The organism is Pseudogemmobacter bohemicus, from assembly GCF_003290025.1.
In the GTDB taxonomy this organism is placed as follows: Bacteria; Pseudomonadota; Alphaproteobacteria; order Rhodobacterales; family Rhodobacteraceae; genus Pseudogemmobacter; species Pseudogemmobacter bohemicus.
The window spans coordinates 274,460-495,985 of the sequence record NZ_QNHG01000003.1 but is presented as its reverse complement, the minus strand read 5'-3'; the positions used below and the strand labels follow the sequence as shown (position 1 = coordinate 495,985).

At 64.4% G+C, this 221,526-nt stretch carries 227 protein-coding genes, 1 tRNA gene and 7 pseudogenes (1 of these 235 running past the window's edge); 126 read left to right on the top strand and 109 right to left on the bottom strand.

The features are described from left to right. A protein-coding gene (locus tag DRF71_RS17265; RefSeq protein WP_112311776.1) for a S1C family serine protease crosses the window boundary here: on the top strand, positions 1–30 show its final stretch. It extends 1,836 nt beyond the left edge of the window; 30 of the gene's 1,866 nt are visible here — the last part of the coding sequence; its start codon lies beyond the left edge, outside the window; its stop codon occupies positions 28–30. 113 nt (positions 31–143) lie between these two features. On the opposite strand, the gene DRF71_RS17260 is transcribed toward DRF71_RS17265, so the two are convergent. Further along, positions 144–701, bottom strand: a complete 558-nt coding sequence (locus DRF71_RS17260; protein ID WP_112311775.1) for a manganese efflux pump MntP — start codon at positions 699–701, stop codon at positions 144–146. Positions 702–977: 276 nt separating this feature from the next. On the opposite strand from DRF71_RS17260, the gene DRF71_RS17250 reads away from it, so the two are divergent. From DRF71_RS17250 to DRF71_RS29475, 3 genes are all read left to right on the top strand, one after another. Next, entirely contained in the window at positions 978–1,388 is a 411-nt protein-coding gene (locus tag DRF71_RS17250) for a diacylglycerol kinase (RefSeq protein WP_112311773.1), read from the top strand. A gap of 117 nt (positions 1,389–1,505) precedes the next feature. Continuing rightward, complete coding sequence (locus tag DRF71_RS27510) at positions 1,506–1,670, top strand: hypothetical protein (protein ID WP_157971134.1); 165 nt, start codon at positions 1,506–1,508, stop codon at positions 1,668–1,670. A gap of 267 nt (positions 1,671–1,937) precedes the next feature. After that, the gene (locus DRF71_RS29475) at positions 1,938–2,108 is read left to right on the top strand and encodes a hypothetical protein (protein WP_408634547.1); all 171 of its coding nucleotides are present in this window, start codon (positions 1,938–1,940) and stop codon (positions 2,106–2,108) included. Positions 2,109–2,278: 170 nt separating this feature from the next. Here DRF71_RS29475 and DRF71_RS29630 read toward each other — a convergent pair whose 3' ends face one another. Next, on the bottom strand, positions 2,279–2,449 hold the full coding sequence (locus DRF71_RS29630) for a hypothetical protein (protein ID WP_456300089.1): 171 nt from the start codon (positions 2,447–2,449) through the stop codon (positions 2,279–2,281). 134 nt (positions 2,450–2,583) lie between these two features. Here DRF71_RS29630 and DRF71_RS29465 point away from each other — a divergent pair. From DRF71_RS29465 to DRF71_RS17195, 11 genes and pseudogenes are all read left to right on the top strand, one after another. After that, a pseudogene (locus tag DRF71_RS29465) lies at positions 2,584–2,793 on the top strand (IS5/IS1182 family transposase); the annotation flags it as partial. 157 nt (positions 2,794–2,950) lie between these two features. Continuing rightward, positions 2,951–3,514, top strand: a complete 564-nt coding sequence (locus DRF71_RS17240) for a NifU family protein (RefSeq protein WP_112311772.1) — start codon at positions 2,951–2,953, stop codon at positions 3,512–3,514. Between the two features lie 23 nt (positions 3,515–3,537). Further along, positions 3,538–4,284 (top strand): tRNA (adenosine(37)-N6)-threonylcarbamoyltransferase complex dimerization subunit type 1 TsaB, encoded by a 747-nt coding sequence (gene tsaB / locus DRF71_RS17235; protein WP_112311771.1) that lies wholly within the window; start codon positions 3,538–3,540, stop codon positions 4,282–4,284. Continuing rightward, on the top strand, positions 4,277–4,690 hold the full coding sequence (gene rimI / locus DRF71_RS17230; RefSeq protein ID WP_112311770.1) for a ribosomal protein S18-alanine N-acetyltransferase: 414 nt from the start codon (positions 4,277–4,279) through the stop codon (positions 4,688–4,690). Before tsaB ends, rimI begins: the two co-directional genes overlap by 8 nt. A 197-nt stretch (positions 4,691–4,887) precedes the next feature. Continuing rightward, positions 4,888–5,904, top strand: a complete 1,017-nt coding sequence (locus DRF71_RS17225; protein WP_112311769.1) for a BMP family lipoprotein — start codon at positions 4,888–4,890, stop codon at positions 5,902–5,904. A gap of 14 nt (positions 5,905–5,918) precedes the next feature. Next, positions 5,919–7,574, top strand: a complete 1,656-nt coding sequence (locus DRF71_RS17220; protein ID WP_112311768.1) for an ABC transporter ATP-binding protein — start codon at positions 5,919–5,921, stop codon at positions 7,572–7,574. After that, positions 7,574–8,668, top strand: coding sequence for an ABC transporter permease (locus tag DRF71_RS17215; RefSeq protein ID WP_112311767.1), 1,095 nt, complete (start codon positions 7,574–7,576; stop codon positions 8,666–8,668). The genes DRF71_RS17220 and DRF71_RS17215 overlap by 1 nt, the downstream gene beginning before the upstream one ends. Then, entirely contained in the window at positions 8,668–9,696 is a 1,029-nt protein-coding gene (locus DRF71_RS17210) for an ABC transporter permease (protein WP_112311766.1), read from the top strand. The genes DRF71_RS17215 and DRF71_RS17210 overlap by 1 nt, the downstream gene beginning before the upstream one ends. A gap of 86 nt (positions 9,697–9,782) precedes the next feature. Beyond that, positions 9,783–10,577, top strand: a complete 795-nt coding sequence (locus DRF71_RS17205) for a purine-nucleoside phosphorylase (RefSeq protein ID WP_112311765.1) — start codon at positions 9,783–9,785, stop codon at positions 10,575–10,577. A gap of 87 nt (positions 10,578–10,664) precedes the next feature. Further along, the gene (locus DRF71_RS17200) at positions 10,665–11,585 is read left to right on the top strand and encodes a sulfite exporter TauE/SafE family protein (RefSeq protein WP_112311764.1); all 921 of its coding nucleotides are present in this window, start codon (positions 10,665–10,667) and stop codon (positions 11,583–11,585) included. Further along, the gene (locus tag DRF71_RS17195; RefSeq protein WP_112311763.1) at positions 11,582–12,451 is read left to right on the top strand and encodes a TIGR02186 family protein; all 870 of its coding nucleotides are present in this window, start codon (positions 11,582–11,584) and stop codon (positions 12,449–12,451) included. Before DRF71_RS17200 ends, DRF71_RS17195 begins: the two co-directional genes overlap by 4 nt. A 68-nt stretch (positions 12,452–12,519) precedes the next feature. Here DRF71_RS17195 and DRF71_RS17190 read toward each other — a convergent pair whose 3' ends face one another. Next, positions 12,520–13,005, bottom strand: coding sequence for a VOC family protein (locus tag DRF71_RS17190; RefSeq protein ID WP_112311762.1), 486 nt, complete (start codon positions 13,003–13,005; stop codon positions 12,520–12,522). Between the two features lie 208 nt (positions 13,006–13,213). Between DRF71_RS17190 and DRF71_RS17185 the strand changes: the two genes are divergently transcribed. Further along, complete coding sequence (locus DRF71_RS17185; protein WP_157971133.1) at positions 13,214–13,675, top strand: hypothetical protein; 462 nt, start codon at positions 13,214–13,216, stop codon at positions 13,673–13,675. A gap of 75 nt (positions 13,676–13,750) precedes the next feature. Here the strand turns inward: DRF71_RS17185 and DRF71_RS17180 are convergent, their stop codons facing one another. Further along, the gene (locus DRF71_RS17180; protein ID WP_112312133.1) at positions 13,751–14,011 is read right to left on the bottom strand and encodes an accessory factor UbiK family protein; all 261 of its coding nucleotides are present in this window, start codon (positions 14,009–14,011) and stop codon (positions 13,751–13,753) included. Positions 14,012–14,205: 194 nt separating this feature from the next. Here DRF71_RS17180 and lgt point away from each other — a divergent pair, with 194 nt between their 5' ends. The 4 genes from lgt (at position 14,206) to DRF71_RS17160 (ending at position 17,403) form a co-directional block, all read left to right on the top strand. Continuing rightward, a complete protein-coding gene (lgt, locus tag DRF71_RS17175) occupies positions 14,206–15,111 on the top strand; it encodes a prolipoprotein diacylglyceryl transferase (protein ID WP_112311760.1) in 906 nt (301 codons plus the stop codon). Further along, positions 15,108–16,196: a class I SAM-dependent methyltransferase gene (locus tag DRF71_RS17170; RefSeq protein ID WP_112311759.1), complete on the top strand. Its 1,089-nt coding sequence runs from the start codon at positions 15,108–15,110 to the stop codon at positions 16,194–16,196. The genes lgt and DRF71_RS17170 overlap by 4 nt, the downstream gene beginning before the upstream one ends. Then, entirely contained in the window at positions 16,189–16,938 is a 750-nt protein-coding gene (gene pgeF, locus DRF71_RS17165; protein WP_112311758.1) for a peptidoglycan editing factor PgeF, read from the top strand. Before DRF71_RS17170 ends, pgeF begins: the two co-directional genes overlap by 8 nt. A gap of 228 nt (positions 16,939–17,166) precedes the next feature. After that, positions 17,167–17,403 (top strand): hypothetical protein, encoded by a 237-nt coding sequence (locus DRF71_RS17160; RefSeq protein WP_112311757.1) that lies wholly within the window; start codon positions 17,167–17,169, stop codon positions 17,401–17,403. Positions 17,404–17,957: 554 nt separating this feature from the next. Here the strand turns inward: DRF71_RS17160 and DRF71_RS17155 are convergent. Continuing rightward, entirely contained in the window at positions 17,958–18,458 is a 501-nt protein-coding gene (locus DRF71_RS17155) for an Lrp/AsnC family transcriptional regulator (protein ID WP_112311756.1), read from the bottom strand. Between the two features lie 269 nt (positions 18,459–18,727). Between DRF71_RS17155 and trxB the strand changes: the two genes are divergently transcribed. The 4 genes and pseudogenes from trxB (at position 18,728) to DRF71_RS17135 (ending at position 24,733) form a co-directional block, all read left to right on the top strand. Further along, complete coding sequence (trxB, locus tag DRF71_RS17150; RefSeq protein ID WP_112311755.1) at positions 18,728–19,669, top strand: thioredoxin-disulfide reductase; 942 nt, start codon at positions 18,728–18,730, stop codon at positions 19,667–19,669. A gap of 155 nt (positions 19,670–19,824) precedes the next feature. Continuing rightward, complete coding sequence (locus DRF71_RS17145) at positions 19,825–20,943, top strand: 2OG-Fe(II) oxygenase (protein WP_112311754.1); 1,119 nt, start codon at positions 19,825–19,827, stop codon at positions 20,941–20,943. A gap of 223 nt (positions 20,944–21,166) precedes the next feature. Then, positions 21,167–22,873 carry a bifunctional sulfate adenylyltransferase/adenylylsulfate kinase gene (locus DRF71_RS17140; protein ID WP_112311753.1) on the top strand — a complete coding sequence of 569 codons (1,707 nt, stop codon included), beginning with the start codon at positions 21,167–21,169 and terminating at the stop codon, positions 22,871–22,873. 601 nt (positions 22,874–23,474) lie between these two features. After that, positions 23,475–24,733: pseudogene (locus tag DRF71_RS17135) on the top strand (IS3 family transposase). A 184-nt stretch (positions 24,734–24,917) separates the two neighbouring features. Here the strand turns inward: DRF71_RS17135 and DRF71_RS17130 are convergent. Together DRF71_RS17130 and DRF71_RS17125 are read right to left on the bottom strand one after the other, a co-directional pair. After that, the gene (locus tag DRF71_RS17130) at positions 24,918–25,145 is read right to left on the bottom strand and encodes a DUF1150 family protein (RefSeq protein ID WP_112311752.1); all 228 of its coding nucleotides are present in this window, start codon (positions 25,143–25,145) and stop codon (positions 24,918–24,920) included. A 4-nt stretch (positions 25,146–25,149) separates the two neighbouring features. Next, a complete protein-coding gene (locus tag DRF71_RS17125; RefSeq protein WP_112311751.1) occupies positions 25,150–25,572 on the bottom strand; it encodes an Hsp20 family protein in 423 nt (140 codons plus the stop codon). Positions 25,573–25,796: 224 nt separating this feature from the next. Here DRF71_RS17125 and DRF71_RS17120 point away from each other — a divergent pair, with 224 nt between their 5' ends. After that, complete coding sequence (locus tag DRF71_RS17120) at positions 25,797–26,015, top strand: YdcH family protein (RefSeq protein WP_112312132.1); 219 nt, start codon at positions 25,797–25,799, stop codon at positions 26,013–26,015. A gap of 72 nt (positions 26,016–26,087) precedes the next feature. After that, the gene (locus DRF71_RS17115; RefSeq protein WP_112311750.1) at positions 26,088–27,329 is read left to right on the top strand and encodes an Hsp70 family protein; all 1,242 of its coding nucleotides are present in this window, start codon (positions 26,088–26,090) and stop codon (positions 27,327–27,329) included. A gap of 75 nt (positions 27,330–27,404) precedes the next feature. Here DRF71_RS17115 and DRF71_RS17110 read toward each other — a convergent pair whose 3' ends face one another. The 4 genes from DRF71_RS17110 to DRF71_RS17095 all read right to left on the bottom strand — a co-directional run bounded on the left by DRF71_RS17110 (position 27,405) and on the right by DRF71_RS17095 (position 31,598). Beyond that, entirely contained in the window at positions 27,405–28,325 is a 921-nt protein-coding gene (locus tag DRF71_RS17110) for a manganese-dependent inorganic pyrophosphatase (RefSeq protein WP_112311749.1), read from the bottom strand. Between the two features lie 242 nt (positions 28,326–28,567). Continuing rightward, positions 28,568–28,816: a hypothetical protein gene (locus tag DRF71_RS17105; RefSeq protein WP_112311748.1), complete on the bottom strand. Its 249-nt coding sequence runs from the start codon at positions 28,814–28,816 to the stop codon at positions 28,568–28,570. A 124-nt stretch (positions 28,817–28,940) separates the two neighbouring features. Next, the gene (locus DRF71_RS17100; protein WP_112311747.1) at positions 28,941–30,377 is read right to left on the bottom strand and encodes an NAD-dependent succinate-semialdehyde dehydrogenase; all 1,437 of its coding nucleotides are present in this window, start codon (positions 30,375–30,377) and stop codon (positions 28,941–28,943) included. A 210-nt stretch (positions 30,378–30,587) separates the two neighbouring features. Then, positions 30,588–31,598, bottom strand: a complete 1,011-nt coding sequence (locus DRF71_RS17095; RefSeq protein ID WP_112311746.1) for a TraB/GumN family protein — start codon at positions 31,596–31,598, stop codon at positions 30,588–30,590. A gap of 296 nt (positions 31,599–31,894) precedes the next feature. Between DRF71_RS17095 and DRF71_RS17090 the strand changes: the two genes are divergently transcribed. Both DRF71_RS17090 and groL read left to right on the top strand, forming a co-directional pair. After that, entirely contained in the window at positions 31,895–32,182 is a 288-nt protein-coding gene (locus DRF71_RS17090; RefSeq protein WP_112311745.1) for a co-chaperone GroES, read from the top strand. A gap of 75 nt (positions 32,183–32,257) precedes the next feature. Beyond that, entirely contained in the window at positions 32,258–33,895 is a 1,638-nt protein-coding gene (gene groL, locus DRF71_RS17085; RefSeq protein WP_112311744.1) for a chaperonin GroEL, read from the top strand. Positions 33,896–34,012: 117 nt separating this feature from the next. On the opposite strand, the gene DRF71_RS17080 is transcribed toward groL, so the two are convergent. Next, positions 34,013–34,507 carry a GreA/GreB family elongation factor gene (locus DRF71_RS17080; RefSeq protein ID WP_112311743.1) on the bottom strand — a complete coding sequence of 165 codons (495 nt, stop codon included), beginning with the start codon at positions 34,505–34,507 and terminating at the stop codon, positions 34,013–34,015. Between the two features lie 108 nt (positions 34,508–34,615). Between DRF71_RS17080 and DRF71_RS17075 the strand changes: the two genes are divergently transcribed. Continuing rightward, positions 34,616–35,014: a low affinity iron permease family protein gene (locus DRF71_RS17075; RefSeq protein ID WP_112311742.1), complete on the top strand. Its 399-nt coding sequence runs from the start codon at positions 34,616–34,618 to the stop codon at positions 35,012–35,014. After that, complete coding sequence (locus tag DRF71_RS17070) at positions 35,008–35,721, top strand: esterase/lipase family protein (RefSeq protein ID WP_112311741.1); 714 nt, start codon at positions 35,008–35,010, stop codon at positions 35,719–35,721. Before DRF71_RS17075 ends, DRF71_RS17070 begins: the two co-directional genes overlap by 7 nt. 50 nt (positions 35,722–35,771) lie before the next feature. Here the strand turns inward: DRF71_RS17070 and DRF71_RS17065 are convergent, their stop codons facing one another. Then, on the bottom strand, positions 35,772–36,848 hold the full coding sequence (locus tag DRF71_RS17065; protein WP_112311740.1) for a 5-(carboxyamino)imidazole ribonucleotide synthase: 1,077 nt from the start codon (positions 36,846–36,848) through the stop codon (positions 35,772–35,774). Continuing rightward, entirely contained in the window at positions 36,841–37,335 is a 495-nt protein-coding gene (gene purE, locus DRF71_RS17060; protein WP_112311739.1) for a 5-(carboxyamino)imidazole ribonucleotide mutase, read from the bottom strand. The genes DRF71_RS17065 and purE overlap by 8 nt, the downstream gene beginning before the upstream one ends. A gap of 175 nt (positions 37,336–37,510) precedes the next feature. On the opposite strand from purE, the gene DRF71_RS17055 reads away from it, so the two are divergent. The 5 genes from DRF71_RS17055 to DRF71_RS17035 all read left to right on the top strand — a co-directional run bounded on the left by DRF71_RS17055 (position 37,511) and on the right by DRF71_RS17035 (position 41,576). Further along, a complete protein-coding gene (locus DRF71_RS17055) occupies positions 37,511–38,407 on the top strand; it encodes a TIGR01459 family HAD-type hydrolase (protein ID WP_112311738.1) in 897 nt (298 codons plus the stop codon). Positions 38,408–38,564: 157 nt separating this feature from the next. Next, entirely contained in the window at positions 38,565–39,017 is a 453-nt protein-coding gene (locus tag DRF71_RS17050; protein WP_408634546.1) for a MaoC family dehydratase, read from the top strand. Positions 39,018–39,085: 68 nt separating this feature from the next. After that, a complete protein-coding gene (locus tag DRF71_RS17045) occupies positions 39,086–40,009 on the top strand; it encodes a bifunctional riboflavin kinase/FAD synthetase (RefSeq protein ID WP_112311736.1) in 924 nt (307 codons plus the stop codon). Between the two features lie 92 nt (positions 40,010–40,101). Then, entirely contained in the window at positions 40,102–40,554 is a 453-nt protein-coding gene (locus DRF71_RS17040) for a YcgN family cysteine cluster protein (protein WP_112311735.1), read from the top strand. Further along, positions 40,554–41,576: a threonine aldolase family protein gene (locus tag DRF71_RS17035; protein ID WP_112311734.1), complete on the top strand. Its 1,023-nt coding sequence runs from the start codon at positions 40,554–40,556 to the stop codon at positions 41,574–41,576. The genes DRF71_RS17040 and DRF71_RS17035 overlap by 1 nt, the downstream gene beginning before the upstream one ends. A 9-nt stretch (positions 41,577–41,585) precedes the next feature. Here the strand turns inward: DRF71_RS17035 and DRF71_RS17030 are convergent, their stop codons facing one another. Continuing rightward, on the bottom strand, positions 41,586–42,419 hold the full coding sequence (locus DRF71_RS17030) for an alpha/beta fold hydrolase (protein ID WP_112311733.1): 834 nt from the start codon (positions 42,417–42,419) through the stop codon (positions 41,586–41,588). A 180-nt stretch (positions 42,420–42,599) separates the two neighbouring features. Between DRF71_RS17030 and DRF71_RS17025 the strand changes: the two genes are divergently transcribed. Continuing rightward, complete coding sequence (locus DRF71_RS17025; protein WP_112312131.1) at positions 42,600–43,619, top strand: ribose-phosphate pyrophosphokinase; 1,020 nt, start codon at positions 42,600–42,602, stop codon at positions 43,617–43,619. A 119-nt stretch (positions 43,620–43,738) separates the two neighbouring features. Further along, positions 43,739–44,815 carry a phosphatase PAP2 family protein gene (locus DRF71_RS17020; RefSeq protein WP_157971132.1) on the top strand — a complete coding sequence of 359 codons (1,077 nt, stop codon included), beginning with the start codon at positions 43,739–43,741 and terminating at the stop codon, positions 44,813–44,815. 4 nt (positions 44,816–44,819) lie between these two features. Here the strand turns inward: DRF71_RS17020 and DRF71_RS17015 are convergent, their stop codons facing one another. The 7 genes from DRF71_RS17015 to DRF71_RS16985 form a co-directional block, all read right to left on the bottom strand. Continuing rightward, on the bottom strand, positions 44,820–45,167 hold the full coding sequence (locus DRF71_RS17015) for an H-type lectin domain-containing protein (RefSeq protein ID WP_112311731.1): 348 nt from the start codon (positions 45,165–45,167) through the stop codon (positions 44,820–44,822). 136 nt (positions 45,168–45,303) lie between these two features. Continuing rightward, entirely contained in the window at positions 45,304–45,705 is a 402-nt protein-coding gene (locus tag DRF71_RS17010) for a F0F1 ATP synthase subunit epsilon (RefSeq protein ID WP_112311730.1), read from the bottom strand. A 10-nt stretch (positions 45,706–45,715) separates the two neighbouring features. Beyond that, entirely contained in the window at positions 45,716–47,155 is a 1,440-nt protein-coding gene (gene atpD, locus DRF71_RS17005; RefSeq protein ID WP_112311729.1) for a F0F1 ATP synthase subunit beta, read from the bottom strand. 21 nt (positions 47,156–47,176) lie between these two features. Next, the gene (locus DRF71_RS17000; RefSeq protein ID WP_112311728.1) at positions 47,177–48,049 is read right to left on the bottom strand and encodes a F0F1 ATP synthase subunit gamma; all 873 of its coding nucleotides are present in this window, start codon (positions 48,047–48,049) and stop codon (positions 47,177–47,179) included. A gap of 21 nt (positions 48,050–48,070) precedes the next feature. Beyond that, positions 48,071–49,609 carry a F0F1 ATP synthase subunit alpha gene (gene atpA, locus DRF71_RS16995; RefSeq protein ID WP_112311727.1) on the bottom strand — a complete coding sequence of 513 codons (1,539 nt, stop codon included), beginning with the start codon at positions 49,607–49,609 and terminating at the stop codon, positions 48,071–48,073. After that, a complete protein-coding gene (locus DRF71_RS16990) occupies positions 49,609–50,169 on the bottom strand; it encodes a F0F1 ATP synthase subunit delta (protein ID WP_112312130.1) in 561 nt (186 codons plus the stop codon). Before DRF71_RS16990 ends, atpA begins: the two co-directional genes overlap by 1 nt. Before the next feature lie 327 nt (positions 50,170–50,496). Further along, positions 50,497–51,306, bottom strand: a complete 810-nt coding sequence (locus DRF71_RS16985) for a methyltransferase domain-containing protein (protein WP_112311726.1) — start codon at positions 51,304–51,306, stop codon at positions 50,497–50,499. A 98-nt stretch (positions 51,307–51,404) separates the two neighbouring features. Here DRF71_RS16985 and gloB point away from each other — a divergent pair, with 98 nt between their 5' ends. The 3 genes and pseudogenes from gloB to DRF71_RS16970 all read left to right on the top strand — a co-directional run bounded on the left by gloB (position 51,405) and on the right by DRF71_RS16970 (position 54,828). Next, positions 51,405–52,208 carry a hydroxyacylglutathione hydrolase gene (gene gloB / locus DRF71_RS16980; protein WP_112311725.1) on the top strand — a complete coding sequence of 268 codons (804 nt, stop codon included), beginning with the start codon at positions 51,405–51,407 and terminating at the stop codon, positions 52,206–52,208. 168 nt (positions 52,209–52,376) lie between these two features. Then, positions 52,377–53,378: pseudogene (locus DRF71_RS16975) on the top strand (AAA family ATPase); the annotation flags it as partial. Between the two features lie 94 nt (positions 53,379–53,472). Further along, the gene (locus DRF71_RS16970) at positions 53,473–54,828 is read left to right on the top strand and encodes an IS1380-like element IS1247 family transposase (RefSeq protein ID WP_006473457.1); all 1,356 of its coding nucleotides are present in this window, start codon (positions 53,473–53,475) and stop codon (positions 54,826–54,828) included. A 221-nt stretch (positions 54,829–55,049) separates the two neighbouring features. Here the strand turns inward: DRF71_RS16970 and DRF71_RS16965 are convergent. Then, positions 55,050–55,672, bottom strand: a pseudogene (locus tag DRF71_RS16965) (IS5 family transposase); the annotation flags it as partial. Between the two features lie 283 nt (positions 55,673–55,955). Between DRF71_RS16965 and DRF71_RS27505 the strand changes: the two are divergent. Both DRF71_RS27505 and DRF71_RS16955 read left to right on the top strand, forming a co-directional pair. Next, complete coding sequence (locus DRF71_RS27505; RefSeq protein ID WP_157971131.1) at positions 55,956–56,120, top strand: hypothetical protein; 165 nt, start codon at positions 55,956–55,958, stop codon at positions 56,118–56,120. 61 nt (positions 56,121–56,181) lie between these two features. Further along, positions 56,182–57,438: an AAA family ATPase gene (locus tag DRF71_RS16955; RefSeq protein WP_332872067.1), complete on the top strand. Its 1,257-nt coding sequence runs from the start codon at positions 56,182–56,184 to the stop codon at positions 57,436–57,438. Between the two features lie 377 nt (positions 57,439–57,815). Here DRF71_RS16955 and DRF71_RS29460 read toward each other — a convergent pair. The 4 genes and pseudogenes from DRF71_RS29460 to DRF71_RS16940 all read right to left on the bottom strand — a co-directional run. Continuing rightward, positions 57,816–58,064 (bottom strand): annotated as a pseudogene (locus DRF71_RS29460) (hypothetical protein); the annotation flags it as partial. 74 nt (positions 58,065–58,138) lie between these two features. Next, positions 58,139–58,336, bottom strand: coding sequence for a hypothetical protein (locus DRF71_RS29455; RefSeq protein ID WP_408634545.1), 198 nt, complete (start codon positions 58,334–58,336; stop codon positions 58,139–58,141). A gap of 177 nt (positions 58,337–58,513) precedes the next feature. Beyond that, positions 58,514–60,130 (bottom strand): peptidoglycan -binding protein, encoded by a 1,617-nt coding sequence (locus DRF71_RS16945; RefSeq protein ID WP_112311723.1) that lies wholly within the window; start codon positions 60,128–60,130, stop codon positions 58,514–58,516. 3 nt (positions 60,131–60,133) lie between these two features. Next, positions 60,134–61,342 (bottom strand): biopolymer transporter ExbB, encoded by a 1,209-nt coding sequence (locus tag DRF71_RS16940; RefSeq protein ID WP_112311722.1) that lies wholly within the window; start codon positions 61,340–61,342, stop codon positions 60,134–60,136. A gap of 310 nt (positions 61,343–61,652) precedes the next feature. Between DRF71_RS16940 and DRF71_RS16935 the strand changes: the two genes are divergently transcribed. The 4 genes from DRF71_RS16935 to DRF71_RS16920 all read left to right on the top strand — a co-directional run bounded on the left by DRF71_RS16935 (position 61,653) and on the right by DRF71_RS16920 (position 65,577). Next, complete coding sequence (locus DRF71_RS16935; protein WP_112311721.1) at positions 61,653–62,183, top strand: TIGR00645 family protein; 531 nt, start codon at positions 61,653–61,655, stop codon at positions 62,181–62,183. Positions 62,184–62,247: 64 nt separating this feature from the next. Then, positions 62,248–63,333, top strand: coding sequence for a histidinol-phosphate transaminase (gene hisC, locus DRF71_RS16930; RefSeq protein WP_112311720.1), 1,086 nt, complete (start codon positions 62,248–62,250; stop codon positions 63,331–63,333). After that, positions 63,330–64,280 carry a prephenate/arogenate dehydrogenase family protein gene (locus DRF71_RS16925; RefSeq protein ID WP_112311719.1) on the top strand — a complete coding sequence of 317 codons (951 nt, stop codon included), beginning with the start codon at positions 63,330–63,332 and terminating at the stop codon, positions 64,278–64,280. Before hisC ends, DRF71_RS16925 begins: the two co-directional genes overlap by 4 nt. A 67-nt stretch (positions 64,281–64,347) precedes the next feature. Then, entirely contained in the window at positions 64,348–65,577 is a 1,230-nt protein-coding gene (locus DRF71_RS16920; RefSeq protein WP_112311718.1) for an extensin-like domain-containing protein, read from the top strand. A gap of 18 nt (positions 65,578–65,595) precedes the next feature. Here DRF71_RS16920 and DRF71_RS16915 read toward each other — a convergent pair whose 3' ends face one another. After that, positions 65,596–66,627 (bottom strand): DUF2125 domain-containing protein, encoded by a 1,032-nt coding sequence (locus DRF71_RS16915; protein WP_112311717.1) that lies wholly within the window; start codon positions 66,625–66,627, stop codon positions 65,596–65,598. A gap of 65 nt (positions 66,628–66,692) precedes the next feature. On the opposite strand from DRF71_RS16915, the gene DRF71_RS16910 reads away from it, so the two are divergent. Further along, a complete protein-coding gene (locus tag DRF71_RS16910) occupies positions 66,693–67,262 on the top strand; it encodes a gamma-glutamylcyclotransferase (RefSeq protein WP_232831561.1) in 570 nt (189 codons plus the stop codon). A gap of 221 nt (positions 67,263–67,483) precedes the next feature. Here DRF71_RS16910 and rpsD read toward each other — a convergent pair whose 3' ends face one another. From rpsD to DRF71_RS16895, 4 genes are all read right to left on the bottom strand, one after another. Further along, complete coding sequence (rpsD, locus tag DRF71_RS16905; protein WP_112311716.1) at positions 67,484–68,104, bottom strand: 30S ribosomal protein S4; 621 nt, start codon at positions 68,102–68,104, stop codon at positions 67,484–67,486. 228 nt (positions 68,105–68,332) lie between these two features. After that, positions 68,333–68,902, bottom strand: coding sequence for a Hint domain-containing protein (locus tag DRF71_RS28710; protein ID WP_232831560.1), 570 nt, complete (start codon positions 68,900–68,902; stop codon positions 68,333–68,335). Further along, entirely contained in the window at positions 68,871–69,434 is a 564-nt protein-coding gene (locus DRF71_RS28705) for a hypothetical protein (RefSeq protein ID WP_232831559.1), read from the bottom strand. Before DRF71_RS28705 ends, DRF71_RS28710 begins: the two co-directional genes overlap by 32 nt. Positions 69,435–69,571: 137 nt before the next feature. Further along, positions 69,572–70,129, bottom strand: a complete 558-nt coding sequence (locus tag DRF71_RS16895; protein WP_112311715.1) for a YqgE/AlgH family protein — start codon at positions 70,127–70,129, stop codon at positions 69,572–69,574. Positions 70,130–70,359: 230 nt separating this feature from the next. Between DRF71_RS16895 and DRF71_RS16890 the strand changes: the two genes are divergently transcribed. The 3 genes from DRF71_RS16890 (at position 70,360) to DRF71_RS16880 (ending at position 73,603) form a co-directional block, all read left to right on the top strand. Beyond that, a complete protein-coding gene (locus DRF71_RS16890) occupies positions 70,360–71,175 on the top strand; it encodes a protein-disulfide reductase DsbD domain-containing protein (RefSeq protein WP_112311714.1) in 816 nt (271 codons plus the stop codon). Between the two features lie 82 nt (positions 71,176–71,257). Further along, positions 71,258–71,809, top strand: a complete 552-nt coding sequence (locus DRF71_RS16885; RefSeq protein ID WP_157971130.1) for a DUF3859 domain-containing protein — start codon at positions 71,258–71,260, stop codon at positions 71,807–71,809. Positions 71,810–71,935: 126 nt separating this feature from the next. Next, positions 71,936–73,603 carry an acyl-CoA dehydrogenase family protein gene (locus DRF71_RS16880; protein WP_112311712.1) on the top strand — a complete coding sequence of 556 codons (1,668 nt, stop codon included), beginning with the start codon at positions 71,936–71,938 and terminating at the stop codon, positions 73,601–73,603. 68 nt (positions 73,604–73,671) lie between these two features. Here the strand turns inward: DRF71_RS16880 and DRF71_RS16875 are convergent, their stop codons facing one another. The 3 genes from DRF71_RS16875 to DRF71_RS16865 form a co-directional block, all read right to left on the bottom strand. Then, positions 73,672–74,931 (bottom strand): MFS transporter, encoded by a 1,260-nt coding sequence (locus tag DRF71_RS16875; protein ID WP_112311711.1) that lies wholly within the window; start codon positions 74,929–74,931, stop codon positions 73,672–73,674. A 24-nt stretch (positions 74,932–74,955) separates the two neighbouring features. Further along, on the bottom strand, positions 74,956–75,750 hold the full coding sequence (recO, locus tag DRF71_RS16870; protein ID WP_198672248.1) for a DNA repair protein RecO: 795 nt from the start codon (positions 75,748–75,750) through the stop codon (positions 74,956–74,958). A 155-nt stretch (positions 75,751–75,905) separates the two neighbouring features. After that, the gene (locus DRF71_RS16865; protein ID WP_112311710.1) at positions 75,906–76,241 is read right to left on the bottom strand and encodes a DUF1491 family protein; all 336 of its coding nucleotides are present in this window, start codon (positions 76,239–76,241) and stop codon (positions 75,906–75,908) included. Between the two features lie 87 nt (positions 76,242–76,328). On the opposite strand from DRF71_RS16865, the gene DRF71_RS16860 reads away from it, so the two are divergent. After that, the gene (locus tag DRF71_RS16860; RefSeq protein WP_112311709.1) at positions 76,329–76,523 is read left to right on the top strand and encodes a hypothetical protein; all 195 of its coding nucleotides are present in this window, start codon (positions 76,329–76,331) and stop codon (positions 76,521–76,523) included. 13 nt (positions 76,524–76,536) lie between these two features. Here DRF71_RS16860 and era read toward each other — a convergent pair whose 3' ends face one another. The 9 genes from era to folK all read right to left on the bottom strand — a co-directional run bounded on the left by era (position 76,537) and on the right by folK (position 84,336). After that, a complete protein-coding gene (era, locus tag DRF71_RS16855; protein ID WP_112311708.1) occupies positions 76,537–77,463 on the bottom strand; it encodes a GTPase Era in 927 nt (308 codons plus the stop codon). Then, on the bottom strand, positions 77,456–78,163 hold the full coding sequence (gene rnc / locus DRF71_RS16850; RefSeq protein WP_112311707.1) for a ribonuclease III: 708 nt from the start codon (positions 78,161–78,163) through the stop codon (positions 77,456–77,458). The genes era and rnc overlap by 8 nt, the downstream gene beginning before the upstream one ends. A 4-nt stretch (positions 78,164–78,167) precedes the next feature. Further along, complete coding sequence (lepB, locus tag DRF71_RS16845) at positions 78,168–78,977, bottom strand: signal peptidase I (RefSeq protein ID WP_112311706.1); 810 nt, start codon at positions 78,975–78,977, stop codon at positions 78,168–78,170. Positions 78,978–79,194: 217 nt separating this feature from the next. Beyond that, entirely contained in the window at positions 79,195–79,596 is a 402-nt protein-coding gene (acpS, locus tag DRF71_RS16840; protein ID WP_112311705.1) for a holo-ACP synthase, read from the bottom strand. A gap of 7 nt (positions 79,597–79,603) precedes the next feature. Then, a complete protein-coding gene (locus DRF71_RS16835) occupies positions 79,604–79,807 on the bottom strand; it encodes a hypothetical protein (RefSeq protein ID WP_112311704.1) in 204 nt (67 codons plus the stop codon). Positions 79,808–80,110: 303 nt separating this feature from the next. Continuing rightward, positions 80,111–80,842 carry a pyridoxine 5'-phosphate synthase gene (locus tag DRF71_RS16825; RefSeq protein WP_112311702.1) on the bottom strand — a complete coding sequence of 244 codons (732 nt, stop codon included), beginning with the start codon at positions 80,840–80,842 and terminating at the stop codon, positions 80,111–80,113. A gap of 99 nt (positions 80,843–80,941) precedes the next feature. Next, the gene (locus DRF71_RS16820; protein ID WP_112311701.1) at positions 80,942–83,059 is read right to left on the bottom strand and encodes a RelA/SpoT family protein; all 2,118 of its coding nucleotides are present in this window, start codon (positions 83,057–83,059) and stop codon (positions 80,942–80,944) included. Between the two features lie 93 nt (positions 83,060–83,152). Further along, positions 83,153–83,506: a DNA-directed RNA polymerase subunit omega gene (gene rpoZ / locus DRF71_RS16815; RefSeq protein ID WP_112311700.1), complete on the bottom strand. Its 354-nt coding sequence runs from the start codon at positions 83,504–83,506 to the stop codon at positions 83,153–83,155. Positions 83,507–83,745: 239 nt separating this feature from the next. After that, positions 83,746–84,336 (bottom strand): 2-amino-4-hydroxy-6-hydroxymethyldihydropteridine diphosphokinase, encoded by a 591-nt coding sequence (gene folK / locus DRF71_RS16810; RefSeq protein WP_112311699.1) that lies wholly within the window; start codon positions 84,334–84,336, stop codon positions 83,746–83,748. A 124-nt stretch (positions 84,337–84,460) separates the two neighbouring features. Between folK and DRF71_RS16805 the strand changes: the two genes are divergently transcribed. From DRF71_RS16805 to DRF71_RS16780, 6 genes are all read left to right on the top strand, one after another. Next, positions 84,461–85,036: a LabA-like NYN domain-containing protein gene (locus tag DRF71_RS16805; protein WP_112311698.1), complete on the top strand. Its 576-nt coding sequence runs from the start codon at positions 84,461–84,463 to the stop codon at positions 85,034–85,036. A 190-nt stretch (positions 85,037–85,226) separates the two neighbouring features. Next, complete coding sequence (locus DRF71_RS16800) at positions 85,227–85,682, top strand: YqaA family protein (protein WP_112311697.1); 456 nt, start codon at positions 85,227–85,229, stop codon at positions 85,680–85,682. 105 nt (positions 85,683–85,787) lie between these two features. After that, positions 85,788–86,744, top strand: coding sequence for a 4-hydroxy-3-methylbut-2-enyl diphosphate reductase (gene ispH / locus DRF71_RS16795; protein ID WP_112311696.1), 957 nt, complete (start codon positions 85,788–85,790; stop codon positions 86,742–86,744). An 18-nt stretch (positions 86,745–86,762) separates the two neighbouring features. Further along, entirely contained in the window at positions 86,763–87,368 is a 606-nt protein-coding gene (locus DRF71_RS16790; protein WP_112312127.1) for a LysE family translocator, read from the top strand. Positions 87,369–87,380: 12 nt separating this feature from the next. Beyond that, positions 87,381–87,860: a ribonuclease HI gene (gene rnhA, locus DRF71_RS16785; protein WP_112311695.1), complete on the top strand. Its 480-nt coding sequence runs from the start codon at positions 87,381–87,383 to the stop codon at positions 87,858–87,860. A gap of 32 nt (positions 87,861–87,892) precedes the next feature. After that, positions 87,893–88,393 (top strand): TetR/AcrR family transcriptional regulator, encoded by a 501-nt coding sequence (locus tag DRF71_RS16780; RefSeq protein ID WP_112311694.1) that lies wholly within the window; start codon positions 87,893–87,895, stop codon positions 88,391–88,393. A gap of 54 nt (positions 88,394–88,447) precedes the next feature. On the opposite strand, the gene DRF71_RS16775 is transcribed toward DRF71_RS16780, so the two are convergent. From DRF71_RS16775 to def (DRF71_RS16755), 4 genes are all read right to left on the bottom strand, one after another. Beyond that, positions 88,448–88,681, bottom strand: coding sequence for a GlsB/YeaQ/YmgE family stress response membrane protein (locus tag DRF71_RS16775; RefSeq protein ID WP_112311693.1), 234 nt, complete (start codon positions 88,679–88,681; stop codon positions 88,448–88,450). Positions 88,682–89,871: 1,190 nt separating this feature from the next. After that, complete coding sequence (fmt, locus tag DRF71_RS16765; protein ID WP_112311691.1) at positions 89,872–90,765, bottom strand: methionyl-tRNA formyltransferase; 894 nt, start codon at positions 90,763–90,765, stop codon at positions 89,872–89,874. A gap of 9 nt (positions 90,766–90,774) precedes the next feature. Next, positions 90,775–91,278 (bottom strand): peptide deformylase, encoded by a 504-nt coding sequence (gene def, locus DRF71_RS16760; RefSeq protein WP_112311690.1) that lies wholly within the window; start codon positions 91,276–91,278, stop codon positions 90,775–90,777. Then, entirely contained in the window at positions 91,278–91,799 is a 522-nt protein-coding gene (gene def / locus DRF71_RS16755; protein WP_112312126.1) for a peptide deformylase, read from the bottom strand. The genes def (DRF71_RS16760) and def (DRF71_RS16755) overlap by 1 nt, the downstream gene beginning before the upstream one ends. A gap of 175 nt (positions 91,800–91,974) precedes the next feature. Between def (DRF71_RS16755) and DRF71_RS16750 the strand changes: the two genes are divergently transcribed. Beyond that, entirely contained in the window at positions 91,975–93,156 is a 1,182-nt protein-coding gene (locus DRF71_RS16750) for a MalY/PatB family protein (protein WP_112311689.1), read from the top strand. Positions 93,157–93,166: 10 nt separating this feature from the next. Next, a complete protein-coding gene (locus tag DRF71_RS16745) occupies positions 93,167–93,709 on the top strand; it encodes a L,D-transpeptidase family protein (RefSeq protein WP_112311688.1) in 543 nt (180 codons plus the stop codon). Between the two features lie 112 nt (positions 93,710–93,821). Here DRF71_RS16745 and DRF71_RS16740 read toward each other — a convergent pair whose 3' ends face one another. Continuing rightward, positions 93,822–94,178: a hypothetical protein gene (locus DRF71_RS16740; protein ID WP_112311687.1), complete on the bottom strand. Its 357-nt coding sequence runs from the start codon at positions 94,176–94,178 to the stop codon at positions 93,822–93,824. Positions 94,179–94,382: 204 nt separating this feature from the next. On the opposite strand from DRF71_RS16740, the gene cbiB reads away from it, so the two are divergent. From cbiB to DRF71_RS16720, 4 genes are read left to right on the top strand one after another with little or no spacing between them, the layout of a single operon-like run. Then, a complete protein-coding gene (cbiB, locus tag DRF71_RS16735; RefSeq protein ID WP_232831558.1) occupies positions 94,383–95,282 on the top strand; it encodes an adenosylcobinamide-phosphate synthase CbiB in 900 nt (299 codons plus the stop codon). Positions 95,283–95,291: 9 nt separating this feature from the next. Further along, positions 95,292–96,518: a lytic murein transglycosylase gene (locus DRF71_RS16730; RefSeq protein WP_112311685.1), complete on the top strand. Its 1,227-nt coding sequence runs from the start codon at positions 95,292–95,294 to the stop codon at positions 96,516–96,518. Next, positions 96,515–97,444 (top strand): glycosyltransferase family 2 protein, encoded by a 930-nt coding sequence (locus DRF71_RS16725; protein WP_157971129.1) that lies wholly within the window; start codon positions 96,515–96,517, stop codon positions 97,442–97,444. The genes DRF71_RS16730 and DRF71_RS16725 overlap by 4 nt, the downstream gene beginning before the upstream one ends. Further along, on the top strand, positions 97,441–97,992 hold the full coding sequence (locus tag DRF71_RS16720; protein ID WP_112311683.1) for a hypothetical protein: 552 nt from the start codon (positions 97,441–97,443) through the stop codon (positions 97,990–97,992). The genes DRF71_RS16725 and DRF71_RS16720 overlap by 4 nt, the downstream gene beginning before the upstream one ends. 102 nt (positions 97,993–98,094) lie before the next feature. On the opposite strand, the gene DRF71_RS16715 is transcribed toward DRF71_RS16720, so the two are convergent. Both DRF71_RS16715 and smc read right to left on the bottom strand, forming a co-directional pair. Beyond that, entirely contained in the window at positions 98,095–98,463 is a 369-nt protein-coding gene (locus DRF71_RS16715; RefSeq protein ID WP_112311682.1) for a hypothetical protein, read from the bottom strand. Then, the gene (gene smc / locus DRF71_RS16710) at positions 98,453–101,908 is read right to left on the bottom strand and encodes a chromosome segregation protein SMC (RefSeq protein ID WP_112311681.1); all 3,456 of its coding nucleotides are present in this window, start codon (positions 101,906–101,908) and stop codon (positions 98,453–98,455) included. The genes DRF71_RS16715 and smc overlap by 11 nt, the downstream gene beginning before the upstream one ends. A gap of 246 nt (positions 101,909–102,154) precedes the next feature. Between smc and DRF71_RS16705 the strand changes: the two genes are divergently transcribed. From DRF71_RS16705 to DRF71_RS16695, 3 genes are read left to right on the top strand one after another with little or no spacing between them, the layout of a single operon-like run. Further along, a complete protein-coding gene (locus DRF71_RS16705) occupies positions 102,155–102,535 on the top strand; it encodes a CidA/LrgA family protein (protein WP_112312125.1) in 381 nt (126 codons plus the stop codon). After that, positions 102,532–103,239: an LrgB family protein gene (locus tag DRF71_RS16700; RefSeq protein ID WP_112311680.1), complete on the top strand. Its 708-nt coding sequence runs from the start codon at positions 102,532–102,534 to the stop codon at positions 103,237–103,239. The genes DRF71_RS16705 and DRF71_RS16700 overlap by 4 nt, the downstream gene beginning before the upstream one ends. Positions 103,240–103,261: 22 nt before the next feature. Then, on the top strand, positions 103,262–103,801 hold the full coding sequence (locus DRF71_RS16695; RefSeq protein WP_112311679.1) for an NADPH-dependent FMN reductase: 540 nt from the start codon (positions 103,262–103,264) through the stop codon (positions 103,799–103,801). A 91-nt stretch (positions 103,802–103,892) separates the two neighbouring features. On the opposite strand, the gene DRF71_RS16690 is transcribed toward DRF71_RS16695, so the two are convergent. From DRF71_RS16690 to hspQ, 9 genes are all read right to left on the bottom strand, one after another. After that, positions 103,893–105,521, bottom strand: a complete 1,629-nt coding sequence (locus tag DRF71_RS16690; protein ID WP_112312124.1) for an FMN-binding glutamate synthase family protein — start codon at positions 105,519–105,521, stop codon at positions 103,893–103,895. Between the two features lie 97 nt (positions 105,522–105,618). Continuing rightward, on the bottom strand, positions 105,619–106,284 hold the full coding sequence (locus DRF71_RS16685) for a pseudouridine synthase (protein WP_232831557.1): 666 nt from the start codon (positions 106,282–106,284) through the stop codon (positions 105,619–105,621). Continuing rightward, positions 106,281–107,177, bottom strand: coding sequence for a homocysteine S-methyltransferase family protein (locus tag DRF71_RS16680; RefSeq protein ID WP_112311678.1), 897 nt, complete (start codon positions 107,175–107,177; stop codon positions 106,281–106,283). The genes DRF71_RS16685 and DRF71_RS16680 overlap by 4 nt, the downstream gene beginning before the upstream one ends. Positions 107,178–107,180: 3 nt before the next feature. Beyond that, positions 107,181–107,972, bottom strand: a complete 792-nt coding sequence (locus tag DRF71_RS28700) for a GFA family protein (protein WP_232831556.1) — start codon at positions 107,970–107,972, stop codon at positions 107,181–107,183. Then, positions 107,972–108,424, bottom strand: coding sequence for a GAF domain-containing protein (locus DRF71_RS16665; protein ID WP_112311677.1), 453 nt, complete (start codon positions 108,422–108,424; stop codon positions 107,972–107,974). The genes DRF71_RS28700 and DRF71_RS16665 overlap by 1 nt, the downstream gene beginning before the upstream one ends. A 9-nt stretch (positions 108,425–108,433) precedes the next feature. Continuing rightward, entirely contained in the window at positions 108,434–110,017 is a 1,584-nt protein-coding gene (locus tag DRF71_RS16660; RefSeq protein WP_112312121.1) for a gamma-glutamyltransferase family protein, read from the bottom strand. Positions 110,018–110,457: 440 nt separating this feature from the next. Then, positions 110,458–110,922, bottom strand: a complete 465-nt coding sequence (locus tag DRF71_RS16655) for an ATP-binding protein (protein ID WP_157971128.1) — start codon at positions 110,920–110,922, stop codon at positions 110,458–110,460. Then, complete coding sequence (locus DRF71_RS16650; protein WP_112311675.1) at positions 110,912–111,247, bottom strand: STAS domain-containing protein; 336 nt, start codon at positions 111,245–111,247, stop codon at positions 110,912–110,914. Before DRF71_RS16650 ends, DRF71_RS16655 begins: the two co-directional genes overlap by 11 nt. A 181-nt stretch (positions 111,248–111,428) precedes the next feature. Further along, entirely contained in the window at positions 111,429–111,755 is a 327-nt protein-coding gene (gene hspQ / locus DRF71_RS16645; protein ID WP_112311674.1) for a heat shock protein HspQ, read from the bottom strand. 220 nt (positions 111,756–111,975) lie between these two features. Between hspQ and DRF71_RS16640 the strand changes: the two genes are divergently transcribed. Continuing rightward, positions 111,976–112,560: a transglycosylase SLT domain-containing protein gene (locus tag DRF71_RS16640; protein ID WP_112312120.1), complete on the top strand. Its 585-nt coding sequence runs from the start codon at positions 111,976–111,978 to the stop codon at positions 112,558–112,560. Between the two features lie 100 nt (positions 112,561–112,660). Here DRF71_RS16640 and DRF71_RS16635 read toward each other — a convergent pair whose 3' ends face one another. Next, on the bottom strand, positions 112,661–113,275 hold the full coding sequence (locus DRF71_RS16635) for a LolA family protein (RefSeq protein ID WP_112311673.1): 615 nt from the start codon (positions 113,273–113,275) through the stop codon (positions 112,661–112,663). 189 nt (positions 113,276–113,464) lie between these two features. Here DRF71_RS16635 and DRF71_RS16630 point away from each other — a divergent pair, with 189 nt between their 5' ends. The 3 genes from DRF71_RS16630 to DRF71_RS16620 all read left to right on the top strand — a co-directional run bounded on the left by DRF71_RS16630 (position 113,465) and on the right by DRF71_RS16620 (position 116,366). Then, positions 113,465–113,995, top strand: coding sequence for a lysozyme inhibitor LprI family protein (locus DRF71_RS16630; protein WP_157971127.1), 531 nt, complete (start codon positions 113,465–113,467; stop codon positions 113,993–113,995). Positions 113,996–114,211: 216 nt separating this feature from the next. Then, positions 114,212–114,826, top strand: a complete 615-nt coding sequence (locus DRF71_RS16625; RefSeq protein WP_112311671.1) for a class I SAM-dependent methyltransferase — start codon at positions 114,212–114,214, stop codon at positions 114,824–114,826. 1,012 nt (positions 114,827–115,838) lie between these two features. Next, a complete protein-coding gene (locus tag DRF71_RS16620) occupies positions 115,839–116,366 on the top strand; it encodes a hypothetical protein (RefSeq protein WP_112311670.1) in 528 nt (175 codons plus the stop codon). Positions 116,367–116,689: 323 nt separating this feature from the next. On the opposite strand, the gene DRF71_RS16615 is transcribed toward DRF71_RS16620, so the two are convergent. The 3 genes from DRF71_RS16615 to DRF71_RS16605 all read right to left on the bottom strand — a co-directional run bounded on the left by DRF71_RS16615 (position 116,690) and on the right by DRF71_RS16605 (position 122,644). Then, entirely contained in the window at positions 116,690–119,959 is a 3,270-nt protein-coding gene (locus DRF71_RS16615; RefSeq protein ID WP_112311669.1) for a DNA translocase FtsK, read from the bottom strand. Positions 119,960–119,974: 15 nt separating this feature from the next. After that, on the bottom strand, positions 119,975–121,165 hold the full coding sequence (locus DRF71_RS16610; protein ID WP_112311668.1) for an aminotransferase class I/II-fold pyridoxal phosphate-dependent enzyme: 1,191 nt from the start codon (positions 121,163–121,165) through the stop codon (positions 119,975–119,977). 147 nt (positions 121,166–121,312) lie between these two features. Beyond that, the gene (locus DRF71_RS16605; RefSeq protein WP_112311667.1) at positions 121,313–122,644 is read right to left on the bottom strand and encodes an amidase; all 1,332 of its coding nucleotides are present in this window, start codon (positions 122,642–122,644) and stop codon (positions 121,313–121,315) included. Between the two features lie 103 nt (positions 122,645–122,747). Here DRF71_RS16605 and DRF71_RS16600 point away from each other — a divergent pair, with 103 nt between their 5' ends. Continuing rightward, positions 122,748–123,986, top strand: a complete 1,239-nt coding sequence (locus DRF71_RS16600; protein ID WP_112311666.1) for a UbiH/UbiF/VisC/COQ6 family ubiquinone biosynthesis hydroxylase — start codon at positions 122,748–122,750, stop codon at positions 123,984–123,986. Between the two features lie 44 nt (positions 123,987–124,030). Here the strand turns inward: DRF71_RS16600 and DRF71_RS16595 are convergent, their stop codons facing one another. After that, positions 124,031–124,678 carry a carbonic anhydrase gene (locus tag DRF71_RS16595; RefSeq protein ID WP_112311665.1) on the bottom strand — a complete coding sequence of 216 codons (648 nt, stop codon included), beginning with the start codon at positions 124,676–124,678 and terminating at the stop codon, positions 124,031–124,033. A 268-nt stretch (positions 124,679–124,946) separates the two neighbouring features. On the opposite strand from DRF71_RS16595, the gene DRF71_RS16590 reads away from it, so the two are divergent. The 3 genes from DRF71_RS16590 to DRF71_RS16580 all read left to right on the top strand — a co-directional run bounded on the left by DRF71_RS16590 (position 124,947) and on the right by DRF71_RS16580 (position 127,723). Beyond that, entirely contained in the window at positions 124,947–125,327 is a 381-nt protein-coding gene (locus tag DRF71_RS16590; RefSeq protein WP_112311664.1) for a hypothetical protein, read from the top strand. Positions 125,328–125,498: 171 nt separating this feature from the next. Continuing rightward, the gene (locus DRF71_RS16585; RefSeq protein ID WP_112311663.1) at positions 125,499–126,905 is read left to right on the top strand and encodes a leucyl aminopeptidase family protein; all 1,407 of its coding nucleotides are present in this window, start codon (positions 125,499–125,501) and stop codon (positions 126,903–126,905) included. After that, positions 126,905–127,723: a C40 family peptidase gene (locus DRF71_RS16580; protein WP_112311662.1), complete on the top strand. Its 819-nt coding sequence runs from the start codon at positions 126,905–126,907 to the stop codon at positions 127,721–127,723. Before DRF71_RS16585 ends, DRF71_RS16580 begins: the two co-directional genes overlap by 1 nt. 65 nt (positions 127,724–127,788) lie before the next feature. Here DRF71_RS16580 and DRF71_RS16575 read toward each other — a convergent pair whose 3' ends face one another. Together DRF71_RS16575 and DRF71_RS16570 are read right to left on the bottom strand one after the other, a co-directional pair. Further along, positions 127,789–128,130, bottom strand: a complete 342-nt coding sequence (locus DRF71_RS16575) for a DUF2794 domain-containing protein (protein WP_408634543.1) — start codon at positions 128,128–128,130, stop codon at positions 127,789–127,791. A gap of 70 nt (positions 128,131–128,200) precedes the next feature. Then, positions 128,201–129,229, bottom strand: coding sequence for an asparaginase (locus DRF71_RS16570; protein ID WP_112311660.1), 1,029 nt, complete (start codon positions 129,227–129,229; stop codon positions 128,201–128,203). A 191-nt stretch (positions 129,230–129,420) separates the two neighbouring features. Here DRF71_RS16570 and DRF71_RS16565 point away from each other — a divergent pair, with 191 nt between their 5' ends. From DRF71_RS16565 to DRF71_RS16550, 4 genes are all read left to right on the top strand, one after another. After that, a complete protein-coding gene (locus DRF71_RS16565) occupies positions 129,421–129,942 on the top strand; it encodes an invasion associated locus B family protein (RefSeq protein WP_112311659.1) in 522 nt (173 codons plus the stop codon). A gap of 132 nt (positions 129,943–130,074) precedes the next feature. Beyond that, positions 130,075–131,274 carry a 23S rRNA (adenine(2503)-C(2))-methyltransferase RlmN gene (gene rlmN, locus DRF71_RS16560; RefSeq protein ID WP_112311658.1) on the top strand — a complete coding sequence of 400 codons (1,200 nt, stop codon included), beginning with the start codon at positions 130,075–130,077 and terminating at the stop codon, positions 131,272–131,274. 94 nt (positions 131,275–131,368) lie between these two features. Then, positions 131,369–132,727: an esterase-like activity of phytase family protein gene (locus DRF71_RS16555; protein ID WP_112311657.1), complete on the top strand. Its 1,359-nt coding sequence runs from the start codon at positions 131,369–131,371 to the stop codon at positions 132,725–132,727. 129 nt (positions 132,728–132,856) lie between these two features. Further along, positions 132,857–134,059 carry a winged helix-turn-helix domain-containing protein gene (locus DRF71_RS16550; RefSeq protein WP_112311656.1) on the top strand — a complete coding sequence of 401 codons (1,203 nt, stop codon included), beginning with the start codon at positions 132,857–132,859 and terminating at the stop codon, positions 134,057–134,059. A 123-nt stretch (positions 134,060–134,182) separates the two neighbouring features. Here DRF71_RS16550 and DRF71_RS16545 read toward each other — a convergent pair whose 3' ends face one another. Next, positions 134,183–136,087 (bottom strand): methyl-accepting chemotaxis protein, encoded by a 1,905-nt coding sequence (locus DRF71_RS16545; RefSeq protein ID WP_198672247.1) that lies wholly within the window; start codon positions 136,085–136,087, stop codon positions 134,183–134,185. A 180-nt stretch (positions 136,088–136,267) separates the two neighbouring features. Between DRF71_RS16545 and zapE the strand changes: the two genes are divergently transcribed. Then, complete coding sequence (zapE, locus tag DRF71_RS16540) at positions 136,268–137,374, top strand: cell division protein ZapE (RefSeq protein WP_112312119.1); 1,107 nt, start codon at positions 136,268–136,270, stop codon at positions 137,372–137,374. A gap of 463 nt (positions 137,375–137,837) precedes the next feature. Here the strand turns inward: zapE and DRF71_RS16535 are convergent, their stop codons facing one another. The 8 genes from DRF71_RS16535 to serB all read right to left on the bottom strand — a co-directional run bounded on the left by DRF71_RS16535 (position 137,838) and on the right by serB (position 142,378). Further along, entirely contained in the window at positions 137,838–138,512 is a 675-nt protein-coding gene (locus DRF71_RS16535; RefSeq protein ID WP_232831555.1) for a DUF3732 domain-containing protein, read from the bottom strand. A 249-nt stretch (positions 138,513–138,761) separates the two neighbouring features. Continuing rightward, positions 138,762–138,941: a hypothetical protein gene (locus DRF71_RS16530; protein WP_112311653.1), complete on the bottom strand. Its 180-nt coding sequence runs from the start codon at positions 138,939–138,941 to the stop codon at positions 138,762–138,764. Then, entirely contained in the window at positions 138,941–139,366 is a 426-nt protein-coding gene (locus DRF71_RS16525) for an SMP-30/gluconolactonase/LRE family protein (protein WP_112311652.1), read from the bottom strand. Before DRF71_RS16525 ends, DRF71_RS16530 begins: the two co-directional genes overlap by 1 nt. Next, positions 139,317–139,625 carry a site-specific integrase gene (locus DRF71_RS16520; protein WP_112311651.1) on the bottom strand — a complete coding sequence of 103 codons (309 nt, stop codon included), beginning with the start codon at positions 139,623–139,625 and terminating at the stop codon, positions 139,317–139,319. The genes DRF71_RS16525 and DRF71_RS16520 overlap by 50 nt, the downstream gene beginning before the upstream one ends. A gap of 264 nt (positions 139,626–139,889) precedes the next feature. Next, entirely contained in the window at positions 139,890–140,081 is a 192-nt protein-coding gene (locus tag DRF71_RS29450) for a DUF6538 domain-containing protein (RefSeq protein ID WP_112311650.1), read from the bottom strand. Positions 140,082–140,257: 176 nt separating this feature from the next. Then, positions 140,258–141,022, bottom strand: a complete 765-nt coding sequence (locus DRF71_RS16510) for a TSUP family transporter (RefSeq protein WP_112311649.1) — start codon at positions 141,020–141,022, stop codon at positions 140,258–140,260. A 1-nt stretch (position 141,023) separates the two neighbouring features. Then, positions 141,024–141,506: a GNAT family N-acetyltransferase gene (locus DRF71_RS16505; RefSeq protein ID WP_112311648.1), complete on the bottom strand. Its 483-nt coding sequence runs from the start codon at positions 141,504–141,506 to the stop codon at positions 141,024–141,026. Further along, the gene (serB, locus tag DRF71_RS16500; RefSeq protein WP_112311647.1) at positions 141,503–142,378 is read right to left on the bottom strand and encodes a phosphoserine phosphatase SerB; all 876 of its coding nucleotides are present in this window, start codon (positions 142,376–142,378) and stop codon (positions 141,503–141,505) included. Before serB ends, DRF71_RS16505 begins: the two co-directional genes overlap by 4 nt. Positions 142,379–142,569: 191 nt before the next feature. Between serB and DRF71_RS16495 the strand changes: the two genes are divergently transcribed. From DRF71_RS16495 to DRF71_RS16480, 4 genes are all read left to right on the top strand, one after another. After that, positions 142,570–144,576: a protein meaA gene (locus DRF71_RS16495; protein WP_112311646.1), complete on the top strand. Its 2,007-nt coding sequence runs from the start codon at positions 142,570–142,572 to the stop codon at positions 144,574–144,576. A gap of 79 nt (positions 144,577–144,655) precedes the next feature. Further along, entirely contained in the window at positions 144,656–145,147 is a 492-nt protein-coding gene (locus DRF71_RS16490) for a hypothetical protein (protein WP_112311645.1), read from the top strand. A gap of 180 nt (positions 145,148–145,327) precedes the next feature. After that, entirely contained in the window at positions 145,328–146,689 is a 1,362-nt protein-coding gene (gdhA, locus tag DRF71_RS16485; RefSeq protein WP_112311644.1) for an NADP-specific glutamate dehydrogenase, read from the top strand. 122 nt (positions 146,690–146,811) lie between these two features. After that, positions 146,812–147,780 carry an aldo/keto reductase gene (locus DRF71_RS16480; RefSeq protein ID WP_112311643.1) on the top strand — a complete coding sequence of 323 codons (969 nt, stop codon included), beginning with the start codon at positions 146,812–146,814 and terminating at the stop codon, positions 147,778–147,780. Here DRF71_RS16480 and DRF71_RS16475 read toward each other — a convergent pair. The 9 genes from DRF71_RS16475 to sdhC form a co-directional block, all read right to left on the bottom strand. Beyond that, positions 147,771–147,983, bottom strand: coding sequence for a hypothetical protein (locus tag DRF71_RS16475; protein WP_112311642.1), 213 nt, complete (start codon positions 147,981–147,983; stop codon positions 147,771–147,773). The two genes, DRF71_RS16480 and DRF71_RS16475, sit on opposite strands and share 10 nt — an antisense overlap. A 159-nt stretch (positions 147,984–148,142) precedes the next feature. After that, the gene (locus DRF71_RS16470; RefSeq protein WP_112311641.1) at positions 148,143–148,922 is read right to left on the bottom strand and encodes a succinate dehydrogenase iron-sulfur subunit; all 780 of its coding nucleotides are present in this window, start codon (positions 148,920–148,922) and stop codon (positions 148,143–148,145) included. 122 nt (positions 148,923–149,044) lie between these two features. Continuing rightward, positions 149,045–149,344, bottom strand: a complete 300-nt coding sequence (locus DRF71_RS16465; RefSeq protein ID WP_112311640.1) for a hypothetical protein — start codon at positions 149,342–149,344, stop codon at positions 149,045–149,047. Further along, complete coding sequence (locus DRF71_RS16460) at positions 149,344–149,661, bottom strand: hypothetical protein (protein ID WP_232831554.1); 318 nt, start codon at positions 149,659–149,661, stop codon at positions 149,344–149,346. The genes DRF71_RS16465 and DRF71_RS16460 overlap by 1 nt, the downstream gene beginning before the upstream one ends. After that, entirely contained in the window at positions 149,658–150,017 is a 360-nt protein-coding gene (locus DRF71_RS16455) for a succinate dehydrogenase (protein WP_157971126.1), read from the bottom strand. The genes DRF71_RS16460 and DRF71_RS16455 overlap by 4 nt, the downstream gene beginning before the upstream one ends. Further along, positions 149,998–150,459, bottom strand: a complete 462-nt coding sequence (locus tag DRF71_RS16450; RefSeq protein ID WP_112311638.1) for a hypothetical protein — start codon at positions 150,457–150,459, stop codon at positions 149,998–150,000. Before DRF71_RS16450 ends, DRF71_RS16455 begins: the two co-directional genes overlap by 20 nt. Beyond that, positions 150,459–152,264, bottom strand: a complete 1,806-nt coding sequence (sdhA, locus tag DRF71_RS16445) for a succinate dehydrogenase flavoprotein subunit (protein WP_112311637.1) — start codon at positions 152,262–152,264, stop codon at positions 150,459–150,461. Before sdhA ends, DRF71_RS16450 begins: the two co-directional genes overlap by 1 nt. A 48-nt stretch (positions 152,265–152,312) precedes the next feature. Next, the gene (gene sdhD / locus DRF71_RS16440) at positions 152,313–152,684 is read right to left on the bottom strand and encodes a succinate dehydrogenase, hydrophobic membrane anchor protein (protein ID WP_112311636.1); all 372 of its coding nucleotides are present in this window, start codon (positions 152,682–152,684) and stop codon (positions 152,313–152,315) included. A gap of 11 nt (positions 152,685–152,695) precedes the next feature. Then, positions 152,696–153,085: a succinate dehydrogenase, cytochrome b556 subunit gene (gene sdhC, locus DRF71_RS16435; protein ID WP_112311635.1), complete on the bottom strand. Its 390-nt coding sequence runs from the start codon at positions 153,083–153,085 to the stop codon at positions 152,696–152,698. A 464-nt stretch (positions 153,086–153,549) separates the two neighbouring features. On the opposite strand from sdhC, the gene DRF71_RS16430 reads away from it, so the two are divergent. Then, entirely contained in the window at positions 153,550–154,200 is a 651-nt protein-coding gene (locus tag DRF71_RS16430) for a hypothetical protein (protein ID WP_232831553.1), read from the top strand. Here the strand turns inward: DRF71_RS16430 and DRF71_RS16425 are convergent. The 4 genes from DRF71_RS16425 to DRF71_RS16410 all read right to left on the bottom strand — a co-directional run bounded on the left by DRF71_RS16425 (position 154,176) and on the right by DRF71_RS16410 (position 157,035). Then, positions 154,176–155,204, bottom strand: coding sequence for a MaoC family dehydratase (locus DRF71_RS16425; protein WP_112311633.1), 1,029 nt, complete (start codon positions 155,202–155,204; stop codon positions 154,176–154,178). The two genes, DRF71_RS16430 and DRF71_RS16425, sit on opposite strands and share 25 nt — an antisense overlap. Positions 155,205–155,327: 123 nt before the next feature. Further along, positions 155,328–155,531, bottom strand: a complete 204-nt coding sequence (locus tag DRF71_RS16420; RefSeq protein WP_112311632.1) for a DUF1737 domain-containing protein — start codon at positions 155,529–155,531, stop codon at positions 155,328–155,330. Positions 155,532–155,536: 5 nt separating this feature from the next. After that, positions 155,537–156,085, bottom strand: a complete 549-nt coding sequence (locus DRF71_RS16415; protein ID WP_112311631.1) for an NnrU family protein — start codon at positions 156,083–156,085, stop codon at positions 155,537–155,539. 53 nt (positions 156,086–156,138) lie between these two features. After that, the gene (locus DRF71_RS16410; RefSeq protein ID WP_112311630.1) at positions 156,139–157,035 is read right to left on the bottom strand and encodes an HpcH/HpaI aldolase/citrate lyase family protein; all 897 of its coding nucleotides are present in this window, start codon (positions 157,033–157,035) and stop codon (positions 156,139–156,141) included. Positions 157,036–157,353: 318 nt separating this feature from the next. Here DRF71_RS16410 and DRF71_RS16405 point away from each other — a divergent pair, with 318 nt between their 5' ends. Then, positions 157,354–157,545, top strand: a complete 192-nt coding sequence (locus DRF71_RS16405; protein WP_112311629.1) for a CsbD family protein — start codon at positions 157,354–157,356, stop codon at positions 157,543–157,545. Positions 157,546–157,630: 85 nt separating this feature from the next. Here DRF71_RS16405 and DRF71_RS16400 read toward each other — a convergent pair whose 3' ends face one another. Next, on the bottom strand, positions 157,631–158,380 hold the full coding sequence (locus DRF71_RS16400; RefSeq protein ID WP_112311628.1) for a sulfite exporter TauE/SafE family protein: 750 nt from the start codon (positions 158,378–158,380) through the stop codon (positions 157,631–157,633). A gap of 162 nt (positions 158,381–158,542) precedes the next feature. Between DRF71_RS16400 and mdh the strand changes: the two genes are divergently transcribed. The 17 genes and pseudogenes from mdh (at position 158,543) to lpdA (ending at position 175,150) form a co-directional block, all read left to right on the top strand. After that, the gene (mdh, locus tag DRF71_RS16395) at positions 158,543–159,505 is read left to right on the top strand and encodes a malate dehydrogenase (RefSeq protein ID WP_112311627.1); all 963 of its coding nucleotides are present in this window, start codon (positions 158,543–158,545) and stop codon (positions 159,503–159,505) included. A 107-nt stretch (positions 159,506–159,612) separates the two neighbouring features. Continuing rightward, on the top strand, positions 159,613–160,239 hold the full coding sequence (locus tag DRF71_RS16390; RefSeq protein ID WP_112311626.1) for a trimeric intracellular cation channel family protein: 627 nt from the start codon (positions 159,613–159,615) through the stop codon (positions 160,237–160,239). 71 nt (positions 160,240–160,310) lie between these two features. Then, positions 160,311–160,472, top strand: coding sequence for a hypothetical protein (locus tag DRF71_RS28110; protein WP_198672245.1), 162 nt, complete (start codon positions 160,311–160,313; stop codon positions 160,470–160,472). Between the two features lie 93 nt (positions 160,473–160,565). After that, the gene (pepT, locus tag DRF71_RS16385) at positions 160,566–161,822 is read left to right on the top strand and encodes a peptidase T (RefSeq protein WP_112311625.1); all 1,257 of its coding nucleotides are present in this window, start codon (positions 160,566–160,568) and stop codon (positions 161,820–161,822) included. Then, the gene (locus DRF71_RS16380) at positions 161,819–162,493 is read left to right on the top strand and encodes a class I SAM-dependent methyltransferase (protein WP_112311624.1); all 675 of its coding nucleotides are present in this window, start codon (positions 161,819–161,821) and stop codon (positions 162,491–162,493) included. The genes pepT and DRF71_RS16380 overlap by 4 nt, the downstream gene beginning before the upstream one ends. A gap of 222 nt (positions 162,494–162,715) precedes the next feature. After that, on the top strand, positions 162,716–163,921 hold the full coding sequence (locus DRF71_RS16375; protein WP_112311623.1) for a hypothetical protein: 1,206 nt from the start codon (positions 162,716–162,718) through the stop codon (positions 163,919–163,921). A 229-nt stretch (positions 163,922–164,150) separates the two neighbouring features. Beyond that, positions 164,151–165,344, top strand: a complete 1,194-nt coding sequence (sucC, locus tag DRF71_RS16370; protein ID WP_112311622.1) for an ADP-forming succinate--CoA ligase subunit beta — start codon at positions 164,151–164,153, stop codon at positions 165,342–165,344. Positions 165,345–165,349: 5 nt separating this feature from the next. Then, the gene (locus DRF71_RS16365; RefSeq protein ID WP_157971125.1) at positions 165,350–165,910 is read left to right on the top strand and encodes a hypothetical protein; all 561 of its coding nucleotides are present in this window, start codon (positions 165,350–165,352) and stop codon (positions 165,908–165,910) included. Further along, positions 165,907–166,410 carry a hypothetical protein gene (locus DRF71_RS16360; protein ID WP_157971124.1) on the top strand — a complete coding sequence of 168 codons (504 nt, stop codon included), beginning with the start codon at positions 165,907–165,909 and terminating at the stop codon, positions 166,408–166,410. The genes DRF71_RS16365 and DRF71_RS16360 overlap by 4 nt, the downstream gene beginning before the upstream one ends. Positions 166,411–166,447: 37 nt before the next feature. Continuing rightward, positions 166,448–166,624: a hypothetical protein gene (locus tag DRF71_RS27500; RefSeq protein WP_157971123.1), complete on the top strand. Its 177-nt coding sequence runs from the start codon at positions 166,448–166,450 to the stop codon at positions 166,622–166,624. An 83-nt stretch (positions 166,625–166,707) separates the two neighbouring features. Beyond that, positions 166,708–167,592, top strand: a complete 885-nt coding sequence (gene sucD, locus DRF71_RS16355; protein WP_112311619.1) for a succinate--CoA ligase subunit alpha — start codon at positions 166,708–166,710, stop codon at positions 167,590–167,592. Positions 167,593–167,684: 92 nt separating this feature from the next. Then, positions 167,685–168,353 carry a hypothetical protein gene (locus DRF71_RS16350; RefSeq protein WP_112311618.1) on the top strand — a complete coding sequence of 223 codons (669 nt, stop codon included), beginning with the start codon at positions 167,685–167,687 and terminating at the stop codon, positions 168,351–168,353. Positions 168,354–168,387: 34 nt separating this feature from the next. Further along, entirely contained in the window at positions 168,388–171,351 is a 2,964-nt protein-coding gene (locus tag DRF71_RS16345; RefSeq protein WP_112311617.1) for a 2-oxoglutarate dehydrogenase E1 component, read from the top strand. A 72-nt stretch (positions 171,352–171,423) separates the two neighbouring features. Next, positions 171,424–172,665, top strand: a pseudogene (gene odhB / locus DRF71_RS16340) (2-oxoglutarate dehydrogenase complex dihydrolipoyllysine-residue succinyltransferase); the annotation flags it as partial. 87 nt (positions 172,666–172,752) lie between these two features. Next, positions 172,753–173,181, top strand: coding sequence for a hypothetical protein (locus DRF71_RS16335; protein WP_112311616.1), 429 nt, complete (start codon positions 172,753–172,755; stop codon positions 173,179–173,181). After that, positions 173,178–173,588, top strand: a complete 411-nt coding sequence (locus DRF71_RS16330) for an MAPEG family protein (protein ID WP_112311615.1) — start codon at positions 173,178–173,180, stop codon at positions 173,586–173,588. The genes DRF71_RS16335 and DRF71_RS16330 overlap by 4 nt, the downstream gene beginning before the upstream one ends. A gap of 173 nt (positions 173,589–173,761) precedes the next feature. Further along, entirely contained in the window at positions 173,762–175,150 is a 1,389-nt protein-coding gene (lpdA, locus tag DRF71_RS16325) for a dihydrolipoyl dehydrogenase (RefSeq protein WP_112311614.1), read from the top strand. Between the two features lie 75 nt (positions 175,151–175,225). On the opposite strand, the gene DRF71_RS16320 is transcribed toward lpdA, so the two are convergent. The 4 genes from DRF71_RS16320 to DRF71_RS16305 all read right to left on the bottom strand — a co-directional run bounded on the left by DRF71_RS16320 (position 175,226) and on the right by DRF71_RS16305 (position 177,865). Next, positions 175,226–175,705: a copper chaperone PCu(A)C gene (locus tag DRF71_RS16320; protein ID WP_112311613.1), complete on the bottom strand. Its 480-nt coding sequence runs from the start codon at positions 175,703–175,705 to the stop codon at positions 175,226–175,228. Positions 175,706–175,767: 62 nt separating this feature from the next. Continuing rightward, positions 175,768–176,142, bottom strand: a complete 375-nt coding sequence (locus tag DRF71_RS16315) for a hypothetical protein (protein ID WP_157971122.1) — start codon at positions 176,140–176,142, stop codon at positions 175,768–175,770. Positions 176,143–176,226: 84 nt separating this feature from the next. Continuing rightward, positions 176,227–177,054 (bottom strand): sulfite exporter TauE/SafE family protein, encoded by an 828-nt coding sequence (locus DRF71_RS16310; protein WP_112311611.1) that lies wholly within the window; start codon positions 177,052–177,054, stop codon positions 176,227–176,229. A 106-nt stretch (positions 177,055–177,160) separates the two neighbouring features. Beyond that, a complete protein-coding gene (locus DRF71_RS16305) occupies positions 177,161–177,865 on the bottom strand; it encodes a fumarylacetoacetate hydrolase family protein (protein WP_112311610.1) in 705 nt (234 codons plus the stop codon). A gap of 385 nt (positions 177,866–178,250) precedes the next feature. Here DRF71_RS16305 and DRF71_RS16300 point away from each other — a divergent pair, with 385 nt between their 5' ends. From DRF71_RS16300 to DRF71_RS16265, 8 genes are all read left to right on the top strand, one after another. Continuing rightward, positions 178,251–180,476 (top strand): NADP-dependent isocitrate dehydrogenase, encoded by a 2,226-nt coding sequence (locus tag DRF71_RS16300; RefSeq protein WP_198672244.1) that lies wholly within the window; start codon positions 178,251–178,253, stop codon positions 180,474–180,476. Positions 180,477–180,695: 219 nt separating this feature from the next. Next, positions 180,696–181,979 carry a calcium-binding protein gene (locus tag DRF71_RS16295; protein WP_112311608.1) on the top strand — a complete coding sequence of 428 codons (1,284 nt, stop codon included), beginning with the start codon at positions 180,696–180,698 and terminating at the stop codon, positions 181,977–181,979. Between the two features lie 67 nt (positions 181,980–182,046). Beyond that, positions 182,047–183,453: an FAD-binding oxidoreductase gene (locus DRF71_RS16290; protein WP_112311607.1), complete on the top strand. Its 1,407-nt coding sequence runs from the start codon at positions 182,047–182,049 to the stop codon at positions 183,451–183,453. A 140-nt stretch (positions 183,454–183,593) separates the two neighbouring features. Continuing rightward, the gene (gene phnC, locus DRF71_RS16285) at positions 183,594–184,412 is read left to right on the top strand and encodes a phosphonate ABC transporter ATP-binding protein (protein WP_112311606.1); all 819 of its coding nucleotides are present in this window, start codon (positions 183,594–183,596) and stop codon (positions 184,410–184,412) included. Between the two features lie 60 nt (positions 184,413–184,472). Continuing rightward, the gene (phnD, locus tag DRF71_RS16280) at positions 184,473–185,369 is read left to right on the top strand and encodes a phosphonate ABC transporter substrate-binding protein (protein ID WP_112311605.1); all 897 of its coding nucleotides are present in this window, start codon (positions 184,473–184,475) and stop codon (positions 185,367–185,369) included. A 156-nt stretch (positions 185,370–185,525) separates the two neighbouring features. Next, positions 185,526–186,344, top strand: coding sequence for a phosphonate ABC transporter, permease protein PhnE (gene phnE, locus DRF71_RS16275; RefSeq protein ID WP_232831588.1), 819 nt, complete (start codon positions 185,526–185,528; stop codon positions 186,342–186,344). Between the two features lie 9 nt (positions 186,345–186,353). Next, a complete protein-coding gene (gene phnE / locus DRF71_RS16270; RefSeq protein WP_112311603.1) occupies positions 186,354–187,691 on the top strand; it encodes a phosphonate ABC transporter, permease protein PhnE in 1,338 nt (445 codons plus the stop codon). A 100-nt stretch (positions 187,692–187,791) separates the two neighbouring features. Continuing rightward, on the top strand, positions 187,792–188,409 hold the full coding sequence (locus tag DRF71_RS16265; protein ID WP_112311602.1) for an LbetaH domain-containing protein: 618 nt from the start codon (positions 187,792–187,794) through the stop codon (positions 188,407–188,409). On the opposite strand, the gene phnF is transcribed toward DRF71_RS16265, so the two are convergent. Then, positions 188,406–189,122, bottom strand: a complete 717-nt coding sequence (phnF, locus tag DRF71_RS16260; RefSeq protein ID WP_112311601.1) for a phosphonate metabolism transcriptional regulator PhnF — start codon at positions 189,120–189,122, stop codon at positions 188,406–188,408. The genes DRF71_RS16265 and phnF overlap by 4 nt on opposite strands. A 114-nt stretch (positions 189,123–189,236) precedes the next feature. Between phnF and phnG the strand changes: the two genes are divergently transcribed. The 7 genes from phnG (at position 189,237) to phnN (ending at position 194,420) form a co-directional block, all read left to right on the top strand. After that, on the top strand, positions 189,237–189,704 hold the full coding sequence (gene phnG / locus DRF71_RS16255; protein ID WP_112311600.1) for a phosphonate C-P lyase system protein PhnG: 468 nt from the start codon (positions 189,237–189,239) through the stop codon (positions 189,702–189,704). After that, positions 189,701–190,279 (top strand): phosphonate C-P lyase system protein PhnH, encoded by a 579-nt coding sequence (gene phnH, locus DRF71_RS16250; RefSeq protein ID WP_112311599.1) that lies wholly within the window; start codon positions 189,701–189,703, stop codon positions 190,277–190,279. The genes phnG and phnH overlap by 4 nt, the downstream gene beginning before the upstream one ends. Beyond that, positions 190,279–191,364: a carbon-phosphorus lyase complex subunit PhnI gene (locus DRF71_RS16245; RefSeq protein ID WP_112311598.1), complete on the top strand. Its 1,086-nt coding sequence runs from the start codon at positions 190,279–190,281 to the stop codon at positions 191,362–191,364. The genes phnH and DRF71_RS16245 overlap by 1 nt, the downstream gene beginning before the upstream one ends. 85 nt (positions 191,365–191,449) lie before the next feature. Then, positions 191,450–192,322, top strand: coding sequence for an alpha-D-ribose 1-methylphosphonate 5-phosphate C-P-lyase PhnJ (locus DRF71_RS16240; protein ID WP_112311597.1), 873 nt, complete (start codon positions 191,450–191,452; stop codon positions 192,320–192,322). Positions 192,323–192,336: 14 nt separating this feature from the next. Continuing rightward, on the top strand, positions 192,337–193,119 hold the full coding sequence (gene phnK, locus DRF71_RS16235) for a phosphonate C-P lyase system protein PhnK (RefSeq protein WP_232831552.1): 783 nt from the start codon (positions 192,337–192,339) through the stop codon (positions 193,117–193,119). Positions 193,120–193,123: 4 nt separating this feature from the next. After that, on the top strand, positions 193,124–193,819 hold the full coding sequence (gene phnL, locus DRF71_RS16230) for a phosphonate C-P lyase system protein PhnL (RefSeq protein WP_112311596.1): 696 nt from the start codon (positions 193,124–193,126) through the stop codon (positions 193,817–193,819). A gap of 46 nt (positions 193,820–193,865) precedes the next feature. Next, complete coding sequence (phnN, locus tag DRF71_RS16225) at positions 193,866–194,420, top strand: phosphonate metabolism protein/1,5-bisphosphokinase (PRPP-forming) PhnN (RefSeq protein WP_112311595.1); 555 nt, start codon at positions 193,866–193,868, stop codon at positions 194,418–194,420. On the opposite strand, the gene DRF71_RS16220 is transcribed toward phnN, so the two are convergent. Further along, complete coding sequence (locus DRF71_RS16220; RefSeq protein WP_112312116.1) at positions 194,402–195,091, bottom strand: DUF1045 domain-containing protein; 690 nt, start codon at positions 195,089–195,091, stop codon at positions 194,402–194,404. The genes phnN and DRF71_RS16220 overlap by 19 nt on opposite strands. Positions 195,092–195,256: 165 nt before the next feature. On the opposite strand from DRF71_RS16220, the gene DRF71_RS16215 reads away from it, so the two are divergent. Further along, entirely contained in the window at positions 195,257–196,396 is a 1,140-nt protein-coding gene (locus DRF71_RS16215; RefSeq protein ID WP_112311594.1) for an alpha-D-ribose 1-methylphosphonate 5-triphosphate diphosphatase, read from the top strand. Between the two features lie 56 nt (positions 196,397–196,452). Here the strand turns inward: DRF71_RS16215 and DRF71_RS16210 are convergent, their stop codons facing one another. Then, positions 196,453–197,172, bottom strand: coding sequence for an arylesterase (locus tag DRF71_RS16210; RefSeq protein ID WP_112311593.1), 720 nt, complete (start codon positions 197,170–197,172; stop codon positions 196,453–196,455). Between DRF71_RS16210 and DRF71_RS16205 the strand changes: the two genes are divergently transcribed. Both DRF71_RS16205 and DRF71_RS16200 read left to right on the top strand, forming a co-directional pair. Further along, complete coding sequence (locus tag DRF71_RS16205) at positions 197,171–197,857, top strand: ABC transporter ATP-binding protein (RefSeq protein WP_112311592.1); 687 nt, start codon at positions 197,171–197,173, stop codon at positions 197,855–197,857. The genes DRF71_RS16210 and DRF71_RS16205 overlap by 2 nt on opposite strands. Beyond that, on the top strand, positions 197,854–200,361 hold the full coding sequence (locus DRF71_RS16200) for an ABC transporter permease (protein ID WP_112311591.1): 2,508 nt from the start codon (positions 197,854–197,856) through the stop codon (positions 200,359–200,361). Before DRF71_RS16205 ends, DRF71_RS16200 begins: the two co-directional genes overlap by 4 nt. On the opposite strand, the gene DRF71_RS16195 is transcribed toward DRF71_RS16200, so the two are convergent. Together DRF71_RS16195 and DRF71_RS16190 are read right to left on the bottom strand one after the other, a co-directional pair. Then, on the bottom strand, positions 200,358–201,080 hold the full coding sequence (locus tag DRF71_RS16195; RefSeq protein WP_112311590.1) for a BUD32 family EKC/KEOPS complex subunit: 723 nt from the start codon (positions 201,078–201,080) through the stop codon (positions 200,358–200,360). The genes DRF71_RS16200 and DRF71_RS16195 overlap by 4 nt on opposite strands. Before the next feature lie 106 nt (positions 201,081–201,186). Next, complete coding sequence (locus DRF71_RS16190) at positions 201,187–201,693, bottom strand: ABZJ_00895 family protein (protein WP_112311589.1); 507 nt, start codon at positions 201,691–201,693, stop codon at positions 201,187–201,189. A 268-nt stretch (positions 201,694–201,961) separates the two neighbouring features. Between DRF71_RS16190 and hemE the strand changes: the two genes are divergently transcribed. Together hemE and DRF71_RS16180 are read left to right on the top strand one after the other, a co-directional pair. Then, positions 201,962–202,996: a uroporphyrinogen decarboxylase gene (gene hemE, locus DRF71_RS16185; RefSeq protein ID WP_112311588.1), complete on the top strand. Its 1,035-nt coding sequence runs from the start codon at positions 201,962–201,964 to the stop codon at positions 202,994–202,996. Then, entirely contained in the window at positions 202,993–203,967 is a 975-nt protein-coding gene (locus DRF71_RS16180; RefSeq protein ID WP_112311587.1) for an SdiA-regulated domain-containing protein, read from the top strand. The genes hemE and DRF71_RS16180 overlap by 4 nt, the downstream gene beginning before the upstream one ends. Positions 203,968–204,582: 615 nt before the next feature. On the opposite strand, the gene DRF71_RS16175 is transcribed toward DRF71_RS16180, so the two are convergent. The 3 genes from DRF71_RS16175 to DRF71_RS16165 all read right to left on the bottom strand — a co-directional run bounded on the left by DRF71_RS16175 (position 204,583) and on the right by DRF71_RS16165 (position 208,129). Then, positions 204,583–204,659 (bottom strand) — tRNA-Met (locus DRF71_RS16175). 61 nt (positions 204,660–204,720) lie between these two features. Further along, positions 204,721–206,754 (bottom strand): hydantoinase/oxoprolinase N-terminal domain-containing protein, encoded by a 2,034-nt coding sequence (locus tag DRF71_RS16170; protein ID WP_112311586.1) that lies wholly within the window; start codon positions 206,752–206,754, stop codon positions 204,721–204,723. A 37-nt stretch (positions 206,755–206,791) separates the two neighbouring features. Next, positions 206,792–208,129 (bottom strand): RNA polymerase factor sigma-54, encoded by a 1,338-nt coding sequence (locus DRF71_RS16165; RefSeq protein WP_112311585.1) that lies wholly within the window; start codon positions 208,127–208,129, stop codon positions 206,792–206,794. Between the two features lie 132 nt (positions 208,130–208,261). Between DRF71_RS16165 and DRF71_RS16160 the strand changes: the two genes are divergently transcribed. Continuing rightward, the gene (locus tag DRF71_RS16160) at positions 208,262–208,972 is read left to right on the top strand and encodes a hypothetical protein (protein ID WP_112311584.1); all 711 of its coding nucleotides are present in this window, start codon (positions 208,262–208,264) and stop codon (positions 208,970–208,972) included. Positions 208,973–209,150: 178 nt separating this feature from the next. Continuing rightward, positions 209,151–209,831: a hypothetical protein gene (locus DRF71_RS16155; protein ID WP_112311583.1), complete on the top strand. Its 681-nt coding sequence runs from the start codon at positions 209,151–209,153 to the stop codon at positions 209,829–209,831. 91 nt (positions 209,832–209,922) lie between these two features. On the opposite strand, the gene DRF71_RS16150 is transcribed toward DRF71_RS16155, so the two are convergent. The 5 genes from DRF71_RS16150 to DRF71_RS16130 all read right to left on the bottom strand — a co-directional run bounded on the left by DRF71_RS16150 (position 209,923) and on the right by DRF71_RS16130 (position 216,822). Then, a complete protein-coding gene (locus DRF71_RS16150; protein WP_112311582.1) occupies positions 209,923–211,050 on the bottom strand; it encodes a serine protease in 1,128 nt (375 codons plus the stop codon). A 26-nt stretch (positions 211,051–211,076) separates the two neighbouring features. After that, entirely contained in the window at positions 211,077–213,131 is a 2,055-nt protein-coding gene (locus DRF71_RS16145; protein ID WP_198672242.1) for a caspase family protein, read from the bottom strand. A 183-nt stretch (positions 213,132–213,314) separates the two neighbouring features. Next, the gene (locus DRF71_RS16140; protein WP_112311580.1) at positions 213,315–214,658 is read right to left on the bottom strand and encodes a sensor histidine kinase; all 1,344 of its coding nucleotides are present in this window, start codon (positions 214,656–214,658) and stop codon (positions 213,315–213,317) included. Between the two features lie 30 nt (positions 214,659–214,688). Next, positions 214,689–215,390 (bottom strand): response regulator transcription factor, encoded by a 702-nt coding sequence (locus DRF71_RS16135; RefSeq protein ID WP_112311579.1) that lies wholly within the window; start codon positions 215,388–215,390, stop codon positions 214,689–214,691. A 13-nt stretch (positions 215,391–215,403) separates the two neighbouring features. Next, the gene (locus tag DRF71_RS16130) at positions 215,404–216,822 is read right to left on the bottom strand and encodes a trypsin-like peptidase domain-containing protein (protein ID WP_112311578.1); all 1,419 of its coding nucleotides are present in this window, start codon (positions 216,820–216,822) and stop codon (positions 215,404–215,406) included. 168 nt (positions 216,823–216,990) lie between these two features. Between DRF71_RS16130 and DRF71_RS16125 the strand changes: the two genes are divergently transcribed. Both DRF71_RS16125 and DRF71_RS16120 read left to right on the top strand, forming a co-directional pair. Next, a complete protein-coding gene (locus DRF71_RS16125; protein ID WP_112311577.1) occupies positions 216,991–217,638 on the top strand; it encodes a hypothetical protein in 648 nt (215 codons plus the stop codon). Positions 217,639–217,665: 27 nt separating this feature from the next. Further along, on the top strand, positions 217,666–219,753 hold the full coding sequence (locus DRF71_RS16120; protein WP_112311576.1) for a caspase family protein: 2,088 nt from the start codon (positions 217,666–217,668) through the stop codon (positions 219,751–219,753). Positions 219,754–219,890: 137 nt separating this feature from the next. Here DRF71_RS16120 and DRF71_RS16115 read toward each other — a convergent pair whose 3' ends face one another. Together DRF71_RS16115 and DRF71_RS28695 are read right to left on the bottom strand one after the other, a co-directional pair. Next, the gene (locus DRF71_RS16115) at positions 219,891–221,048 is read right to left on the bottom strand and encodes an alkane 1-monooxygenase (RefSeq protein WP_112312115.1); all 1,158 of its coding nucleotides are present in this window, start codon (positions 221,046–221,048) and stop codon (positions 219,891–219,893) included. 162 nt (positions 221,049–221,210) lie between these two features. Continuing rightward, positions 221,211–221,526: pseudogene (locus DRF71_RS28695) on the bottom strand (hypothetical protein); the annotation flags it as partial.

Sequence of the window (221,526 nt, the reverse complement as noted above, 5' to 3'; positions counted from 1 at the left end):
GCAGTCGTCCCGGTGCACTGCTACCGCTGAGCCGCAAGGCTCAGCTTACCGGCGCAAAACGGGCCCCGGGGGGGCCGTTTTTCATTTTGATAAACATCGGTCAGCTTGAGGCGCCGGGATTGCCAGGGCGGGGCGGCCGGGCTTCAGACCGCCAGATGTTCAAAAAGGATCAGCCCGCCCATCCCGATCAGGGCGATACCGCCAAGGCTCTCCATCACCCGGCCAAAGCTGCGCCCCAGCCAGCGCCCGGCCAGGATGCCCGAGGCGCTCATTACCATGGTGGTAAAGCCAATAGCGGCGGCAATGATGAAGATATTCGCATCCAGCAAGGCCAGCGATACCCCCACCGCCATCGCGTCAATCGACGTCCCGATGGCCGTCAGCAGCGTCGCGCGCAGCCCGGGGGCATGCGGCGCCGCATCCGCATGGCCGAACAGCGCCTGGAACAGCATATGCGTCCCCACCGCGCCCAGCAAAGCAAAGGCGATCCAGTGATCCACTGCCTGGACCCAGGCGCTGGCCGCCATGCCAAGCCCCCAGCCGATCAGCGGTGTCACCATCTCGACCACACCGAAAACCGCACCGGTCTTCACTGCGCGCAGAAATCCCGGCCGCGTCTCGCCCGCACCGCGCCCCAGCGAGGCGATGAAGGCATCGACCGACATCGAAATGGCGAGAACGCCGATGGTAAGCGGGGACATGGCCCGGGTCTCCTGCCTTCGCCGCCCGGGGCTCGGGCGGTTGCAGCGGTTGCAGCGGTTGCAGCGGTTGCAGCGGTTGCAGCGGTTGCAGCGGTTGCAGCGGTTGCAGCGGCAGATAGGATCTCTGCTGAAAAAAGTAAAGCAAAATCATTATGTTACAATGATACTCATTTGCATCTCGCAGGCGTCCGGACCAGATTACCGACCCCGCTGGACAATCGAAGCCACAGCGGCCAGCATCCTGCCGGCACAGGCGGCATGGAAAGGCTATAGAGAATGAACGGCCCAAAGGCTCCGCAGGGCGGCGCGTCCAAACCGCCACGCAAGACCGGTTTCGCCCATCTTCTGGCGGCGGCGACCTATTCCGGCGCCGGATTGCGGCGTCTCTTGCGCGAAAGCGCCTTCCGTCAGGAACTGCTGCTCGGCCTCACCTTGCTGGCGGGCCTTGCCATCTGGGGGGTCGGCCTCGCCAAACTGCTCGGATTCGCGCTGTTCCTGCTGATCCTTACCGCGGTCGAGGCGCTGAACACCGCGATCGAGGTGCTGGTGGACCATCTCTCGCCCGACTGGTCGGAATTCGCGCGCGACGCCAAGGATCTCGGCTCGCTCGCGGTGGGGGCGACACTGATCGCGACGGCGCTTTATCTGGTATGGGTTGTGGTCAGCGAGGCCGGGATCCCCGGCTGACGCTGCGTCAGACATGCCCCGTGCGCAAGGCTGCCCTGCGACAGGGACAGGTTTTCTGCGTCGCAGCAATGCCTTATATTGGCGGCGGGAGGCGACCATCAGTGAAGGATGCACGACATGTCTGTGCAACGCCCCGTGAATATGCTGAAAGCAATCCTCGTGCCGCAGGATCCGGCCCAGGCCTATTACAATACGCCCAGCCAGAAACCCGCCCCGGTGCAGCTTTCGCCGCTGACCGCGCTGGAAGAGATGTATGCCTATTTCGGCTCTGACCGCGCCTGACATCGGGCATGTGCAGCGCCCTTCGGGCTATGTTGCGCAAATCCTGCGACTGTTTCACGGCGCCAATCCAGCCTGTTAGCCAGGCTGTATGAGCAGACCGAAGCCGCCTGGCTACCGCATCTCGGACTGGCAAGACTGTAACGCAGCGGTGGCGAGGCCCGGGTCGTTGTCGATCTGGTTCGATCCCGGGATGCGAGGGCTTACCGGGCCGACCGGGAACCGCAGGCCTCAGCCGGTATTCACCGATGCGGCGGTCGGGCCTGCCTGATGCTGAAGGCTCTCTTCGGGCCGCCGCTGCGGCAAACGAGAGGTATGGTGGCCAGCCTGCCTGAGCTTGCCGGATTGGATTGGCCGGGCCGGATTGGCCAGTGCCGGACTTCAGTACTCTTCCCCGCCGCCGGACCGAACCGGGATCGTGGCCCCGATGGGGCCGCCTAAGCCCGTTGAGGCCTGAAAGTCCACAGTTTCTGCCGCCCCAGACGGGTGCCCTGAACGTCCTGATCGGCGGCACAGGGCTGAAAGCCAAAGACCATGGCGCGGGGCCGGCCGGGAAACATGAGCCCTCGAAGCCACCTGACTGGTGCAAGGTCTCCTCGGGTGGAGGAGGGTCAGGAAGCAGTCAGGGGGATTGTTTTCCCGAAGACCAGGCGGAAACGTTGGAAATCCGGGCCATTGAGGTCGCCGATCGCCGCGTTGGTGATGCATTCGTATTGCCCGGCCTGCCGGAGCAGATCCCTGGCGCCCCCCGGCCCGGTCACGGCCGACGGCGCCTGCGACACCCGGGCTATCCATGCGGCCATCACGGCGCGTGGAGCGGCCGCCCTGTCGGGCACTCTCCCGGACCAGTGGCGTTCATGCCCTCCACCCGCCCCTAAGAACGGCCAACCTGGAAAGAACCGACAGCAGGAGAGCCCTGCGCAATTGTCGACGCCCTGGCCGGGCGATCTGGAAGCGAGGGACCGGCTATCACCGACGAAGTCTGGTCGAAACCCACATGCGCGGCTTCAGGCTCATCAGAGAGCGCGTCATGTCCCGCGACTTCGAAAGGCGGGTTGCCGGGCTTCAGATCAGGGCCGCAATCCTGAACCGCTTCACCGCTCTCGGAACGCCGCTCACGCAGCGTGCAGGACAGGTCTGTCCAGGGAAAGGGAAAGTCCGGCCTTCAGAGGATTTGCGCAACAAAGCCGCGCCAGCCGCGTAATCCTCGTTTGCCGCGCGACGTATAGTTGACTTGTGGCCCCGCCGGCCCCATATCCGGCTGATACAGTCGGAGAAGCAGCATGTTCATCCAGACCGAATCCACTCCGAATCCGGCCACGCTGAAATTCCTGCCCGGTATGACCGTGCTTGATCTCGGCACCGCCGATTTCCCCACTGCTGACGCTGCGGCCAAATCGCCGCTGGCGCGGCGGATCTTTGCGGCGGGCGGCGTGACCGGGGTTTTCCTCGGCTCGGATTTCGTGACCGTCACCAAATCAAACCAGGTCGAATGGCCCCATATCAAGCCGCAGATCCTTGGCGCGATCATGGAGCATTTCCAGTCCGGCCAGCCGGTGATCGACGGCGAAAGCGCGGGCGACGGCCATGGCGCCAATTTCGACAGCGCCGATGAGGGCATCGTGAGCCAGATCAAGGAACTCCTTGATACCCGCGTGCGCCCGGCAGTGGCCCAGGATGGCGGCGACATCACCTTTCACGGCTTTGACCGTGGCGTGGTCTATCTGCATATGCAGGGCGCCTGCGCCGGCTGCCCCTCCTCGACCCTCACGCTGAAAATGGGGATCGAGAACCTCCTGCGCCATTACATACCCGAAGTCACCGAGGTCCGTCCGGTCGCGGCCTGAGCCGCGTCCGGCACGCCCCCTTGATGGCCGAGGCGCGTTTTCCCCTGCTGGCTTTCGACACATCGGCCGCGCATTGCGCGGCCGCTCTGGTTACGCCCCAGGGCCTCATCACCCGATATGAGCCGATGCAGAAAGGCCAGGCCGAGCGCCTGATGCCGCTGCTCGAAGACCTGCTGGCCGAGGCCGGCCTGTCCTGGTCGGATCTGGCGGCGCTGGCAGTGGGCGTCGGCCCGGGGAATTTCACCGGTGTGCGGATCGCGGTGGCGGCGGCGCGCGGCCTGGCGCTTGGCCTCGACCTGCCGCTGACCGGCGTGACCAGCTTCGAGCTGATGCGTGACCCCGCCCATCCCGCCGCCCATCCGGCCGAGCTGGTCAGCCTGCCCGCACCGCGCGATGAGGCCTATGTGCAGCCCTTCCGCTATGGCGAGGCCCAGGCCGCGCCCCGGCTGATCGACCCCGCCGCGCCGCCCGCCGACCTGGCGATGCCAGGACGGATGCGGGTCACCGGCCACCGCGCCGATGAGATCGCGGCGCGCTTTGCCGCCCTGGCCGAACCCCGGATATTCGAGAATATCCCCGGCCGCCTGGCCCAGATGGCGGTGTGGAAATTCGCCTGTGGCAAGGCCCGGAACACGCGGCCCGCGCCGCTTTACGTCCGCCCCCCCGATGCGGCGCCGCCCTCAGAGCCGCCGCCGGTGATCCTCGATGCCCCGCGTGAACCTGTGCGGGATACCCGGCCCGTGCAGGATACCGGGACTGCGCATGGCTGACGCGGTGGCCCTCGCCCGGATCCATGCCGCATGTTTTTCGGTGCCCCGCCCGTGGAATGCCGCAGAGATCGCCGATCTTTTGCGCCAGCCACACAACTTCCTTCTCAGCGATACCGCCGGCTTCCTGATCGGCTCCGCCCTGCTCGGCGAGGCCGAGTTGCTGACCCTCGCCGTCGATCCCGGCCACCGCCGCCAGGGGATCGGCGCGCGCCTCATCGCGGGCTTCCTGGATGAGGCGAGCGCGCGCGGCGCCGAACGGATCTTCCTTGAAGTCGCCGCCGATAATGCAGCGGCAATCGCGCTTTACCGCCGTGCCGGCTTTACGGATGCCGGCCGCCGGCGCGGCTATTACCATCGCGCGGACGGATCGGCCATCGACGCGCTTGTCCTCTCCCGCCCCGGCTGACGCTCCTCCCTCCTGCGCCCGGAAGATGGGCCCTGCTCCGCCTCTCCCGGCGGAACCTGCCTCCCGTATCCCCGGGGCGCAAAATCACCTTGACCCGCTTGCCGGCTCCATAGCTAAGATGGGTACAATCAGGCGGCATCCCGTCCAGCACGGGAAAACCTGCCCCATAACGCGTTGTTTTCAACCGGGAGAAAGACATGACCCTCGCAAACCGCCTTGCCCAGGCAACGGCAACGCTCGCGCTCATGGCCGGGATCTCCGCCAGCGCCTCCCTGGCAGAACCCGCCCTGATCTTCGACCTCGGCGGCAAGTTCGACAAGAGCTTCAACGAGGCCGCCTATAACGGCGCCGAGCGCTGGAAGGCCGAGACCGGCGGCAGCTATCAGGAATTCGAGATGCGCGAGGAAACGCAGCGCGAACAATCGCTGCGCCGCCTCGCAGAGAATGGCGCCAATCCGGTGGTGACCACCGGTTTCGGCATGTCGGACCCGATCACCCGCGTTGCCCCCGATTTTCCCGATACGAAATTCGTCACCATCGACGGCTGGGTCGATCCGGCGCTGCACCCGAACGTCCTCTCCATCGCCTTCCGCGAGGAAGAAGGGTCCTATCTGACCGGTATGCTGGCAGCCCAGGCCTCGAAAACCGGCACGGTGGGCTTTGTCGGCGGCATGGATATCCCGCTGATCCGCGCCTTCGCCTGTGGCTTCGCGCAAGGCGCGAAAGCCGTGAACCCGGATATCAAATTCGTATCCTCGATGACCGGCGACACGCCGGATGCCTGGAATGATCCGGTCAAGGGTTCGGAACAGGCGCGCGCGCTGAAAGCCCAGGGCGCCGATGTGATCTTTGCCGCCGCCGGCCAGACGGGCCTCGGTGTGCTGCAGGCCGCGGCAGATGAGGGGATCCTTTCGGTCGGCGTCGATTCGAACCAGAACTACCTCCATCCCGGCCAGGTGCTGACCTCGATGCTGAAACGCGTCGATGTGGCGGTGTACAATTCCTTCACCCAGGGCGAGAATCTCGATCTGACCCCGCAGGTGCTGGGGCTGAAAGAGGATGGCGTCGGCTATGCTCTGGACGACAACAACGCCGCGCTGATCACGCCGGAGATGAAAGCCAGCGTCGATGCGGCGGCGGCGAAGATCATCGCGGGTGAGCTGAAAGTACATGACTACCGCGCGGACAATACCTGCCCTGCGGCAGAGTTCTGATACGGCCTCGCCGGATGACAACCGGAAACACCGGGCCGGCGCCGGGGGGTCCGGGGGGTCTTAACCCCCCGGCCTTTGGTCAGGCATCGGGTCCGGGGGGGCTTACTCCTCCGGCTTCCGCCCATGGCCAGCCGGCCATTGAATTGCGCGGCATATCGAAAAGCTTCGGCGCGGTCCGCGCAAATGAGGATATCAGTTTCTCGGTCCCGAAAGGCACCATCCACGGCATAATCGGCGAAAACGGTGCCGGCAAATCGACGCTGATGTCGATACTTTACGGCTTTTACCGCGCCGATCAGGGCGAGATCCTGATCCATGGCCTCCCGACCGCCCTTCCCGACAGCCAGGCCGCGATCCGCGCCGGGATCGGCATGGTCTTCCAGCATTTCAAGCTGGTGCAGAATTTCACCGTCCTCGAGAACATCATCCTCGGCGCCGAGGACGGCCCGCTCCTTGGCCGCTCGCTCAGACGCGCCCGCGACAGTCTCACAGCCCTCGCCCGCGAATATGAACTCGATGTCGATCCCGACGCTCTTGTCGAAGACCTCTCGGTCGGCCATCAGCAGCGCGTCGAGATCCTGAAAGCCCTCTATCGCAACGCCGATATCCTGATCCTCGACGAGCCCACCGGCGTCCTCACCCCTGCCGAGGCCGACCACCTCTTCCGCATCCTGCGCGGGTTGCGCGACCAGGGCAAAACCATCCTCCTGATCACCCATAAACTGCGCGAGATCATGGAGACCACCGACAATGTCTCGGTCATGCGGCGCGGCCGTCTGGTCGGCTCGGTGCGCACATCCGAAACCTCACCCGCCGCCCTGGCCGAACTGATGGTCGGACGCAAGGTGCTCCTCGAAACCGGCAAGGCGCCTGCCCGGCCCGGCCCGGTTCTGCTCAGCGCCGAGCTTCTCACCCTGCGCGATGAACACAAGGTCGAGCGGCTGAAATCCGTCTCTCTCGATCTGCGCGCCGGCGAGATCCTCGGCATCGCAGGCGTCGCCGGCAATGGCCAGTCCGAGCTGCTGTCGATCCTTGGCGGCATGACGCGCCCGGGCGAGAAAGTCACCGGCCGCCTGACCCTCGGCGGCCATGACCTGCCTTTGACCGGGCGCGGCTCTGACGGCAAAAGCCGGCGCGAGGCCGGGATCGGTCATGTCCCCGAAGACCGCCACCATGCCGGGCTGATCCTCGATTTCACCGCCTGGGAGAACACCGCCCTTGGCTATGATGACGATCCGGCTTACCAGCGCGGGCTGTTGACCGACAACCAGGCGATCCGGGACGATACAAGGCGCAAGATGCAGGTCTGGGATATCCGCCCGCCGATCCATACCCTCGCCGCCAAAAGCTTCTCCGGCGGCAATCAGCAAAAGCTCGTCATCGCCCGCGAATTCGAGCAGGATCCCGCTATCCTGCTGATCGGCCAGCCGACCCGCGGCGTCGATATCGGTGCCATCGAATTCATCCATAAACAAATCATCGCGCTTCGTGATCAGGGCAAGGCAATCCTGCTCATCTCGGTCGAACTGGATGAAATAATGAGCCTTTCCGACCGTATCGCGGTGATGTTCGACGGCCGCATCATTGGGATCCGCGACCCCGCCACCACGTCTGAAAGCGAGATCGGCTGTCTTATGGCCGGCATTGCGCCCACGGCGGAGGCCAGCTGATGCGGCCCTTGCCGAAATGGGCCGATCTGGTCCTCGTGCCGCTGATTTCGCTGACGCTTGCCGCATTGGTGGCGGCGCTGGTGATCCTGTCCATCGGTGAGAGCCCCTGGTTCGCGCTGACCACCATGGTCAAGGGCTCGCTGATGACCGCCTCGGGCTGGGGGCATACGCTGTTTTACACCACCAGCTTCATCTTTACCGGGCTGGCGGTGACGGTTGCCTTCCATGCCGGCCTTTTCAATATCGGCGGCGAGGGTCAGGCGCAGCTTGGCGGGCTTGGTGTGGCGCTGGCCTGCCTTTATATCCCCTGGCCACACTGGACGCTGGCGCTTCTCGGCGCCACCATCGCCGCCGCCGCTTTCGGCGCGGCCTGGATCGCGATACCGGCCTGGCTGCAGGCGAAACGCGGCAGCCATATCGTGATCACCACGATCATGTTCAACTATATCGCGGCCAGCCTGCTCATGTTCATGCTGGTCGATGTGCTGCGCCCGATCGGTTCGCAGGACCCTTCCAGCGCCCGCTTCCCGCCCGAGGCCGCGCTGCCGCGTTTCAACCAGATCCCCGGGCTGGACCTTTTGTTCCCGCGCACCGTGCCCGTCAATGTGACGCTGTTTCTGGCGCTGGCGGCAGCGGCTCTGATCTGGCTGCTCCTCTGGCACAGCCGCACCGGTTTCCGCATCCGCGCCTTCGGAAAATCCGAGGGCGCCGCCCGCTATGCCGGCATCGGCGCGGTAAAAACCACGATGGTCGCGCTCCTGATCTCGGGCGCGCTGGCCGGGTTGATGTCGGTCAACAACGTGATGGGCGATGCCGGCCGCCTTCTCGGGAATTCCGCCGCCGGCGCCGGCTTCATCGGCATCGCGGTGGCGCTGATGGGGCGCAACCATCCGCTGGGTGTGGTGCTGGCCGCGTTCCTCTTCGGCTTCATCTTCCAGGGCGGGTCAGAGCTGGGCTTTATGACCTCAATCCCTATCGAGATGCGGGTGGTGATCCAGGGTCTCGTCATCCTCTTCACCGGAGCGCTCGACATGATGGTGCGCATGGGGCTGGAGCGCGTCTTCGTCCGCCTGCCACAAGCAAAGGCCGCGTGATGGATTACGCCTCTGTCCTGCAACTCCTTGATTCTACAGTGCGCCTGGCAACGCCCTTGCTGCTGGCCTGCCTTGCCGGTCTCTGGTCGGAACGCGCCGGGATTTTCGATATCGGGCTCGAGGGCAAGATGCTGATCGCCGCCATGACCTCGGCCGCCATCGCAGCCCTGACCGCGGCAACACCGACATGGGCCCTTTTCGGCCTTGACCTCACCTGGGCAAAGGCGCTGTTCCCGCCGGTGATCTGGGGGCTTATCGCCGGCATCCTCGCCTCGATTGTCTTCGCCATGATCCATGGCATCGCCTCGATCACCTTCCGGGGCAATCAGCTGATCTCGGGCTTTGCGCTGAACTTCATCGCCGCCGGCCTGACCGTGCTGATCGCGCAAAGCATCTTCGGCCAGGGCGGCCGCACGCCGCAGCTGGCCGGGGACGCCCGTTTCAGCCCGGTGACGCTGCCCTTTACCGAAACGATCCGCCGCATCCCCGGCTTCGGCCCCTTCTATGCCGAGGTGATCTCGGGCCATGCCATCCTCGTCTATCTGGCCTTCGCCATCGTGCCGCTGACCTGGGGGCTGATGTATCGCACCCGCTACGGGCTGAGACTGCGCGCGGTGGGCGAGAATCCGGCCGCGGTCGATACCGCCGGCATCTCGGTGGTCAGGCTGCGCTATTCGGCGCTGATCATCACCGGCATCCTCTGCGGCCTTGCAGGTGCCTATATGTCCACCGCGCTCCAGGCCGGGTTCGGACGCGATATGACCGCCGGACGCGGCTATATCGCGCTGGCCGCGCTGATCTTCGCGAAATGGCGCCCGGTCGCGGCGCTCTGGGCCTGCCTCTTGTTCGGCTTCTTCCAGGCACTGGCGCTGCGCCCCGATATCGTGACCGCCATCGTGCAGTTCCGCGTTCCCGGCCCGATCCTCGACGCCCTGCCCTATATCCTGACCGTCCTCGTGCTTGCGGGCTTCATCGGCAAGGCCATCCCGCCCCGCGCCGGTGGCGAACCCTATGTGAAAGAACGCTGAGCCGCTTTCATCTGTCCTTAAATATCCTCTGGGGGTCCGGGGGGCGAAGCGCCCCCGGCTTGCCCGGCCATCACGGAACACCGCCCATGACCACCGCCACCGAGATCATCCGCGCCCGCGCTGGCACCGCCCCCATCCGCCTCGGCCTGATCCTCGGCTCGGGCCTCGGACATCTCGCGAAAGCCGTTGACGGCCCGGCCATCCCCTATGCCGACCTGCCCGGCTTCCCGCATGTTTCGGTCTCGGGCCATAACCCGCATCTCCATATCGGAGATTTCGACGGCATCCGCGTCGCCGTCTTCGGAGCGCGCGAGCATTACTATGAAAACGGCAATCCCGCCGCGATGCGCGTGGCGCTTGAGACCCTGCGCGACCTTGGCGCGCGCGATCTGATCGTCACCAATGCCGCAGGCTCGCTGCGCCCCGACATCCCTCCGGGCGATCTGATGCTGCTTTCCGACCACATCAATTATAACGGCCGCAATCCCCTGATCGGCGAGCCCACTGATGCCCGTTTCGTGCCGATGACCAAGGCCCATTCACCGCGCCTGCGCAAAGCCCTGGCCCGGGCGGCAGCGGCCGAATCGATCCCGCTGCCCGAGGGCGTCTATTGCTGGTATTCCGGCCCCTCCTTCGAGACCCCTGCCGAGATCCGCATGCTGAAGCTCCTTGGCGGCGATGCGGTCGGCATGTCCACCGTGCCCGAGGTGATCCTTGCCCGCTTCCTCGGCCTTGAGGTCGCTGCTATCTCCACCATCACCAATATGGCCGCCGGCCTCTCGGACGAGGCGATCAGCCATGACCATACCAAGGCCATGGCCCCCTTAGGTGCGGCAAAACTGGAACGGATTTTGCGCCGATACCTGCGCGACCTCGCCTGAACCGAAACCCGGTTTGACATCCGGACGCAGCCGGGCAAACCTGGGGCAAGACCCTTCCCTCCCGCTTGTTCCGGCTTGCCCCTTCCGATGCAGCTCTACCTCCCCATCGCCGAGGTTTCGGTCAATGTTTTCCTGCTGTTCGGGATCGGCGGCATCGTGGGGTTTCTCTCGGGCATGTTCGGGGTCGGCGGCGGCTTTCTGATCACCCCGCTTCTCTTCTTCATCGGCGTTCCGCCGGCGGTGGCCGTCGCGACCGGGGCGAACCAGGTCGTGGCCTCCTCGGTCTCGGGCGTATTGGCGCAGATGAAGCGCAAGGCGGTCGATTTTCGCATGGGGCTGGTGCTGCTGGCCGGCGGCTTCCTCGGATCGGCCATCGGCATCTGGGTCTTTGCTCTGATGCAATCGCTGGGCCAGGTCGATCTCTTCGTGCAGATTTCTTATGTGGTCTTCCTGGGCTTCATCGGCGCCACCATGCTGCAAGAAAGCCTGCGGGCGCTTTTGCGCACGCGGGGCGGCAAGGTGCAGGTCCGGCGCGCCCATACCCATTCCTGGGCGCATGGCCTGCCCTTCAAGATGAAATTCCGCGCCTCGGGGCTTTATATCTCGGTGATCCCGCCGCTGGCGATTGGCGCCTTCACCGGCTTTCTGGCCGCGATCATGGGGGTCGGTGGCGGCTTTATCCTCGTCCCAGCGATGATTTACCTCTTGGGCATGCCGACCAAGGTGGTGATCGGCACCTCGCTTTTTCAGATCATCTTCGTCTCGGCCTTTACCACGGTCATGCATTCGGTCACCTCGCAGACCGTTGATATGATGCTGGCGCTGGTGCTGATCTTCGGCGGCGTGATCGGGGCGCAGATCGGCAGCCGCGTCGGCGTCTATCTCAAGGCCGAGCAGCTGCGCGTTCTCTTGTCGCTGCTGGTGGTCGCGGTGGCGCTGCGAATCGCGGTCGATCTGCTGATCCGCCCGGCAGAGCTGTATTCCGTGATGCCTGGGGTGCTGCCATGAGGCGGATCGCCTTTCTGCTCGCGCTCACTTGCCTCGCCGCCCCGGCCCCGGCCCAGGAGGCGCCCGGTGGCGATGCCCCCGCGGCCCCCCCAGTTGAAACCCCAGTTGAAACCATCGTCTCCGGCCTCAGCCAGAACCGCGTCGCAATCACCGCGAATTTCGATGGCGACGAGATTCTCGTCTATGGCGCGGTGCGCCGCGATGCACCGGCGCCCGAGGGGCGGCTGGATGTGATCGTCACGGCCGAAGGGCCCTCCGGCCCCGTCACCGTGCGTCGCAAGGAACGTGTCGCCGGCATCTGGATCAACAAGGATTCGGTTAATATCTCCAGTGCGCCCAGTTTCTATGCCGTCGCCACCACCGGCCGGCTGAACGAGATCCTGAGCGCCGAGGAGAACCGCAAACATGCGATCTCCATCGACCAGCTGGTGCATCTGGAAGCCGCCGATGCCGCGATGCAGACCTGGGTGGCACGGGGCGGCGACCCCGACAGCGTGCCGATGTTCCCGATCCTGCTGGCGGAAGGGGAGTTCATCCGCTCGATGATCCGGGTCCGCACCGGGGAGGGCCGTTACCGTCTGCTGGAAAACCGGGTGCAGCTGTCGGAACAGACCCTGTTTCGCGCCGATCTGACGCTGCCCTCGAACCTGACCGAGGGCGTCTACCGGGTGCGGATGTTCCTCTTGCGCGACGGCCGCGTGATCGCCAATCACGAACGCTGGATCCGGGTGCGCAAAGAGGGGCTGGAGCGCATGGTCTTCAATCTCTCGCGCGAGCAGCCTTTGCTTTACGGCCTGTTGTCGCTGGCGATTGCGGCCTTTGCCGGCTGGGGCGCCTCGGCCGCCGCCCGGCTGATCCGGCGCTGAGGCCCGGCCCCGTCTGTCAGTTGCCGTCAACCCGCTGCCATCAACCCGGCGCCGTCAGCCCCCTGCCTTCACTCCGCCTCTGACAGCAGCTTCGCAAGATCGAGGCGTTTCGTGAACATCACGAGCCCGCCCTTCCCGTCCCTCGGCCAATCCGCTTCGGGCCGGTCCCAATACAGCTCGACCCCATTGCCATCGGGATCGTCGAGGTAAAGCGCCTCGCTCACCCCATGATCCGAAGCGCCGGTCAGCGGGTAATCCGCCCCGACCAGCCGTTTCAGCGCATTGGCCAGCGCCTTGCGGTCGGGATAGAGGAAAGCCGAATGGTAAAGCCCCACCGTTCCCGGCGCCGGCCGGCTTCCACCCAGAGATTCCCAGGTGTTCAGCCCGATATGATGGTGATAGCCGCCCGCCGACAGGAAGGCCGCCTGGGTGCCATAGCGCTGCGTGACATCGAATCCCAGCACGCCGGAGTAAAAGCCGATCGCACGGTCAAGGTCCGAGACCCTGAGATGGACATGACCCACACGGGTGGCGGGATGGATCGGGGTGGACATGAGATCGCTCTCCCTTTTCACGAAAATGTTTACCCGTGAGATAGGCGGGCAAGCGGCCTGCGAAAACAGCGATTCCCGCACCGATCCTGTGCAGGGATCGCAGGGTTGTGATCGGACCGGCACCGCCCGGGAGGGTCAGGAAACCCGCCCTGTTCGCGCCCTGCCGCGCGGCGCAATACTCCGCTGGCAACTCTGCGAGGTTATGCCCATGAAACGCATCTTCCTGGCTGCCGGGCTGATCACCGGCCTTGGCGCCACGGCGGCGCTTGCCGATGGCAAGGTCTATATCACCCTGCCCGATATGTCTGGCTTTGCACAGGACCCTGCGACTGCCGACCAGCTGCTCAGGGATATGGAGAACACGCTGGTTCTCAGCCAGAACTGCCCGGGCTCCAGCCTCAGCGATGCCGAGCATTCGCTGCTGACCGACGGGTTCGACCTGCTGGCCTATGGCGCGCTGAAGCTCGATACCGACAGCATCATCGCGAAATACGAGGTGCCGGCCTTTGCGCAGCTGGACAATGCAGCCGCGACCTGCCCCGGCGAGGCAGCGCTGAAAGCGCGCACCATCGCAACGCTGCTTGAGGCCGGCGCCGATCTGACGCCCCTGCCGGATCAGGAGAAAGCCTATCTGGAATGGCGGGCGCTGATGGATTCGATCCGCCCGTGACACCCCGCGTCATCCCCTGAAAATACAAAAGGCACCGGAGAGCATCCGGTGCCTTTTGCAATCCCGCAGGACAGGTTACTTCGCCTTCGCGCCCTTAGCCGCCGCCTCAAGCGCCGCGATCCGTGCCGACAGCGCCTCGTTCTCCTCGCGCGCCTTTTGCGCCATCAGGCGCACGGCATCAAATTCCTCGCGGGTGACGAAATCGCGCCCCGCCATCCAGCGGTCGACCATGCTTTTCATCGCCGTTTCCGCCTCGGTCCGCGCGCCCTGCGCCACGCCCATGGCATTGGTCATCAGCTGGCTCATATCATCGAGGAATTTGTTTCGGCTTTGCATCCTGGCCATCCCTTGTCGCTGGTTCCGGAGGGTTCCGGGTCGCTTTGCCCCTATATGCGCGCCTCTGTGCGGCTCTACAAGTGTCGGCTCCCCCAAAGTGTCTGCCCCGCCCCTGTGGTTGACTTCGCCCTTTGCCCGCAACACAAGCAAAGCAACCCGGCCACTCGCACCGCGCCGGCAGCAGGAACAAGCGGATGATCCCTTTCCCGAATATCTCCCCTGATATCTTCTCTGTCGATCTTTTCGGCATGACCTTCGCGCTGCGCTGGTATGCGGTGGCCTATATTGCCGGGCTGCTGCTGGGCTGGTGGCTGGTGACAAAGGCGGTCAAAACCGCGTCTCTCTGGGTTCCGGGCAAGGCGCCAATGACGCCCGACCAGGTCGAGCGGTTGCTGACCTGGGTGATCCTTGGCGTGATCATCGGCGGCCGGCTGGGCTATGTGCTGTTCTACCAGCCGGCGCGCTATCTCTCGCCTGAGAACTTCATGGCCGATCCGATGGCGGCGCTAAGGCTCTGGGATGGCGGCATGTCCTTCCATGGCGGCTTCCTTGGCGTCGCGGTGGCGGGGCTGATCTTTGCGCGGCGCGAAAAGCTGGTCGCTCTCTCGGTCGGGGATCTGTTCGCCTATGGGGTGACGCCGGGACTGTTGTTCGGGCGGCTTGCGAATTTCATCAATGCCGAACTCTGGGGCCGCCAGACCGATCTGCCCTGGGGCGTGATCTTCCCCGGCGAGGCGGCACAGAACTGCCCCGGTGTGCTGACGCTTTGCGCCCGCCATCCAAGCCAGCTTTACGAGGCCGCACTTGAGGGGCTGCTTTTGGGCGCGCTGATCTTCTGGCTGATCTGGAAGCGCGGCTGGCTGCGCTTTCCGGGGCGGATCATGGGGGTGTTCATCGCGGGCTATGGGCTGGCGCGTTTCCTCGTCGAATTCGTCCGCCAGCCCGATCTGCAATTCGTCGGGCCGGATAACCTGCTGGGCCTTGCCTTCCATATCAACGGCTGGGGCCTGACCATGGGGCAGACGCTGTCTTTGCCGATGATCCTTGTCGGGTTGTGGTTCGTGTTCCGCACACAAAGCCCGCGGGCTGTGACGGCATGACCCCGCTGGCGGATCTGATCCAGGGCCGCATCCTTTCGGGCGGTCCGATCAGCCTCGCCGAGTATATGGCCGATTGCCTGCTGCATCCGGATCATGGCTATTACGCCACCCGCGAGCCCTTTGGCCGCGAAGGCGATTTCGTCACCGCCCCCGAGATCAGCCAGATGTTCGGCGAGGTGCTGGGGCTCTGCCTTGCGCAATACTGGCTGGATCTTGGCAGCCCCTCGCCCTTCACGCTTGCGGAATGTGGCCCCGGTCGTGGCACGCTGATGGCCGATATCCTGCGCGCCACCGCCCGCATCCCCGGCTTTCATGCCGGGGCAGAAATTCTGCTGGTCGAAGCCTCGGCCAGGCTGCGTGAGGTTCAGGAGAAGACGCTTGCCGGCCATCAGCTCCGCTGGGCCGATCGGGTGCAGGACCTGCCCGAACAGCCGCTTTTCCTGGTCGCAAATGAGTTTTTCGACGCGTTGCCGATCCGCCAGTTCACCCGCAAGGGCGGGGCCTGGGCGGAAACCATGGTCGGGCTGTCCGAAGGCCGGCTGGCCCCGGGCCTTTTTCCGGTCGGTGCGCTGGCCGCGCTGGAGCATTTCAGCAAGGCCCGCGAAGGCGATATCATCGAGATCTGCCCCGCCGCCGCCCCGGTCATGGCCGAAATCGCGGGCCGTATCATCCGCCATAAAGGCCTGGCGCTGATCCTTGACTATGGCGGCTGGCAGAGCCTTGGCGACACGTTTCAGGCCCTGTCCCGCCATGGCTATACCGACCCGTTCGAGGCCCCCGGCGAGGCCGATCTGACCGCCCATGTCGATTTCGGGGCGCTGGCACTGGCGGCCCGACCGGCACGCGCCGCCTATACGACCCAGGGCGCGCTGCTCACCGCGCTTGGCATCGGGACCCGGGCTCAGCAGCTTGCCGCCCATCCGGCTGCGGCACGAAACGATCCGCTTGCTGCCGCACGCCGCTTGACCGATCCCGCAGAAATGGGGTCTTTGTTCAAAGCGCTCGCCATATATCCATGCAACACAGCCGCGCCTGCCGGGTTTTTCACCGGGTCCGATGACACGGGAGCCAGAGACGATGCTTGAAATCATCACCTCCGCAGCGATCCCCATGCGCCATGGTTTCTTCACCCGCAAGGGAGGCGCCTCTTCGGGGATCTTTTCCGGGCTGAATTGCGGCTTTGGCTCAAGCGATCAGGCCGAGATCGTCGCGATCAACCGTGCCCGCGTCGCCGAGGCGATGGGGGTCGGGGGCGCGCATCTTCTCTCGGTGCATCAGGTCCATTCGCCCGATGTGGTGACCGTGACCGGGCCGATGGAGGACCGCCCCCGCGCCGATGCGATGGTGACACGCCTGCCAGGCGTCGCGCTGTCGGTGCTGACCGCCGATTGCCAGCCGGTGCTGTTTGCCGACCCGGAAGCCGGGGTGATCGGCGCCGCCCATGCCGGCTGGCGCGGCGCGATGGAGGGCGTGCTGGAGGCCACAATCGACGCCATGACCGCCCTTGGCGCCCATCGCGAGCGGATCAGCGCGGTGATCGGCCCGACCATCAGCCAGGCCGCTTATGAGGTCAGCGAAGAATTCCTGCAGAATTTCCTGTCCGAAGATCAGGGCAATGCCCGCTTCTTCACCAATGGCCAGAACGGGCGGTATCAGTTCGACCTGCCCGCCTATGGCCTGCACCGCCTGCGCGCGGCCGGGATTGGCCATGCGGAATGGGTGCAACGCTGCACCTATTCCGATCCGGAGCGCTTCTTCTCCTATCGCCGCACCACCCATGCGGCCGAGGCCGATTATGGCCGGCTGATCGCCTGTATCCGGCTCTGAACCCGGTTTCCCCATCTGCGGTTGCGATGTTTTGGAAACAATCGAGACCCCTGGTTGTCATTATACCTCGCCTGGAAATAACCACATTCCCGCACCAATCGGCCAAAACAACGCCGCATTGTTCGGCGATTCTGCCTGTACGACGCGAAGACGAACCGGGCAAAGCCGGCATTCGCGGCAGAGATGCAGGAACAGGCCCGGGAAGCGTGCCGTAACGAGGAGAGCAGAATGGCCAGCAAATTCACGTCGCAGAAAGCCGAATCCCCGGAAGCCAGGATAGAACGTCGCTGGCTGAGAAGCGTCCTCGCGACGTCGGGCGAACCGCTGCCGGCCTTCCCCTGGATGCGCGCCGGAAAGGCCGCAAAGGAAAAGAAAGCGATCGAGGTGATCAGCGGCGGCTCGCATCGTCCGACCACCCCATTGTTTCGCCGCAGCGGCACTCCGGGCGGTCTCGCTGCCCGCTGAACGCACGTTAAGCACGAATCGGGGAGGCGGGGATCAGGCCCCAAAACGGGCCAGCGCCTCTCTCAGGCCAGAATTACGACGGTCACGCCGGCCTGAAATCGGTAAAATCGAAACAATGATCCAACCGAAGCCGGACTGTTGCCGCAAACCCAAGGCAACAACGGCAAATGTTTGACAAGAGAACGCAACCAGCGCACGAATGGTGGCAGGTCTATGTCCCTGACTATGATCCGGAACGCGAAACGGTCACAGCCAACGATACGGCGCACCGACACAGCGAGTTCGGATCTCTCCCGGTCGCCGCTCACGATACGGGAGACGCGGTGAGTAAGAACGGCCCCGGTGCTCCTCTGGCACAGAATACGGGGCCGTTTCTCATTTCAGCGCCAGTATTGAGCGCCAGCCAGCCCTCGCCCCGATCAGCGACGACGCAGCTTTCTGCCAGCGTCTGTGCCTTATGGACGGGATACCGGATCAACCCGGCAGGCTGTCGCCGGTTCCCTTAATAACCGAAAAATTGTACTGATCCCGCCCCTACAAAGGGGCGCATCAGATCAGGCGTTGCGGGCCAGCCGCGCCTCCAGCACGCCGAAAGGCACGCCCGGCTCGTCCTTGGCATTGCGGATCACCAGGCTGGTTTTGACATTGGCCACATTCGGCGCCGTCAACAGATCCGAGGTCAGAAAGGTCTGGAAGGTCGAGAGATCGGGCGAGACACATTTCAGGATGAAGTCGATCTCGCCGTTCAGCATATGGCATTCACGCACCAGCGGCCAGGCGCGGCAGCGTTCCTCAAAGGCCGAGAGATCCGATTCTGCCTGGCTCGACAACCGCACCATCGCGAAAACCGAAACCTCAAAACCAAGCGCGCGGGCGTCGATATCGGCGTGATAGCCGGTGATATAGCCCTGCTCTTCCAGGGTGCGCACGCGGCGCAGACAGGGCGGCGCCGAGATCCCCACGCGGCTTGCCAGCTCGACATTCGTCATCCGGCCATCGGACTGCAGTTCCGCCAGGATCTGCCGGTCGGTTTCGTCAAGCTTGTGGCTCGCCATGGGTGACTCCTTAACTTCTGCCGTCTCCATAGGCTTTTGCCCGTTTTTGCGCAACAATGTTTCAATGTCAGTGCCAACAACAAGCGCTGCATTGCGGGGCGGGACACGCATAGCCGCAATTCCGGGCATGCAGCCCCTGCGGATAGTGGGGGGCTTCCGGCGACGGCCCGGCTTGACTATATCCAGCGGGAATGCGCGGCCCGGGCGTCGGCTGCGCCCGATACGGATATCAGGGCCACCCGGGATTGGGGTGGCGGGGAAGGACCGACATGGCTGACACGCGGCATACCAAAGTTCTGATCATCGGCTCCGGCCCGGCGGGCTATACGGCGGCGGTCTATGCCGCACGCGCCATGCTGCAACCCTTGCTGATCCAGGGCCTGCAACCCGGCGGCCAGCTGACCATCACCACCGATGTCGAGAACTGGCCCGGGCTGAAAACCGTCCAGGGCCCCGAGCTGATGGTCGGGATGGAAGAACATGCCCGCGAGATGGGCGCCGAGATCATCGCCGATTACATCACCGCGCTGGATCTGTCGAAACGCCCCTTCACGGCGGTGGCCGACAGCGGCACCACCTATACGGCGGATGCGGTGATCCTGGCGACCGGCGCCCAGGCGAAATGGCTGGGTCTGCCCTCCGAAGAGAAATTCAAGGGTTTCGGCGTTTCGGCCTGCGCCACCTGCGACGGCTTTTTCTATCGCGGCAAGGATGTCGCGGTGATCGGTGGCGGCAATACGGCGGTTGAAGAGGCGCTGTTCCTGACCAATTTCGCAAACAAGGTGACGCTGATCCATCGCCGCGATTCGCTCCGCGCCGAAAAGATCCTGCAGGAGCGGCTGTTCAGACACCCGAAGGTCGAGGTGATCTGGGACAGCGAAGTGACCGAAGTTCTCGGCGCCGAAAGCCCTCTGGGGGTCGAGGCGGTGCGGGTTTCCAATCTGAAAAGCGGCGCCACCCATGATCTGCCGGTCGCGGGCTTCTTCGTTGCCATCGGCCATGCGCCTTCGTCCGAGCTGGTCAGAGACCAGCTGGAGCTGCATCACGGCGGCTATGTGAAGGTCGAACCCGGCACCACCCGCACTTCGATCCCCGGCGTTTTCGCCGCCGGAGATCTGACGGATCACGTCTACCGCCAGGCGGTGACCTCGGCCGGCATGGGCTGCATGGCGGCGCTCGATGCCGAGCGCTGGCTGGCCGAACAGCCCTGAATCCCCTTCCGCCTGTCGCGCCCAGAATGCGACAGGCGGAAAATTAACCCATCTGTTCAGGCCTTTGTGATTTGGTCAGGGCAAGGCTTTGGGTCACGCTGCTGGTCCTCGCCCGCAAATTGCGCTCTGATCCATTTCCCGACCGAAGGCCTCCCTTGTTTTCCTATCTTCAGCTTACGCCGGGCGAACCCGCCCCCTGGTTCACCCTGCCCGCGCCGTCGACGCCCACCTATGCGCTTGATACGACTGCCGGGCGCTATCTGCTCTTATGCTTCTTCGTCAGCGCCTCCGGCCCGCATTTCGCACCGCGCATGCAGGCGGTCCTGGCACGGCCTGACCTTTTCAACGACGGTTTCGCCGCCTTTTTCGGGATCAGCGCCGATCCGCGCGACCAGGAGGGGCGGTTGCAGAACCGCCTGCCCGGCTACCGCTTTCTGTGGGACAACGCGCTGAGCGCCGCGCGCCTTTATGGCGTCACCCCGCGCGAATCCGCCCAGCCCGGCCAGGGGCTGCGGCCGCTTTGGGCGCTGATGGATCCGACCATGCGGATGATCGGGGTCATCCCCTTCGAGCAGGACGGCTCTGACATTGCGCGCGTCATTTCACTGCTGGAAAGCCAGCCCGCGCCGGACCGCTTCGCCGGCATGCGCCTCCAGGCGCCGGTTCTGTGCCTGCCCCGCGTTTTTGAACCCGATCTTTGCGAAAACCTGATCGCCCGCTATGAGGCCGGGGGCGGCGAGCTTTCCGGCACCATGCGCCAGATCGGCGGCAAGACGGTGGGCATCAACGATCTGCGCTTCAAATCGCGGCGTGACTGCGACATCACCGACCAGGCGATGATCGCCCGCATTCAAAGCGCCATCACCCGCCGCGTCCTGCCCGAGATCCGCAAGGTCCACCAGTTTCACGCCACCCGGATGGAGCGCTATATCGTCTCTTGCTACGACGCCGCCGAGGGCGGGCATTTCAGCGCCCATCGCGACAATACCACCTCGGGGACCGCGCATCGCCGCTTTGCCATCTCGATCAACCTCAATGCCGATTTCGACGGCGGCGAGGTGAGCTTTCCCGAATATGGACCAGAGGGGCTGAAGGCGCCGCCCGGCGGCGCGGTGGTGTTTTCCTGCTCGCTCCTGCACCGGGTCTCGCCGGTCACGCGCGGCCGGCGCTATGCGTTCCTGCCCTTCGTCTATGACGACACGGCGGCCAAAATCCGCGAGGCCAATCTGTCCAGCATCGTTGCCGCGGCTCCGGCCATATCTGACGGCGGCTGAGCACCCCGGCAAAAGCCGGGGAGGAAGGTCCACACAAAGGCACCCATCGCGAATTGTGGTCCAACACCGGGCCCGAGCCGCGATAATTGTGCTTATTCCCGCCTGGAAACCGGTCTTTGGCTTGAATTTCGTCATAATCGCGGTTTAAGCCCGCGCCGAACACGTCCGCAATCCGCCGCGGGGCCCCTCCCCGCAGGTCGTCAAGGAACAGAAGGCAGCCCTTATGTCGTCCCCCAATCTTGCCCCGATCCCCGAGCTTTACGTCTCTTACGACTCCGCGCAAAAGCTCAAGCATGAGGCGGCGGCGCTGACCTCCTGGGATCTGAGCCCGCGCCAGACCTGTGACCTGGAACTGCTGATGAATGGCGGCTTCTTCCCGCTGAAAGGGTTCATGGGCCAGGCCGATTACGAGGGCGTTGTCGAGACTATGCGCACCGCCGACGGCACGCTTTTCCCGATGCCGATCACGCTGGATGTGTCCGAGAAATTCGCCGAAGGGGTCGAACCCGGCCAGGACATCGCGCTGCGCGACCAGGAAGGCGTGATCCTTGCCATTCTGTCGGTCACCGATAAATGGGTGCCGAACAAGGCGAACGAGGCCGAGAAGGTGTTCGGGGCCGATGACCTCGCCCATCCGGCGGTGAACTACCTGCACAACACCGCCGGCGCGGTCTATCTGGGCGGTGCGATCACCGGCATCCAGACCCCGGTGCATTACGATTTCAAATCGCGCCGCGACACGCCGAATGAGCTGCGCGCCTTCTTCCGCAAGATGGGCTGGAGGAAGATTGTCGCGTTCCAGACCCGCAACCCGCTGCATCGCGCCCATCAGGAACTGACCTTCCGCGCCGCACGCGAGGCCCAGGCCAACCTGCTGATCCATCCGGTGGTCGGCATGACCAAGCCGGGCGATGTGGATCACTTCACCCGCGTGCGCTGCTATGAGGCGGTGCTGGACAAATACCCGGCCCAGACCACGCAGCTTTCGCTTTTGAACCTTGCGATGCGCATGGCCGGCCCGCGTGAGGCGCTGTGGCATGCGATCATCCGCAAGAACCATGGCTGCACCCATTTCATCGTCGGCCGCGACCATGCCGGCCCGGGCAAGAACTCCCAGGGCAAGGATTTCTACGACCCCTATGCCGCGCAAGAGCTGGTGGCAAAGCACCAGGAAGAAGTCGGCATCGAGATGGTCGATTTCAAACACATGGTCTATGTGCAGGAAAAAGCCCAGTATTTCCCGGCCAATGAGCTGCCCGAGGGCGCGACCGTCCTCGACATCTCCGGCACCGAACTGCGCCGCCGGCTGCGCGAGGGGCTCGAGATCCCGGAATGGTTCTCCTTCCCCGAAGTGGTGACAGAGCTGCGCCGCACCTCGCCGCCGCGTTCGAAACAGGGCTTCACCGTGTTCTTCACCGGCCTTTCCGGATCGGGTAAATCGACCATCGCCAATGCGCTGATGGTCAAGCTGATGGAGATGGGTGGCCGCCCGGTCACCCTGCTGGATGGTGACGTGGTGCGTAAACACCTCTCGTCCGAGCTCGGCTTCTCGAAAGAGCATCGCGATATCAATATCAAGCGCATCGGCTATGTCGCATCGGAAATCACCAAGAATGGCGGCATCGCCATCTGCGCCCCGATCGCGCCCTATACCGCCACCCGCCGCGCCGTACGCGAGATGATCGAGGCTTTCGGCGCCTTTATCGAGGTGCATGTCGCCACCTCGGTCGAGGAATGCGAACGCCGCGACCGCAAAGGCCTCTACAAGCTGGCGCGCGAAGGCAAGATCAAGGAATTCACCGGGATCTCGGATCCCTATGAAGCCCCGACCCATGCCGAACTGGTGGTGGATACCGAAGGCGCAGAGGTCGATCACTGCGCGCATCAGGTGATCCTGAAACTTGAGGCGATGGGCCTGATCAAGGCGTAAGCATCGAAACAGACCATGACCCGGCCGGAAAGGTAACCCTTTTCCGGCCGGGTCATTTTCCATGTAAAGGTGCAGGGAACAGCCCCGCAGCAGCCCCGGTTCAGCCGCAAAGCCCCATCACAGCCGGGCAAACAGCTTTACGGAAAATCGCTATCGCTGCGCCTTTCCCTCTGCCCGCGCCGCCCTTGCCACACTGCTGCTGGCCACCTGAGTTTCTGAGCCCATGACCCGGGAACAGGCCTTCAAAAAAAGTATGGCCCGCCCCGCTGTTGCAAGATTTTCGTGGATGTCCTTCCGGCTTGCGTAAATGTATCCGGCCTCTGATCAGTCACCCACTTTCGGCGACAAGGCCTTGATGAGATCCGCATCCCGGGTTCCGGATTGATGGCACGGGATCGCATCCCGCTTTTTGCGCGTGGCTTACCCGTGGTCGATCAACCGTTTGGTCATCACGTCCCCTCCGATGGGTTTCGCGGTGAAGGGGTCAGGTGTTGGCAGTTCCCTTCGACGGCCATCAGAGGTGGCTGCGAAAATTTGAACACCCGGGATAAGTGGATTTTCCGAGCAACAGCGGCATGATGCTGCGAGCGAGGAGAAGATCATGGGCAGACGATCGGGCCGGAACCACAGCCCGGCATTCAAGGCGGAAGTGGCAGTTACTGCGATCTAGGGCGAGAAGGCTCTGATCGAGTTGGCGCAGGATTTCGATGTGCATCCGAACCAGATCAAGCAGTGGCGTGACCAGCTGCTTGAGGGCGCGACCTGGGTGTTCGGGGATGCTCCGAAGGTCGAGCCGGAGCCGACCATCGCTGTGAAGACCCTGCACGCCAAGATCGGGGACCGAAGCCGTTGGCGCCATTGGTTCGAGCCAATGGCTGAGGCGCTGGAGAACGATTTTTTGTCCGGCGCGCGATGCATTGCGAGGTGAACGCCACCGGTTCGAGAGAGCCGAGCAGGGGTCTATTGCCGAGCGCAAAAAGATGATCGATCCCACCGCCAAGCTGAGCGTCAGACGCCATACCATCGTGCTGGGGATCAGCCGGAGCAGTATCTGTTACCAGCCCCGCCCAGCCTCGGATGCCGATCTGAAGCTGATGAGACCCTGATCGACAGGCTGCACATGGAATTCCCGTTCGCGGGAAGCCGGATGTTGCAGGGGCTGCTGGTTCGAGGCAAGGGTTCAAGGTTGGACGGCTGCAGGTTGCCACGCTGATGAAACGTATGGGCGAGCGGGTAAGCGCCACGGGTTCGAGCGAACCCGCGAGTAAGGCGCTTTACCGCCGGCCGAACACTTCGAAACCTGCACCCGGGTACAAGATCTACCCTTATCTGCTCAGGAAGCTGCCCGTCACCCGACCCACTCAGGTCTGGGCAATGGACATCACCTACATTCCGATGGCGCGTGTGTTCCTCTGCCTCGCTGCCTCGCTGCCGTGCTCGACGGGTTCACGCGGCGCGTCCTGGCATGGCGGGTGTCGATTACGCTGGAAGCCGATTTTTGCATAGAAGCTGTGGAAGAGGCGCTGGCGCGACATGGCAAGCCCGAGATCTTCAATACGGACCAGGGCAGCCAGTTCACTTCGACAACCTTCATCAAGGTGCTGGCTGCGCGCGAAATCAAGGTCAGCATGGATGGCAAGGGCGCCTGGCGCGACAACGTCTTCGTCGAACGCCTCTGGCGGACCGTCAAATACGAGGAGGTCTGCCTGCGGGCCTATGCCCGCGTGTCCGAGGCCCGGGAAGAAGATCGGCCGATATCTGAACGTCTACAACACCCGCCGTCCGCATTCATCGCTTGACGGGAAAACTCCCGATCAGGCCTGCTTCAACCAGCCAATGCCCGAACCCGCAGCGGCCTAAACGAGGCGGAAAAACACTTGGAAAACGCCCGGAACCTGTTCAGATAAGCCGAACCACCTCTGTTGGCACGGCTCAGACCGGGCCTCGTCCACACTTGCCTGCAATTCCCCTGACAGAAATACTCCCTGGGGGTGCGGGGGGCGGAGCACCCCCGCTCAGGCCGGCCAAAGGCACAGCGCCGATTTCAATGCACCGACATCGGCGCAAAATCATGCGCCCGCGCCAGGTTGAATGCCAGCGCCCGATCCGCCACCAGCGCCAGGCGCTGACCGTCCACCGCATGGACGGAATAGATCACGCCGGCATCGCCGACCTGGGCGCGGACTTCTTCGGGCAAATCTTCCACCGCCACCGGCCTGACATAGACGATGCGGCTTTTCCCCTCGGGGAATCCTTCAAACGGCGTATTCATCTTCTTACCCCTTTCTCTGCCCGATCCTGATCGTCTGCACCACGGTCTCCGGCACCTGACGTCTGAGATCGATATGCAAAAGCCCATGCTCCATATGCGCCCCCGCCACGTCCACCCCATCGGCCAGCACGAAACTGCGCTGGAAAGCGCGCGACGCGATACCACGATGCAGGAAAACACGCTCCTGTCCGTTCTCACCATCCGAGACCCGGCCACGGATCACCAGCTGCCGGTCCTCGATCGTGATCGCGAGATCTTCCTCGCGGAACCCCGCCACGGCCAGCGTGATGCGGTAGGCGTTCTCGGTCACCGCCTCGATATTATAGGGGGGATATCCTTCGCCGCTTTTGGCGGTGCGCTCGACCAGCCGTTCAAGCTGCTCGAACCCAAGAAGGAACGGGTGCGACCCGAAGCTTAGTTTCGTCATCGTCGGACTGTCCTTTTACAAAGCGACAATTCGCGGATGCCGGCCCCATCATTGGCAACCAGCCCCGGTAACCCTGAATATGGGGGGCAGAGCGCCGCCCTGCAAGTCCGGCAAATCACGGGCCTGGCGGGAAAATTTCCACAGAACCCCGGGTGGCGCTTCTCCGAATCATCATTCGGCTCTATGTTTTGATCAGAACCTTCAGCAAAGACCCGCGTCCAGCCATGAATGCCCCCTCTGAAATGAGCTTTGATGAGATGCTGCGCGTGAAACTCGGGGTTTTGCGCCGGGAACATCGCGACCTTGATGAGACGATTTCCGCGCTGGAAGACACCGGGCGCCCCGATATGCTGACCATCCGGCGGCTGAAAAAGCAAAAGCTGTCGCTGAAGGACCAGATCTCCACCATCGAGGACCGGCTGATCCCCGATATCATCGCCTGAACCCGCTTCGCCTGTTGCCCCTGACCCGGCTTTGGGCTACTCCGCGCGCCCCAAACCAGATGATGACCGGCGATGCAGGCGACTATTCTCGCGATTGATTTCGGCACCTCGAACACCGCCGTGGCCCTGCCCGGGCCGGGCGGGACCGTCAGGCGCATTGCCATCGAGGCAGAGAGCGACACCCTTCCCACCGCCGTTTTCTTCCCGCCAAAGGGCGGCGCGATGCGGATCGGCCAGGCCGCCGGCGAAGCACTGATCGCGGGCGATGAAGGCCGCTATATGCGGGCGCTGAAATCGGTTCTCGGCACGCCCTTGCTGCATGAGACGCGGATGATCGGCGGCAAACGGCAGAGCCTCGCGGATATCATCACCGCCTTTCTCATCGAGCTGCGCGCCCGCGTCACCCGGGCGACCGGCGCCTGCCCCGATCAGGTTCTGTCGGGCCGCCCGGTGCATTTTCACACGAATGATCCGGCCCGCGATGCCCGGGCCGAGGCCGATCTGCGCGCCTGCTACCACGCTGCCGGCTTTACCTCAGTGAGTTTTCTTGCCGAACCCGAGGCCGCCGCCTGGGCCTGCCAACAGGAGATCGGCGACCAGACCGGCCTTGTGATCGACATCGGCGGCGGCACCTCGGATTTCAGCGTCTTCCGGGCGGCGGGCGGCCGCGTCGATATTCTCGCCAGCCATGGCATCCGGCTGGGCGGCACCGATTTCGACCATTCCGTCTCGATGGCGCATGTGATGCCGCGCCTTGGCCATGGCGGCGAGCTCAGACGAGAGATGGGGCCAGGGCTGTTGCCGGTGCCCAATGCGATCTTCTCTGACCTCGCCACCTGGGCGCGGATCCCGTTTCTCTACACGCCCGAGACAAAGCGCGAGGTGACCTCGATGCTGCGCCTCGCGGTGGATCGCAAACGGCTGGCGCGGCTGGCGACCGTGCTGGAGGAAGAACTGGGCCATGAACTCGCCTTTGCGGTCGAGCGCGGCAAGATTGCCGCAAATAATGGCGAGGCGAAGACCCGGATCGGGATGGGGTTCATCGAACCCGCCCTCTCGGCGCCGATCTCATGGGGGTCACTGGATCTGGCTTTGCGCGACCATCGCAGCGCGCTGGATCTGGCGATCCGCGAGACCTTGCAGCTCTCCGGCCTCGACGCCGATAAGATCGGAGCGGTGATCCTTGTCGGCGGCTCCAGCCTGATGCGGCTGGTCAGCGATCTGGCGGCGGAGTTGCTGCCCGGGGCCCGCATCCACCGCTCCGAGGCCTTTACGGCGGTGGTGGACGGCCTGGCGCTGGCCGCCGCAGTATGAAAAAGGCGGCCCGGAGGCCGCCCTTCCCGATCAGATTTTTCTGCCCATGGATCTTCAGGCCTCAGGTCTTCAGCCTCAGATCTTCAGCGACGGCAGGATCTGCTTCTTGCGGCTCATAATGCCCGGCAGAACCACCGTGTCGCCCTCGACCCTGGCCCCGAACGAGGCTTCGGCAATGGTCTTCACCAGATCATTCGGCACCAGAAGCGTCGCTTCTTCTTTCAGGATGTCGATGATGAACAGCAGCACCTGGTCTGCGCCATCGGCTTTCGCCACTGCCGGCATGGTCGCCATCAGGCTGGCCTTGCGGTCCAGCAGGATCTTCGGCGCGGTGGTTTCCAGCACCGAAACCCGCAGCTCCTTGCCGCCGATCGTGTATTCCTTGCTGTCCATCCGCAGCAGCGCCTCGTCCGAGAACTCGGAAACGTCCGATTTCGCCTCGAACAGCTGGCTGGCATAATCGGGGATCGAGACACCCAGATCGGCAGCGAGTTTCTCGGCCACGGCCTTGTCATGCGGCGTGGTGGTGGGCGAGCGGAATTCCAGCGTGTCGGAAAGAATGCAGGACAGCATCGCGCCTTTGATGGCTTTCGGGGCCCGGGACAGATCGGCGCCGATCAGATCATGCATCAGCGTCGCGGTGCAGGCCAGCGGGCGGATGGTGATGTCGATGGGCGCTTTGGTTTTCAGCCCGCCGACCAGCATATGGTGGTCGATGATGCCGATAATCGCGGCCTCATTGACCGAGGGCGGCAGCTCGGCCGGGTTGTTGGTGTCGACGATAACGACTTCATCGCCGGCCGCCACATCGGCGATGATCTCGGGCTTTGCCAGATCCCAGTGCTTCAGCACGAAAGCGGCTTCGGTATTCGGCTCGCCCAGCAGACAGGGCTTTGCCGGGGTGCCTTTGATCTCCGAAAGATACCAGGCCCAGATGATCGGCGAACCGGTGGAATCGGTATCGGGGGATTTGTGGCCAAAAACCTTGATCGTCATGTCAGATTCCTTGCGGGAGAAGCACTGTTTCGCCGCGCCTTATAGGCAAGGAGAACACGCTTGTCACCTGAGGCCGCTCCCCTGCGACGACATGAATAAGGCGCGCCTCTGGCCGGGTCCGGAAGCCTCCGGCGGGGATATTTAAGGACAGATGAAAAGCACCGGAATTCATCTGTCCTTAAATATCCTGGGGGTGCGGGGGCAAGGCCCCCGCCTCTGTTTCTTCAGGCAGGCCAGCTTCTTCAGGCGGGCCAGCCACCCTTGCCCCGACAGCCATGCGGCGGCAGGGTCTTGTCGCCGAATTCGGCGAAGAGCTGCGCGCAGCCCCAGTCCTGCACGAAACCCGGCATATATTGGTGCAGGTCGATCCCGACCTCGTCGAAAGGCGTGTCAGCGCCATCCCAGTTCTTCACCCAGGACAGATAGCGATAGCCAAGCATTGCCGCAGCCGCGAAAACCGCCACGACCAGGATCGTCAAAAACCGTTTCACTTATACCTACCTCTCTCATTCCTGCGGCACCCTCCGCCGGGGGCAGATTTGCCACAGGAATGAGAGAGGCTCCAGTGATCGCCGTGATATTGTGCAATATCCGGTGGTTGCCGCCTGGAACCCGTTATCCTTTGCGGGTGACGAACCGGGTTTCGAGATAGGCTTCGATGGCTTCCGAGCCGCCCTCGGTGCCATAACCGCTGTCTTTCATGCCGCCAAAGGGCGTTTCCGGCAGCGCGAGGCCCAGATGGTTGATCGTCAGCATCCCGGCCTCGATCTCATGGCCCAGCCGGGTCGCGGTCGTGGTGTCAGAGGTATAGGCGTAGGAGGCAAGGCCGAAGGGCAGCCGGTTCGCCTCAGCAATCGCTTCGTCGATGGTGGTGAATTTGTTGATCACCGCCACCGGGCCAAAGGGTTCCTCGTTCATAATCCGGGCCGCGAGCGGCACATCGGCCAGCACGGTCGGCTCGAAAAACCAGCCTTCATTGCCGATTCGCCGCCCGCCGGTGGTCAGGCGCGCGCCCTTTTCCACCGCGTCATTGATCAGCGCCTCAAGTGCCGGGACGCGGCGCTCGTTCGACAAGGGACCCATCTCGGTTGCGGGGTCCATACCGTCGCCGACCTTCAGCTTTGCCGCGTAATCGGTGAACCGCTCGGTAAAGGCGGCGTGGAGGTCTTCCTGCACCAGGAAACGCGTCGGCGAGACGCAGACCTGGCCCGCATTGCGGAATTTGTGCATCGCGATCTGCGACACTGCCAGATCAAGATCGGCATCGCCCGCCACGATCACCGGCGCATGACCGCCCAGCTCCATCGTGGCGCGTTTCATATGCAGCCCGGCCAGAGCCGCCAGCTGCTTGCCGATGGGGGTCGAGCCGGTGAAGCTGATCTTCCGGATCACCGGATGCGGGATCAGATACTCGGAAATCTCGGCCGGGATGCCGTAGACAAGGTTCACCACCCCCGCCGGCACACCGGCATCCTGGAAGGCGCGGATCAGCCCGGACGGCGAGGCCGGGGTTTCCTCGGGCGCTTTCACGATGATCGAGCAGCCCGCCGCCAGCGCCGCAGAGAGCTTCCTGACCACCTGGTTCAGCGGGAAATTCCATGGCGTGAAGGCCGCAACCGGCCCGACAGGCTGTTTCACGGTGAATTGCAGCACATCGGGCGCGCGCGACGGGATCACCTGGCCGTAAGTGCGCTGCCCCTCGCCCGCGAACCAGTCGATCACATCGGCAGCGCCGGCGATTTCCACTTTCGACTGCGCCAGGGGCTTGCCGTTTTCCAGCGTCATCAGCACCGCGATATCATCGGCGCGCTCGCGCAGCAGCACCGCCGCCTTGCGCATGATCTTGCCGCGTTCAAAGGCCGGGACGTTCTTCCAGACCTGGAATCCCCGCTCCACCGCCGCGAGGGCCGCATCGAGATCCTCGCGCGCGGCATGGGCGACAGTGCCGATCTGCAGCCCGGTCGCCGGGTTGATCACGGGGATCACCCGCCCGCCGGTTCCCGCCCGCCACTGGCCGTCGATGAAAAGGAGCGTTTCGGTTTTGCGCGTCATGGCGAATTCCCTGGATGCTGATCAACTCTGCCAGGCCCGTGCTGCCAGATCTGGTTTGCCGTCTCTGGTTTGCCGAATCCGGCCTGCTGACTCTGGTATGCCGACTCTGGCATGCCGGCCCGGAGCAAGAGATAGCGCTGCCATCGCCCGGCGTCGACAGGGCAAAACCGGCAGGCGGCAGATATCTTTGGTTCCTCCCGGCGGTGCCCGTTACGGCTGTGCCGCCGCGCCGGCGAGATCCAGCTCGGTCAGGGTCCAGCCATTCCGGGCCAGGAGGTTCAGAACCCCCTCTTCGCCCGAAAGATGCAGCGCGCCAAAGGCCACGACCAGCGGCCCCTCGGCGGCGGCGGCCTCAATCACCGGGATCCAGGCCTGATTGCGACGGATCATCATAACATCCTCCATCACCGCCATCTCGGCATCAACCTGGTCTTTGGTGTAACCGGGCTGATCATAGGCGAAGAGGCGGTTCAGCTCCCAGATCATCCGCGAATCGGCCTCGAAATAGAGATCGGCGGTGGTGACGGCCAGATCTTCGGACTGCCCTTCCAGCGCCAGCGAGGCCTCGATCATCGCGATCGACTGGTCTTCGGTCAGGGCGCCGAAGATCGAGAACAGCGTATCATAGGGCTCCAGCGCCTGAACCCGCACGCCCGCTGCCTCTGCCGCGTCAATCAGCTGCGCATCGAGGCCGTTTTTCAGATCGGGCTGGGTGATCATGCAAGGGGGGATCGCCAGCACCACGGTCGCGTACCAGGGCTGGAACTTGGCCGCGAACACGCCGGGAATGCCGCGCGCCTCCAGCGCCTCGGAAAGGCGGCGCCAGGTGTCGCGCGGCAGGCGCTCAAGGAGGCTCGGACCATCGGTGATGAACATCAGCGATGGATCTTTCCCCATCGCTTTCATCAGCGCGTCTTCTTCCTCCGGGCCAGCCTCGACCAGCAGCACCGACGCCGCACCGATCCGTTCGGTCAGCGGCGGCAAAACCGGCATATGACGAGGATCATCAATATGATAGGTGCCCACGATGGTCATTGTCTGGCCGTCTTTCGCGGCCGTCCAGAAATTGCCGCGCGCATAGGGGACGGCATGGGCGCGGGCGCGAATCTCTGCCAGATCGCCGGGCAGCATCTGGTCGACCAGATTGGTCCCGCCGCAGAAACCCGCAGCCTGCGAGACAAGACCGAACAGCGCAAAAGCTGCGGCGGCGAGGTGTTTCATGTCGGTCTCCGGCACAATGATGAACCGCCAGGCGGCGGGGACGAGCCGCCTTTCGGCGGGGCCACTGCACAGACTGACATTTCAGCGCGGCAAGACCAAGGCATCACGCAGCCGGTGGCGTGATTGTTTCCGCATGGCGCAAGGCCCCGTCCGCGCCTGTTCTCCGGTCCGGCAGATAAAAAGCCGGGTCAGGCGGTTGACAGGCCAGATGCGGTTTCCTACGTGTGGTGCCGTTAGCACTCCCCCAGGGTGAGTGCTGATCCCATTCAACCTGGAACCTTAGGGAGTGTTACCAGATGGCATTCAAACCGCTGCATGACCGTGTGCTGGTCCGCCGCGTCCAGTCCGAGGAAAAAACCAAGGGCGGGCTGATCATCCCGGATACCGCGAAAGAAAAGCCCGCTGAAGGCGAGATCGTCTCGGCCGGCGAAGGCGCACGCAAGGATTCGGGCGAGCTGATCGCTCCGTCGGTCAAAGCCGGCGACCGCGTTCTGTTCGGCAAATGGTCGGGCACCGAAGTCACCGTCGAAGGTGAAGAGCTGCTCATTATGAAAGAAAGCGACATCCTCGGCATCATCTCGTGATGACGGGGCGGCTCCGCAGTTTCGCGTGAGCCGCGCTTTCTTTTTTCCTGAAACATACATCCGAAGGAGACAGCCATGGCTGCCAAGGACGTTAAATTCACCACCGACGCTCGTGACCGCATGCTGCGCGGCGTCAATGTTCTCGCGGACGCGGTCAAAGTGACCCTCGGCCCGAAAGGCCGCAACGTCGTGATCGAAAAGTCGTTCGGCGCGCCCCGCATCACCAAGGACGGTGTGTCGGTCGCCAAAGAGATCGAGCTTTCGGACAAGTTCGAAAACATGGGCGCCCAGCTCGTCAAGGAAGTCGCTCAGCGCACCAATGACGAAGCCGGCGACGGCACCACCACCGCAACCGTGCTGGCACAGGCCATCATCAAGGAAGGCCTGCGCTCGGTCGCAGCCGGCCTGAACCCGATGGATCTGAAGCGCGGCATCGACCTTGCAACCGGCAAAGTCGTCGAAGCCATCAAAGCCGCTTCGCGCCCGGTCAAGGATTCGGACGAAGTCGCACAGGTCGGCACCATCTCGGCCAACGGCGAAGCCACCATCGGCCGCTTCATCGCTGACGCGATGCAGAAAGTCGGCAATGAAGGCGTGATCACCGTCGAAGAGAACAAGGGCCTCGAGACCTCGGTTGAGGTTGTCGAAGGCATGCAGTTCGACCGCGGCTACCTCTCGCCCTATTTCGTCACCAATGCCGACAAGATGATTGCGGATCTCGAAGACGCATACATCCTGCTGCACGAGAAAAAACTCTCGTCGCTGCAGCCGATGGTCCCGCTGCTGGAGGCTGTGATCCAGTCGCAAAAGCCGCTGATCATCATCGCAGAAGATGTCGAAGGCGAAGCGCTGGCGACCCTCGTGGTCAACAAGCTGCGCGGCGGCCTGAAAATCGCTGCTGTCAAAGCTCCGGGCTTTGGTGATCGTCGCAAGGCCATGCTGCAGGACATCGCGATCCTGACCGGCGGCCAGGTGATCTCGGACGATCTGGGCATGAAGCTGGAGAATGTCGGCGTCGACATGCTCGGCCGCGCCAAGAAAGTCTCGATCAACAAAGACAACACCACCATCGTTGACGGTGCTGGCGAGAAAGCCGAGATCGAAGCCCGTGTGGCCCAGATCCGCACCCAGATCGAGGAAACCACCTCGGATTACGACAAAGAGAAACTGCAGGAGCGCGTGGCCAAACTGGCTGGCGGCGTTGCAGTCATCCGCGTCGGCGGCATGACCGAAGTCGAAGTCAAAGAGCGCAAAGACCGCGTTGATGACGCGCTGAACGCAACCCGCGCTGCGGTGCAGGAAGGCGTGATCGTCGGCGGCGGCGTGGCTCTGGTTCAGGCTGGCAAGGTTCTCGAAGGCCTGAAAGGCGCGAATTCGGACCAGGACGTGGGCGTCGGCATCATCCGCCGCGCACTGGAAGCTCCGCTGCGTCAGATCTCGGAAAACTCGGGCGTTGACGGGGCTGTTGTCGCCGGCAAGATCCGCGAATCCTCCTCGACCTCGTTCGGCTTCAACGCTCAGACCGAAGAATATGGCGACATGTTCTCGTTCGGCGTGATCGACCCGGCGAAAGTGACCCGCACCGCGCTGGAAAATGCGGCATCGGTGGCTTCGCTGCTGATCACCACCGAAGCGATGATCGCTGACAAGCCGGCTGACAAAGGAGCCGCTCCGGCAATGCCGGGCGGCGGCATGGGTGGTATGGATTTCTGATCCATCCCTTCTGGGAAATTTGGGAAAGGGCGGCCCTCGGGTCGCCCTTTTTCTTTGCCGCCTGCGCGGCAAATGCCTCCGGCGGGAGTATTTAAGTCAAGAGGAAGATCGGGGCGTTTAGGGACGGCGGATTTCCAGGACTTCCAGGGTCAGATCGCCGGCGGGGCGTTTCCAGATGACCTCATCGCCGGGCCGCGCCCCGATCAGCGCCCGGGCCAGCGGCGAATGTGGCGCGATACGGCCTTTGGCGGGATCAGCCTCATCCTCGCCGGTGATCTCATAAAGGGTTTCGGTGCCGGTTTCATCGGAGACCAGGGCCTGGAGGCCGAACCCCATCTCCTCGATACCCTGCATCGCCGGATCGACCGGGATCGCCGAGGCAAGCCGCGCCTCCAGCCAGCGGATATCGCGTTCGGCGGCAGCCTCGGGCAGTTTGTCGAGCCTGTCTTCGCGGGCCCGCAATGCGGCGAGGTCATCATGCCGCGCTGTCAGTCGCGCCTGAAGATCCGCCAGCCCTCGCAAAGTGACGTAATTCGGATGCTTTGAGAGCGGCAGCTCCGGCAGATCCGCGCGGTCCGCGCCGGCATCCTCATTCACAAAAGCCCTGCTCATCCTGCCCTCCGCTCCGGAGGGACAAGGCTCGTCCGGAATGCACGTCTTGTCCAGAGCCACGCCCTGCCCCAGACTGGCAGCGTCACCAGTGCCCCAGGGAAACCCGCCATGAGCTACGCCTCCATTGCCCGCCGCTGTGCCCGGATGTGCGGGCGCCCTGCCACATTGCTGATGGCCGCCGGTTTCGTGGTGATCTGGGGCATTACCGGTCCGGTTTTCGGCTGGTCGGACACCTGGCAGCTGATCGCCAACACCGCCACCAGCATCATCACCTTCCTGATGGTCTTCCTGATCCAGAACAGCCAGGACCATGACACCGCAGCCATCCAGCTGAAACTGGACGAGTTGATCCGCGCGACCAAAGGCGCCCATAACGCGCTGATGGATCTGGAGGAACTGGACGAGCGGGAGATCGCCGAATTCCGCCGCCGTTTCATCGCACTGGCGCGGGCGGCGCGGGATGGTCAGCTGCGGGGTGAGGGCGATACGGATTCGCCCGAATGCTGAGGCGCCCCCCGCTGCCGCATCCGGCCTTGCCCAGCCCCCGCCCGCCGCGCGGCGAAACGGTCGTGCTGATCCATGGCCTCGCCCGTTCGCAGCGCTCGCTGCTGCCGATTGCGGTCGTGCTGAAGACCGCCGGCTATGAGGTGGTGAACATCGCCTATCCCTCCACCCGGATGGAGGTCGCCGATGTGGCGCACTGGCTCGACCCGCAGCTCGGCGCGGTGCTGGCGGGGGGCCGGCCGGTCCATGCGGTCACCCATTCCATGGGCGGTATCCTGCTGCGCGACTGGCTGGGCCGCCACCGCCTGCCGCCCCCTGGCCGCGTGGTGATGCTGGCGCCGCCCAATCACGGCTCTGAAATCGTCGACCGGCTGGGCGCGCTGGCGCCGTTTCGCTGGGTGAACGGGCCCGCAGGCCTTGCACTCGGCACCGGGCCGGACAGCTGGCCAAACCGGCTGCCGCCCGCCGATTACCCCCTCGGGATCATCGCCGGCAACCGCTCGGTCAGCCCCTGGTTCTCATCCCTGATCCCGGGCGAGGATGATGGCAAGGTCAGCGTCGAAAGCACCAGGCTCGCAGGGATGAGCGACCATATCACCCTCTCCGTCAGCCATACCTGGATGATGTTCGCCCCCGCGGTGATCCGTCAGACGCAGCATTTCATCGCTCATGGCCGCTTCGCCCGCGAAGAACCTGCCTCTTCCTCTTGACTTAAATACTCCCGCGCGGAGCGCATCCGCCCCCGACCGGAAGCACCGCCTCAGCCCTTCACGATCCGGTTCACATGGCCCATCTTGCGGCCCTCGCGCCAGGCGCCCTTGCCGTAAAGATGCAGCGCCACGCTGCTTTCACGCAACAGATCCGGCACCCGCTCGATATCGGCACCGATCAGGTTCTCCATCACCACATCGACATAGCGCGTGCCATCGCCCAAAGGCAGCCCGGCCACCGCGCGGATATGCTGTTCAAACTGATCGACCACACAGCCCTGTTGCGTCCAGTGGCCGGAATTATGCACCCGGGGCGCAATCTCATTGACCAGCAGCCCCTCGCGCGTGACGAACAGCTCAACCCCCATGACGCCGACATAATCCAGCGCATTGAGGATCCTGGCCGCGATCAGCACCGCATCCGAGCGCAGCGCAGGGGAAATCCGCGCCGGTACGGTGGTGGTGCGCAGGATCCCCTCGCGATGCACATTCTCGCCCGGATCATAGGCTGCGACCTGACCATCAACGCCCCGCGCCGCGATCACCGAAATCTCGCGTTCGAAGGCCACAAAGCCCTCCAGCACCGAAGGGGCGCCGGCCATGCTCTCCCAGGCGGCGGCGAGATCGGCCCCGGGCGTCAGCCGGATCTGTCCTTTGCCATCATAGCCAAACCGCGTGGTTTTCAGGATCGACGGCAGACCCAGCGAGGCCACCGCCGCTTCCAGATCGGCAAGCCCATCCACCTGGGCGAAAGGCGCGGTCTTCAGGCCCAGCCCGTTCAGGAACTGTTTCTCGATGATCCGGTCCTGGCTGATCGCCAGCGTCCGCCGGTTGGGGCGGATCGGGCGAATGGCCTCGATCACATCCAGCGCGGCAGTCGGCACATTCTCGAATTCATAGGTGACGATATCGACGCTTTCGGCAAAGGCGCGCAGCGCGTCGAGATCCTCATAAGGCGCCGTGGTGACCCGCGCCGAGACATGTCCCGCCGGCGCCGGGCCGGGCTCGAATATATGGGTGACATAGCCCAGCCGGCTGGCCGCGACCGAGAGCATCCGCCCCAGCTGCCCGCCGCCAAGGATGCCGATCACAGCGCCAGGCGCCAGCGGCTTCACCGTCTCACTCATCTTTCGGCTCCTCGGGGATAGAGGCGGATAAAGCCGCCCGCCAGGCATCAAGCCGCAGCGCGATGCCCGCATCCGATACGGCAAGGATTCCCGCCGCCATCAGCCCGGCATTGGCCGCTCCGGCGGCCCCGATCGCCATGGTCGCAACCGGAAAGCCCTTCGGCATCTGGAGGATGGAATAAAGGCTGTCGACGCCGGAAAGCGCCTTTGTCTGCACCGGCACGCCGATCACCGGAACGCGGGTCTTGGAGGCCATCATCCCCGGCAGATGCGCCGCACCGCCGGCGCCGGCGATGATCACCTTCAGCCCGCGCGACACCGCCGATTTGCCGTAATCCCACAGCCGGTCGGGCGTGCGATGGGCCGAGACGATCTTTGCCTCATAGACGATCCCCAGCTCATCAAGCACCAGGGCGGCCTCTTTCATCGTGGCCCAGTCGGACTGTGACCCCATGATGATTCCGACAGCGACGGTTTCTTCCGGCATGACGCCCCCGTTTCCGGCCCTGTGCCGGTTGCTCCGGTCCTATACCGCATGTTCCGACAGGAGCAAGCACAAGCCGGGCCCCGCCGGCGTCCTCTGCCGCCTTCCGTGGCGGACCTTTGCCTTTCCCGCCGCCCTCGCCTATTCCTTGCCCTGCCAGCTGAAAGGACGCGCTTCCATGACCCAGACCACACTGATCCCGTCGCTCGCCGAGATTGCGGGAGATTATGATGCGCTGTTTTGCGATCTCTGGGGTTGCCTGCATAATGGCGAGACCGCCTTTCCCGCCGCCGTTGCCGCGTTGCAGGCGGCACGGGCGCGCGGGGTGACCGTGCTTCTTCTGACCAATTCGCCACGGCCAAGGGATGCGGTGATCGCACAGCTAGACCGGATCGGCGTGCCGCGCGACGCCTGGGACGAGATCGCCTCTTCCGGCGATGCGGCGCAATTCGGGCTGCTGACCGGTGCGGTGGGGCGGCGCGTCTTCCATATCGGCGCCGAGAAGGACATGCCCTTCTTCACCACCTTCGCCGCCGATCTGGCCGATCTGGCGGCGTCCGAGCCCCCGATCACCCTGGTGCCGCTGGCGGAGGCCGAGGGCATCGTCTGCACCGGCCTCAGGGATGACATGGTCGAGACCCCGACCGACTACCGGGCCGAGCTGCTGCTGGGCAAGACCAATGGGCTGAAAATGCTCTGCGCCAATCCCGATATCATCGTCGACTGGGGCGATAAGCGCATCTTCTGCGCCGGTTCTCTGGCCCAGGCCTATGAGGAGATGGGCGGCGAGGCGCTGTATTTCGGCAAGCCGCATCCGCCGATCTACGACCTAGCCCGCCGCAGGCTCTCGGCCCTGACCGGTCGTGACGATATGCGCATTCTCTGCATCGGTGACGGCATGCCCACCGATATCCGCGGCGCTGCGGGCGAGGATCTGGACGCGCTGTTCATCACCGGCGGCATCCATGCCGGGGAATTCGGCACTGACCCGCAGCATCCCGATCCGGCCCGGCTGAACGCCTGGCTTGAGGCACAGCAGGTGGCGCCGCGCTATGCGATTCCCGCTCTGGCCTGAGCCGGAGGCCAGAGCGGATCACAGATCGAGTCAGTAATTTTATTCCAGTTTTCGCACCAATGTCGCAAACAACTTGCGCGATGGATTGCTCTGCACTGCAGCATCTGCTAAACTTGTGGTCGACGTAAGGGATTCGTCGGCCACAGGACCCGCCATGATGTTCGACCACAGCCATAATCAGCCGCGCGGCACGATCTGCATCGAGGATCTCGAAATCGGGATGCGCCGCAGCCTGACGAAACAGGTCACCGACCGCGATATCGAACTGTTCGCCGAGGTCTCGACCGACCGCAACCCGGTGCATCTGGATGATTCCTACGCCCAGGACACTATTTTCCAGGGTCGTATCGCGCATGGCATGCTGACCGCCGGGCTGATTTCGGCGGTGATCGGCGAGCAGCTTCCCGGCCATGGCACCGTCTATCTGGGCCAGAGCCTGAAATTCATGGCCCCCGTCCGTCCGGGCGATATGGTGACCGCAGAAGTGACTGTCCTCGCGATTGATCACGCGAAACGGCGGGTTACCCTTGAAACCACCGCATCTGTCGGTACAACAACGGTCCTGAAGGGTGAGGCCGTCGTTCTGGCGCCAAGCCGCAAATTCGACTGACCGGGCCCGACGCCGGATGATCTGAGGCCAGATGATCCGCGCCCAGGCCGAAACGCCTGCGGGGAAGAATGCAGATTCATCAGGACTGGCACTGGCTTGACGATTCAGTCCGTGGAACCTCCTGCGCCCTTGGCAATTTCGACGGCGTGCATCTGGGGCATCAGGCGGTGATCGACCTGGCGCGTGGCCCGGATCCTCTGGGGATCGTGACCTTCGAGCCGCATCCCCGCCAGTTCTTCCAGCGTGACGCGGCCCCCTTCCGGCTGATGAATGCCGAAGCGCGGGCGAACCGGCTCGCGAAACTCGGGGTCGAACACCTCTTTCAGCTGCCCTTCAATACCGGGCTCGCCGCGCTGACCCCCGAGGAATTCGCGCGCAAAGTGCTGGCCGAGGGGCTGGGGATCAGCCATGTGGTGATCGGTGAGGATTTCTGTTTCGGCAAGGCCCGCGCCGGCAAAGCCGAAGACATGAAACGGCTGGGCGCGCAATACGGCTTCACCACCACCATCGCGCCTTTGCTGAAACAGGGCGGCCTCGGAATTTCCTCGACCGCGATCCGCGACGCGCTGAGCGAGGGCCGCCCCCGTGATGCGGCGGCGATGCTTGGCCACCTGCACCGGATCGAGGGCGCGGTGATCCATGGCGAGAAACGCGGCCGCGAGCTGGGCTTCCCCACCGCCAATATGGATCTGACCGGGCTGCATCTGCCGAGATTCGGGGTCTATGCGGTCCGGGTCGATGTGCTGTCGGGCCCGCAGGAGGGCAGCTATATGGGCGCGGCAAGCCTTGGTGTGCGACCGATGTTCAACGGGGAGGCGCCGAACCTTGAAACCTATCTGCTGGATTTCAAGGGCGACCTCTATGGCCGCCACCTCTCGGTCGCCCTGGTCGAGTTCCTGCGGCCCGAGCTGAAATTCGATGGCCTCCCGGCGCTGATCACCCAGATGAACCAGGACTGCGAACAGGCGCGGGCGATCCTCACCGCAGGCTGAGGCCCCGGTTTCTTCAAAGAAACCGGACCAAAAATCTTCAAAGATTTTTGTCCCCCCTTTCCATCCGCGGCAACGGGGATCAAATAGCATCCATGTCCAGTCTGCGCCCCAGGTTCTGGGAAACCGTCCCGCTCAAGAAAATGACCCCTTCCGAATGGGAGGCGCTTTGTGATGGCTGCGGCAAATGCTGTCTGAACAAGCTGGAGTTCGAGGATACCGGCGAGCTGGTCTTCACCCGCGTCGCCTGCCGCCTCTTTGACAATGCGACCTGTCTCTGCTCGGATTACCCCAATCGCAGGCGCCATGTGCCGGAATGCGTTTTCCTGACCCCGAAAACGCTGGCAAAATCCGCCTATTGGATGCCCGAAACCTGCGCCTATAAGCGGCTTTATTACAACGAGCCGCTGCCCGACTGGCACCCCTTGATCACCGGCGATCCGGAGAGCACCCATAGGCTTGGCCCGACCATTCGCGGCCAGACGGTGTCGGAGCTGACCGTTCCCGAGGAAGATTGGGAAGATTATCTTCTCTATGAGGAAGAGTGATGCATTTCGCCTCTGACAACTGCTCCGGCGTGGCGCCGCAGATCATGGCCGCGCTGCTGAAGGCGAATGAAGGCTTTGCGCCGGGTTATGGCAGCGATGCGCTGACCCGGCGGCTGACCGCGCAGATCCGCGAGGTCTTTGCCGCGCCCGAGGCCGAAATCGCGCTGGTCGCCACCGGGACCGCCGCCAATGCGCTGGCGCTGGCGACCCTTACGCCGCCCTGGAGCGCGGTGTTTTCCCATGATCAGGCCCATATCACCCGCGACGAATGCGGCGCGCCGGAATTCTTTACCCATGGCGCCAAGCTGGTGCCTGTCGCGGGCGCGCATGGCCGCATGACGCCCGAGACCCTGCGCCGCGAGATTGCGGCCAGCGGCAATGGCGGTGTCCATTCGGTACAGCGCGGCACGGTGTCGCTGACCAATGTAACCGAGGCCGGCACGCTTTACAGCGCGGCGGAAACAGCGGCGCTTTGTGCGGTTGCGCGCGAATTCGGGCTGCCGGTGCATCTGGACGGGTCGCGCTTTGCCAATGCGATGGCCGCGACCGGCGCGCATCCGGCCGATCTCAGCTGGCGGGCGGGGGTCGATATCCTCTCGCTTGGCGGCACCAAGAATGGCTGTATGGGGGTCGAGGCGGTGGTGTTGTTCGATCCGGCCCGGGCCTGGGAATTCCAGCTCCGGCGCAAGCGCGGCGGGCATCTGTTGTCGAAACACCGCTATCTGGCGGCGCAGCTCTCGGCCTGGCTGGAAGACGGGCTCTGGCTTGATCTGGCGGGCCATGCAAACCGCATGGCGGCACGGCTGGCCGAGGGGCTGGCGGCGCGGCCCGGCATCGCGCAGCGCCATCCGGTCGAGGCCAATCTGATGTTCCCGACCTGGTCTGACGGGACCCATACCCGGCTCCGCGATGCCGGGGCCAGCTATTACGCCGAGGACAGCGACGGGCAGGAGGGCGCGCGGCTCGTCACCAGCTGGTCGACCACCGCCGACGAGGTTGACCGCTTCCTTACTTTCATCTGAGCGCTGGCCTCAGCCCGCCGCCAGCAAAGCGTGCAGGGTATCGGCCAGCGGCTGCGGATGGGTGATCGGCAGCATATGCCCGGCACCGTCGACCCGCAGGCGGTTCGCCCCGGGGATCCGGTCTGCAAGCCCGTCATTGATCACCCGCACGACCCCGGGGCTCTCGCAACCTTCGGCCAGCAGAACAGGGATATCCAGCGCCTCCAGCCGCCCCGGGGCAAGGAGGCCGGCGGCATCCTCCATCAGGACCGGCCCCGGCCCCGTCACCAGATACATGCGTTCAGCCATGTAACGGCACTGGCGTTCGGGCAGCGCGGCAAAGGGCATGCCGCCGCCCCATTCTGCATGGAACTCTGCCGCCGCAGCCATGCTGTCCGTCGCGACAAGCGCCGCAATCCGCGCCTGCTCCGTGAAATTCTGCGTGAAACGCGCGGTGCCCCTGGCAGCGGCGAAGAGAACCGGCTCCACCAGGGTCAGGCTGCGGACCAGACCGGGATGCTCCAGCGCAAGGCGCAGCGCCACGGTGCCGCCGAAGCTGTGGCCGATCAGATCGACCGGCACCCCCGCCCCGATCTCAGCGGCCAGTTCCGCCGCGATCCCGGTGCTGAGCGCGTGGAAATCCGCCTCGCCCGGCGGCGCGCTCTGGCCATGGCCGGGCAGATCCGGCGCGATCACCACCCGTTCGGGCATCAGCTGTGCCAGCGGCGCCCAGGCGCCACCATGCGCCAGGCTGCAATGCAGCGCCAAAAGCGGGCGCGGCCCCGATCCCAGCCGCCTTACCGCCACCGGATGCCCGGCGATTCTGTGCAACCCTGGATCGGATGGCCGTTCGGTCGGGGTCATGGTGTCCTCTCTGCCCTGTCACATGGGCCTGCCGCAGTGGCGAACAGGTGTCATTTGGCATTTTCGTGACGGCAAGACCATATGCAGACCCGGTTTGCGCGCCGCGCCCCTTTCCCCCGCACCGCCGCGGATGTTATCCCGCCCGCATCCGATTCCGCTGCCCACACGGAGCCCCAGATCATGGCCGCCATCAACGAGCCGAAGCTTATTTCCGGTAACGCCAACCTTCCCCTCGCGAAATCCATCGCCCGCCGCATGTCGATGCATCGCGGCATGTCGATCAGCCTCGTCGATGCGCGGGTCGAACGCTTTAACGATCAGGAGATCTTTGTCGAGGTTTTCGACAATGTGCGCGGCGAGGATATGTATGTCATCCAGCCGACCTCGAATCCGGCAAATGACAACCTGATGGAGCTTTTGATCATGGTTGATGCGCTGCGCCGGTCTTCGGCGGCGCGGATCACCGCCGTGATCCCCTATTTCGGCTATGCCCGCCAGGACCGCCGCACCAAGGCCCGCACCCCGATTTCTGCGAAACTGGTGGCGAACCTGATCCAGACCGCCGGCGTTGACCGCGTGCTGACGCTTGATCTGCATGCCGCCCAGATCCAGGGCTTCTTCGACATCCCGGTCGACAACCTCTATGCCAGCCCGATTTTTGCGCTGGATATCGAGCATCATTTCAAGGGTCAGCTGGATGACGTGATGATCATCTCGCCCGATGTCGGCGGCGTCGCCCGCGCGCGAGAGATCGCCAAGCGCATCAACGCCCCCCTCGCCATTGTCGACAAGCGCCGCGAAAAGGCGGGTGAAGTCGCCGAGATGACGGTGATCGGCAATGTCACCGGCAAGAAATGCATCATCGTCGATGACATCTGCGACACCGCCGGTACGCTGTGCAAAGCCGCCGAGACGCTGATCGAGGCCGGCGCCACCGAGGTGCATTCCTACATCACCCATGGCGTCCTTTCCGGCCCGGCTGTCGAACGGGTGACCAAATCGGTGATGAAATCGCTGGTGATCACCGATTCCATCGCGCCAACCGAGGCCGTGGTGAACTGCCCGAATATCCGCATCGTGCCGACTGCGCCGATGTTCGCCCAGGCGGTGCTGAATATCTGGGGCGGCATGTCGGTCTCGTCCCTGTTCGAGACCGAGACCCTGGTGCCGATCTATGAGGGCCTCTACCCGCGCAGCTGATGTGGCCTGCCTCTCGGAACCCGAAATTCAGGGGCGGAAGCAGCTTACCCCGTTTCCGCCCTTTTCGCGACATAATGGCGTGTGAACTACTCGATTGTTCACTTTACGCCAGGCCTGTGATGCAACAGACAAAAATTTATTCTGACGGTAAATTCGCCCCGCTGGTTATGCCAACGCTGCGCGACCATGGGCTGTTGATCGCCCTGGTGGTGATCTATGCCGCAATCGCGATCGGATTGTCCGAGATCTATGCGCCGAAGCTGGACACCCAGGTCGGCATGATCCTGTTCTGGAAATTTATCGTCCAGGTGCCGGGCATGCTCTATATCGTGCTGATGTGGCGCTTTCTGCATATGCGCTATGTGGTGAAGCCCGAGGATCAGATGGCCTGGTTCCGGAAGGATATACGCCAGGCCATTTCCGACCCGCAGCGGATCGTGACGGGGGTGATCGGCCTGGTGATCGCCATCACGATCATGGCCTCTTTCGCGCAGCTGAAGAAGATCATCCCGATCATCAACCCCTTTTCCTGGGACCCGTATTTCGCAGATCTGGACCGTTTCCTGCATTTCGGCGTCAATCCGGGTTACGCGCTGCATGCGGTTTTCGGGCATCCCTGGATCGTGACCCTGTTCACCGGCGCCTATAATTACTGGATGTTCCTGCTGTATTTCAGCCTGATCTTCACCTGTTTCAGCCTGGCCAAACCTCAGGCGCGGATCCGCTATTTCATCGCCTTCATGTTCTGCTGGGGCATTGGCGGCAATCTGATCGCCACGATTTTCTCATCGGTCGGCCCGGTCTATTACGAGCGCTTCGGCTTTGGCGATGATTTCGTGCCGCTGATGCAGCTTTTGCAGGAACACGCCAAAACGCAGCCGATCACCGTGCTCGAGCCGCAGGAAGCGCTGTGGTGGTTCTATAGCGGGCCGGTCGGGCTGAACGGGATTTCGGCCTTCCCCTCCATGCATGTGGCCTCGACCGTTCTGATGACGCTTTATGCCTTCCAGTACAGCCGCGTTCTGGGGCGGATCATGGCGGGCTTCACTGTGGTGATCCTGATCGGCTCGATACTGCTGGCCTGGCATTACGCGGTGGATGGCTATGCCGCTATCCTTGTCGCCCTCGCCGCCTGGTGGGCAGCTGGCGCGCTGATGCGCTGCTTCCCCCGCTGGGTGCCGCAAGAGCAGCGCTGAGGCGTTACTCCACCTCCCAAAGCTCGTCATCCCGGATCTGGCCCATCGCGGTCCAGTCCGCCCTGACGCGGGCGATGCGGCTGTCGCCCCAGGTGCGGAACACGAGATGGAATCCGGTCTCGGTGATATTCGCCGCCGAGAGATCGGCGCGCAGATTGGTCCGGTTGTCCATATCCCACATAGACAGCCCGACCATCACCGCCGGCGCCTCCAGATAGGGCTGCGCAAAGGTGATATGGTGACGGGTCTCCCGCTCTCCCTCGCCGACCCACATCTGGCCGCCATCTGCAAAATCCGAGAACAGGATCCTTGACCCCTGCTGGACCCCGATCGGTGTGTTCAATCGCTTCATTGTTGGCTGACCGTGAGTGGCGTTCCTGAGAGTACAAAGACCACAAATATAAGCTGCACACGGGGGTAAAAGAAAAGGCCCCTTAAAGGGGCCTTTCCGGATCTTACGCTGTTGTGCCGGGCGGCACGGGCGCGTCTCAGTGTTTCAGCACCGCATCGCGCAGAGCCACCACGTCCGAGACGGTCTTCTCGGCCTGGGCCTTGTCTTCCGGAGCCGCGGCATCGGCCAGCGAACGGGCCTCGGCGAGGATCTCGTCGAGGATCGTGCTGGAGGCCTCTTCCGTCGGGATCGCGCGTTCTGCCAGAACCGTCACGCCCGAGGGCGAGATATCGGCGAAACCGCCGGTGACGACATAGGATTTGACGCCATCGGCGGTCACCGCGCGAAGAATCCCGGGGCGCAGAGTGGTGATGGTGGGGCTATGCCCCTCCATCGCCGTCATATCGCCCTCGGCACCGGGGATCTGCACTTCGGTCGCCGGGACCGAGGCGAGACGCCGCTCGGGGCTTACAAGGTCGAATTGCAGATTGCCTGCCATTTACGCCCCCTTACGCCGCTGCCGCAGCGAGTTTGGCAGCCTTGGCTTTCACTTCGTCGATGCCGCCGACCATGTAGAAGGCCGCTTCCGGCAGGTGGTCATATTCACCGGCCACAACCGCTTTGAACGAAGCGATGGTTTCTTCCAGCGGAACCTGCTTGCCGTCGGCGCCGGTGAAGACCTTTGCCACGTCGAAGGGCTGCGACAGGAAGCGCTCGATCTTACGGGCGCGTGCCACCGTCAGCTTGTCGTCTTCCGACAGTTCGTCCATGCCGAGGATGGCGATGATGTCCTGCAGCGACTTGTACTTCTGCAGGATGCGCTGCACGCTCGTCGCGACCGAGTAGTGCTCTTCGCCGATAACCAGCGGGTCGAGGAGACGCGAGGTCGAGCCGAGCGGGTCCACAGCCGGGTAGATGCCTTTTTCCGAGATCGAACGGTCAAGAACCGTGGTCGCGTCAAGGTGGGCGAACGAGGTTGCAGGGGCCGGGTCGGTAAGGTCGTCGGCCGGAACGTAAACGGCCTGAACCGAGGTGATCGAGCCGTTTTTGGTCGAGGTGATGCGTTCCTGCATCGCGCCCATATCGGTCGCCAGCGTCGGCTGGTAGCCCACAGCGGACGGGATACGACCCAGAAGTGCGGACACTTCCGAACCGGCCTGGGTAAAGCGGAAGATGTTGTCGACGAAGAACAGAACGTCTGCGCCGGTCTCATCGCGGAACTGCTCCGCAATGGTCAGACCCGACAGAGCGATCCGCATACGCGCGCCCGGAGGCTCGTTCATCTGGCCGTAAACAAGGGCGATTTTCGACTTTTCCAGATCGTCCGGAACGATAACGCCCGATTCGATCATCTCGTGGTAAAGGTCGTTGCCTTCACGGGTCCGCTCACCCACACCGGCGAACACGGACACACCCGAGTGCACTTTCGCGATGTTGTTGATCAGTTCCATGATCAGAACGGTCTTGCCCACGCCGGCACCGCCGAAGAGACCGATCTTGCCGCCCTTGGTATAGGGGGCCAGCAGGTCGATCACCTTGATGCCTGTCACAAGGATCTCGGTCGCGGTCGATTGCTGTGCGAAATCCGGGGCCGGAGCGTGGATTGCGCGGCGGGATTCGGTATTGACCGGGCCTTTTTCGTCCACCGGCTCGCCGATGACGTTCAGGATGCGGCCCAGCGTCGCGGAACCAACCGGAACCGAGATCGGCGCGCCAAGGTCTTTCACCGGGGCGCCACGCACGAGACCTTCGGTCGCGTCCATAGCCACGGCGCGAACGGTGTTCTCGCCAAGGTGCTGAGCCACTTCGAGAACCAGGGGCTTGCCGTTATTCTCGGTCTCGATTGCGTTCAGAATGGCGGGCAGTGCGCCCTCGAACTGAACGTCCACAACTGCGCCGATGACCTGGGTAACCTTACCCGTGGCGGCAGCTTTCGGTGCTTTAGCCATTGTTCAAATACTCCGGGTTCGTCAGAGCGCCTCGGCGCCCGAGATGATTTCGATAAGTTCCTTGGTGATCGCTGCCTGACGGCTCCGGTTGAACTGGATGGTCAGCTTGTTGATCATGTCGCCGGCGTTGCGGGTCGCGTTGTCCATTGCGGACATCCGCGCGCCCTGCTCGGAGGCGCCGTTTTCAAGGAGTGCGGTGAAGATCTGGGTCGCGATGTTGCGCGGCAGCAGGTCGGCAAGGATGGTCTCTTCCGAGGGCTCGTAATCATAGAGCGACGATGCCGCCCCTGCTTCTGCCTCGAATTTCGCCGGGATGATCTGCTGCGCGGTCGGGATCTGGCTGATCACCGACTGGAAGCGCGAGAAGAACACCGTGACCACATCGGCCTCGCCATTGTCGAAGTAAGCCGTCGCCTGGCGCGCGATGTCGGCGGCATTGGCGTAACCAACACGTTTGACATCCGACAGGTCGATATGGCCGACAAAAGCATGGGCCCAGTCGCGTTTCAGCTGTTCGCGGCCCTTTTTGCCGACGGTGAGGATCTTCACCGTCTTCCCCTGAGCGGTCAGCTCCTGGGCATGGGTCCGCGCCAGTTTGGCGATGGACGAGTTGAACCCGCCACACAGCCCGCGCTCTGCCGTCATCACCACCAGAAGATGGGTCTGATCTTTGCCAGAGCCGGCCAGAAGACGCGGGGCGCCTTCCGATCCGGCCACGCCGGCGGCGAGCGAGGTCATAACCGCGTTCATCCGCTCGGCATAGGGGCGACCGGCCTCCGCGGCCTCCTGCGCACGGCGCAGTTTGGCAGCGGCGACCATTTGCATCGCCTTGGTGATCTTCCGCGTGTTCTTGACGCTGTTGATCCGGTTTTTAAGGTCCTTAAGGCTGGGCATCTGCCTTCTCCTTCAGGGCGCTTATGCGAAATCTTTGGCGAATTCGGCGATGGCTTCTTTCAGCTTGGTCTCGTCTGCGCCCTTGATCTTCGGGTCGGCGGTGGTCAGCCAGTCGAGGATCGCTTTCTTCGGGCCGCGCAGGTAAGCCAGCAGGCCGGCCTCGAAACGACCGACATCTTTAACCGCGACCTTGTCGAGGAAACCGGCGGTGCCCGCATAGATCACGGCGACGATTTCAGCATTGGTCAGCGGCGAATATTGCGGCTGTTTCATCAGCTCGGTCAGGCGCGCACCGCGGGCCAGCAGCTGCTGGGTCGAAGCGTCGAGGTCGGAACCGAACTGCGCGAAAGCGGCCATCTCGCGGTATTGCGCGAGCGACAGTTTCACCGGACCAGCCACGGTTTTCATCGAGTTGGTCTGAGCCGAGGAACCCACGCGGGAAACCGACAGACCGGTGTTCACTGCCGGACGGATGCCCTGGTAGAACAGTTCGGTCTCAAGAAAGATCTGGCCATCGGTGATCGAGATCACGTTCGTCGGGATAAAGGCCGAGACGTCGCCGCCCTGGGTTTCAATGACCGGCAGTGCGGTCAGCGAGCCCGAACCGAAGTCCTCGTTCAGTTTCGAGGAACGCTCCAGCAGGCGGGAGTGCAGGTAGAACACGTCGCCCGGGTAAGCTTCGCGGCCCGGCGGGCGGCGCAGAAGGAGCGACATCTGACGGTAAGCCACAGCCTGTTTGGAAAGGTCATCATAGATGATCAGGGCATGGCGGCCATTGTCGCGGAAGAATTCTGCCATAGCGGTCGCCGAGTAAGGCGCCAGGTATTGCAGCGGAGCCGGGTCCGAAGCGGTTGCGGCGACAACGATGGTGTAAGCCAGCGCGCCGGTCTCTTCGAGTTTCTTCACCAGCTGAGCCACGGTCGAACGCTTCTGACCGATAGCCACATAGATGCAGTAAAGCTTCTTCGACTCGTCGTCGCCAGCAGCCTCGTTATAGGACTTCTGGTTCAGAATGGTGTCGAGCGCCACAGCGGTTTTGCCGGTCTGACGGTCACCGATGATCAGTTCGCGCTGGCCACGGCCAACCGGGATCATGGCGTCGATGGCTTTCAGGCCGGTCGCCATCGGCTCATGCACCGATTTGCGCGGGATGATGCCCGGGGCTTTGACGTCAGCGACGCGGCGCTCGGTCGCGGCGATCGGGCCTTTGCCGTCGATCGGGTTGCCAAGGCCGTCAACAACGCGGCCCAGCAGCGCGTTGCCAGCCGGCACGTCCACGATGGACTTGGTGCGCTTGACGGTATCGCCTTCTTTGATGTCCTGGTCCGAACCGAAGATAACGACACCCACGTTGTCGACTTCGAGGTTCAGCGCCATGCCACGGATGCCACCGGGGAATTCGACCATCTCGCCGGCCTGGATATTGTCCAGCCCGTGAACGCGGGCGATACCGTCACCGACGGACAGCACGCGACCGATTTCGGTCACTTCGGCGTCTTTGCCGAAGTTCTTGATCTGCTCTTTCAGGATCGCAGAGATCTCAGCAGCCTGAATTCCCATCACCCAACCTCTTTCATGGCATTCTGCAAGGAAGCGAGCTTCGACTTGACCGACGTGTCGATCATGGTCGAGCCCAGCTTGACGATAAGACCGCCGATGAGGCTTTCATCGACGGTTGCGTTCAGTTTAACGGTCTTGCCGACCTTGGCTTTCAGCGTGGCGGTCAGTTTGGTGACCTGCCCGGCGGTCAGAGCCACGGCCGAAGTCACCTCGGCGGTCACTTCGCCCTTCTCTGCCGCGATCTGCTCACGCAGCACGGTCAGGAATTGCGGCAGCACGAAGAGACGGCGCTTATCGGCCATCAGGCCCAGCGTATTCGCGGTCAGCGCATCGAGCTTCATCGCCTGCGCCACGGCGGCAATGGCTTTCGCCTGGTCTTCGCGGGTGACGACCGGCGAAGTGATCAGCGCGCCCAGCTCGGGCGAGGCTGCAAGCGCGTCGGTCAGGGCGGCAGCATCGGCCTCAACGGCTTTCAGCGCGCCCCCTTCTTTCGCCAGATCGAAAAGCGCGGTGGCATATCGCGCGGCAATGCCCTGAGAGATCGAAGCTGATTCCGCCACGGTCGTCCTTCCCATGTATCGGCCTCACTTCGTCCGACCACCGGCGTCGCCATCGTGCGTGCGCCATGGACAAAGGAAGCCCTTTGTATCCCGCTGTTGCGGGCGTCATTAACAGAGCATGACCAACCCCGCAACCTTGTCAGTCGCGCTTTCGTGAGGGTTTCGGCAAGGATATTGCGCCAGCCGCTCACCGGTGACGGGGCTGCGACTCTTTGTAGCGGGTCGATGCGCCCGATTGACGCGTCCCCGCCCATTCTCCCACCCGTTCGGGCAGAATCACGTTAGCACCTTACAGACCGTTTCACAGGCCGTGCCGATGGCAGGCGGTCAGTCGCTGCATCGCGGCGATGCCGGCCGTTTGCCCGAGGTGACATTGTTCAGCGCCGGTTCCGGCGGCGGGCCACCCCGCACCCCTTCCAGCACTTTCAAAGGCCGCGTCACCACCGCCTTCAACCCGCCCCGTGTCGGCGCATAGACCTGTTTCGTCGCCTCGACCATCAGCACGCCGCCGGAAAGCCAGGGCAGGCGCCGCCCCATCCGCTCCCACAGATCGGCGGTCCGGAGCCAGAACGGCGCCTGGCTTGGCGGCGCATGCAGCACGGTGACGCTGCGCTCGGGTGTGAAACCGTGGTGCCGCAGCTGCGCCTCCAGCTGCGCGCCGGAATAGGGGCGACCATAGCCGAAAGGCGTGCCATCCCGCCGTGCCCAGAGGCCCGAGCGGTTGGGCACCACGAACACCGCCTTGCCACCAGGGCCCAGCACACGATGCGCCTCTTCCAGCACCGAAGGCGGATGATCCGAGGTCTCCAGCCCATGCATCAGCGCCAGCCGGTCGATAAAGCCGGTCGAGACCGGCCAGGCATCCTCCTCGCACAGGACCGAAACATTGGGGAGGCCGGCAGGCCAGGGCATCACCCCCTGCTGACCCGGCATCAGGCCAATCACCCGGCGCGCCTCGTCCAGCCAGGGCCTGAGCAGCGGCACCGCAAAGCCGAACCCCGCCACCGTCTGCCCGGCCATCTGCCCCTGACCCGCGGGCCACATCCGCACCAGCTGATCGCGGATCGCACGCTGCGCCACGCGGCCCAGCTGGGTGCGGTAGTAGAAGTCACGCAGGTCCTGAACGTCGAGATGCATTGCGGCGGCAGGCTTCCTCTGCTGAACTGGCCGGGATGTCCGCCCATAGGAGGCCCGTTTGTCAGAGGGCCATCTTAACGGCATGAAAAGGAAAAGCCATGACTCTTAAGAACTCCGGGCCCCTTAAGAAAGCCGCGCCGCTTGAGCTGGTCACTGTGCCCTGCCTCGCGGATAATTTCGCCTTCCTGCTGCATGATGCAAAAGCAAACCAGACCGCGCTGATCGACGCGCCCGAGGCCGCGCCGATCCTGGCAGCGCTGAAGGCGCGTGGATGGGGGCTCGATCTGATCCTGCTGACCCATCACCATGACGACCACATCCAGGCGGTGGCCGGGCTGCGCGCCGCCACCGGGGCGCGGGTGACCGGCGCCGCAGCCGATGCCCACCGCCTGCCGGCGCTGGACCAGGCCGTGGCCGAGGGCGACCGCATCGCCTTTGGCGGTGAAGAGGCCGAAGTGATCGACGTTTCCGGCCATACGCTCGGCCATATCGCCTTCTATTTCCCGGCCTCGGGCATGGTTTTCACCGCCGACAGCCTGATGGCCGCCGGCTGCGGGCGCCTCTTTGAGGGCAGCCCCGAAACCATGTGGCAAAGCCTGTCCAAGCTGGCCGCATTGCCGCCGGACATCCTGGTCGGATCGGGGCATGATTATCTTGACGGCAATCTGCGCTTTGCCCTGGCCCTTGAACCGCAGAATTCCGCGCTTATCTCTCGCATCGAAGCCCTGGCAGGACTGCGCCGCGAAGGTCGCCTGCCAATGCCCTCCACCCTTTCCGAAGAACTGGCCACCAATCCGTTCCTGCGCGCCCATCTGCCGCAGCTGAAACAGGCGGTGGGCCTGCCCGATGCCTCTGATGCTGCGGTTTTCGCCGAGATCAGGGCGCGCAAAGACAGGTTCTGAACCGATTGCAGCGGCAAGTATCACATTCCTGCAATCCACAGACAGAATTCGAAGGGCGGAACAGATTGCGCTTGAAGTACGCAGAATAAAACCGATCTTTACCCTTATAAGGCCACGGTCGGAGAGAGACCGAAAAATCTCCCCGGCCCCGAGGAACAGGAGCAGGCTGTGCCGTCATTCTCGTCCACGCTCGAACAAGCCATTCATGGTGCGCTGGCTCTGGCCAATGCCCGCCGCCACGAACTGGCAACCCTGGAACATCTTCTGCTGGCCCTGATTGACGAACCCGACGCCGCGCGGGTGATGAAGGCATGCTCGGTCGATCTGGATGAGCTGCGCAAAACGCTGACCGATTTCGTCGACGAAGATCTGTCCACCCTCGTCACCAATGTCGAAGGCTCCGAGGCTGTGCCGACCGCCGCTTTCCAGCGCGTGATCCAGCGGGCGGCGATCCATGTGCAATCCTCGGGCCGTACCGAGGTCACCGGCGCCAATGTGCTGGTCGCGATCTTCGCCGAACGCGAGTCGAACGCGGCTTACTTCCTGCAAGAACAGGATATGACCCGCTATGACGCCGTGAATTTCATTGCGCATGGCGTGGCGAAAAACCCCGCCTTCGGCGAGGCGCGCCCGATCCAGGGCTCGGATGAGCCGCAGGAAACGCCGAAAGCCGAGGCCGGTGAGGCGAAGGAATCGGCACTGTCGAAATATTGCGTCGATCTGAACGTCAAAGCCCGCAAAGGCGAGGTCGACCCGCTGATCGGTCGCGAGGCCGAGGTCGAGCGCGCGATCCAGGTTCTGTGCCGCCGCCGCAAGAACAACCCGCTGCTGGTGGGCGACCCCGGAGTGGGCAAGACCGCAATCGCCGAAGGCCTCGCCTGGAAGATCGTGCGCGGTGAGGTGCCCGAGGTGCTTTCGGGCGCTACCATCTTCTCGCTCGATATGGGCGCGCTTCTGGCAGGAACCCGCTATCGCGGTGATTTCGAGGAACGCCTGAAAGCCGTGGTCAAAGAGATGGAGGACCATCCCGACGGCATCCTCTTCATCGACGAGATCCATACCGTGATCGGTGCGGGCGCGACTTCCGGCGGCGCGATGGATGCCTCGAACCTGCTGAAACCGGCGCTGCAGGGCGGCAAGCTCAGGACGATGGGCTCGACCACCTATAAGCCCACATTTCCCAAGTAAGGCGCTGATTTCGCTGTCCTGACCATTATATTTCCTATATAAAACATGGTGTTGAAGGCTGCGAGGGGCGCGTTTCATGGATCACCCAGAGGGTGCGGGCTTGCAACGGGCAGATCGGGTGGATTTCGACCCTCGCGTGCGGCTGGAATTTCGCGGCACGCAGCTCAGTTCCGACGGCGGCCTTCTGGTGATGCGCGAGCTTGATGACGCGCTCGGGTTGTCCGATTTGGCGTCAGCGGCGCTGCGCGATACTCGCTCTGGCAAGAACACGGTCCATCGGCTCGACGGCCTGTTCCGGCAATCAGTCTTTGGGCGGCTGGCCGGATACGAGGATGTCAACGACGCCAACCGTCTCGCCTGCGATCCGGTCATGCGCCAAGTTGTCGGCGGCAGAGCGGTCGATGCACAAGCGGCCTCGGCATCGCAGATGGGACGGTTCGAGACCGAGACGCTGGCTCTGGCCGGGAACCGTGCCGCGCTGGCCGACCTGAACGGGCAATGGATCGACCGGTTCCATGACCGTAACGGGCTGAAGTACATCGTTCTGGACATGGACAGCTCGGTCAGCCCGACCCATGGCGACCAGGAAGGGTCTGCCTGGAATGGCCATTTCGACTGTAGCTGCTATCACCCCAACTTTCTGTTCAACCAGTTCGGGATGCTGGAACGCTGCGCCCTGCGCCATGGCAACGTCCACAGCGCCGATGGCTGGCGTGATGTTCTCGACCCCGTCATTGCGCGCTACGCGGAGCGCGACCTTGGTGGCAGGTTCTTCCGGGCCGATGCTGCCTACGCGATCCCGGCGATCTATGAGCGATTGGAAGAAGCGCGGTTCTTCTACGCCATCCGGCTGCCCGCAAACGCGGTCCTCAAGGACAAGATCGCGCATCGGCTAACGCGCCCTGTCGGGCGGCCGTCACTGACCAAGGTCAAGCGGTTCTTCGAGGAATTCGAGTATCAGGCGGCGTCCTGGGACAAGGAACGCCGGGTGATCGCCAAGATCGAATGGCATCCGGGCGAACTGTTCCCGCGTGTCGGCTTCATCGTCACCAACCTGCCGATGGAGCCGGACTGGGTGGTGCGGTTCTACAACCAGCGCGGCACCGCCGAGCAGCACATCAAAGAGGGCAAATACGCCTTTCGCTGGACGCGGCTGTCGTGCCGGAAGTTCCGCGACAATGAGGTGCGGCTGCAACTGCACGCCCTGGCGTACAACCTGGCCACCTTCTTGCGCTGCATCGAGCTGCCCGAGGCCATGGCCGACTGGTCGTTGACCAGCCTGCAACTGAAGCTGATCAAGATCGGGGCACGTGTGGTCCGTCACGCCCGCACCATCACCTTCCAGCTGGCCGAGGTCGCTGTCACCGGCACGATGGTACGCGCCATCCTCGCCGCTATCCGCCGATTGCGAGCGCCACCGCTATGCGCATGATCGCGATCCACGCTCAAACTGAACGAAAGCGGCTGGACAGATCTGTCCGCTGCGCTGAAAAACGCCGCCCCTGGGCAAGGAAACAGCGGCTTCGCGGTCTGATCCGTCCAGATCCAGCAGTCTGCGCGACCGCAGGTGCCGCTTGCGGCAGAAAATCCTTGTCTAGCGCTCGGATACAGGCGATCTTCACCTCAAACGACACGCCACTTGGGGAATGCAGGGTCGACAGCCTTGCGCACCCTTCGGTTCTTTCGCATCGGTATCATGGGCAGGGCGTTGCGGTTCTCGATGTCTTCCCGAATTTTATCAGAGTCATAGCCCCTGTCGGCGACCAGAACTGCTGGCTGCGGCAGGTTGTCGGCCATCACCAGATCATAGCCGGTGTAGTCGGAAACCTGCCCCGGCGTGATCTCAGTCCTCATCGGGAGGCCTGCGCCATTGACGCGGAGATGGATCTTGGTCGAGAAGCCACCTCTCGAACGGCCAAGAGCCTCTTTCGGAGTCCCCCTTTTGCGCCCGCAGCATGATGATGAGCGCGGATCACAGTGCTGTCGACCATCTGGAGCTTGTCTGGCGCGATCCCAGCGTGGTTCAGCGCATCCAGGATATCCTCCCACAGTCCCGCCAAAGTCCACCGGCGGAACTGACGGTAGACCGAGGACCACTTGCCAAACTCTTCGGGCAGATCACGCCATGGCGCACCAGTCCTTGCGATCCAGAAAACTCCATCGAGAACAAGACGATGGTCCGCAGGTTTCCGCCCGTTAGGGTGCCGGACGGCACGAATGAAGCCCTCGAAGAAGGTCCACTCGTCGTCGGATATCAGGTTGCGTGCCAAGTTCATCTCCCACGTAGAGATGAGCTTGAATCATAGGACGAATGCCAGCGGAATCCCTTTTGTCAACACGACCTAGGAATCCTGCTGATTGCCGCCAGCCTGCTTGGCGTGACGTGCGAAGCCCTCCACTTTTCTTTTGACCGTTTGATGATTGGTCTGCCCGTCGATGCTTTGCGATGTGATGCAGCATGTTGAAAACAAAAGAAATTGCTCGCAGACCTTCTGCTGGCCGCCCTACGCTTACTGCAAGCGTAAGTTTTTATCCGGCTTTCACAGGAGACAAGGGCAGATGGAACAGGACTTGGGCATGGGTGTGGATACGAGGATCAGCCCCTCATTTCACCCGCAGGTTATCGCGTCGATGGACGAGTTTGACGTCGACACGCAGCCGGTGCTGCAACAGGCCGTCGATGCCTTTACCTCGGTCTATGAGGGCTTGGGCAAGGTGCAATAAGGAGTTCCGTCAGCATTTCGAGAAAGACCGCGCGCTGAGCCGCCGCTTCCAGAAGATCGACGTGAACGAGCCGTCTGTGCCGGATACGATCAAGATCCTGATGGGGCTTAAGCCGCATTTCGAAGAGCATCACGACCTGCGTTACACCAATGACGCGATCAAAACCGCTGTCGAACTGGCGCATCGCTACATCAACGACCGCAAGTTGCCGGATTCGGCCATCGACGTGATCGACGAGGCCGGTGCCGCCCAGCATCTGGTCTCCGAGTCGAAGCGCAGGAAGCAGATCGGCACCAAAGAGATCGAGGCCGTGGTCGCGAAAATCGCCCGCATCCCGCCGAAAAACGTCTCGAAAGACGATGCGGAAGTGCTGCGCGATCTGGAAAAGACACTGAAGCGGCTGGTCTTCGGCCAGGACAAGGCAATCGAGGCACTGTCTGCCTCGATCAAACTGGCCCGCGCGGGCCTGCGCGAACCGGAAAAACCCATCGGCAACTACCTCTTCACCGGCCCGACCGGCGTGGGGAAAACCGAGGTGGCAAAGCAGCTGGCGAATACGCTGGGTGTGGAACTCCTGCGCTTCGACATGTCGGAATATATGGAGAAACACGCGGTATCCCGCCTGATCGGCGCGCCTCCGGGCTATGTCGGTTTCGACCAGGGCGGCATGCTCACCGATGGCGTCGACCAGCATCCGCATTGCGTGCTGCTGCTTGACGAGATCGAGAAAGCGCATCCGGATGTGTTCAACATCCTGTTGCAGGTGATGGATCACGGCAAGCTGACCGACCATAACGGCCGGGCGGTGGATTTCCGCAATGTGATCCTGATTATGACCTCGAATGCCGGCGCCTCGGACATGCAGAAAGCCGCCATCGGCTTTGGGCGTGACAAGCGTACCGGAGAAGACACGGCAGCGGTGGAGCGCACCTTCACCCCCGAATTCCGCAACCGTCTCGACGCGGTCGTGGCCTTCGGTGCGCTGCCGAAAGAGGTGATCCTGCAGGTGGTCGAGAAATTCGTCCTCCAGCTGGAAGCGCAGCTGATCGACCGCGGCGTCCATATCGAACTGACCTCTGAGGCCGCCGCCTGGCTCGCCGATAAAGGCTATGACGACAAGATGGGGGCCCGCCCGCTGGCGCGTGTGATCCAGGAACATATCAAGAAGCCTCTGGCGGAAGAGCTGCTGTTCGGCGACCTGCAAAAAGGGGGTGTGGTGAAGGTGGCCGTCAAGGATGGAGCCATCGACCTGCAGATCCAGGAGCCGGCAAAACCCCGGATCACCGGATCGAAACCGCCGCTGCTGACGGCTGAGTAAAGTAAAAACCCCCGCCACCGGCGGGGGTTTTCATTCGGGCCGCTGCCTGGATTATCTCCTGTTCGACACGAAATTCGCAAACAGCGCACCGGAACTATTATGCCAGACGCTGAAAATCGCGCTCGGAACGGCCGCGAGTGGCGGGAAATGCGCCGTGACCAATGCGGCACCAGGGCCGGAATTCTGCATCCCCACCTTGATGGCAATGGCCTTTTGCTGGCCACTTCCAGCCGGAACAGCCGCGCGATTACACCACCGATCAGAAAGCCGAGCCCGTTATGCAGCACCACGACAAGGAGGATCAGCAGGCCTGAAGTCGCGATCTGTGTCTTCGGGACCACCACCACCGCCGCGACGATCAGGACAATTCCCGTCACCGGGACCAGCGGCAGCACCGGCACCGCCGCTTTCTCCGCCGCCGGGATCGGCTTTTGCGCAAGGCTCCCGTGCGCGACTGGCAAGATCACCAGTTTCACGATCGAAAGGAACATCGCCATCGCATCCACCGGCAGATACTGGCTTGCAAACATCCAGACCAGCCAGGGCGTGACCAGCGGCACCAGCACTGTGGTGACCGGGGTGCAGGCACCGCTCAGCACCGCATCGTCTTTGGCCAGACAGATCATCACATTCGACGAACTGCCTCCCCGGGCAGCAACCGACCAGGATCAAGCCCGCAGCCACTTCCGGATCATCACGGTCAGCGCCACCGCCAGCAACGGCATTGCGAGATCGCGCCAATCGCGTCCACCCCGGCGCGGCGCAGCACTGCGCGGAAATCATCCGGCAGGGTCAGGCCCCTGCCGGACATGAGGATGCCCGGAAGCGTGACGATCCACGGCGCGAATTGCCGGAACACATCCGGAAGCAGGAACCCGGGCAGTGCGAAGACAATCACCCAGAGCGCAAATATCCTGCCACAAATGCCGAAACATCGGCGCGCTGTTTCACGGAGCCTCCGGAATTTGTAAGACCATTGCGGAAATCCCCGCCGGGGCGAGCGGCTATACCCGAGCGATTATGGGCGCATGCCCAAAACATGTATCCGGGATGCTGCTATAACCTGCTGCCCGGCTCAGCGCTCGGTCAGTTTCAGCTCGATCCGCCGGTTCTGTGCCCGGGCCTCTTCGCTGTCACCGGAAACCACCGGACGGTATTCGCCAAAGCCCGCCGCCGCCAGACGGTTCGGCGGAAAGCCGAGATCGGTTTGCATATAGCGCACCACCGACAGCGCACGCGCCTGGCTCAGCTCCCAATTATCGCGAAAAGCGCCGCCGCCTGACAGCGGCACATTGTCGGTATGGCCATCGACGCGGATGATCCAGTCAATGCCGTCCGGGATCTGCTGGCGGATTTCGTTCAGGATCCCGGCCACACCGGCGATCTGGGCGCGGCCCTCGGGTGAGAGATCGGCCGAGCCCGGGCGGAACAGCACTTCGGAGGAAAATATGAACCGGTCTCCGACCACCCGCACTCCTTCGCGCCCGGCCAGCAGCGAGGAAAGCTGACCGAAAAATTCGGACCGGAAGCGTTCGAGATCCTGGTTCGCCGCCTCCAGCCGGCGCCGCTCGGCCTCTTCCAGCTCTGCCCGGGCACGCTGTTCAACCGCAACCTGGGCCAGCGCCGCATTCAGATCCTGGCCCAGCGATTCCAGCTGCAGATTCGAGGCTTCCCGCGCCACCTCGGCATCCTCCAGAACCGCCTGCAACGCCCCGAGCTGGCGGCGCAATTCCGCAAGCTGACGGTTCAGAAGCTCCACTTCCTGCGCGGATTTCAGCACCTTTTCCTGCTCCGCGAGCAAAGCCGTCTGCGCCGCGCCAAGCGCCGCATCCTTCTCGCTTTGCGCCGCCACCTTGCTTGCGGCCTCGGTCCGCGCCGCCGCCAGCAGGGTCAGCGTCTCCTCGGCCCGTTTGCGCTCTGCCTCCAGCGCGAGCGTCATCGCGGTCAGCTCGGTATCGGCCCCCTCCAGCCGTTTGCGCAGCGCGTCCAGCGCCGCGGCATCGGCCAAAGCCGCCGCCTCTTTCGCGCTGACCTCCACCTGCGCCGCCTCCAGCGCCGCCTTGTCAGCCGCATCCGAAGCTTGCAGCTCGGCAACCAGCGCCTCCAACGCCTCGCGCCGCGCCGCATCGAGACGCGCGGCCTCGGCCACGGCATCGACCTCGCTGCGCGCGACCGCCAGCGCGAGGCGCATCGCCCCGGCCTCGGTCGCAAGCCGGATCTGATCCTCTTTCAGCGCAACCGCCTCCGCCGCGCTGGCATCGGCCCTGACAATTGCCGCATCCCGCGCCGCGATCAGCGCCGCAACCTGGGTTTCGAAATCGGTGATCCGCGAAGTTGCCGCCGCCAGCTCGCCTTCCCGCGCCGCGAGATCGGCGCGCAGCCCGGCGATGACGCCTTCCTGCTGCCTCCCCTGCGCCAGCGCCGAGGCCAGCGAGGCCTGGAGGCCACCAACCTCACCCTGCAATTCGCCCACCCGCCGCCGCTCCATCCCAAGCGCTTCGGACAAAGCCGAGACCTGTTCATTCAGCGAGGACAGCTCGCTGTCGCGGACGGAGATCTGCTCCTGCAACACCGATTGCATGACGGTGAAGATGGTCAGCACGAACATCAGCACCATCAGCAGCGTCGTCACCGCATCGACGAAACCCGGCCAGATCAGACTGGAATCGCGGCGCCCGCGCGACAGGGCCATGGCCTAGCCCCGCCCCGGCGGCATGGGCTGACGGGCAAGCTGACGCACCGCCAGCGTCAGCTGTGCAAGATCATGGCGCAGGTCGGCCAGGGTCTCCTGCCGGCCAGCGCTGACTTCCTCCAGCACCCGCAGCATCTGCACATCAATCGATCTGAGCCGCATCCGGCTTTCCGGATCCTCGCCGGAGGGGCCGGCTTTCGACAGCGCGGCAAGCAGGCGCTCCTGCCCCTCTGCCATCCGGCGCAGCACCGTCAGCGTCTCGTCATCGGGATCCCGCCGGCCTTGCGCCGCTGCCAGCTGACCCACCGCCTGCGCCAGCCCGTCCAGCCGCTGCTGCAAACCGGCCCGCGCCTGATCGGCCTGGATATAATGCGCCTGCATCACCTCCATCTGGCTCGCCAGCTGGTCCAGCACCATCACCACCGCCGACTGATCGCCGCCGCCCTCGCCTTCGGCCAGCCCGATGCGGGTGATCGAAGAGAGCCATTCCTCCAGCTCGCGGTAAAACCGGTTCTGGCCATGACCGGCAAACAGCTCAAGCAGACCCAGCACCAACGAGCCGCCAAGCCCGAGAAGCGAGGAGGAAAACGCCGTCCCCATGCCGCCCAGCTGCCCCTCAAGCCCCTGCATCAGCTTGCCGAAAATCGCCAGCCCGCTTTCGCCCTCGGCCGGCCGCAGGCTGCGAATGGTGTCGACCACCGAGGGCACAGTGGTGGCCAGCCCCCAGAATGTGCCAAGAAGTCCAAGGAAAACCAACAGATTGATCAGATAACGGGTGATATCCCGCGCCTCATCCACCCGCTGCGCCACGGAATCAAGGATCGACCGCCCCGAGCTGGATGAGATCGCAAGACTTCGCCCGCTGCGCGATTTCAACAGCGAGGCCAGCGGCGCCAGCAGCAAGGGCGCCTGGGCCTCATCAACCCCCGGCGTCTCGCGCACATAATTCTCGATCCAGCTGACCGATTGCGCAAGAATCCAGACCTGCCAGAAACAGGTGACCACACCAAGGCCAAAGACAAAGGCAATCAACCCGTTCAGCCAGGGATTGGTGAGCAGGATGTCTTCCAGATGCTGATGCATGAACCAGACGCCCACCGCCACCAGGGCGCAGACGATCAGCATGGTTACAATGGCACGGATCGGCTGGCTGAAGGTCGTACCGACCGCTTCGCGCGGCCCGGAACCCGGCGCTGCCTCGGGTCTTTGCATGAAGGAATGCCTGCCGAGTTGACTGCTTTTGTCGACCTTAACACGCCACGCCGCGCTGCCAAATGAAATCCTGACGACAGCCTGCAGTTGAAAGCGCGGAGCCTCCGGCGGGGATATTTAGAGACAGATGAAATTGCGGGTTTGTGCGGCATTCATCTGTCCTTAAATATCCCGGGGGAGGCCGCCGGAACGGCGGGCGGGGGCAGCGCCCCCTGCACCGGCTGCGACAGATCGCCAACCCGATCCTTTGTGCTTTTCTTTACACACGGCCCCGCTAAGAAGCCCGGGCGCAAACAGGAGAACTCCCCGCATGACCGCCCCGAATCCCGTTGAGAAGGCTTTCGAGAAAACGCTTTTCGGCAGCCGCTGGCTGATGGCGCCGATGTATCTGGGGCTGGTGGTCAGCCTTTTCATGCTGGTCTTCATCTTCGGTCGCGACATTGTCTATTACTTCCCCAAACTGATGACGATGAATTCCGAGGATGTCATCCTCGTCGCCCTGACGCTGATCGACCTGACGCTGGCGGCCAATCTGGTGCTGATCGTCATGTTTTCGGGTTATGAGAATTTTGTCTCCAAGCTGGATGTCGACAGCGATGATCGCCCCGGCTGGATGGGCAAGGTCGATTTCGGCGGGCTCAAGATGAAGCTGATCGCCTCGATCGTGGCGATTTCCGGCATCTCGCTGCTCAAGCGGTTTATGGAGATCGGCGACACCCGGGTTCTCAACCCCGATGAGCTGTACTGGATGGTGGTGATCCATATCACCTTCGTTGTCTCCGGCGTGTTGATGGCACTGATGGACTGGCTCCAGGCCAAATCCTATTCCAGCCGCAAATAAGCATCTCGCCTCTGGCTTTGCGGCGGGCGTGAGGCTAGAACCCGGACGACAGCAGGAGGCACAGATGTCCGAAGCGATCATTCCGCAACCGGGAATCCTTGATATCGCCCTTTATGAGGGCGGTAAGGCTTCGGTTGCGGGGGTGGCAAATGCGGTGAAGCTCTCGTCGAACGAGAACCCCTTCGGCGCGCCAGACCGGGCGAAAGAGGCCTTCCAGCGCGCGGTTCACACGCTGAACCGCTATCCCTCGACCGATCACGCGGCTCTGCGGAACGCCATTGCAGAGGTGCATGGGCTGGATGCCGGGCGGGTGATCTGCGGCGCGGGCTCGGATGAGATCATCAATCTGCTGGTCCAGGCCTATGCCGGGCAGCGCGATGAGGTCGTGTTCACCGAACATGGGTTCCTGATGTATCGCATCTGTGCGCTGGCGGCCGGGGCCACCCCGATCGAGGTGCCCGAACGCGAGCGCATGACAGATGTGGATGCGATTTTGCGCGCCTGCGGGCCGCGTACGAAACTTGTCTTCATCGCCAATCCGAACAATCCGACCGGCACCATGATCGCCCCGGCCGAAGTGGCGCGCCTTGCGGCCGGTCTGCCCTCGCGGGCGATTCTGGTGCTGGATGGTGCCTATGCGGAATATGTCGAGGAATTCGACGGTGGCCGCGCGCTGATCGAGACGCGCTCGAATGTGGTGATGACCCGCACCTTCTCGAAAATCTACGGGCTTGGGGGCCTTCGCGTTGGCTGGGGTTATGGGCCGAAACATATCATTGATGTGCTGAACCGCATCCGTCAGCCTTTCAACCTTTCCACCGCGCAGCTTGAGGCCGCCGAGGCCGCCGTGCGCGATCAGGACTGGGTGGCAAAGTCGCGCAGCGAAAATGCCCGGATGCGGGCCTGGCTGGCTGGTGCGCTGGCTGAGGCCGGCGTGCCTTCGGATGTCTCGGCTGCGAATTTCATCCTCGCGCGCTTTGCCAGTGCTGACGAGGCAGAGGCCTGCGATGCCTGGCTGCAGAAAGAGGGCCTGATCGTGCGGCGTGTCTCGGGCTATAAACTCCCGAACTGCCTGCGCATCACCGTCGGCGATGAGGCCAGCTGTCGCCGCGTCGCCCATGCCGTGAACCAGTTCAAGGCGCAGCAATGAGCGCTGCCGCGCCGGCCGGTTTCCCGCGTGTCGCGCTGATCGGGCTGGGGCTGATCGCCTCATCCATGGCGCATGCGCTGCGGGCGAAGGGGCTTTGCACCGAGATCGTGGGCTATGCCCGCTCAGACGAGACGCGGCGCATCGCGCTGGAGCTGTTTTGTGACCGGGTGACCGACAGCGCGGCTGAGGCGGTCCAGGGCGCCGATCTGGTGGTGCTGGCCGTGCCGGTCGGCGCCATGGGCGAGATCGCAGCCGAAATCGCGTCGCATCTGAAGCCGGGCGCGGTGGTTACCGATGTCGGTTCGGTCAAAGAGGCGGTGATCGAGGCCGTCGCGCCGCATCTGCCCGCAGTTGTGCATTTCATCCCGGGCCATCCGCTGGCCGGCACCGAATATTCCGGCCCGCGTTCCGGTTTCTCCACGCTGTTCGAGAATCGCTGGTGGTTGCTGACGCCGCTGGAAGGCCAGGACCCCGAGCCGCTGGCCCGGCTGCGCGCTTTGCTGGAAGCCATCGGCGCCAATGTCGATGAGATGGACCCGAAGCGCCATGATCTGGTGCTGGCGGTCGTCTCGCATACGCCGCATCTGATCGCCTTTACCATGGTGGGGGTCGCCGACCATCTGCGCCGCGTGACGCAGGAAGAGGTGATCAAATATTCCGCCTCGGGCTTTCGCGATTTCACCCGCATCGCCGCCTCGGACCCGACCATGTGGCGCGATGTTTTCCTGACCAACAAGGATGCGGTGCTCGACATCCTCGGGCGTTTCACCGAAGAGCTGTTCATGCTGCAACGCCAGATCCGCATGGGCGAGGGTGAGCAGCTTCACGCCTATTTCTCCCGTACCCGTGAAATCCGTCGTGGCATCATCGAGGCCGGGCAGGATACTTCGGCACCGGATTTCGGACGCGCCGCCCCGCATAAGCCGGGTGATCCGGTCGGCGGCTGAGGCGGAGCAGAAGGCCGGGCCCTGACTGCCAGTTGGGCGAGGCCAGAGAGAAACCGGGGAGATAGCGATGAAAGCCAGGCTGGCCGCCCTTTTGCTGCTTTGCCCGCTGGCGGTTTTGCCGGCGCTGGCCGAGCCGCTGGACCGCTCGCCCCGCCCGCCGGCCAATCCCGCTTTTACCGCCCCGGTTGCCGATACGACCGAAGCCCGCGCCATGGCGATGTTGATCGGCCCGGCTTTACCCGAATCCGGAATTCCGGCTGCAAAACCGGCCATCGCTGCGCCGCCGGTCAATCCGCGGCTTGATATGGTCACGCTCAGCACCTTGAACCAGGCACCGGCTGCCGAAGTCGCTGTGGCGGATATGCCCCCGGATACTCCCATGGTCGGTGAGATGTTGCCGGCCTCGATGCCGCAACCGCTGGCTCTGTCGGCGGCGCCTGTCGCTGCGGCAAAGGCTGCGCTGCTGGCGGGGCCGGATCTTCCCGCCGCGCCGGTTGCCGCGCCCGCATTGAAACCCCGGCCCCGGCCCGAAGCGGTGGAAAAACGGGCTGCGGCCAGAGCTGCCACCCCGGCCGCAGCCGAGACCGAAACCGCTGGCGCCGCCGGGGCGCTGCCCGGTGCTGCGGAACGCGCTAATACCTCGATTCTCGTCAGCTCGCTGCGGCCAAAGCAGAAGCCGACCAATATCTTGCAACTGGCCTCGGCCTCTGCCCCGGTGCCATCGCCATCGCCGGTGACCGTGCCAGAAAAGGATGTCGGCAAGGGCAAGAAGAAATTAAAAGAGCCGGCCTCGGCCAAGGGCTCGGTCTGCGGTGTCGCTGCGATCAAGGGCGAGAACATCGCGCCGATCACCTCGAAAGTCCAGGGCTGCGGCTTGTCGGACGGGGTGCGCGTGACCTCGGTTTCCGGTGTCCGGCTTTCAATGGCGGCGACCATCGACTGTGCCACCGCCAAAGCGCTGAACACCTGGGTCGAGCGCGTGGCGCAGCCCGCCTATGGCAATCAGATCACCGAATTTCAGGTGGCCGGGCATTATGTCTGCCGCCCAAGAAACAACAAAAAAGGCGCCAAGGTTTCGGAACACGGGCGCGGCAAGGCGGTGGATATTTCCGGCTTCCGCCTCGCCTCTGGCAAGGTGATCCAGGTGCTGGGCGGGTTCGATAAAACAATGCGCAAGGCCCACAAGGGCGCCTGCGGCATCTTTGGCACCACGCTTGGCCCGGGATCAGATGGTTATCACGAGGACCATCTGCATTTCGACACCGCCGCCCATCGCAGCGGCGCCTATTGCCGCTGAGCCCCCTTTGAGCCCCTGTCAGCCCTGCGGCTGAGGCAAGAGGCCCAGCTTCGGCGCCGGGCCAAGCGGCAGCGGGCCGAAATTCATCAGCCCGTCTTTCAGCACCAGATCCATCGTCACCCGGGTCGGATCGCCGCTTTCCGAGGCCATGCCGCGCAGCATGCTGGCAAAGACCCCGGCCATATTCGGCGGGATCACCTGAGTCGCAACCAGCAGGCGCGGCAGCTGTTCCCATCCCTGCACTGTCAGCGTGACGGTGCCTGCGGCAAAGCCCTCGCTGTCGGGAGCGATGCTGCCCGAGGTCACGAATTGCAGATCACCCCAGCTCAGCGACATATCTGCAATCTCAAGCGAGACGATGCGCGGCTTCTGTACCCCCGCATAGCGGTCGAGCGGCGCGGTCAGGGTGATGAGCGTGTTGAGATGAAAGCGCTCGATCTGATCCGGCAGCGGCGTTTCGGGCATTTGCGGCACCTCTGTCGCCGCCAGCGCGACAAGGATTGCCGGGTCGGGCCGTATCCCCGTCAGCGTCGCACCGAATTGGTAGCTGTTCGGGGCATCGGCGGCCTCGATCCGCAGGGAGGAGGGACCGAAGCCCAGCGACCGCCCGGAGGCATCGGTGAGGGTCAGCGTCTCGACTGAGAACGCCGCCAGCGCCAGCGGCAGATCCAGCGCAGGGGCGGCGCGCAGGCTGGCATGAAGCTTTTTGCCATCAAGTTGCAGCACCTGGTCGCCAAGCGTGATCAGCTGATTGTCGGGCAGCCAGAACACCAGATGCCAGGGCTTCCAGGACATGGAATAGACATAGGCCGCGCCGCCCTGATAGCGGATCTGCCCGGAAGCGTCGCTATAGGCGATGCTCTCGGTTGAAAGGTCAAAACGGCTGGGGAAGCCCGAGAGGCCAAAACCCGGCAGGTCCAGTATCGCCCCCGAAGCGCGCTGATCGGCGATCAGCTGGTCGGTCTGGCTGAGAATCACATAGCGCCCGGCAAACCACCAGCCGCACCAGAGTGTAAGGAATACCGCAACGATTCCGATCAGCCAGCGCATCGCCTGCCCCCTTTTCCTGACAACCCGTTTCGGTGTTTACAGGCACAGACAAAGGAGAGCCAGCCTTGCCCGACGCCGCCCCCGTCCCCATCACTGATTCAGTTTCTGGCCCGCTCTGGATTTTCGGCTATGGATCGCTGATCTGGAACCCGGAATTCCCGGTGGCCGAACGCAGGCTGGCGCGCGCCCCGGGCTGGCGGCGCAGCTTTTGTATGTGGTCGATCCATCACCGGGGCAGCGAGGGAAGCCCCGGCCTCGTGCTGGCGCTGGATGCGGATGCGGGGGGCCATTGCGACGGGCTCGCCTTTCGGGTCGAGCCGGGGCAGGAGGCCATGACCCTCGCGATGCTGCGCGAGCGGGAACTGGTCTCGTCCGCCTATCTTGAGGTCTCGCTGCGGCTGGAGACGGAGGCGGGGGAGATCGGCGCGCTTGCCTATGTCGTCGACCGTGACCATGCGCAATATACCGGGCCGCTGGGGCTGGAGGAGCAGGCGGGGATCATCGCCCATGCCCAGGGAGGGCGTGGCCCGAACCGCGACTATCTCTGGTCGACCACGCGCCATCTGACGGAACTGGGGATCGCGGATCCGGAGCTGGACTGGCTGTCGGAAAGGGTGCGCGGCATCGCGGGCTGAGCGATGGACGGGACCGGGGGCGGGGGCGCTGCCCCCGTCTGCCTTCCGGCAGACTCCCCCGGGATATTTAAGGACAGATGAATGAGCGGACTTTTCATCTGTCCTTAAATATCCCCGCCGGAGGCTTCCGCAGCCCGCAAGCGGCGCAGGGCCGGGCAAATGAAAAGGCCGCGCAAGCGGCGCGGCCTTTCCGAAATCTGAGATCCGGGTCAGGATCAGGATCAGTTCTTCGCGTAATATTCGACGACCAGGTTCGGTTCCATCACGACCGGATAGGGCACATCCGACAGCGAGGGCGTGCGGACCAGTTTCGCGGTCAGCTTCTGATTGTCGACTTCGACATAGTCGGGAACGTCACGCTCGGTCAGGGCGATGGCTTCGGCGATGATCGCAAGCTGGCGCGATTTTTCGCGCACCGACACCACGTCGCCTTCGCGCAGGCGGTAGGAGGCGATGTTCACCGGCTTGCCGTTCACCAGCAGATGGCCGTGATTCACGAACTGACGCGCGGCGAAGATGGTTGCGACGAATTTCGCGCGGTAGACCAGCGCGTCGAGGCGGCGCTCGAGCAGGCCCACGAGGTTCTCACCGGTGTCACCGGTCACGCGCTCGGCGTCGGAATAGATTCGGCGGAACTGCTTTTCGGTCAGGTCGCCGTAATAGCCTTTCAGCTTCTGCTTGGCGCGCAGCTGGGTCCCGAAGTCCGACAGCTTGCCCTTGCGGCGCTGGCCGTGCTGGCCGGGGCCATATTCACGCTTGTTGAGCGGCGACTTGGCGCGGCCCCAGATATTCTCGCCCATACGGCGGTCGATTTTATACTTGGCAGCGGTCCGTTTGGTCACGCTGATCTCCTTCGTTATGCTGCCCTGGCGGGCAAGGAAGGGCGTTGTCCTTTCCCCCTGGATCCTTGCGGAAGCCTTGCGGCGGGGGCGACAGGGTCTTTCTTGCGAAAGCCACCAACACCAATGAAAAGCCCCGGGCGTGAACCCGGGAGCGTGGCGTGCTTATACATCCCGCAAGGGGGGAGTCAAGCGCTGAAGCCCTGCAAAGGCGACGGCCCGCATCTCGTATCAGGCCCGCATCTCGTAAAGAAACAACGCCGCCTCGGCCGGGGACAGGCCCCGCCGCGCGAAATCGCCATAGCGCATCGGATCCTGCCTGATCCCGGGCAACAGCGCGCAGAGCCTGGCATAATCGCCATTGTCCAGCCCCGCCGGATCCGCCTCTCCGGGATGGAAACTGTCGGCGCCGACGCCATTGGCAAAGAGGATCTCGTGACGCCCGAGCAGGATATGATGATAGGTGACATCACGCAGCGCCAGATCGGTGCGGATGCGGTGATCGTCGATCAGATCGCCGGCGCGCACCAGCACCTCGTCGCAATTGAACAGCGCCTGCGCCACCCTGCCCTGCATCAGGATCCGGTGCGAGGGCGAGACCAGCAGATCTCCATCCGGGCGGCCTTCGCCAAAGGCGCCCTCTCCGAAAGCGCCGTTACAGATCCGCACCGGACGCAGATGCGGCATCGCATGCAGCCGCGCGCCGGACATATGGCGCCGGCCGGTCCAGAGCACCTCTTGCGGGCCATTGTCGCGGGTGATCACCCGATCACCCGGGCAGAGCGTTTCCACCGCAACCATGCCGCCGGGGGTCAGGATACGGGTCCCGGCGGTAAAGCAGATGACGCCCCCCCCTTTCGCGCACGGCCTCGGGGCCGAAACGGCTGCGCACCAGCCAGAGTTCGCGGTCTTTGGGTGGCATCCCCCCCTCGAAGGCCAGCAGCCATCCTGCAAAATCAGCCGCCGCCAGATCGCTTTGCCCCTGCAGGATCGCAGCGGTCCAGCAGCGGATGCCATCGGTGACAACAAAACTCTGCGCCGGGAGCTCCGGCCCTTCGGCCGGATCTGCCCTGCCGGCGGCGGGCGGCCATTTGGTGCCCACCGGCAGTCCGGTCAGCCGCCCGACAATGCGGGAGGCGCGTTGCCTGATCTCGGCCATTCCCAGGGCATCCTGCAGCAGCAAAATATCGCGCGGCGCGTCCACGCGCATCGCTTCGCCCGACCAGCGCCAGCTGACGCCGGCCGTCATCAGCACCGGCAAAGCCGGCTGATAGCCATCTGCTTCTGTCTGTGCCCAGGAAATGACGAACGTAGCCCTTGAGCCCGTTGCCATGCCTGTCTGCCTGCTCGTTCTTTGTTTTATGGCAAAAGGATAGCAGGGCGCGAATCACCGCGCCACAGAAATTTGCACGCCGGAATTTGCGCCACGGAAATTTTGCGGGGACCTGCGCAGGCAGACATATGCGGGGCTCAGGCCCGACCGGCCACCGGCGACAGCGTCAGCGGGTCGATGCCGTTCATCCGCATTGCCCGCGCCCATTTCGCACCATCGGCCGGGTCAAAGATCAGATCCGGGCCGGCATCCGCGATCAGCCAGTCATTCCTGAGGATCTCGCTTTCCAGCTGCCCCGCCCCCCAACCGGCATAGCCAAGCGCCAGCAGCGCCTGTTCCGGCCCGCCGCCCCGCGCCAGCGCCTCAAGGATGTCGAGCGTTGCCGTCAGCCGCAGCCCTCCCGGGAGCTCCATCACCGAGGCCTCTGCCCCCTGCCAGTCCGGCGAATGCAGCACGAATCCGCGTCCGCGCTCGACCGGACCGCCAAAGCGCACCGAGATGGGCCGCGCCGATACCGTGGGCGCAATGCCCAGATGTTTCAGCAGGTTCTGAAAATCCAGCTCTTCCGAGGGTTTGTTGATGATCAGCCCCATGGCGCTGTCGGGTCCATGCGCGCAGATCAGCACCACCGAATGGGCAAAACGGGGATCTTCCATCCCCGGCATCGCGATCAGAACCTTGCCTGCAAGCTCCATGGCGCACCTCCGGAGCCGAGGATGGGGCGCAAAGCCCCGCCACTCAAGGGAAAGCGCGCCGGAATATGCGGGCCGGGCAGTAAATTCCGCAAGAGCGACCCCGGCGCATCAGCCCCGCGTCCGGGACACTGTGATACCGTAGCCCGTCACTGAGGCACTTTCGCAACAGACACAGGCTCGTCGCCTGCTTGTGATTTCACACCACCGCCCCGCTGCCTATTTTGGGCGCCATGACCAGGATCCTCGCCCTTGCGCTTGCCGCCGCCTGCCTTGCCGCCCAGCCCTTTGCGGCGCAGGCGTGGGATATGTCGCAGGATAAGGTGCTGCAAGCCTCGGTGCTGAACGGCTGGACCACGGCCGAGGGCACCCGCATGGCGGCGCTGCGGCTGGATCTGGCCCCCGGATGGAAGACATATTGGCGCAGCCCCGGCGAGGCCGGTATCCCGCCGTCTTTCGACTGGTCCGGGTCCGTCAACCTGAAATCGGTGCGCATCCACTGGCCCGCCCCGACAATCTTCCACACCAATGGCATGCAGACCATCGGTTACAAGGAGCAGCTGATCCTGCCGGTCGAGCTGACCCCCGAAGATCCCTCGCGCCCGATCCGGCTGGTGGTCAATATGGATATGGGCATCTGCCGCGACATCTGCCTGCCGGCAGAGGTCGATCTGGATGCCGACCTGACCATGCCCGGCGCACGCGATCCGCTGATCGACGCAGCGCTGGCGAAACGGCCGAAAACCGGCAAGGAGGCCGGGCTTTCCGCGATCACCTGCGCGGTCGAGCCGATTTCCGACGGGCTGCGGCTGACCGCCAAAGTGACAGTGCCGGCGCTCGGCAGGAATGAGGCCGTCGCTATTGAGACCGCCGATAAATCGGTCTGGGTCTCGGCGGCAACCGCGACGCGTGAGGGCAAGGTGCTGACCGCCGTGGCGGATCTGGTGCCGCCCTCGGGTCAGCCCTTCGCGCTGGACCGCTCGGGCGTAATCGTCACTGTGGTTTCGGACAAGGACGCGGCAGAGCTGCGCGGCTGCCCCGGCGGCTGAATGTCGCCCTTCCGGGCGGCGGCTCTATTCCGGGCTTGAACCCGACCCTTGCGGGATGTTCTCTGCCGCCATGGTCCTTCTTATGCGCCCCCTTCGCGTTATCCTGCCGCTCCTGGCCGTGTTTTGCGCCCCCGCACCAGCGCTGGCCGAGACGCCCGGGCTGCCAACCGCCCGGCCACCGGTGCTGTCGCCCGGAGTGGCTGCGGTCGAATGGGGCATTTTCTGCGCGCTGAAGGCAATGGACCGCGCCCCGGCACCGGACACGATCGCCGGCTGGCTGCATGTGCCGCGTGACCGGATCGACTTCCACTGGCCCGATGAGAATGTAGTGCCAGCAAGCATCGGCCTCGCCTTCGGCATAAGGGTGATCGCCGCACCGGGCGAGGTGACCGGGGCCGCCGAGGCCCGCGTCTACCGCCCCGGCCGCGCGAAACCCGAGACCTGGATCACCTCGATCACCGGTTCCGGCGAGGTGAACAGCTTCTTCCGCTTTGACGAGGACAGCGAGCTGATCCCCGGCATCTGGGCGTTTGAGGCCTGGGACCGGGGCGAAATGCTCTACCGGGTGGAGTTCGAGGTCGTGCCCGCAGCAGCCCGTCCCGAGATCACGAATGCCTGCGGCGCAACCTCCTGATTGAATTCTCGGCGACATTTTAGAACTCCGATGTGCAATATTACGAAATGATATTGCGCTGCAACTGCGAAGACGCTAGGGATTCGGGCGAAACCCGACCCGTCCCAGCCAGTATCGGAGCCAGCCATGCCCCATGATGGTCAACCCGCCACCCATACCGCAACCCTGCTTTCCGGCCTGAGGCACCTGACCTCGGCCAGCCTGCCGGGGCTGGACCAGCTTTTCGCGGCGGGCCGCGAGGCGCTGCGCGCGCGGGTGACCGAGGGCGGCAGGATCAGCGTCACCCGGCTGGAACAAGAGCAATTCGCCGCCCATGCGCTGTCCTGGCTGGCCACCTATGTCGAGGCGCTGCGCCAGCTGGATGCCTGGGCCGGGCGGCTGGAGGAACAGGGGCGCTTTGGCGAGATTGAAGCGCTGATCCTGCAAATCGGCTTCGGCGAATACCTGGCGCAGATCCGGGGCGGCATCCCGATGAGCCAGAACGAGATCGCGCGGCTGTCAGATCTCGGGCTGAGCTATGAGCCGGGCGAAGAGGCACAGGCGCTGATCGCTGCCGGCAACAGCCCGGCAGCGCGCGCGCGGTTGGTCGCGCTGATGCGCGAGGACAAGGCACGGGCGACCTTCGGCGCTTCGGGGCTGGACGCCGAGCTGGAAATGATCCGCGACCAGTTCCGCCGCTATGCCGATGAGAAGGTGATCCCGGTCGCGCATGACTGGCACCTCAAGGATGAGCTGATCCCGATGGAGGTGATCGGCGAACTGGCCGAAATGGGCGTCTTCGGCCTGACCATCCCTGAAGAATTCGGCGGTTTCGGCCTGTCGAAAGCCTCGATGGTGGTGGTCTCGGAAGAGCTTTCGCGCGGCTATATCGGCGTGGGTTCGCTGGGGACCCGCTCGGAAATCGCGGCAGAACTGATCCTCTGCGGCGGCACGCCCGAGCAAAAGGCGCAGTGGCTGCCGAAACTGGCATCGGGGGAAATCCTGCCGACGGCGGTGTTTACCGAACCGAATACCGGCTCGGATCTCGGGTCTTTGCGCACCCGCGCAACCCGGACAGAAGAGGGCTGGGAGATCACCGGCAACAAGACCTGGATCACCCATGCCGCGCGCACCCATGTGATGACGTTGCTGGCCCGCACCGACCCCGAGACCACCGACTGGCGCGGGCTGTCGATGTTCCTGGCCGAGAAGACACCGGGTACCGATGAGGCCCCCTTCCCCACACCCGGCATGACCGGCGGCGAGATCGAGGTGCTCGGTTATCGCGGCATGAAGGAATATGAGCTGGGCTTTGACGGGTTCAAGGTGAAGGCGGAGAACCTGCTGGGCGGCCAACCCGGCCAGGGCTTCAAGCAGCTGATGCAGACCTTTGAATCGGCGCGGATCCAGACCGGGGCGCGGGCGATCGGCGTGGCGCAATCGGCGCTGGAGTCGGGGCTGCAATATGCCGAGGACCGCAGGCAATTCGGGAAATCGCTGGTCGAGTTCCCGAGGGTTGGTGGCAAACTCGCGATGATGGCGGTCGAGGTGATGGTCGCCCGGCAGCTGACCTATTTCGCGGCCTGGCAGAAGGATCACGACAAGCGCTGTGACCTTGAGGCCGGGATGGCCAAGCTGCTCGGTGCCCGTGTGGCCTGGGCTGCGGCGGATAATGCGCTGCAGATCCATGGCGGCAATGGCTTCGCGCTGGAATACCGCATCTCGCGGATCCTCTGCGACGCGCGGATCCTGAACATCTTCGAAGGGGCCGCGGAAATCCAGGCCCAGGTCATCGCGCGGCGCCTGCTGGACTAAACGCGCGCGGCTGGCCAGGGGCGCGGTTTTCGCATCGAAAACCGGACCAATTTCTTTGAAGAAATTGGTTACGTCCCGCCCCGCGACGGGCGTTCCACCCCAAGCCGCGGGTGGAGCGTGCCCGCAATCCACCAGCAGCCCAGAAATGCCAGCCCCGCCACCACAAAAATCCCGGGGACCGGCGCGACGAACAGAACCAGCCAGGCGATCCCCGGTGTCATAATCCCCGAGACATCGCGAAAACTGGCATAGACCGCCGCCATTTCGGTGCGCTCGGACGGTTTGACCGACATAAGGAACGGCAATCCACCCACCACATCCAGCGTCACGAAGAAAAAGCTCGCCATCAGCGACAGCGCCACCGTGATCCAGGGCAGGAAGGACAGCATCGCCGCCGCAAGCAGCAACAGCCCGCCCGCCATGAAGGCCAGCCTGACCGAGCGGCGGACCGAAAGCCTCCGTGCATGGCGGTTGATCGCCGGCGCGATGAAGAGAAAGGTATTCGACACCGACAGCACGATGCCGCCGGTCTTGTCGCTTAAGCCCGCCTCGACGCAATAGATCGGCAGATAAACGATATAGACCCACCAACCGCAGGAGCGCACCACCGCGAATGTCCATCCTGCGATCAGACGCGGCTGATGCAGGAACCGCCCCAGAAATCCCAGCGGATTGACCGCCGGGCGCCGCGCCCGGGCGATCTGGCGCCCGTTCCCCAGCCGCAGCCGCCAGAATACCGCAATCAGCACCAGGGCGAAGAACCCGGCCAGCAGAAAGGGCGCCGGCGCCCATTGGTCATGCAGCCAGACCCCAAGCACCGGGCCCACCGCCCAGGGAATGGCCGCATAGGCCATCTGCACCCCCTGGCTGTGGCCAAGGCGGTTGCGATCAACATAATCCAGCACATAGGCATTGAGGCAGATGAACACGGTCGCCGTCGCCATCGCATTGCAGATCAGCGCCAGCGACATGGTCGCGGGCGTGCCTGTCACCGCCAGCGCCGTCCCGATCAGATAAAGCAGCGCACCGCCCGTATAGGTCCAGCGCCGGGGCACAAAGCGGGTCATACCCGGCACCATCAGCCCCCAGAACAGGGCGACAAAACCGGCGATCAGATAGGCAATCGACGTCTTCTGCGCATCGCCAAGGATCTCGTAAACCGCGACCGGCATCGCCGAAACCAGCATGCCCCGCACCGCAGCCTCAAGCCCGGCCAGCAGGGCGAAATGCTCGGCCTTAGGGGTCGGGCTGTGCCTGAGAACAAGGGGAAGATCGTGCAGGGCCATGAGGCTGACCAGACTGCGAAAGACGGATATGGTCTGCGTCATTTGCGACACGCGCTGTCGCGCATATCAATCGGGCGGGGCCAGCCCCTCCGTCGCCGCATCCCGACGCGCGAGCAGCGCGATCAACCTCTCCCGCGCCGCTGGCAAGCCGGGGCGGGCCTGAGCCTCGCCTTCGCCGGGCGGGCGCTCGGCCTGCAGCATTTCCCGCGCCAGAAAATGCCCGGTCAGTCGGAGCCCCGGCACCAGATCCGCATCCACCGGCATCCCGCCCGCCGCCAGCGAAGCCGGCAGGGGCAAAAGCCGGTCCGCCCAGGCCCCGGCACCCTGAACCGAAACCGCCCGCCCGGTTTTCGGGCTGACATAGGCCAGCCCCGCGCCGGCACCGGTCACCGCACAGGTGCTCAGATCCAGGCCATAGCCGATTTCTGCCAGCAGCCGCAGTTCCCATAGCAGATAATGCGCCGGCCAGCCGGCATTGCTGGGACCGGTCCGCATCATCTGATCCAGCAGATCCTGCGTCTCCTGCCAGAGCGCGGCATGCGGCTGCCGCTCGGGCAGACAGAGCTGCAAAAGTGCGGTGACCGCGCTCATCCCCTCCAGCGCCAGCCGGTCGGCAAAGAGCGCCGCCCGCGAGCGGAGCGGCTCGATCCGGAAACTGCCGGGCTGATCCTCAAGCCGCGCGCGCCAGCTCACGTCAAGCTCATTGCCGGGCTGCAGATGCGCCGCGATGCGCCGCGACGCACCGCCCCGGACGAAGCCGGATACCCGGCCATGCATACGCGCAAAAACGGTCAGAATGGCGGAGGTTTCCCCATAGGGTCTTGCCGCCAGCACCAGGGCCTGATCACGCCATTCCATCATTGTCCGAACTTCGTGCCTGGTGGCCTATGACGCAAGAGGGGGCGCTGCCCCCGTCTCCTGCCGGAGCCCCCCCGGGATATTTAAGGACAGATGAAAAGCGGCATTCATCTGTCTCTAAATATCCCCGCCGGAGGCTTCCGCAGCCGGCCTGAGGCTCAGTCGCCGGCAAGGCCTGGCTCATCGAGCAATGTCCGCCCTGCCCGATCCTCGATCTCGATGATCCAGAGATCGGGGTCGCGGGTCCGGGCCCGGGTGAGCGCCTCGTCGACGTCGCGCTCGGGGCCGTTTGCATAGGTCATCCATTGCCGCCCGCCCGTTATCAGATCGGTGCGGCGCTCAAAAGCCTGCGCTTCTCCATCCAGGGTGGCAAGCTTCACCATCACCGCCCCGGCGGTCGCGTCCCCTTTCGCCGTCACATAGGCCGGGATATCGGCCAGCCCAAGGCGCCGCAGATAGGCCTGGACCCAGAATTCGGCGGTCAGCCTCGACATTTACACGCCTTTCCGAAAACGCTGCTGGCAGTCTCGTCTACAAGCCCCATACCCACAGTAGCAGTCTGCGACAGCGGAGGCGAGGCAATGACGAAACGGTCCCCTGGCGGCGCGATCTTTGCGCTGATCACAGCCGCAATCGCGGCTTTTGCGATGCGGAAGGATCCGCAGGGGCTGGGCCAGGACCGGGTTCTGCGCGGCTCAGCCAGAACCATCGGTGCGGGCGGGGTGATCTGGCTGGTCTGGGCGGCGCTGAAACGCGGGCTTTCGCGCCAGGCCTAACGACAGGCGCGGGTCAGGCGTCGCCGTCTTTGAATTCCAGCCCCATTTCGGAATAACGCTCTTTCTCTTCCTGCCAGTTCGGGCGCACCTTGACCTGCAGGAACAGATGAACTTCGCGGTCGAGGAACTCTTTAATCTCGGCCCGCGCCGCCTGGCCAATGGATTTGATCGTCTCGCCCCGGTTGCCCAGCACGATGCCCTTATGGCCGTCGCGCGCGACATAGACCACCTGGTCGATCCGGGTGGAGCCGTCCTTGCGGTCTTCCCATTTCTCGGTCTCGACGGTCAGCTGATAGGGCAGTTCCTCATGGAGCCTGAGCGTCAGCTTCTCGCGCGTCATCTCGGCGGCGATCATCCGGAGCGGCAGATCCGCCAGCTGATCCTCGGGGTAGAACCAGGCACCCTCGGGCAGTTCCCGCGCCAGCCATTCGCGCAGATCATCGACGCCGTAACCCTTTTCAGCCGAAATCATAAAGGTCTTCGCGAAAGGATAGGCGCCGTTCATCTCTTCGGCGAGGCCGAGCAGCTTTTCCGCCCTGACCTTGTCGATCTTATTGATCGCCAGCGCCACCGGGCGGTCCTTCGGAAGTTCCCCCGCCAGCCGGTCGATGATCGCCTGCGCGCCCTCGGTCAACCCGCGATGCGCCTCGATCAGCAGCACCACGATATCGGCATCGGCCGCGCCGCCCCAGGCTGCCTTGACCATCGCGCGGTCAAGCCGGCGGCGCGGGCGGAAGAGGCCGGGCGTATCGACGAAAACAATCTGGGTCTCACCCTCCATACAGACGCCGCGGATGCGCGTGCGCGTCGTCTGCACCTTATGGGTGACGATGGAGACTTTCGCGCCGACCATGCGGTTCAGCAAAGTCGATTTGCCGGCATTCGGCTCGCCGATCAGCGCGACAAAGCCTGCGCGGGTGCCTTCGGATGTCTCAGTCATTGCCGGTATCTCTGTCATCGCCGGCCTCCAGCCGTTTCAGCAGCGCCGCTGCCGCAAGTTGTTCCGCCGCCCGTTTCGAGCCGGCCTTCGCCAGTTCAGTCGCGCCATTGTCCAGCAAAACGCTGACCGTGAACAGCGGCTGGTGATCGGGGCCAGAGCGGCTGGTCTCGGTATATTTCGGCGGAGCCATGCCGCGCGCCTGAGCCCATTCCTGCAAAGCCGATTTCGGATCACGCGCATCAGGCTCGACTGCGCCGACCCGCCCGCCCCAGAGCCGCAGCACCAGATCCCGCGCCGCATCGAACCCGGCATCAAGATAAACAGCCGCAATCAGCGCCTCGGCGGCATCGCCCAGCAGCGCCTCTTTGCGGCGCCCGCCCGAGAGCATTTCCGAGCGACCCAGCCGCAGCACGTCACCAAGCCCGATCTCGCGCGCGACCTCGGCACAGGTCTCTTTGCGCACCAGCGCGTTGAAACGCGGCGCCAGCTGACCCTCACTGGCCGTGCGGTCGGCGGCCAGCAACGCCTCGGCCATCACAAGGCCCAGCACCCGGTCGCCCAGAAATTCCAGCCGCTGATTGTCGGGCCGGGTGGGCGTGGCGATAGAGGGATGCGTGACGGCCCGCACAAGCAGCTCGCCTTGCGCGAATTCATGCCCGATACGGGTCTGGAACGCCTTGAGATCGGCAGAGAGCCGCATGGGCTCAGTTGATCCCTTGGAAGAAGCGATCAGAGCGCCAGGTCCAGAAATACCACAGGCTCTTCCCTGCAGAAGAGAAGACGATGCGATCCGCGCGGCCGATCAGGTATTCGGCCGGGACCATGCCGACACCGCCCTGGAGACCGGGCTGGAAGCGCGAATCCTGGCTGTTGTCGCGGTTGTCGCCCATGAAGAAGTAACGGTCGGCAGGCACGGTATAGACATTGGTATTGTCGGGCAGGCCGCGCGTGTCGCGGATATTCAGCACCGGATAAGAGCGGGTCGCCTCACCCTCGCCGGTCGGCAGGGTCTCGATCGCACGCGATTTCTCGCAGCTGCCACCGATCCCGACCGCACCATTCTCGCAAAGCGGAAAATTCTTCATAGGCCCCTGGGGGCCATAGGTCTCGGAGAAGATCCCGTCCGGCACCTGCGGCACTTCGACATCGTTGAGGATCAGGCGGCCATCCTTCATCTGGATGCGGTCGCCCGGCAGGCCGATCAGGCGCTTGATGAAATCATCGCCGGTATTGGGGTTGCGGAAGACGACGACATCGCCGCGCAGGGGCTCGGAGGCGAGGATGCGCCCCTCGAAGGGGCACATGGCAAAGGGGCAGGAATATTTCGAATAGCCATAGGCCATCTTGTTGACGAAGAGGAAGTCGCCGACCAGCAGCGAGCTTTTCATCGATTCAGACGGAATCCAGAAGGGCTGGAAGAAGAGCGTGCGAAACAGGCCCGCGATGACCAGTGCCCAGAAAACAGTTTTGACCGTCTCGACGATGCCGCTGGTCTCGCCCTTTGCCTTCGCCATATTCTCAAGCCTTCCGCGCTGTATCGGGCCGCTTCTTGCGCCGGAGGGAGAGACCTGTCAAGCCGCGCCCGGTTTTGGGCGGGTCAATTGCCGGTGTAGAAGCGGGAGGCGTGGGTGCCCCGGCCCGGCCTGCGCCTCCGGCGGGAGTATTTAAGTCAAGAGGAAAGACCTGCATCTTCCTCTTGACTTAAATACTCATTCTTATCGCCGCCGCCCTTCAGCGCAGCGGCCTGGCCTCAATCACCACGAAGGCCTGGGCCCAGGGATGGTCATCGGTCAGCGTGACATGGATCAGAGCCTCATGGCCCGGCGGTGTCATCTGCGTGAGGCGCTCGGCGGCCCAGCCGGTCACCGCCATCACCGGCTGCCCGGTTGCGAGATTCGAGACCGCCATGTCTTTCCAGGAGATGCCCATCCTGAGCCCGGTGCCAAGCGCCTTGGAACAGGCCTCTTTCGCGGCCCAGCGTTTGGCATAGGTGGCCGCGATCTCGCGCCGGCTTTCCGCCTTGCGCTGTTCCAGCGGCGTAAAGACGCGGTTGCGAAACCGGTCGCCATGACGGTCAAGCACCGCCGCGATGCGGTCGATATTGGCGAGATCGGTGCCGATGCCCAGGATCATTCTTGTCTCATTTCAAGGTTACCGCGACATTGCCCGTTTCTGATGCCATGTGAATGTCGAGCCCATATCCCATCTTCATCTCTTCCCCACGAGAATAGCCTTCTGTGACAGCGGCACCCGCCTCAGGCAGCGGTTCACCATTCCGGCCGGGCGTCAGCCTGGCATCGCGCAGCGAGAGGCCCGCAAAGCCCTGATTCTCGCCGACCGTCACGATATGGCAAGGTCCCTTGTATCTTCCGCGCTGGCCGCCTGTCGCAGCATCAGGACATACCCGCCGCCTGCAATATCATTGCGATTGTAAGCAGTCGCCTCAAAGGCCTGAGCATCAAACCGCCTGTGATCCCGGCCCGTTCGTGGCCTGATCGGGTACAGGTTTTTTTCCAGGCGGAGCAATCCCCGGCCAGCAGCGGGTCCCCCTTCGAGACCGGGCCCGCAGGCCAAGGGTGAAACAGCCCGAAAGCGGCCGCAAGCAAAACCAGTGCCCCGGCAAGCTTTGCCAGTTCCGTCGTCACCGTCATGCGGCATCGATGCGGCGGCGCATTTCCTCAATGGCGGGGCCGAGGCCGATATAGACCGCCTCGCCGATCAGGAAATGGCCGATATGCAGCGTGGAAATCCCCGGAATCGCGGCGATCGCCTCGACATTCTCATAGGTGAGCCCATTGCCGGCATGGACCTCAAGCCCCAGCGACACCGCCAGGGCGGCGGTCGCGCGCAGCGCCCCAAGCGCCGCCGAGGCGGCGCCGTCCTCGCCATTCGCGTGATGCCCGGACCAGGGCGCGCTGTTCAGCTCGACCATGGCGGCGCCGATGCGGGCGGCGGCCTCGACCGGGGCGGGCTCGGGCTCGATCAGGATCGAAACGCGAATCCCCGCCTCGCGCAGCGGCTGGATAAAGCGGCGCAACGCAGTCTCATGCGCAGCGACATCCAGCCCGCCGGGCCCATCCGCCTCGGGCAGCAGACAGCAGGATTGCGGTTTCAGCCGCAGCAGAAAGGCCAGCATTGCCGCGCCAGGGCTGCATTTCAGATGCAGAGGGATGCCGGTTCCGGCCATAAGCGCCTCGATATCATCGTCGCGCAGATGGCTGCGATCCTCGCGCAGATGGGCCGTGATGCCATCGGCGCCCGAAGCCTCGGCCAGCATCGCCGCCCTGAGCGGATCGGGCCAGACCGCGCTGCGGGCATTGCGCAGCGTTGCCACATGGTCGACACTGATCCCAAGCCTCAGCCTGTCGCGATCTGCCATTGCCCCTCCTGCGCACCAACCTCGCCTGCCCGGCCCATAAGGGACCGGCGGGCGAAAGGTTAAGGAGATTTCCGCCCGCCCGCAATGGAGCGGCGCAGATCAGGGCTTGCGCGAAAGGTCGCGGTGGCGCGAGATCTGCGCCACATCGGTATCGGCCTCAAGCGCGGTCATCACCATATGCAGATGTTCGACATCGCGCAGATCCACCTCGATCAGCAGGCGGAAGAAATCGGGTTTGCGGTCGGAGAATTTCAGATCCGAGATATTGGCCCGCTGCTCGCCGATCAGGGTGCAGACCCGGCCCAGCACGCCGGCATCATTGGAGATCGTCAGCTCCAGCGACACGGAATGGATCGGCGCATGGCGGCCGGTCATCCATTGCAGATCGACCCAGCGTTCGGTCTGGCTCTCAAATTCTTCCAGCGCCGGGCAGTCGATGGCATGGGCGACGACACCCTTGCCGCGATAGGTGATGCCGACGATGCGCTCGCCCGGCAGCGGCTGGCAGCAGGGGGCGCGGCGGAAGGCCTGGTCGTTTTCCAGCCCGACAACCGGGCGCTGGCTGTCGACCTGGGGCTCGCGGGTGGTCACCAGTTCCGGGTAGAGCACCTCGACAAGGCGGCGCGCGGTGATCTCGGCCGAGCCGACACGGGCCAGAAGCTCACTCTCATCCGGGTAGCCCAGCAGTTTCGCCGCCGTACGCATGGCCTTTTCGCTGGCCTTCTTGCCGACATGCTCGAACGCCGCCCGCGCCAGTTCCTGGCCGAGTTTGACGAAACGGCCGCGGTCTTCCTCACGCAGGGACCGGCGGATCGCGGCCTTGGCGCGGCCCGTGGTGACGATATCCACCCAGGTCGGTTGCGGGCGCTGGCCCTCGGCGGTGATGATCTCGACGGATTGTCCGTTTTTCAGCCGGGTCCAGAGCGGCACGCGAATGCCGTCGACCTTTGCCGATACGGTGGAATTCCCGATCCTGGTATGGATCGCATAGGCGAAATCGAGAGGCGTTGCACCGCGTGGCAACTGCACCACATCCCCCTTGGGCGTGAAGCAGAAGACCTGATCGGAATACATCTCAAGCTTGACGTTTTCGAGGAATTCGTCGTGGTCTTCCTCGTCCAGACGCTCGGTCATCTGGCTGATCCAGCTGGCGGGATCGACGGCGAAGGGGTTCCGGCCCAGCACGCCCTCGCGGTAGGACCAATGCGCGGCGACACCAGATTCGGCGACCTCATGCATCTCGCGGGTGCGGATCTGCACCTCGACCTTGGAGGCCGCGCGTCCTGAAACCGTCGTGTGGATCGAACGGTAGCCGTTGGATTTCGGCTGAGAGATGTAATCCTTGAACCGCCCCGGCACCGCCCGCCAGCGCTGATGGATCACGCCGAGGATGCGGTAGCAATCGGGCAGCGAGCCGCAGATCACCCGGAAGCCATAGATGTCTGAGAGCTGCGAGAAGGCGAGATCCTTCTCCTGCATCTTGCGCCAGATCGAATAGGGTTTCTTGGCGCGGCCGTAAACCATCGCCTCCAGCCCCTCGCGGTCAAGCTCGGACCGGATATCGGCGGTGATCTTATGGACCACATCGCCGGTTTTCTTCTGCAAGGTCACATAGCGGCGGATGATCGAATTGCGCGCATCGGGGTTCAACACGCGGAAGGACAGATCCTCCAGTTCTTCGCGCATCCATTGCATCCCCATGCGCCCCGCCAGCGGCGCATAGATCTCCATCGTCTCGCGGGCTTTTTGCGCCTGCTTTTCCGCCTTCATCGACTTGATGGTCCGCATATTGTGCAGACGGTCGGCGAGTTTCACCAGGATCACCCGCAGATCCTTGGACATCGCCATGAAAAGCTTGCGGAAATTCTCGGCCTGTTTGCTTTCGGCCGAGGACAGCTGGAGATTGGTCAGCTTGGTGACACCATCCACCAGTTCCGCAACCTCGGGGCCGAACTGGTCGGCGATCTCGGTCCAGGTCGAGCGGGTGTCTTCGATCGTGTCATGCAAAAGCGCGGTGACGATCGTGTCATCATCCAGCCGCATCTCGGTAAGAATGGCGGCGACGGCGACGGGATGGGTGAAATAGGGCTCGCCAGATTTACGGAACTGCCCCTCATGCATCCTTATGCCATAGGCATAGGCGCGGCGGATCAGATCGGCATCGGAGCGTGGGTTATAATTGCGGACGAGGGCGATAAGGTCTTCAACGTCAATCATTACCGCCTCGCGCGTCCGCCGCAGAAGGGTCGCGGGGCCATGGGGCCCCGCCTGCTGCGTCAGGACAGCTCAGATTAGCTGCTCAGGTTCAGTTCAGTTTTCGCCCTGGGCTTCCATCAGCGCGCGGAGCAGTTTTTCTTCCGACATGTCGTCTTGCTGCGGGCGGTCGATCTCGCCCGCCATCAGAAGCGCCATCTGGTCTTCTTCCGGCTCGTCGACCTCGATCTGGGTCTGATGCGACTCGATCATACGCTCGCGCAGAACCTCGGCCGACTGGGTCTCGTCGGCGATTTCGCGCAGGGCGACGACCGGGTTCTTGTCATTATCGCGGTCGATGGTCAGCGGCGCGCCGGTGGCGATCTCACGCGCCCGATGGGCGGCCAGCATCACCAGCTCAAAGCGGTTCGGAACCTTGTCAACGCAATCTTCGACCGTCACACGGGCCATGGGTCAGTCACTCCAGGGTTCGGGCCGGGCAAAACCCGGGCGCAGCGCCGGCGGTCTTCGGATGTTTGCCGGCGCGAAAGTCGGGGGCGGAAGTCAAGGGTTCGCCCACGCGCAGACAGACACCTGAACGGGCCAGGCTCTCGGAAAAGGTTTATCTAGGCGGATTTCACCCTGCTGACAAGCCCCGCCGACAAGTGCTGTCAACGGGAAATCCGCGTCACTTATCACGACAGCCCCTGTCAGGGCAGAGGTTTCACCGCCTCGCGATCCTCTGCCGGCAAAGCGGCCAGCATGTCGCGTACCGTCAGCCCCAGCAGCGGATGGCGCCAGTCGGGCAGGATCCCGGCCATCGGCACCAGCACGAAGGCGCGGTCCTGCATCCGGGGATGCGGCAGGATCAGCTGGTCAGGAGCCCGGCGCCCCTGTTCGTCGGCAGGCAGATCGCGCCAGGCGGTCTGGGTCGCAGCATCGGGAAAAACCGAATCACCCCAGGCGATCAGATCGAGATCCAGCGTCCTTCCGCCCCATCTCTCGTGCCTTTCCCGCCCGAATTTCGCCTCAATTCGATGCAAAATCGCCATAATCGTGGCCGGACCGGTCAGCACATCAACGTGAGTCAAAATGATTGCGTTAACATAGTCAGGCCCCGCCCCCCGGGGGAAACAGGGGGTACTCCACAAGCTGCTTGCCCCTGAAATCGTTAACCCATCCTCTCCGAGGGCGGCCAGGGCAAGGCGGAGAGTTTCGGCCGGAAACTTGCCCTCGAATGGCAGGTTTGCGCCGAGAGCGATAACAACAGGGGTTGCAGGTTTGTCGCCGATCAATTTCATACCGTATCGTTTACCAGTCGTATTACGCATCGAAAACCCATCTCAGGCCGTCCCGGATCCTCTGGGTCCACCGGTCTGCCTGATGCGTCTTCGGTAATGCAGCGGCTGTTCGAGGGGAATGAGAATGTTTTACAAAGACGAACGGCTCGCGCTGTTCATCGATGGATCGAATCTTTACGCGGCTGCAAAGGCGCTTGGTTTCGACATCGACTACAAGCTTCTGCGGATGGAGTTCATGCGCCGGGGCAAACTGCTGCGGGCCTTTTACTACACGGCACTGCTGGAGAACGAGGAATACTCGCCTATCCGCCCGCTGGTAGACTGGCTGCACTATAACGGTTTCACCATGCGGACCAAACCGGCGCGGGAATATACCGACAGCCAGGGCCGCCGGAAGGTGAAGGGAAACATGGATATCGAACTGGCGGTGGACGCGATGGAACTCGCGGCGCGGCTGGATCATATCGTGCTCTTCTCGGGCGATGGCGATTTCCGGCCGCTGGTGGAAAGCCTCCAGCGTCAGGGCGTCCGCGTTTCGGTGGTTTCGACCATTCGCAGCCAGCCGCCGATGATCTCGGATGAATTGCGCCGTCAGGCCGATAACTTCATCGAGCTGGACGAGCTGCGCGACGTGATCGGGCGACCGCCGCGTGAACCGCGCACCACCGATGGCGAAGAGGTCAGCGTCGGCGCCCGCTGAACCGGCGGCTGGGTCGCAAACTGGGCCACGGGCTGGGCCACAAACTGGGCCGCATCCGCTTTTCCCCGACCTGAGCCCTCGGGGGAGATTCCGGATAACGCCCGCCAAACCGCGTTTTTCTGTGCTGCGGTTTAACCTTGCGACAGTTTAACCTTGCCATAGGGCGCGCTTCTCTCCAGGAGCGCGCCCTATGGATTTTCTGACCACCCTCGGCCTTGCCGGTCTGGCGCTCGCGGCTTTCATCGCCGCCACGCCGCTGCCGATGAATTCCGAACTGGTCTTCATCGCCTTGCAGGGCGCGGGGCATGGGCCGGTCGCGCTGGTCCTGGTGGCCTCGGTTGCGAATATCCTTGGCTCCTGCGTCACATACTGGTGCGGCATGAACGGAGAGCGCCTGCGCGGCAGCCGCTGGTTTCCCTTTACCGATCAGGGCCTTATCCGCGCTCGCGCCTGGTTTTCCCGCTGGGGGCTCTGGTCGCTCCTGTTCAGCTGGGCGCCGGGCGGCGATCTGATCGTGGCGCTGGCCGGGCTGATGCGGGTCAATCCGCTGGTCTTCCTGGTGCTGGTCACAATCGCGAAAACCGCCCGCTACACGGTGCTGGCGCTGGTCGGTGCCGGGGTTTTGCAGGGTTTTTCCGCTGGCTGACCGCAGATCGCGGCTTGCGGCACTGGACCCCGGGCGGCTTTGACACTACCTCTGACGCAAGCCAGTCCGCTGCGCCAATCCGGAAATTCCCATGACCTGCCGTCCATGACCACCCGCCCGCCTCTGATGCTCTATCTCGCTGCACCGCGCGGTTTCTGCGCCGGTGTGGACCGGGCGATCCAGATCGTCGAGATGGCGCTGGAGAAATGGGGCGCCCCGGTCTATGTCCGCCATGAAATCGTGCATAACCGCTATGTGGTCGACGGGCTGCGCGCGAAAGGCGCGGTTTTCGTCGAGGAACTCAGCGAATGCCCCAATGACCGGCCGGTGGTGTTCTCTGCCCATGGCGTGCCGAAATCGGTGCCGGCCGAGGCGAATACCAGGCAGATGATCGCGGTGGATGCCACCTGCCCGCTGGTCACCAAAGTCCATAACGAGGCGGCGCGCCACCACACCAACGGCCTGCAGCTGATCTATATCGGCCATGAGGGCCACCCCGAAACCGTCGGCACCATGGGCCAGCTGCCCCCCGGCGAGGTGCTGCTTGTCGAGACACCCGAGGATGTGGCGGGGCTGACGGTGCGCGATGAGACCAAACTCGCCTTCGCCACCCAGACCACGCTTTCCGTCGATGACACCGCGGCGATTGTCGAGGCGCTGCGGACACGCTTTCCCGCCATCACCGGCCCGGGCCATGAGGATATCTGCTACGCCACCACCAACCGCCAGGCGGCAGTGAAGGCGATCGCGCCGAAGATCGACGCGCTGCTGGTGGTCGGTGCGCCGAATTCGTCCAATTCGAAACGTCTGGTCGAGGTCGGGCGCGCCGCCGGTTGCTCTTACGCGCAGCTAGTGCAGCGCGCCGCCGATATCGACTGGCGCGCGCTGGAGGGGATCCACGCGCTTGGTGTCACCGCCGGCGCCTCGGCACCCGAAGTGCTGATCAATGAGGTGATCGACGCCTTCCGCGACCGCTTTGATGTCTCGGTCGAGCTGGTCGAAACCGCCGTCGAGAATATCGAATTCAAGGTGCCGCGCATCCTGCGTGTGCCCGCAGCGTAAAGGCTCGCCATGTCGATCCTGAGCCCGGAATTCCTGCTGACCGCCTTTATCGTCTGCATCACTCCGGGGATCGGGGTGGTCTATACGCTCTCGGTCACGCTGGGAGGCGGCGCGCGGGCCGGGATCCATGCGACGGTCGGTTGCACACTGGCCACGGTCTTCCATATGATCGTCGCCATGGCCGGGCTGGCGGCGGTGCTGCACACCTCGGCGATCCTGTTCCAGGCGATCAAATATGCCGGCGTCGCCTATCTCTTGTGGATGGCCTGGGCAGTGCTGCAATCGGGTGGCCCGATGGCGATCACGGCGGCGCACGGAGGCTCGCCCGCACGGCTGATATGGCGCGGGATCCTTTTGAACCTGCTGAACCCGAAGCTTCCGCTGTTCTTCGTGGCCTTCATCCCGCAATTCCTGCCGGAAGGCGCGGGGCTGGCGGATCTGGTGATCCTTGGCAGCGGCTTTACCGCGATGACCTTCGCGACTTTCCTTCTCTATGTCGTGCTGGGCGCCACCGGCCGCAGCCGCCTTCTGTCCTCTGACCGGCTGATGGCCTGGGTCAAACGCGCCTTTGCGGCCTCTTTCGCGGCGCTTGGCGCCAGGCTTGCGCTGGAACGCGCGCCGTGACATCACGCGCCCATGCCTGATCTTTTTGCCTATACAGACGGAGCCTGCTCCGGAAATCCCGGCCCCGGCGGCTGGGGCGCCCTGCTGATCGCGCGCGACGGCGAGACTGTCCTGAAAGAGCGCGAGCTGTCGGGCGGCGAGGCTGATACCACCAACAACCGGATGGAACTCATGGCCTCGATCCAGGCGCTGGAAAGCCTGACCCGGGCGTCAGAGCTGACCGTGGTGACCGACAGCGCCTATGTGAAAAACGGCGTGACCGGCTGGATCCATGGCTGGAAACGCAATGGCTGGAAAACCGCCGACAAAAAGCCGGTGAAGAATGCCGATCTGTGGCAACGGCTCGACCTGGCCCAGGCCCGCCATCAGGTGACCTGGCAATGGATCAAGGGCCATGCCGGGCACGAAGAGAACGAGCGCGCCGATGCGCTGGCCCGTGCCGGCATGGCCCCTTACAAAAGCGCCGCAAAAGGATCACAGGAAAGGGCTTGAATGGCCCGCCCTCCTCGCGCAGGCTGTCACTTATGCCCCGCCGCAAAATCCTCTCTGATGCCGAAGTCCTGAAAGCGACCCGCCAGCTCTTTGCCGCCGGGGGCGAAAAGGCGATCAGTTTCGGCAATCTTGCACGGGCGACGGGGCTGGCGGCCTCGACCCTGGCGCAGCGGTTCGGATCGGTCGAGGGGCTGCAGGCCGCCGCCGCGCGCGATGGCTGGGACGAGATCGGGACCCGGCTTGATGCCGCAGATCAGGCCAGCCAAAGCAAGGGGCCACAGGCGCTGTTGAAAGCGCTGGAGGACGGGGTGGAGCCCTTCGCCCGCCTTCTGATGCTGAGCCAGCGCGACACAGCCGCGCTGGAGGCCGCCTCTGCCTGGCGCAACCAGGTCGAGATGCGGCTGGCTCTGCGGATCGGCCAGGGCGAAAAGGCACGGCAGACGGCGCAGATCCTGTTCGCTGCCTGGCAGGGCCGGCTGATCTGGGGGCTGGATGAGCTGCGGCTGAAAGACCTGGTCAAACGCCTGGGCTGAATGCGCCCGGATTGAATGCACCTGGGTTGAATACGGGGGCTGACTGCCCGCGTCTCAGCGCATCCAGGTCTTCCAGGCCCAGATCAGCGCCAGCGCGCCAAGGAAAGCCCCGACAAACCCCGCAGCGGCGCCCAGCGACCAGACAAGAAACCGCAACGCAAACCCGCCGATCAAAGCGCCGAATATGCCGATCGCGATGGTGGTCGGCACATCGGTCTCAAGCCGCATAACCCGTGTCGCGAGAAACCCGGCCGCGACCCCGATGATCAGAAGTCCGATAAACGGCACCCTGTCCTCCTCTGCTGCTCTTCGGAATATGGGAATGCCGCGCCCTTACGAAAAGACCGTACCCCCCGATTTCGTCCGGAAGCCTCCGGCGGGGATATTTAGCGACAGATGAAACCGGCATTCCTCTGCCCCTGAATATCCCGGGCCGGTCTGCCCGGATACAGGCGCGGTGCCTGTCCTCTGTTGCAAAATCAGGCAAGCCTCATGCGACCTGGTGACCCTGAGAAAGCAGCGCTCTGGCAGGAGCTGATCCCTGAGTTTATCTATGAGCTTATCTCTGTGGCAGGGCGGAATGGGCTGGCGCATAGAGCCCTGTTGATGGTGGCCAGCACTGGCGCACCGCTTCTGCCACGGCATATGTGATCCGGAACGTTCATCCGCAGCGCGATGGGGAGATCCTGCTCGCATTCGGGATCGCCTATGATTGCCGCAGGGAAGATGATGGCACGGAGCCGCAGTATGGGCCGCGCGCGGGGGCATTTGCTCATTCATGCGCTGTCGGGCGCCATGGCCACGCCACTGACCATCGCCCTCGGCAGGCATCACCCGGGATCCGGGACAGAAGACGCGGCTGCCGGGTGCTGTTTTGATGCCGGGAAGGTCAAACTTCTGCATCCCGGCATCATAAGCGTTGACGCGTTTTCCTTCCCTCGGAGCCTGATGACCTCTCCCGGATGCTTTCAGAGGCTCAGGTGCTTTGCCACGCGCAGCCGGATTGGAATGTGATTCTCGATGAGTCGGGGCTTTGCTGTGCATGCGGAAAAGGCCGCGCCGATTGCCCGCCTGACCCGTCCGACACAGAATGTCGCGGCGGAGAGGGATCGCACATAACGCGGCATCAGGGATGCCTGTCGCAGCCCTTCAGAGGCCGCCCGTTGAACAGGACCTCAACCCCTGAAAACTGGCAGCGGGTATATGCCGGGGGCCGGGGTCGATACGGAACCCAGGGCTCACCCCGACCGAATCGAAGACCGGATCTGTGATCAGATCGTCGTCGCGGCCCGGGCAGCGCTCCCACCCGGATGCCGGGTCTCGCGATCCCCGAGCGGCGGGCGGGGGCGGCGCTTCCGCGCCACTGAGCCGGCTGGTCCTTGCTCAGACCGGAAAATCCCGGAAATCGCCGGCGGGTCGGACCTGATGCAATCAGGCACAGACAGAGTGAAAGGCAACAGCCGGGGCCGCGCCCCCGTTTACAGATGCTGCGGCAGGGCGAGACCTTTGAGCACCTCGCTGGCCGGCATCGGCTTTTTACCCTCGCGCTGTGCCTCGGTCACAGTGACGGCGCCCTGGCCGCAGGCAATGGTGAAGCCGTCGAGCACCGCACCCGGGGCGCCGGCGCCGGTGCCGATCCGCGAGCGCAGCAGCTTTACCCTTTCGCCGCCCACCTGCGTCCAGGCGCCGGGAAAGGGCGAGAGCCCGCGGATATGGCTGTCGACCTCTTGGCAGGGACGCGTCCAGTCCACCCGCGCCTCGGCCTTGTCGATCTTGGCGGCATAAGTGACGCCCTCCTCCGGCTGGGGCACGGGGGTCAGGCTGCCCAGCCGGTCAAGCGCCTCGATGATCGCACCGGCCCCCATGGCCGAGAGGCGGTCATGCAGCTCTGCGGTGACGTCCTCAGCGCCAATCGCGGTTTCGCGGCGCAGGAGAACCGGGCCGGTATCAAGTCCCGCCTCCATCTGCATGATACAGATGCCGGTTTCGGCATCGCCCGCCATAATCGCACGATGGATCGGCGCAGCCCCCCTCCAGCGCGGCAAAAGCGAGGCATGGATGTTCAGACAGCCATGCGCCGGCATATCCAGCACTGCCTGGGGCAGGATCAGACCATAGGCCACCACCACCGCCACATCGGCGTTCAGCGCGGCGATCTCAGCCTGGTCTTCCGGCGCGCGCAGCTTCCCGGGCGTGTGAACCATCAGTCCAAGCGCTTCGGCCCGCGCATGAACCGGGGTCCTGCGCAGCTCTTTGCCGCGACCCGCCGGGCGGGGCGGTTGCGACCAGACGCCGACCACCTCATGGCGCGCATGCAGCGCCTCAAGCACCGGCACCGAAAACTCCGGCGTGCCCATGAAGATGATGCGCATGGCGCCTCCTCAGCCGCGTTTGCGGATCTTCTCCGCCTTCGCGATCAGCATTTTGCGTTTCAGGGGCGAGAGATGGTCGAAATACATCTTGCCCGCCAGGTGGTCGATCTGGTGCTGCACCGATGTGGCCCAGAGGTTCACGAAATCGCGCTCCTCTGCCTGGCCTTCTGCGTTCAGGAACCGGACCGTCACCGCACGCGGCCGCGTCACTTTCGCCGAAACGCCGGGCAGATTGGGCGAAGCCTCTTCATGGTCGCGGGGCTGGACCGAGGCATGGATCACCTCGGGATTGGCCATCAGCACCGCCTGGCCGCGCGCCTCGGAACAATCGACCACAGCAAGCCGCAATGGCACCCCGATCTGCACAGCGGCAAGGCCATAGCCCGGCATCGCCTCCATCGTATCAACCATGTCGCGCCAGAGGGCGCGCATCTCATCGGTGATCTCAGCCACATCCGCCGCCGGCACTTTCAGCACCGGATGCGGGTAGGGCACACAAACCCGGACCGCCATCAGACCTCCACCGACCGCGCGCGCTCGCGCTTCAGCTTCTCCATCTTGCGAGTGATCATCTGGCGCTTCAGCGGCCCCAGATAATCGATGAAGAGCTTGCCGTTCAGATGGTCGATCTCATGCTGGACGCAGGTGGCCCAGAGCCCCTCGAATGTCCGCTCTTCGATCCTGCTGTCGAGCCCGGTCCAGCGCACGGTGACCAGCGCCGGGCGCTTTACCTCGGCATATTGATCGGGGATCGAGAGGCAGCCCTCCTCATAGATGTTCAGATCTTCGGAAGACCAGATCACCTCGGGATTGATCAGCGCCATCGGCTCGGGCGTGCCTTCCTTGATGCAATCCATCACGAGGAGGCGCTTTGTCACGCCGACCTGCGGCGCCGCCAGGCCAACGCCCGGCGCGTCATACATGGTTTCCAGCATGTCATCGGCCAGCCTGCGCATCTCATCCGTCACCTCGGTCACGGGATCGCAGAGCTTTTTCAGGCGGGGATCGGGATGGATCAGGATGGGGCGCAGCATGAGGGGGATGTAGGTCATCGCCCCCCTTCCCTGCAAGGGATTTGCTGTCGCCGGGGGGATTTGCTGTCGCCCGGGGGGGATTTGCGCATATCTGCATGAGACCGGTTGCAGGCCGATTGATCCGCCGCGCGTCAGCGGCTAGCCATTCAGGGTATCCGCGCAGAAAGACCCAGCCATGACCCGCCCCGATTTCGACGCCCCCATCAACCGTTTCGGCTCCCATTGCGTGAAATGGGATATGCTTGAGACGCTTTACGGCATCCCGCATGACCGGGGCCTTGCGATGTGGGTGGCGGATATGGAGTTCCGCCCGCCCGCCGCCGTGCAGACCGCGCTGCAAAAGATGCTCGATCACGGGGTCTATGGTTATTTCGGTGATGATCGCCCCTATCACGAGGCGCTGACCTGGTGGATGGAGACCCGCCATGGCTGGAAGATCGAGCCGGCGCATGTGTTTACCACCCATGGGCTGGTGAATGCGGTCGGGCTTTGCCTCCAGGCCTTCACCGCAGCAGGCGACGGTGTCGTGCTGATGACGCCTGTGTATCACGCCTTTGCCCGGGTGATCCGGGCCAGCGGGCGCGAAGTGGTGGAATGCGCGCTGAAGGATGAGGCCGGGCGCTATCAGCTGGATATCGTCGCCTGGGAAGCGCAGCTCACGGGGCGCGAGACCATGCTGATCTTGTGCTCGCCGCATAATCCGGGCGGCAGGGTCTGGACCGGGGCCGAACTGCGCGAGATCGCCGCATTTGCCGCACGCCATGACCTGATCCTCGTCTCGGATGAGATCCATTTTGACCTGACCTATCCGGGCCAGAAACACCATGTCATGGCGAATGCTGCGCCAGAGATCACCGACCGGCTGGTGATGCTGACGGCAACAACCAAGACCTTCAACATCGCCGGCGCCCATATCGGCAATGTGATCATCGCCGATCCGTCCCTGCGCAAGCGGTTCTCGGCGGTGATGGGGGCGATCGGGATTTCACCCAACAGTTTCGGCATGCATATGGTCACCGCCGCCTGCTCGCCCGAAGGGGCCGCCTGGGTCGATGCGCTGATGACCTATCTCGACGGCAACCGGCGGCTGTTTGATACGGCGATCAATGCGATCCCGGGGCTGAAATCCATGGAGCTGGAGGCGACCTACCTCTCCTGGGTGGATTTCTCCGGGACCGGGTTCGACAAAGCCGCGATGCTGGCGCGGATCGAGGGCGAGGCCGCCATCGCCACCAATCACGGCGACAGTTTCGGCAAGGGCGGCGAGAACTTCCTGCGCTTCAACATCGCTGCGCCGCGCGCACAGGTGGCAGAGGCGATCACCCGGTTGCAGGCCGCCTTCGCGGATCTGCAGTAATGCGGCATCCATGAAGCGCCTCGCGCGGCTCTTCTCCTTTCTGACCCTTGCGGGCCTCGTGCTGGCCGGAGCCCTGCTCTTCTGGCCACGCGAGACTGAAACACCTGACCCGGAGATCCCCCTGCCACTGACCGGCACTGTCGAGCGGATCGTGATCGAAAAGGCGGCGCGGCGCATGGCGCTGATCCAGGATGGCAAAGAGGTAAGGGTCTATCGGATCGCGCTCGGCTTCTCCCCCGCCGGGGACAAAGAACGCGAAGGCGACGGGCGCACCCCGGAAGGCGAATTCCGCATCGACCGCCGCAATGAACAATCGGCCTACCACCTGTCTCTGGGGCTCGATTACCCGCAGCCCGATGACCGCGCCCGCGCCCGCGCCGGCGGCTATGCACCGGGCGGCGATATTATGATCCATGGCCAGCCCAATATGCTGCCCGACGACACGCTGATCACGTCCGACTGGACCGCAGGTTGTATTGCGGTCAGCAATGCTGAAATCCGGGAGATTTGGGCGGTGGCCCCGGTTGGCACCGTGATTGAGGTGCGGCCGTGACAGCCCCTCTGGCCAGCCGAGGATGCCTCCGGCGGGAGTATTTAAATCAAGAGGAAATATGCTCTTCCTCTTGATCTCAATACTCCGGGGGTGGAGGGGGCTGGCCCCCTCCCTACGCGGGTGGCAGATAGCCCGCCGGCGCATTCTCGTCGCGCCAGTAATCAAGGGGCGCACGGTTGGTCACCGGGGTCAGGCGTTTGAATTCGCAGACCAGTTCGCCATCGACGATTTCCGAGGCAACGATCAGGCACTGAAAGACATGGCGCGGGCCGTCATAGAGATCGACAAGGCCCCGCAGCCGCGCCGGCACCAGATCGGCATCAAGCGAAAAACCACCCTGCCAGAACCGCAGCACCGGATAGACCAGCAGATCGCCGAGTTCGACCCGCATCCGCGATTTGCGCCTTTGCTGGCGCTTGCGGGCGGCGTCGAGATGGTCACGCAACTCCTTGGGCAGATATTCCAGCATTTCCGTCCCCTCCTGACTCCAGCACAAACCCGAAAGCTCGTCAAATCAAGTCACTCTCATTGTGAACCCGGTTTGCGACGCAAAGATGAAGCCTTCGTGGCGACAATGCCGCAGCCTGGACCGGCTGAAAGCCTGCTTGCCCGCGAACCCGATCCGGTTCACTTCCCTGTCAGTTGATTCGCAACCACCAGCATGGGGTCCGGCATGGTTCTGGTTCTGGCCATGATTCTCGACGCCGCCTTTGGTGAGCCTGCATGGCTCTGGCAGCGCCTGCCGCATCCGGCGGTGCTGATGGGGCGGCTGATCGGCGCGGCTGACCAGCGCTTCAACCGGGGCGCGGCGCGGCGGCTGAAAGGGGCGCTGGTGATGCTGGCACTCGTCGGCACGGCGGGGCTTCTGGGCTGGCTGATTGGCAAGCTGCCATATCACAGCGTGATCGGGACCGTGATCGCCGCCATCCTGATCGCGCAGCGCTCGCTGGTGGATCATGTGCGGGCGGTGGCCGAAGGGCTGCGCCGCTCGCTTGATGAGGGCAAGCGAGCGGTGGCAATGATCGTCGGGCGCGACACCAAAGACATGCGCGAGCCCGATGTGGCCCGCGCCGCGATTGAATCGGCGGCAGAGAACCTCTCGGACGGGGTGATCGCGCCGGTCATCTGGTTCCTGATCGCCGGTCTGCCGGGGATCCTGATCTACAAGATCACCAATACCGCCGATTCGATGATCGGTCATATGACACCGCGCCACCGCGAATTCGGCTGGGCTGCGGCGCGGTTCGATGACCTTCTGAATCTGATCCCGGCGCGGCTGACGGCTTTGTTACTGGCGCTGTCGCATGGCTGGCTCGACCCGCGCCCGGTCTTTCGCGACGCGCCTCAGCATCGCAGCCCCAATGCCGGCTGGCCGGAATCCACCCTCGCACCCATTCTGAACATCGCACTTTCCGGCCCGCGCAGCTATAATGGCGAGATGCGCTGGTACTCCTGGGTCTGGCCCGAGGGGCGCCGCGATGCCGGTCCGGGTGACATTGACGCCGCCTGCCGCGCTTTGTGGCGGGCCTGGGGGCTGATGCTGGCGATTGCCCTTGTGGCCGCGCTCGTCTAGCGTCGCGCCATGCTGAGACCCCTGATCATAGCCGGATTGCTGGCCCCCTTCGCCGCCCGGGCAGAAACCATCATCGCACCGGCCCCCAATACCACCACGACCACCGCCGAACCCGCCCCAGAGGTTCCCTGCGGCGGCAGTTTCCCCGAGTTTCTTGCGGGGCTCAGGACCGAGGCGCTGGCTGCCGGCATCCCCGAGGCGGCGGTCGATGGCTGGCTGGCCGATGCCCGTGCCGAGCCCGAGGTGCTGAAAGCCGATCAGCGCCAGGGCGTGTTCCGCAAACCCTTTCTCGAATTCGCGCAAAGCCTGATCGGCGACAAGCGCCAGCCCGATGCGATGATCGCCTGGGACCGCAATCAGGAGCTGTTCGCCCGCGCCGAGACCACTTACGGCGTGCCACCCGGCGTCATGCTGGCGATCTGGGGGTTCGAAACCGATTTCGGCCGTTTTCAGGGCAATTACAACACGCGCGAGGCGATCCTCAGCCTTGCCTGGGATTGCCGGCGGCCCGGGATGTTCCGCCCGCAGGCCTTTGCCGCGATGCGGCTTTTCGCGAAAGGCGATCTGCCGCTGGACACGACCGGCGCCTGGGCCGGCGAGATCGGCATGGTCCAGATGCTGCCCCAGGATATTCTTGAACGCGGTATAGACGGCGATGGCGACGGCCGTGTGCGGCTGAAAACCTCGGTCGCTGATGCGCTGATGTCGGGCGCCAATATGCTGAAATCTCACGGCTGGCGGGCCGGTGAGCCCTGGCTGATCGAGGTTGTGCTGCCCGAGACATTCGACTGGGCGCTGAGCGGGCTGGACAATGATCTGCCGGTGGCGCAATGGGCGGCGCTTGGCGTGGCGCCCCGGCGCGGCAATACGCTGCCGGCCGAGCTTGAGGCCTCGCTTTTGCTGCCCCAGGGCCGCAAGGGGCCGGCTTTTCTGGTGTTTCCGAATTTCCATGTCCTGCTGAAATGGAACAAAAGCCTGACCTATGTGACCACCGCCGCCTATTTCGCGACCCTGATCGAAGGGGCGGAATCGGCGCTGAACACCTCTCCCGACCCGCTTTTGTCCGATGAGGAGATGAAGGCGCTGCAGACGCGGCTCAAGGAACTGGGCCATGATGTCGGGGCGATTGACGGGGTGCTGGGCGCGGGCACGCGGCGCGCGGTCCAGACTGAGCAGCAGCGCCTTGGTCTGCCGGCGGATGCATGGCCGACGCGGGAACTCCTGGACCTGCTATGAGGCGCCGGGCCTCCTGGGCGCTGGTCGCCACGGTGAAAGCGCCCGGGGAGAAGATCCTCGCCTTCCTCGCCTGGCACCTGGATCTGGGCGCGGCTGAAATCACCCTGTGCTTTGATGAGCCCGCTGATCCGGCGCTGGCGGCGATTGCGGCGCGGGGCCTGCCAGGGGTGCGCCTGATCGCCTGTGACGAGGCCCATTGGCAGGCGCTTGGCGGGCGGCCCGGGCGGCACCAGAACCGCCAGGCGAAGAATGCCCGCATGGTCTACCGCAAGGGCGGAGCCGACTGGCTTGGCCATATTGATGTCGATGAATTCATCTGGCCGGTGAGGCCGGTCTCCGAGGTGCTGGGCTGTCTGCCAGCCAGGGACATCCTGTGCCGGATGGCGCCTTTCGAGGCGATGCATGATCCGGATCTTCCCGATGACATCTACACTGCCCGGATCTTTCGCGGCGCCCTGAAGCAGCCCCATGCGGCGCTGCGCGTACCGGTTCTGGGCGAGTATGCCGAAATCCTGCCCGAGGCGATGCTGTCGCATTCCGCCGGCAAGGTGTTTTTTCGCTCGGGCGTGCCGGGGCTGTCGCCCCGCCTGCACGGGGCGTTTATCGGTGGCGAGCGGCTGCCGGGGCCAGAGTTCCATCCCGGGCTGCGCCTTTTGCATTTCCATGCCGAAGCCCGCCAGGACTGGCTGGCAGCGCTGCCGTTCCGCCTGACGCGCGGCGCCTATCAGTACCGGCCCGGGATGCAGGCCTGGCTTGCGGCGGCCAGCCCCGGACAGATTGCGGATTTCTACCGGGTGACGCAGATGCTGCATCCGGAAACGGCTGATCTTCTGCGCGGGGCCGGGCGGCTGGTCGAGGCGCAGCTTGACCTGCGGCGCCGGATCGCGGGCTTGTCTGAAAGCGGCTTGCAGGGGGGTGGGACATGACGCCGATGGATGTGCTGATGGCCGGTATCCGGCATGTGACCGAGGCTCCGAAAGAGGTGACAACGGCGCGGCAGCTGACCTTCCGCCCCGGGCGCAATCTGCGCGAACATCCGGACCGGCTGGTGATGACGGTCACGGGCGGCATCCCGGGCGAGCGCTGGTCAAAAGAGCCCTGGCTCCGGCTGGAGGATGGCTCGCCCGACCCGGCGATCCAGGTCTCGATCCTGCCGGCGCGGGTACATGATCTGGTGCGCCCTGATCCGGACGCGGCGGTGCATCCGGGCGATCCGGTGATCGCCGATCTCGACACATCCGAGGCCAATCTGCCGGTCGGTGCGCTGCTGGAGGCGGGGACGGCGCTGATCCGGGTGTCGGAGGTGTTCAACGATGCCTGTGTGAAATGGAAGGTGCGCTATGGCGAGGATGCGATGGTCTGGGTGAACCTGCCCGAGCATCGCGCGCTGCGGCTGCGCGGCATCCTCTGTTCGATCGAGCGCGACGGGGTGCTGCGACAGGGCGATGAGATCCGCGTGGTTTCGCGCGGGTAGCGGCCCGGGAAGAACCGGAAAGGGCGAAGAAACAGAAGGGGGCGCTGCCCCCGTCCCGTTCCGGGACTCCCCCGGGATATTTCCGGACAGATGAAAAGGCGTCTACATGCCTTCGCCGCGTTCGCGCTGCCGGCGGCGGAAGGAGAGACAGGTCTGGATCATGCTCTCGGCGGTTTTGGCCCAGAGGTCCAGATCGGCGGCGGTTTCTGCGCCCATACGCAATCGGGTTTCGCCGCCCGCGAGATCGAGAAAGGCGCCGGGATTCTGGTCGTTCCAGGCTTCAAGCGTTGCCGTATCGAGGCGCACCGGCCAGAGGAGGGTCAGGATCCAGGCGCCGCCTTCCGGGTCGGCGCGGAATTCCGGGCCGCTGGCCGAGAGCCGCGCCCAGAGGGTTTCGCCTTCGGCCTCGATGCCGGGAAAGCCTGCCTGTTCCAGAAGGGAGTGCATCAGGCGACCGTCATCACGCGACAAGCGCCTCGGCTTTCCTCAGATCGACCGAGACCAGCTGGCTGACGCCCTGTTCCTGCATGGTGACGCCGAACAGCCGGTCCATCCGCGCCATGGTCACCGCATGGTGGGTGATGACGAGGAAGCGGGTCTCGGTGCGGCGGGTCATTTCATCCATCAGGTCGCAGAAACGGGTGACATTGGCGTCATCGAGTGGCGCGTCGACCTCGTCCAGCACGCAGATCGGCGCCGGGTTGGCGAGGAAGACGCCGAAGATCAGCGCCAGCGCCGTCAGCGTCTGTTCGCCGCCCGAAAGCAGCGAGAGCGTCGCCAGGCGCTTGCCGGGCGGCTGGCACATGATCTCGAGCCCCGCCTCAAGCGGGTCATCGGATTCGACCAGCACAAGCCGTGCCTCGCCGCCGCCGAAGAGATGGGTGAAGAGCATCGAGAAGTTGGAATTGACCTGCTCAAAGGCGGTCAGGAGGCGCTCGCGGCCCTCTTTGTTCAGGCCCTGGATACCGGCGCGCAGCTTGCGGACGGCCTCTTCGAGGTCGTTTTTCTCGGTCGCAAGCTGCTGATATTCCGTATCAATCTGCTTTGCATCCTCTTCGGCGCGCAGGTTGACCGCGCCAAGTGCCTCGCGCTGGCGTTTCAGGCGCTGCACGTCCTGATCCAGCGTATCGGCATCGGGCATCCTGTCGGGATCGGCCCTGAGCGAGGCGAGCAATTCCTGCGGCGTGCGGTCGGCCTCCTCGGCGATGCGGTCGGCGGCATGGGCCACGCCTTCGCGGGCGGCATCGAGTCGCGCCTCGGCGCGGGCGCGGGATTCGCGGGCCTCACCGGCGAGGCGCTCGGCATCCCGCTCGGTGATCTGCGCCTCGCGCAGCGCGGTCTCGGCCTCGATCAGCGCGGTCGCGGCCTCGCTCCGGCGGGCCTCGGCCTCCGCTATCGCATCGCCCAGTTCCTCGCGTTTCGCGGCGATTTCCTCGGGGGCCTCGCTGGCTTCGGCCAGCTCTTCCTCGGCCTCAGCGCGGCGTTCCGTCAGTTCCAGACTGCGCTTGCCGGCGGTTTCCAGCCGGTGGTTCCAGCCCGAGAGTTCCTTCGTCGCCTCCTGGCGGCGGCGGATGCGCGCCTCGCCCTCGCGGCGCAGCTCGTCATGGCCAGACCGGCGCGTCATCATGGTGATCCGCGCCGCCTCGACCGTCATCCGCGCGGTCTCGACCGCCTCACGCGCCTGGTCGAGATCAGGGAGATCCGTCATCCCGGTCTCGGCCTCGCGCAACCGCGCGCGGGCGGCCATGGCGTCATCCTCATAGCGGGCGACGGAGATCCGCGCCGCCTCCAGCCGGCCGGTGGCGAGGGTGCGCCCGGCCTCGGCCTTTGACAGCGCGCGGTCGGCCTCGGCGAGGCGCTGATCGGCGGACCGCCGCGCCTCGCGGGCCAGCTGATCGGCGCGGGCAAGGTCCTGGAGCCGCGCCTGTAGCACATCATGTGCCTGAGCGGCGCCCTCGGCCTTTGCCGTCGCCTCTTCCAGATCCTGTTTCAGCCGTTGCAGCCGGTTCAGCTGTTGCAGCCGCAGGGCCGCCGCCGAAGGCGCATCCTCGGCACCAGAGCGAAAACCGTCCCACCGCCAGAGATCGCCCTCGGCGCTGACGAGGCGCTGACCGGGTTTCAGATCGGATTGCAGACGGAAGCCATCCTCGCGGCTGACCACGCCGATCTGTCCCAGCCGCCGCGCCAGCACAGCCGGCGCCTCGACCTTTGCAGCCAGCGGCGCCGCGCCCGCCGGCAGCGGCTGCGGCGTGACATAGGGGTCCAGAAGCCCCCAGCCGGTGCGCTCGCCCGCAGCGATTTCCGGCGCGCGGAGGTCATCCGACAAAGCCGCGCCAAGCGCCTTTTCATAGCCCGGTTCGACCACCAGCCGGTCAAGAAGCTGATGCCCGGCCTGGGCCTCGCGCTCGACCAGCCGGGCCAGAGCCGCCCGTTCGGCGCGCAGAGCATTGGCCTCGCCCTCGGCTCCCGAGCGCGCAGCGCGGGCCTCGGCCTCGCGCGATTGCGCCTCGGCCCGGGCCTCTTCGGCCTGTTCCAACGCGGCTTCGGTGCGCTCGGTCAGTTCCGCCGCCGCCTCGCGCGCCTCTTCGGCGGCCTCGAAAGCCTCACCGGCCCCGGCCAGCGTCTCATCGGCGCTTGCAACCGCATCGCGGGCGCGCAGCGCCTCGGCCTCGGCACGCTCCACAGCCGTGCGGCTTTCCTGCACCAGCCGCGTCGCCGACTGATGCCGGGCCGCCAGCCGCGCCGCATCCTCGGTCGCCTCGGACATCAGCGTCTCGCGGTCGGTCAGGATCGCCCCCGCCTCACGCGCCGCCTCGACCGCCTCGGCAAGCCGCTCGTCATGGCCCTCATGCGCCTTTGCGATCTGGTCGATTTCCCATTGCAGCCGCTGGATCACCTCGCCCGCGTCGCGGTTCAGCCCCGCCTCACGCTCGATATCATTCCCAAGCTGACCGATCCGGGCGCGCAGCGTTTCGATCCGGGCCAGCGCCTGTTTCTCCTGATCGCCAAGCGCGTCGCGTTGCAGCATCAGCCGCTGCAGGATCGCCGCCGCAATGGCCTCTTCCTCGCGCCGCGCGGGCAAACCGTCCTCGGCCGCCTCGCGCGCCTTTGTGGCATCACGCGCCGCCATCTCGGCCTTGCCCTGGGCAATCAGCCGGTCGCGCAGCACCGATTCCGCCTCGCCCCGCGCCAGATCGGCTTCGCGCCAGCGGCGGTACAGAAGCATCCCCTCGGATTGCCGCAATTCATCGGAAATCTCGCGATAGCGCGCCGCCTGCCGGGCCTGGCGGGTCAGCACGGAAAGCTGCTGGGCCAGCTGCTCCAGCACATCATCGACGCGGGTGAGGTTCGTCTCGGTCCCGGCCAGTTTCAGCTCTGCCTCATGGCGGCGCGCGTAAAGGCCCGAGATGCCCGCAGCCTCTTCCAGCACCCGGCGTCGCGCCTTCGGTTTGGCGTTGATCAGCTCGGAAATCTGCCCCTGCCGCACCAGCGCCGGGCTGTGCGAGCCGGTCGAGGCATCGGCAAACAGCATCTGCACGTCGCGCGCCCGCACATCTTTCGAATTCGCCTTATAGGCCGAGCCCGCATCGCGGGTTATCCGCCGGACGATCTCGATCGTATCACTGTCATTGAAGCCAGAAGGCGCCAGCCGGTCGGCATTGTCGAGAACCAGCGCCACCTCGGCAAAGTTGCGCGCGCCCCTGGTCGCCGCCCCGTTGAAGATCACATCATCCATGCCCGAGCCGCGCATCGCGGTCGGCCGGTTCTCCCCCATGACCCAGCGAAGCGCCTCAAGCAGGTTCGATTTGCCGCAGCCATTCGGGCCGACAACACCGGTCAGCCCCTCATGGATCACCAGATCCGTGGGGTCGACAAAGCTTTTGAAGCCATTCAGCCTGAGTTTGGTAAAGCGCAAGCCGCGCCCTCATCTTTCATTGTCGCGAGTCAGTGCTCTGCCCTGGTCGGACATGCTCGGAATTTGGGCGGGCAAGGTCAATGCGTGACGCCGCGATCTGTGGATTTTCCCGGGGTTATCCCCATGAAAAGCGCCGCAGACCGCGCCGCAACCCGCAGGCATGCCGGCCATCCCATTTCGCCACTGGTTCCCGCCGGCGCAAAATCGCAGCATGGGGCAAAGGATCCCCAGCCCGGAACATCGCCCATGGTCCCGCCCACCATCGTCGCAATACTTGCGGTTCTTCTGTGTCAGCTGGCCGGTGAGGTGATCTCACAGGCGAGCCATCTGCCGGTGCCGGGCCCGGTCCTTGGCATGGCGCTGATGCTCGGGGGGCTGATCATCAGCGAAAGGCTGCGCGGCGTCATCCGGCCGCTGGCGGCGACGATCCTCGGCAATCTGCTGCTGCTCTTCGTGCCGGCGGGGGTTGGCGCGCTGATGCAGCTTGGCAGCCTTGGCAGCAATGCGCTGCCGCTGCTTCTGGCCATCGTGGTCTCAACGATTGCGGCGATTGCGGTGGCGGCAGTGACCTTTACCCTGGTCGCGAGGCTGACCGGCGACCGCGACCAGTCCGGGGGCGGCGCATGACCGATATCTGGTCCTATCTTGCCCGAGACCCGCTCCTATGGCTGGCGATGACCGTGGCGGCCTATGCGATGGGCCTTGTCCTCTTCAACCGCACCGGCAGGGTGCCGGTGCTCAACCCGGCCATGATGGCGATGGCGCTGCTGGCCCTTGTACTGCTGGCCACCGGCACCTCTTTCGAGACCTATTTCGAGGGCGCGCAATTCGTGCATTTCCTGCTGGGCCCCGCCACGGTCTGCCTTGCGCTGCCGCTCTATGACAATCTCGACCGGGTGCGCCGGGCAGCCCTGCCAATCCTGGTCGCCCTTTTCGCGGGTTCCGTGACCGCGATCCTGACCGCGCTGGCCATTGCCCATGCCTTCGGCACCGGGCCCGATCTGCTGGCGGCGCTGGCGCCGAAATCCGCCACGGCGGCGGTCGCGCTTGGCATTGCCGAGCAAAGCGGCGGCTCGCCCACTCTGGCCGCGCTGATGGTGTTTCTGACCGGGCTTTGCGGTGCGGCCTGTGCGACGCCGCTTCTGAACGCGCTGCGCATCCGCGACTGGCGCGCGCGCGGCTTTGCAACCGGCCTCGCCGCCCATGGTTTCGGCACCGCCCGCGCCTTCAACGTCAACCCGACCGCCGGCGCCTTTGCCGGGCTTGGCATGGGGCTGAACGCGCTGATGACCGCCGTGCTCGCCCCTTTGTTGCTGCGCCTTTTCCTCTGACCCCTTCCCCCCGGAGACATATATGAGCGACCCCATCCTTCTCGGCATTGCCGGCGCCCTGCGAAAGGGCTCGACCAACCGGATGCTTCTGCGCGAGGCGCGCGCGGCCTTCGGCCCGGCCACCCATCTGGAGGCCGATCTGAACCTGCCGCTCTATGACGGTGACGTGGAAAACAGCACCGGCATCCCGCCCGGCGTCACCGCGCTGTACAACCAGATCGCCGAGGCCGATGCCGTGGTGATCTCCACCCCCGAATATAACAAGGCACCGCCGGGTCTGCTGAAAAACGCGCTGGACTGGGTCAGCCGGATCAAGGGCAATCCATGGGATGAAAAGCCTGTTGCGATCATCTCCGCCGCCGGCGGGCGCGGCGGCGGCGACCGCTCACAATTCGCGCTGCGGCTGATGCTGACCCCCTTCCAGCCGCGCCTTCTGACAGGGCCGGAAGTCCTCGTCGCCGACAGCGCGAACGCGTTTGACGGGGACGGCCACCTGAAAGACCCGCGCTATCAGAAAGTACTGGACCAGCTGATGGCAAAACTGCGCAAAGCCGCCAGCTGATTTCATCTGTCCATAAATATCCTCGGGGGGAGGAAGCGGCGAATGCCGCTTCCCGGGGGGCAGACAGCCCCCCCCCCGCCGCCCGCAACCCTCACCCGGTCCGGGCAAATGTCTCCGCGCGTGACAGTGCCCAGGCCTCGGCAAATGCCGGGGCCGAGCCCGGATCGGCCAGCAATTGCCCCGGCGCCAGCTGGTCATAAAGCTCGGCAAATGACCGCACCCGATCCGCATCCGCCCGGCGCAGGAAATGATGCGGCCGCAACTCGGACGGGTGCGACAGCCCCGCCGCCCCCACCAGCTCTGCCAGCGCATGCAGCGTGCCGCGCTGGAATGAGGTCACCCGGAGCGCCTTGTCCGGCACCACGATCGCCCGCGCCCGAGAAGGGTCCTGGGTCGCCACCCCGGTCGGACAGGCGCCGGTATGGCAGCTTTGCGCCTGAATGCAACCCACGGCGAACATGAAACCGCGCGCCGCATTGCACCAGTCGGCCCCCAGGGCCATCACCCGCGCCATGTCAAAGGCCGAAACGATCTTGCCGCTTGCCCCCAACCGCACGCGATCCCGCAGCCCCACCCCCACCAGCGCATTATGCGCAAAACTCAGCCCGTCGCGCAAAGGCGTGCCGATATGGTCCATGAACTCCATGGGCGCTGCGCCGGTGCCGCCCTCTTTGCCGTCGATCACGATGAAATCCGGGGTGATGCCGGTCGCAAGCATCGCCTTGCAGATCGCCATGAATTCCCAGTGATGCCCGATGCAAAGCTTGAATCCCGCCGGTTTGCCGCCCGACAGCTCCCGCATCCTGGCCACGAATTCCAAAAGCCCCACCGGCGTCGAAAATGCCGAATGCGAGGGGGGCGAGATACAGTCCTGCCCCATCTGAATATGGCGGATCGCGGCGATCTCGGGCGTGATCTTGGCCGCCGGCAACATACCGCCATGGCCGGGCTTGGCGCCCTGGCTCAGCTTCAGCTCCACCATGCGGATTTGCGGATGCGAGGCGCCTTCGGCAAAGCGCAGCGGATCGAATGCGCCATCACCGCCCCGTGCGCCGAAATAGCCCGAGCCCAGCTCCCAGACCAGATCGCCGCCATTCTCGCGGTGATGGGGCGAAACACCGCCCTCGCCGGTATCATGGTAAAAACCGCCAGCCTTTGCGCCTTTGTTCAGCGCCAGGATCGCGTTCGACGACAGCGAGCCGTAGCTCATCGCCGAGATGTTCAGCAGGCTGGCCGAATAGGGTTTGGCGCAATCCGGTCCGATCAGAACGCGCAGGGCCTCATGTTCGACAGCGGGTTTTGGCGCAATGGAGTGATGCAGCCACTCATATTGTTCTTTGTAAACATCATATTGCGTGCCGAAGGGCCGCGTCTCCAGCTCTTTCTTGGCGCGCTGATAGACAATGGCGCGCTTGTCGCGGGCGAACGGCGTGCCGTCCTTGTCATCCTCAAAGAAATACTGCCGGATCTCGGGGCGTATCCCCTCGAACAGAAAGCGCAGCCGCGCCGCCACCGGGTAATTGCGCAAGACCGCATGGCGCTTTTGCGTGATGTCGCGCAGCCCCAGCAGCACGAGGATCAGCGCCAGCCCCGCCAGCACCAGAAACACCCACCGCCAGGACGGGATCAGCGCCGCCAGCCCCAGAAGTGGCAGGAAAAGCAAAGCGGGCCAGGTCAGCAGGGCATAGCGGAACTGAAACAGGGCTGGACTGGCGTTCATCGCTGGCTCCGAAAGCATAACTGCCGCAGCATTAACCACGGATTTTGACATATAGTTAACAGAACTGTTGCCTGAAATCTGCCCGACGGCCCGGGCGTCAGAACGGAACGCGCGCCGCGAATTCCATCCACTCGCCGCTGGCCGGATGATGCAGCGCCAGTGTTGCGGCATGCAGCATCAGCCGCGGCGCCTCGCGCGCGGGGCCGGTCGCATAGATCGGATCGCCAAGGATCGGGTGGCCCAGCTCCAGCATATGCACCCTGAGCTGATGGCTGCGCCCGGTCAGCGGCCAGAGCCTGACCCGCGTTTCGCCAGGGGCGCGGCCGATCACCTCCCAGTCGGTCTGGGCCGGGCGGCCTTCGGAGTGGTTTACCCTCTGGCGCGGGCGGTTCGGCCAGTCGGCGGAAAGCGGCAGGTCGATATGGCCAGCCTCCCCTTCGACCTCACCATAAACCCTTGCGATATAGGACTTCTTCGCGCGGCGCTTCTCGAATTCCTGGCCCAGAAACCCCTGGGCCAGCTTATTGCGGGCAAAGATCATCACGCCCGACGTGTCGCAATCCAGCCGATGCACCAGCAACGCATCCCAATAGGCCGCCTGGAGGCGCGAGACGAGGCAATCCTCCCGCCCTGCCAGCTTGCCGGGAACCGAGAGCAGTCCGGCAGGCTTGTCCAGCACCAGAATCTGCCGGTCCTGATACAGGACCGACAGCGGCACATCCGGCGGGTCATAGACGAAATCGGGCAGCGCAGAGCCGGTCACAGGATCTCATGCCCCCCGGCGCGCAGGGCGTCCGAAAGGTGACGGATATGGGCCGGCCCGACCTCGCAGCAGCCGCCGACGATGGTGGCCCCCTGCGCGATCCAGTCCAGCGCGAAGGCGGTATATTTCTCCGGGCTGAGATCATGGCGATGGGTGAGTTCCTTCACCGTCGGCGCGTCTTTCAGGAAATTGCCGGAAATATGGGTGAACCCATTGGCATAGGCGCCGAAGGGCAGGCCGAAGCTGCGGATCCCGGCCATCGCCGCGCCCATCGCCTCGGGGACCGAGCAATTCGCCAGCACCGCCGCCGGGCGGTATTGCGCGACCAGGGACGCCAGATCCGCCACCGCCTCGCCCGAGCGCAGGCGCGACCCGTCATGGTCATCGACCGAGACCGAGAGCCAGACCGGAATGCCGCCTGCGGCAGCCCCTGCCATCGCGCCCTCGGCAAGGCCCAGCGACGAGATCGTCTCCAGCAGGATCACATCGCAATAAGGTGCCAGCAGCCGGGCCTTTTCGGCATAGGCTGCGGTCGATTCCGCCACCGGCGGCGTCAGATCGGGGCGGTAGCTGGCGCCCAGAGGTCCCATCGAGCCGGCAATCATGCCGCGACCGGCCTCGGCACGGGCCTCATGCGCCTCGGCCAGCGCACGGGCATGCAGCGCCTGGAACCAGGGCTCCAGCCCAAAGCCCCGCAGACGGTCGCGCAGCACGGAATAGGTGTTGGTGGTCGCAACCGAGGCGCCGGCGGCGAAGTAATCGGCATGGATCTGCTTCACGAGACCCGGGTGGTCGATCATCACGCGGGTGGCCCAAAGGGGCGTCGGTTCATCGCCCGAGCGCGCGATCAGCTCCTGGCCCATGCCACCATCGAGAAGGGTGATCTTTGCCATGGTCTAATCCTCCCAATGCTGCGCTTGCGGCAGGTTGTCGTCCAGCCGGTAGTAATCGCCCGCTTCGGCCATGAAAATATGCCCCGTCAGCCGCCCCCCGGTGGGGCGGTCAAAGGCGCCGGCCTCCATCGAGAAATCGCCGTCTTTGGCGCGAAACCACAGCGACGAGCCGCAGACCGGGCAGAAGCCGCGCCGACCGCCGCCCTGGGTGGCATATTCGCGGATCTCGCGCGCCTTCCAGGTCACGCTGTCTTCGTCGGCCCAGAAACTGGCCGAGTAATGGCCCGAGAGTTTGCGGCACTGGGTGCAATGGCAGGCGCCGACCTCGCCCATCGGGCCGGAAAGCGAGAACTGGTTCGCGCCGCAAAGGCAGGAGCCATGCAATCCGGAGGCGGGCTGCGCCGCACAGGGCGGGCCCTCGGGTTCATAATAATCGCCGCGATCTTCCTTATGGATATGGGCGATGATCTTCAGCCCGGTCGGCTGATCCAGCGAGGCAGGCGAGAAATGCATCGTCGGCCCGTCCGGCGTCCAGGACGGATCGGCGCCGGGCTTTGGCTGCCAGAACAGCGAGGCTCCGCAGTCGCGGCAAAAGCCGCGCCGCGCCATATCCGAGCTGTCGAACCATTCAAGGCCGCGATCCTCGATCAGGCGGAAGCGTTCAACCAGCACCGAGCTGGCCGCCCAGTAATGGCCCGAGGTCTTGCGGCACTGGCTGCAATGGCAGGCCACCACATCGCGCAGCGGCGGATCAACCTCATAAACCACGCCGCCGCAGTGACAGGATCCCCGCATTATTCCGCCCCCTCAAAGACTTGCGCCAGCAGCGGCACCAGCCAGTCCTCATCCGCCTGTGTAAAGGCCGCCGGCGTATCGCTGTCGAGATCCAGCACGCCAAGCAACTTTCCCGCACCGTTCCGCACCGGGATCACCAGCTCGGACCGGGTCGAGGAGGAACAGGCGATATGGTCGGCAAAGGCCTCGACATCGGGCACATTCTGCACCGCGCCCGTCCGCGCCGCAGCGCCACAGACACCGTGCGAGAACGGGATCACCAGACAGCCATGGCCGCCCTGATAGGGGCCGATCTTGAGGACCTCGGGCGCGGTGACGCGGTAAAAGCCGGTCCAGTCGGAAAGCGGGTGGCGGGCATGGATCTCGCAGGCCAGCGTTGCCATCAAGGCCACCGCATCGGTCTCGCCATGGGTCAGCGCGAGGATCTCTTTCGTCGCGGTCTCGTAATCCATGTTCTTTCCTCAATAGCCCAGCGCACAGCCGTCTTTACGCGGATCCGAGCCGCCGGTCAGCACGCCATCTTCGCCGATCACAATGGCCTGGGCGCCGCCCAGCGGTTGTTCAGGAGCGACGATCTTATGGCCCAGTTCCGCCAGTTGCGCGCGGGTGGCATCGGAATAGCCGCGCTCCACCTCCAACCCGTCGGGCCCGGCGAACAGACGCGGCGCGTCGATGGCCTGTTGCAGCTCCATCCCGAAATCGGTGAGGTTCGAGACGAGGCGCGCATGTCCCGTGGGCTGATAGGCGCCACCCATCACACCGAAAGGCATGGTCACACGGCCCTCGCGGCGCAGCATGCCGGGGATGATCGTGTGCATCGGACGCTTGCCCGGCCCGGCCTCGTTCGGATGGCCCCGTTGCAGGCTGAACCCGGCGCCGCGATTTTGGAAATTAAGGCCGAATTTCTGTGAGGCAAGGCCCGAGCCAAAGCCCCAGAAGATCGAATAGATCAGCGAGACCGCCATCCGGTCGCGGTCCACCACTGAAAGACAGATCGTATCCCGATGCACTGCCTCGGAGAGGCGGGCGGGGTCGGCCATGGCCCGGTTCGGGTCGATTTTTGCAGCCAGCCGGGCGGCGATATCCTCACCCAGGAATGTGTCGAGCCGGGCCGGATCCATATGCGCCGGATCGGCGATGAAACGGTTCCGCGCATCATAGGCGAGCTTTGCGGCCTCGGTCTCGATATGGGCGCGGGCGGCACCAAGCGGATCCATCGCCGCCAGATCGAAATGCGACAGGATCTTCAACAGCAGGATCGCCGTTGCGCCCTGGCCATTGGGCGGATGTTCCAGCAGCTCGATCCCGGCATAGCGGCCCGCGACCGCCCCCCCCCAGGTCGCCTCAGTCGCGGAGAGATCATCCGCCCTGTGACAGCCGCCAAGCGCCTTCAACGAGGCGATCATGTCATCGGCCACCTCGCCCTCATAGAAACCGGCGCGGCCCTCGCGGGCGATGCGACGCATGACCTCGGCCTGGCCAGGGGCGCGGAACACCTGGCCCGGGCGCGGGGCCTGGCCGTTCAGGCTGTAGAATTTCAGCGCATCACCCTGGAGGATTTTGATATCCTCGGCCCAGTCAAAGGCGGCGCGGGGGGCGACAGGAATGCCGTCCTCGGCGTAACCGATTGCCGGAGCAAGGATTTCCGCAAGTGACAGACGCCCATGCGCCGCATGCAACCGGCACAGCGCATCGACACCACCCGGCAGGGTGACCGGCTCGACCCCATGGACGGGCACAGTTTGATGCCCTGCCGCGCGCAGGGCTTCTGCCGAATATCCCGCCGGCGCCCGCCCGGAACCATTGAGCGCCAGCACCTCTTCGCTGCCGGCGGGTTTGAGCAGGAAGAACGCATCGCCGCCCAGGCCACACATCTGCGGCTCGGCGATATTCTGCACCATCGCGGCGGCAATCGCTGCATCGACCGCATTACCGCCCGCCTGCAGCATGGCGATGGCGGTCTGAGAAGCCAGCGGATGCGAGGTTGCAGCCATGCCGTTCAGCGCCATCACCGCCGAGCGGCCGGGTTTCTCGAAATCACGCATGAATTCCCCCTCGCGGCGGCCTGTCAGGGTCATCACCCGCAAGGCCAAAGCCGAATTCCAGTTGCCACAGACCCTGTCCCGGGACGCATGGCCCAGTCGCCCTTGCCAGGGCCGCAGACAGCAGACCGGGATTATGGCCGGACAGAAGTTGCCCCGTGGCCAAACTTAGGCGACGGGCGCAGCAAAGCCAATCCGCGCCGTGTGCCGTTTTGCGGGGGAAGCAAGCGACACTGGCAGGATGGTATTGAATAGGGTGAGCTGCATGAAAGGTCTGAACCCCGGTGCCGGAACTGGGTGGGGGCTGTTGATCCCGGCACCAGGGTGAAGCCTTATGCAGCTACGGGACCATATATCGGAGCGGCCCCTGGCGGTTTTAGGGGGAAATTGCGGCCAAACCGCGTCATTTTCACCCCGCAGGAAACAGTCATCGACACGCAGGGTTATTGTTCGCAAGCCATCACGATATCCAGCCGGTTGGTCCTGCCGCGCCGGAAATAGGTGATTTCGCTGGCCAGGGCGCGAATCAAGAACCAGCCGAAGCCGCCTTCGGGCAGGCATTCAGCCTCGGGCAGCTGGCCCGAGGGCAGCTGGCCACCCGGCATCGCAAGCCCCTCATCCTCGATGACGAGGCACAGCCGCCCGGCCTCCATCCGCAGGAGCAGCCGGATCTCACCCTCACATCCCTCATAGGCATGTTCGACGATATTGTTCAGCACCTCGGCCAGCAGCACCTCTGCCCTGCCCCGGTCATCCGGCCCAAGCCCGCGCAGCGGCGAGGATTTCAGCGCCCTTTCCAACCCGGCCCGTACCGAGACCGAATCGCCTGGCATCGTCACCAGGGCAAAGCCCGAACCTCCGGCAGCTGAACAGCCCATGACCGATACAACCCCGATTTCAGCCAACATTTCCGAGGCCCCTGGCCACATCGGGATGAATGGTGAAAACCGAATCCATCCGGGTCAGGCGAAAGACCTTTTCGACGGTGGGAGTCAGGCCGGCAAGTTCCAGCTTTCGCGCCGGCGCCAGCAGTTTCATCACCGCGACGATCGCGCCAAGCCCCGAGGAATCAAGGAAATTCACTCGCGACAGATCCATGATGACCCGGCGTTCCGTCCCAGGGATCAGATCGCGGATCCGTTCCTTGAAGCCGATGGCCCCCGCCGCATCAATCCTGTCATGCCCGACACGGATGATGAGGGCATCGCCCTCAGTCTGAGCTTCGATGGACATGCCTTGCCCCTTCCTGACTGCATTCCAGCGCAGGATGGGGCAAAATTCTTATCAAGCTGTAAGCGTCTGCAAGATTTTTGCCGCATCGGGCCAGCCCGGATGAGGGCCGCCCCCGGGCGGGGCCCGATTATTGCCGCCTCCGGGCGGACCCCGATTATTGCCGCCTCCGGGCGGCGGGGGCTCAGTTCAGCTGGAACTGCAGCGGGTAGCGCCCATCCTCGAAATCTCCGAACAGATCGCAAAGATCGGGATGGCCGACCGGCTCGCCGGTATCATCCGGAATCAGGTTCTGTTCCGAGACATAGGCGACGTAATAGCTTTGGTCATTCTCGGCCAGCAGATGGTAGAAAGGCTGGTCCTTGTCGGGCCGGCTTTCCTCGGGAATGTTTTCATACCATTCATCGGTATTCGAAAACATGGCGTCCACATCAAAGACCACGCCGCGGAAGGTGTGTTTGCGGTGCATCAGCACCTGTCCGATATGATACTTGGCGTGAGTCTTGAACATCAGTGACAGTCCCCCACACGGTTCCTAACGCCGGGACGGCGCCCTTGTCCACAATCGAGACCGAATCAAAGGGAAACAGTCTGTGGATCGTATCCCCACAGTTCGCTTAAAATCGGCCGGATCGCCGCTCGCGCAGAACTGAACAGAGACCTCTTCCTGCCGGTTCCCCCCGGCATCGGCTTGCGCTATAGTCGCAAAAAACAAAATGCACGAGGGGCAGATGAGCAGGTTTCTCCGTGCGGCGTTGTTGCTTTTGTTGCTGGCCTCCTGTGGGGGCGGAAAAGCGAATTTCACGGCGCCCCGCGAACTGGACAATGCTTGCGCAATTGTACGCGAGCGACCGCAATATTTGCGGGCGATGCAGGCAACCGAACGGAAATGGGGCATCCCGGTAAATGTCCAGATGGCTTCGATCCACCAGGAATCGAAATTCATCGGCAATGCGCAGACGCCGCATCGCTGGGCACTTGGCGTGATCCCGATGGGGCGGCAAAGCACGGCTTATGGCTACAGCCAGGCGCTGAACGGCACCTGGGAGGAATATCTGAAAGACCAGGGCGGCAGGCGCAAACGCGACGATATCCGCGATGCGACCGATTTCATGGGCTGGTATATGGACGGCTCGGCCCGCCGGCTGGGGATTTCCAAAGAAGATGCCGAGAACCAGTATCTCGCCTATCACGAGGGCCGGTCCGGGTTCACGCGGCAAAGCTATCTCGACAAGCCCTGGCTGGTCGAAGTGGCGAAAAAAGTCGGCGCGCGCTCAGAAATGTATCGCGCCCAGCTGGCCGGTTGCGGCCGCTGAGGCCAGTTCCCGGCTGGCGCCACCGAACACAGGAATTGCAAAAGGCGGGCCAGATGGCCCGCCTTTTTTGTCTGAATGCGGGTTCGTCTGAATGCGGGCATCAGCCCTTGCGCTTGCCCATCTCGACCGGGATCGAAAAGAGCGTATCGCCCAGTTTGCCACCCTTCTTCATCTCGCCAAGGATCACGGTGGTCTGCTGACCCAGATCATCGGTGATCACCCATTGCCGCAGCTCGACCGGATCGGCGGTGAAGACCAGCTCGATCGTGCCATATTCGGGATATTCCGGATCCTGGGCCGTCACTCTGGTCGAGGTCCCGTCCTCCTTGTGGCCGATCACCATCCGCGCCTGGCCCAGATTGATATTCTGCGCCAGAATCAGGTTCAGCGGCGTGCGGCGCAGCGGATATTGCTCGGGCGAAGAGTTCGATTTGCCGTCAAAGATCGCGACATTGCCGCCGCTGGCCAGCACCAGCGACCTGTCCGGTGGCGCATATTGAAAGCGCACGCGTCCGGGGCGGCGGATAAACAGCTTGCCGGTCGAGACCGAGCCATCGCCGTTGATCTGGGTGAAATCCGTCTCGACCGTGGAAAGGCCGTTCAGGTAATTCGACAGCGCGTTGAGGGAAATCTTGTCCGCAAGGGCAGGCCGGCCGGCCAGCACAACGGGCAAAGCAAGGGCGAGCGGGGCGAGAAGCGCGGTGCGACGATCCATGGCATCAATATAACCGCCCGGCCCGGCTGCGGAAATCCCTCTGCAACAATACTCGCGGCTTTGTGCCGGGGGCGTGAATTCCCGCCTCGCAGGGCTGACAGCGCTGTGTCAGATTGCGCTGGCACAGTTGCCACCATGATCACCCAGAATTGCGCCGTAACCCGCGCAAAACCAGCCGGAGGATTTGCGATGAAGGCCCTGCTGACCATCCTGCTTTTGCTGGCGCCTGCCCTGCTGATTCCCGCCAGTGCCGCCCGCTCCGAGATTTCCGAGGCCTGGTATCGCGAGGTAATCCGCGCCTCCGGCTGCGAGACCGGCGCGGCGGAAGCCGCCGGCGCCTGTATCGTCAGCCAGATCAATGCCTGCCGCGAGACCCTGATGCAGACCGAGCCCGAGGCGGGCTATTTCCTCTCGCATGGCTGCGCGCATGAGGCTTTCACCCAGGCCGACCGGCTGCTGAACCAGTTCTACAAGACCGTGCTGGTGCGCACGAAACAGATCGAAGCCGAGTTCGCCGGCTCGGCCTATCAGGGCCAGGAGGCGCTTTTGCGCAAATCGCAACGCGCCTGGCTGGAGGTGCGCGACAGCACCTGTGAGCTGAACGTCTCTTACGGGGCGCTGATGAGCGGCAGCAGCGCCACCATCTCCGAATGCAAGGCGCGGCTCACGATGCAGCGGATCGGCGATCTGCGCACGGAAATCGGCCATTACCTGCAATGACCGGGCGGCGCATTCGCCCGAGGACCAGGCGGTGCTTTGCTGAAAACGGCCACTTCGCGCGCTGATGCGACATTTCCGGCAAAACCGGACTTGACCTTGCGTAAAGCTCTGACAGAAATCGCCGCTGTGCCCAGGTCATTGCACCGGCGCGGAAAATCGGGCGGCGCGCCCGGTCTGGCGCCCTGGCGATCTGGCGGGAAAACAGGGAGACACCGAATGAAAGCCGCCGCCGTCACCGCCTCGTATAAACGCTGGGCGCCGGTCTATGATTCGGTCTTTGGCAAGGTCTTCCATGAAGGGCGCAAACGCGCCACCTCGCATGCGACCGCACGCGGCGGCGATGTGCTGGAGGTGGGGGTCGGCACCGGCCTTGCCTTGCCACTTTACGGGCCTGGCGTAACGATCACCGGCATTGATTTCTCGACAGAGATGCTGGCCCGGGCCGAGACGCGGGTGCGCGAACACCGGCTGACCAATGTTTCACTGCGGCAGATGGATGCCCAGGTGCTGGATTTCCCGGATGCGAGTTTCGACACCGTCTCTGCCATGCATGTTCTGTCGGTGGTGCCCGACCCCGAAAAGGCCCTGTCCGAGATCGCCCGCGTCTGCCGCCCCGGTGCGCATGTGCTGATCACCAACCATTTCGCCGCCCAGAAGAAGGGCCCGCTTAAATTCGCGGAAAGGCTGATCCAGCCCTTCCAGCATCAGCTGGGCTGGCAGGCCGATTTCCCCATCGCCCGCGTGCTGGGCGATGCCCGCCTGCGCTTGGTTGAACGCCGCCCGCTGCCGCCTTTGGGGGCGATGACCTGGCTGGTGCTGGAGCGGGTCTGACCCTGAGGCATCGGTCAGCCGGATTTGCTGATATCCGGCAATGATCTCAGGAACATGGCCGATCTGTAACGCGCTCCGGCGCGTCGCGCTGGCGGTCGGGGACGCTGGTATCGACACCGCCGGTCAGTTTGGCCTCCGGCAAAGGCGCGGCTTGCAGCAATCCCGGGATGGGCGCGTTTTCTCCGGCGGCGGCCAGATCAGGTCACATGCGAAGCACCGGATGTCCCTGGTGCTTTCTGAACAGGTGTTGCAGCCTCTTGGGGGCAACCGGGGAACCACAGGGGGAACCACATGGGCCCGGGCCCCAACCGCCCCCGAAGCAGGCATTTCGGCACGGCCCAAACACCATGGCACCCTCATTCACAGCGGTATCTGCGGATGATCAACAATCCTGTCCGCATCAAAGCGTCAGTCCAACCCTGTCCTTGTGATATCTTCAAAAGGATCGACGGGCTGCGGCACCGGGCATGCTTTCACCGTCCTGAAAATCGCCGGAGAGCCTGGCGGGGCCGGGGCCTGTTCCTGGGGTCCATACCGGCTTTGACAACGCGGACCATGCGTGAACGGACCAATGCCGCGATCACGCGCGCGCAGTCTTTGCCGTTTGTCCGGACACCCAGGCGGGCAAGCGGCGGGTCGCAAAGGATGATGTCGCCGAAAGCAGTGCGCTGGATCCGGCCTTTCCCGGCAATCCACGATGCCCGCGTTCTGGCGGCGGGCGTTGATGGTTCAGCTCCTGGCAGGATGGCCGTGGTCTTCTCCCCCTGTCGGTCGAGCCAGACCATCCCGGATGCGCAGCCTGGTCACGGGATGGGTTGGTCGGCCCCATCATTTGCGACGCAGCACGCCGGACCACGGGCGCCGCATGTGATGGACAGAAGGAGAGCAACGTCATCCGCATCCACCGGCGACATGCCGGGCATCGTCCGCACCCCGTCGGGATCGTCGATTTCAGTAGCTGTTCCGTCAGTGCGGTGCCGGAGGACGCGTTCGGCCAGACCCTCGCCTCCTGGTGTTCGCCCCCTTCCCCTGCACGGGCACCGTCCTCACGCCTCTGCTGCAATCGGGCCTGATCCGGCCCGGCCAGCCGGAACACAAATTCCGCCAGGGGCAGCACGCGAGTAAAATCGCGCTGCCGACCTGTTACATCGCCGCGATCAACATCGAGTCCGTCTGCGAAGCGCGCTCGCGCCGCTACGCGCCCTTCAACGGCATCCTTCTGGCCGACACTTTGGCCGTGTCCAAGGGCAAGGATGAACTGGCTCTCGTCATGCCCGACACTTCCGGGCGCCGCCGCCGGCAGGACCCCGACATCCACGTCATCATGGGCAACCCGCGCTATGCGGGCCTGCAGCCTGTCACCTGTCCGCATCTTGATGACGGGATTGGCGAGACCTTTGCCGATCGCGCCACCGCCACCAACAAGAACGCGCTTTACGGCAGTTATGTCCGCGCGATCGCCGCCGGCTTCCCCCCCCCACAAGCCGGAACTGCAGCTGAGCGCCAGGACAGATCCCGGGACCAGCCAGCTTGCGGCTGAGCCTGTGGCGCACTTCATGGCGGATACTGACCGTAATCCCGCGCTGTTTCGCGCCATGTCTGCCAAAGCCCAGGGGGCAAAGGCGCGTGCGACCTGCGGGCCAGCCTCCCCGCGCCGGGAGAGGCGGATTGATACGGGCGCTTCACCGCATCATCGGTCGCAACCGTGATAAGGGAGGCAGAGCGCGCCCCGGCCTCTCTGCTCTCACATCCCTGCGGCCTGCCGGGATCACGATGGGGGCCGCACCATGATATCCGGCCCGTTTGCGCCTGTGACTTGGCGCCTGATGGCCCTGGCCACAGGCGTCAGGCCCGACGATGGCCTTACGCCTCGGGGATGAGGATCTCGCGCTTGCCAACATGGTTCGCCGGCGTCACGACGCCCTGCTCTTCCATCTGCTCCACCAGACGCGCGGCTTTGTTATAGCCGATGCCCAGTTTGCGCTGAATGTAAGAGGTCGAGCATTTGCGGTCCCGCGCGACGATCTGCACCGCCTGGTCGTAAAGCGCGTCCTCGCCATCGGTATTGCCGCCAAGACCCAACACCTGGTCGATATCGGCGGCATTCTCTTCATCCGGCCCCTCAACCACGCCCGACATATAGGAGGGGGGACCAAAGCTCTTGAGATGGTTGACGATTTCCTCGACTTCCTCATCCGAGACAAAGGGGCCATGGATCCGCGAGATGCGCTGGCCATTGCCCATGTAAAGCATATCACCCTGGCCCAGCAGTTGCTCGGCCCCCATCTCACCAAGGATCGTGCGGCTGTCGATTTTCGACGTCACCTGGAAGGAAATCCGGGTCGGGAAGTTCGCCTTGATCGTGCCGGTGATGACGTCCACAGACGGGCGCTGCGTCGCCATGATCAGGTGGATCCCCGAGGCCCGCGCCATCTGTGCCAGACGCTGGATACAGGCCTCGATTTCCTTGCCTGCGACCATCATCAGGTCGGCCATCTCGTCGACCACGACCACGATATAGGGGAAGGGCTGCGGCGCGAATTCGTCGGTCTCGAAGACCGGATCGCCGGTCTCGTCGTCAAAGCCGGTCTGGATCGTACGTTTGAACATCTCGCCTTTGGACAGCGCCTCGCGGACGCGGCCATTATAGCCTTCGATGTTCCTCACACCCATTTTCGACATGCGGCGATAGCGCTCTTCCATCTCGCCCACGACCCATTTCAGCGCGACAACCGCCTTTTTCGGGTCGGTCACCACGGGGCTGAGGAGATGCGGGATGCCATCGTAAACCGACAGTTCCAGCATCTTGGGGTCGATCATAATCAGGCGGCATTCATCCGGCGTCAGCTTGTAAAGCAGCGACAGGATCATCGTGTTGATCGCCACCGATTTCCCCGACCCCGTGGTCCCCGCGATCAGAAGGTGAGGCATCTTGGCCAGGTTCGCGACAATCGGCGCACCGCCGATATCCTTGCCCAGAGCCAGAGGCAGGCGCTGCTGCCCGTCACCGAATTCGCGGCTGGCAAAAATCTCGCGCAGGAAGACCTTTTCGCGATACGCATTCGGCAGCTCGATCCCGATCACCGAACGGCCCGGCACGGTCGAAACCCGCGCCGAAAGCGCCGACATTGACCGCGCGATATCATCCGCAAGACCGATCACGCGGCTGGCTTTCAGGCCCGGCGCCGGTTCCAGTTCATACATGGTGACCACCGGGCCAGGGCGGACCGAGACGATCTCGCCCTTGACGCCATAATCATCCAGCACCGATTCCAGCATCCGGGCGTTTTCTTCCAGCGCCTCATCCGAGAGCTGCTGGCCCGAGGCCCCGGACGGCGCCGAAAGAAGCGCAAGCGGTGGCAGCTCAAAGTCCTGATGCGCCTCTTCGAACCTGAGCGAGGGCTGTGCCTCGGCCTGGGCGCGGCTGGATTGCTGGACCGGCTTTTTCACTGGGACCTGCACGATCGGGCGGCGGTCAAGCACCGGCGCAAGGCGTGGCGCGGCCACCGGGGTCGGATCGTAATCGGGCTCGAAATCCTCGTCCGGCTGCCAGTCTGTGGCGGGTTCATATTCCGGCTGTGCGGCGCGCGGCACGATGCCGGACGCCATCAGCGGCGGCTCGGCACGGGTGGTCAGCGGCTGGGCGGCGTGAAAATCCGGCGCCGGGGTGAAATCGCCCTCGTCGTCGCTCCATGCCTCGTCATCGGTGAAATCCTCGTCCCCGGACGTATATCCCGGCTGATAGCCATAGCCATTCTCAGCCGCCTGATCCCAGGCGAGCGCATCCGCCTCGTCCATCTCTCCGGCCTCGGCCAGAGCCTGGGCGGCGGTCATCGGCGGCTCAGCGTGAAGCGCGCGCGGCCTTGTATCGGCGATCAGCGGTGCCGGACGGCGCGGGCGCAGCATCGGCGGCTCGGCCCGGCGCGCAGCAATCGCGGCCTGCAAGGGCGTCAGAGCCGGCCCGGCGGGGGCCGCAGCCGGAACCGCCCCGCGGGCGCGGGCGCGGATCGCATCGGAAATCCGGGCGCGGATCCGGTCATCGCCAGGCGCCTCGGTCTCATACTGCGCAGCCGGCGCCAGCGGCTCGACCAGTTCGGGCTCGGGATCGACCACCCGGCGCATACGGGCAAGGAAGCCCAGCTTTTCCTTCGGCGTCTCCTGCAAGGCAGGATAGGCTGGCTGGCCGCCATAGCGCTGATCGGCGCGCAACGTCGAAGGCGCGTTCCAGGCCGCCCCGGCCGCCAGCGGCGCGGGTTCGGGATCGGCGATCACGGCGGGTTCCATGCGCTGCTGCTCGGGGCGCTGCGGCTCGGCCCGGCGCACCACCGAATTGCGGTTCTGCATCGGCTGCGGCGTGCCATAGGCGCCGGCCTGGGGCGTGCCGGTCTGCGGCTCGTGGCGCAGCGGAGCGGCCTCTTTCGCCAGTCGGCGACGCTCGATCATATCGCCCGCCATGATGCGGGCCCGCCCCATTGCCTCGCTCGCGCCTTTGCCCATCAGTTGCATCAGCATCGAATAGAGCATGACCGAACCATGCATCAGCGTGAGGCGGATCGTCACCAGCTCAACCCGGTTGAAGCCGGTCACGAACAAAAGCGCCGCGATCATGCCGAAGAAGCTGAGGAAAGACACCACCCGCAGCGAGAATTCGATGGATCCAGGCACGATGCCGACCAGCGCACCCACAACGGTATCGCCAAAAAGCCCGCCATAACCAAAGGAATGCGGCCAGCCCTGGGGCACGGTCAGGGTCGAGGCCCAGGCCGAGGCCAGCGCCACCCCCCCCACCGCAAAGACGACGCGACCGATCACCCGGTCCGCACCGCAATGCAGGATGAACCGCCCGCCCCAGAGACCCAGAATCAGGGGCAGCGACCAGGCACCCTGGCCGATCAGAATGGTCAGCGTCGAGGCAAGGGCGGCGCCGAAACGGCCCAGCAGATTCCTGGCCGGCTCCTGGGTGGACACCATCCAGCCCGGATCCTCGGGCGAATAGCTTGCCAGCATCAGCACCAGCAGAAACGCGGTCACCACCAGCGCGATGCCGATCAGCTCGCGGCCACGGCGCTCCAGCATCGCCTGGGTGCCCTGATCGAGAAGGGGGTCTCTTTGCCTCATCTGAAAGCTCGCCATGCTTTAGCCGTCCCCTCAACCGAACAGGCAGTCGCGCAGCTTTATCAGCCCGCTCTGCGTTTCTTCTTCGGGCGCAACAAGCGCCACTCTTATATAATCCCGCCCCGGATTCTCTGCGCCCAGCTCGCGCGAAAGATAGGCGCCGGGCAGCACCCGGACCCCGGTTTTCTGCCAGAGCTTCAGCGTTGCCGCCTCGCCATCCCCGACCGTCTCGGGCACGGGCAGCCAGAGGAACATGCCGCCATCGGGCAGCCGGAACCCCTGCTGGCCGGAAAAGACCTCGGCAGCCATGCGGTATTTGTTCTGATAAAGCGCAAGGCTTGCCGCGACATGCGCCTCGTCGCGCCAGCAGGCCTCGGCCACCAGCTGCAAGGGCAGCGGCAATGGCGCCCCGGCGAAAGAGCGGAGCCGCCGGATGCGGATCATCGATTCCGGCCCGGTCGCGACGAAGCCCGACCTGAGCCCGGGCATGTTCGAGCGCTTGGACAGCGAATGGAAAACCGCGTATTTCTCGGGATCGGCTCCCTTCAGGCCGGCCACATCCAGCAGACCCGGAGGCGGTGCCTCGCGCCAGATCTCGGAATAGCATTCATCGGCAAAGACGCGGAAATCGTGTTTTTCGGCCAGATCCAGCAGATCGGCAAGATAGTCGCGCGGCGCCACCGCCCCTTGTGGATTGGCGGGCGAGCAGATCCAGGCCACCACGGCGCGGTCCAGAACTTCCACGGGAAGCGCGGCATAATCAGGCAGATAGCCGGTTGCCGCCGTTGCAGGCACATAGACCGGCTCGGCTCCGGCGGCCAGCGCCGCCACGGCATAGACCTGGTAGAACGGGTTCGGCATCAGCATCACGGGGCGCTTGCCGCCCTTCACCTCGGGCGCGAGCGCAAGGGCGGCGTTGAAGAGCCCCTCGCGGGTGCCGTTCAGCGCCATCAGCCTGTTCTCAGAGATATCCACGCCGTAGCGGCGGCGGATCCAGCCGGAAATCGCATCCAGGAGGCCCGGCGTGCCGTCATTCGGCGGATAGACCCCGAAGCCGTTGATATTATCAGCCAAAATCCCCGCCACGAAATCGGGCATCGGGTGCTTCGGCTCTCCGATGGACATGGCAATCGGTTCGCCGCCGGGGGCGTGCGCGTCGAGAAGTTTCCGCAGACGCGGAAATGCGTAATCCGGCAGGTTCGAAAACCGCTCAGGAAATGCCATGGACTGCCTCTGTCCGGGGTCGTTGATCGCCCCGTTTGAGCATCAGCATAACGCCCTATCCTGCGGCGGTCCAGAATTTATCAACCATCCCCAGGGGGTTAAGGGCATGGATTGTGGCTTTTATGCCCCTGAAACCGCCGGTGATGATCAGCCCAATGCGCGTTCCGCCGCCGCCCCGACCCTGAGCAGACGGTCCTCGCCCATAGCCGCGCCCAGAAACTGAATGCCGCAAGAGGGTTGCGAGGTCGGCAGCGTCAGGGCGCAAAGCCCCATCAGATTGCCGATGCGGGTGTTTCGCAGCGCCAGCAGGTTCTCGCCAATGTAATAATCGCGGTCGGTCTGCAGCCGCTCTGCATCGGGCGGCAGGATCGGCGCGGTGGGGGTCAGGATCGCATCATAGCCTGCCATCCGGTCGCGCCAGAGCGCGCGGATTTCCTCCAGCCGCCGCCAGGCCGCGACATAATCCGCAGCCGTGATCCCGGCGCCCGAGCGGAAGCGCTCAAGGATCGGCGGATACATCTTTTCAGGCGCGGTCTCGATCACCTCGCGCCAGATCCCCCAGGCCTCGCCGGTGAACAGCACGCCCGACAGCGCCATCGCCTCTTTCAGTTCCGGCAGCTCAACCCGGTCAACCCGCGCCCGCGCCCGGGTCAGCGCCGCGACCCCATCCTGGAATCCCTTTGCCGGCGCATCGCGGAGATCATCCAGCGCCACCGTCTCCAGCACGGCAAAGCGCATCCCGGCCACCGCCGCGCCCGAGAGATCCGGCGCCCGCCGCCCCTCCAGCGCCGCCAGCAAGAGCGCGCAATCCTCGACCGAATGCGCAAGCGGGCCAACGGTGTCGAAGCGTTCACACAGCGGCACCACGCCGCGCGACGAGACCCGCCCCGAGGTGGTCTTCAGCCCGGTCAGGTCATTCCAGGCGGCAGGAATCCGCACCGAACCGCCGGTATCCGAACCGATCGCCGCCGGCGCCAGCCCGAACGCAACCGAAGCCGCCGCACCCGAGGAAGAGCCCCCCGGCACCGCGCGCTCATCGTTCAGGCAGGGCGGCGTGGCGGTGACCGGGTTCAGCCCCAACCCCGAAAAAGCCAGTTCAGACATATGGGTCTTGCCCAGGCAGACCAGACCAGAAAGCGACGCCATTTCAAGAGCTTCGGCATCTCGCGCCGGCACCCGGCCGCGCAGGATCGCCGAGCCGGCTTCGGTTGCGATACCGGCAGAATCGAAATTGTCTTTCCAGCTGACCGGAACGCCGTCGAGCGGCCCCTTGCGGAACCCTGTCCTCGCGCGGTCGGCAGCACCCATCGCCTCGGACCTGGCCCTTGCTTCGGTCGCCCGCGCATAGATACGCTTTGACAAAGGGTGGCTGGCGATCTGGTCCAGAAAGGCCTCGGCCAGCTCGACCGGGTTGATGCGACCCTCACCGATGCCGCGCCCCAGCTCTGCCGCCGTCATATTGAACCAGATGCCGCTCATATCGCCCGCCTCTCGCCGCCATTCGGGCCGACGCTAGCGGCATGTCGCCCTGGCGACAATCCCGCGCATGGACAAACCGCCGCGCCGGGTCTAGCGATGACCTATGACGAAGCGGAACCAACACAGCGATGTGCTGATCGCGGGCGGCGGGCTGAACGGGCCGGCGCTGGCTTTGGCACTGGCCCAGGGCGGGCTTACGGTCACCGTGGTCGATCAGCGCCCTGCCCCCTTGCGGGCAGAGACCGGCTTTGACGGCCGCGCCTATGCGCTTTCCATCGCGTCAAAGCGGCTTCTGGGCGCCATCGGTGTCTGGGACCAGGTCGCAGACAAGGTGCAGCCGATCCACCGCATCAAGGCCAGTGACGGCCGCCCCGGCGAAGGCCCCGCGCCCTTTTTCCTGCAATTCGACGCCGATGAGATCGAGGAAGGCCCGATGGGCTTTATGCTCGAAGACCGCCACCTCTATGCGGCCTTCCTTGCCGCCTTGCGCGAAGCCCCCGGCATCACGCTGATTTCCGGCGAGAGCGTCAGCGGCCAGACCCCCGGACCGGCCGAGGTCGCGGCAGAGCTGCATTCCGGCGCCACCCTCGCGGCGCGGCTGCTGGTCGGCTGTGACGGGCGGGGATCCGGCGTGGCCGGGCGGGCGGGGATCCGGCGGCTGACGGCGGGCTACGGCCAGACCGCGCTGGTCACGGCGGTGCGGCACGAACATCATCACGAGGGTTGCGCCCAGCAATTCTTTACCCCCGGCGGGCCGCTGGCGATCCTGCCGCTGGCGGGGGGGCATCATTCCTCAATCGTCTGGAGCGAGGAGAGCGGGCTGGCCAGCCAGATCGCGGCGCTTGATGACCGCGATTTCCTGACCGCGCTGAAACCCCGTTTCGGCGATTTCCTGGGCGAGATCAGCCTTGCGGGCGCGCGTTTCACCTATCCGCTGTCGCTGTCGCTGGCCGAGCGTTTCGTGGCGGATCGCGTCGCCCTGGTCGGAGACGCCGCCCATGGCGTCCATCCGGTGGCGGGCCAGGGGCTGAATCTCGGACTGCGGGACGTTGCCGCCCTGGCCGAGGTGCTGATCACCGCGAACCGGCGCGGCGAGGATATCGGCGGCGGTGTCGCACTTGAGGAATATCAGCGCTGGCGGCGCTTTGATTCGACACTGCTGGCACTTGGGATGGACGGGGTGACGCGGCTTTTCTCGAACGACAACCCGATCCTGAGGCTGGGTCGCGATCTGGGTCTGGGGGTGGTCAATGCGGCCCCTGGGCTCAGGCGCCGCTTTATCCGCCAGGCAGCGGGCTTAAGCGGCGAACTGCCGAAACTGCTGACCGGCCGGCCGGTCTGAGGATTACCGTCCGAGATTCCCTGTCTGAGTATCCGGCCTGACCCTCATACCGGAACGAAAACACCCTTTTCGGGGTCGAACTGTTCCAGCTCTCCCTCGCCGGTATTGTTCCACATACCATGCAGCGTCAGCATGTCATTCTCGACCGCGTCACGCACGAAAGGGAAGGTCATCAGGTTTTCCAGGCTGACCAGAACCGCCTCTTTCTCAAGCGCAGGCAGGATCACCTCGCGCGAAAGATGCGAGACCTTCACGAAACCGGGGCGCAGAATATCCATCCAGCGGCCGACGAAACTGGTCTCGATCTCCAGCTCGGGCGCGTGGCCGGTGCACATATCATGGCAGCCCTTGACGCCACCGCAATTCGAATGACCGACCACCAGAATATGCGCCACCTTCAGCGCGGTCACCGCATATTCCACCGCCGCCGAGGTGCCGTGATTGCCGCCATCCGCCGTATAGGGCGGCACGAGACCTGCAATATTGCGGTGAATGAAGAATTCACCCTCATCGGCGCCAAAGATCGAGGTGACATGCACGCGGGAATCGCAGCAGGAAATCACCATGGCGCGCGGGTGCTGACCGCTTTCTGCAAGACGGCGATACCATGCCCGGTTGTTCTGATAACTGGTCGCCCGCCAGCCGTGAAAGCGCTGGACAAGATATTGCGGAAGAATGCGGGCCTGGATCATGGGCTTGCTCCTTGGTTGCTCTGATTACTTCGCATTTGCAGAAATTGCGAGGGGCAAAATCGCCCCAAAAGCACTACCGGCCGCACATCTTTAGCGAAGTTGAAAGCAAATCACCGCAAGGATCGGGATGGGTAATGGGAAGTCTCCGCCGGTGCGGCGCGCTGTCCCGGCCTTGCAACCGGCGCTTTTGCGGCCGGGGCGGGCCAGGGCTGCCACCACAAAGGCGGCGGTTTTGGGGGTTTGGCCTGGTGGGGCCAGGGGTAAGGTAATGGGGACGATACTGACACTGCACCTGCAGGAGCGGATCCTGCAGGATGGCGATGCGATTGCTTCGATCTATCGCAGCCTGGGCACGGCGGCAGCCGACCAGGTGATCACCCGCGCTTTGGGAGAGCTGGCGCTGGTGCTGGCGGGGCTGGCCAGCCAGATCCGCAACCACGAGCTGCAAAGCACAGACCGGCAATTGCAGAAACTGCGCGTCATGGCCGAGAATCTCGGCATGAAAAGCCTGGAAGGCGCGGCGGCCGATGCGCGCCATTGCCTGCAACGCGGCGATGGCACCGCTTTCGCCGCAATCTGGGCACGCATCCTGCGGATCGCCCGGCGCTCGCTGAACCCCGATCCCGAATTCGCCGATGGGTCGATGTAAGGCGTCCCGCTTTACCCCCGCCCGAGCGGGTGGCCCGGCCATAGCCGGGTTCGGGAGACCCCCCCTGCAGCCAGGGGCCTTGCGGTCCGGCGACAGAGAGGCCAGGCTCGCGCGATCACAAAGACCGCGCGTGCCGCCCCGGCGGGATGCCGACAGAAACCGGACCCGATCATGTCAGATCAGACCAGACCACAGCCCCGTTTTGCCGATCCGGGCGAGGCGTCGCTGCCGCTTTACATCGTCACCGCTGCCGGCTTGCCGGATTTCCTCGCCGGCCCCGGTGCCGCCTTCGCATCCTGGCTGCGGGCCAGCGGGTTCGAGGCCGCCGCCGGTGAGTTGCGGCTGCTGCCGGGTGGCGATGGTATCCAGGGCGCCGTGGCCGGGCTTGGCTCTGACACCGCGCGCAAGCGCCAGCGGTTCATCCTGGCCCGCGCCGCGAGCGCCCTGCCCGAAGGCAGCACCTGGCATATCGCCACCGATCTGGCCACCGATCTCGCGGCGGAATCAGCGCTTGGCTGGCTGCTGGCCGGCTATCGTTTCGACCGCTACCGCCCCGGCAAATCCCCCGCGCGGCCGGCGAGGCTGGTGGTGCCCGCCGGCATCAATGCGCGGCGGATCGAGGCAATGGCGGCGGGAGAGTTTCTCACCCGCGACCTGATCAATACCCCCGCCCGCGATATGGGCCCCGAAGAGCTGGAAACCGCCTTCCTCGCTTTGGCGGCGGAATATGGCGCTACGGTGCAAGTGATCCGGGGCGATGATCTGATCGCACAGAATTTCCCGTTGATTCATGCGGTTGGACAGGCCAGCCCCCGCACGCCGCGCCTTCTGGATCTTCGCTGGGGAAGCACCGGCCCCCGCCTCACCCTGGTGGGCAAGGGCGTCTGTTTCGACACCGGCGGCCTCGATATCAAGCCGGCAAACGGCATGCTTCTGATGAAAAAGGATATGGGCGGCGCGGCCACCACCATGGGTCTTGCGAAGATGATCATGGCGCTGGATCTGCCGATCCGGCTGCGCCTTCTGGTGCCGGCGGTCGAGAATGTGATCGGCGGCAATGCGCAAAAGCCGAAGGATATCGTGGCCAGCCGCAAGGGTCTGACGGTCGAGATCAACGATACCGATGCCGAAGGGCGCCTCGTCCTCGCCGATGCGCTGGCCTATGCGACCGAGGAAGAAACCGATGCGCTGATCACCATGGCAACGCTGACCGGTGCCGCCCGGGTGGCGGTCGGCCCGGATCTCGCGCCCTATTGGGCCCAGGACGACAGCATGGCGCTCGCGCTGGAGCGGGGCGCGAAAGCCGGTTTCGACCCGGTCTGGCGGATGCCCTTCCACGACGCCTATGAGCCGATCATCGAGCCAGGCATCGCCGATCTCGACAATGCGCCGGGCTTTGGTTTTGCCGGTGCGATCACGGCAGCCCTCTTCCTGCGCCGCTTCGCCGAACACCCGCGTTACATGCATTTCGACATTTACGGCCATACCCCCACCGAGGCCCCTGCCCGCCCCAAAGGCGGCGCGGGCCAGGGCGCGCGGGCGATCCTGAACGCACTTCCCGAGATGCTGGGGCTTTGATGGACCGCCGCCTGACGCCGTTTTCCGGCAGGATCGGCCATATCTCGCTGCGGGGGCGCATCGCCGATGTGCCGCTGACCGAGGGCGAGCCCGCCCGCATCACCAGCCCGCTTGCGCCACTGCTGGCTTCCCCGGGCGGCGCCATCGACCGCCAGCTGATCTTTGGCGATGCGGTCACGGTGATCGAGCGGCGCGATGGCCAGGCTTTCGTGATGGCGGCGAAGGATGGCTATTGCGGCTGGGTCCCCGACACCGCCCTCGGCCCGGCCCGGGCCGCCACCCATCGGATCAAAAGCCCGGCCACCCATCTCTACCCCGAGCCGCGCGTCCAGGCACCGCCGGTGATCCCGCTCTGGCTGAATGCGCGGATCACCGTCACCGGCGAAAGCGGCGCCTGGGTGGAAACGCCCGAGGGGTTCATCCCGAAATCCCATCTGACACAATCCGACCAGGCCGCCACCGACCCGGTCGCGGTGGCGCAATCCCTGCTCAACGCGCCCTATCTCTGGGCCGGCAATTCGGCAGCCGGCGTCGATTGCTCGGGCCTCGTGCAACTCTCCCTCCATGCCGCCGGCCTTCCCTGCCCCGGCGACAGCGATCTGCAACAGGCCATCGGCCAGGACATCCCGGCCACCGTCCCGCTGCAACGCGGAGACCTGTTGTTCTGGAAAGGCCATGTCGCAATGATGACCGGCCCCGACCGGCTGATCCATGCCAATGGCTACACGATGTCGGTCGCCTATGAGGATCTGACCGCCGCCACCACCCGCATCGGCAGCCATTACGGCGGAGAGATCATCGCCCGCCGCCGCCTCTGATCCCTCTTCCTCCTGACAAAAATACTCCGGGGGGATCGGGGGCTGGCCCCCGCCCTCTGCCTGCCTCAATCGACCGGCCGGATCAGCTTCTTCTCCAGCACCCGCAGCACCTGCTCCAGTTCATGCCCGCGCCGCAGCACCTGGCCGCCCTCACCCAGCACCGCATAGATCCCTTGTTTCTGCCTGAGCTTCGGGCGCTTTTCGATCCGGTAAAGCGGGTTCTCGGCGCTGCGGCGAAAGACCGAGAACACCGCCACATCGCGCCCATGCGAAATGCCGTAATCGCGCCATTCGCCGGCCGCCACCATCATCCCGTAAAGTCTCAGGATCACAGAGAGTTCCTGCCTCTGAAAGGCGACGATCTCCGGCACATTCCCGCCCGCCGGAAAGGGAAGGGGCGCTTCCATGTTCATGGGTTCAGTCTGCCTGCCTCCAGGCCACAAATCAAGCGCCCCGCGTCATCCCGGCGTTACAGGCCTATTGCAAACCGGCCGCTGCCCGGATTTCACCCGTCACCAGCCCGCGCCAGTTCTTCTGAACCGGGTTGAGCCAGCGCGTGACCTGCGGATCCCCGGCCTCAACCACGCCCAGCCGCACCAAAAGCGCCGCAATCGCCGCCTCTGCCGCGCGGAATGTGCCATCGACCGCCTTCACCGCAATGCCGATGCCGCGCTCGGGGAGGATGCCGATAAACACGCCTTCGGCACCGATCTTCACCGCCGCCCGCCCCCGAGCCGCCCGCATCAGCCCGGTGCAGGATCGTCCCTCGCCCGCGACCAGATCGGGATGCGCCATCATCGCCTCGCGCAGCGCAATCATCGCATCACCCCTCGCGCCCTGGCCCGGCCTTGCATTGGCAAAGCCCGCCATCGCACGGCCCAGCCCCTCAAGGCTCAGCGCGAAATTCGGTGCGGAACAGCCGTCGATGCCCCAGCCGGAAATCTCCTCGCCCGCGACCTCTTCGGTCGCCGCGCGGATGGCGCGCTGCAGCGGATGGTCGATCTCGTGATAGTCTGGGCCCCAGCCCTGGTGCTGCACCACGGTCAGAAAACCGCAATGCTTGCCCGAACAGTTATTGTGCAGCTGGCAGGGCGCCTCACCCTCGCGGATCAGCCGGTTGCGCTCCTCCCGGTCTCCCGGCTCATGCGCGCCGCAACGCAGATCCGGCTCGGCCAGGCCCAGATCGGACAGCCAGCGCCCGGTCTTTTCCACATGCAGCCGCGCGCCCTCATGGCTGGCACAGGCCAGCGCCAGATGCTGGCTTCCCAGCCGCCGTTCCGCCGCCGCGCCGGTCTCGATCAGCGGCAGCGCCTGGATCATCTTGCAAGACGAGCGCGGGAAAATCACCGCTGAAGGGTTGCCCCAGGCCTCGACAATGCCCTTGGCATCGCAGATCACCGCATGGCCCAGATGGGTGCTTTCCAGCACCCCGCCGCGCCACAACTCGGCCAGCGGAGCCGCACCACTATCGACCCTGCGACCGTCATTTCCCGTTTTCCGCGCCATTCCGTCCCTCACAGATGTGCGATTTTCTGCGCAGAGGGCTTTTACCCCCTGCCATTTTTAAGTATTTCTGCAATATCGGGTTCAGAAAGCGCCTGCCAGATCTGAATGGCCAGCCGGAATGGCAGCAAGACTCAAGACTGAGGCAAGGCGTAAACAGAGGCAAGAGACAGCTTGGAGGCTGCGTCAGACATATGACTATCGCCCTTCGTCGCGCCATTGGCGTCTGCGCAATCACATTGGCCGCCCCTTTCGCGGCATCGGCCCAGGAATCGACCAATCGCGTCAATTCGATGACCGACTGGAACGTCTTTGTCGACGCGAACCCGAAAGAATGCTGGGGCGTGTCCAAGCCGATAGAATCCATCAACACCAAGGATGGCGCCCCGGTCTCGGTCCGGCGCGGCGACATCCTTTTGTTCGTGACCTATCGCCCGGGTGCGGCGCCGCAGGTCTCGTTCACCGGCGGCTATCCGTTTGCCAGCGGCTCGACCGTTTCGGTCGCAGTCGGCGGCACCACATTCGAGCTGTTCTCGGATGTCGAATGGGCCTGGTCGGGCTCGGCCGAGGATGATGCCGCACTGATCCGCGCGCTGCGGGGCGGGGCCGATGCGGTCATCTCGGCGCGTTCGGGCCGGGGTACCCAGACCAGCGACAAGTTCAGCCTGCGCGGCTTCTCGGCCGCTATGGATGATGCGGCAGCCCGCTGCAAGTAATCCCGGATACCGGCAGAATTTCCGCGCCCCACCCCGGTGGGGCGCTTTCATTTTCGGCGGGAATCGCGTATAGCGCCCCGACACAACAGCCAGATCGCCTGTAACAAGGCTCAATCCTGAAGGATCTGCCAGATGAACGACCTCTCCCCCACCCCGGTGGTTGCTGCCCCGATAACGCAGGACGTGATGACGATTCCGCGCAAATTGCCGGCCAGCGACAAGGTGAACCTGGTCGGCCTGACCCGCGCGCAACTGAAGGATGCCCTTATCGCCGCCGGCACGCCCGAGAAACAGGCGAAGATGCGGCTCGGCCAGATCTGGCAATGGGTCTACTATTGGGGCGTGCGCGATTTCGCCCTGATGACCAATCTTGCGAAAGACTACCGCGCGCTGCTGGCTGCGAAATTCGAGATCGCGCTGCCAGAGATCGTAACCCGCCAGGTCTCGGCCGATGGCACCCGCAAATATCTTCTGCGCATCGCCGGCGGCCATGAGGTCGAGGCGGTCTATATCCCCGAGGAAGGCCGCGGCACGCTTTGCGTCTCATCTCAGGTCGGCTGCACCCTGACCTGTTCCTTCTGCCATACCGGCACGCAAAAACTGGTGCGCAACCTGACAGCGGGCGAGATCGTCGGCCAGGTCATGCTGGCCCGCGACGACCTTGGCGAATGGCCCGAACCCGGCCAGGGCTCGACGGGTGAGCGCCTTCTGTCCAACATCGTGCTGATGGGTATGGGCGAGCCGCTTTACAATTTCGACGCCGTCCGCGACGCGATGCTGATCGTGCGCGATGATGAGGGCATCGCTTTGGGCCGCCGCCGTATCACGCTGTCGACCTCGGGCGTGGTGCCGGAAATCGCCCGTTGCGCCGAGGAAATCGGCTGCCAGCTGGCAATCAGCTTCCACGCCACCACCGATGAAGTGCGCGACCGTCTGGTCCCGATCAACAAGAAATGGAACCTCGCCACGCTTCTGGGCGCGCTGCGCGATTACCCGCGCCTGTCGAATTCGGAACGCATCACCTTTGAATATGTCATGCTGAAAGGCGTGAACGATTCCGATGCCGATGCGCGCCGCCTGGTCAAGCTGATCCAGGGTATCCCGGCTAAGATCAACCTGATCCCCTTCAACGAATGGCCCGGCTCGCCCTATGAGCGTTCGGACTGGGAGCGGATCGAGGCTTTCGCCGATATCATCTACAAAGCCGGCTATGCCTCGCCGATCCGCACGCCGCGCGGCGAGGATATCATGGCCGCCTGTGGCCAGCTGAAATCCGCGACCGAACGCGCCCGCAAGTCGCGCGCGCAGATCGCGGCGGAAACTGCCGGCTGAGTGACTGCTACGGTAATGTCGCAGAGCTGAGACCTGACTGTCAGAAAGCCCCGCTACCTGTCGCGCGATGAAACGCGACGACAGGAGCTCGCCCATGCGCCTCACCCTCAGCCTTGGCCTCACCACTGCTCTGGTTAGTCTGACCGCCCTGCCTGCCATGGCGGAAGAGAAATTCACCGCAACGCTGGCAGGCCATGCATATTTCCCGGCCTTTACCATGGTGACCCCGCCCGCCGACGCGCCGCGCGACCTCTGGGTCTCGGGGAAGTTCACCGGCAAGACCCGCAACGAGGCGCCGATGAGCGTGATGGGCGATACCGGCAAGGCTTACGGCGCGCATCCGACAGGTATCTCGCTGCCGTTCATCGGCCAGCCGGTCCAGGGCATGTCAGGTTTTGCGATGAACCGCGCGGAAGATGGCAGCTGGTTCACGCTGACCGATAACGGGTTTGGGTCCAAACTGAATTCCCCCGATGCGATGCTGACGTTCCACCGCATGGCGCCCGATTTCACCTCTGGCAAGGTCGAGCGGCTGGAGACCGTGTTTCTGAAGGATCCCGATCATGTCGTCCCCTTCCGCATCGCGAATGAGGGCACCGACCAGCGCTATCTGACCGGCTCCGATTTCGACCCGGAATCGATCCAGTTCCTTGATGGCGAGATCTGGATCGGCGAGGAATTCGGCCCCTTTATCCTGTGCATCGGCCTCGATGGCGTGGTGAAATCGGTGCATCAGACCATGATGGACGGCGCGGCGCTGACCGGCCCCGACACTCCCGGCACCGTGGTTCCCGCCATCGCCGGCACCGATTACCGGGTCCAGCGTTCGGGCGGCTATGAGGGCATGGCGCTGCAGCCGGGCACCGGGCTCCTCTGGGGGATGCTGGAGAAACCGCTGCTGGCTGACGGCGGCGAGACCGAGGGTGATTTCCTGCGCGTCTTCACCTTCGACACCACCAAAGCGGACTGGACCGGCGCGACCTATAAGTTCCGCCTGGCCGAGGGTGCCAAAGCGATCGGCGATTTCAACTTTATCGACGAGACCCGCGCTTTGGTGATCGAGCGCGACAATGGCGAAGGCACCGCCGCGCTGGCCTGCGCCGAAGGGGCCGATGAGATGTCCGCTTGCTACCCGCAGCCGGCGCGCGTCAAGAACATCGTGCTGGTCGATACCGCTTCGGTCGATGCCGATGGCTTGCTGAAGCGCATCGCCCATATCGACCTGTTGGATATCCAGGACCCTGACGGCAAGGCGCTGGCCGGTCTGAAACCGGCGGAAGGACCGTTCACTTTCCCCTTCTTCACCATCGAGGACGTGGCCCGCGTGGACGAGACCCATATCATGGTCGCCAATGACAACAATCTGCCCTTCTCGGGCGGGCGCGAGATTGGCCAGGCTGCGGATAATGAATTCATCCTGCTCTCGGTGCCGGAACTGCTGGCGGCGAAGTAACCGCCGCCGACAGAGATGATCGCAAAGGCCGGGGAATCCCGGCCTTTGTCATGGCACCGCTGGCTGCGGCATCCGGGGCCTGGGCAAAGCCTCGCTTGACGGGTGGTGGCGGGATGCTACCCCTGTCACATGTCGCTCCCCATCCTCTCCAATCAAACCGCCCGCCGCATCTTTCTTGATCGCCACGCGCTGGCCGAGGCGCCGACCGGCCCCGCCACCGGCGCCGGGCTGGCCGCGCTGATCGACCGGATCGGCTTTGTGCAGATCGACAGCATCGCCACGGTCGGACGGGCACATGACATGATCCTGCACGCCAGGCGGCAAAGCCACCGGCCGGACGGGATGAAACCGCTGATCGAGCGCGACCGGCATTTATGGGAACACTGGACGCATGACGCCTCTGTCCTGCCGGTCTCGGTCTTTCCGCATTGGCATCACCGCTTCGACCATAATCGGAAGACGCTGGTAAAGCGCTGGACCGGCTGGCAGAAACCGGGGTTCGAAGCGGAATTCGACCGCGTGCTGCAGCATGTTTCCGACCATGGGCCGGTCACCGCCGCCGATTTCAGCAAAGACAGCCCGCGCGAAAAGGGCAGCTGGTGGGACTGGCACCCATCCAAGGCGGCGCTGGAATATCTCTGGCATTCCGGCGCGCTGGCGATCACGCGGCGCGACGCGTTCCGCAAAGTCTATGATCTGACCGAGCGGGTGATCCCGGTCGGTCTGCACCAGCACCGTCCGGACCGCGAGGAGACGACAGACTGGGCCTGCCGTTCGGCGCTGGACCGGCTGGGCTTTGCAACCAGCGGCGAGATTGCCGCCTATTGGCGCGCGATTTCCTCTTCGGAAGCGCAGGCCTGGTGCCAGGCGGCCCTGGCGCGGGGCGAGATCACAAAGGCCAGGATCGAGGGCTGGCAGGGGCAAAGCCGCGAGGTCTTTCTCTGGCCACAAACCCTGACCGAAATTCCGCCCGAGCCCCCGGGGCGGGTCCGGATCCTCTCCCCCTTCGATCCCGCTTTGCGCGACCGTAAACGGGCAGAGTTCCTTTTCGGCTTTTTCTACCGGATCGAAATCTACGTCCCGGAAGAGCAGCGGCAATATGGCTATTACGTCTTTCCCGTGCTGGAGGGCGACCGGATCATCGGCCGGATTGATGTAAAGGCATTTCGCGCCGAGGGTTGCCTGCGGGTGACGGGTTTCTGGCCCGAACCAGGCATCCGCATCGGGGCGGGAAGGCGCGCCAGGCTTGAGGCCGAGCTGGAGCGGCTCGCCCGCTTTGCCGGATGTGCCGAACTGGTCTGGCACCCAGGATGGGATCGCTCGGCGGCCTGAAACCTCTTGTCGCCGGACCTGCCTGCCAAAAACGGTGGTCCACTCAGTGATCCGCCCGGCTTTGCGTTTCCGGGCGGGATATTACGTCTTATCTCTGAATACCGTGTCAGGTCATACCGCTGCTCAGAAATCTTCCCAATGCGGTTCGCCGCCATGGGTGCCTGTGCGGGAAATCGGCACTGGCTGGAAGCCTTCAGGGGTGCGGGCGACCGGCTGAATCCGGATTTCCGGCATCAGCTTTGCCGCTTCCTTGCCGGCCGGAACCACAAAACGCGAGAGGGTCTCGCTCAGCTTCTGCGCATCATTGTGCAGCGCATCGGAGGAAGTCGTGCTCTGTACCACGACGGCGGCATTGCGCTGCGTGACCTCATCCAGCTGTTTGACGCCGGTATTGATTTCCGACAGACCCAGCGACTGTTCCCGGGCCGAGGCCGCGATATCGGCAATCAGGGTGGTCACTGAGTGGATCCGTTCGATCATCCGGTTCAGGGCCGAGCCCGTCTCATGCACCAGAGCCGAGCCCGCTTCGACCTGCTCGGTCGACTGGCTGATCAGGCGTTTGATCTCGCGGGCCGATTCAGAGGCGCGCTGTGCCAGCGAGCGGACCTCGGACGCGACCACCGCAAAGCCCTTGCCGGCCTCCCCCGCGCGGGCCGCTTCGACGCCGGCATTCAGCGCCAGAAGATTGGTCTGGAAGGCGATATCATCGATCACATCGGTGATGCGGGTGATCTGGCGCGAGCTTTGCTCGATCTGCTCCATCGCGGTGATGGCGCGGTGGACAACCTGACCGCTCTCTTCGGCCTGACGCCCGTTTTCCGCCATCTGGGTGTCGGCATTGGCGGCATTCTCGGCCGTCGACTGCACGCTGGCGGTCAGCTCATCCAGCGCGGCGGCGGTTTCCTCCAGCGTGGCCGCCTGGGTCTCGGTGCGGTTCGACATATCCTGCGAGATCGTGTTGAATTCAGCGGCCCCACTGTCGATCGAGCCCGCGATCTGACGGATCATCACCATGGTCTCGGCCAGCATATCGACCACACCATTGAAATTCTGACGCAATTCCTCATAGCGCAACGGGAAGGGATCATCGCCCGGATTGGCAATTGCTGCCGTCAGATCCAACCCCGAAAGCCGGGAAAGCGAATCCGACAGGTCGCGCACCACCCGGCTCTGCTCGGCCTCACGGCGGGTGGATTCCTGGCTCATCGCCTCGGTCTCGGTGACCGAGCGGCGCCAGTCCTCGAAACCGCGCGCAAATGTGCCGATCTCGTCCTGGCGATGCAGCGCCGGCACCTCGACCGTGGCGTCACCGCCCCGGATCCGCTCCAGCACCTGCGAAAGCGATCCCAGCGGCCGCAACAGGCCCCGATTTGCAAGGAACAACAGCAGCGCACCGATCAGCGAGGCAATCGCCACGCCGATCACACCCTGCGTCTCGGCCGAGCGCAGATCGCCGCGCAATACGGATTCCGGCACGAAATTGCACAGGATGCCGATGATCGCGCCCTCAAGATTGCGGATCGGGATCAGGTTGACGGAATAGGTTTCGCCAAACAGCTCTGCCGAGCCCATATAGCGCTCGCCGCGCAGGATAAAGGGGCGGGCCGGGTGGTCGAGGCCCAGCGGCGAATCCACCCAGCGGCGCCCGGCCTCGTCAAATATGCTGGTGGTCACGCGGAAGAAATCGCCCCGCGCCTCATCCCAGCGGAGAACCGAAAACTGTGTGCCGGCGGTCTTCTTCGCCTCATCAACCATGGTGTGATTGCTGAAGGTCGGGATCCCGTCCCAGACCGCATCGGCGATATTTCCGTTTTCATCAATCTGATAGCTGAGGCCGGAAAAGGTATCCTGCGTGATCTCGGCTGTCATACGCGAGGCCATCAGGATCAGGGTCTGGAGCCGTTCCTCGACCACCTGCGAGACCTTGTAGCTGGAGAGCCAGACACCGACCCCCCCGACAATCAGGAACATCATCAGCGAAAGGCCGGTCAGCTTGGTGACGAGGCCGAGTGAGCGCAGCCGTTTCATTGGATAAACCCCCGGGGTCAGACATGTTGTCCCGGGACCCTCGGGCAGGCGGGTGTAGATTCGGTTAGTGGCCATTGGGATGGCTCAAATTGTCTCTATTATTCCCCTGCAATGCTGATCTTGCCCGATGGGCCGGGCCTGGTGCTTCCCGCCCCCGTGTCGCCCCGCTATAGAGGCTTTATGCGACAGACCCTTTCCGAGATTTACGAGGCCCGGGTGGCCGATGGCAGCCTGCGCCCCGACCCTGCGCAGCGCGCGGTTCTGCCGCTGCTCGAAGAGCTCCGCCAATGGCTTGAAAGCCGCCCGCCGCAAAAAGGCGGCTTCCTGTCGGGCCTCTTTGGCAAGGCGCCCCCCGCACCGCCGAAAGGGCTCTACCTCTGGGGCGGCGTCGGACGCGGTAAGTCGATGATGATGGATCTGTTCACCGATGCGACCGCGATCACCGCGAAACGCCGGGTCCATTTCCATGCTTTCATGCAGGAAATCCATCACGGCATGCATGAGGCGCGCAAAACCGGTGTCGAGGATGCGCTGGCGCCGGTGGCGACAAAGATCACCCGCGAGCTGCGGCTGCTGGCCTTTGACGAGATGCAGATCACCGATATCACCGATGCGATGATCGTGGGGCGCCTGTTCGAGAAGTTCTTCGCAGCGGGGCTGGTGGTGGTGGTGACCTCGAACCGGCCACCCGAGGATCTGTACAAGAACGGGCTGAACCGGCAGCTTTTCCTGCCTTTCATCGACATTCTGCGCGAAAAGCTGGTGATCCATGAGATCGTCAGCGCCAATGATTACCGCCAGCACCGGCTGACCGGGGCGCAGGTCTGGTTCCAGCCGGCCGGCAGCAACCGGGGTCGGATCGACGCGATCTGGAACGACCTGACCGGCGCCGCGCCGGGCGCTGCACTGCGTCTTCCGGTCAATGGCCGCGAGGTGGAACTGCCGCGATTTGCCAGCGGTGTCGGGAGGGCGAGCTTTTACGACCTCTGCGCCCGCCCGCTGGGCGCGGCAGATTTCCTGGCCATTGCCAGCGCCTGCCGGGTGCTGATCCTTGAGGATATTCCGCAGCTTTCGGCCTCGAATTACAATGAGGCAAAGCGGTTCGTGACGCTGATCGACGCGCTTTATGAGGCGAAGGTGCGGCTGATCGCCTCGGCCGCCGATGAACCGGAGCGGCTTTACCTGGAAGGCACCGGCGCTTTTGAATTCGAACGTACGGCCAGCCGGCTGCGCGAAATGCAGGACGCGACCTGGGGGAGCGATCACCAGGATTCCGGTGCTGCATGAGGGGGCCAGCCCCCTCGGCCCTTTCAGGGCCTCACCCCCGGGATATTTAAGGACAGATGAAAGACCCCATCATTTCATCTGTCCTAAAATATCCCCGATGGAGCGGGTGGAGGTGTGCCTTTAAGGCCTTGAAATCACTTACCCCGGCTCCGCGAGTGCATCCCGCTGTGTTAAAGCTTTGTGCCACACGTGACACACAGGAAATATCGCTGTTCAGGCTGGCAGAGGCAAGGAATGATCCCGGCGCTCCGCGCTGGTCGTTCAGCTAGAAAACGCACGGTTTTCATACCAGGGCCAAGGCAAGGCTCGGCAGAAATCGCAGCCATAGATGGTTGCGGGACAGGATCCCAGAAATTCTTGCCTTTGCATCGGCAGCACTGGCAAGATCCAAAATCCCTTGCAGCATAAGACGATTTCGCAAGCGACATATGCGCAAGTTGACGCCCTCTCAGCGCGCAAGTGATTACTGTTGCTGCAACGGGATCTCAGGCCAATCGTCCGGCACCAGCGCGGGAGGTTTCGACCAGGGCGGCCCGACGAGGGAGCGCTGAAACCAGTCTTCGCGAAGGTTCGCGTGTTCGGTAACAATGAGCTGGAAGCCAGGGGCATGCTCCGCAACGAACTCGTGGAGCGTCTCGAAAAGCCTTCGAACCGCGCCCAGATCCACATCTTCCTGACGTTCGGTTTCGTCGACGGAACCTCCTGCGGCTTCATAGGAAGCATTGGATGGAAAACAGACCTGGCTGGGTTGGTCGATAAGAAGGAAACGCGGAACCGGGTGATCGTAGGTCGCCGCGAAACGGTGCAGAGAAAGGAGGGCTGAAAGGTGGTAGGCGAGATGGTTCTCTCCACCGCCGGTGCGGCTCATATATATCGGCCGACCCGGCCGGTCGATCACCACAGTCAAGTGGTGGAGATCAAGCCGCGCAGGGAATTCGGCAAACTCCCCGCCGAGGGCGGAGATGTAACCCGACATGTGCAGGCCGATATTGCTCAGGGTCGACATCAGTCGGGCGTCGGAGTCGTCGGATCCCAGCCGCTCTTCGAGATCAGTGACCCTCGCCTTGAAGCGACGCTCCTCGGTTTGGAGACGGATCAGTTCCGCATTCAGGACAAGTCCTTCAAGAAAAAGGCTCACACGCCCCACCACACGCGACGCGGCCGTGTTCCTGTTTCCGAGAGTCTTCGCCATCTCACTGGATGAGATCACGGATGCAGATCTGCCACCGCCGCCGAAGATCACCTATTCCATCCTTGAACGCTGCCGGACCCGGGCGAACCCCGGACTGGCAGCGAGCCGTATGATGGCCCATCTCGGTCGTCTGATCGGGTAAACTGCGGTTGACGCCCCTGCCCCGGCAAAGCGGTGCGCAAAGCCAGGCCCGGATCACTGTCCGGGCGCAGGCAACACCACCACGGCCCCGTCCAGAGTAGCAGGAATCCAGAGGCGGTTGCTGTCTGCATCAAAGGCGAAGTGGGCCGGTCCCTGAACGGGCATCTCCATGCAGACCTCCAACGCAGCGCCAGTGACCGGATCGACGTTCAGCATGACACCGGGTTGGGGCATCAGGCTGATCCGGTCCGAGACGAGAAGATTTCCATCCGGCAGCAGGGCCACGCCATCGGAAACGCCGAAGGGGCTGTCCGGGATCTGGCGCGGCCTTCTGCCTTCGACCAGGTGAAAGCATGCCCGCCGCCGAAGTCTGCCCCAAGGGCGACGATCATGGCCTCTTCGCGTGTGTCATCCCAGACAATACCGTTCGCGCCAGGAATCCCTTCGGCCAGCAGGGTGAAGCCTTCGGTCTTCGAATCAAGCCCATAGAGTTGTCCGCGCAAGGTATCACTGACCAACAGGCGCCCGCCGGCGACAGCAATGTCGTTGAGCAGGCAGGGCTGCACGCAGCCCATCTGTACGACGAAGCTCTGCTTGCCGGTCTGAAGATCAAAGCCGACGATCCTGTCGATGTCGGCGACATAGAGCGTGCCGTCCATCCACCACCGGCAGCGCATTGATTGCCACCTGCAGCTCCCGCAGCGGCGAGGGTTCGGCGTAGACCCGTTCGTTGGTGTCGTCGCCCTCGTGCCCGACCAGCTCGATCCGGAGCAGCTTCGGGATCGTCGTCACCCGCGACAGCCTGTCATTGACGAAGTGCCGGAAGGAATGGTTGGCAAAGCCTTTCGGGTTCACCGTTCCGAACTCGGACGCGGTCCGGCGCATCCTCACCCCGGACCGCATATCGCCCGCCAGCATCGCCAGCGTGGTCTCCAGCGTCGACAGATCGGCAGGGGTGGCGCCATCCCCGATCAGGCGGTCGATGATTGGCGGCTCAGGATCGGCCCCGGGGACCGTGCCCGGCCATCAGCCGCCAGGCGGTGGCGGTCGCCCGGTCGGCCCGGATATCGCTCGCAGCCGGGCCCACCGGATCCATCCGGGTCACCCGATCCAGCCCGCGGATCGGGGCCAGTTCTTCCGTGATCACGTGGGGCAGCCAGGTGCGGGCGCCCTCTGCCGAGATCAGTTGCGGGTCAGATCATCAAACATGCGATCACTCTCGACGGTCAGCTTCCGGGCGATCATACAGGCTTCCGCCCGCAATCCGGTCCGCAAAGACAGCTGCAACATGTCGATAGACGTGGATAACCTCGGCACCCGCCGGCGCCAGCAGAAGACGGCCCCGCGCCGGAAAAGATGAAGGTGTTTGCCCATGACGGCCCCCGAAAAGAGGCGGGCCTGGCGACCACGGGCCGGGAATGTGTGACACATCTGTGTGACGCCATGGGGTGAGTCGCTGACTTACCTCATTGACTTAAAAGCACAAACAGCCACCGCCGCCTCCAAACATCCTCGCCAGAGGCCTTCGCCGATAAGTCAGAAACGTGCGATTAACCGTAGAGGGCCTGCCAGATCAGCCGCAATGCCATAGCGGTCGATGTGATCACGAGAAGCGGCCGGATCAGCCGCGCTCCGATCCGCATTGCCAGCCTCGCCCCGATCCAGGCGCCAAGCGTCTGGGTCACCGCCATGCCAAGACCCAGCGCCCAGAGCACATTACCCGACGGGATGAACACTGCCAGCGAGCCGAGATTCGAGGCGAAATTCAGCATTTTGGTATGGGCGGTTGCTTTCAGGATGCCATAGCCCGCCAGCAGCACGAACCCCATCATAAAGAAGCTGCCGGTGCCGGGGCCAAAGAACCCGTCATAGGCCGCGATGGCCGGCACGATGGTGAAGGAGAAGGCCGCAGGCCTCATCCGCTGTACCCGGTCCTGGTCGCTCATGCCTTTGCGGAAGGCGAAGAAGGCCGCAACTGCGATCAGGACCACTGGCATAATGATCCTGAGCACCTCAGCCGACATCAGATGCGCCACCATTGCGCCCGCAGCCGCCGCCAGCGCAGAGATCAGCGCCATCGGGAGCTGTTCCGACAGCCGCACATGCCCCGCTTTCGCGTAGGTCAGCGCAGCGGTGCCGGAGCCGAAGCTCCCCTGCAATTTGTTGGTCGCCAGCGCCTCGATCGGCGATACACCCGCCAGCAGCAAGGCCGGCACCGTGATCAGCCCGCCACCGCCAGCGATGGAATCGATCAGCCCGGCAACAAAGGCCGCAAGCATCAGCAGAAGCGCAAGATCGGTTGCGATTTCAAACATCTCAGAGGTCCAGCCTGCGGCTTACCCGTCCGACCACTTCACCGCCTTTCAATGCCCAGCCGGGATCGGCACTGTAATCGGCAAATCCGATCCGGGCGTAATAGGCGAGGCCAGGGCGGTTATCGGCGCGGATGGTGGCGTTCAGCACCCTGACCCCGGCGGCGCGGGCGACTGTCCTTGTGGTGGTGAACAGGGCCTGGCCGATGCCGCGTGCCTGGATCTCCGAAGAGACAAAGGTGCCGATCTCGGCCCAGCCTTCGGGCAGAGCCGGGTTCAGGCCGACGGTCTGGAAACCGGCCAGCTGGCCCGCGATTTCGGCGACATGGCAGCAGATGCCGTGCTCGGGCGGCGCGATGTAGCTTGCGATGATCTGCGCCTCGCCGCGTTCATCCTCATAGGCGGTGGTGCCCCCCTGCCGGATGATGCGGTTTTGCAGCGCGGTCATGGAGGCCGCATCCGCCAGTTCCGCGCGACGGATGATCATGCCGCAAACTCCTCGCGACGATACCCCTGCAGATAGAGCAGCGCGGTCAGATCGCCATGATTGACCCGGATCTTCGCCTCTTCCTGCACCTTCGGTTTGGCATGAAGCGCAACCCCGGTGCCGGCGCGGTGCAGCATCGGCAGATCATTGGCGCCGTCTCCGACCGCGATCACCTGATCCGCCCCGATACCAAGCCGCGCGGTGATCTCTTCCAGCGCGGTCACCTTGGCCTCTTTCCCAAGGATCGGATCGGCGACCTCACCGGTCAGCCGCCCCTCTGCCACCAGCAGCGTATTGGCGCGGTTCTCGTCGAAGCCGAGCCGCGCCGCAATTGCCCCGGTAAAGGCCGTGAACCCGCCCGAAACCAGCGCCGTATAAGCGCCATGCGCCTTCATCGTTTTCAGGAGCATCCCGCCGCCCGGCATCAGGGTGATGCGGTCGCGGATCACACCCGCGATCACGCTTTCCGGCAGCCCCTTGAGCAGCCCCACGCGTTCGCGCAACGCGGCATCAAAATCGAGCTCGCCATTCATCGCCCGCGCGGTGATCCCGGCGACATGGGCCCCCACCCCGGCCTCATCGGCAAGCTCGTCGATACATTCCTGGCGGATCATCGTGCTGTCCATATCGGCGATCAGCAGGCGTTTCCGGCGCCCCGCCTCCGGCTGAATCGCCAGATCAAGTTTCAGCGCCTGCAGATCGAGCCAGACCTGACCGGCATTGTCCGGCACGCTTTCAATCGCGAATTCCGCCGCCACGCCCGGATCAAGCCAGCACCCATCGCCGCCACCCCAGGCATTGCGCAGACTCTCGACCGTTTCGCGGTTCAGAATCGGGGTCTCGGGGCTGCTGAGCAGGGTGGCGATGAACATCTGACCTCCGGCGCGGATGGGAAATTCGCTCTGGAATTACGCGCTTTCCCGGGCCAAGGCCAGCGGCTGAAGGGTCTTTTGCGCCTGCATCCTTTGCGCCGCATTGCAGCGATTGACATTATCATTAAATGATCCATACGCTACCTTAATGGAAATAATCTTGCGCACCAAATTCAGAACCCGAGGCAGAGATGAGTGAAGGCCAGACCCAGGGCAGCCCCTCCATGGTGAGTGGGGCAGAAAAACCGGTGAAAGAGAAGCCCTGGCTTTTCCGCACCTATGCCGGGCACTCCACCGCCAGCGCCTCGAATGCGCTCTATCGCGGCAACCTCGCCAAGGGGCAGACGGGTCTGTCCGTCGCCTTCGATCTGCCGACGCAAACCGGCTATGACAGCGACCATGAACTGTCGCGCGGCGAGGTCGGCAAGGTCGGCGTGCCGGTCTGCCATCTCGGCGATATGCGGGCTTTGTTCAACGACATTCCGCTGGAGCAGATGAACACCTCGATGACGATCAACGCGACGGCGCCCTGGCTGCTGGCGCTTTATGTCGCGGTGGCGGAAGAACAGGGCGCCGATATCTCGCAACTGCAAGGCACGGTGCAGAACGATATCATCAAGGAATATCTCTCGCGCGGCACTTATATCTGCCCGCCGAAACCCTCGCTGCGGCTGATCACCGATGTTGCGGCCTGGACGGGCAAGAACCTGCCCAAATGGAACCCGATGAATGTCTGTTCCTACCACCTGCAAGAGGCCGGAGCGACGCCCGAGCAGGAGCTGGCCTTTGCCCTCGCCACCGCCTGCGCGGTGCTTGATGACCTGAAGGGCAAGGTCGCCGAGAAGGATTTCCCGAAGATGGTCGGGCGGATTTCCTTCTTCGTGAATGCCGGCATCCGGTTTGTCACCGAGATGTGCAAGATGCGCGCCTTTGTCGATCTCTGGGCCGAGATCTGCCGCGACCGTTACGGCATAACCGACGAGAAATACTCGCGTTTCCGCTACGGCGTACAGGTCAACAGCCTTGGCCTGACCGAGCCGCAGCCGGAGAACAACGTCTACCGCATCCTGATCGAGATGCTTGCCGTGACGCTGTCGAAACGCGCCCGCGCGCGCGCCGTGCAACTGCCCGCCTGGAATGAGGCGCTTGGACTGCCCAGGCCCTGGGATCAGCAATGGTCGCTCAGGATGCAGCAGATCCTCGCCTATGAGACCGACCTCCTGGAATATGACGACCTCTTTGACGAGAACCCGGCGATTGACCGCAAGGTCGAGGCGCTGAAAGCCGGCGCACGGGAGGAACTGGCGCAGATCGACGCCATGGGCGGCGCCGTGGCTTCGATCGAATATATGAAATCGCGGCTGGTCGAAGCCAATGCCGAAAGGATCGGCCGGATCGAGACGCAAGAGACCATCGTGGTCGGCGTCAACCGCTGGCGCGAGACGGAACCCTCGCCGCTCACCACCGGCGATGGTGCGATCATGGTGGTTGATGAGGCCGCCGAGGCCGATCAGCTTGGTCGGCTCCGCGCCTGGCGTGAGGCGCGGGACGAGGCCAGGGTTCGCGCCGCGCTTGACGATCTGCGCGCGGCAGCGGCCGAGGGGCGCAACATCATGCCGCCCTCGATTGCCGCCGCCAAAGCCGGCGCCACCACCGGCGAATGGGGAGAGACCGTCCGCAAGGCCTTTGGCCAGTATCGCGGGCCCACGGGTGTGTCGAAAAACCCCTCGAACCGCACCGAAGGGCTGGAGCCGATCCGCGAGGCGGTCTCGGCCGTCTCGGCCCGGCTTGGGCGTCAGCTTTCCTTCCTTGTCGGCAAGCCCGGCCTAGACGGTCATTCGAACGGCGCCGAACAGATCGCCGCCCGCGCCCGCGATTGCGGCATGGAGATCCATTACGAGGGCATCCGCCTCACCCCCGCCGAGATCGTCGCGGCGGCGGCGGATCAGGACGTGCATGTCGTCGGCCTCTCGATCCTCTCGGGCAGCCATATCCCGCTGATCTCCGACACGATGGAGCGGATGCGGGCAGCGGGCCTGACGGTGCCGGTCGTGGTCGGCGGCATCATCCCCGAGGAGGACGCGGTGAAACTGCGCGCCATGGGCGTCGCCGCCGTCTATACACCCAAGGATTTCGAGCTGAACCGGATTATGATGGATATCGTGACCCTTGTGGATCCGGAAGAAGAGGCCGCCTGAACGGCAGGAATTCCCGCCATTGTGCCCCAGGGCGATATGACTGAAACTGCCCTGGTCCCTTTGCCGGTGCGGTGGTTAAATGCGCAAAATCCTGACTGGCATGGCGGTTGCGGCCCTGATGGCCCAGCCTCTTCATACCCAACCGGTGAGCGCCGAAGCGTCCTCCCCGATGCCGGAGGAGCTTTCTTACCGGCTTGAGGATCAGCGCGCGAAATGCAGCGCTGCGGGCGGAACGCTGAAGGGCGAGGATAAGGCGCTGACGCCGGCGGAACTCTCTGCCGCGACGGGCGAATTGCTATGGGTCTATGAAGAGGGCATGCTGAATTGCAGCGCCGGACCGACAGACAGCTATTGCGGCAGCGGCGGCTGCTATGTCTCATTCTGCTTCGGAACGGACGAGCTGGCCGCGCTGATCCACAGCTGGCGGGTCTATATCGAAAAGGGCGTGCCCATTCTGGAAACGGTCTCCAAAGGCGATGATTGCGGCGGCGCGAAAAGCGACACCTGCGTGACCTGGTATATCTGGGCGAATGGCGAGCTCACCCTGTCGGGAAGCGAACCGAAGCCGTGAAGCCGGCAATGTGTACAGGCTCTCAGGCAGAGTGACCGAATCACCCCATCCAAACCAAACAGAGTGAAGGTATTTCGCTGCATTTTCCGGCAATCTGCCTGATTTGCCCTTATACCCATCCTTAAACTGCTTTAATTCGCGCCGTTGTGAACAATCTTTAGGCGAATCGGCAGAAATAGAATGCCTCATCTGGACGAGAGACTTGAATCCATCCTTGCCGAAGTGATCCGGCGCAACCAGGGCGAGCCCGAATTCCACCAGGCGGTGCGTGAGGTTCTCGAAAGCCTCGGCCGCGTGGTCGCCAAACGCCCCGACCTTCTGGAAGACGCGCTGATCGAGCGCATTTGCGAACCCGAACGCCAGATCATCTTCCGCGTGCCGTGGATCGACGATGCCGGCCAGGTCCGCATCAACCGCGCCTTCCGCGTCCAGTTCAACTCGGCCCTTGGCCCCTATAAAGGCGGCATCCGCTTCCACCCATCGGTGAATGTCGGGATCATCAAATTCCTCGGCTTTGAGCAGACGTTCAAAAACGCGCTGACCGGCATGCCGATCGGCGGCGGCAAGGGCGGCTCGGATTTCGATCCCAAGGGCAAATCCGATCGCGAAATCATGCGCTTCTGCCAGTCGTTCATGCTGGAGCTGCACCGTCATATCGGCGAGTATACCGATGTTCCGGCGGGCGATATCGGCGTTGGCGGCCGCGAGATCGGCTTCATGTTCGGCCAGTATAAGCGCCTCACCAACCGTTACGAGGCCGGCGTCCTGACTGGCAAGGCGCTGTTCTACGGCGGCTCGCGTGCCCGGACCGAGGCCACCGGTTACGGCAATACCTATTTCGTGCAATCGATGCTGGGGACCAAAGGCACCTCGTTTGATGGCAAGAAAGTGGTCATCTCCGGTTCGGGCAATGTCGCGATCTACAGCCATGAGAAGGTCACCTCCTTCGGCGGCAAGGTCATCGCGATGTCCGACAGCTCGGGCTATATCGTGGATGAGAACGGCATCGACCTCGCGCTGATCCAGGAGATCAAAGAGGTGCGCCGCGCCCGGATCTCGGAATATCTGCGCATCAAGGGCGAGGGCAAAGGCGTCTGGTTCGTCAAGGCGGGCGAAGGTTCGATCTGGGATGTGGCCTGCGATGTGGCGATGCCCTCGGCGACGCAGAACGAGCTGACCGGCAAGGATGCAAAGGCGCTGGTGAAGAACGGCGTGATCGCGGTGGGCGAAGGCGCCAATATGCCCTCGACCCCGGATGCGGTGCGGATCTTCCAGGAGGCAGGCGTCTTGTTCGCCCCCGGCAAGGCCGCCAATGCCGGCGGCGTCGCCACTTCGGCGCTGGAGATGCAGCAAAACGCCAGCCGCGACAGCTGGACCTTTGATCAGACCGAGGCGCGTCTCGCCATCATTATGAAAAACATCCATGACACCTGCGCCAGCACCGCCGAGGAATTCGGCGCACCGGGTGATTATGTGATGGGCGCGAATATCGCGGGCTTCGTGAAAGTGGCCGAGGCGATGCGCGCGCTTGGCGTGATCTGATCCCTGACCGGACCTGTGAGAGGGCGCGCCCCGCGCGGGGTGCGCCCTTTTTCATGTCTCCCCCTTGCATGAAGCGATTCGCTCCTGTTGTATTGCCCCCCTCTCGCGACAGGAGCCTCCTTATGAAGACCAGAAAACTCGGCCGCCACGGTGTCGGTGCCATTGGCTTTGGCGCCATGTCCTTTGGTGGCATGTTCGGGACAACCGATGAAGCGACCAGCCTTGCCACGCTGGATGCGGCCTGGGATGCCGGGATCACCCATTTCGACACCGCCAATATCTACGGCATGGGCCTGTCCGAGACCGTGATCGGCAGATGGCTGAAAACGCGGGGACATGCGCCGGTGATCGCCACCAAGGCCTCGATCGTCGATGGCACGCCGCGCCGCATCGACAATTCCGACGCCCATCTGCGCAGCGAACTTGAGGCATCGTTGCGGCGGCTGGGCCGCGACCATGTCGAGCTGTTTTATATCCATCGCCGCGAGGCCGGGCGCCCGCTGGAAGAGGTGATCGGCACCCTGTCGCGGCTGATCGAAGAGGGGAAGATCGGCGGCTATGGCCTGTCGGAAATCGCCCCCTCCACGCTGCGCCTCGCGCATGAGATCCATCCCTGCATGGCGGTCCAGAACGAATATTCGCTGTGGAGCCGGCAGCCGGAGCTGGGTCTGATCCAGGCCTGTGCCGAACTGGGCACCACCTTCGTGGCCTTCTCGCCGCTGGCGCGCGGCATGTTGGGCGATACGCCGCTGCCCTTGCCGACCGACGGGTTCCGCGCCCGCAATCCGCGTTTCACCGAACCCGCCTTTTCGCGCAACACGGCGAAAATCGACGCTTTCCGCGTCTTCTGCCGCGAAAGAGGCTGGGCCACGGCGGCCACCGCCCTCGCATGGACATTGCAGCAGGGCGATCACATCCTGCCGATCCCCGGCACCCGCAGCGCGGCCCATCTGTCGGAATGGCTGGCCGCCGAGCGGATCAGCCTCGGTGCGGATGATCTGGCAGCGATCAGCCGCCTCCTTCCCGCCGGCTTTGCCGAGGGTGACCGCTACGGCGATCATCAGCTGCCGGGGGTCGAACGCTATTGCTGAGCGCGACGGGGGCGCAGACAGGCATTGGGCTCCTGCCCCGAAACCATGTCACATTCCGCCCCGCAAGCGGCACAGCGGTAGTGATCAGGGCCGATATGGCGTTCCAGCCGCCAGCGACAGGCGCGGGTCAGGGTGGATCCGCGCCGATAATACCAGAGGCCCAGAAACAGAAACACAAGGCCGATGGGAAGAATAACCATCATCGCGAAACGGCTCCGGCACCTGCATCTCTGGCCAGCCTGCGCCTCCGGCGGGGATATTTAAGGACAGAGGAAGAACTCTGCCGCTTTCATCTGTCCTTAAATATCCCGGGGGTGAGCGCGGCACGCGCGAGGGGGCTGGCCCCCTCTGCCCGGTCAGTCTCAGACCGCGCGCTCGACCATCAGGCTCTTGATTTCCGCAATCGCCTTGGCCGGGTTCAGCCCTTTCGGACAGGTCTTGGCGCAGTTCATAATCGTGTGGCAGCGATAGAGTTTGAACGGATCTTCCAACCCATCCAGCCGTTCACCCGTGATCTCATCGCGCGAATCAATGATCCAGCGATAGGCATGCAGCAGCGCGGCCGGACCGAGATATTTCTCGGAATTCCACCAATAGCTCGGGCAGGAGGTCGAGCAGGAGGCACACATCACGCATTCATAAAGCCCGTCGAGCTTCTTGCGATCCTCAATCGACTGCCGCCATTCCTTGGCCGGGGTATTCGAACGCGTCTCAAGCCAGGGCATGATCGAGGCATGCTGGGCATAGAAATGCGTCAGATCCGGGATCAGATCCTTGATCACCGACATATGCGGCAGCGGGTAGATCTTCACATCCCCCTTGATCTCATCCAGCCCATAGATACAGGCCAGATGGTTGCCGCCATCGATATTCATCGCGCATGACCCACAGATCCCTTCCCGGCACGACCGCCGGAAGGTCAGGGTCGGGTCAATCTCGTTCTTGATCTTGATCAGCGCGTCCAGAACCATGGGCCCGCATTTATCCATGTCGAGATAATAGGTGTCGACCCGCGGGTTCTCGCCGGTATCGGGATCCCAGCGATAGATGCGGAAGGCACGCGTGTTTTTCGCGCCCTCGGGCTTCGGCCAGGTCTTGCCGGTGCGTACCTTGGAGTTTTTGGGGAGCGAAAACTGGACCATGGCTGTTCCTCAGGCTCTGGCTTTGCGCTTAGCGCCGAAATGATTGCCGCCGGGCGCGGGCTCGCGCCGCCGGGCGATGAAGCTGCCGGGCATTCCGATGGGCAGAGGGCTGCGCATCCCCCTCATCCCCGCACCAGCATATTATAGGGGCGGGTCGGCACCTGCCCGGATTTCGAAACCACGCAGGTCTCATAGACCGCTGCCGGGTCACGCCCCATCAGCCAGTCGGACGAGATGTTCAGCTCCAGATCGCTGCGGGGCCTCGTGCCCGAGGGGCCGGAGACGATGCCGATTGCGGCGGTTCCCGTCGGCCCTTTCGCCTCGCGCGCGGCCTGGAGGCACAGCTCTTCCGCACGGTGTACCGGCACCGGGCCACAGGCGGCGACAAGCAGCAACAGAACAGGCAGAGCAAGGCGGAGCATCAGCGCACCTGCGGGATGTTGTAGGTCGAAAAACAGCTCTGCGCCGCCGGGCGCAGCGCGATATTGCGGACATTCTCGCGGGTCTGGGTGCCGGCTTCGACGCCGGTGTCACGCGCCAGTGCCCGGATCTCGGGCATCGAGGCTGCATCGAGAATGCATTCGGTCGCCTGCTGCGCCGGGCCCGCCGGCAGATCCCTCGACACCACCGGCATCACCACGCCATGCGCGATATTGCGGGTGGTCTTATCGGCCAGCGCCTGCGGATCGCAGGCGGCCAGCAGCATCATGGCAGGGATCAGTGCGGCGCGGAGGATCACAGCGAGGCCCCTCCGACTTCCAGCAGATCCGTCGCGGTCAGCGACTGCATCAGGCATTGGGTCGCCTCGGGGCGGCTGGCGATGGTGCGGACCACCGGCCAGGCCTGGGCGGCGCCATTGGTCCCGGCAGAGGCATATTGCGCCAGCTGCACCAGCTCGCCCGTCTGCGCATTGTTGATGACGCAATCGGTATAGGGCGAGACATTGACGCCCGGAAGATATTGGTTCGCCGCGCCATTGACCGCCGTGCGGGCCAGAGAGCGGGTGGTTTCCTGCATCATGCTCTCCCCGGCAACACAGCCCGACAGCGCGACAATCGCGGTCAGCATCAGCGCCTTAGTTGGCAGAACAGCCATAGCCGGTCCCTCCTGTCATGGTTTTACGGCACTGCTTTTCCGGATCCGTGATTTGCGGCGAGGTCCGGATCGGCGCGGCAGCGGGCGCCACCCATCCCCCGGTGGTGTCGATCACCGGGATTGCGCCCCCCGAAGCAGCCTGTGTCGTCTTCGAAACCGGCGCGGCCGGGGCACGGGTGCCTCCTGCCGTTGGCTGGCCGTTAAATGTAACCACCTGGCGCACGGGCTGACCGGTTCTTGCAGCCTCTTCCTCATATTTCCAGTTAAGACATGAAACAAGATCGCGACCTGCAGCCTGGGCATCGCCACGCTTTTCTCGCTCCAGCACATTCGTCTCGGCGAAACATGCCGCCTCGTAGCGCGGAGCGGTGTCTCGTTGCGCGCAAGCAGCCAGACCCAGACACAGGCCGGAAAACACAAAAAAGGCACGAAAGACACGCATCAGAATTTCCGTTCTGCCGGGGCGATCTTCTTCAGACTGATACCACCATCCGCCTCGGTCGTCAGCGGATCAAGATGGACGGGCCGGTAGCTCAGCACCACCTTATTGCCTTCGACATGGGCGAGGCTGTGCTTTCTCCAGTTCACGTCGTCACGGGTCGGATGATCCTCATGCGCATGGGCACCGCGGCTTTCCGTGCGGGCATGGGCGCCGTAGATCGTGGCCAGCGCGTTCGGCATCAGGTTGGTCAGCTCCAGCGTCTCCATCAGGTCGCTGTTCCAGATCATCGAGCGGTCGGTGACCTTGAGGTCATTCATCTTGCCGGCGATTTCGGTCATCGCGACCTCGCCCTCTGCAAGCGTTTTCTCGGTGCGGAACACGGCGGCATCGCGCTGCATGGTTTTCTGCATCTCAAGGCGCAGATCGGCAGTCGCGACCGCGCCATTGGCGTGACGCAGCCCATCAAACCGCGCCAGCGCCTGGTCGACGCTGGCCTTGTTGGTCGGCGGCACCGGCGATTTCGGGTCAACCACCTGACCGGCGCGGATTGCCGCCGCGCGCCCAAACACCACAAGGTCAATCAGCGAATTCGAGCCCAAACGGTTCGCACCATGGACGCTCGCGCAGCCTGCCTCACCCACCGCCATCAGGCCGGGGAAGATCGCATCCGGGTTTTCCGGGGTCGGGTTCAGCACCTCGCCCCAGTAATTCGTCGGGATACCGCCCATATTGTAGTGAACGGTGGGCAGAACCGGGATCGGTTCCTTGTTCAGATCGACGCCGGCGAAGATCTTCGCGGATTCTGAAATCCCCGGGAGACGCTCGTGCAGGGTCGCGGGCGGCAGGTGGTTCAGGTGCAGGAAGATATGGTCTTTCTCAGCGCCCACACCCCGGCCTTCACGGATCTCCATCGTCATGCAGCGCGAGACATAATCGCGCGGCGCGAGGTCTTTGTAATGGGGCGCGTACCGCTCCATGAACCGCTCTCCGTTGGAGTTGGTCAGGTAGCCGCCTTCGCCGCGCGCGCCCTCGGTGATCAGACAGCCGGAGCCATAGATGCCGGTCGGGTGGAACTGCACGAATTCCATATCCTGGAGCGGCAGGCCCGCGCGCGCCACCATGCCACCGCCATCGCCGGTGCAGGTATGGGCGGAAGTTGCCGAGAAATAGGCGCGGCCGTAACCGCCGGTCGCCAGCACCACCATCTTGGCGTTGAAGACATGGATGGTGCCATCATCGAGCTTCCAGCACACCACGCCCGTACAGCGCCCGTCAGTGATGATCAGATCCAGCGCGAAGTATTCGATGTAGAACTCGGCCTGTTCTTTCAGCGACCGGCCATAAAGCGTGTGCAGGATCGCGTGGCCGGTGCGGTCAGCGGCGGCACAGGTGCGCTGCACGGGCGGGCCTTCGCCGAATTCGGTCGTATGGCCGCCAAAGGGGCGCTGATAGATCTTGCCCTCTTCGGTCCTGGAAAACGGTACGCCGTAATGTTCCAGCTCATAAACCGCCGCCGGGGCCGAGCGCGCGAGGTATTCCATCGCATCGGTATCGCCCAGCCAGTCCGAGCCCTTGACGGTGTCATACATATGCCACTGCCAGTTATCGGGGCCCATATTGGCCAAAGACGCCGCGATGCCGCCCTGGGCCGCGACGGTATGGGACCGCGTCGGGAAAACCTTGGTCACGCAGGCGGTGTGGAGCCCCTGCTCGGCCATGCCCAGCGTCGCGCGCAGCCCCGCGCCACCGGCACCGACAACCACGACGTCATATTCATGCGTCTCGTATTGGTATGCAGCAGTCATTTCCGTCTTTCCTTACCGCGCGTACAGGACCACCCGTCGGGCGGCCGCTTACAGGGCCAGTTTTACCAGGGCAAAGAGACCGGCAGCGATCAGCGACCAGGCAAGGCCCGTCACCGCAACCAGCGCCAGCTTCGCCTTCACGCCATGGATATAGTCGATGATGGCCTCTTCGGCCTCGGCCTTGCAATGCAGCGTCACCACGATCAGCGTCAGCCCGGTGATGATCGCAGGCCAGGGATGCGAGAAATAGTCCAGCACATCATCATGGTCCTGGCCAAGCGCGCAGCCGAAGGTGAAAACAAACAGCGGCACCAGCACCACGAGCAGCGCCGAGCTGATCATCATATGCCAGTGGTGATGGGTGCCTGCCCGGGCCGAACCCAGCCCCTCGGCGCCTTTGCGATCGGTGATGAAACGCATCTCTTTGCTCCTCAGACCACAAGCACGGTGATGATGGTCAGCACGGTGGCGCCGATGAACATCGCAAGGCCCATCACCTCATTGGCCTTCACCTCGATGAAATAGCCCAGATCCCAGATCACATGCCGCAACCGGCCAAGCGCGTGATACCAGATCGCCCAGGCCGCCAGGGTCATTACGATATCGCCCACCACCGAAGTCAGAAGCCAGTTGACGCAGTCGAAAGCCTCCTCCGAAGTGGCCGCCGCCACCAGCCAGGCCACGATCAGGAAAATGGTGCCCAGAGTCGCGATGCCGGTGATGCGGACCATGATCGAGGAGATGGAGGTCATCTGCGGCCGATAATAGGGGCCGATCATAAACGGAGAAAGAGGTCGCTCGACCCGTTTCGGTGCAGACATGGCTTGTCCCTTCGCCGCTGGCTTGCCCCATCCCGGAACCGCTCCGGGCCAGACCCGGTTGGGTGAACCGCGATGGCGCGCGCTTCGATATGCCAATTCTCTTAGCGCTTTTATCACCCAAGTCACGGGGGGCAATGCCGCAATTGCAAACTGTTCCCGCTAACCGCGCAAGTTTTTCTGCGGTTTGTGATCACGATTTTGAAAAGTGTGATCACATTAGTGATCACAGGTAATAACCAAGAGTTTTATTCAGAATTCATGCTGCCATCAGGCACAGATCATGCAGCATGCGCTGCTCAGCGGTCGGAAATCAGCCCTAATTCAGCCCGATTTTCTGGCCACCCAGCATAATCATGCACCAAACCCAGCCCGCCAGGTTTTACCATCGTGACCCTTCACTGCCGCGCTGGCGGCGCGTTTTCGAATGGTGCCTGATCCTCTGCCTCACTTCGATGATGATCGCGATGCTCCTCGGGGTCATTGCGATCTTCTGGAACGCCATCGCCGGTGGTGTGTCCCGCTCTGATATCGCCTCACCCGGCAAGATCCCGGTCGGTTTCATCTTCCTGTGGCTTGCCTGGTGGATCGCCATGTCCACGACCCTTGCGCGCGGAAACGAAGATACCGATGCGGTAGCCGAGAACCCGACACCCGCAGTCCCGCCACTTTTCCTCGCATTGAGGAACGTCAAGGGCACATTCCTGATCGCTCCGATCTGTGCCTTTGTCCTGACGCAGATGAGCGCCGCCCTCACCTGGCCAACCATCCGGCTCAACCTTCTGGGCGCAGAAATCGTGCAGCTGGCTCATGTCGAGAAGCTGGGTTCCGTGGCACAGTTCCCCAACCCCGGTCAGCGCTGCTTCACCACCGCGCGGCTGACCCTGACAGCGGATATTCAGTTAGATCGCTGTCTCAGCGACCGCCTTTACCGCAGCCTGAAGCCGGGCGACGGGGTCGGAATGCCCTTCCTCGTCCATGACGACCTCATCCGGCTCAGGGCCCTGCGCCGGGTGCCAGCCCCGGAAATGCCGGCGACACTCATGCTGAACCGCGACCTGATCACCCATATCCTGCGCCGCGCGGCAAAGGATCAGAGCGGCACCAGCGCCCAGTAATCCAGATCCAGCAGCACCTCGGGCAGATATTTGCCATCCTCGTCCTTCAGCGCAAAAGGCGCCGCGCCCTGCTTCACCGCCACCAGCCGCAGCCTGAGCGCCCCAACGCCCGGCGCCGCCGTCTCTGCCTTGTCCAGAACCTCAGACCAGGCCCGAACAGTATCGCCCGAGAAACAGGGATTGGCATGGGCGCCCGCGTTCAGCGCCACGATCATCTGCGCATTGGCAAGCCCGTTGAACGACAGCGCGCGGCCGAGGCTGATCACATGGCCGCCATAGATCAGCCGCCGCCCATCCTCGCGATTGGTCGCATCGAAATGCACTTTCGCGGTGTTCTGCCACAGCCGGGTCGCCAGCATATGCTCGGCCTCCTCGACGGTCACGCCATCGACATGGTCGATCTTCTCACCCACCGCGTAATCGCCGAAACGATGCGGCTCTCCCGCCAGCGCAAAATCATAGCGGCTGAAATCGAGGCCCTCGGGCACCACCAGCTCCGCCGCCGGCACCACCTTGCGCAATTCCGGCACCACCGGCTCCGGCGCCGGCACCGCCCGCGCCTTCTTCACCATCACCCAGCGAACATAGTCCAGCACGACCTCATCCCGCTGATTCAGCCCGCGCGTGCGCACATAGACCACGCCGGATTTGCCGTTGGAATTCTCCTTCAGCCCGATCACCTCGGACTCTGATCGCAGCGTATCCCCCGGCCAGACCGGCATCAGCCAGCGCCCCTCGGCATAACCGAGATTGGCCACCGCATTCAGCGAGATATCCGGCACCGTCTTGCCGAACACCGTATGAAACGCGATCAGATCATCCATCGGGCTCGAAGCCAGCCCCGAGGCGCGCGCAAACTCATCCGAGGAATAAAGCGCCCCCCGTGCCGGATAAAGCGCATGATAAAGCGCCCGCTCGCCCCCTGACACCGTGCGGGGAACCGCATGGCGGATCACCTCGCCAATACGATAATCCTCGAAAAACCGCCCCGGATTGGTCTTCATCCCTCTCCCCCGAATATCGGCCCCAAATGCAGTCAGAAAGGCGCAAAGCCCCTTCCTCTTGACCAAAATACTCCGGGGGAGTCTGCCAAAGGCAGACGGGGGCAGCGCCCCCTGACCCGGCCTTTACTGCTCGCCCAGCTTCAGATCAGGCGCATATTCCCCCGGCACTTCCTTTGTCACCGCCTGGCCGCAGCGCATCACTCCGTTCGAGGCGTCAAACGCATAGCTCGGCTCACCATAAAGCTCCCATCCCTTCGCCAGCGCGGCCGAGACCTTGTGGCAAAAGGCAGATGTGTCATCCCCGGTCAGAAAGCGGTAAAGTTTCATGCAGTTCACCCGAATGCAGCGTAGCCCAGTGCGTAATGCACTCCGGCAATCGCGCCATAGACCACCAGAGCGCCAGCAATGGCAATCGCTTCCATCCGCGCCGGGCTCTTGCCGGGCTTTGCCTCCGGGCGCTCCCAGGGGCCGGTGCGGTTGATCACCACCATCTGCAACAAAGCCCAGATCCCGATGCCGCCGAACAGCACGAAAGACGGCGTGTCGCCATTGACCAGAAGATGCGCGACCATCCAGATCACCACCCCCCAGAGCATCGGATGCCGGATCTGCCGCGCGATCCAGGTCTTCATCCCCGCCGCCGCGAACAGCCAGACCGAGACCAGCATCAGCAGATTGTTGATCCCCGTCGTCATCGGGTCGCGGCCCCACCAGAACTCCCCCTCCGCCGCGCGGTAGCCGAAGACCATCATCGCCGTTGCCGCCAGCGAGATCAGCCCCATTCCGGCCCGCCCGCCCAGCCGGTCCCGCAATCCAGGCGCGAGCCGGCCCAGAAGATGGGCCGCGCTCCACAAAAGCACTCCGGCGGTGAGGATGAACATGGCGCGGGCTCCGATTCGGCTGGCTGCTGAGGGTCAGTCCTTGTCTCGCCCGATCAGCCCGCGAGAGCCAGAGCCCCAATCGCCGCAGCCTTGTCGAGAAGCGCCCGCGCCGTCACGATATGCAGGTTCTCGACGATGCGCCCATCGACCACCGCCACGCCGCCACCCGCTGCCGTCACCTCGTCAAAGGCCGCGATCTGGCGGCGGGCAAGGTCCAGCTCTGCCTCCGAGGGCGCAAAAGCCGCATTGGCCACCGCCAGCTGCGCCGGATGGATCAGCGTCTTGCCGTCAAAGCCCATATCGCGGCCCTGTTCGCATTCAGCCCGCAGCCCTTCCTCATCCCTGAAGGCGTTATAGACGCCATCAACAATGGTCAGACCGTAAGCCCGCGCCGCCAGCAGGCAAAGCCCCAGCCCTGCCTGCATCGGCAGTCGGTCGGCCCGGAAGCGGCTGCCCAGCTCTTTCGCAAGGTCATTGGTGCCCATCACCATACCGCGCAGCATCGGATGCGCCGCAATCGCCTGCGCATTCAGCATGCCCGCACAGGTCTCCATCATCGCCCAGAGACTGACCCCGGGCGCCAGCACCGCCACCGCATCCAGATCGGCAGGCGCGCTGACCTTCGGCACCAGGATCGCGTCGATCTTCGCGCCCGAGGCAATCGCGCGCGCCATGGCCGCGGCATCCTCGCGCCCCCATTCGGTGTCGAACCCGTTGATCCGCACCAGTTTCAGCCGCGGGCCGTAATCCGCCCCGGCCAGAACCCGCGCCAGCAGATCCCGCGCGGCGGTCTTTTCCTCGGGCGCAACCGCATCTTCCAGATCGAAGATGATCGCGTCACAGGCGAGATCGCGCGCCTTTTCCAGCGCGCGCTCACGCGAGCCGGGAATATAGAGAACCGAACGGCAGGGCTGGGTCCCCTGAGGGTCTGCAACCTGGAGGGAGGACATGGCGCGTCTCCATTGAAACAATCTTGCGTGTCAAAGCATGAAATTGGCACATTCGGCAAGCCATGAAATGCCGCATTGCAGAAACTTTTTCGCCGCCGTCGGTTTTTCAGGCAGGGCGGCGGCGCCCCGATCCGCTGCCCGGATCCCGCCGCCTCATCCGTTGCCCCGTCTGCTGCCCCGTCTGCTGCGGGCCGTCCCCTGCCGGCGGAAACATGCCCGAACACAGGACCGTGACCATCCCGGGCGGAACCCCGGCCCGGAACAGGCGTTTTCCCTGCACTGAGACGCTCAGCTTCAACCCAGCCAAAGGAGTTCAGAATGAGCAGCACCGGTGACAAGATCAAAGGCCTGGCCAATGAGGCCGCAGGCACTGTGAAACAGGCCGTGGGCAAGGCGACCGGCAATGACCGGCTGCGCGCCGAAGGCGCCGCGCAAGAGCTGAAAGGCGAGGCGCAACAGGCGCTTGGCAAGGCGAAGGACGCGGTGAAGAAGGCCGTCGACAAAGCCTGACCCTTTAGGGGTCACAATCAGGGCCGCTGCCTGACCCCCAAAGCCAGGGCCGCACCAGGAGCGGCCCTGCGCCATTTACGCCGCCTCACACGATCCCCCTCAGCCCGTCCCGGACCAGTTTCAGCGAGATCAGCAGCAAGGACCAGGTGACCAGCCGGAAAAACGCCTTCGCCGGCAGAACCTTCACCAGCCAGACCCCGGCAAAGACCGAAGCCACCGCCGGCGCCATCAGCAGCGCCGAGAGCTTCAGATTGCCCGGGTTCAACTGCCCCAGCAGCCCATAGGGAATCAGCTTCACCGCATTGATCACCGCGAAAGCGATGGTCGAGGTGCCGGCGAACACCGCCTTCTCCAGCCGCAAAGGCAGCGTATAGACCTGATAGGGCGGCGCACCGGAATGGCTGACGAAACTGGTAAAACCGGTGATCAGCCCCCAGAACGCCCCCGGCCCCGGCTTTGCCTCGCATGGAGGTCCTTTGAGCGGGCGGCGCAGCAACAGGCTGAGACTGAACGCCAGCCCGATCACCCCGATCAGCAGCGTCACCGCAGCTTCCGGCACCACCGAGGCCGTCAGCCCGCCAATCGCGATCCCCGCCACCGCACCCGGCAGCAGATATTGCAGCACCTTGCGGTCAAAGGCATGGCGGTACGCCCAGAGCCCGAACATATCCGAGACGACGTAGACCGGCAGCAATATCCCCGCAGCCACCACCGGCGAGATCTGCAGCGCCATCACCGGCACCGCCAGCATCCCCACCGCCGGCAGCCCCCCCTTGGACAGCCCGACCAGCGCGGCGGCAACCACCGCCAGCAGCCAGAAACCCATCTCTTCCATCGCGAAACCCCGTTAACGCTAACTCTCCCGCTACTCCTGCACTGCGCCATTCGGAAGGGAAGAAATTTTCAGCATACAATTGCATACTGGCGCTCGGAGCCGCTGGACAGACGGTCTGTAAGGGTCTACGCCTCCCGCAACCCCAGCAACGGAGACTCTCCCATGGCACGACCCAGGATTGCCCTTATCGGTGCAGGCCAGATCGGCGGCACGCTCGCCCATCTCGTCGCCACCAAGGAACTCGGCGATGTTATCCTGTTCGACATCGCTGAAGGCGTTCCGCAGGGCAAGGCGCTTGACCTCGCGCAATGCGGCCCGGTCGCAGGCTTTGATGTCGCCCTTAAAGGTGCGAATTCCTACGAAGATATCGCCGGCGCCGATGTCTGCATCGTCACCGCTGGCGTGCCCCGCAAACCCGGCATGTCGCGCGACGATCTGCTGGGCATCAACCTGAAAGTGATGAAATCGGTCGGCGAAGGCATCGCGAAATTCGCGCCGAACGCATTTGTCATCTGCATCACCAACCCGCTTGACGCGATGGTCTGGGCATTGCGCGAATTCTCGGGCCTGCCGCATGAGAAAGTCGTCGGCATGGCCGGCGTTCTCGATTCGGCCCGCTTCCGTCATTTCCTCTCGCTCGAATTCAACGTGTCGATGCGCGATGTTTCGGCCTTCGTGCTGGGCGGCCATGGCGACACGATGGTGCCGCTGACCCGTTATTCGACCGTCGCCGGCATCCCGCTGCCGGACCTGGTCGCCATGGGCTGGACCACGCAGGAAAAACTCGACGGCATCGTTCAGCGCACCCGTGACGGCGGTGCCGAAATCGTCGGCCTCCTGAAAACCGGCTCGGCCTTCTACGCGCCCGCAACCTCGGCCATCGAGATGGCAGAAGCCTATCTGAAAGACCAGAAGCGCGTCCTTCCGGCTGCCGCTTTCGTCAAAGGCGCCTATGGCCTTGACGGTCTCTATGTCGGCGTTCCGACCGTGATCGGTGCCGGCGGCATCGAGAAAGTGGTCGAGATCAAGCTGAACGCAGACGAGCAGGCGATGCTCGACAAGTCGATCGACGCGGTCAAAGGCCTCGTCGCGGCCTGCAAAGGCATCGACCCCTCGCTGAACTGAGCCTTTCTTTAACCAGTGACTCCACCGCGCGCGTCCTCCAGGGGGCGCGCGCTTTTCTTTGCGCGCCAGGCAGGCCAGTATCGCCGTGACGGCAAGCGGAGGCAGACATGGACTGGGTCGCAGCGGATTACTCATCGCTCCTGTGGTGGCTCGATATGACCGGAACCTTCGTCTTCGGCCTGTCGGGCGGCATGCTGGCGGTGCGAAGACAACTCGATCTTTTCGGGGTAATCGTGCTGGCCACAGCCGCCGCCACCGCCGGCGGCGCGATCCGCGACATGGCCATCGGCGATCAGCCGGCAGCGGTTCTGCGCGACCCATCCTATCTTCTCGTCACCTTCGCCGCCGGGCTCACCGCCTTCTTCCTCCACCGCCTGATCGAGCGCGCTTCCAGGCCGGTGATGCTGCTCGACGCGCTCGGCCTTGGCACTTTTACCATCGCCGGCACCCAGAAGGCGCTGATCTTCGGATTGCATCCGGCAAGCGCCTGCATGATCGGTGTGCTGAGCGCAGTGGGCGGCGGCGTGGTGCGCGACCTGCTGGTCACCGAAATCCCCCGCGTGCTGCGCGAGGAAATCTACGCCGTCGCCGCGATTATCGGCGCGGTGCTGGTGGTGCTGGGCGACCGCTCCGGCTGGCCGCCGCTGGCGACGGCCGCCATCGCACTCGCCGCCACCTTCCTCATCCGTATCCTCTCGGTGCGGCTGGGCCTCAGGATCCCGCGCGCGCCATGACCTCTGGCGCTCCGGCCCCTTGCCCCGCCGCGCCCTTTGCGTCATGCCACAGAAAACCCAAGGAGCCCGTCATGGACTATTCCAAATCCGGCAATCCCAAGAACGCCAAAGACACCCAGCACGCCCAGGACCTGCCACGCCGTGGCGCCCCCAAAGACAAATCCGCAACCGATAAAAAGGCCGCCCTGCTGGAACGCATGAAAGCTGCCTCTGAGGCCCGCAAAAAGCCCTGACCCTTTCATCTGTCCTTAATATCCCGGGGGAGTCATGGCCCCGCCATGACGGGGGCAGCGCCCCCAGCCCGGCCAGCCATCCAGAGCGCCGTCATGTCCGATCTGATCACCGAGCTCGAAACCCGCCTGATCCGCTACTGTGCCATCGACAGCCAGAGCGACCCCTCCAGCCCCTCGCAGCCCTCGACGGCCATCCAGCTGAACATGGCGCGGCTTCTGGAAACCGAACTGGCCGGGATCGGCGCAACCGACATCCGTGTCACCGATTATGGCGCCGTGCTGGCCACCATCCCCGCCACCGCCCCCGGCCCGGTCATCGCCTTCCTCGCCCATATGGATACCGCGCCGCAATTCAACGCCGCCGGCGTGAAGCCGCGCGTGATCCGGGGCTATAATGGCGGCGAGATCACCTTCCCCGACAATCCCGCCCTGATCCTCTCGCCCGGGACCTCCGCCGGCCTCGCTACCCGTCAGGGCCATGACATCGTCACCGCCTCCGGCACCACGCTGCTTGGCGCCGATGACAAAGCGGGTATCGCCATCATCATGGCCGCCGCCCGCCGCCTGATCTCAGAGAAACCCGCCCATCCCGAGATCCGCATCGCCTTCACCCCCGATGAGGAAATCGGCCGCGGCGTCGATCCGCGCCTGCCCGCCGACATCGGCGCCGCTTTCGCCTTCACCTTCGACGGCGCCAGTCCCGGCGAGATCGAATATGAAAGCTTCTCGGCCGATGGTGCCGAAGTGCGGATCAAAGGCGTCTCGATCCATCCCGGCTGGGCCAAAGGCAAGATGGTCAACGCGATCCATCTCGCCGCGAAACTGATCTCCTTCCTGCCGCAAGCCACCATGCAGCCCGAGGTCACCGAGGGCCGCGAGGGCTTTATCCATGCGGTCGAGATGACCGGCGGCTCCTCGGAAATGGTGATCCGCCTCATCCTGCGCGATTTCGAACTGGATGGGCTCGCTGCCAAAGGCACCCTGTTGAACGAGGCCTGCAAGGCGCTTGCCCTGAGCGAGCCGCGCGCCGAAATCACCTGCAGGATCAGCCCGCAATACCGCAATATGCGCTACTGGCTGGAGCATGACATGACCCCGGTGGACCTCGCCCGTGACGCCGCCCGGGGTATCGGCCTCGATCCGGTCTCGGTGCCGATCCGGGGCGGCACCGATGGCTCGCGCCTGACCGAGCTTGGGCTCCCCTGCCCGAACCTCTTCACCGGCATGCAGGAAATCCACGGTCCGCTGGAATGGGTGAGCCTGCAGGATATGGCACAAGCCGTCGCCCTGATGCAGGGCATTGCCACCCGCGCGGCAACAGACAAGCCGAACATGGCAAGCCGCGCATGACACTGGCCTCGCCCTATCTGAAACCCGGCTTCTACGACGACGCCCTCGCGCGCGGCAAACACCGCGATATCGTCGGCGGTCGCTGGGAGGAAACCGCCCTGCATCAGATGCAGGTGATCCTGGATGAAGGGCTGGAACGGCACGACCACTTCCTCGATATCGGCTGCGGTTGCCTGCGGCTCGGCCACAGGCTGGTGCCCTGGCTCGATCCCGGCCATTACCGGGGAACCGATGCCTCACGCGCGCTGATGCTGCGCGGCTATGCCGAGGAACTGACGCCCGATACACGCCTGCGCCTCCCCGAAGAAAACCTCGTGGAAGATGAGGAATTCCGCTTCCCAACCCTTCCTCCGACCATCACCTTCGCGCTGTGCTGGGGGGTGTTCACCCATCTGCCGGCAGAAACATTGCGGCCCGCCCTGCACAATCTGAACCACCGCTTCCCGCATCTGCGCAAACTTCTCCTGACCGTCTTCCTGGCGCCAGACAGGCATGAGGGCCCCTTCCGCCAGCGCGACGGTGTGGTCACCCACCCAAACCGCCCACCCTGGCATCGCTCTCCCGCCGGGATCGGGGCCGATGCGGCCGCCGCCGGCTTCACAATCCGCTGGCGCGAAGATCTGCTGCCGCGTGGCCAGGCGCTTGCGGTGCTGGAACCCATCCGCCGCTGACCTCTGGGGAAGCCTCCGGCGGGGATATTTAAGGACAGATGAAATCACCCTCCCTCGCTGATTTCATCTGTCTTTAAATATCCCGGGGGTGAAGCGGCAAAGCCGCGAGGGGGCTGGCCCCCTCTCTTTCCGACATTGGGAATCCCGCACCCCTCCGGCCTGTCGCGGCCCTTGACCCTGACCGCCCCCCTCCGCATCCTTGGCAAAATACCGGAGGTTCCCATGCGCCGTTTTCTTTGTGCCACCCTGCTTTCTCTGATGCCCGGTCTTACCCCCGGCCTCGCCCTGGCGGATCCGCTGGATCTGTCGCAGGAGATTCGTGACACTGGGATCACCGCAACCGAAAGCAGGCTGGCGGCACAGGAAGATCTCAGCGCGGAAGAGGCCTTCGCGCTGGCCGGGCTGCGTTTCCTCGGCAGTATTGAGCAGGCTCTGCAACTTCGCTGGCAGGTCGGGCTTGAGGCCGACTGGTCCGAACTGCCGATCCTGCGGCTGCCGATCCCGCCCAATCCGAATGCACGGGAACTGACCGGCCAGGACATTTCTGATCTGATCGCCGGCGTCAATGCCGGAATGGACGGCACGCGCGACGCCCTTGGCCAGCTTGGCACTGCTGATTTCGGCCTCGAAATCGACCTTGCCGATCTCTGGTTCGACATCAACGCCGATGGCAGACGCAACGAGGGTGAGGACCTGGCCGGCGTGGCAGCGCAGATGCTGGGCCTCTGGGGCGCCCAGCTGGAGCCCGGGATGATCGTGATCCGCTTTGACGGCTCCGACGCGGCCTGGCTTTCCGCCTATAGCCATCTGATCTCGGGCGTTGCCACCACCTTCCAGGCCTATGATCCCGGCCCCGCCACCGATCTGATCCTGACATCGACCAAAGAGATGCATGCGCTCTGGGGTGACACCCCGCCGCCCAATGCCTGGGATATGATGTTCGGCAAAGAGGTGGATCGCGTCGCCATCATCCTCAAGGCGCTGGAACAGCAACCCGACCCCGCGCTGGCCGCCAAAGCCTATGGCCATTTCCTCTCGATGATCCAGGAGAACCGCCGCTTCTGGCCGCTGGTCGAGGCCGAGACCGATAATGACCGCGAATGGGTGCCGAATGAGAAACAGCTCTCGGCGCTTGGCATTCAGCTGCCCGAGGGCACGGCGGCGCGCTGGCAAGCGGTACTGGCCGAGGCCGAGCAGCTCCTGAAAGGCGAGATCCTGATGCCGCACTGGCGCTATGGCGCCGAGGCCGGGATCAGCCTGAAGAAGCTGTTCGACGCACCGCCGAAGGTGGATCTGGTCGGCATGATCCAGGGCGAGGCACTGCTGCCCTATGCCGAAAAGGGCAAGGTGATGACTGGCCAGGCCTGGAGTGATTTCGAGCGGCTGATGCAGGGCGACGCGGTGATGTTCGCGGTGTTCTTCAACTGATGCCGCTAACACGAATCACTCGGCTGTCGCTTCTGACACGCCTTTGATTCCTGACAGTTGCACCAATGTGATCACGGCTGAAAATCTGTGATCACAGCCAGAAATTTCGTGATCACAAAGCGCGGATTTTCGCCGGATTGCTTGAATGCGGGGCGGATTGGATTGGCCAGGCCGGGAATTCCGTGCCAGAAGGGCGCCAGATCATCACCGAATACGGGAATACGGCCCCATGAACATCCACGAATATCAGGCCAAGGCGCTTCTTCGTTCCTACGGCATCCCGGTTTCCGATGGGCGCGTCGTCCTGAAAGCGGAAGACGCCAAAACCGCTGCGGGCGAGCTTGACGGCCCGCTCTGGGTCGTGAAATCGCAAATCCATGCCGGCGGTCGCGGCAAGGGCAGGTTCGTGGAGCCGGAAGCCGGCGACAAAGGCGGCGTGCGCCTTGCCAAATCGGTCGAAGAGGCCGCTGAATTCGCGCGCCAGATGCTGGGCCGCACCCTTGTGACCATCCAGACCGGCCCGGCCGGCAAACAGGTCAACCGCATCTATATCGAAGACGGTTCCGACATTGAGCGCGAGCTTTATCTTGCACTGCTGATCGACCGCCAGACCTCGCGCATCTCGATCGTCGCCTCGACCGAGGGCGGTATGGATATCGAAGAGGTCGCGCATTCGACCCCGGAAAAAATCCACACCATCACCGTCGATCCGGCCACCGGGCTGCAGGATTTCCACGGCCGCCGCGTCGCCTTCTCGCTGGCGCTGAAAGGTGCCCAGGTCAAGCAATGCGTCGCCATCGTGAAGAACCTCTACCGGCTCTTCATCGACAAAGACATGGATATGCTGGAGATCAACCCGCTGGTGGTGATGACCGACGGCAATCTGAAACTGCTCGACGCCAAGATGGGCTTTGATGGCAATGCGATCTACCGCCATGCCGATATCGCAGCCCTGCGCGACGAGACCGAGGAAGACCCGAAAGAGCTGGAAGCCTCGAAATTCGATCTGAACTACATCGCGCTGGATGGCGAGATCGGCTGCATGGTGAATGGCGCAGGCCTTGCCATGGCGACGATGGACATCATCAAGCTTTATGGCGCAGAGCCCGCGAACTTCCTCGATGTGGGCGGCGGCGCCACCAAAGAGAAAGTGACCGAGGCCTTCAAGATCATCACCTCCGACCCCAACGTCAAAGGCATCCTCGTCAACATTTTCGGCGGCATCATGCGCTGCGATATCATCGCCGAAGGCGTGATCGCTGCGGTGAAAGAAGTCGGGCTGAAAGTGCCGCTGGTCGTGCGTCTCGAAGGCACCAATGTGGATCTCGGCAAGAAGATCATCAACGATAGCGGTCTCAATGTGATCGCCGCCGACGACCTGTCGGATGCGGCGCAAAAGATCGTCAAGGCTGTGAAAGGCTGACACCCGTGGCACGCCCGTTTCCTGCATCGTTGCTGATGGCCGCCTTTATGGCGCTGCCGCTTCATGCGGAAACGGGCGGGCAACTGCTGTCGCTGACCGAGGCTGGCACGTTGCCCGGATCGGATCATTACGACGAGCAACGCAATGCGGCCTGGGCGGCCTGTATTCTCTCAGGCCATGAACAGGCGGCGCAGACCCGCCGGTTCGTGGCTGCAGGCTGGACGCGCGGCGAAGAGGAGGACGGGGCTTTTTCGCTTCATGCGCCGGGCGGGCATGGGGAAACGCTCCGGGTCATGCTTTATGAGGGTGACACCTCCTGCAGCATCGTCGATCTGCGGACCAACACGCTGACCGCCCGTGCCACCATCGGCGAGATGCCCGACACTCCGGGCTTCACGGCCGAAGAGATTGCCGTCAAGGGTGAATGCCCGTTTGACCGGGTAACCCTGGCCCCCTTTGTCGGCAATCCCGGTCCGGTCTTCACCATCGAAATCCGCTCGGGTGGCGACTATGCCGATTGCAACCCGGAAGAGGCTTCGGCGGTTATCCTGGGAGAGGCCGTATGAGGAGTTTGCGCAGCACAGCCCTGATGCTGGGCACGGTGCTGGCGATGCCGCTGGCCGCAGAGACTGCCCCCCCGCTGACGGGCGCAACCGGCGAGGAACTGCTGAAGGCGGCCTATGCCACCTGCCTCTTGCTGGGGGCCGCGGGCAATGCGGCGACCGAGGCTTTCGTCGCGGCAGGCTGGGAGGCCGTGACCAATGACGAGGCCGGCTATTCCGGGCTTACCGGCCCCGACGAGACCTATGCCATGACCTGGACCGATGGCGGCTACTGCCTCGTGCAATCCGAAACCATCGGCACGGACCGCGCCGGTGAATTGCTGGCCGAGGTCATCGCGGCGACGGGGAAGACTGCGGTGGACCTGACCGGGGAAGACGGTTGCCTGTCCTTCGCCCTGGCCGGCGGCGGCCCGGGGGCCGAGGTCACCTCTTCGGGGAATGACCCGGTTTGCCGGTCGGCAGACAATAGTGGCGTGAGTTTCATGTGGGCCCAGTCAGAGTAAGGGCCCGCAGCGTGAGTTTACAGTGAGGAAGCACCAGATGCGCATCAGACTGACCGTGCCTGCTTTCGTTCTTCTGTCCGCCCTTGCGGCGTGCAGCAGCGGCTATGCGACGCCGGAGAACGACCCGGTCGCCGTCTGCAACGAGCAGTCGGCTATGGCACAGACAGGCCGCGTCGATGGACGTGACATCACGATCACCTGCCCTTCGGCCTGAAGGTCGGGTGAGTTTCGGAAAGCTGCGGTGACCAGGCCAGACCAGGCCGCCGTGTGAGGGATTTTTTCTGCAAGGAGGCCCTGATGGCCGTTCTGATCAACAAAGACACCAAGGTTATCTGTCAGGGCATCACCGGCTCGCAGGGGACATTCCACACCGAACAGGCGATTGCCTATGGCACGCAGATGGTGGGTGGGGTGACGCCGGGCAAAGGGGGCACCTCGCATCTGGGCCTGCCGGTTTTCGACTCCGTCCATGACGCGGTCGGGAAAACCGGCGCCGATGCGACCGTGATCTATGTGCCGCCGCCCTTCGCCGCCGATTCGATCCTTGAGGCGATTGATGCCGAGATCCCGCTGATCGTCTGCATCACCGAGGGCATCCCGGTGCTTGACATGATGAAGGTCAAGCGCGCGCTGATTAACTCGAAATCGCGGCTGATCGGGCCGAACTGCCCGGGCGTGATGACGCCCTCGCAATGCAAGATCGGCATCATGCCGGGCAATATCTTCTCGGTCGGTTCGGTCGGGGTTGTGTCGCGCTCGGGCACCCTTACCTATGAAGCGGTGAAGCAAACCACCGATGTCGGCCTTGGGCAAAGCTCGGCTGTGGGTATCGGCGGCGACCCGATCAAGGGCACCGAACATATTGACGTTTTGGAAATGTTCCTCGCGGATCCTGAGACCCATTCGATCATTATGATCGGCGAAATCGGCGGCTCCGCCGAGGAAGAGGCCGCAGAATTCCTGGCGTCGGAAAAGAAAAAAGGTCGCTGGAAGCCGACCGCTGGCTTCATCGCCGGCCGCACCGCGCCTCCGGGCCGTCGCATGGGCCATGCCGGTGCCATCGTGGCGGGCGGCAAGGGCGATGCGGAATCGAAAATCGAGGCCATGCTGAGCGCGGGCATCGTGGTGGCAGACAGCCCCGCGACGCTGGGCGAGGCCGTGCTGAAAGCGATCAAGGGCTGATCATGGCACCGGCGCAAGCCATCGGGGCCGGGGTTTCCCGGCCCTCACAGAACCCGGCACGGGTCCTCCCGTCGCCCGGGCTCCGGCGTGCCATGACCCGCTCGCTGCCGTGTCTCGCCCTGGCGGCTCTGGCACTGCCCGCTTTCGCCGACATGGCAGATCAGAGGCCGGGCGCCGTTACCGCTGCGGCCCTGTCCTCTGCAATCACCGCCTGCAGCTCGGGCGAGGTGACACCCCTGGACGCCGATGCACGCGCAGCGTTGCTGGAACGTGGCGGCTGGCGTGAGGTGACGGCAGCGGATCGCGGCTGGTACATAGGCACATATGCCCAGATGCGTGCGGTCTGGGAAGTGATCGACACGCGCAATATCGGCAATGCCGCCGCCATCTGGCGGAAATATGCTGCAGGCGGCACCATCAGAGACCTCTTTGAAGCCGAACTGCCGCAACGCATCAATTACCGTACCGATGAAGGCGCGCTGCTGGCCGTCGGCGCCTCCACGCCGCTTTGCCTTGTGCTGAGCAGCGAGGGCGAGGCTGGGGCTCTCATATATGAAAGCCTGCCTTCAAAACCCGGGCTCGATGCCTCGCTGGGCCTCGAAACATCGCGCAATACCGGCTCATCTCCTGGACAAGCCGGGCTTTACGGCATCCAGAAATATGACACTGCGGCATTGTCCCAGCTCTTCGCAACCGACTTCCGGCTCACCTATGTCTTCACGATCGTGGCGCCGAAAAATACTGCCACAATCCGGAACTGAACCCAGATACGCCGCACCCGAGAGGTGAATGAGAATGACCGACCAGTCCCCCACCGCCGCTTTCAACGCCTCGTCTTTCATGGATGGGGCCAATGCCGATTATATCGACCAGCTTCAGGCGCGCTATGCCGCTGACCCGAACGCGGTCGATGCCGCCTGGGCAGAGTTCTTCCGCGCGCTTGGCGACAGCGAGGCGGATGCACGCAAGGCCGCAGCCGGTCCGTCCTGGGCGCGTGCAGACTGGCCGCCGCAGCCGGCTGACGACCTGACCGCTGCGCTGACCGGCGAATGGCCGGCGCCCCAGGCGAAAGAGGGCAAGGCCGCCGGCGCCAGGATCGCCGCCAAGGCCGCCGACCAGGGCGTCAACCTGACCGAGGCGCAGCTGCAACGCGCCGTGATCGATTCGATCCGCGCGCTGATGATCATCCGCGCCTACCGGATCCGGGGCCACCTCGCCGCCGATCTCGACCCGCTGAATATGCGCGACGAGAGCAATCACCCCGAGCTTGACCCGGCATCCTATGGCTTTACCGAGGCCGATCTGGACCGTCCGATCTTCCTCGACAACGTGCTGGGCCTGACGCATGCGTCGATGCGCCAGATCACCGATATCCTGAAACGCACCTATTGCGGCACTTTCGCGCTGCAATACATGCATATCTCGAACCCCGAGGAAGCCTCCTGGCTGAAAGAGCGGATCGAGGGTTACGGCAAGGAAATCGCCTTCACCCGCGAGGGCCGCCGCGCGATCCTCAACAAGCTCGTCGAGGCAGAGGGTTACGAGAAGTTCCTCCATGTGAAATTCATGGGGACCAAGCGTTTCGGCCTGGATGGCGGCGAAGCGCTGATCCCCGCGATGGAGCAGATCATCAAGCGCGGTGGTCAGCTGGGTGTCAAGGACATCGTGATCGGGATGCCGCATCGCGGACGCCTGAACATCCTCGTCAATGTTCTCGGCAAACCCTACCGCGCGATCTTCAACGAATTCCAGGGCGGCAGCTTCAAGCCCGAAGACGTTGATGGCTCGGGCGACGTTAAATACCACCTTGGCGCGTCCAGCGACCGTACGTTTGACGGCAATACCGTCCACCTCTCGCTGACCGCGAACCCCTCGCACCTCGAGGCCGTGAACCCGGTCGTGCTGGGCAAGGTCCGCGCCAAGCAAGACCAGCTGAATGACGTGGCCGAGCGGGTGGCCGTGCTGCCGATCCTCCTCCATGGCGACGCGGCTTTCGCGGGCCAGGGTGTTGTCGCGGAATGTCTGCAACTGTCGGGCATTCGCGGTCACCGCACCGGCGGCTGTATCCATATCATCGTCAACAACCAGATCGGGTTCACGACCGCGCCGCATTTCTCGCGCACCTCGCCCTATCCGACCGATATCGCGCTGATGGTCGAAGCGCCGATCTTCCACGTCAACGGGGATGACCCGGAAGCCGTGGTTCATGCCGCGCGCATCGCGACCGAATTCCGCCAGAAATTCCACAAGGACGTGGTTCTGGACATCTTCTGCTACCGCCGCTTCGGTCACAACGAAGGCGACGAGCCGATGTTCACCAACCCGGCGATGTATAAAAACATCCGCAAACAAAAGACTACCTTGCAGCTTTATACCGAGCGGCTGGTGAAAGACGGCCTCATCCCCGAGGGTGAGATCGAGGATATGAAAGCCGCCTTCCAGGCCCATCTGAATGAGGAATTCGAGGCCGGTAAGGAGTATAAGCCCAACAAGGCCGACTGGCTGGACGGGCGCTGGAAATCCATGAGCCGGCCTGGCGCCGACAATTACCAGCGTGGCGAGACCTGGATCAAACCCGAGACCTTCCAGGAAATCGGCACCGCGCTGAGCCGCCTGCCCGATGGTTTTGACGCCCATAAGACGGTCACCCGTCTGCTGGAAGCCAAGAAGAAGATGTTTGAGACCGGCGAGGGCTTTGACTGGGCCACGGCCGAGGCACTGGCCTTCGGCTCGTTGCAGGTCGAGGGTTTCCCGGTCCGTCTCTCGGGCCAGGACTGTACCCGCGGCACCTTCTCGCAACGCCATTCCGGCATTGTCGATCAGTCGACCGAAGAGCGCTACTATCCGCTGAACCATATCCGCGCCGGTCAGGCCCGCTATGAGGTCATCGACTCGATGCTCTCGGAATATGCGGTGCTCGGGTTCGAATATGGCTATTCGCTGTCAGAGCCGAACGCCCTGACGCTGTGGGAAGCGCAATTCGGCGATTTCGCCAATGGCGCGCAGATCATGTTCGACCAGTTCATCAATTCCGGTGAATCGAAATGGCTCAGGATGTCGGGCCTTGTGGTGCTGTTGCCGCATGGGTTCGAGGGCCAGGGCCCGGAACACTCTTCCGCGCGGCTTGAGCGGTTCCTGCAGAATTCGGCCGAGGAAAACTGGATCGTCGCGAATTGCACCACGCCGGCGAACTATTTCCACATCCTGCGCCGCCAGCTGCATCGCGATTTCCGCAAACCGCTGATCCTGATGACGCCGAAATCGCTCTTGCGTCACCCGATGGCGATCTCGAAGGCCGAGGATTTCACCGATGGCTCAACCTTCCACCGCGTCCTCTGGGATGATGCGCAGAAAGGCAATTCCGAGGTGACGCTGAAGGCAGATGACAAGATCCGCCGCGTGGTGATCTCGTCGGGCAAGGTTTATTACGACCTGCTGGCCGAGCGGGATGCGCGCGGCCTTGATGATGTCTACCTGCTCAGGCTGGAACAGATCTATCCGGTCCCGACCGTGGCGCTGCAGATCGAACTCGCGCGGTTCACGAATGCCGATTTCGTCTGGTGCCAGGAAGAGCCGAAGAACCAGGGCGCCTGGTCCTTCATCGAGCCGGAGCTGGAACAGCTGCTGACCCGCGTGCGTGGCACCACCACCCGCGCCGCCTATGCGGGCCGCGTGGCCTCGGCCTCGCCTGCGACGGGTCTGGCCTCGCGCCATAAAGCGGAACAGACCGCCCTGGTCGCCGCAGCTTTGGCCGAATGAGTTTCCCCCCGCGCGGAATGCGCGCGGGGAAATCGCAATCTGACTGATGCCCGCCGGATGAGCCAGGGCTAAGGAGTTGAGAAGATGACTGACGTAATGGTCCCCGCGCTCGGTGAATCCGTGTCCGAGGCAACCGTATCGACCTGGTTCAAAAAGGTCGGCGATACGGTGGCGCAGGATGAAATGCTCTGCGAGCTTGAAACCGACAAGGTTTCGGTCGAGGTCCCCTCGCCCGTGACCGGCGTGCTGGTCGAGATCATCGCCCAGGAAGGCGAAACCGTCGCCGCCAATGCCCGCCTCGCCATCGTGAGCGAAGGCGCCGCCGGTGCCGCACCCGCAGCCCCCGCCGCCAAAGCCGAGACACCGAAAGCTGCCCCGGCCCCTGCCCCCGTCCCGGCTGGCAAAGACGTCGAAGACGCCCCCTCGGCGAAGAAAGCCATGGCAGAGGCCGGGCTGTCGCGCGATCAGGTCCAGGCCTCGGGCAAGGATGGCCGTGTGATGAAGGAAGACGTGGCCCGGGCTGTTGCCGGCGCTCCGGGTGCCGCCGCAGCGGCGGTCGCCCCGGCCCCGGCCCCCGCCGCGATCCCGCGTGCCCCGGTGCCCGCCGATGACGCCGCCCGCGAAGAGCGTGTCAAGATGACCCGCCTGCGCCAGACCATCGCGCGCCGGCTGAAAGACGCGCAGAACACCGCCGCCATGCTGACCACCTATAATGAGGTGGACATGTCGGGGATCATGCAGCTCCGCAACGAATACAAAGACCAGTTCGAGAAGAAGCACGGCGTCAAGCTTGGCTTCATGTCCTTCTTCGTCAAGGCCTGCACCCATGCGCTGAAAGAAGTGCCCGAGGTCAATGCCGAGATCGACGGCACCGATGTTGTCTATAAGAACTACGTCCATATGGGCGTGGCTGTTGGCACCCCGACCGGCCTCGTGGTGCCGGTTGTGCGTGACGCCGACCAGATGGGCTTTGCCGCAATCGAGAAGAAGATCGCGGAACTGGGGCTTCGCGCCCGTGACGGCAAGCTGACAATGGCAGAGATGGCCGGCGGCTCCTTCACCATCTCGAATGGGGGCGTCTATGGCTCGCTGATGTCGTCCCCGATCCTGAACCCGCCGCAATCGGGGATCCTTGGCATGCACAAGATCCAGGACCGCCCGGTCGTGGTCGGCGGCCAGATCGTGATCCGCCCGATGATGTATCTGGCGCTGTCCTATGACCACCGCATCGTCGACGGCAAAGGTGCGGTAACCTTCCTCGTCCGCGTCAAAGAGGCGCTGGAAGACCCGCGCCGCCTGCTGATGGATCTCTGATCCAGGCCCGACAAAGTGCCCCGCCCTGTCAGCAGGACAGGGTGGGGTTGAACCTGCATGTGTATCCGCGCCAAGAAAGGCTGTCCGATGTCACTCCGGTTTGTCATCCCCGCGCTCTTTGCTGCGCTTTGCGCCCTGCCCGCCTCCGCCGAGGTCACAAAGGCCCAGCGGGCAAAGGTGGACGCGCTCTGGCTGATCGCAATCGACAACTGGGCGCCGATGTTCAATTGCGGCGCCACCAATCACGGCTCGGACAAATTCCTGCGCGCGCATTGGAAACCGATGCGCGAAGGCGCCTTTGACGCGATGAAAAAAGCCGGCTGGTCCGGGGCAGAGCTGACAAAGCTGCGGCAGCGGACCGAGATTGACGCCCTGATGCTGCCCCCCGATACCCGGTTCGACGCCTATCTGGACTATTGCCAGAAGCATAAAGACTGGGCGATGCGGGCAGTGAAAGCCGATCTCTTCGAGATCGACCGGGAAGTGAAACGCGCTTTGGGCATGAAACATCCATGACCACCGAACTCACCGCCCTTATCTGCGCCGTGCTGATCCAGGTTCTGGCCATCGCCCTTGCCGGTGCGCAGATGAACCGCGAGCTGGGCGCGCGTTACAATGCCGGCCCTCGCGATGTGGCCGCGCATTTCTCTACCCGGCTTGGCCGGCTGCGGCGCGCGGTCTCGAACGGGTTCGAGGGGCTTGCGATGTTCGCGCCGACAGTGCTGGTCGTGGTCATCGCCGGCCAAACCTCTCCCCTGACCGCCATTGCCGCCTGGATCTATGTCGCAGCGCGCCTCTTCTATATCCCGGCCTATGCGCTCGGCCTCGCGCCCTGGCGCTCGCTGATCTGGCTTATCGGCCTGATCGCCACGCTTGCCCTTGCCGGTGCCGCCCTCTTCGGCCCCGTCCCGACCGGAGCCTGACATGATCGAAATCACTCAGCCTCCCTTCTTCCACGTCTTCGGAATCTCAGACCCGATCTCGCTGATCGCGTTGCTCATCCAGATCCTGGCCTGATTTTCATCTGTCCACAAATATCCCCGGGGGTCCGGGGGCAGGCGCCCCCGGCTCAACGGCCAGCACAAGGAAACCACCCATGGCAGATTTCGACGTTATCGTGATCGGCGGCGGCCCCGGCGGCTATGTGGCCGCGATCCATGCCGCCCAACTCGGCCTGAAAACCGCCTGTGTCGAAGGGCGCGAGACGCTTGGCGGCACCTGCCTGAACATCGGCTGCATTCCCTCGAAGGCGCTTTTGAACGCCACCCATCAGCTTCACGAAGTCCATGAGAACTTTGAGAAAATGGGCCTTATGGGCGCCAATCCCAAAGTCGACTGGGAACGGATGCTGCGCTACAAGGATGACACCGTCACCGGCAATACCAAGGGGATCGAATTCCTCTTCAAAAAGAACAAGGTGACCTGGCTGAAAGGCTGGGGCTCGATCCCCGCCGCCGGTCAGGTGAAAGTCGGCGACGAGATCCACAACGCGAAAAACATCATCATCGCCACCGGCTCGGTACCCTCGGTGCTGCCCGGCATCACTGTCGATGAACAGGTGATCGTCACCTCGACCGGCGCGCTGTCGCTGTCGAAGATCCCGAAAAGCATGGTCGTGATCGGCGCCGGCGTGATCGGGCTGGAAATGGGCTCGGTCTATGCGCGCCTCGGCGCCCAGGTCACCGTGGTCGAGTATCTGGATGCGATCACCCCCGGCATGGACGGCGAGGTCGCCAAATCCTTCCAGAAGATCCTGACGAAACAGGGCTTCAAATTCGTGCTCGGCGCCGCTGTCCAGGTGGTAGAGCGCACGAAGAAAGGCGCGAAGGTCGCCTGGAAACTCCGCAAGGACGATTCGGCCGGCGAGATCGAGGCCGATGTGGTGCTGGTCGCCACCGGCCGCAAACCCTTCACCGATGGCCTCGGACTTGAGGCGCTTGGCGTTGAAATCCTGCCGCGCGGCCAGATCAAAACCGACAGCCACTGGCAAACCTCGGTCCCCGGCATCTATGCCATTGGCGATGCCGTCCCAGGCCCGATGCTCGCCCATAAGGCCGGGGATGAGGGCATGGCGGTTGCCGAAGTCATCGCCGGCAAACATGGTCATGTGAATTATGACGTGATCCCCGGTGTGATCTATTCGACCCCCGAAGTCGCCAGCGTCGGCAAGACCGAAGAGCAGCTGAAAGACGAGGGCCGCGCCTATAAGGTCGGCAAATTCTCCTTCATGGGCAATGCCCGCGCCAAAACGGTGTTCCAGGCCGATGGTTTCGTGAAACTGCTGGCCGATAAGGAAACCGACCGCGTTCTCGGCTGCCATATCATCGGGCCGGGCGCCGGCGATCTGATCCATGAGGTCTGTGTCGCGATGGAATTCGGCGCCTCGGCCCAGGACCTGGCGCTGACCTGCCACGCGCATCCGACCTGGTCGGAAGCGGTGCGGGAGGCGGCGCTGGCCTGCGGTCTCGGCGCGATCCACGCCTGACAGCCGGAAATGAAAAAAGGGCGGGTGTCCCACACCCGCCCTTTTGCATGTCTGCCAGCCAGATCAGCGAACCGGTCAGTGACCGGTATGGTCCTCACCTTCTTTCGGCGAGTCGATCGAGAATTCCACATCAATGCGACCGGCGCGCTCAAAAATCAGCGTGCCGGGAACCAGATCGCCCTCTTTCAGGGCCTGTTTCAGCCCCATGAACATGATGTGATAGCCGCCACGCTCAAAGGCAACGGTGGCGCCCGCCGGGATTTCCAGCTCGGGCACATGTTTCATCGCCGCCACCCCGTCGGCATCCATCTCGGTCGTATGCAGCTCGGTCTTTTCCGCCACCGCGCTTTCGATCCCGATCAGCCGGTCGGGCCCGGTGCCGGTATTGGTGATCCTGAGATAACCGCCCGCGGTTTTCGCGACGGCGGTGGGCGGCGTCGGGATATAGGGGTGGCTGATCTCCAGATCGCCGCCTTTGAAGCCATGCGCGAAAGCCGCGCCGGAAAATACACCCGAGAGCATAATCGCAGCCAGTGCTGCATTGAGGATTTTCATCGTTCTGTTCCGTTTCCATCTGAGAATTTGACCGGCGCGGGCCGCCGGCATGAGGTCCGCTCTCAGAGGGATGGGGGGCCGCGTGCCTCGGGAACAGCCCAGGCAAGGCCTGCCGGCACCGGGCGCGGCGCGGCGGATTCCAGCGTCAGAACAAAGCGCCAGAGGATATCCGGGAGACCCGAGGGCGGCTCGGGCAGCGCCACGGCATCGCTCAGCCGGCAAAGCGGGCAATCACCCGGTATCCGCATGCCATCGCCACAAAGGTCGTTATACGAGCCGCCGGCCATGATGAAGTTGCGCATGGCGAGATCGTCGCCCGCCGGCACCCTATGCGCCCATGCGGTCAGCGTCATGGCCAGGACCATGAGACAGGCGATCATCGCCCCGGTCAGTCTGACCATCAGTTTATGGCGCAGGCTTTGTGTCATTGCGGTCAAAGATGCCCCAGCCACGGGGGGGCTCGCAATGCGGCAGCTTACCCCAGGGGCAGGGTTTCTTCCGAACGGCCTTGCCAGCCCCCGCTACCAGCCGAGCGCCTTCCTCAGCATATTGGCCGCCACCAGGATCAGGAACACCGCGAAGATCCGTTTCAGCGGCTTCGGATCCATCGCATGGGCCAGTTTCACGCCATAGCTGGTGGTGACCATGGTAATGCCGATCACCACCGCGAAAGCCGGCAGGTTCACTGCCCCCAGCGTCAGCGGCGGGCGCGTTGCCGGATCAAGCGGCATGAACAGAAAGCCGATCACCGAGGGCACCGCGATGGTCACCCCAAACCCCGAGGCCGTCGCCACCGCCCGGTGAATCGGCACGCCGTAAAGCGTCATCAAGGGCACCCCGAACGAGCCGCCGCCGATTCCCATCAGCACCGACAGGAACCCCAGCACCGAGGATTGCGCTGCCCGGACCGGCCCTGTCGGCATGGTTCCGGCAATGCGCCAGCTTTGCCTGCCAAAGGCCATGTAAAGCCCCACGACCATCCCCAGCCCGCCAAAGATCGCCTGTAGCGCGACGGATCGCAGCTGGCTTGCCACCAGCGTCCCGATTATCGCGCCGATGACGATGCCGGGCGCCCAGGTCTTCAGCACCTCCCAATCGACGGCGCCTTTGCGATTATGCGCCATGACCGAGCGGATCGAGGTGAAGATGATTGTCGCCAGCGAGGTGGCAAGGCAGACCTGCATCACCTGCGGCCCGCCATAGCCAAGCGCGGTGAAGACGTAGAAGAAGGCCGGCACCAGCACGATGCCGCCGCCAACTCCCAACAGCCCGGCGATGATACCGGCAAAGGCCCCCACCACGAAAAGCAGCGCCACCAGCGGCAACAGGGTCGCGAGATCGGGGAACATGCGCGGTCTCCTCTGGGCAGGCGCACCCTGCATAGGTCAGCGGCGGGGCAGAGGAAAGACCGCCGGCGCCGCCGGGGCCGGATTTCCTCAGACCACCCGGATATCCTCAGACCACGCTGAGGGAAAGCGCGCCGATGCCCTCGATCCGGGCAGTGACATCATCGCCGCGCTGCAAGGGGCCGACCCCGGCGGGGGTGCCGGTCATAATGATATCACCGGCCTCCAGGGTGAAATAGCGCGACAGGGTGGCGATGATTTCCGGGGTTTTCCAGATCATCTGATTGAGATCGCCCTCCTGCCGGCGCTGGCCGTTGACATCGAGGGTGATCGCCCCCGCAACCGGATGGCCGCCTGCCGTGACCGGCAGCAACGGGCCGCAAGGCGCGGAATGGTCAAAACTCTTCGCCACGTCCCAGGGGCGGCCCAGTTTTTTGGCCTCGGCCTGCAGATCGCGCCGGGTCATGTCGATCCCTACCCCATAACCCCAGACATGATCCAGCGCATCCCGGGCCGCAATGCCGCTGCCGCCTTTTGAAAGCGCCACGACCAGTTCGACCTCATGGTGCAGGTCTGCGGTCTCTGTCGGCCAGGGAAAGCGCGGGCCGGGACTGATGCTGCCGGCGGCTTTCAGGAAGAAGAACGGCGCTTCGCGATCGGGGTCATGGCCCATCTCGACCGCATGGGCGGCATAATTGCGGCCGATGCAGAAAATGCGGTTGACCGGGAAGAAGCGGTCACTGCCCTGAACCGGCAGCCGCGCCCCTGGCGGCGGTGTGATCACCCAAAGCGGCTCGTCCTGTGAATCAGCCATCGCGCGGGCCTCGTATCTGACATCTCCCCAGGGTTTTCCGCCGATGCGCCTCGCAGTGCAAGCATTTCTGTGATCACAAACCCTGTGGTCCCGCGCGCCTGCCGCCATCCGTTACCGCAATCACCCCCGAAAGCGCCGCCTGAACCATCCGGAAACCGGCGAAAACAGGAAAAATCCCGGCTTGCTGCGTCTGCACAGTTGCACCGGAGGCCGCTGTCGCTCAGAAGAGGCACAGAGTTGACTTGCCCCTCTCAGGGCAGCGCAGGCGGCGATGGCCGGCCCGCTGTCTCCCAGGCCGGGGCCCCGGCATTGGCCGCCCCTTTCGCCCTTTTCCGGGCGAAACAGCGGGCGGCAGACAGAACCGCTAACGGAGGATCAGCAGACCATGAGCAACACGGGGACCAACACGGCTATGCCCGCAATCGTTTACACCAAAGTGGATGAGGCGCCGGAACTTGCCTCTTACTCGCTGCTGCCGATCATCCAGCGCTTCGCCAAAGCCGCCGGGATCCCGGTTGCGACGCGCGACATCTCGCTGGCGGGCCGCATCATCTCGGCCTTCCCCGAGCGCCTGACCGCTGCGCAGAAACAGACGGATGACCTGGCGGGTCTGGGCGAATGGGTGAAAACGCCCGAGGCCAATGTGATCAAACTCCCGAATGTCTCGGCGTCGGTCCCGCAGCTGGTGGCGGCGATCAAAGAGCTGCAAGGCCAGGGCTATGCGCTGCCCGATTACCCGGCAGAACCCGCCACTGCCGAGGAAAAGGAGATCCGTGCGCGCTACGACGCGATCAAGGGTTCCGCCGTGAACCCGGTTCTGCGCGAGGGCAATTCCGACCGCCGCGCCGCGAAAGCCGTAAAGAACTACGCCAAAGCCCATCCGCATTCGATGGGCAAATGGTCAAAGGACAGCAAGACCCGCGTGGCGGCGATGGCTGGCGGCGATTTCTTCTCGAACGAGACCTCGGTGACGCTTTCCGCCGCCCAGGCCGGGAAAGTGAAGATTGAGCTGACCGGGAAATCCGGCAAGGTCTCGGTCCTGAAAGAGGGCGTGACCCTGCCCGAAGGCACCGTGGTTGACGCAACCTTCATGTCGGCAAAGGCGCTGGATGCTTTCCTCGCCGATGAGATTGCAAAGACCAAAGCCGAGGGCATCCTGTTCTCGGTCCATCTGAAAGCCACGATGATGAAGGTCTCGGACCCGATCATCTTTGGCCATGTGGTCAAGGCCTGGTTGCAGCCGGTCTATGCGAAGCACCCCGAACTCGCGGATCTCGACGCGAATGGCGGCCTCGGCAGTCTGCTTTCGCAGATCGGGGACCTCGCCAATGCGGCCGCGATCCTTGCCGATATCGACGCCACCATGGCCGCGCGCCCGCCGCTTTACATGGTGAATTCCGACAAGGGCATCACCAATCTGCATGTGCCGTCAGACGTGATCATCGACGCCTCGATGCCGGCGCTTTTGCGCGCGGGCGGCAAGGGCTGGGGGCCGGACGGGAAAGAGGTGGATACCGTCTGCGTGATCCCCGACACCTCTTACGCGCCCGTCTATGATGAGAGCGTCAGGTATTTCCAGGAGACCGGGGCGCTGGATCCGGCAACCGCCGGCACGGTGCAGAATGTGGGCCTGATGGCGCAAAAGGCCGAGGAATACGGCTCGCATCCGACCACCTTCGAAATCCCCGAAGACGGCACCGTCCGGGTGATCGCCGCGAATGGCGATGTGCTGCACAGCCATGAGGTGGAGAAGGGCGATATCTGGCGCCTGTGCTCGACCCGCAAGGCCGCGATCATCGACTGGGTGCAGCTGGCCATCGACCGTCAGCGGCTGGAAGGCTGCCAGGCGATCTTCTGGCTTGATGAAAACCGCGCCCATGACCGGGAATTGCTGGCTTACGTTCGCCCGATCCTGAAGGAAAAAGGTGTCGAGGCGAAGTTCCAGATCCTCGCGCCGCGCGAGGCGACCCGGCTGTCTTTCGAGACCATCCGCGCGGGCAAGGACTCGATCGCGATCACCGGCAATGTGCTGCGCGACTATCTGACCGACCTCTTCCCGATCCTGGAACTCGGCACCTCGGCCAAGATGCTTTCCATCGTGAAACTGATGCAGGGCGGCGGCATGTTCGAGACCGGCGCCGGCGGCTCGGCCCCCAAACACGTCCAGCAGCTGATGGAGGAAAACCACCTCCGCTGGGACAGCCTCGGCGAGTTCTGCGCGCTTGGCGAAAGCCTGAGCTTCCTTGCCGAAGTGACCGGCAACGAGAAAGCCCGGGTGCTGGGCGCTGCGGTGGATGCGGCAACCCAGGGCATCCTGGATTATGACCGCAGCCCGGGTCGCAAAGCCGGCCAGCCCGATAACCGCGACAGCCATTACTGGTTCGCGCGCTACTGGGCCGAGGCGCTGGCAAAGCAGAATTCCGATGCGGCCATCGCAGCCGAGTTTGCCCCCATCGCGAAAGCGCTGAGCGAGGGAGAAGCAGAGATCATCGCCGAGTTGCAGGCAGATCGCGGCAAGCCGGTCGATCTGGGCGGCTACTACCACGGCGACGCGGCAAAAACCGCCGCCGTGATGCGCCCGTCAAAAACGCTGAACGCGATCATCGGCTGAGATCCCGGGCGGAAAACCAACAGGCCGCTGGCCCCGTAAGGGGGCAGCGGCTTTTTCTTTGCCCGGTGGCTCTTCCCCGTGCCGGAGCGGCGCCAAACGGCCAGCGGGAGCATCCAGAATCCGGATGGACAGATCCCAAATCTGCGCGGATCATAGCGGCGAATTCTGTTTCCTGTCCGCGTACTGCCTGCCCACCCTTCAGATCAGGAATGCACAACAATGCCCTTCATTCTCGCATCAAGCTCTGCCGGAACCGGCATCCGCTACACGGTCGCCGCAGCCGACTCCCTGCTGATACCCAGCTATGCAACTGTCTTCTCATCGGACAGTATCGGCGTGTCAGTCACCGGCGCCGGTTCAAGCGTCTTTGTCCAGGGCACCGTCGCGGGCACAACCGGGATCAGCACCGGCAATACGGCGATCCTGAACGGGGTCTTTGTCCATGTCGTGGCGGGCGCCAGCGTCTTCGGCAGCGATAACGGCATCCTGGCCGTCGGCAGCCAGAGCTATTTCCTGAATGAGGGCACGATTTCCGGCGGATCGCCCTATTCCAACGGGATGCGGCTTGGGGTGCTCTCGAATTCGGCTACAGGTGCTTCGGGCACGATGCTGCTCGTCAATCGTGGCACAATTTCCGGCGCCTATGCAATCGACTGGGCGTCTTCGGGGTCGGGAAGCACGCTGACGCTGATCAATTCCGGAACTCTGACCGGGACACTCGGCGCGATCCGGGCACCCACTCTGACCGCGACGGTGTTGCGCAACAGCGGCGAAATCATCGGTGATGTGACGCTAAGCTCAATGGGCGACATATTCGATACCCGCAACGGCTCGGTTCAGGGCACTGTTTTCGGTATAGACGGCAATGATGTCTTCATCGGCAATGCAAACAGCGCCGAGATCTTCAACGGCGGCGCAGGGGTGGATGTGCTCGACTTCCGCAATGGCGGCTCGGTGATCGTGGCGCTGGATCTCAGCCGCCCGAATTCCGGCCAGGCGCTTGGCGACCAGTATTTCCAGTTCGAGAATATCTTCGGCTCACAGCAAAACGACATCCTCACCGGCGACAATACCAATAACGTGCTGACCGGCGAGGACGGCAATGACTGGCTGCACGGGCGCGGCGGCAATGACATCCTGCGCGGCGGATTGGGGGCGGATACCCTCGCCGGCGGCATCGGCAATGACAATTTCCAGTTCCTGAACCCGAATGAGGGCGGCGACACGATCATGGATTTCGCCAATGTCGGCGGCAATAACGACTTCTTCCATGTTTCGGCAGCGGGCTTTGGCGGCGGGCTGGCGGCGGGCTGGCTGGCAGCGGCGGCTTTCCAGGCAGGTACGGGAAATGTGGCGTCCAGTGCCAGTGTCCGCTTCATCCACGACACTGCAACCAACACCGTCTGGTATGATGCAGACGGTAACGGCGCCGGGGCCGCCGTACTGCTGGCAACACTGCAGACCACGGTCACGCTCACCAATCTCGACTTCCTGGTTTTCTGATCCGGCTTGAACCTTCCCTCGCGGTTGCGCAGAAATCGCTGATGACACTCTGCGGGGAAAAGACGTGATGGACTTGTTGCTGACAGAGTTGCGCGAGGCGATCGGCCCGTCGCAGGTGCTGACCGGTGAGGATATGCGCAAATATGCCGATGACTGGATGGGCCATTACCATGGCAGCCCGGTCGCGGTTGTGCGGCCCGCCTCCACCGCCGAGGTGGCGGCCTGTCTGCGGGCCGCTGCGCAGGCCGGGGTGGCCGTGGTGCCGGTCAGCGGCAATACCGGCCTCGTCGGCGGCACCATGGCGACCGGCAGCCTGATGATCAGCCTTGACCGCATGAACCGCATCCGCGCGCTGCGCCCGGGCGCGCGCCTGGTGATCGCCGAAGCGGGGGTCATCCTGCAAAAGATCCATGAGGCGGCCGAGGCCGAGGGGCTTTACTTCCCGCTCTGGTTCGGGGCGCGTGGCTCGGCCATGCTGGGTGGGGCGCTTTCGACCAATGCGGGTGGCTCGAATGTCTTGCGCTATGGCTCGACCAGGGGGCTCTGCCTCGGGCTTGAGGTGGTGCTGGCGGATGGCCGCGTGCTGAACCTGATGAGCGAGCTGCATAAGGACAATTCCGGCTACGATCTGAAGCAGCTTTTCATCGGCGCCGAGGGGACCCTGGGGATCATCACCGCAGCCGTGATGAAGCTGGTGCCGGCGCCCCGCGCCCATGCCACCGCCGTGGTGGCCGCCGACAGCCTGCCAAAGGCGCTTGGCCTGCTCAATCGGATGCAGGAGGCGACCGGCGGAAGGGTCGAGGCGTTCGAGCTGATGCCCGAGGATTATTCGCTGAGACTGAAAGCGGTGCGGCCCGATCTGGGCCAGCCTTTCGCAACCATCCCGCCGGTGACACTCCTGATCGAGGCCGCGACCACTTCGGCAGACGAGGCCACCCCCGGCCCCGACGGCCAGGTGCCGCTGGTGGCAAAGCTGGAAACCGTCCTTGGTGCCATGCTGGAGGAAGGGCTGATCGACGACGCGGTGATCGCCGGGTCCGAGGCGCAGCGTATGGCGCTCTGGGCGCGGCGCGAGGCGGCGGCCGAGATCTGTCACGGCATCCACCCGTTTGTAGACACCGATATCTGCCTGCCGCTCGACCGCGTTGACACTTTCCTCACCGGCATCGGTGCCCGGCTTGAAGCGGTCTCGCCCGGCGCCGGGACGATCACCGTTGGCCATCTTGGCGACGGCAATCTGCATTTCTCGGTCTACCCGGCCCGCGAGGGCGAAGAAGATCGGGTGATGAACTGTGTCGAGGATATGGTGGCGGAACTCGGTGGCTCCTTTTCCGCCGAACATGGGATCGGGCTGTCGAAACTGGCCTCGATGCGGCGCCGGAAGGATTCGGTGGCACTGGATGTGATGCGGGCGGTCAAGGCCGCGCTGGACCCGCATTCCGTGATGAATCCGGGCAAGGTGATCCCCGCCTGACGCCTGCCGGTTGCGCAAATCCGGGCAGCACAGGACAGTTTCCGTCGCCGGCGGCCCGCGTTACGCAAGTTTCACACACCTGCCAACCGACTGTCACATGCGCCCAATAGGTCCGCCTGAGGAAATCAGAGGCGGACCCTATGCTGGAAGTGAAATCCGTTACCCGGATGTTTGGCCAGAAAGCGGCAGTGGACAATGTCAGCTTCCGCGTCGATGGGCCGGGTTTTGTCGGCATCATCGGGCGCTCCGGCGCGGGTAAATCCACCTTTCTGCGCATGATGAACCGGCTGCTGGATGCCTCCTCGGGCGAGATCCTGGTTGATGGCCGCAACGTGCTGGCGCTGAAAGGCCGTGAGGCCCGCGCCTGGCAAAGCCAATGCGCGATGATCTTCCAGCAGTTCAACCTGGTGCCCAGGATGGATGTGGCGTCAAACGTGCTGCATGGCATCCTGAACCGCCGTTCCTCGATCCAGACGCTGTTCAACATCTGGTCGCGCGCCGACATCCTGAAGGCGCTGGAGATCCTCGACCGGCTCGGGATCCAGGAACAGGCTCCGAAACGGGCCGAGGCGCTTTCCGGCGGTCAGCAGCAGCGCGTCGCGATTGCCCGCGCCCTGATGCAGAACCCGAAGATCATCCTCGCCGATGAACCCATTGCGTCTCTGGACCCGATGAACGCCCAGGTCGTGATGGACACGCTGAAGGCGATCAATGTCGAAGACGGCCGGATGGTCATCGCGAATCTCCACACGCTCGACACCGCGCGCCGCTATTGCGACCGCGTGATCGGGATGCGTGACGGCCGCGTGGTGTTTGACGGCACCCCCGACCAGCTTTCGACCGGCGTGGCGCGTGACATTTACGGCGCCGATGAAAGCTTCAACGAGGCCGCCACCTCGACCGCGATCCCGTCTGACACCGGCGCCGACCGCTCTTACGCCGATACGCTGATGTCGTAACCCAATCCCCGGACGCGCCCGCGTGCCGGGGTTTTCTTTTCCCCCACCATGGAGAGACCCATGAAAACGCTCGCACTGGCTTTGGCCGTGACCACCGCCCTGACCGGCATGGCCCACGCACAAGAGATCAAGCAATTCAACCTCGGCATCCTCGGCGGCGAGAACGCCCAGGACCGCATGACCTCGAACGAGTGCTACCGCGCCGCCATCGAGGAATCGCTTGGCGTTCCGGTCAAGGTCTTCACGCCCGCAGATTATGATGGCGTGATCCAGGGCCTCCTTGGCGGCACCATCGACCTCGCCTGGATGGGCGCTTCGGGCTATGCGAAAGCTTACATCACCGACCCGGACTCGGTTGAGGCCGTTCTGACCAAGCAAAACATGGACGGCTCGACCGGCTATTACTCGATCGCTTTCGCCCGCACCGATTCCGGCATCACCTCGATCGAAGACGCCAAGGGCAAGAAATTCGCCTTTGCCGAACCGAACTCGACCTCGGGCTACCTGGTCCCCGGCGCTGAAATGGTTGGCAAATTCGGCCCGCTGGAGCAGTATTTCTCGGAAGTCCGCTTCTCGGGTGGCCATGAGCAATCCATCGTCGGCGTCGCCAATGGTGATTTCGACGCCGCTGTCGCCTGGGCTGACGGCCTTGGCAACTGGGAAGACGGCTATAATTCGGGCGCCTTCCGCAAGGCCGCCGATGCCGGCCTCGTGAACATGAACGACATTCAGGAAATCTGGCGCTCGGCCCTGATCCCCGAAGGCCCGATGGTCGTCCGCAAGGCCCTGCCGCAGGACGTGAAGGACAAGGTCATCAAGCTGACCGCCGACCTGCACGAGACCAACAAGGAATGCGCTTACAGCGTCGCCGCCGGCGAGGCCAGGGACTTCGTCCCGGTCACCCACGAGGCCTATATCGGCATCGTCGAAGCCCGCAAGCTGCAAGACAGCCAGTAATTTCATCTGACCCAAAGCCGGGCCTTCGCAACCCGAAGGCCCGGCCTCTTTTTACGCGGGGGCATCATGGTCGATATCGCTTACGGACCCGGAAATGAACGGGGACCGGACCGAAAACCGGGCGCTGGTCTGGACACAACCGGGGCCTATCTCGACATGGTCCGCCGCCGCCGGCTCTATAGCGGCATCATCCTTGCGCTGTTCATCGCGCTGATGATCGCAGGCTTCCAGCTGGCCGAAAGCCGCAATGCGGGCGGGTTCATCAACGGCTTGCCGCAGATCTTCGCCTTCCCCTCCGAGGTGATTTCCGAAGCCTGGGCGAAGCGCGCCAATATCCCCGGCCTCTTCGTCCAATTCCTGCCATCTCTGATGGAGACGGTGAATATCGCTGCCGTCTCGACCCTGATCGGCGGCTTTACCGCCGCGCTGCTGGCGCTGTTGGCCACACGCGGCCTTGCCCGCTGGCCCCGCCTGACGCCCCTTTTTCGCCGGATGATGGACCTGACGCGCTCGATCCCCGAAATCGTGATCGCGCTGATGCTGATCTTCATCCTCGGTGGCGGCCCTGTCCCCGCAATGATCGCGATCAGCCTGCATACCGCCGGGGCTTTGGGCAAGCTGTTCTCGGAAGTCGCTGAAAACGCAGATGTAAAACCCGTCGAGGGCCTGACATCGGTTGGCGCCGGCTGGCTGCAACGCATGTGGCTCGGCGTCATCCCGCAGGTCGCGCCGAACTGGCTCAGCTACCTGATGCTGCGGTTTGAAATCAATGTCCGCGCCTCGGCAATCCTTGGTTTCGTCGGCTCGGGCGGCATCGGCTATGACCTGAAACTCGCCATGCAATGGGGGGCAGGGAAATACGACCAGGTGGTCGCGATCTTCCTCCTGTTGTTCCTCACCATCGTGCTGATCGACCAGATCACCGACCATTATCGCACCCGCCTCGTCAAAGGCGAGAAGAAGTCGAGGGCCTGAGCCATGACCATGAGCCTGAACGCGCCCCTCGGCACCATCCCCTCGACCGACGCCCTGATCGCGCGTTTCCGCAAACGCGCCCGGATGTCCTTCCTGGTGCCAGGGATCATCCTCGCCTATCTGACCTGGATCTTTTTCGCCTTCGACATTCCCGGCATCGCGTCCCGCGCGAGAACCGACAATGCCGCCGTGCTGCTGACCGATTTCTGGGCGCATAAAACCCATGTCACCCGCGATAACCGCAGCGGCGCCCTGTCGGTGTCGAAAGACGGCGAGAACCGCGGCGCCTACCCGCCCGGCCTGCTGCCCGATTGGGTCAGCGTCACGGATGGCGTCACCACCATCGACCTCGGCGACGGCAATATTGTCACCTATGACGATCAGGGCGCGCGCTATGTCGTCCCCGATTACGGCACGATTCAAATCCGACCGTCAGAGGACGGCCAAAGCCTGATCCTCGACGCGCCGCTGCCGCTGCCCTCCTGGATCAACGCTTCCGACCGCCTGATCACCGTCACCACCCCGGCAGGCCGTTTCAACTATTCCCGCTCCAAGGTCGAAACCTTCCGCTACCAGGCTGGCTGGGCGCTGTTTTTCTTCACCGCCGACAGCCCTTTCTTCCAGAAATCCCCGCTGGAACTGGCCTCCCTCGCCGTCTCGGGCGACCGCATCGACCCGACCCGCTCCAATCTCAGCTACATGGCGTCCGAGTTCTGGAACAATAAAATGTGGCACCATGGCGAGGTCGCCTGGGCGCTGTTCGAGACCCTGCTGATGGCCTTCATAGGCACCTTCCTCGCGGCCCTGGTGGCGCTGCCGCTCGCCTTCATGGCCGCGCGAAACTTCAACCCGCTCGGCCCGCTGCGCTTTGTCATGCGTCGGATCTTTGACTTCATCCGCGGCGTCGATGCGCTGATCTGGACCATCGTTCTCGCCCGCGCCTTTGGCCCGGGGCCCATGACCGGCGCGCTGGCAATCCTGATCACCGATACCGGAACCTTCGGCAAACTCTATTCCGAAGCGCTTGAAAACATAGACGAAAAGCAGGTCGAGGGCGTGCGCTCCACCGGCGCCACCGCGCTGCAACGCGCCCGCTTCGGTGTCCTGCCGCAGGTCACGCCGGTGCTGATGTCGCAAGTCCTCTACCTGTTTGAGTCGAACACCCGCTCCGCCACCGTGATAGGCGCCATCACCGGCGGCGGCATCGGCCTTTTGCTCACGCAAGCCATCATCACCCAGAAAGACTGGGAAGATGTCGCCTATTACATGATCCTGATCGTGTTGATGGTCATGGCGCTCGACAGCCTCTCCGGCTGGATCCGCCGCAAACTGATCAAAGGCGCGTAACAAGCGGCGACCAGGCCCCTTCCTCTTGACAAAAATACTCCCGCCGGAGGCTCCGCCCACAGACAGGGGCGGGGCCATTCCCATCAGAAGGCCCCCGGAAATGCCCCGCCTCTCGGCCTCAGAGCCCTTCCTCCACCCGAATACCCAGATCACCAATTCCAGCTTCGGCGCTTACTGCGAGGTCGGTGAGGGCACCCGCATCCAGAACTCGACCTTCGAAGACTACGCCTATGCCGAGCGCCTCTCGGATATCGCGAACACAACCGTCGGGAAATTCGCCAATATCGCCGCCCTGACGCGGATCGGCCCCACCGACCATCCTTTCGCCAATGCGGCGCAGCACCATTTCCTTTACCGCTCCTCCTGGTATTTCGATGATGCCGAGGACGATGCAGACTTCTTCGCCGCCCGCGCCGCGCGCCGCACAGTGCTTGGCCCTGATTGCTGGATCGGCCACGGCGCGATCATCAAACCCGAGGTCACCATCGGCGCCGGCGCCATTGTCGCCTCGGGTGCGGTGGTCACCAAAGACGTGCCCGCTTTCGCCATCGTCGGCGGCAACCCGGCGAAACTGATCCGGATGCGCTTCCCCGACGGGGTGATCGACCGCCTGCTGGCACTCGCCTGGTGGGATTGGGACCATGCCCGCCTGCGCGAGGTTCTGCCCGATTTCCGCAGCCTCGGCGCCGGGGAATTTCTTGAGAAATACGGCGCCTAAGCGCTTTCCGGCGTCACGGTCAGCGTCACCCGCTCTCCTGCAAACCAGGTGATGCCATATTCCACCGGCACGCCGCCTGCGTCGATATTCACCGATGTGCTGCGCAAAACCGGCGCGTCTTCGGGGATCTGCAGCGCGAGGGCGACCATGGCATTCGCCGCCCGCGCCGAAAGCCTCGTCGAGGCGCGCGTGTAATCGGCCACCCCCACCGCCGCGAGGCCCCGGGTGATCGAGCTTTCTCCCTCCAGCGCGGCCGCCAGCCCCGGCAGGCGCCCGGCCGGAAAGACCGAACGGAACACCGCCAGCGGCTGCCCGTCAGCCGAGGACACCCCCTCGACCACCAGCACGGGATCGCCTGCCACCAGCCCAAGCGCCGCCGCCTCTTTCGCATCCGAGGGCCGCGTCTCGCATCGTGTCAGCGCTTTCGACGGCAGGCGCCCCCCCGATTCCATCGCCTGATGAAACCGCACCCGCCGGCCCAGCGGGTAATCGGTCGGCCGGCCCAGCACGAAAACCCCGGCGCCGCGCCGCGCATGCACCAGCCCGCGCCCGGCCAGATCCGCAAGCGCATGGCGGACGGTGTGACGGTTGACGCCGAACCGTACCGAGAGTTCCGCCTCGGTCGGGAGCCGCGCCCCGGTCGGGAAATGGCCCTGCGCGATCTCGGCCGCCAGCGTCTCCGCGATGCCTTTCCACAATGCCGTGCGCGCCATCCGCCGCCCCTGTTACCGAAATTTCGTAAAATATTCGCCTTGACGTCACCCGCCGGGCTCCGAATATTTGTATAGTTGTCTAGTACAACAGACAAGTCAGAAAAGATGTCTGCAATGGATCCTGTTCCTGCCTCCCCCGACAATGACCTGACCGCAGCGCGCCGGTCCTGGATGGGCCTGCTCGCCCGCGCCCGGCCCGAAGCGCTTGCCGCGCTGATGCCGGCACCGCTTCCCTTACATCGTGATCTGCGGGCACCCGAGATCGGCACGATGATGGTCCGGGGCCGCATCGGCGGGGCCGGCGCGCCCTTCTCGCTGGGCGAAATCACCGTGACCCGCGCCACTTTGCACCTTGAAGACGGTCCCACCGGCCATGCGCTCGTCCAGGGCCGCGACCGGGCCCATGCCCGCCGCGCCGCCCTCGTGGATGCGCTGATGCAGACCGATGCGGCGGTGCAGATCCGCGAAAGCATCCTTGCGCCCCTGACCAGGGCCGAGACCGCCCGCCGCCAGGGTCGCGCCGCCAAAGCCGCCGCCACCCGTGTCGAATTCTTCACCCTCGTGCGCGGAGAAGACAAATGAACGCGCCCTTCACGCCGTCGCTTTCCGGCGGTTTCGCCCATCCCGCGCATGATGCCGCCCGCGCCTTCCGTGCCGCGATGCAGGCGCTGGCCCGCCCGGGCCGGATCGAGCCGATCACCGGCGCCGCGCCCCCCGCGCCGCTTTCCCCCGCCGCCGGCACACTGGCGCTGGTGCTGCTGGATCAGACCACGCCGGTCTGGCTGGCGCCCTCGCATGACACCGGGGACCTGCGCGCCTGGCTGACCTTTCACACCGCCGCACCCTTCACCACGCCCCAGGCCGCCATGTTCGTGATCGGCAGCTGGGTGGCCATTAGCCCCGTTTCGCGTTTCAGCATCGGCACCCCGGATTACCCCGACCGCGCCGCGACGCTGATCGTCGAGATGCCGGATCTGCGCGCCGAAGGCCCCCGCCTCACCGGCCCGGGCATAAGGGACAGCGCCCGGCTTTCCCTGCCGGAAACCGCCGCCTTCCAGGCCAATCATGCGCTTTACCCGCTGGGCTTCGATACATTCCTGACCGCCGGAGACCGGATCGCCGGCCTTCCCCGCTCGACCCATGTGGAGGAAAACTGATGTATGTGGCCGTCAAAGGCGGTGAGCGCGCCATCGACAACGCCCATGCCTGGCTGGCCGAAGAGCGCCGGGGTGATACCGCCGTGGCAGAACTCTCGGTTGCGCAGATACGCGAACAGCTGAAGCTCTCGGTTGACCGGGTGATGGCGGAGGGCTCGCTGTTTGATCCCGACCTTGCCGCGCTGGCTATCAAACAGGCGCGGGGCGATCTGATCGAGGCGATTTTCCTGATCCGCGCCTATCGCACCACCTTGCCGCGTTTCGGGGCGACCCTGCCGGTCGAGACTGCGACGATGGCGGTGATCCGACGCGTCTCGGCAACCTTTCGCGATGTTCCGGGCGGCCAGGTGCTGGGGCCGACCTTTGATTACACGCATCGCCTGCTGGATTTCGCGTTGGCGGCCGAGGGGCTGAACCCGCCCGAGGCGGCCGGGGCAAGCCCTGAAGGTCTGGATTCGGTGCCGCATGTGATGGGCTTTCTGAACCGCGAAGGCCTGATCGAAGAGGCCGGCGCCGGAGATGAGGTGCCGCCCGACCTGACCCGCGAGGCGCTGGAGCTGCCGGCAAACCGGGCGCTGCGGCTTCAGGCCCTGGCGCGGGGTGATGAAGGCTTCCTCTTGTCCCTTGCCTATTCGACGCAGCGCGGCTACGGCAATACCCATGCCTTTGTCGGCGAGCTGCGCATCGGCCAGGTGGTGGTTGAGGCCGAGATCCCCGAGCTTGGATTTTCGGTTGAGATCGGCGAGGTCGAGCTGTCGGAATGCGAGACGGTGAACCAGTTCGGCGGGTCTAAAACCGAACCGCCACAATTCACCCGCGGCTATGGCCTGGTTTTCGGGCAAAGCGAGCGCAAGGCGCTGTCGATGAGCCTGGTTGACCGGGCTTTGCGCTGGAAAGAGCTGGGCGAGAGCCACAACCCGGCCCCGGCCCGCGACGAGGAATTCGTGCTGTCGCATTGCGACAATATCCAGGCCACCGGCTTTCTCGAACATATCAAACTGCCGCATTACGTCGATTTCCAGTCCGAGCTGGAGCTGATCCGCCGGCTGCGCGCTGCAGCCACACCAGAACAGGAGGAAGAATGATGCCCGTCCAGATCGCCGCCGCCCTGCTGATCAGCCTCGCCGGTGCCCGCAAACCGGGCGGCGCCCGGCCATCGGGGGCGCGGAAATGACCTCCCAGACCAGCCTCCGGGAAACGGAGAGCTACAACTTCGCCTATCTCGACGAACAGACAAAGCGCATGCTGCGCCGGGCGATCCTGAAGGCGCTGGCGGTGCCGGGCTATCAGGTGCCTTTCGCCAGCCGCGAGATGCCGATGCCCTATGGCTGGGGCACCGGGGGCGTGCAGGTCTCGGCCGCGTGCCTCACGCCTGAGGACCGGCTGAAAGTGATTGACCAGGGCGCCGATGACACGACAAACGCTGTCTCGATCCGCAAATTCTTTCAGCGCACCGCCGGGGTGGAGGTGACCGAGGCCACCACCGGGGCCACGCTGATCCAGACCCGCCACCGCATCCCCGAAACGCCGCTGACCGAGGACCAGATCCTTGTCTATCAGGTGCCGATCCCCGAACCTTTGCGCTTTCTGGAGCCGCGCGAGACCGAGACGCGGCGGATGCATGCGCTGGAGGAATATGGGCTCATGCATGTGAAGCTTTACGAGGATATCGCCCGCCATGGCGAGATCACCAATTCCTACGCCTGGCCGGTGATGGCCGAGGGGCGCTATGTGATGACCCCCTCGCCCATTCCGAAATTCGACAATCCTAAGCTGTCCGACAACCCCGCCGTGCAGCTGTTCGGCGCCGGGCGCGAGGCGCGGATCCACGCGCTGCCGCCCTATACAAAGGTCGTCAGCCTCGATTTCGAGGATCATCCTTTCGTGGCCTCAAAGGCGGATCACGCCTGCGATATCTGCGGATCGCATGAAAGCTATCTGGACGAGGTGATCACCGATGATCAGGGCGGGCGGATGTTCGTATGCTCGGACACCGATTTCTGTGGCACGCGCAGCGCGGCCCTTGCAGCGGAGCGTGGCTGATGGATGGGGCTGAGATGAGTATTTATGCCAGGATGAAAGGGGCTGAGCCTTTGCTCTCGGTCCGTAACCTGTCGAAATTCTATGGCAGCCGGATTGGTTGCGCCGATGTCTCCTTTGATCTTTACCCCGGCGAGGTGCTGGGGATCGTCGGAGAGAGCGGGTCGGGGAAGTCGACACTCCTCTCCTGCCTTGCCGGGCATCAGACGCCGGATGAGGGGCGGATCGCATTTGACGGGCGTGACATGATCGCCATGGCGGAACCGGAGCGGCGGCGGCTCGCGCGGAGTGAACAGGCCTTTGTGCATCAAAGCCCGCGCGACGGGCTCAGGATGGGTGTTTCCGCCGGCGGCAATATTGGCGAGCGGCTGATGGCGGTCGGCGCGCGGAATTACGGCGCCATCCGCGAGACCGCGCTGGACTGGCTGGGCCGGGTCGAGATCGACGGGGCGCGGATCGACGACCGGCCCTCTGCCTTTTCCGGCGGCATGCAGCAGCGGCTGCAGATTGCGCGAAACCTCGTCACCGCGCCGCGTCTGGTTTTCATGGACGAGCCCACCGGCGGCCTGGATGTTTCCGTCCAGGCGCGGCTGTTGGATCTTTTGCGGGGTCTTGTCCGCGATCTCGGCCTGTCGGTGGTGCTGGTCACCCATGACCTTGCCGTGGTGCGGCTGCTGGCGCATCGGCTTATGGTGATGAAATCGGGCCATGTGGTTGAACAGGGCCTGACAGATCAGGTGCTTGACGATCCGCAACATGGCTATACCCAGCTTCTGGTTTCCTCGGTTCTGCAGGTCTGACCCCATGATTACGCTCAAAGACGTTTCAAAGACCTTTACGCTGCACAACCAGGGTGATGGGCAGAGTGGCGCGGTGATCCCGGTGATGGCGGGCGTCAGTCTGTCGGTCGCGCCCGGTGAATGCGTGGCGCTGACCGGCCGGTCGGGCGCCGGCAAATCAACGCTGATGCGGATGATTCACGGCAATTACCTGGCGGCCTCGGGCGAGATCCTGGTGGGCGGTCTGGATGTGGCCAAAGCCAGCCCGCGCGAGATCCTCGCGCTCCGGCGTGAGGTGCTGGGCTATGTCAGCCAGTTCCTGCGCGTGGTGCCGCGGGTGGCCACGCTGGATGTGGTGGCCGAGCCGCTGCTGACCCTCGGCATCCCGGCCACCGAGGCGCGCGCACGCGCGGCAACACTGCTTGCGCGGCTGAACCTGCCCGAGCGCCTCTGGTCGCTGTCGCCCACCACCTTTTCGGGCGGCGAGCAGCAGCGGGTGAATATCGCGCGCGGTTTCATCCATCCCTATCCGGCCATGCTGCTGGATGAGCCGACCGCCAGCCTTGATGCCGCCAATCGCGAGGTGGTGCTGTCGCTGATCCTTGAGGCCAGGGCGCGCGGCGCGGCGATCCTCGGGATCTTCCATGACGAGGACGCGCGGGCGCGGGTCTGCGACCGCCTGCTCGATGTGACCGGCTTCACGCCAGGTCTGGCGGCATGAGGGGGGGGGCGCATGAACAGGATCGCAGCATGAGGGGGATCGCAGCATGACGGGCCGCCTCTTCGCCATTGTTGGCCCTTCGGGCGCCGGGAAGGATACCCTGATCCGGGGCGCCCTGGCGGCAAGGCCCGATCTCGCAGTGGTGCGCCGTGTCATCACCCGCCCCGCCGAAGCCGGTGGCGAGGATTTCGAAGGCGTGAGCGAGGCGGCTTTCCTGACCCGTAGAGCGACCGGGGAATTCGCGCTTGACTGGCAGGCGCATGGGCTCCGCTATGGCATCCCCAAAGCCGCGCTGGTGCCACTGGCGCAGGGCACCGATCTTCTGTTCAACGGCTCGCGCCAGGGGCTGCCCGAGGCCGCCGCGCTCTGGCCGGGCCTCGTGGTGATCCATGTCACCGCGCCGCCAGAGGTGCTGGCCGCGCGGCTGACCGCCCGCGCCCGCGAAAGCGCCGGGGATGTCGCCGCCCGGGTTGCCCGCGCGGCAATGCCGTTGCCCGAGGGGCTGCCGGCGGGGCTGAACGTGGTGACGGTGATGAATGATGCCAGCCCCGCAACCGGCATTGCCCGCTTTCTGGCTGCGCTTCAGCCGGTCAGTGCATGACGTTCCATGAGATGAAACCGGCCCGCCGCATCCTCGCCAAAAAGACACAGATCCTCGATGATAAAGGGGCGCGGCAGATCGGGGCCAAGCCAGGGGCCAAGGCGTTGCGCAAGATCGGCAGCCTCGGCTTCGGGCAGGTCGTCGGACAGTGTCAGATGGAAGCGAAACTCTTCCATCACAAAAGGATAGCCCCAGGAGGCCAGCAATTCGCGCTGGCGCGGGTTCAGCCGCTCGGGGCGGCGCCTGGCGATCTCGGCGCCGGTCAGCTCTGCCCGCAGCCCGTCCAGCCCCGTCACCACCTCGGCGCCCAGAGCCATCAGCGCGCTCTCATCGCCCTCCGGCACCAGCGCGAGGAACCCGCCCAGCCGCCGCAGCTCCAGCCCGGGCATGCCCACCGGCGCCAGCCGACCCGCGAGCGTAGCGAGCGCCCCCGAAAGATCCGCCTGCCCCGCGCCATCCGCCAGGCGGAACGGCGCCTTGATCGTGCCGTGAAAGCCATATTTGCGCGGGCTCATCGTCAGCTCGGCCTGGGGGCGGGGCAAGCCCTCGGGCCCCTCGAAAGCGATCGGGCGGCCTGCCTCCGGATCCCAGCCCAGCCAGCCCGCCACCCGGGCGGCGAAGCCCCCCGGACGGGGCGCGTAATAGACCGCATATCTCGTGAAATCGCTCATGCCCGCCATCCTCCCGGCCCCATCCCGTATCATCGTTCGGGAACTCTCCCGCCCTACCCTTCGCCCGTCACACGGATGTGACATCTCAGTGCCATTTGCTGCCGCTCCGAAATGCCTTCTGACAAACCGCCCGCTCCGTGCCGCCTCCCAGGAAAGACCCGCGACATGACCCAGACCATCCTCGCCAATGCCCGCATCCTTCTCGCCGATGAGACCGTCACCGGCAATATCCTGATCCAGGACGGTCTGATCGCCGGGATTGACACCGGCGCACCGCCTGCCGGCGCCGGGGATATGCAGGGCGATCTGGTGATGCCTGGGCTTGTCGAGCTCCATACCGACAATCTCGAACGCCATCTCCAGCCCCGCCCCCGCGTCGACTGGCCCCATGCCGCCGCGATCATCGCCCATGATGCGGAACTCGCCTCGACAGGCATCACCACCGTCTTCGACGCGTTGCGGGTGGGCTCGATTTTTTCCTCGAACAATGCCGGTTATGGCGAATATGCGCGGGCGCTGGCGCATGAGATCATGGGGCTGCGCGAGATGGGCGCGCTGAAGATCAGCCACCGGCTGCATCTGCGCGCCGAGGTCTGCTCGGAAACGCTGATCGAAGAGCTGGACAAATTCGGCGCCGAGGACCGCATCGGCATCGTCAGTCTGATGGATCACACCCCCGGCCAGCGCCAGTTCCGCGATGTCTCGAAACTGCGCGATTACGTCATGGGCAAACGCGGCATGTCCGAGGCACAGTTCGAGGCCCATATCGCCAGCCAGCAGGCGCTTTCCGCCCGGGTCAGCGCCGCGCATGAAGAGGCCGCCGTCAAAGCCGCCCGCCGCTATGGCGCCGTGATCGCCAGCCATGACGACACCACCGAGGATCAGGTTGCGACCAGCCGTAAAAAAGGCGTGAGCTTTGCCGAATTCCCCACCACCGCAGAAGCCGCCCGCGCCTGCCGCGATCAGGGCATCCTCGTGATGATGGGGGCGCCGAACCTGATCCGGGGCGGCTCGCATTCCGGCAATGTCGCGGCGGCAGACCTCGCGAAAGCCGACCTCCTCGACATCCTGTCTTCGGATTATGTGCCCTCGTCGCTGCTTTCAGCCGCGCTGATGCTCGGTGATCTCTGGGGCGACCTGCCGCGTGGCATCCGCACGGTGACCAAAGCCCCGGCCGAGGCCGCGCGCCTCACCGACCGCGGCGAAATCGCCATCGGCAAACGCGCCGACCTGATCCGCGTCCACCGCATCGGCAATGCCGGCGCCATCCGTGGCACCTGGGTCGCCGGCCAGAGGGTCGGCTGAAGACCAAGGGCACGGCTGCCCCTTCCTCTTGAAATAAATACTCCCGCCGGAGGCTCTTATTCCGCCCGCGCTGCCGCGATCAGCCGCATCACATCCGGGCCCAGCCCCTCGGCGATCAGGATCACCCCGGCGGCATTGGGGTGGATCCCGTCCGACTGCATCCAGGCATTGAGCGAGGCCGGATCCGACGGATCCGCGCCCGTCGCCAAGAGCCCGGCAAAGAAATTATCCGCCAGAGCCGCACCATATTCCGCCGCCAGATCCGGATAGATCGCATCGAAATCGCGCTTGTAATCGGGGCCCCAGTTCAGCGGCGCCTTCATGCCGACAATCAGCACCGGCAGGCCACGCGCCTTTGCCGCCTCCATGATGCCGGTCAGATTGGCGCGCACCTCTGCGACCGGAATGCCGCGCAGCATGTCATTGCCCCCCAGCGTCACGATCAGCGCATCCGCCTCGGGGCCAAGTGCCCAGTCGATCCTGGACAGCCCCCCCGCCGTGGTATCGCCCGAGACCCCGGCATTCAGCACAATCGCCCCCGCCCCCTGGCGGTCCAGCCAGGATTGCAGCTGTGGAACAAAGCCCTCGCCATCGGGCAGCCCATATCCCGCCGTCAGACTGTCGCCCAAAGCCACCACCGTCACCGGATCGGCCGCAAACGCCGGAGAACCCGACAGAAGCGGAGAAACCGCCAGACCCAACGCAAACGTGAGGTTGCGAAGACGCCGCGATGCGGCATATCCGGTCTGAACCACTCGTTTCAGGAATTTACGCATGACCGGGACCGTCCTTTCACTGACCGATTGCGGCCTCACCCTTCAGGGCAATGCCGGGCCGGTCGCGATCCTGCGGGGCATCGCGCTCAAGGTCAACCGGGGTGAGACACTGGCGCTGACCGGGCCGTCGGGCTCGGGCAAAAGTTCGCTTCTGATGCTGATGGGCGGGCTGGAGCGCGCCACGTCGGGCGAGGTCAGCGCGCTCGACCAGGATCTCGGCACGATGAATGAGGACCAGCTGGCGCGGTTCCGCCGCGCCAATATGGGTGTGGTCTTCCAGTCCTTCCACCTGATCCCGAATATGACCGCGCTGGAAAACGTGGCCCTGCCGCTGGAACTGGGAGCCGAGAAAAACGCTTTCCCCCGTGCAAAAGCCGAGCTGGAAGCCGTCGGCCTTGGCCACCGGATCGACCATTACCCGGCGCAGCTTTCCGGCGGCGAGCAGCAGCGCGTGGCGCTGGCCCGCGCCATCGTTGCCCGCCCGCCGATCCTGCTGGCGGATGAGCCGACCGGCAATCTCGACGGCGTCAATGGCCAGGCGATCATGGATCTCTTGTTTTCCCTGCGCGACCGCGACGGCTCTACCCTGATCATGGTCACCCATGCACCCGAACTGGCCACGCGCTGCGACCGGGTGATCCGGCTGACCGATGGCCAGATTGTCCAGGATCAGGTGCGCGCATGAGCCTCGCCTTCCGCATCGCGGCCCGCGAACTCCGGGGCGGGCTGAAAGGCCTGCGCGTCTTTCTGATCTGCCTCGCGCTTGGCGTGGCGGCGATTGCCGGCGTCGCGACCTTGCGCACCTCGATCCAGGCCGGGCTGACCGATCAGGGCTCGGTGCTTTTGGGCGGTGATGCCGAGATGCGCTTCACCTACCGCTTTGCCAGTGAAACTGAGCGCGCCTTTATGGCGAGCCATGCCGCGCGGGTGTCGGAAATCGTCGATTTCCGCTCGATGGCGATCACGCCGGGCGACCAGGCGCTGACCCAGGTAAAAGCGATCGACACGGCCTGGCCGCTTTACGGCACCGTCAAGCTGGATCCGGCGATGCCGCTCGACCAGGCGCTGGCGGGGCAGAACGGGCTGCCAGGCGCGGTGCTTGACCCGCTCCTGATCGAACGGCTCGCGCTGCAACCCGGCGAGACATTTGCCCTTGGCACCCAGACATTCGTGCTGATGGCCGCGCTGCTGGATGAGCCCGACAGCGGCGCCGACAGTTTCTCGCTGGGTCCGCGAACCATCGTGGCAACCCCCGCGCTGGCGGGGTCGGGTCTGCTGGCACCCGGCACGCTTTACGAGACGAAATACCGCCTCGCTTTGCCCCCCGGCACCGATCTGGAGGCGCTGGAGGCTGCTGCGAAAGACGATTTCCGCGATTCCGGCATGCGCTGGACCGACTCGCGCCGCCCCGCCCCGGGGATTGAACGCTTCATCGACCGGATGGGGTCATTTCTGGTGCTGGTCGGGCTGGCGGGCCTCGCGGTGGGCGGCGTGGGGATTTCAGCGGCGGTCAGGGCCTGGCTTCAGGGCAAGGAAAAGACCATTGCGACGCTGAAGACACTGGGCGCCCCTTCGGGACTGATCTTCGCGACCTATCTGATCCAGGTGGCGGTGCTGACACTGGCCGGTATCATCCTCGGCCTGATCATCGGGGCCGGTGTGCCGCTGATCGCCGCGCCCTGGATCGAGGCCTCGCTGCCCTTCCCGGCGAAAATCGGCGTTTCACCCGCTGCGCTGATCGAGGCCGCCTTTTACGGCGCGCTGACGGCGTTGATCTTCACCCTTTTGCCACTCGCCCGGGCCGAGCGGATCCGGGCGGCGGCGCTGTATCGCGGCGGCGCCTCGGGCTGGCCGCGCCGGCGCTGGCTGACCCTGCTGGCGGTGCTGGTCGCGCTGCTGGTGGCGGTGGCGGTCTTCACCTCGGGCATTCCCGAGCTGGCGCTTGGTACGGCGGGCGGCGTGCTGGCGGCGCTCGCCGTGCTGGCGCTTGCCGCCTGGGGTCTCAGGCGGCTGGCCCGGCGCCTCTCGCATAGCCGGCTGGCGATGGGCCGCCCCGGCTTTCGCGCGGCGCTGGCGGCCATCGGCGGCCCCGGCTCCGAGGCGCTGCCGGTGATCCTGTCGCTGGGCCTTGGCCTCTCGGTGCTGGCGGCTGTCGGCCAGATCGACGCCAATCTGCGCGCCGCCATCGACCGCGACCTGCCGACCCGGGCGCCTGCCTTCTTCTTCGTCGATATCCAGCCCGACCAGATCGCGGATTTCATCGCCATGGCCAAAGCCAATCCCCAGGTCAGCCAGTATGAAACCGCCCCCATGCTGCGCGGCGTGGTTGCCGGCGTCAACGGCCGCCCCGCCCGCGAGGTGATTGGCGAGCACTGGATCATCCGGGGCGACCGGGGCGTTTCCTATGCAGGTGCGATGCCCGAGGGCACCCGGATCACCGCAGGGTCCTGGTGGCCCGCCGATTACCAGGGCCAGCCGCAGATCAGCCTTTCCGCCGAGGTCGCCGAAGAAACCGGGTTGAAAATCGGCGATGAGATGACCGTGAACATCCTTGGCCGCGACATCACCGGCACCATCACCTCGCTGCGGGAGGTCGATTTCTCGAATGCCGGCATGGGCTTTGTGATCGTGATGAACGAGGCCGCGCTGAAAGGCGCCCCCCACAGCCAGATCGCAACGCTTTACGCCCCGCCCGAAGCCGAGGCCGCGATCCTGCGCGATGTCACCAAAGCCTGGCCGAACATCACGGCGATCCGCATCCGCGAGGCGGTGGACCGGGTATCCGAGGCGCTTTCCGCCATCGCCACCGCGACGGCCTGGGCGGCGGCGGGGACGCTTCTGACCGGTTTTGCCGTGTTGATCGGCACGGCAGCGGCGGGTGAGCGTTCACGCGCCCGGGAGGCGGCGATCCTCAAGGTTCTGGGGGCGTCCAGGGCGCGGATCATGGCGAGTTTCACGCTGCGCGCCGCGATCCTCGGCAGTGCTGCCGGGGTTGTCGCGGTGATCGCGGGCGCGATTTCCTCCTGGGCGGTGATGTATTTCGTCATGGAAAGCAGCTGGCGTTTCGAGCCGGCCTCGGCCGCGCTGATCATCCTTGGCGGCGTGGCGGCGGTGCTGCTGGCGGGGCTGGTCTTTGCGGGCAGGACGCTCGGCGTCAAACCGGCGCGGCTTTTGCGCGAAGAGGGCTAGGCGGCGCGCAGCCGCGCAAGGGTCAGCGGGATGGCGCGGAATTCGCGACTCAGGGGTTTGAACCGCGTCACCAGCCACGCCAGCGGCTTCAGCCAGCCCAGCCAGAAGGCAAGCCGCCCGGCCCGCGCCAGTGCGCCTTCGGGGGCGTTGACGCGGTAGGCCTCCAGCGCGGTCTCGAGAAAGCGGGGGTCATCGGGCCAGCGGGCGTAACAGCTTTGCGTGAAGATCACGATATCCAGCGCCTGCCAGAAGCCGCTGCGATGAGCGGGCGAAAAGCGTTCGAGGTCGATGAAACGCGCGGCGGTCCCGTCCCAGCAGATATCGCGCGGCGCCGGGCGGCCATGCGACAGCCCGGCCCAGTGCAAAAGGCCAAGCGCCCGCCCGGCTGCGGCAAAAGCGGTCAGGGTATCCGGAGCGGAGGGCGCCTCTTCGGCGAGAATTTGCAGGGTCGGGCCAGCATCGGGAAGGAGAAAATACCCCGGCCCTTCCAGGGCGATTTCGGGCACCGGCACACCGTTTTGCGCCAGGGTTTTCAGGCCGGTGCGCTCGGCCTCAAAAGCGCGGGCCGGATCGCCCTTTTGCAGACGGAGCCGCAGTGAAAGCCGCTCGACCCGTTTCAGCCACCAGGTCCGACCGCTTTCAGAAACCAGCCGGGTGACCCGGCGCGGCGGCTTTTCCAGCGCCTGCCCGACCTTTTGCGACAGATCATCGTCGCCCATAGCCCCGCCCTTTCGCAGCAATCCATTGCCTGTTCTTTACAGAACCGCCGCAAATCGCAAGCGCAGTGCTGTCATTTTCGGGTGAGGCGCGGCGCCCGGCTACGCCTCAGCGCGGGGGGCGGTTCTTTGCGGCGGCAAGCCTTGCCTGTTGCTTTTCCCAGCCACGGAACCCCATCCAGAAGCCGAAGCGGATCACCAGGAGCAGGATCACCAGCAGCGCCGCGCCGAGAATGCTGCCGAAAGTCAGGTCATCGCGGGTAAAGCCGTTGGGGAAAGAAAGCTCGGGCACCACCCCGCTGCTGGCGATCAGCCAGATCAGCGCCCCATTCAGCACAACGGTGACGAGGGCGAACAGAAGCGCAATGCGCCATTGCCGGCCCCCGCCGGGGCGGCCTTCGCGCTTGGCCCAGTAACCAGCGACAGACATCCCGGCGACCATCGGAATCACGACCCCCATCGCGCTGCTTTGCGGCGAACTGGTCAGGAACTGATCTGCCACCATATAGATCGCCGCAACCAGCACCGCGCCGAACATATACCAGGCGAGATAGACCAGCAGAAGAACGGGGGCGGAAACGCGCCGCGGCGGCAGGGCAGAGAAATCGGCGGGCATGGGGCACCTTTGACCTGAATTCGCAACAAAATCGCCGATCTTTGCCACAATGACAATCACAAGCGCCCGGGATCGGCGGCGGATGCGCGCCGCGAAGGCGTATTTGCGCAGGGGGGTAGCGAGGGGGGGAAAGGCGGCTCCGGTCGGAGAGGCGGGCGGGGCGCCGGGCAAGGCGGCAGATCGACGCCGCCGGCCGATCTGCGCTTGACTTGCCGGCACAGGCGGGGCACGGCCCGTCAGATCAGCCGGACTATGCCAGGAGTATGCCATGAGCGGGAAAAAGATCCTGCGCGCCCTGAGGGGAGAGGTTCAGCCGGTGCCGCCGGTCTGGATGATGCGCCAGGCGGGCCGCTATCTGCCGGAATATCGCGCGACACGGGCCGAGGCGGGCGATTTCCTCTCCCTTTGCTATAATTCCGAACTGGCAGCCGAGGTGACGCTGCAACCGATCCGCCGCTATGGCTTTGATGCGGCGATCCTTTTCGCGGATATCCTGCTCTTGCCGCAGGCTCTGGGGCCGAAACTGTGGTTCGAGACCGGCGAGGGGCCGCGGATGGAGACCACCACAACGGCGGCTCAGGTGGCGGGCTTGCGCCCCGATGAGGCGATCCATGAGACTCTGGCACCGGTCTATCAGACCCTGCGCCTGCTGAAACAGGAACTCCCCGCCGAGACCACGCTGATCGGCTTTGCCGGCGCGCCCTGGACGGTAGCGACCTATATGATCGCCGGGCGCGGTAAAGAGGAACAGGCCGGGGCGCATCGGCTGAAACGCGAGGACCGCGCCACATTCGGGGCGCTGATCGACCGGCTGACCTCGGCCACGATCGAATATCTCTCGGCCCAGGTCGAGGCCGGCGCCGAGGTGATCAAGCTGTTCGACAGCTGGGCCGGCAGCCTGCAAGGCCAGGATTTCCAGGATTTCGCAGTGAAACCCGCCGCGAAGATCATCGCGGCGCTGAAGACCCGCCATCCCGGCCTGCCGGTGATCGCCTTCCCGCGCGAGGCGGGCGAGGGCTATATCGGTTTCGCCGCCGCCACCGGCGCCGATTGCGTGGCGGTGGACAATTCTGTCAGCCCGGAATGGGCGGCTGAACATGTGCAGACAGATATCTGCGTCCAGGGCAATCTGGCACCGCATCACCTTGTCTCGGGCGGCGAGGATCTGGTGCGTGAGACGCGCCGCGTGGTCCGCGCCTTTGCAAACGGCCCGCATATTTTCAATCTGGGCCATGGCATCACCCCCGATGCCAGCCCCGATAATGTGCAGCGGATGATCGACGCCGTGCGGGAGGCCGTGTGACCGCCACACCGTCCCGCCGGACCCGCCTCTGGTGGGGGCTGGCCGCGCTGATCCTTGCGGCGCTGGCATTCTGGCTCTGGGCCTCGGGCCTGTTCGGGGTCTGGCTGCACTATCGCAGCATGCAGCAGGCGGCAGCCCAATGGCAGGACAAGGGCATCTGGCTGCCCTATTACACCGCCCGGATCGAGGCGAAGGCCGTCGAGGGCCTCGGCGACAACCTCTCCGGCCTGACCTGGGCACCCGAAACCGACACGCTTTTCGCGGTGATCAACCGCCCGCCCGCCATTGCGGAATTATCGCCCGAGGGACAGCTTTTGCGGCTGATACCGCTGGAAGGGTCCCGGGATCCGGAGGGGATCACCCATGTCGCGGCCTCGGTCTTCATCATCTCGGACGAGGCGAGCCAAAGCCTGAACTGGGTGGTGATCAGGCCCGGGACAAAGGTGGTGGATCTGGCCGGAACGCCACATCTTGCTTTGAATTACGGCAGTTTCCAGAATATGGGCTTTGAGGGCGTGTCCTGGGACGGCAATCGCGACCTGCTGCTGATCGCGCAGGAGATGCTGCCCATTCGGGTGCTGATGGTGACCGGCCTTTCAGCCGCGATTGCCGGAGAAGGCTTTTCGGTCAGTGTCAGCGAATGGCAGCCGGGTGACCGTTTCAGCCATTTCACCACCGATCTTTCCTCACTCTCCGCCCATGACGCGACCGGAAATCTGCTCTTACTGTCGGATATGACCGGCTCGCTGGCCGAATATGCGCCGGATGGCAGCCCGGTCAGCGTGATGCCGCTCTGGGCGGGCTGGCATGGGCTGAAAGAGGATATCCCCCAGGCCGAGGGCCTTGCCGTGGACTCGCGCGGCGACATCTATATCGTCTCGGAGCCGAACCTGTTTTACCGTTTCAGCCGGGATCCGGCACCGGCCTGGGCCGGGCAAGGGGGCATCTGTCCTGGCTGCGCACCGGGGTGACCTGCCGGGCAACTGCCACCGGACAGGAGCGAAGTGACCGGCGCTTCAGGACCGGTTTACGGTGATGCGGGTACGCAGCACGGGGTTAGCGAACACGACAGGTAGCGAGCCACCGCCTTTCGCTGCGAATGCAAGGGCTACTACCTCCTTGAGCCGCAACGAATGTCGCTGTTTGACTCTCACTGGCTTTCCAGCTTCCCGACCGACCTAGATTGAAGGTCTGTCAGCTTGCGGCGTGACTAACGTGGTGAAGCGGCTGGCTGGCTGAGGCGGCAGAGGGGCAGGGTTCGCCCGTTAGGGCGAGGCCTGGGAGCCCGTTTTTCGAAGGCTGGGACCCGGAAGGGGTATACCCCCTTGGCGAATCGCGCGTGTGGCTGCTGCCAGCACACCGCTTGCAAACTCCCACTTAAAAAAACCGGGACCCCTTCCCCGGCGGGGGTTTTCGAAACGCGATCTTTCCGAACCCCCAAATTTTTTTCAAAATTTTGGGCCGAATCGTTCACATCCGGAAAACCTGCTGCTTGTGCAATAACAGGTGCATTAGCGTGTGCAATAAGCTGATTCCCGGAAGTCCGAAAATCCCGTTTTTCTGTTTTTTTCAAGCACATAGATTGATGGTGGCGAGGGAGGGACTCGAACCCTCGACCTTGCGATTATGAGTCGCACGCTCTAACCAGCTGAGCTACCTAGCCACTGGGCGCGGGGATATTCGGGCCGGTCCGGAGCGTCAAGGGGGTATGCGCGCTTTCCGCTTCAGATTCCGGCATCTTCTGCGACCAGATCATGGGCGATGCGCGGCCGGCCGGTGGCGGTGACGGTCACAACCGCCTCGATGAAGAGGATCTGCCCTTCCACCCCGGCCTCAGAAATCTCGCGGCTGGCGGTCAGGTGGAGGTCAACCGCCCCGGCTTCGCGGGCACGGGCGCCGGCGTCCTCGCGCAGCGCGGTTTCCATCGCATCCAGCGCCTCGTCGCGGTCGCCATAGGCTTTCGGGCCCGAGACCAGATGCGCCACGAACCGCCCCTGCGCCGGCGAGGTCACTAACCCCGAGACGCGCTGGCTCACCTGGCCGGCCACCGCGCCGATGGCATTGGCGACACCGGCATGTTCGGGCAGGATCATCTCGCAGCCGAGCCTTGCGCCCACCGCGCCGTAATAAGACGGCGCCGAGGCCCCCAGCCCGATCACCGGCAGCGCAAGGCGCGCAGACAGCGCCATCACGCCCTGATGCTGATCAAGCCCCGCAGAAAGCAGCGGGTGGCGCGACAGGATCGCCGCATCCTCGCCCTGAAAACGCGGGTCTTCGGCAAAAGCGGCTTCCAGCAGGCATTGGGCGGTCTGGGCGGTCACCTGGCCGATGATCCGCCGCGCCATTTCTGCCGCGCCCGGGGCAAAGCGCTCGCCGGCACCATTCCGGCGCAGGGCCATCAGCTGCAGCGCCTTTTCTGCGGCTTCACCGTCCCAGTCGGTCAGCGTGCCCCCGACATGACTGGCATCCGAGGGCGTCACGCCCGAGATCATCACAAGGCCCCGCGCGACCAGCCGGTCCAGTGCCGCAGCCTCCAGCCGCGAGGTCAGGGCCTGGGCCACCGGCATCGCCCTTGTGATCCGCTCCAGCACGGCGCGGTCACGGGGGCCGAGGCCACCCGCCGGCTCCACCCCTTGCATCGGCACCACGAAGCGCCCGTCATATTCGCCCGGCGCCGGGCCGGAGAGCCAGCGCTCCAGCGCCTCATGCACCATGTCCCGCGCGGTCATCGCCAGCAGCGAGACCGGCAGCAGGCGGCGCGGGCCAAGGCGCAGCCGGCCGGCAAGGCCCTCATTGATCAGATGCACCTCGCTGTCGCCGCCAAGCCCGGTGGTGCGCATCGCCACCGCCTCGACCATGGTGCGGAACCCGCCGACGCGGGCACCTTCGGGGTCGATTTCGGGCAAGCCGCCGCGCAGGATCGCCACATCGGTGGTGGTGCCGCCGATATCCGAGACCAGCGCGTCCTGAGCGCCGGTCAGCCAGCGCGCGCCGACGATCGAGGCGGCGGGTCCGGAAAGGATGGTCTCGATCGGCCGCTCGCGCACCATCGCGGCGGAAATCAGCGCGCCATCGCCGCGCACCACCATCAAGGGCGCGGCGATGCCGATCCGGGCGAGATGCCGCTCGCAAGCGGCGACAAGGCGGTCGATCATCCCGATCAGCCGTGCGTTCAGCACCGCCGTCAGCGCCCGTTTCGGCCCGTTCAGCCGGGCGGAAAGCTCATGCGAGCAGGTAACCCCCCGCCCCGTCACCCGGCGGATCACCTCGCGCGCCGCCAGTTCATGCGCAGGGTTGCGGGTGGCGAAACGCGCGGCGACGGCAAAGCCCATCACCTCGGGGCCAAGGGCCGCAACCTCGGTTTCCAGCCGTGCGAGATCGGGCTTTTCGGCCTCGATCCCGGCATGGCTGTGGCCGCCTGCGATGCGGAGCACCGGATCGCCCTTCAGCGCCTCGGCAAGGCCCGCGCGCGCCAGATCATCCTCGTCAAAGCCCATGGTGATCAGCGCCACGCGGCCGCCCTGGCCCTCGACCAACGCATTGGTCGCCAGCGTGGTCGACAAAGACACCAGCGCGATCTCAGACGCCGCAACCCCCGACAGCGCCAGCGCCCGGTCCACGGCGCCGCCGATGCCTTCGGCCAGATCATGCCGCGTGGTCAAAGACTTGGCGGTGCCGAGGATGCGGTTCTCCGCCTGATCCAGAATGACCGCATCGGTATAGGTGCCGCCGGTATCGACCCCGAGGAAATAGGCCATGGCCCGCCCTTTACTGCTGTTCGTCGCGCGCCTCTTGCTATAGCGGCGTGCCGGAACGGTCACCCCCGGGAGCGACCTTTTGCGCCTGCTTTCGCGTCGCGGATGACAGTTTTGCCGCCTGTTTACGCCGGGATGCGACAGGAATGCCCAATTGTTCACGATATTTTGCAATGGTGCGCCGGGCCAGCGGCGCGCCGGCGCCGGAAAGCGCATCGGCGAGCATGGCATCGCTCATCGGCTTTGCCGGGTCTTCGGCGGCGATCATCTGCGCCAGCGCGTCGCGCATCGCGGCCCCTGCCGGCCCATCCTTGCGCACAGCTGGCGAGAACATCGCGCGCAGCCAGTAGACGCCCGAGCCGGTATCGACCGAGGTGCCCTGGACCAGCCGGCTGATCGTGCTCTGATGCAGGCCAAGCGCCGATGCCACCTCGCTCATCGTCATCGGCGACAGCCCGCGCAGCCCCTGTTTCACCACCAGCGGCTGGCGGCGCAGGATTTCCGTCCCGATCCGCAACAGCGTATGGTTGCGGCTTTCCAGCAGGCGGATCACCGCAAGCGCAGCGCTCCGGTCGCCGCCCTCTGCCTTTGGGTGCAGCGCGACCGACGGCAGCGAGGAGCGGTTCAGGCTGAGTTCAGGCCCCGCCGCGCCATCGCGCAGCAAAAGATCGGGCTCTGCGACCGGCGCGGTGCCGGGCTGAAAACGGGCGCCGGGCTTCGGGTCGTAGCGCCGCAGCCGACGGATCCGCAGCGCGATATCGGCAACCGTCGTCCCGGATTTCTCTGCGAGCGCCTCCAGATCGCCACCGGCAACCAGCGAAAGATGATCGAGCACCATCGCCATCACCGGGTCCAGCTCTCCGGCCTCGGCAGCCTGAAGGCGCAGGCATTCCGCAAGATTGCGGGCAAAAAGCCCGGCAGGCTCGATCCCCTGCAGCCTGACAAGCACCGCCTCCATCGCCACCGGGGTGGTTCCGGCCTCGCGCGCGATGCGGGTCATGGGCAGCCCCAGCCAGCCGCTCGGCTCCAGCGCGGCACAAAGTACCAGCGCCAGCGGCATTTCCGCAGCCGAAAGCCGCATGAGGAGCAGCGCCGCCGTCACATGCGCCTGCAGCCCCGGCGCCGGCCCGGCCAGCATCTCGGCCCCGGCCCCCGCGCGGGCCTGCCGCGACAGCGCATCATGCCAGCGCGGCGCCCAGGGCGAGGGCTGGGCCGGCGGCGGCGAGATCTGCAATTGCGGGTTATGCGCCGCCTGTTCCTCCAGCCAGACGCCGATGGCTCCGGCATCCGATTTCAGCATCGCAATCGCGCTGACCAGCGACAGGTTCAGCGAGAGCCGTTGCTTCTGGGCGATGGTGATGCGGTTGCGCTGCTTCATGGTACGACTGTGCCAGGAGGCAGGCCCGGCTGCAATCGCTATGGAGGCGCCGCACCGAAGGTTGCTTTGCGCCTTCTCTCTGCCCGCGCTTTACGCCAGGATCGGCTGGCAACACCTGATCTGCAGTTTCCCATGTTACGCGCCTTTCTCGCCTTTTCCGTCCTCGCCCTCGTCGCGCCGCTGCCGCAGGTCGCGCGCGCGGCGGATGGCGCTGGCCCCGTCTCCACCATCGCGCTGGCGCTGCGGCTTTATGAAGAGGCCGAGAGCCAGGGCGACGCGCTTGGCATGGCGGTGGCGGTCAGGCTTGCCGGCGGCATCCGCCTGCGCAAGGCCAGCCATTGGCAACAGGAAAGCGGTCGCTATCAGGGCGCCGCGCTGACCGGGGCGAAACCGGCGCCGCTGCGGGTGACGCCGGATCTGCTGGTCTCGGGCGCGGCCTGGTCGGGTGCGCTCCTGATGGCCGAAGAGGATGAGGCCCTGAGCGATGTGCTGTATGAGCTGCCGCCGCCGGTGCTGCGCGGCGGGGTGAGCCAGGTAACCGCAAAGCTGGAACCCGGCCGCCAGGACATCTGGACCATGCCCTTCCCCGGCCAGAGCCCGGCCGAGGTCGCGGTTTTCACCGCAGCCCCCGCCAGCGAGACCGGCGAGGATGCGAAAAGCCCGCCCCTCTTGCTCTGGTCGGTCGAGGATGGCGCGGGGGGTGTGCTCTGCCCGCTGCGGGTGGTGGCAGCCGCGACCTGCCGCTTCACCCCGGCGGAAAACGGCTTTTACCGGGTGGTGATCGCCAATCCCGGTTCCGGCGCCGGCGCGCAGCCGGGGGAGTATCTGCTGATCGCCAATTGAGGCCGGCATCCCGCCCGCGCGCGATGACCGCATTTGTCACCCTTGCGTGACTTTTCAAACCAGGTCCGGGCTGCGACACTGCCGGAATGCCCCGCATAAAGGAGCCGTCATGCCTCGTTTTCCTGCGTTCATGCGCCGCTTCCCTCCTGGAATGTCTCTCCGGCATCCTGGCGCGGGTATGGCGCTCTCTGCGTTGTTCGTGGGCGCGCTGTTTGCCGGCCCTCTGGCGGCCGAAGACGCGAAGGGGCCGAATATCGACCCGACCGGTGGCGGCAAGGGCGGCGCGGTGGCGACGCTGGCGATGGCGCATGAGCTGTTCTTGCTGGGCGAGGCGCATGGCGATGCGCTGATCGTGCTGGCTGCGGCGCGGCTGGCGGCAACGGTCGGAACCGCGCCGGGCAAAGAGCTCAAACGCAGCACCAGCGGTGGGGAAGCGGCGCAGGAGGCCGGGGCACCGCCACAGGGTCCCGCCGATGCGGACGCCATGTTCGAGCGCGCGCTGTCGCTTGCGGGGGAGGATGCCTTTCTGGCCGATGTGATCCTTGATGCGCGGGGTGCCACCGGACGCGGCCGGATCGGGGGCGCCTTTTCGCAGCGCGCCAGCCTGACCCCCGGGCGCACCGACAGCTGGGAAATCCCCTTTGCCGGCGGCGCCTATGCCGAGCTTTCGGTGATCGGCACCGGCGCCTCGGATCTCGACATCCTCGTCACCGACGAGAATGGCAATGTGATCTGTTTCGAGGGCGGCCAGGAGGATGCGCTTTACTGCGACTTCATACCCTCCTGGGATGGGTTCTTCGTGGTGGCGGTCGAGAATAAGGGCGCCAGCGCGGCGGCCTATGATCTGGTCACCAATTAGGCCCCCCTGCCCCTTTGCCCAAATGATCACCCCCCGGAAGCGATGACGCCTCCGGGGGTTTTTGCCGCGATTGCTGCGGATGCAGATCCGGTCAGGGATTGGCGGTGATCACTTCGTTCAGCCAGGGCACAAAGCGCGACACATCGGTATAGGCCGAGAATTGCGCCATTTCCGGGCAGCCACGGCCCGATGTGTCGCTCAGCCCCCAGCTGACGATACCGGCCTGGATGTATCGGCCATTGTCCAGCGGCACCACCAGCGGCCCGCCGCTGTCACCATTGCACGAGCTTTTGCCGCCCTCATAGGTGCCCGAACAGATCATGTTCTCGCTCATCGGCATCGGCGCGGAGGCCATGATCTCGTCCCAGAGCGCATAGGCCTTTTCCTCGGGCACGTTCATCAGATTGACCGCATAGGCAAAGCCTTCGACGGCCTCTTCGGCGCGGCCTTCCAGCAGGACCTGGTTGCACAGGTCTCGGTCCAGCATCTGGATCTGCGCCTGCATCAGCTGCGACGAGGGCACGGCGCCGGCCTGAAGGCCCCAGCCGGTGACGACGGTGGTGATGCCTGGCTCGCGCAGGATATCGCCGTAATTGGCGTCAGGAACCTCGACGGTCTGATAGCGACCCTGCGGTTTGCGCGCCAGTTTGACCAGCGCGATATCATAGTCGAAATCATTCACCGAGTAGGAGGGATAGGTGAAGACCGCCTCGACCGGCACCCGGTCGCCGCTGCCATCGAGCAGATTGGTCCCGACGAGAATGTCGAAATCCCCTGGCTTCAGATCGGCGCCATTGCCGGCCTCATCGGCCATATGCACGCAATGGGCTGCGGTCAGCACCCAGCGATCCATCACCAGCGAGCCGCCGCAGAACTGGCTGTCGGTGCTGATAGGCTGGCCACCGATCAGAAAAGCGACCTGCCAGGGCCAGGCGCCATCGGCAGCCGGCTGCCCGCCGATCACTTTGGCCCCGGCGGGGTCTTCTTTCGCAGCCTTTTCACCGCGCTCGGCCTTGGCGCCCGTGGCGGCAAAGCTAAAGGGCGAGGCATCTGCCGCGCTGGTCTTTGTGCTGAAAGCCGGGGCATCGGCGCTGGCAGAAGGCGCGGCAGAAGGCGCGGTCGACTGCCCCTCGGCAAGGGCGATGCCGCTGACGCCCAGCAGCAAAGCCAGGGCAGAAAGCGGGCGGAGCAGCGATAGCGGCGTAAGGCGGGCGGACATAGGCGTGGATCCTTCCTCGAATTGGGTCAGGGGCCCGAAACCGGGCCGGAAGAGGCGGCGGTCCGGTCGGAAGCCGGGGGTTGCAGCCGCACGATCTGGCGGATCATCGTCAGATCTGCGGGTTTGGTGGAAAAACCGCGCAACGCGCTGTCATCCATGGGGACGATCTGGCTCTCCAGCCAGAGCGCGGTTTCACTGCTGCCGCTGCTGCCGCGCATGGTTGCGGTGGCAAGCGAGGTGAGATCGGTGCGCAGGGCCTGGGTCTCGCCCATCGGCACCGCGAGGATCCAGATTTCCTCGATGGCGGCATGGCTGACCGGGTCGATCTGCAACCCGACCCGCGCCGCTTCGCCGGGTGCGATGCGGTTCGCGATATTCTGCGCCGGCCAGATCGGCAGCACTTCCATCCCGGCTGTGAGGTAAAGCACCGTCACATCCTGGGCCTTGCCCGAGCGGTTGGTCAGCCTGAGCCAGAGCTGGTCACAGCCCGAAACGCCCAGGGCGGGGTCATGCGGCATCCCGGCGCCGGCCTGACCGCTGCACGACGCGCCGCCGGCCGGATCGCTCAGCTCCTCGCCCTGGCGGCGCTCGATCGCGACCGAGATCACTTCGCTCTTCGTCAGCCCGCGCCCCGCCGCCGTGGCGAGCACGTCCCGCAGCCGCGTGGCATGGGCCATGGTGTCAAGCACGCGCTGCAAAGCCTCGGATTCGGTCTCGCCATCCCAGGACAGGACGCGCGGTGAAGAGCCGGCACCGTCCGGGTCAACCACCCCATCCGGACCGGCCAGCACCAGCTGCCCGGCAGTTAAAACCGGCACGAGATCGGGCGTGACCGTCTCCTGCGGCAAGGCGGCCAGCGCAGTCTCCCATTGCGAATAGTCGAACCCGTCACCGGCATCGGCCCGGGCCGGCGCCGCCAGCACCAGCGGCTTCGGATCGGGCAGCCGGCCCGGCGCGGCCCAGAGCGTCTGGTCGGGCGCCAGTTCGGGCAGCGGGCCGCTGATTTTTGCCTCGCGCGCCGAAACCTTGCCCAATATGGCCGAGCCGATGCTCTCTCCGCCGGCGCCACTGGCGTAAAGCGTGACCTCGCCGCCTTCTGCGAACCCCTGGAGCAGTCCGGCCTCAAGCGTCGCACCGGTGACGCGGTAGCGGGCAGAGCCGGCGCCCTCGCCAAAGACCTTCTCGTTCAGAAGTGTGCCTTCGGCATCGGGCAATTGCCGCGCAACGCCCCGGATCATCGAATCCGAGGTCGCGGCAAGCACCTGCTGCCAGGTCGCATCCTCTGCCCCCGCCAGCACCTGGGCCAGCCGCAGGGTGAATTCACCATGCCAGATGCCGGTATCACCCAGCGGATATTCAAAGGAGCGCTCATCCGATTGCGAGGAATAGAGAAAGACGAAATCCCCGGCGAGTTCGGTGGCACCGGTAAAGGGGGGCACGGAAGGCGCCGCAGGGAGATCATCCGGAATGCCAAGCGCATCGGGCTGCAAAGACCGCGCCACCCCGGCTGCAGGATCGGGCTCGATGGCGCGGAAACCCGTGGCAGAGTAGCAGGCGTCGATGATGCCGACCAGCCTGACATCGCGGTCCAGCACAGCCTGAGCCCAGAGGTTCAGCTCGTCATCGACAAGGGCATTTTCCACCATGCCGATCTCGCCCTGCCAGTTTTTGGCATCCATCGGCAGGAAGATCTCATCATAACCGCCCCCCTCATCGCCGTTCTGATCCGGCGCCTGCGAACCATGGCCGGAGAAATAGAAGACCAGCGTATCGCCCGGAGCAGAACCGGCCGCAGCGGCATCAAGCGCTGCAAGAATGCCCGCCCGCGTGGGCTCGGCCACCAGGACGCCCCGGGGCAGGCCGGTCGGATCGGTGGTCAGAACGGTCATCGCCTCCGGTGCGACACCCCGTCCGGCCAGCACCTCGACCATCAGTCGCACGTCATTGGTGGGCCCCTTCAGATCGGCATCCAGAAACGCATACTCCCCGACCCCGATCAGCACGGCGCGGGTCTCGGCCTGCAGCGATGTGCTCCAGAACAGGAGGCCGGCGGCGAGGGCATATGTCAGATGCGGTTTCATAGGCGAAAACATGCCGGGACTTGTCCAGTCCGACAAGGGGCCTGCGCGAGATGACGAAATTTGTCACCTCTGACCAGCGACACGAGCCGGGGGTTTCACACCCCCGGACCCCCGTGGAGTATTTATGTCAAGAGGAAGGGCATTTCCTCTTGATACAAATACTCCCGCCGGAGGCATCCGGGATCAGCCAGAGGCGAGCGGTTGCCATTCAAGGCGGATGGTCAGCCCCTTTTCCACTCCGGGCAACGAGAGTTTCGCGCCATGTCGCATTGCGATGGCGCGGACCAGCGCGAGGCCCAGACCATGGCCTCGTATTCCGCGCGCACGGTCACGCCCGGCGCGGGTGAAGCGTTCAAACACGTCTTCGCCCATACCTTCGGGCAGACCGGGGCCACTATCGGCGATTTCAAGGATGTGCAGCGGGCCAGCGGTGAGCGTCAGTGTCAGCCGGTCGCCCGGGGCGCAATATTTGATCGCGTTATCCATCACATTGGCCAACATCTGCGAAATCAGCGTGCGGTCGCCCAGCACCATCAGATCAGGTGCGATGGTCGCCGCCGGGATCAGGCCCTTATCCTCGGCCAGCGCCTCGTAAAGTTCCCAGACCCCTTCGGCCAGGGCCGAGAGGTCGACCGGCAGCAGCCCCCCCCCGGAACCCTGGTCAGCCTCGGCCCGCGAGATGTCGAGGAGCGAATCGAAGATACGGATCGCGCCGCGCATTTCCTCGCGCAGCTGGCTGACCTTTTCCTCCTGTCCCTCGATCTCCGAGAGCCGGGTGGCCAGCCGGTTCAGCGGCGTGCGCATCTCATGCGCGATGGTGTCCGAAAGGCGATGTGTCGCCCGGTTCAGACTGGCGATCCGGTCCAGCATGTGATGCATATGGGTCTCGAGGAGGCCGAACTCATCCGCCCTGCGGGGGCCGGGCAGCCGCGCCTCAAGATCCCCCGCCGCCACCTGATCCGCCAGCCGGTTCAGCCGCCCGATCCGCCCCATCACCTGGCGCGCCGCGACCCAGCCGACCAGAGCCGCCGCGGCCAGCAGCGCAAGGGCCAGCCCGATCATCCCCCGCCTCAGCGCCGCCAGCGTCGCATCGACCGGCGCCAGCGGGCGCCCCGCCAACAGGCCAAACCCGCCCGGCAGCTCGCGCGCGACCACCAGCCAGCGTTCCGTATCCCGGGTGATCTCCTGCGGGGTCGAGAGGTCAAACCCGGCTCCTTCGGGCGCCACTTCGGCGGGCCAGCTGCTTTCGGTTCCGGCGAGAATCCGGCCTTCGCGGTCGGTGAGCAGCAAAAGCTCCTCCCCGCCCGAAGCCGCGCGATAGTCGATGGCCTGGCGCAGCGCGATGATGCGACGCTGTTCATAAAGCGCGCCGAGGCCGCGCAGATCGGCTGAGAGCAGCTCTTTCTGCGCAAGTGTCAGCCGCGTTGCCACCAGCCGGTATTGCAGCGCCATTGCACCCAGAGACAACACCGCCACCGAGACCGCCATCAGCGCCGCCAGCCGCAAAGTGGCGCGCGCTTTCAGCATGGGGTGGCCTCCGGCAGGGCGCGGGCCGGATCAGGCGCCACCGGCATCTCCGCCATTCTGCGCGAAGAGATAGCCCTCACCCCGGACCGAGCGGATCATATGGGCGCCCGCCTCTTCCAGCTTGCGCCTGAGCCGCCCGACATGAACATCGACCACATTGGTGCCGGGGTCGAAATGCAGGTTCCAGACCGATTCCAAAAGCTGCATCCGGGTGACTACATGGCCGGAATTGCGGGCGAAAAACGTGATCAGCGCAAATTCGCGGGGCGAGACCGGCACATGGGTGCGTTTGACATGCACGGTGCGCGCCTTGAGCCGGATCTCCAGATCGCCAAAGGCCATCAGATCATTATCCGCGACCTGGATCGCACCACGGCGCAAGAGCGCGCGCAGCCGGGCGCGCAGCTCTTCGGGTTCATAGGGTTTGGGCAGGTAATCATCGGCGCCCTTTTCCAGCCCCTCGACCCGTTCGGCCGCGCGGCCAAGCGCCGAGAGCACCAGGATCATCGCCCGCGAGCCGCCGGCGCGGATCTGCGCCATGGCCGCCACCCCGTCGCCGCCGGGCAGCATCCGGTCCAGCACGATCACCCGGTAATCCCCGGCCCCGGCCTCTGCGATACCGCTTTCCAGCGTGTCACGATGGGTGGGTTCGCAGCCAAGCGCCACCACTTCACCCGCCACGGCGGCGGCGATGTCGGGGTCGTCCTCGATGATCAGGATACGGTCGGTCATAATGCGCCCAGATTCAGAACACGACAACGGCCGGGTCAAGCACATTCGCGCCGCCGATGGCACGGGGGCCGGTCGCGGTGCCCCAGGGGTCCAGCCAGAGATGGCGGGTAACGCCATCCGGCGCCTCGACGAGGAGCAGCGTCGGTGCGGTGATTTCCAGCGCCTCCAGCGCGGCCAGATCCATCGCTTCGCCATTGACCGCGCGGATGCGATCGCCCTTTGCAAGGCCCGCGAGGGCGGCGGGGGAGTTCAGCGTCAGGTCTGAGACCCTGCCATCCTCGCTTTGCACGATGCCAAGGGCGGCGAGGCGGTAACTGCGGATGCGTTCGGGCGCGACACCCGTGCCATCGGGGCCGCGCAACGCGAGGCCGATCATGCCGGGTTCGGGCGCGGCGGCGGCAAAGCTCAGCTCAAGGCTGACCGGGTTGCCCCCGCGCGAGACCGAGATGGCGATACTGGCCTCATCCAGCCCGGCATCGACCAGAAAGGCGAAATCGCCGGGATTTTGCAGGGCGGCTCCGTTCACCGCGAGGATGATATCCCCGGCCATGATCCCCGCCCGGGCCGCCAGCCCGCCCGGGCTGACCGCATCGACCAGCAGCCCCTCGGGCGCGATGCCCAGCGTATCGGCCAGTTTCCGGTCCACCGGCCGCGCGCTGAGGCCAAGCTTCGGGAACGGCGTCAGGCTCTCGTCGATCAGCCCCTCGACGATACGGGTCAGATCGCCCCCCGCAATCGCATAGGCGATACCGACGAACATGCGGCTGCCATCGGCGATGCGGCTGTTCATCCCCAGCAGCCGGCCTTCGGCCTCAATCAGCGGCCCGCCGGACGAGCCCGGATTGACTGCCGCATCATGCTGCAGGAACATCAGCGGCACCGCGAGGTCGATCTGCCGCGCCATGGCAGAGACCATGCCCCGCGTCAGCGTGAACTCGGCCCCAAGCGGCGCGCCAAGCGCATAGACCTCAAGCCCGGGCAGCGCCGGCTGGTCTGAGGCGGGAATGCCGTTCAGCGCCGCGCCTTCGGGGCCGGCAAGACCCGGCTCCAGCTGCAACACGGCCACATCGCGCACCATGTCTTTGCCGATCACCATGGCCGTCACCACATTGCCCTGGCGGTCGATGACCCGGACTTCCTCTGCCATGCCGACCACATGGGCATTGGTCACGGCGATATTCCGGACGCCGGCCCAGACAAAGGCCGAGCCGAGAAAGACATCCTCGGAATCGGCGCTGCGCACCACCAGGACCTGATCCATCGCCAGATCAGCCGCGCTGCGCGGGATGGCGGTTGCAGCGGCGACGGTTTCGGCAAAAGCGGCGGGGGTGAACCCGGTCATCTGCGCGGCGGAAACGGCAAGGATCGTGGCAAGAAGCGGGGCCGCGATGCGGGGCCTGGTCCTGTTCCAGACCCTCTTATACAGGCACATTCGTAAATTCTCCGGCTCTTTCTCAACGGTGATTGCAGGTTAGACCCCCGGGCCTGCCAGGGTCACATGACAAAGCCCGTCATCTGCAGATTGTGCGTTTACAGGCCGCGATCCTCCCCGCATCCTGCCGCTGACCGAAACAATCAGCTCTCCCCGGTGCCGATCCGAATGTCCCATCCTGCATGCCTCACTGCCCTGCTGATCAGCGCGGGCCTTGCCCTGGCCGCCCCGGCCCTGGTCACCGCTGCCCGGGCCCAGGGGTCGGGCCCGCTCCGCCAGGCGGCGCTGTCGGCCGAGCTTTATGCCAAAGGCGTCGAGACGGGGGATGCGCTCCTGATCCTTGCGGCGGCGCAGCTGCGCAAATCGGTCGATATGCAGCCCGTCGACCCGCTGCCGGATGGCGCAGAACCCGCCTTCGCTCCGCTGGGATGGGAGGCGATGCTGGGGGAAGCGGTGGCCCTGACCACCGAGGGCGACCCGCTGCGCGACCTCGCCGATGATATCGTCGGACAAAGCTGGAAAGGCGTCATCCACGGCCCGGTCTACCGTATCGGCGAGCTGGAAGCCGGCGCGGAAACCCGGCTGCCGGATCTTTCCTTCCGGGGCGGCGAATATGCCGAAGTCTATGCCGAGACCGAGCCGGGCCTTGATCTGAACATCACCATACTCGATGCCGGAGGCCGCGAGGTCTGTGCCGATACCGATCCCACCCATGTCGCCTATTGCGGCTGGACCCCGGCGGCGGACGGGCTGTTCACCCTGGTCATCGCCAATTCGGCCAGCCGGAAATTCGGCTTTGCGCTGATGACCAACTGATTGAATTAACGCCAGAAAGGGCAGGATATGATCCGCAGGTTTCTTCTGACCACGGCGCTTGGGCTGATCGCCTTTCCGGCGCTGGCACGCGAAAATTACGCGCTGCTGATCGGGGCGAGCGACTATCCGAATATCGAAAAACGCTGGTCTCTGAAGGGGCCGAAAAACGATATGGATCTGGTGGCGAATTACCTGCTGACCGAGGCCCCGGTGCCGTTCGCTCCGGAAAACGTCACCGTGCTGACGGATAAGGACGGCGCCGATCCGGCGACTTTGGGGAATATCCGCGCAGCCTTTGCCGACCTGACCGCAAAGGCGCTGCCGGGGGATTTCATCTATCTGCATCTCTCGGGCCATGGCACCCGTGCCCCGGCGCTTGACACCGAGGCAGAACCCGACGGCCTGGATGAGCTGTTCCTGCCGGTCGATATCGGCCCCTGGAACAACCAGGTCAGCGCGGTCGAAAACGCGCTGGTCGATGATGAGATCGGCCAGCTGCTTGATGGCTTGCGGGCCAAAGGCGCCGATGTGTGGATCGTGCTTGACAGCTGCTATTCCGGCACCGCAACCCGCGCCATCGAGACCGGCGACGAGGTGGTGATGCGCCAGCTTGATCCCGCCGCGCTCGGGATTTCCGAAGAGATGATCGACGCCGCCATCGACAGAGCCGAAACCGCCAGCCGTGGCGTCGGCGGTGAGGCGGCGGGCGGCGTTTCCTTTATGCCGAAAGAGACCACGCCCCCGGCCGCAGGCGTCGAACCCGGCAGCCTCGTGGCCTTTTACGCCGCGCAAAGCACCGAGATGACGCCCGAGATGCGGCTGCCGCGCGGCGCGCCGGACCGCAAATCGCAAGGTGTGTTCACCTTCACCCTGTTCGAGACGCTGGCGGAATATCCCGGCGCCACTTACGGCCAGGTAGCCCAGGAGGTCTTGCGCAAATATGCGCTGCGCGGCACCGCCAAATCGACACCCCTGTTCGAGGGCAATCTGGACCAGGTGGTCTTTGGCGGCGAGGCGCGCGAGCGGGTCTCGCAATGGCCCGCCACGGTGACAGAGACGGGCTTCACGCTGAATGCCGGCACGCTGCATGGTCTTGCCGTCGGGACCGAGCTGGCCGTGATGGGCGCGGCGGCCGATGGAAATGACAAGGCGCTTGGCATGGTGAAGGTCACCGCCGCAGATACGTTCACCGCCACGACCGACAGGTTTGCGGGCGCGGTGCCCGAGGGCGTCTGGCTCCGCCGCAAGGGTGCCGAGCTCGATTTCGCGCTGACCATCGCACTGCCGCCCGACGGATCGGCCCCGGCGCTGGCTCTGGCCGAGGCGATGGATGAGCTGCGCGAAATCTCGGGCCCGCGGCTGAATTTCGTCAAGGCAGGGTCAGAGGCCGATCTGGCGCTGGCGGTGCTGCCCGACAGCGATACGCCCGATGCACTCTGGATCCTGCCGGGCACCGGTCTTGCCGAAAGCGAGGTTCAGGCGCCGAAGGTCGAAACCGCCGGCATCGCGCCGGGTGACCTTGCCGGCAACCTGCAGGAAAAGCTGACCGCCATCGCGAAAGCGGTGAACCTGATGAAACTCGGCGCGGCGCTTGGCCCGGCGAATGGTCCCGGCGCGCTGGATGTCGAGATCGAGGTGCTGACGCGCAATGCCGAAGACCGCACCCTGCGGGGCCTGCCGCTGATTCCGGTGCCGGAACTGGTCACGAATGACGAGGTCCATGTTCTGGCGAAGAACAATATGGATCAGCCGGTCGATGTGAATGTGCTGTATATCGGCGCCGATTACTCGATCACGCATTTCTATGCCGGGCGGCTGCATCCGGGCGACGTGATCAAAAAGGGCCTCTTTGCCATTGGCGGCGAGACCATGGGCCGGGAGCGGATGCTGGTGGTGATGACGCCGGCCGCCTCGCACAGCAAGGTCGAGGATCTGAGCTGGCTGGCCCAGGATGCCGTGCGCGGCACTGGGACTGGCGGCGGCTTTACCGGCTCGCTCTACGAGGCGGGCTTCGGAAGAGACACGCGGGGCGCCATCGCGCTGTCAGATGAAGGCGAGGCCGGCGGCCCGGCGCCCGCGATTCTCCAGGTCGAATTGCGCACGCGGGCGCAATGATGCTGGCCCCAGGTTACGGACCCAGGATACGGGCCCTAAGATACGGGCCCCATGAACGGATCCCATGAACGGGCCGGGTATCCGCACACCGGTCATGGGCCTGCCAGGTCATAGGCCTGCCTGGTGATGGGTCTGCCTCAGGGGCTCTGGGGCGGCGCGCCTTTCGGCATCGGATTGCGGGCCTTGTTATAGGGCTTCCAGTCGGTGATATCGGGGTAGAACTGCCTGCGCCAGGCCCGCACGCGCGGGTTCATCGCCCGCTTCCACAAAGGCGGGATCATCGCGAGACTGGTCATCACCGGATAGCCGAACGGCAGCTGCGGCGCCTCGTCTTCCTCGTAATTCTGCAAAAGCGGGAAGCGGCGGTCGGGCTTGTAATGGTGGTCCGAATGGCGCTGAAGGTTGATCAGGAGCCAGTTCGTCGCCTTATGTGCGGCGTTCCAGGAATGGCGCGGCAGAGTGTGCTCATAGCGCCCTTCGCCGAGATGACGGCGGGTCAGGCCGTAATGCTCGACATAATTCACCAGCTCCAGCTGCCATTGCGCGATCAGGGCCTGGGCGGCGAAGATCACCAGCCCCTCCCAGCCGCCAAGGGTCAGGGCCAGCGTGAGGAACGCGGCCTGAAACGCCCAATAGCGCCAGAACGGGTTCGTGCGGTGCCACCAGGGCAGGTTCCTGCGCGCGAGCATCGCCTTTTCGGAGGCGAAGGCCGAGCGGCGCTGGCCAATCAGCACCCGGGGGAAAAAGCGGTGGAAGCCTTCGTTATAGCGGGCGGTGACGGTGTCCCGGGGGGTGCCGACATAGAGATGATGCACCCGCATATGCTCGGAGCGGAAATGCGAATGCAGGACGGAGGCGAGGAGGAGATCGCCCGCCAGCCGCTCGATCCGGGGTTTCTGATGGAGGAGTTCATGCGCGTAATTGAGCCCGATCGTTCCCGACATCACGCCCATGCCAAAGACCATGCCGGCCTTTTCCCAGCCGGTCATACCGCTCTGGGGCAGATACCAGAGGGTGACGCCGAGGGTGCTCAGCTGGATCGGCACCCAGATCAGCGTCAGCAGCGTGTAGACCCGGAGCTGGTCATCGGGGGTATCGGGATTGGCATTGTCCTTGTTCAAGCCCAGTGCAGCATCAAGGGCGGGGAACAGGATCCAGCACCAGGCAGGAAGCGCAAGCACCCAGAGCCCACCCCAGGCGAGGCCGGCGGCCGCAATGGGCAGGGTGCCGAGTGAAAGCCAGAAAGGCAGGGCTTGCGCGGGGCTGGCCAGGGTTTCGGGTGAGAGCTGAGCCATGATCATTCTCCAGTCGGGCCGATGGTAGCGTCGGGGGCAGAGAGGATCAACGCGGCGAAATGGACAGCCGGGGGTGTCAGGCCTTGGGCGGCGCGCCGTTTGCAGCGGGCCAGAGGTCGGGTGCCATGCCGCCGTTTACGCCACCGCCCGGGTGGCCGCCATTCAGGTCACGGGACGGAAATGGGACGCAGCGGGCTGACGCGGCTTCTGTCTGGTTTCAGCAAACGTCGTCAGGCCAAGGTCAAATGCCTTGCGAAAGACCGTCGGCAGGCTGCCAGGGTTGAAATCCTGCTCGGCGAAAAACTCTCCTCTGACGGGATTACTGTCGGCCTGGGCGATCATCACCCGCAGGATGAGATGGAAATGGGTGAATGTGTGGTGGATTTCGCCAGCCAGAAGCCAATCGGCATCGGCTGGCGCCTCTGCGGTCGGGCAGGGTGTCCCGGGGGGGGCAGGGGGGGCTTTGCCCCCCCTGCCC

Coding starts and splice junctions, on each gene's coding strand:
- DRF71_RS28710 (WP_232831560.1), bottom strand. CDS start 68,902: ATGGTTGCGGTGGAAACGCTCTGCCCGGGTGATCGGGTGATCACCCGC.
- DRF71_RS16895 (WP_112311715.1), bottom strand. CDS start 70,129: ATGGAGCTTGCAGGCAAGGTTCTGATCGCGATGCCGGGGATGGAAGAT.
- DRF71_RS17185 (WP_157971133.1), top strand. CDS start 13,214: ATGAAACGCATCTTCCTGGCTGCCGGGCTGATCACCGGCCTTGGCGCC.
- DRF71_RS27505 (WP_157971131.1), top strand. CDS start 55,956: ATGGAACAGGACTTGGGCATGGGTGTGGATACGAGGATCAGCCCCTCA.
- DRF71_RS16505 (WP_112311648.1), bottom strand. CDS start 141,506: ATGATCATCCGTCGCGCGGAACTGGCGGATGCGGCCTCCATGACCGCG.
- DRF71_RS17170 (WP_112311759.1), top strand. CDS start 15,108: ATGACCCCGCTGGCGGATCTGATCCAGGGCCGCATCCTTTCGGGCGGT.
- DRF71_RS16525 (WP_112311652.1), bottom strand. CDS start 139,366: ATGGACGGCACGCTCTATGTCGCCGACATCGACAGGATCGTCGGCTTT.
- DRF71_RS17050 (WP_408634546.1), top strand. CDS start 38,565: ATGTTCGACCACAGCCATAATCAGCCGCGCGGCACGATCTGCATCGAG.
- DRF71_RS17095 (WP_112311746.1), bottom strand. CDS start 31,598: ATGAAACACCTCGCCGCCGCAGCTTTTGCGCTGTTCGGTCTTGTCTCG.
- cbiB (WP_232831558.1), top strand. CDS start 94,383: ATGGTTCTGGTTCTGGCCATGATTCTCGACGCCGCCTTTGGTGAGCCT.
- DRF71_RS17075 (WP_112311742.1), top strand. CDS start 34,616: ATGAGCTACGCCTCCATTGCCCGCCGCTGTGCCCGGATGTGCGGGCGC.
- DRF71_RS17065 (WP_112311740.1), bottom strand. CDS start 36,848: ATGAGTGAGACGGTGAAGCCGCTGGCGCCTGGCGCTGTGATCGGCATC.
- DRF71_RS17155 (WP_112311756.1), bottom strand. CDS start 18,458: ATGGCGAGCCACAAGCTTGACGAAACCGACCGGCAGATCCTGGCGGAA.
- DRF71_RS16305 (WP_112311610.1), bottom strand. CDS start 177,865: ATGGCTGATTCACAGGACGAGCCGCTTTGGGTGATCACACCGCCGCCA.
- fmt (WP_112311691.1), bottom strand. CDS start 90,765: ATGCGCATCATCTTCATGGGCACGCCGGAGTTTTCGGTGCCGGTGCTT.
- DRF71_RS28700 (WP_232831556.1), bottom strand. CDS start 107,972: ATGCGGGGATCCTGTCACTGCGGCGGCGTGGTTTATGAGGTTGATCCG.
- DRF71_RS16220 (WP_112312116.1), bottom strand. CDS start 195,091: ATGAGCGATTTCACGAGATATGCGGTCTATTACGCGCCCCGTCCGGGG.
- gloB (WP_112311725.1), top strand. CDS start 51,405: ATGACTCTTAAGAACTCCGGGCCCCTTAAGAAAGCCGCGCCGCTTGAG.
- DRF71_RS16140 (WP_112311580.1), bottom strand. CDS start 214,658: ATGCTGAAAGCGCGCGCCACTTTGCGGCTGGCGGCGCTGATGGCGGTC.
- phnC (WP_112311606.1), top strand. CDS start 183,594: ATGCTGGAAGTGAAATCCGTTACCCGGATGTTTGGCCAGAAAGCGGCA.
- DRF71_RS27500 (WP_157971123.1), top strand. CDS start 166,448: ATGCGCATCAGACTGACCGTGCCTGCTTTCGTTCTTCTGTCCGCCCTT.
- DRF71_RS16800 (WP_112311697.1), top strand. CDS start 85,227: ATGGATTTTCTGACCACCCTCGGCCTTGCCGGTCTGGCGCTCGCGGCT.
- DRF71_RS16575 (WP_408634543.1), bottom strand. CDS start 128,130: ATGGAAGCGCCCCTTCCCTTTCCGGCGGGCGGGAATGTGCCGGAGATC.
- DRF71_RS16585 (WP_112311663.1), top strand. CDS start 125,499: ATGTCAGATCAGACCAGACCACAGCCCCGTTTTGCCGATCCGGGCGAG.
- phnL (WP_112311596.1), top strand. CDS start 193,124: ATGATTACGCTCAAAGACGTTTCAAAGACCTTTACGCTGCACAACCAG.
- DRF71_RS17190 (WP_112311762.1), bottom strand. CDS start 13,005: ATGTCCACCCCGATCCATCCCGCCACCCGTGTGGGTCATGTCCATCTC.
- DRF71_RS16550 (WP_112311656.1), top strand. CDS start 132,857: ATGTCGCTCCCCATCCTCTCCAATCAAACCGCCCGCCGCATCTTTCTT.
- DRF71_RS16590 (WP_112311664.1), top strand. CDS start 124,947: ATGGGGACGATACTGACACTGCACCTGCAGGAGCGGATCCTGCAGGAT.
- hisC (WP_112311720.1), top strand. CDS start 62,248: ATGTCCGAAGCGATCATTCCGCAACCGGGAATCCTTGATATCGCCCTT.
- DRF71_RS16885 (WP_157971130.1), top strand. CDS start 71,258: ATGCGCCCCCTTCGCGTTATCCTGCCGCTCCTGGCCGTGTTTTGCGCC.
- DRF71_RS17010 (WP_112311730.1), bottom strand. CDS start 45,705: ATGGCAGGCAATCTGCAATTCGACCTTGTAAGCCCCGAGCGGCGTCTC.
- DRF71_RS16295 (WP_112311608.1), top strand. CDS start 180,696: ATGCCCTTCATTCTCGCATCAAGCTCTGCCGGAACCGGCATCCGCTAC.
- DRF71_RS17215 (WP_112311767.1), top strand. CDS start 7,574: ATGCGGCCCTTGCCGAAATGGGCCGATCTGGTCCTCGTGCCGCTGATT.
- DRF71_RS16920 (WP_112311718.1), top strand. CDS start 64,348: ATGAAAGCCAGGCTGGCCGCCCTTTTGCTGCTTTGCCCGCTGGCGGTT.
- DRF71_RS16465 (WP_112311640.1), bottom strand. CDS start 149,344: ATGCTCCGCCTTGCTCTGCCTGTTCTGTTGCTGCTTGTCGCCGCCTGT.
- DRF71_RS16945 (WP_112311723.1), bottom strand. CDS start 60,130: ATGGCCCTGTCGCGCGGGCGCCGCGATTCCAGTCTGATCTGGCCGGGT.
- DRF71_RS29475 (WP_408634547.1), top strand. CDS start 1,938: ATGCTGAAGGCTCTCTTCGGGCCGCCGCTGCGGCAAACGAGAGGTATG.
- DRF71_RS16405 (WP_112311629.1), top strand. CDS start 157,354: ATGAGCAGCACCGGTGACAAGATCAAAGGCCTGGCCAATGAGGCCGCA.
- DRF71_RS17120 (WP_112312132.1), top strand. CDS start 25,797: ATGAATGCCCCCTCTGAAATGAGCTTTGATGAGATGCTGCGCGTGAAA.
- phnE (WP_112311603.1), top strand. CDS start 186,354: ATGAGCCTGAACGCGCCCCTCGGCACCATCCCCTCGACCGACGCCCTG.
- DRF71_RS17220 (WP_112311768.1), top strand. CDS start 5,919: ATGACAACCGGAAACACCGGGCCGGCGCCGGGGGGTCCGGGGGGTCTT.
- DRF71_RS16605 (WP_112311667.1), bottom strand. CDS start 122,644: ATGAGCGGCATCTGGTTCAATATGACGGCGGCAGAGCTGGGGCGCGGC.
- DRF71_RS16690 (WP_112312124.1), bottom strand. CDS start 105,521: ATGAACGCCAGTCCAGCCCTGTTTCAGTTCCGCTATGCCCTGCTGACC.
- DRF71_RS17240 (WP_112311772.1), top strand. CDS start 2,951: ATGTTCATCCAGACCGAATCCACTCCGAATCCGGCCACGCTGAAATTC.
- DRF71_RS28110 (WP_198672245.1), top strand. CDS start 160,311: ATGGACTATTCCAAATCCGGCAATCCCAAGAACGCCAAAGACACCCAG.
- DRF71_RS16135 (WP_112311579.1), bottom strand. CDS start 215,390: ATGACCGACCGTATCCTGATCATCGAGGACGACCCCGACATCGCCGCC.
- DRF71_RS16580 (WP_112311662.1), top strand. CDS start 126,905: ATGGACCGCCGCCTGACGCCGTTTTCCGGCAGGATCGGCCATATCTCG.
- DRF71_RS16595 (WP_112311665.1), bottom strand. CDS start 124,678: ATGATCCAGGCCCGCATTCTTCCGCAATATCTTGTCCAGCGCTTTCAC.
- DRF71_RS16320 (WP_112311613.1), bottom strand. CDS start 175,705: ATGAAAATCCTCAATGCAGCACTGGCTGCGATTATGCTCTCGGGTGTA.
- DRF71_RS17125 (WP_112311751.1), bottom strand. CDS start 25,572: ATGACGAAACTAAGCTTCGGGTCGCACCCGTTCCTTCTTGGGTTCGAG.
- DRF71_RS16125 (WP_112311577.1), top strand. CDS start 216,991: ATGTCCCATCCTGCATGCCTCACTGCCCTGCTGATCAGCGCGGGCCTT.
- sucD (WP_112311619.1), top strand. CDS start 166,708: ATGGCCGTTCTGATCAACAAAGACACCAAGGTTATCTGTCAGGGCATC.
- DRF71_RS16210 (WP_112311593.1), bottom strand. CDS start 197,172: ATGCGTAAATTCCTGAAACGAGTGGTTCAGACCGGATATGCCGCATCG.
- DRF71_RS16730 (WP_112311685.1), top strand. CDS start 95,292: ATGCTGAGACCCCTGATCATAGCCGGATTGCTGGCCCCCTTCGCCGCC.
- rnhA (WP_112311695.1), top strand. CDS start 87,381: ATGCCTGATCTTTTTGCCTATACAGACGGAGCCTGCTCCGGAAATCCC.
- DRF71_RS16430 (WP_232831553.1), top strand. CDS start 153,550: ATGCTCCTCGGGGTCATTGCGATCTTCTGGAACGCCATCGCCGGTGGT.
- DRF71_RS16205 (WP_112311592.1), top strand. CDS start 197,171: ATGACCGGGACCGTCCTTTCACTGACCGATTGCGGCCTCACCCTTCAG.
- DRF71_RS16565 (WP_112311659.1), top strand. CDS start 129,421: ATGACTATCGCCCTTCGTCGCGCCATTGGCGTCTGCGCAATCACATTG.
- DRF71_RS16530 (WP_112311653.1), bottom strand. CDS start 138,941: ATGCCCCAACCCGGTGTCATGCTGAACGTCGATCCGGTCACTGGCGCT.
- DRF71_RS16805 (WP_112311698.1), top strand. CDS start 84,461: ATGTTTTACAAAGACGAACGGCTCGCGCTGTTCATCGATGGATCGAAT.
- rimI (WP_112311770.1), top strand. CDS start 4,277: ATGGCTGACGCGGTGGCCCTCGCCCGGATCCATGCCGCATGTTTTTCG.
- DRF71_RS16450 (WP_112311638.1), bottom strand. CDS start 150,459: ATGCGTGTCTTTCGTGCCTTTTTTGTGTTTTCCGGCCTGTGTCTGGGT.
- DRF71_RS16335 (WP_112311616.1), top strand. CDS start 172,753: ATGTCACTCCGGTTTGTCATCCCCGCGCTCTTTGCTGCGCTTTGCGCC.
- DRF71_RS16195 (WP_112311590.1), bottom strand. CDS start 201,080: ATGGGCGACGATGATCTGTCGCAAAAGGTCGGGCAGGCGCTGGAAAAG.
- DRF71_RS16215 (WP_112311594.1), top strand. CDS start 195,257: ATGACCCAGACCATCCTCGCCAATGCCCGCATCCTTCTCGCCGATGAG.
- DRF71_RS17140 (WP_112311753.1), top strand. CDS start 21,167: ATGTCGTCCCCCAATCTTGCCCCGATCCCCGAGCTTTACGTCTCTTAC.
- pepT (WP_112311625.1), top strand. CDS start 160,566: ATGTCCGATCTGATCACCGAGCTCGAAACCCGCCTGATCCGCTACTGT.
- DRF71_RS16630 (WP_157971127.1), top strand. CDS start 113,465: ATGAAGGCCCTGCTGACCATCCTGCTTTTGCTGGCGCCTGCCCTGCTG.
- DRF71_RS16360 (WP_157971124.1), top strand. CDS start 165,907: ATGAGGAGTTTGCGCAGCACAGCCCTGATGCTGGGCACGGTGCTGGCG.
- DRF71_RS16345 (WP_112311617.1), top strand. CDS start 168,388: ATGACCGACCAGTCCCCCACCGCCGCTTTCAACGCCTCGTCTTTCATG.
- mdh (WP_112311627.1), top strand. CDS start 158,543: ATGGCACGACCCAGGATTGCCCTTATCGGTGCAGGCCAGATCGGCGGC.
- DRF71_RS16240 (WP_112311597.1), top strand. CDS start 191,450: ATGACCTCCCAGACCAGCCTCCGGGAAACGGAGAGCTACAACTTCGCC.
- phnN (WP_112311595.1), top strand. CDS start 193,866: ATGACGGGCCGCCTCTTCGCCATTGTTGGCCCTTCGGGCGCCGGGAAG.
- DRF71_RS16190 (WP_112311589.1), bottom strand. CDS start 201,693: ATGCCCGCCGATTTCTCTGCCCTGCCGCCGCGGCGCGTTTCCGCCCCC.
- DRF71_RS16410 (WP_112311630.1), bottom strand. CDS start 157,035: ATGTCCTCCCTCCAGGTTGCAGACCCTCAGGGGACCCAGCCCTGCCGT.
- DRF71_RS16865 (WP_112311710.1), bottom strand. CDS start 76,241: ATGTCGAGGCTGACCGCCGAATTCTGGGTCCAGGCCTATCTGCGGCGC.
- DRF71_RS17080 (WP_112311743.1), bottom strand. CDS start 34,507: ATGAGCAGGGCTTTTGTGAATGAGGATGCCGGCGCGGACCGCGCGGAT.
- DRF71_RS17115 (WP_112311750.1), top strand. CDS start 26,088: ATGCAGGCGACTATTCTCGCGATTGATTTCGGCACCTCGAACACCGCC.
- DRF71_RS16245 (WP_112311598.1), top strand. CDS start 190,279: ATGTATGTGGCCGTCAAAGGCGGTGAGCGCGCCATCGACAACGCCCAT.
- DRF71_RS16780 (WP_112311694.1), top strand. CDS start 87,893: ATGCCCCGCCGCAAAATCCTCTCTGATGCCGAAGTCCTGAAAGCGACC.
- rnc (WP_112311707.1), bottom strand. CDS start 78,163: ATGCGGCTCTCTGCCGATCTCAAGGCGTTCCAGACCCGTATCGGGCAT.
- phnH (WP_112311599.1), top strand. CDS start 189,701: ATGAACGCGCCCTTCACGCCGTCGCTTTCCGGCGGTTTCGCCCATCCC.
- atpA (WP_112311727.1), bottom strand. CDS start 49,609: ATGGGAATTCAGGCTGCTGAGATCTCTGCGATCCTGAAAGAGCAGATC.
- DRF71_RS16640 (WP_112312120.1), top strand. CDS start 111,976: ATGAGCAGGTTTCTCCGTGCGGCGTTGTTGCTTTTGTTGCTGGCCTCC.
- DRF71_RS16875 (WP_112311711.1), bottom strand. CDS start 74,931: ATGACGCAGACCATATCCGTCTTTCGCAGTCTGGTCAGCCTCATGGCC.
- DRF71_RS16415 (WP_112311631.1), bottom strand. CDS start 156,085: ATGTTCATCCTCACCGCCGGAGTGCTTTTGTGGAGCGCGGCCCATCTT.
- DRF71_RS17130 (WP_112311752.1), bottom strand. CDS start 25,145: ATGAATACGCCGTTTGAAGGATTCCCCGAGGGGAAAAGCCGCATCGTC.
- DRF71_RS16745 (WP_112311688.1), top strand. CDS start 93,167: ATGAAGCGCCTCGCGCGGCTCTTCTCCTTTCTGACCCTTGCGGGCCTC.
- DRF71_RS16635 (WP_112311673.1), bottom strand. CDS start 113,275: ATGGATCGTCGCACCGCGCTTCTCGCCCCGCTCGCCCTTGCTTTGCCC.
- DRF71_RS16425 (WP_112311633.1), bottom strand. CDS start 155,204: ATGAAGACCAATCCGGGGCGGTTTTTCGAGGATTATCGTATTGGCGAG.
- sucC (WP_112311622.1), top strand. CDS start 164,151: ATGAACATCCACGAATATCAGGCCAAGGCGCTTCTTCGTTCCTACGGC.
- lepB (WP_112311706.1), bottom strand. CDS start 78,977: ATGGCGAAGGCAAAGGGCGAGACCAGCGGCATCGTCGAGACGGTCAAA.
- DRF71_RS16750 (WP_112311689.1), top strand. CDS start 91,975: ATGACCCGCCCCGATTTCGACGCCCCCATCAACCGTTTCGGCTCCCAT.
- DRF71_RS16545 (WP_198672247.1), bottom strand. CDS start 136,087: ATGAAACGGCTGCGCTCACTCGGCCTCGTCACCAAGCTGACCGGCCTT.
- DRF71_RS16520 (WP_112311651.1), bottom strand. CDS start 139,625: ATGCTGGCGGGCGATATGCGGTCCGGGGTGAGGATGCGCCGGACCGCG.
- DRF71_RS17200 (WP_112311764.1), top strand. CDS start 10,665: ATGCAGCTCTACCTCCCCATCGCCGAGGTTTCGGTCAATGTTTTCCTG.
- DRF71_RS16145 (WP_198672242.1), bottom strand. CDS start 213,131: ATGAAACCGCATCTGACATATGCCCTCGCCGCCGGCCTCCTGTTCTGG.
- DRF71_RS17160 (WP_112311757.1), top strand. CDS start 17,167: ATGGCCAGCAAATTCACGTCGCAGAAAGCCGAATCCCCGGAAGCCAGG.
- DRF71_RS16625 (WP_112311671.1), top strand. CDS start 114,212: ATGAAAGCCGCCGCCGTCACCGCCTCGTATAAACGCTGGGCGCCGGTC.
- DRF71_RS16570 (WP_112311660.1), bottom strand. CDS start 129,229: ATGGCGCGGAAAACGGGAAATGACGGTCGCAGGGTCGATAGTGGTGCG.
- purE (WP_112311739.1), bottom strand. CDS start 37,335: ATGCCGGAAGAAACCGTCGCTGTCGGAATCATCATGGGGTCACAGTCC.
- DRF71_RS17025 (WP_112312131.1), top strand. CDS start 42,600: ATGGCCGCCATCAACGAGCCGAAGCTTATTTCCGGTAACGCCAACCTT.
- gdhA (WP_112311644.1), top strand. CDS start 145,328: ATGCCTCATCTGGACGAGAGACTTGAATCCATCCTTGCCGAAGTGATC.
- DRF71_RS17070 (WP_112311741.1), top strand. CDS start 35,008: ATGCTGAGGCGCCCCCCGCTGCCGCATCCGGCCTTGCCCAGCCCCCGC.
- DRF71_RS16350 (WP_112311618.1), top strand. CDS start 167,685: ATGACCCGCTCGCTGCCGTGTCTCGCCCTGGCGGCTCTGGCACTGCCC.
- tsaB (WP_112311771.1), top strand. CDS start 3,538: ATGGCCGAGGCGCGTTTTCCCCTGCTGGCTTTCGACACATCGGCCGCG.
- DRF71_RS17040 (WP_112311735.1), top strand. CDS start 40,102: ATGTCCAGTCTGCGCCCCAGGTTCTGGGAAACCGTCCCGCTCAAGAAA.
- folK (WP_112311699.1), bottom strand. CDS start 84,336: ATGAAATTGATCGGCGACAAACCTGCAACCCCTGTTGTTATCGCTCTC.
- DRF71_RS16610 (WP_112311668.1), bottom strand. CDS start 121,165: ATGGCATTTCCTGAGCGGTTTTCGAACCTGCCGGATTACGCATTTCCG.
- DRF71_RS16330 (WP_112311615.1), top strand. CDS start 173,178: ATGACCACCGAACTCACCGCCCTTATCTGCGCCGTGCTGATCCAGGTT.
- DRF71_RS16615 (WP_112311669.1), bottom strand. CDS start 119,959: ATGGCGAGCTTTCAGATGAGGCAAAGAGACCCCCTTCTCGATCAGGGC.
- DRF71_RS17180 (WP_112312133.1), bottom strand. CDS start 14,011: ATGCAAAGCCGAAACAAATTCCTCGATGATATGAGCCAGCTGATGACC.
- rpoZ (WP_112311700.1), bottom strand. CDS start 83,506: ATGGCCCGTGTGACGGTCGAAGATTGCGTTGACAAGGTTCCGAACCGC.
- DRF71_RS17210 (WP_112311766.1), top strand. CDS start 8,668: ATGGATTACGCCTCTGTCCTGCAACTCCTTGATTCTACAGTGCGCCTG.
- DRF71_RS16940 (WP_112311722.1), bottom strand. CDS start 61,342: ATGCAAAGACCCGAGGCAGCGCCGGGTTCCGGGCCGCGCGAAGCGGTC.
- DRF71_RS16880 (WP_112311712.1), top strand. CDS start 71,936: ATGCCCCATGATGGTCAACCCGCCACCCATACCGCAACCCTGCTTTCC.
- DRF71_RS16165 (WP_112311585.1), bottom strand. CDS start 208,129: ATGAAGCAGCGCAACCGCATCACCATCGCCCAGAAGCAACGGCTCTCG.
- DRF71_RS17015 (WP_112311731.1), bottom strand. CDS start 45,167: ATGAAGCGATTGAACACACCGATCGGGGTCCAGCAGGGGTCAAGGATC.
- DRF71_RS17110 (WP_112311749.1), bottom strand. CDS start 28,325: ATGACGATCAAGGTTTTTGGCCACAAATCCCCCGATACCGATTCCACC.
- DRF71_RS16160 (WP_112311584.1), top strand. CDS start 208,262: ATGTTACGCGCCTTTCTCGCCTTTTCCGTCCTCGCCCTCGTCGCGCCG.
- DRF71_RS16720 (WP_112311683.1), top strand. CDS start 97,441: ATGACGCCGATGGATGTGCTGATGGCCGGTATCCGGCATGTGACCGAG.
- DRF71_RS16310 (WP_112311611.1), bottom strand. CDS start 177,054: ATGTTCCCCGATCTCGCGACCCTGTTGCCGCTGGTGGCGCTGCTTTTC.
- DRF71_RS16200 (WP_112311591.1), top strand. CDS start 197,854: ATGAGCCTCGCCTTCCGCATCGCGGCCCGCGAACTCCGGGGCGGGCTG.
- phnG (WP_112311600.1), top strand. CDS start 189,237: ATGGATCCTGTTCCTGCCTCCCCCGACAATGACCTGACCGCAGCGCGC.
- DRF71_RS16820 (WP_112311701.1), bottom strand. CDS start 83,059: ATGATTGACGTTGAAGACCTTATCGCCCTCGTCCGCAATTATAACCCA.
- DRF71_RS16740 (WP_112311687.1), bottom strand. CDS start 94,178: ATGCTGGAATATCTGCCCAAGGAGTTGCGTGACCATCTCGACGCCGCC.
- rlmN (WP_112311658.1), top strand. CDS start 130,075: ATGAACGACCTCTCCCCCACCCCGGTGGTTGCTGCCCCGATAACGCAG.
- DRF71_RS16300 (WP_198672244.1), top strand. CDS start 178,251: ATGAGCAACACGGGGACCAACACGGCTATGCCCGCAATCGTTTACACC.
- DRF71_RS16860 (WP_112311709.1), top strand. CDS start 76,329: ATGACGAAACGGTCCCCTGGCGGCGCGATCTTTGCGCTGATCACAGCC.
- DRF71_RS16915 (WP_112311717.1), bottom strand. CDS start 66,627: ATGCGCTGGCTGATCGGAATCGTTGCGGTATTCCTTACACTCTGGTGC.
- DRF71_RS16655 (WP_157971128.1), bottom strand. CDS start 110,922: ATGTTGGCTGAAATCGGGGTTGTATCGGTCATGGGCTGTTCAGCTGCC.
- DRF71_RS17260 (WP_112311775.1), bottom strand. CDS start 701: ATGTCCCCGCTTACCATCGGCGTTCTCGCCATTTCGATGTCGGTCGAT.
- pgeF (WP_112311758.1), top strand. CDS start 16,189: ATGCTTGAAATCATCACCTCCGCAGCGATCCCCATGCGCCATGGTTTC.
- def (WP_112311690.1), bottom strand. CDS start 91,278: ATGGCGGTCCGGGTTTGTGTGCCCTACCCGCATCCGGTGCTGAAAGTG.
- era (WP_112311708.1), bottom strand. CDS start 77,463: ATGACTGAGACATCCGAAGGCACCCGCGCAGGCTTTGTCGCGCTGATC.
- DRF71_RS17030 (WP_112311733.1), bottom strand. CDS start 42,419: ATGACCCCGACCGAACGGCCATCCGATCCAGGGTTGCACAGAATCGCC.
- phnD (WP_112311605.1), top strand. CDS start 184,473: ATGAAAACGCTCGCACTGGCTTTGGCCGTGACCACCGCCCTGACCGGC.
- DRF71_RS16265 (WP_112311602.1), top strand. CDS start 187,792: ATGCCCCGCCTCTCGGCCTCAGAGCCCTTCCTCCACCCGAATACCCAG.
- phnK (WP_232831552.1), top strand. CDS start 192,337: ATGAGTATTTATGCCAGGATGAAAGGGGCTGAGCCTTTGCTCTCGGTC.
- DRF71_RS16155 (WP_112311583.1), top strand. CDS start 209,151: ATGGCGCTCTCTGCGTTGTTCGTGGGCGCGCTGTTTGCCGGCCCTCTG.
- DRF71_RS16130 (WP_112311578.1), bottom strand. CDS start 216,822: ATGTGCCTGTATAAGAGGGTCTGGAACAGGACCAGGCCCCGCATCGCG.
- DRF71_RS16420 (WP_112311632.1), bottom strand. CDS start 155,531: ATGAAACTTTACCGCTTTCTGACCGGGGATGACACATCTGCCTTTTGC.
- DRF71_RS16725 (WP_157971129.1), top strand. CDS start 96,515: ATGAGGCGCCGGGCCTCCTGGGCGCTGGTCGCCACGGTGAAAGCGCCC.
- acpS (WP_112311705.1), bottom strand. CDS start 79,596: ATGATCCTGGGCATCGGCACCGATCTCGCCAATATCGACCGCATCGCG.
- DRF71_RS17205 (WP_112311765.1), top strand. CDS start 9,783: ATGACCACCGCCACCGAGATCATCCGCGCCCGCGCTGGCACCGCCCCC.
- DRF71_RS16680 (WP_112311678.1), bottom strand. CDS start 107,177: ATGGCAAAGATCACCCTTCTCGATGGTGGCATGGGCCAGGAGCTGATC.
- DRF71_RS16290 (WP_112311607.1), top strand. CDS start 182,047: ATGGACTTGTTGCTGACAGAGTTGCGCGAGGCGATCGGCCCGTCGCAG.
- DRF71_RS16400 (WP_112311628.1), bottom strand. CDS start 158,380: ATGGAAGAGATGGGTTTCTGGCTGCTGGCGGTGGTTGCCGCCGCGCTG.
- DRF71_RS17195 (WP_112311763.1), top strand. CDS start 11,582: ATGAGGCGGATCGCCTTTCTGCTCGCGCTCACTTGCCTCGCCGCCCCG.
- phnF (WP_112311601.1), bottom strand. CDS start 189,122: ATGGCGCGCACGGCATTGTGGAAAGGCATCGCGGAGACGCTGGCGGCC.
- recO (WP_198672248.1), bottom strand. CDS start 75,750: ATGATGGAATGGCGTGATCAGGCCCTGGTGCTGGCGGCAAGACCCTAT.
- DRF71_RS16890 (WP_112311714.1), top strand. CDS start 70,360: ATGACCAGGATCCTCGCCCTTGCGCTTGCCGCCGCCTGCCTTGCCGCC.
- zapE (WP_112312119.1), top strand. CDS start 136,268: ATGCGACAGACCCTTTCCGAGATTTACGAGGCCCGGGTGGCCGATGGC.
- DRF71_RS17020 (WP_157971132.1), top strand. CDS start 43,739: ATGCAACAGACAAAAATTTATTCTGACGGTAAATTCGCCCCGCTGGTT.
- DRF71_RS17045 (WP_112311736.1), top strand. CDS start 39,086: ATGCAGATTCATCAGGACTGGCACTGGCTTGACGATTCAGTCCGTGGA.
- lpdA (WP_112311614.1), top strand. CDS start 173,762: ATGGCAGATTTCGACGTTATCGTGATCGGCGGCGGCCCCGGCGGCTAT.
- DRF71_RS16925 (WP_112311719.1), top strand. CDS start 63,330: ATGAGCGCTGCCGCGCCGGCCGGTTTCCCGCGTGTCGCGCTGATCGGG.
- DRF71_RS16375 (WP_112311623.1), top strand. CDS start 162,716: ATGCGCCGTTTTCTTTGTGCCACCCTGCTTTCTCTGATGCCCGGTCTT.
- DRF71_RS17055 (WP_112311738.1), top strand. CDS start 37,511: ATGACCCAGACCACACTGATCCCGTCGCTCGCCGAGATTGCGGGAGAT.
- phnE (WP_232831588.1), top strand. CDS start 185,526: ATGGTCCGCCGCCGCCGGCTCTATAGCGGCATCATCCTTGCGCTGTTC.
- DRF71_RS16650 (WP_112311675.1), bottom strand. CDS start 111,247: ATGTCCATCGAAGCTCAGACTGAGGGCGATGCCCTCATCATCCGTGTC.
- DRF71_RS28705 (WP_232831559.1), bottom strand. CDS start 69,434: ATGGCAACGGGCTCAAGGGCTACGTTCGTCATTTCCTGGGCACAGACA.
- DRF71_RS17100 (WP_112311747.1), bottom strand. CDS start 30,377: ATGACGCGCAAAACCGAAACGCTCCTTTTCATCGACGGCCAGTGGCGG.
- hspQ (WP_112311674.1), bottom strand. CDS start 111,755: ATGTTCAAGACTCACGCCAAGTATCATATCGGACAGGTGCTGATGCAC.
- DRF71_RS16170 (WP_112311586.1), bottom strand. CDS start 206,754: ATGGCCTATTTCCTCGGGGTCGATACCGGCGGCACCTATACCGATGCG.
- DRF71_RS16555 (WP_112311657.1), top strand. CDS start 131,369: ATGCGCCTCACCCTCAGCCTTGGCCTCACCACTGCTCTGGTTAGTCTG.
- lgt (WP_112311760.1), top strand. CDS start 14,206: ATGATCCCTTTCCCGAATATCTCCCCTGATATCTTCTCTGTCGATCTT.
- DRF71_RS16470 (WP_112311641.1), bottom strand. CDS start 148,922: ATGGTCCAGTTTTCGCTCCCCAAAAACTCCAAGGTACGCACCGGCAAG.
- DRF71_RS16970 (WP_006473457.1), top strand. CDS start 53,473: ATGGATCACCCAGAGGGTGCGGGCTTGCAACGGGCAGATCGGGTGGAT.
- DRF71_RS16985 (WP_112311726.1), bottom strand. CDS start 51,306: ATGCATCTCGACGTTCAGGACCTGCGTGACTTCTACTACCGCACCCAG.
- hemE (WP_112311588.1), top strand. CDS start 201,962: ATGAGCGGGAAAAAGATCCTGCGCGCCCTGAGGGGAGAGGTTCAGCCG.
- DRF71_RS17000 (WP_112311728.1), bottom strand. CDS start 48,049: ATGCCCAGCCTTAAGGACCTTAAAAACCGGATCAACAGCGTCAAGAAC.
- ispH (WP_112311696.1), top strand. CDS start 85,788: ATGACCACCCGCCCGCCTCTGATGCTCTATCTCGCTGCACCGCGCGGT.
- DRF71_RS16115 (WP_112312115.1), bottom strand. CDS start 221,048: ATGGCTCAGCTCTCACCCGAAACCCTGGCCAGCCCCGCGCAAGCCCTG.
- DRF71_RS16380 (WP_112311624.1), top strand. CDS start 161,819: ATGACACTGGCCTCGCCCTATCTGAAACCCGGCTTCTACGACGACGCC.
- DRF71_RS16700 (WP_112311680.1), top strand. CDS start 102,532: ATGACCGATATCTGGTCCTATCTTGCCCGAGACCCGCTCCTATGGCTG.
- sdhD (WP_112311636.1), bottom strand. CDS start 152,684: ATGCGTTTCATCACCGATCGCAAAGGCGCCGAGGGGCTGGGTTCGGCC.
- DRF71_RS16510 (WP_112311649.1), bottom strand. CDS start 141,022: ATGTTTGAAATCGCAACCGATCTTGCGCTTCTGCTGATGCTTGCGGCC.
- serB (WP_112311647.1), bottom strand. CDS start 142,378: ATGTTCATCGCCACCCTGCTCAGCAGCCCCGAGACCCCGATTCTGAAC.
- DRF71_RS16660 (WP_112312121.1), bottom strand. CDS start 110,017: ATGCGTGATTTCGAGAAACCCGGCCGCTCGGCGGTGATGGCGCTGAAC.
- DRF71_RS16665 (WP_112311677.1), bottom strand. CDS start 108,424: ATGGATTACGAGACCGCGACGAAAGAGATCCTCGCGCTGACCCATGGC.
- DRF71_RS17250 (WP_112311773.1), top strand. CDS start 978: ATGAACGGCCCAAAGGCTCCGCAGGGCGGCGCGTCCAAACCGCCACGC.
- DRF71_RS16120 (WP_112311576.1), top strand. CDS start 217,666: ATGATCCGCAGGTTTCTTCTGACCACGGCGCTTGGGCTGATCGCCTTT.
- sdhC (WP_112311635.1), bottom strand. CDS start 153,085: ATGTCTGCACCGAAACGGGTCGAGCGACCTCTTTCTCCGTTTATGATC.
- groL (WP_112311744.1), top strand. CDS start 32,258: ATGGCTGCCAAGGACGTTAAATTCACCACCGACGCTCGTGACCGCATG.
- DRF71_RS16825 (WP_112311702.1), bottom strand. CDS start 80,842: ATGGCAGATCGCGACAGGCTGAGGCTTGGGATCAGTGTCGACCATGTG.
- DRF71_RS17225 (WP_112311769.1), top strand. CDS start 4,888: ATGACCCTCGCAAACCGCCTTGCCCAGGCAACGGCAACGCTCGCGCTC.
- DRF71_RS16935 (WP_112311721.1), top strand. CDS start 61,653: ATGACCGCCCCGAATCCCGTTGAGAAGGCTTTCGAGAAAACGCTTTTC.
- DRF71_RS16150 (WP_112311582.1), bottom strand. CDS start 211,050: ATGTCCGCCCGCCTTACGCCGCTATCGCTGCTCCGCCCGCTTTCTGCC.
- DRF71_RS16600 (WP_112311666.1), top strand. CDS start 122,748: ATGACGAAGCGGAACCAACACAGCGATGTGCTGATCGCGGGCGGCGGG.
- DRF71_RS29450 (WP_112311650.1), bottom strand. CDS start 140,081: ATGGGCAAACACCTTCATCTTTTCCGGCGCGGGGCCGTCTTCTGCTGG.
- DRF71_RS27510 (WP_157971134.1), top strand. CDS start 1,506: ATGTCTGTGCAACGCCCCGTGAATATGCTGAAAGCAATCCTCGTGCCG.
- def (WP_112312126.1), bottom strand. CDS start 91,799: ATGCTGCGCCCCATCCTGATCCATCCCGATCCCCGCCTGAAAAAGCTC.
- DRF71_RS16495 (WP_112311646.1), top strand. CDS start 142,570: ATGAGTGAAGGCCAGACCCAGGGCAGCCCCTCCATGGTGAGTGGGGCA.
- DRF71_RS16490 (WP_112311645.1), top strand. CDS start 144,656: ATGCGCAAAATCCTGACTGGCATGGCGGTTGCGGCCCTGATGGCCCAG.
- DRF71_RS17035 (WP_112311734.1), top strand. CDS start 40,554: ATGCATTTCGCCTCTGACAACTGCTCCGGCGTGGCGCCGCAGATCATG.
- DRF71_RS17090 (WP_112311745.1), top strand. CDS start 31,895: ATGGCATTCAAACCGCTGCATGACCGTGTGCTGGTCCGCCGCGTCCAG.
- sdhA (WP_112311637.1), bottom strand. CDS start 152,264: ATGACTGCTGCATACCAATACGAGACGCATGAATATGACGTCGTGGTT.
- atpD (WP_112311729.1), bottom strand. CDS start 47,155: ATGGCTAAAGCACCGAAAGCTGCCGCCACGGGTAAGGTTACCCAGGTC.
- DRF71_RS16390 (WP_112311626.1), top strand. CDS start 159,613: ATGGACTGGGTCGCAGCGGATTACTCATCGCTCCTGTGGTGGCTCGAT.
- DRF71_RS16695 (WP_112311679.1), top strand. CDS start 103,262: ATGAGCGACCCCATCCTTCTCGGCATTGCCGGCGCCCTGCGAAAGGGC.
- DRF71_RS16475 (WP_112311642.1), bottom strand. CDS start 147,983: ATGATGGTTATTCTTCCCATCGGCCTTGTGTTTCTGTTTCTGGGCCTC.
- trxB (WP_112311755.1), top strand. CDS start 18,728: ATGGCTGACACGCGGCATACCAAAGTTCTGATCATCGGCTCCGGCCCG.
- DRF71_RS16455 (WP_157971126.1), bottom strand. CDS start 150,017: ATGGCTGTTCTGCCAACTAAGGCGCTGATGCTGACCGCGATTGTCGCG.
- DRF71_RS16705 (WP_112312125.1), top strand. CDS start 102,155: ATGGTCCCGCCCACCATCGTCGCAATACTTGCGGTTCTTCTGTGTCAG.
- DRF71_RS16480 (WP_112311643.1), top strand. CDS start 146,812: ATGAAGACCAGAAAACTCGGCCGCCACGGTGTCGGTGCCATTGGCTTT.